General features: G+C 49.0%; 211 protein-coding genes, 8 tRNA genes and 2 pseudogenes (1 of these 221 running past the window's edge). 39 read left to right on the top strand and 182 right to left on the bottom strand.

Annotation, left to right across the window (positions count from 1 at the left end; genetic code table 11):
• On the bottom strand, positions 1 to 592 hold the 5' portion of the coding sequence (gene aroC, locus PJI16_08805) for a chorismate synthase (protein ID MDT3777653.1). Its footprint begins 569 nt before the window's first position; 592 of the gene's 1,161 nt are visible here — the first part of the coding sequence; the start codon lies at positions 590 to 592; its stop codon lies beyond the left edge, outside the window.
• Between the two features lie 251 nt (positions 593 to 843).
• Here aroC and PJI16_08800 point away from each other — a divergent pair, with 251 nt between their 5' ends.
• Positions 844 to 999 carry a hypothetical protein gene (locus PJI16_08800; GenBank protein ID MDT3777652.1) on the top strand — a complete coding sequence of 52 codons (156 nt, stop codon included), beginning with the start codon at positions 844 to 846 and terminating at the stop codon, positions 997 to 999.
• Positions 1,000 to 1,401: 402 nt separating this feature from the next.
• On the opposite strand, the gene pilO is transcribed toward PJI16_08800, so the two are convergent.
• The 57 genes and pseudogenes from pilO to PJI16_08515 all read right to left on the bottom strand — a co-directional run bounded on the left by pilO (position 1,402) and on the right by PJI16_08515 (position 42,039).
• Positions 1,402 to 1,995, bottom strand: a complete 594-nt coding sequence (gene pilO, locus PJI16_08795; GenBank protein MDT3777651.1) for a type 4a pilus biogenesis protein PilO — start codon at positions 1,993 to 1,995, stop codon at positions 1,402 to 1,404.
• Positions 1,992 to 2,555: a hypothetical protein gene (locus PJI16_08790; GenBank protein ID MDT3777650.1), complete on the bottom strand. Its 564-nt coding sequence runs from the start codon at positions 2,553 to 2,555 to the stop codon at positions 1,992 to 1,994. Before PJI16_08790 ends, pilO begins: the two co-directional genes overlap by 4 nt.
• Complete coding sequence (gene pilM / locus PJI16_08785; GenBank protein MDT3777649.1) at positions 2,548 to 3,618, bottom strand: pilus assembly protein PilM; 1,071 nt, start codon at positions 3,616 to 3,618, stop codon at positions 2,548 to 2,550. Before pilM ends, PJI16_08790 begins: the two co-directional genes overlap by 8 nt.
• 343 nt (positions 3,619 to 3,961) lie before the next feature.
• Positions 3,962 to 4,906, bottom strand: coding sequence for an RNase adapter RapZ (rapZ, locus tag PJI16_08780; protein ID MDT3777648.1), 945 nt, complete (start codon positions 4,904 to 4,906; stop codon positions 3,962 to 3,964).
• 105 nt (positions 4,907 to 5,011) lie between these two features.
• Positions 5,012 to 6,529 (bottom strand): RNA polymerase factor sigma-54, encoded by a 1,518-nt coding sequence (gene rpoN / locus PJI16_08775; protein ID MDT3777647.1) that lies wholly within the window; start codon positions 6,527 to 6,529, stop codon positions 5,012 to 5,014.
• A gap of 20 nt (positions 6,530 to 6,549) precedes the next feature.
• Entirely contained in the window at positions 6,550 to 7,302 is a 753-nt protein-coding gene (lptB, locus tag PJI16_08770) for an LPS export ABC transporter ATP-binding protein (protein MDT3777646.1), read from the bottom strand.
• A gap of 205 nt (positions 7,303 to 7,507) precedes the next feature.
• On the bottom strand, positions 7,508 to 8,023 hold the full coding sequence (locus PJI16_08765; GenBank protein MDT3777645.1) for an LptA/OstA family protein: 516 nt from the start codon (positions 8,021 to 8,023) through the stop codon (positions 7,508 to 7,510).
• An 8-nt stretch (positions 8,024 to 8,031) separates the two neighbouring features.
• The gene (gene lptC, locus PJI16_08760; protein MDT3777644.1) at positions 8,032 to 8,610 is read right to left on the bottom strand and encodes an LPS export ABC transporter periplasmic protein LptC; all 579 of its coding nucleotides are present in this window, start codon (positions 8,608 to 8,610) and stop codon (positions 8,032 to 8,034) included.
• Positions 8,611 to 8,842: 232 nt separating this feature from the next.
• Positions 8,843 to 9,196 (bottom strand): annotated as a pseudogene (rplQ, locus tag PJI16_08755) (50S ribosomal protein L17).
• A 23-nt stretch (positions 9,197 to 9,219) separates the two neighbouring features.
• Positions 9,220 to 10,206 carry a DNA-directed RNA polymerase subunit alpha gene (locus PJI16_08750; GenBank protein MDT3777643.1) on the bottom strand — a complete coding sequence of 329 codons (987 nt, stop codon included), beginning with the start codon at positions 10,204 to 10,206 and terminating at the stop codon, positions 9,220 to 9,222.
• An 82-nt stretch (positions 10,207 to 10,288) separates the two neighbouring features.
• On the bottom strand, positions 10,289 to 10,918 hold the full coding sequence (rpsD, locus tag PJI16_08745; protein ID MDT3777642.1) for a 30S ribosomal protein S4: 630 nt from the start codon (positions 10,916 to 10,918) through the stop codon (positions 10,289 to 10,291).
• Positions 10,919 to 10,982: 64 nt separating this feature from the next.
• Positions 10,983 to 11,366, bottom strand: a complete 384-nt coding sequence (gene rpsK / locus PJI16_08740) for a 30S ribosomal protein S11 (protein MDT3777641.1) — start codon at positions 11,364 to 11,366, stop codon at positions 10,983 to 10,985.
• 20 nt (positions 11,367 to 11,386) lie between these two features.
• Positions 11,387 to 11,758 carry a 30S ribosomal protein S13 gene (gene rpsM / locus PJI16_08735; GenBank protein ID MDT3777640.1) on the bottom strand — a complete coding sequence of 124 codons (372 nt, stop codon included), beginning with the start codon at positions 11,756 to 11,758 and terminating at the stop codon, positions 11,387 to 11,389.
• Between the two features lie 60 nt (positions 11,759 to 11,818).
• A complete protein-coding gene (gene rpmJ, locus PJI16_08730) occupies positions 11,819 to 11,932 on the bottom strand; it encodes a 50S ribosomal protein L36 (GenBank protein ID MDT3777639.1) in 114 nt (37 codons plus the stop codon).
• Between the two features lie 11 nt (positions 11,933 to 11,943).
• On the bottom strand, positions 11,944 to 12,162 hold the full coding sequence (infA, locus tag PJI16_08725) for a translation initiation factor IF-1 (GenBank protein MDT3777638.1): 219 nt from the start codon (positions 12,160 to 12,162) through the stop codon (positions 11,944 to 11,946).
• A gap of 30 nt (positions 12,163 to 12,192) precedes the next feature.
• Complete coding sequence (gene map, locus PJI16_08720; protein MDT3777637.1) at positions 12,193 to 12,939, bottom strand: type I methionyl aminopeptidase; 747 nt, start codon at positions 12,937 to 12,939, stop codon at positions 12,193 to 12,195.
• 1 nt (position 12,940) lies between these two features.
• Entirely contained in the window at positions 12,941 to 13,591 is a 651-nt protein-coding gene (locus PJI16_08715) for an adenylate kinase (GenBank protein MDT3777636.1), read from the bottom strand.
• 4 nt (positions 13,592 to 13,595) lie between these two features.
• A complete protein-coding gene (gene secY / locus PJI16_08710; protein ID MDT3777635.1) occupies positions 13,596 to 14,909 on the bottom strand; it encodes a preprotein translocase subunit SecY in 1,314 nt (437 codons plus the stop codon).
• Positions 14,902 to 15,351: a 50S ribosomal protein L15 gene (gene rplO, locus PJI16_08705; GenBank protein MDT3777634.1), complete on the bottom strand. Its 450-nt coding sequence runs from the start codon at positions 15,349 to 15,351 to the stop codon at positions 14,902 to 14,904. Before rplO ends, secY begins: the two co-directional genes overlap by 8 nt.
• A complete protein-coding gene (rpmD, locus tag PJI16_08700) occupies positions 15,348 to 15,536 on the bottom strand; it encodes a 50S ribosomal protein L30 (protein ID MDT3777633.1) in 189 nt (62 codons plus the stop codon). The genes rplO and rpmD overlap by 4 nt, the downstream gene beginning before the upstream one ends.
• A gap of 37 nt (positions 15,537 to 15,573) precedes the next feature.
• On the bottom strand, positions 15,574 to 16,068 hold the full coding sequence (gene rpsE, locus PJI16_08695; GenBank protein ID MDT3777632.1) for a 30S ribosomal protein S5: 495 nt from the start codon (positions 16,066 to 16,068) through the stop codon (positions 15,574 to 15,576).
• Between the two features lie 44 nt (positions 16,069 to 16,112).
• The gene (gene rplR, locus PJI16_08690; GenBank protein ID MDT3777631.1) at positions 16,113 to 16,478 is read right to left on the bottom strand and encodes a 50S ribosomal protein L18; all 366 of its coding nucleotides are present in this window, start codon (positions 16,476 to 16,478) and stop codon (positions 16,113 to 16,115) included.
• Positions 16,479 to 16,487: 9 nt separating this feature from the next.
• On the bottom strand, positions 16,488 to 17,027 hold the full coding sequence (gene rplF, locus PJI16_08685; GenBank protein MDT3777630.1) for a 50S ribosomal protein L6: 540 nt from the start codon (positions 17,025 to 17,027) through the stop codon (positions 16,488 to 16,490).
• Positions 17,028 to 17,072: 45 nt separating this feature from the next.
• The gene (gene rpsH, locus PJI16_08680) at positions 17,073 to 17,480 is read right to left on the bottom strand and encodes a 30S ribosomal protein S8 (protein ID MDT3777629.1); all 408 of its coding nucleotides are present in this window, start codon (positions 17,478 to 17,480) and stop codon (positions 17,073 to 17,075) included.
• Between the two features lie 63 nt (positions 17,481 to 17,543).
• Complete coding sequence (locus tag PJI16_08675) at positions 17,544 to 17,729, bottom strand: type Z 30S ribosomal protein S14 (GenBank protein ID MDT3777628.1); 186 nt, start codon at positions 17,727 to 17,729, stop codon at positions 17,544 to 17,546.
• Positions 17,730 to 17,747: 18 nt separating this feature from the next.
• Positions 17,748 to 18,377: a 50S ribosomal protein L5 gene (rplE, locus tag PJI16_08670; protein ID MDT3777627.1), complete on the bottom strand. Its 630-nt coding sequence runs from the start codon at positions 18,375 to 18,377 to the stop codon at positions 17,748 to 17,750.
• Positions 18,374 to 18,706 (bottom strand): 50S ribosomal protein L24, encoded by a 333-nt coding sequence (gene rplX, locus PJI16_08665; protein MDT3777626.1) that lies wholly within the window; start codon positions 18,704 to 18,706, stop codon positions 18,374 to 18,376. The genes rplE and rplX overlap by 4 nt, the downstream gene beginning before the upstream one ends.
• A 10-nt stretch (positions 18,707 to 18,716) precedes the next feature.
• Positions 18,717 to 19,085, bottom strand: a complete 369-nt coding sequence (rplN, locus tag PJI16_08660; GenBank protein ID MDT3777625.1) for a 50S ribosomal protein L14 — start codon at positions 19,083 to 19,085, stop codon at positions 18,717 to 18,719.
• 59 nt (positions 19,086 to 19,144) lie between these two features.
• Positions 19,145 to 19,411, bottom strand: coding sequence for a 30S ribosomal protein S17 (gene rpsQ / locus PJI16_08655; GenBank protein ID MDT3777624.1), 267 nt, complete (start codon positions 19,409 to 19,411; stop codon positions 19,145 to 19,147).
• 33 nt (positions 19,412 to 19,444) lie between these two features.
• Complete coding sequence (gene rpmC / locus PJI16_08650) at positions 19,445 to 19,633, bottom strand: 50S ribosomal protein L29 (GenBank protein MDT3777623.1); 189 nt, start codon at positions 19,631 to 19,633, stop codon at positions 19,445 to 19,447.
• A gap of 9 nt (positions 19,634 to 19,642) precedes the next feature.
• On the bottom strand, positions 19,643 to 20,065 hold the full coding sequence (rplP, locus tag PJI16_08645) for a 50S ribosomal protein L16 (GenBank protein MDT3777622.1): 423 nt from the start codon (positions 20,063 to 20,065) through the stop codon (positions 19,643 to 19,645).
• Between the two features lie 37 nt (positions 20,066 to 20,102).
• Entirely contained in the window at positions 20,103 to 20,768 is a 666-nt protein-coding gene (rpsC, locus tag PJI16_08640) for a 30S ribosomal protein S3 (GenBank protein ID MDT3777621.1), read from the bottom strand.
• 49 nt (positions 20,769 to 20,817) lie between these two features.
• A complete protein-coding gene (rplV, locus tag PJI16_08635; protein ID MDT3777620.1) occupies positions 20,818 to 21,156 on the bottom strand; it encodes a 50S ribosomal protein L22 in 339 nt (112 codons plus the stop codon).
• Positions 21,157 to 21,208: 52 nt separating this feature from the next.
• Positions 21,209 to 21,496: a 30S ribosomal protein S19 gene (gene rpsS / locus PJI16_08630; protein MDT3777619.1), complete on the bottom strand. Its 288-nt coding sequence runs from the start codon at positions 21,494 to 21,496 to the stop codon at positions 21,209 to 21,211.
• Positions 21,497 to 21,511: 15 nt separating this feature from the next.
• The gene (gene rplB, locus PJI16_08625; GenBank protein MDT3777618.1) at positions 21,512 to 22,351 is read right to left on the bottom strand and encodes a 50S ribosomal protein L2; all 840 of its coding nucleotides are present in this window, start codon (positions 22,349 to 22,351) and stop codon (positions 21,512 to 21,514) included.
• 43 nt (positions 22,352 to 22,394) lie between these two features.
• A complete protein-coding gene (locus PJI16_08620) occupies positions 22,395 to 22,682 on the bottom strand; it encodes a 50S ribosomal protein L23 (protein ID MDT3777617.1) in 288 nt (95 codons plus the stop codon).
• 1 nt (position 22,683) lies between these two features.
• Positions 22,684 to 23,313 carry a 50S ribosomal protein L4 gene (rplD, locus tag PJI16_08615; protein ID MDT3777616.1) on the bottom strand — a complete coding sequence of 210 codons (630 nt, stop codon included), beginning with the start codon at positions 23,311 to 23,313 and terminating at the stop codon, positions 22,684 to 22,686.
• Positions 23,313 to 23,930: a 50S ribosomal protein L3 gene (rplC, locus tag PJI16_08610; protein ID MDT3777615.1), complete on the bottom strand. Its 618-nt coding sequence runs from the start codon at positions 23,928 to 23,930 to the stop codon at positions 23,313 to 23,315. Before rplC ends, rplD begins: the two co-directional genes overlap by 1 nt.
• 59 nt (positions 23,931 to 23,989) lie before the next feature.
• Positions 23,990 to 24,301, bottom strand: coding sequence for a 30S ribosomal protein S10 (gene rpsJ, locus PJI16_08605; protein MDT3777614.1), 312 nt, complete (start codon positions 24,299 to 24,301; stop codon positions 23,990 to 23,992).
• Positions 24,302 to 24,336: 35 nt separating this feature from the next.
• A complete protein-coding gene (gene tuf / locus PJI16_08600; protein ID MDT3777613.1) occupies positions 24,337 to 25,542 on the bottom strand; it encodes an elongation factor Tu in 1,206 nt (401 codons plus the stop codon).
• 55 nt (positions 25,543 to 25,597) lie between these two features.
• Positions 25,598 to 27,679, bottom strand: coding sequence for an elongation factor G (gene fusA, locus PJI16_08595; protein ID MDT3777612.1), 2,082 nt, complete (start codon positions 27,677 to 27,679; stop codon positions 25,598 to 25,600).
• 97 nt (positions 27,680 to 27,776) lie between these two features.
• Positions 27,777 to 28,247 (bottom strand): 30S ribosomal protein S7, encoded by a 471-nt coding sequence (gene rpsG, locus PJI16_08590; GenBank protein MDT3777611.1) that lies wholly within the window; start codon positions 28,245 to 28,247, stop codon positions 27,777 to 27,779.
• Positions 28,248 to 28,311: 64 nt separating this feature from the next.
• Positions 28,312 to 28,683 (bottom strand): 30S ribosomal protein S12, encoded by a 372-nt coding sequence (gene rpsL, locus PJI16_08585; GenBank protein MDT3777610.1) that lies wholly within the window; start codon positions 28,681 to 28,683, stop codon positions 28,312 to 28,314.
• Between the two features lie 129 nt (positions 28,684 to 28,812).
• Positions 28,813 to 32,967, bottom strand: a complete 4,155-nt coding sequence (gene rpoC, locus PJI16_08580) for a DNA-directed RNA polymerase subunit beta' (protein ID MDT3777609.1) — start codon at positions 32,965 to 32,967, stop codon at positions 28,813 to 28,815.
• Positions 32,968 to 33,020: 53 nt separating this feature from the next.
• The gene (gene rpoB, locus PJI16_08575) at positions 33,021 to 36,986 is read right to left on the bottom strand and encodes a DNA-directed RNA polymerase subunit beta (GenBank protein MDT3777608.1); all 3,966 of its coding nucleotides are present in this window, start codon (positions 36,984 to 36,986) and stop codon (positions 33,021 to 33,023) included.
• A 101-nt stretch (positions 36,987 to 37,087) separates the two neighbouring features.
• Positions 37,088 to 37,462, bottom strand: coding sequence for a 50S ribosomal protein L7/L12 (gene rplL, locus PJI16_08570; GenBank protein ID MDT3777607.1), 375 nt, complete (start codon positions 37,460 to 37,462; stop codon positions 37,088 to 37,090).
• Between the two features lie 54 nt (positions 37,463 to 37,516).
• Positions 37,517 to 38,023 (bottom strand): annotated as a pseudogene (rplJ, locus tag PJI16_08565) (50S ribosomal protein L10).
• A gap of 30 nt (positions 38,024 to 38,053) precedes the next feature.
• The gene (rplA, locus tag PJI16_08560; GenBank protein ID MDT3777606.1) at positions 38,054 to 38,746 is read right to left on the bottom strand and encodes a 50S ribosomal protein L1; all 693 of its coding nucleotides are present in this window, start codon (positions 38,744 to 38,746) and stop codon (positions 38,054 to 38,056) included.
• Positions 38,747 to 38,782: 36 nt separating this feature from the next.
• Positions 38,783 to 39,208 (bottom strand): 50S ribosomal protein L11, encoded by a 426-nt coding sequence (gene rplK / locus PJI16_08555; protein MDT3777605.1) that lies wholly within the window; start codon positions 39,206 to 39,208, stop codon positions 38,783 to 38,785.
• 65 nt (positions 39,209 to 39,273) lie between these two features.
• Complete coding sequence (gene nusG, locus PJI16_08550; GenBank protein MDT3777604.1) at positions 39,274 to 39,810, bottom strand: transcription termination/antitermination protein NusG; 537 nt, start codon at positions 39,808 to 39,810, stop codon at positions 39,274 to 39,276.
• 24 nt (positions 39,811 to 39,834) lie between these two features.
• Complete coding sequence (gene secE / locus PJI16_08545; protein ID MDT3777603.1) at positions 39,835 to 39,993, bottom strand: preprotein translocase subunit SecE; 159 nt, start codon at positions 39,991 to 39,993, stop codon at positions 39,835 to 39,837.
• Positions 39,994 to 40,106: 113 nt separating this feature from the next.
• Positions 40,107 to 40,182, bottom strand: a tRNA-Trp gene (locus tag PJI16_08540).
• A 35-nt stretch (positions 40,183 to 40,217) separates the two neighbouring features.
• Positions 40,218 to 40,367, bottom strand: coding sequence for a 50S ribosomal protein L33 (rpmG, locus tag PJI16_08535; protein MDT3777602.1), 150 nt, complete (start codon positions 40,365 to 40,367; stop codon positions 40,218 to 40,220).
• A gap of 18 nt (positions 40,368 to 40,385) precedes the next feature.
• Complete coding sequence (gene tuf / locus PJI16_08530; GenBank protein MDT3777601.1) at positions 40,386 to 41,591, bottom strand: elongation factor Tu; 1,206 nt, start codon at positions 41,589 to 41,591, stop codon at positions 40,386 to 40,388.
• Positions 41,592 to 41,643: 52 nt separating this feature from the next.
• A tRNA-Thr gene (locus PJI16_08525) sits at positions 41,644 to 41,719 on the bottom strand.
• Positions 41,720 to 41,788: 69 nt separating this feature from the next.
• A tRNA-Gly gene (locus PJI16_08520) sits at positions 41,789 to 41,863 on the bottom strand.
• 91 nt (positions 41,864 to 41,954) lie between these two features.
• Positions 41,955 to 42,039: transfer RNA gene (locus PJI16_08515), tRNA-Tyr, on the bottom strand.
• Positions 42,040 to 42,348: 309 nt separating this feature from the next.
• On the opposite strand from PJI16_08515, the gene PJI16_08510 reads away from it, so the two are divergent.
• Complete coding sequence (locus tag PJI16_08510; protein MDT3777600.1) at positions 42,349 to 42,894, top strand: DUF192 domain-containing protein; 546 nt, start codon at positions 42,349 to 42,351, stop codon at positions 42,892 to 42,894.
• Positions 42,895 to 42,911: 17 nt separating this feature from the next.
• Here PJI16_08510 and PJI16_08505 read toward each other — a convergent pair whose 3' ends face one another.
• Positions 42,912 to 45,086, bottom strand: a complete 2,175-nt coding sequence (locus PJI16_08505; protein ID MDT3777599.1) for a bifunctional (p)ppGpp synthetase/guanosine-3',5'-bis(diphosphate) 3'-pyrophosphohydrolase — start codon at positions 45,084 to 45,086, stop codon at positions 42,912 to 42,914.
• A 332-nt stretch (positions 45,087 to 45,418) separates the two neighbouring features.
• Positions 45,419 to 45,622 (bottom strand): ubiquitin-like protein Pup, encoded by a 204-nt coding sequence (locus tag PJI16_08500; GenBank protein ID MDT3777598.1) that lies wholly within the window; start codon positions 45,620 to 45,622, stop codon positions 45,419 to 45,421.
• 137 nt (positions 45,623 to 45,759) lie between these two features.
• On the opposite strand from PJI16_08500, the gene PJI16_08495 reads away from it, so the two are divergent.
• The 3 genes from PJI16_08495 to PJI16_08485 all read left to right on the top strand — a co-directional run bounded on the left by PJI16_08495 (position 45,760) and on the right by PJI16_08485 (position 47,912).
• Positions 45,760 to 45,834 (top strand) — tRNA-Val (locus PJI16_08495).
• Between the two features lie 179 nt (positions 45,835 to 46,013).
• Positions 46,014 to 47,195: a tetratricopeptide repeat protein gene (locus tag PJI16_08490; GenBank protein ID MDT3777597.1), complete on the top strand. Its 1,182-nt coding sequence runs from the start codon at positions 46,014 to 46,016 to the stop codon at positions 47,193 to 47,195.
• A 93-nt stretch (positions 47,196 to 47,288) separates the two neighbouring features.
• A complete protein-coding gene (locus tag PJI16_08485; GenBank protein ID MDT3777596.1) occupies positions 47,289 to 47,912 on the top strand; it encodes a ribonuclease H family protein in 624 nt (207 codons plus the stop codon).
• Positions 47,913 to 47,975: 63 nt separating this feature from the next.
• On the opposite strand, the gene PJI16_08480 is transcribed toward PJI16_08485, so the two are convergent.
• From PJI16_08480 to PJI16_08420, 13 genes are all read right to left on the bottom strand, one after another.
• Positions 47,976 to 48,962, bottom strand: a complete 987-nt coding sequence (locus PJI16_08480) for a PCP reductase family protein (protein ID MDT3777595.1) — start codon at positions 48,960 to 48,962, stop codon at positions 47,976 to 47,978.
• Positions 48,963 to 48,965: 3 nt separating this feature from the next.
• On the bottom strand, positions 48,966 to 49,259 hold the full coding sequence (locus tag PJI16_08475) for an integration host factor subunit beta (GenBank protein ID MDT3777594.1): 294 nt from the start codon (positions 49,257 to 49,259) through the stop codon (positions 48,966 to 48,968).
• 100 nt (positions 49,260 to 49,359) lie between these two features.
• Positions 49,360 to 50,199, bottom strand: coding sequence for a signal peptide peptidase SppA (sppA, locus tag PJI16_08470; GenBank protein ID MDT3777593.1), 840 nt, complete (start codon positions 50,197 to 50,199; stop codon positions 49,360 to 49,362).
• Between the two features lie 102 nt (positions 50,200 to 50,301).
• Entirely contained in the window at positions 50,302 to 52,005 is a 1,704-nt protein-coding gene (locus PJI16_08465; GenBank protein ID MDT3777592.1) for a 30S ribosomal protein S1, read from the bottom strand.
• Positions 52,006 to 52,065: 60 nt separating this feature from the next.
• Complete coding sequence (locus PJI16_08460; protein MDT3777591.1) at positions 52,066 to 52,731, bottom strand: lysophospholipid acyltransferase family protein; 666 nt, start codon at positions 52,729 to 52,731, stop codon at positions 52,066 to 52,068.
• Positions 52,728 to 53,387 (bottom strand): (d)CMP kinase, encoded by a 660-nt coding sequence (gene cmk, locus PJI16_08455; GenBank protein ID MDT3777590.1) that lies wholly within the window; start codon positions 53,385 to 53,387, stop codon positions 52,728 to 52,730. Before cmk ends, PJI16_08460 begins: the two co-directional genes overlap by 4 nt.
• Before the next feature lie 67 nt (positions 53,388 to 53,454).
• Positions 53,455 to 54,750, bottom strand: a complete 1,296-nt coding sequence (gene aroA, locus PJI16_08450; GenBank protein ID MDT3777589.1) for a 3-phosphoshikimate 1-carboxyvinyltransferase — start codon at positions 54,748 to 54,750, stop codon at positions 53,455 to 53,457.
• Positions 54,747 to 55,682: a prephenate dehydrogenase/arogenate dehydrogenase family protein gene (locus PJI16_08445; GenBank protein ID MDT3777588.1), complete on the bottom strand. Its 936-nt coding sequence runs from the start codon at positions 55,680 to 55,682 to the stop codon at positions 54,747 to 54,749. The genes aroA and PJI16_08445 overlap by 4 nt, the downstream gene beginning before the upstream one ends.
• Complete coding sequence (aroF, locus tag PJI16_08440) at positions 55,672 to 56,685, bottom strand: 3-deoxy-7-phosphoheptulonate synthase (protein MDT3777587.1); 1,014 nt, start codon at positions 56,683 to 56,685, stop codon at positions 55,672 to 55,674. Before aroF ends, PJI16_08445 begins: the two co-directional genes overlap by 11 nt.
• Before the next feature lie 21 nt (positions 56,686 to 56,706).
• Positions 56,707 to 57,792, bottom strand: a complete 1,086-nt coding sequence (hisC, locus tag PJI16_08435) for a histidinol-phosphate transaminase (GenBank protein MDT3777586.1) — start codon at positions 57,790 to 57,792, stop codon at positions 56,707 to 56,709.
• A 136-nt stretch (positions 57,793 to 57,928) separates the two neighbouring features.
• Positions 57,929 to 59,011: a prephenate dehydratase gene (gene pheA / locus PJI16_08430; protein ID MDT3777585.1), complete on the bottom strand. Its 1,083-nt coding sequence runs from the start codon at positions 59,009 to 59,011 to the stop codon at positions 57,929 to 57,931.
• Between the two features lie 155 nt (positions 59,012 to 59,166).
• Entirely contained in the window at positions 59,167 to 60,126 is a 960-nt protein-coding gene (locus tag PJI16_08425) for a class I SAM-dependent methyltransferase (GenBank protein MDT3777584.1), read from the bottom strand.
• A 520-nt stretch (positions 60,127 to 60,646) separates the two neighbouring features.
• Positions 60,647 to 61,360 carry a class I SAM-dependent methyltransferase gene (locus PJI16_08420; protein ID MDT3777583.1) on the bottom strand — a complete coding sequence of 238 codons (714 nt, stop codon included), beginning with the start codon at positions 61,358 to 61,360 and terminating at the stop codon, positions 60,647 to 60,649.
• Between the two features lie 233 nt (positions 61,361 to 61,593).
• On the opposite strand from PJI16_08420, the gene PJI16_08415 reads away from it, so the two are divergent.
• Together PJI16_08415 and PJI16_08410 are read left to right on the top strand one after the other, a co-directional pair.
• A complete protein-coding gene (locus PJI16_08415; protein MDT3777582.1) occupies positions 61,594 to 61,818 on the top strand; it encodes a hypothetical protein in 225 nt (74 codons plus the stop codon).
• Between the two features lie 298 nt (positions 61,819 to 62,116).
• Positions 62,117 to 62,287 (top strand): hypothetical protein, encoded by a 171-nt coding sequence (locus PJI16_08410; protein ID MDT3777581.1) that lies wholly within the window; start codon positions 62,117 to 62,119, stop codon positions 62,285 to 62,287.
• Positions 62,288 to 63,352: 1,065 nt separating this feature from the next.
• On the opposite strand, the gene panB is transcribed toward PJI16_08410, so the two are convergent.
• Both panB and folD read right to left on the bottom strand, forming a co-directional pair.
• Positions 63,353 to 64,141, bottom strand: coding sequence for a 3-methyl-2-oxobutanoate hydroxymethyltransferase (panB, locus tag PJI16_08405; GenBank protein ID MDT3777580.1), 789 nt, complete (start codon positions 64,139 to 64,141; stop codon positions 63,353 to 63,355).
• Positions 64,142 to 64,172: 31 nt separating this feature from the next.
• The gene (gene folD, locus PJI16_08400; protein MDT3777579.1) at positions 64,173 to 65,030 is read right to left on the bottom strand and encodes a bifunctional methylenetetrahydrofolate dehydrogenase/methenyltetrahydrofolate cyclohydrolase FolD; all 858 of its coding nucleotides are present in this window, start codon (positions 65,028 to 65,030) and stop codon (positions 64,173 to 64,175) included.
• Positions 65,031 to 65,291: 261 nt separating this feature from the next.
• Between folD and PJI16_08395 the strand changes: the two genes are divergently transcribed.
• Both PJI16_08395 and PJI16_08390 read left to right on the top strand, forming a co-directional pair.
• A complete protein-coding gene (locus PJI16_08395; protein MDT3777578.1) occupies positions 65,292 to 66,218 on the top strand; it encodes a hypothetical protein in 927 nt (308 codons plus the stop codon).
• A gap of 55 nt (positions 66,219 to 66,273) precedes the next feature.
• Complete coding sequence (locus tag PJI16_08390) at positions 66,274 to 66,882, top strand: hypothetical protein (GenBank protein ID MDT3777577.1); 609 nt, start codon at positions 66,274 to 66,276, stop codon at positions 66,880 to 66,882.
• Positions 66,883 to 66,923: 41 nt separating this feature from the next.
• Here the strand turns inward: PJI16_08390 and PJI16_08385 are convergent, their stop codons facing one another.
• From PJI16_08385 to PJI16_08280, 22 genes are all read right to left on the bottom strand, one after another.
• A complete protein-coding gene (locus PJI16_08385) occupies positions 66,924 to 67,499 on the bottom strand; it encodes a peptidylprolyl isomerase (GenBank protein MDT3777576.1) in 576 nt (191 codons plus the stop codon).
• Positions 67,500 to 67,546: 47 nt separating this feature from the next.
• Positions 67,547 to 68,317: a ribonuclease III gene (rnc, locus tag PJI16_08380; GenBank protein MDT3777575.1), complete on the bottom strand. Its 771-nt coding sequence runs from the start codon at positions 68,315 to 68,317 to the stop codon at positions 67,547 to 67,549.
• Positions 68,318 to 68,487: 170 nt separating this feature from the next.
• Positions 68,488 to 69,741 carry a beta-ketoacyl-ACP synthase II gene (gene fabF, locus PJI16_08375; protein MDT3777574.1) on the bottom strand — a complete coding sequence of 418 codons (1,254 nt, stop codon included), beginning with the start codon at positions 69,739 to 69,741 and terminating at the stop codon, positions 68,488 to 68,490.
• Positions 69,742 to 69,862: 121 nt separating this feature from the next.
• On the bottom strand, positions 69,863 to 70,093 hold the full coding sequence (acpP, locus tag PJI16_08370; protein ID MDT3777573.1) for an acyl carrier protein: 231 nt from the start codon (positions 70,091 to 70,093) through the stop codon (positions 69,863 to 69,865).
• Positions 70,094 to 70,152: 59 nt separating this feature from the next.
• A complete protein-coding gene (fabG, locus tag PJI16_08365) occupies positions 70,153 to 70,896 on the bottom strand; it encodes a 3-oxoacyl-[acyl-carrier-protein] reductase (protein MDT3777572.1) in 744 nt (247 codons plus the stop codon).
• Between the two features lie 40 nt (positions 70,897 to 70,936).
• On the bottom strand, positions 70,937 to 71,869 hold the full coding sequence (fabD, locus tag PJI16_08360) for an ACP S-malonyltransferase (protein MDT3777571.1): 933 nt from the start codon (positions 71,867 to 71,869) through the stop codon (positions 70,937 to 70,939).
• A gap of 77 nt (positions 71,870 to 71,946) precedes the next feature.
• Positions 71,947 to 72,762 (bottom strand): SDR family oxidoreductase, encoded by an 816-nt coding sequence (locus tag PJI16_08355; GenBank protein MDT3777570.1) that lies wholly within the window; start codon positions 72,760 to 72,762, stop codon positions 71,947 to 71,949.
• Between the two features lie 121 nt (positions 72,763 to 72,883).
• Positions 72,884 to 73,858, bottom strand: coding sequence for a ketoacyl-ACP synthase III (locus PJI16_08350; GenBank protein ID MDT3777569.1), 975 nt, complete (start codon positions 73,856 to 73,858; stop codon positions 72,884 to 72,886).
• A gap of 21 nt (positions 73,859 to 73,879) precedes the next feature.
• Entirely contained in the window at positions 73,880 to 74,875 is a 996-nt protein-coding gene (plsX, locus tag PJI16_08345; protein ID MDT3777568.1) for a phosphate acyltransferase PlsX, read from the bottom strand.
• 45 nt (positions 74,876 to 74,920) lie between these two features.
• Positions 74,921 to 75,103 (bottom strand): 50S ribosomal protein L32, encoded by a 183-nt coding sequence (gene rpmF, locus PJI16_08340; GenBank protein ID MDT3777567.1) that lies wholly within the window; start codon positions 75,101 to 75,103, stop codon positions 74,921 to 74,923.
• A 38-nt stretch (positions 75,104 to 75,141) separates the two neighbouring features.
• Positions 75,142 to 75,762, bottom strand: a complete 621-nt coding sequence (locus PJI16_08335; GenBank protein MDT3777566.1) for a DUF177 domain-containing protein — start codon at positions 75,760 to 75,762, stop codon at positions 75,142 to 75,144.
• 56 nt (positions 75,763 to 75,818) lie between these two features.
• A complete protein-coding gene (gene rpsR / locus PJI16_08330; GenBank protein MDT3777565.1) occupies positions 75,819 to 76,070 on the bottom strand; it encodes a 30S ribosomal protein S18 in 252 nt (83 codons plus the stop codon).
• Positions 76,070 to 76,480 carry a single-stranded DNA-binding protein gene (locus tag PJI16_08325; GenBank protein ID MDT3777564.1) on the bottom strand — a complete coding sequence of 137 codons (411 nt, stop codon included), beginning with the start codon at positions 76,478 to 76,480 and terminating at the stop codon, positions 76,070 to 76,072. The genes rpsR and PJI16_08325 overlap by 1 nt, the downstream gene beginning before the upstream one ends.
• A complete protein-coding gene (rpsF, locus tag PJI16_08320) occupies positions 76,464 to 76,823 on the bottom strand; it encodes a 30S ribosomal protein S6 (GenBank protein MDT3777563.1) in 360 nt (119 codons plus the stop codon). Before rpsF ends, PJI16_08325 begins: the two co-directional genes overlap by 17 nt.
• 210 nt (positions 76,824 to 77,033) lie before the next feature.
• On the bottom strand, positions 77,034 to 77,603 hold the full coding sequence (pth, locus tag PJI16_08315) for an aminoacyl-tRNA hydrolase (protein MDT3777562.1): 570 nt from the start codon (positions 77,601 to 77,603) through the stop codon (positions 77,034 to 77,036).
• A gap of 12 nt (positions 77,604 to 77,615) precedes the next feature.
• Complete coding sequence (locus tag PJI16_08310) at positions 77,616 to 78,314, bottom strand: 50S ribosomal protein L25 (protein ID MDT3777561.1); 699 nt, start codon at positions 78,312 to 78,314, stop codon at positions 77,616 to 77,618.
• A gap of 48 nt (positions 78,315 to 78,362) precedes the next feature.
• Positions 78,363 to 79,304, bottom strand: coding sequence for a ribose-phosphate pyrophosphokinase (locus PJI16_08305; GenBank protein MDT3777560.1), 942 nt, complete (start codon positions 79,302 to 79,304; stop codon positions 78,363 to 78,365).
• Between the two features lie 111 nt (positions 79,305 to 79,415).
• Positions 79,416 to 80,348 carry a 4-(cytidine 5'-diphospho)-2-C-methyl-D-erythritol kinase gene (gene ispE / locus PJI16_08300; GenBank protein ID MDT3777559.1) on the bottom strand — a complete coding sequence of 311 codons (933 nt, stop codon included), beginning with the start codon at positions 80,346 to 80,348 and terminating at the stop codon, positions 79,416 to 79,418.
• Positions 80,349 to 80,381: 33 nt separating this feature from the next.
• Positions 80,382 to 81,614 carry a type II secretion system F family protein gene (locus PJI16_08295; GenBank protein ID MDT3777558.1) on the bottom strand — a complete coding sequence of 411 codons (1,233 nt, stop codon included), beginning with the start codon at positions 81,612 to 81,614 and terminating at the stop codon, positions 80,382 to 80,384.
• 54 nt (positions 81,615 to 81,668) lie between these two features.
• Positions 81,669 to 82,781, bottom strand: a complete 1,113-nt coding sequence (locus PJI16_08290) for a type IV pilus twitching motility protein PilT (protein MDT3777557.1) — start codon at positions 82,779 to 82,781, stop codon at positions 81,669 to 81,671.
• A 24-nt stretch (positions 82,782 to 82,805) separates the two neighbouring features.
• A complete protein-coding gene (locus PJI16_08285) occupies positions 82,806 to 84,623 on the bottom strand; it encodes an ATPase, T2SS/T4P/T4SS family (GenBank protein ID MDT3777556.1) in 1,818 nt (605 codons plus the stop codon).
• A gap of 20 nt (positions 84,624 to 84,643) precedes the next feature.
• Positions 84,644 to 85,216 carry a CDP-alcohol phosphatidyltransferase family protein gene (locus PJI16_08280; protein ID MDT3777555.1) on the bottom strand — a complete coding sequence of 191 codons (573 nt, stop codon included), beginning with the start codon at positions 85,214 to 85,216 and terminating at the stop codon, positions 84,644 to 84,646.
• Positions 85,217 to 85,386: 170 nt separating this feature from the next.
• Here PJI16_08280 and PJI16_08275 point away from each other — a divergent pair, with 170 nt between their 5' ends.
• The 7 genes from PJI16_08275 to PJI16_08245 all read left to right on the top strand — a co-directional run bounded on the left by PJI16_08275 (position 85,387) and on the right by PJI16_08245 (position 92,866).
• A complete protein-coding gene (locus PJI16_08275; protein ID MDT3777554.1) occupies positions 85,387 to 85,704 on the top strand; it encodes a hypothetical protein in 318 nt (105 codons plus the stop codon).
• A gap of 577 nt (positions 85,705 to 86,281) precedes the next feature.
• Positions 86,282 to 87,163 (top strand): mechanosensitive ion channel, encoded by an 882-nt coding sequence (locus PJI16_08270; GenBank protein ID MDT3777553.1) that lies wholly within the window; start codon positions 86,282 to 86,284, stop codon positions 87,161 to 87,163.
• A gap of 453 nt (positions 87,164 to 87,616) precedes the next feature.
• Entirely contained in the window at positions 87,617 to 88,093 is a 477-nt protein-coding gene (locus PJI16_08265; protein MDT3777552.1) for a hypothetical protein, read from the top strand.
• Between the two features lie 223 nt (positions 88,094 to 88,316).
• Positions 88,317 to 89,150 (top strand): hypothetical protein, encoded by an 834-nt coding sequence (locus PJI16_08260; GenBank protein MDT3777551.1) that lies wholly within the window; start codon positions 88,317 to 88,319, stop codon positions 89,148 to 89,150.
• A gap of 4 nt (positions 89,151 to 89,154) precedes the next feature.
• Entirely contained in the window at positions 89,155 to 90,018 is an 864-nt protein-coding gene (locus PJI16_08255; protein ID MDT3777550.1) for a CBS domain-containing protein, read from the top strand.
• Complete coding sequence (gene mgtE, locus PJI16_08250) at positions 90,015 to 91,319, top strand: magnesium transporter (GenBank protein ID MDT3777549.1); 1,305 nt, start codon at positions 90,015 to 90,017, stop codon at positions 91,317 to 91,319. The genes PJI16_08255 and mgtE overlap by 4 nt, the downstream gene beginning before the upstream one ends.
• Positions 91,320 to 91,726: 407 nt before the next feature.
• Entirely contained in the window at positions 91,727 to 92,866 is a 1,140-nt protein-coding gene (locus PJI16_08245) for a hypothetical protein (GenBank protein MDT3777548.1), read from the top strand.
• A gap of 53 nt (positions 92,867 to 92,919) precedes the next feature.
• Here the strand turns inward: PJI16_08245 and PJI16_08240 are convergent, their stop codons facing one another.
• On the bottom strand, positions 92,920 to 93,447 hold the full coding sequence (locus tag PJI16_08240) for a hypothetical protein (GenBank protein MDT3777547.1): 528 nt from the start codon (positions 93,445 to 93,447) through the stop codon (positions 92,920 to 92,922).
• A 30-nt stretch (positions 93,448 to 93,477) separates the two neighbouring features.
• Between PJI16_08240 and PJI16_08235 the strand changes: the two genes are divergently transcribed.
• Genes PJI16_08235 through PJI16_08225 form a run of 3 tightly spaced genes read left to right on the top strand, consistent with a single transcriptional unit; the run spans position 93,478 to position 99,136 of the window.
• Positions 93,478 to 94,791: a TolC family protein gene (locus tag PJI16_08235; GenBank protein ID MDT3777546.1), complete on the top strand. Its 1,314-nt coding sequence runs from the start codon at positions 93,478 to 93,480 to the stop codon at positions 94,789 to 94,791.
• Positions 94,788 to 96,005 carry an efflux RND transporter periplasmic adaptor subunit gene (locus PJI16_08230; protein ID MDT3777545.1) on the top strand — a complete coding sequence of 406 codons (1,218 nt, stop codon included), beginning with the start codon at positions 94,788 to 94,790 and terminating at the stop codon, positions 96,003 to 96,005. The genes PJI16_08235 and PJI16_08230 overlap by 4 nt, the downstream gene beginning before the upstream one ends.
• Positions 96,002 to 99,136, top strand: coding sequence for a CusA/CzcA family heavy metal efflux RND transporter (locus PJI16_08225; GenBank protein ID MDT3777544.1), 3,135 nt, complete (start codon positions 96,002 to 96,004; stop codon positions 99,134 to 99,136). Before PJI16_08230 ends, PJI16_08225 begins: the two co-directional genes overlap by 4 nt.
• Positions 99,137 to 99,754: 618 nt before the next feature.
• Here the strand turns inward: PJI16_08225 and PJI16_08220 are convergent.
• The 3 genes from PJI16_08220 to PJI16_08210 form a co-directional block, all read right to left on the bottom strand.
• On the bottom strand, positions 99,755 to 100,225 hold the full coding sequence (locus PJI16_08220; GenBank protein MDT3777543.1) for a carbohydrate-binding protein: 471 nt from the start codon (positions 100,223 to 100,225) through the stop codon (positions 99,755 to 99,757).
• Between the two features lie 278 nt (positions 100,226 to 100,503).
• Positions 100,504 to 101,082, bottom strand: coding sequence for an antibiotic biosynthesis monooxygenase (locus tag PJI16_08215; protein ID MDT3777542.1), 579 nt, complete (start codon positions 101,080 to 101,082; stop codon positions 100,504 to 100,506).
• A gap of 115 nt (positions 101,083 to 101,197) precedes the next feature.
• Entirely contained in the window at positions 101,198 to 101,560 is a 363-nt protein-coding gene (locus PJI16_08210; GenBank protein MDT3777541.1) for a nuclear transport factor 2 family protein, read from the bottom strand.
• A 333-nt stretch (positions 101,561 to 101,893) separates the two neighbouring features.
• On the opposite strand from PJI16_08210, the gene PJI16_08205 reads away from it, so the two are divergent.
• Positions 101,894 to 102,961 (top strand): T3SS effector HopA1 family protein, encoded by a 1,068-nt coding sequence (locus PJI16_08205; GenBank protein MDT3777540.1) that lies wholly within the window; start codon positions 101,894 to 101,896, stop codon positions 102,959 to 102,961.
• A gap of 13 nt (positions 102,962 to 102,974) precedes the next feature.
• Positions 102,975 to 108,038, top strand: coding sequence for a hypothetical protein (locus PJI16_08200; GenBank protein ID MDT3777539.1), 5,064 nt, complete (start codon positions 102,975 to 102,977; stop codon positions 108,036 to 108,038).
• A 262-nt stretch (positions 108,039 to 108,300) separates the two neighbouring features.
• Here the strand turns inward: PJI16_08200 and PJI16_08195 are convergent, their stop codons facing one another.
• Positions 108,301 to 108,966: a DNA-3-methyladenine glycosylase 2 family protein gene (locus PJI16_08195; protein MDT3777538.1), complete on the bottom strand. Its 666-nt coding sequence runs from the start codon at positions 108,964 to 108,966 to the stop codon at positions 108,301 to 108,303.
• Positions 108,967 to 109,855: 889 nt separating this feature from the next.
• Between PJI16_08195 and PJI16_08190 the strand changes: the two genes are divergently transcribed.
• Entirely contained in the window at positions 109,856 to 111,466 is a 1,611-nt protein-coding gene (locus PJI16_08190) for an AAA family ATPase (protein ID MDT3777537.1), read from the top strand.
• Positions 111,453 to 112,532: a UvrD-helicase domain-containing protein gene (locus PJI16_08185; protein MDT3777536.1), complete on the top strand. Its 1,080-nt coding sequence runs from the start codon at positions 111,453 to 111,455 to the stop codon at positions 112,530 to 112,532. The genes PJI16_08190 and PJI16_08185 overlap by 14 nt, the downstream gene beginning before the upstream one ends.
• Before the next feature lie 896 nt (positions 112,533 to 113,428).
• Here PJI16_08185 and PJI16_08180 read toward each other — a convergent pair.
• From PJI16_08180 to asnS, 21 genes are all read right to left on the bottom strand, one after another.
• Positions 113,429 to 114,529 carry a serine hydrolase gene (locus PJI16_08180; protein ID MDT3777535.1) on the bottom strand — a complete coding sequence of 367 codons (1,101 nt, stop codon included), beginning with the start codon at positions 114,527 to 114,529 and terminating at the stop codon, positions 113,429 to 113,431.
• 24 nt (positions 114,530 to 114,553) lie between these two features.
• Positions 114,554 to 115,072 (bottom strand): DivIVA domain-containing protein, encoded by a 519-nt coding sequence (locus PJI16_08175; GenBank protein MDT3777534.1) that lies wholly within the window; start codon positions 115,070 to 115,072, stop codon positions 114,554 to 114,556.
• A 23-nt stretch (positions 115,073 to 115,095) separates the two neighbouring features.
• Positions 115,096 to 115,395: a YggT family protein gene (locus PJI16_08170; protein MDT3777533.1), complete on the bottom strand. Its 300-nt coding sequence runs from the start codon at positions 115,393 to 115,395 to the stop codon at positions 115,096 to 115,098.
• Between the two features lie 224 nt (positions 115,396 to 115,619).
• Positions 115,620 to 116,360, bottom strand: a complete 741-nt coding sequence (locus PJI16_08165; protein ID MDT3777532.1) for a YggS family pyridoxal phosphate-dependent enzyme — start codon at positions 116,358 to 116,360, stop codon at positions 115,620 to 115,622.
• Positions 116,361 to 116,583: 223 nt separating this feature from the next.
• Entirely contained in the window at positions 116,584 to 117,339 is a 756-nt protein-coding gene (gene pgeF / locus PJI16_08160; protein MDT3777531.1) for a peptidoglycan editing factor PgeF, read from the bottom strand.
• A 4-nt stretch (positions 117,340 to 117,343) separates the two neighbouring features.
• Entirely contained in the window at positions 117,344 to 118,549 is a 1,206-nt protein-coding gene (gene ftsZ, locus PJI16_08155) for a cell division protein FtsZ (GenBank protein ID MDT3777530.1), read from the bottom strand.
• Positions 118,550 to 118,661: 112 nt separating this feature from the next.
• On the bottom strand, positions 118,662 to 119,915 hold the full coding sequence (gene ftsA, locus PJI16_08150) for a cell division protein FtsA (protein ID MDT3777529.1): 1,254 nt from the start codon (positions 119,913 to 119,915) through the stop codon (positions 118,662 to 118,664).
• A 3-nt stretch (positions 119,916 to 119,918) separates the two neighbouring features.
• Positions 119,919 to 120,668: an FtsQ-type POTRA domain-containing protein gene (locus PJI16_08145; GenBank protein MDT3777528.1), complete on the bottom strand. Its 750-nt coding sequence runs from the start codon at positions 120,666 to 120,668 to the stop codon at positions 119,919 to 119,921.
• Positions 120,669 to 120,736: 68 nt separating this feature from the next.
• A complete protein-coding gene (locus PJI16_08140; GenBank protein ID MDT3777527.1) occupies positions 120,737 to 121,798 on the bottom strand; it encodes a D-alanine--D-alanine ligase in 1,062 nt (353 codons plus the stop codon).
• Positions 121,785 to 122,705: a UDP-N-acetylmuramate dehydrogenase gene (gene murB / locus PJI16_08135; protein ID MDT3777526.1), complete on the bottom strand. Its 921-nt coding sequence runs from the start codon at positions 122,703 to 122,705 to the stop codon at positions 121,785 to 121,787. The genes PJI16_08140 and murB overlap by 14 nt, the downstream gene beginning before the upstream one ends.
• A gap of 38 nt (positions 122,706 to 122,743) precedes the next feature.
• Positions 122,744 to 124,123, bottom strand: coding sequence for a UDP-N-acetylmuramate--L-alanine ligase (murC, locus tag PJI16_08130; GenBank protein ID MDT3777525.1), 1,380 nt, complete (start codon positions 124,121 to 124,123; stop codon positions 122,744 to 122,746).
• A 322-nt stretch (positions 124,124 to 124,445) separates the two neighbouring features.
• Positions 124,446 to 125,534 carry an undecaprenyldiphospho-muramoylpentapeptide beta-N-acetylglucosaminyltransferase gene (gene murG, locus PJI16_08125; GenBank protein ID MDT3777524.1) on the bottom strand — a complete coding sequence of 363 codons (1,089 nt, stop codon included), beginning with the start codon at positions 125,532 to 125,534 and terminating at the stop codon, positions 124,446 to 124,448.
• A gap of 17 nt (positions 125,535 to 125,551) precedes the next feature.
• A complete protein-coding gene (gene ftsW / locus PJI16_08120) occupies positions 125,552 to 126,730 on the bottom strand; it encodes a putative lipid II flippase FtsW (GenBank protein MDT3777523.1) in 1,179 nt (392 codons plus the stop codon).
• Complete coding sequence (gene murD / locus PJI16_08115; GenBank protein ID MDT3777522.1) at positions 126,731 to 128,137, bottom strand: UDP-N-acetylmuramoyl-L-alanine--D-glutamate ligase; 1,407 nt, start codon at positions 128,135 to 128,137, stop codon at positions 126,731 to 126,733. It lies immediately after the preceding gene.
• Between the two features lie 31 nt (positions 128,138 to 128,168).
• Positions 128,169 to 129,245, bottom strand: coding sequence for a phospho-N-acetylmuramoyl-pentapeptide-transferase (gene mraY, locus PJI16_08110; GenBank protein MDT3777521.1), 1,077 nt, complete (start codon positions 129,243 to 129,245; stop codon positions 128,169 to 128,171).
• Positions 129,246 to 129,375: 130 nt separating this feature from the next.
• Positions 129,376 to 130,791, bottom strand: a complete 1,416-nt coding sequence (gene murF / locus PJI16_08105; protein MDT3777520.1) for a UDP-N-acetylmuramoyl-tripeptide--D-alanyl-D-alanine ligase — start codon at positions 130,789 to 130,791, stop codon at positions 129,376 to 129,378.
• Between the two features lie 15 nt (positions 130,792 to 130,806).
• Positions 130,807 to 132,318 carry a UDP-N-acetylmuramoyl-L-alanyl-D-glutamate--2,6-diaminopimelate ligase gene (locus tag PJI16_08100; GenBank protein ID MDT3777519.1) on the bottom strand — a complete coding sequence of 504 codons (1,512 nt, stop codon included), beginning with the start codon at positions 132,316 to 132,318 and terminating at the stop codon, positions 130,807 to 130,809.
• A 3-nt stretch (positions 132,319 to 132,321) separates the two neighbouring features.
• Positions 132,322 to 134,091, bottom strand: coding sequence for a penicillin-binding protein 2 (locus tag PJI16_08095; GenBank protein MDT3777518.1), 1,770 nt, complete (start codon positions 134,089 to 134,091; stop codon positions 132,322 to 132,324).
• The gene (locus PJI16_08090; protein ID MDT3777517.1) at positions 134,088 to 134,435 is read right to left on the bottom strand and encodes a hypothetical protein; all 348 of its coding nucleotides are present in this window, start codon (positions 134,433 to 134,435) and stop codon (positions 134,088 to 134,090) included. Before PJI16_08090 ends, PJI16_08095 begins: the two co-directional genes overlap by 4 nt.
• Complete coding sequence (gene rsmH / locus PJI16_08085) at positions 134,432 to 135,346, bottom strand: 16S rRNA (cytosine(1402)-N(4))-methyltransferase RsmH (protein MDT3777516.1); 915 nt, start codon at positions 135,344 to 135,346, stop codon at positions 134,432 to 134,434. Before rsmH ends, PJI16_08090 begins: the two co-directional genes overlap by 4 nt.
• A 192-nt stretch (positions 135,347 to 135,538) precedes the next feature.
• Positions 135,539 to 136,840, bottom strand: a complete 1,302-nt coding sequence (gene asnS, locus PJI16_08080; protein ID MDT3777515.1) for an asparagine--tRNA ligase — start codon at positions 136,838 to 136,840, stop codon at positions 135,539 to 135,541.
• 110 nt (positions 136,841 to 136,950) lie between these two features.
• Here asnS and PJI16_08075 point away from each other — a divergent pair, with 110 nt between their 5' ends.
• The gene (locus tag PJI16_08075; GenBank protein ID MDT3777514.1) at positions 136,951 to 137,271 is read left to right on the top strand and encodes a rhodanese-like domain-containing protein; all 321 of its coding nucleotides are present in this window, start codon (positions 136,951 to 136,953) and stop codon (positions 137,269 to 137,271) included.
• A 43-nt stretch (positions 137,272 to 137,314) separates the two neighbouring features.
• Here PJI16_08075 and PJI16_08070 read toward each other — a convergent pair whose 3' ends face one another.
• The 15 genes from PJI16_08070 to PJI16_08000 form a co-directional block, all read right to left on the bottom strand.
• Complete coding sequence (locus tag PJI16_08070) at positions 137,315 to 138,244, bottom strand: NAD-dependent epimerase/dehydratase family protein (protein MDT3777513.1); 930 nt, start codon at positions 138,242 to 138,244, stop codon at positions 137,315 to 137,317.
• Positions 138,245 to 138,268: 24 nt separating this feature from the next.
• Positions 138,269 to 139,093, bottom strand: coding sequence for a TlyA family RNA methyltransferase (locus tag PJI16_08065; GenBank protein ID MDT3777512.1), 825 nt, complete (start codon positions 139,091 to 139,093; stop codon positions 138,269 to 138,271).
• Positions 139,094 to 139,159: 66 nt separating this feature from the next.
• Positions 139,160 to 139,405 (bottom strand): exodeoxyribonuclease VII small subunit, encoded by a 246-nt coding sequence (gene xseB / locus PJI16_08060; GenBank protein ID MDT3777511.1) that lies wholly within the window; start codon positions 139,403 to 139,405, stop codon positions 139,160 to 139,162.
• A gap of 111 nt (positions 139,406 to 139,516) precedes the next feature.
• Positions 139,517 to 140,860, bottom strand: coding sequence for an exodeoxyribonuclease VII large subunit (xseA, locus tag PJI16_08055; GenBank protein MDT3777510.1), 1,344 nt, complete (start codon positions 140,858 to 140,860; stop codon positions 139,517 to 139,519).
• 10 nt (positions 140,861 to 140,870) lie between these two features.
• Positions 140,871 to 141,650, bottom strand: a complete 780-nt coding sequence (locus PJI16_08050; GenBank protein ID MDT3777509.1) for a TIGR00282 family metallophosphoesterase — start codon at positions 141,648 to 141,650, stop codon at positions 140,871 to 140,873.
• Between the two features lie 20 nt (positions 141,651 to 141,670).
• Positions 141,671 to 143,233, bottom strand: a complete 1,563-nt coding sequence (gene rny / locus PJI16_08045) for a ribonuclease Y (protein MDT3777508.1) — start codon at positions 143,231 to 143,233, stop codon at positions 141,671 to 141,673.
• 705 nt (positions 143,234 to 143,938) lie between these two features.
• Positions 143,939 to 144,232: a cell division protein ZapA gene (locus PJI16_08040; GenBank protein ID MDT3777507.1), complete on the bottom strand. Its 294-nt coding sequence runs from the start codon at positions 144,230 to 144,232 to the stop codon at positions 143,939 to 143,941.
• Between the two features lie 16 nt (positions 144,233 to 144,248).
• Positions 144,249 to 144,482: a cell division protein ZapB gene (zapB, locus tag PJI16_08035; GenBank protein ID MDT3777506.1), complete on the bottom strand. Its 234-nt coding sequence runs from the start codon at positions 144,480 to 144,482 to the stop codon at positions 144,249 to 144,251.
• A gap of 49 nt (positions 144,483 to 144,531) precedes the next feature.
• Positions 144,532 to 146,784: a transglycosylase SLT domain-containing protein gene (locus PJI16_08030; GenBank protein ID MDT3777505.1), complete on the bottom strand. Its 2,253-nt coding sequence runs from the start codon at positions 146,782 to 146,784 to the stop codon at positions 144,532 to 144,534.
• Positions 146,785 to 147,143: 359 nt separating this feature from the next.
• Positions 147,144 to 147,992 carry an HDOD domain-containing protein gene (locus PJI16_08025; protein MDT3777504.1) on the bottom strand — a complete coding sequence of 283 codons (849 nt, stop codon included), beginning with the start codon at positions 147,990 to 147,992 and terminating at the stop codon, positions 147,144 to 147,146.
• A 214-nt stretch (positions 147,993 to 148,206) separates the two neighbouring features.
• The gene (locus PJI16_08020) at positions 148,207 to 150,060 is read right to left on the bottom strand and encodes a PAS domain S-box protein (GenBank protein MDT3777503.1); all 1,854 of its coding nucleotides are present in this window, start codon (positions 150,058 to 150,060) and stop codon (positions 148,207 to 148,209) included.
• Between the two features lie 94 nt (positions 150,061 to 150,154).
• Positions 150,155 to 151,615: an ATP-binding protein gene (locus PJI16_08015; GenBank protein MDT3777502.1), complete on the bottom strand. Its 1,461-nt coding sequence runs from the start codon at positions 151,613 to 151,615 to the stop codon at positions 150,155 to 150,157.
• Complete coding sequence (locus PJI16_08010; protein ID MDT3777501.1) at positions 151,612 to 152,904, bottom strand: HAMP domain-containing sensor histidine kinase; 1,293 nt, start codon at positions 152,902 to 152,904, stop codon at positions 151,612 to 151,614. Before PJI16_08010 ends, PJI16_08015 begins: the two co-directional genes overlap by 4 nt.
• Positions 152,905 to 153,171: 267 nt before the next feature.
• Complete coding sequence (locus PJI16_08005; protein MDT3777500.1) at positions 153,172 to 153,735, bottom strand: response regulator; 564 nt, start codon at positions 153,733 to 153,735, stop codon at positions 153,172 to 153,174.
• A complete protein-coding gene (locus PJI16_08000; GenBank protein MDT3777499.1) occupies positions 153,735 to 154,595 on the bottom strand; it encodes an ATP-binding protein in 861 nt (286 codons plus the stop codon). The genes PJI16_08005 and PJI16_08000 overlap by 1 nt, the downstream gene beginning before the upstream one ends.
• A gap of 642 nt (positions 154,596 to 155,237) precedes the next feature.
• Here PJI16_08000 and PJI16_07995 point away from each other — a divergent pair.
• A complete protein-coding gene (locus PJI16_07995) occupies positions 155,238 to 158,699 on the top strand; it encodes an acyl-[ACP]--phospholipid O-acyltransferase (protein ID MDT3777498.1) in 3,462 nt (1,153 codons plus the stop codon).
• Between the two features lie 1,943 nt (positions 158,700 to 160,642).
• Here PJI16_07995 and PJI16_07990 read toward each other — a convergent pair.
• A tRNA-Thr gene (locus PJI16_07990) sits at positions 160,643 to 160,717 on the bottom strand.
• A 278-nt stretch (positions 160,718 to 160,995) separates the two neighbouring features.
• On the opposite strand from PJI16_07990, the gene PJI16_07985 reads away from it, so the two are divergent.
• Positions 160,996 to 161,457, top strand: a complete 462-nt coding sequence (locus PJI16_07985) for a DUF2914 domain-containing protein (GenBank protein MDT3777497.1) — start codon at positions 160,996 to 160,998, stop codon at positions 161,455 to 161,457.
• A gap of 146 nt (positions 161,458 to 161,603) precedes the next feature.
• A complete protein-coding gene (ubiA, locus tag PJI16_07980) occupies positions 161,604 to 162,455 on the top strand; it encodes a 4-hydroxybenzoate octaprenyltransferase (protein MDT3777496.1) in 852 nt (283 codons plus the stop codon).
• Between the two features lie 257 nt (positions 162,456 to 162,712).
• Here ubiA and PJI16_07975 read toward each other — a convergent pair whose 3' ends face one another.
• The 31 genes from PJI16_07975 to serC all read right to left on the bottom strand — a co-directional run bounded on the left by PJI16_07975 (position 162,713) and on the right by serC (position 197,514).
• Entirely contained in the window at positions 162,713 to 163,750 is a 1,038-nt protein-coding gene (locus PJI16_07975; protein ID MDT3777495.1) for a c-type cytochrome, read from the bottom strand.
• On the bottom strand, positions 163,747 to 164,583 hold the full coding sequence (locus PJI16_07970; protein ID MDT3777494.1) for an ethylbenzene dehydrogenase-related protein: 837 nt from the start codon (positions 164,581 to 164,583) through the stop codon (positions 163,747 to 163,749). Before PJI16_07970 ends, PJI16_07975 begins: the two co-directional genes overlap by 4 nt.
• A gap of 44 nt (positions 164,584 to 164,627) precedes the next feature.
• The gene (locus tag PJI16_07965) at positions 164,628 to 165,353 is read right to left on the bottom strand and encodes a cytochrome c (GenBank protein ID MDT3777493.1); all 726 of its coding nucleotides are present in this window, start codon (positions 165,351 to 165,353) and stop codon (positions 164,628 to 164,630) included.
• Between the two features lie 28 nt (positions 165,354 to 165,381).
• Complete coding sequence (locus tag PJI16_07960; GenBank protein MDT3777492.1) at positions 165,382 to 165,909, bottom strand: cytochrome c; 528 nt, start codon at positions 165,907 to 165,909, stop codon at positions 165,382 to 165,384.
• A 171-nt stretch (positions 165,910 to 166,080) separates the two neighbouring features.
• On the bottom strand, positions 166,081 to 167,943 hold the full coding sequence (locus PJI16_07955) for a cytochrome ubiquinol oxidase subunit I (protein ID MDT3777491.1): 1,863 nt from the start codon (positions 167,941 to 167,943) through the stop codon (positions 166,081 to 166,083).
• Between the two features lie 66 nt (positions 167,944 to 168,009).
• Positions 168,010 to 168,840 carry a hypothetical protein gene (locus PJI16_07950; protein MDT3777490.1) on the bottom strand — a complete coding sequence of 277 codons (831 nt, stop codon included), beginning with the start codon at positions 168,838 to 168,840 and terminating at the stop codon, positions 168,010 to 168,012.
• A gap of 79 nt (positions 168,841 to 168,919) precedes the next feature.
• A complete protein-coding gene (locus PJI16_07945) occupies positions 168,920 to 170,032 on the bottom strand; it encodes a cytochrome bc complex cytochrome b subunit (GenBank protein MDT3777489.1) in 1,113 nt (370 codons plus the stop codon).
• 28 nt (positions 170,033 to 170,060) lie between these two features.
• Entirely contained in the window at positions 170,061 to 171,005 is a 945-nt protein-coding gene (locus PJI16_07940) for a ubiquinol-cytochrome c reductase iron-sulfur subunit (protein MDT3777488.1), read from the bottom strand.
• A gap of 25 nt (positions 171,006 to 171,030) precedes the next feature.
• The gene (locus PJI16_07935; GenBank protein ID MDT3777487.1) at positions 171,031 to 171,843 is read right to left on the bottom strand and encodes a cytochrome c; all 813 of its coding nucleotides are present in this window, start codon (positions 171,841 to 171,843) and stop codon (positions 171,031 to 171,033) included.
• Between the two features lie 24 nt (positions 171,844 to 171,867).
• Complete coding sequence (locus tag PJI16_07930) at positions 171,868 to 173,583, bottom strand: cytochrome ubiquinol oxidase subunit I (protein ID MDT3777486.1); 1,716 nt, start codon at positions 173,581 to 173,583, stop codon at positions 171,868 to 171,870.
• 38 nt (positions 173,584 to 173,621) lie between these two features.
• On the bottom strand, positions 173,622 to 174,170 hold the full coding sequence (locus tag PJI16_07925; GenBank protein MDT3777485.1) for a c-type cytochrome: 549 nt from the start codon (positions 174,168 to 174,170) through the stop codon (positions 173,622 to 173,624).
• A 612-nt stretch (positions 174,171 to 174,782) separates the two neighbouring features.
• Positions 174,783 to 175,130 (bottom strand): hypothetical protein, encoded by a 348-nt coding sequence (locus tag PJI16_07920; GenBank protein ID MDT3777484.1) that lies wholly within the window; start codon positions 175,128 to 175,130, stop codon positions 174,783 to 174,785.
• 86 nt (positions 175,131 to 175,216) lie between these two features.
• Positions 175,217 to 176,233, bottom strand: coding sequence for an adenosyl-hopene transferase HpnH (gene hpnH / locus PJI16_07915; GenBank protein MDT3777483.1), 1,017 nt, complete (start codon positions 176,231 to 176,233; stop codon positions 175,217 to 175,219).
• Positions 176,234 to 176,332: 99 nt separating this feature from the next.
• A tRNA-Cys gene (locus PJI16_07910) sits at positions 176,333 to 176,408 on the bottom strand.
• 89 nt (positions 176,409 to 176,497) lie between these two features.
• Positions 176,498 to 177,697 carry a flavodoxin-dependent (E)-4-hydroxy-3-methylbut-2-enyl-diphosphate synthase gene (gene ispG, locus PJI16_07905; protein ID MDT3777482.1) on the bottom strand — a complete coding sequence of 400 codons (1,200 nt, stop codon included), beginning with the start codon at positions 177,695 to 177,697 and terminating at the stop codon, positions 176,498 to 176,500.
• A 9-nt stretch (positions 177,698 to 177,706) separates the two neighbouring features.
• Positions 177,707 to 179,602 carry a 1-deoxy-D-xylulose-5-phosphate synthase gene (gene dxs, locus PJI16_07900; protein MDT3777481.1) on the bottom strand — a complete coding sequence of 632 codons (1,896 nt, stop codon included), beginning with the start codon at positions 179,600 to 179,602 and terminating at the stop codon, positions 177,707 to 177,709.
• 126 nt (positions 179,603 to 179,728) lie between these two features.
• Positions 179,729 to 180,505, bottom strand: coding sequence for a TRAP transporter TatT component family protein (locus PJI16_07895; protein MDT3777480.1), 777 nt, complete (start codon positions 180,503 to 180,505; stop codon positions 179,729 to 179,731).
• A 34-nt stretch (positions 180,506 to 180,539) separates the two neighbouring features.
• Positions 180,540 to 181,748 (bottom strand): BamA/TamA family outer membrane protein, encoded by a 1,209-nt coding sequence (locus tag PJI16_07890; GenBank protein ID MDT3777479.1) that lies wholly within the window; start codon positions 181,746 to 181,748, stop codon positions 180,540 to 180,542.
• A gap of 12 nt (positions 181,749 to 181,760) precedes the next feature.
• Positions 181,761 to 182,417 carry an ABC transporter substrate-binding protein gene (locus PJI16_07885; protein MDT3777478.1) on the bottom strand — a complete coding sequence of 219 codons (657 nt, stop codon included), beginning with the start codon at positions 182,415 to 182,417 and terminating at the stop codon, positions 181,761 to 181,763.
• A gap of 68 nt (positions 182,418 to 182,485) precedes the next feature.
• Positions 182,486 to 182,929 carry an outer membrane lipid asymmetry maintenance protein MlaD gene (gene mlaD / locus PJI16_07880; protein MDT3777477.1) on the bottom strand — a complete coding sequence of 148 codons (444 nt, stop codon included), beginning with the start codon at positions 182,927 to 182,929 and terminating at the stop codon, positions 182,486 to 182,488.
• 123 nt (positions 182,930 to 183,052) lie between these two features.
• A complete protein-coding gene (locus tag PJI16_07875; GenBank protein MDT3777476.1) occupies positions 183,053 to 183,799 on the bottom strand; it encodes an ABC transporter ATP-binding protein in 747 nt (248 codons plus the stop codon).
• Between the two features lie 27 nt (positions 183,800 to 183,826).
• Positions 183,827 to 184,594: an ABC transporter permease gene (locus PJI16_07870; GenBank protein MDT3777475.1), complete on the bottom strand. Its 768-nt coding sequence runs from the start codon at positions 184,592 to 184,594 to the stop codon at positions 183,827 to 183,829.
• The gene (locus PJI16_07865; protein MDT3777474.1) at positions 184,591 to 185,418 is read right to left on the bottom strand and encodes a hypothetical protein; all 828 of its coding nucleotides are present in this window, start codon (positions 185,416 to 185,418) and stop codon (positions 184,591 to 184,593) included. Before PJI16_07865 ends, PJI16_07870 begins: the two co-directional genes overlap by 4 nt.
• Positions 185,419 to 185,462: 44 nt before the next feature.
• A complete protein-coding gene (gene shc / locus PJI16_07860; protein MDT3777473.1) occupies positions 185,463 to 187,631 on the bottom strand; it encodes a squalene--hopene cyclase in 2,169 nt (722 codons plus the stop codon).
• Between the two features lie 180 nt (positions 187,632 to 187,811).
• Positions 187,812 to 189,113 carry a nucleotide sugar dehydrogenase gene (locus PJI16_07855; protein MDT3777472.1) on the bottom strand — a complete coding sequence of 434 codons (1,302 nt, stop codon included), beginning with the start codon at positions 189,111 to 189,113 and terminating at the stop codon, positions 187,812 to 187,814.
• Between the two features lie 118 nt (positions 189,114 to 189,231).
• A complete protein-coding gene (locus tag PJI16_07850; GenBank protein MDT3777471.1) occupies positions 189,232 to 189,678 on the bottom strand; it encodes a prepilin-type N-terminal cleavage/methylation domain-containing protein in 447 nt (148 codons plus the stop codon).
• A gap of 399 nt (positions 189,679 to 190,077) precedes the next feature.
• Positions 190,078 to 191,883: a tetratricopeptide repeat protein gene (locus tag PJI16_07845; protein MDT3777470.1), complete on the bottom strand. Its 1,806-nt coding sequence runs from the start codon at positions 191,881 to 191,883 to the stop codon at positions 190,078 to 190,080.
• Between the two features lie 21 nt (positions 191,884 to 191,904).
• Positions 191,905 to 193,260 (bottom strand): replicative DNA helicase, encoded by a 1,356-nt coding sequence (gene dnaB / locus PJI16_07840; GenBank protein MDT3777469.1) that lies wholly within the window; start codon positions 193,258 to 193,260, stop codon positions 191,905 to 191,907.
• On the bottom strand, positions 193,247 to 194,572 hold the full coding sequence (gene hisZ, locus PJI16_07835) for an ATP phosphoribosyltransferase regulatory subunit (protein ID MDT3777468.1): 1,326 nt from the start codon (positions 194,570 to 194,572) through the stop codon (positions 193,247 to 193,249). Before hisZ ends, dnaB begins: the two co-directional genes overlap by 14 nt.
• 71 nt (positions 194,573 to 194,643) lie before the next feature.
• Entirely contained in the window at positions 194,644 to 196,227 is a 1,584-nt protein-coding gene (gene serA / locus PJI16_07830) for a phosphoglycerate dehydrogenase (protein MDT3777467.1), read from the bottom strand.
• 204 nt (positions 196,228 to 196,431) lie between these two features.
• Positions 196,432 to 197,514, bottom strand: coding sequence for a 3-phosphoserine/phosphohydroxythreonine transaminase (serC, locus tag PJI16_07825; protein MDT3777466.1), 1,083 nt, complete (start codon positions 197,512 to 197,514; stop codon positions 196,432 to 196,434).
• 199 nt (positions 197,515 to 197,713) lie between these two features.
• Here serC and PJI16_07820 point away from each other — a divergent pair, with 199 nt between their 5' ends.
• On the top strand, positions 197,714 to 197,992 hold the full coding sequence (locus PJI16_07820; protein ID MDT3777465.1) for a hypothetical protein: 279 nt from the start codon (positions 197,714 to 197,716) through the stop codon (positions 197,990 to 197,992).
• A 55-nt stretch (positions 197,993 to 198,047) separates the two neighbouring features.
• Here PJI16_07820 and PJI16_07815 read toward each other — a convergent pair whose 3' ends face one another.
• Both PJI16_07815 and PJI16_07810 read right to left on the bottom strand, forming a co-directional pair.
• Entirely contained in the window at positions 198,048 to 199,067 is a 1,020-nt protein-coding gene (locus PJI16_07815; protein MDT3777464.1) for a tetratricopeptide repeat protein, read from the bottom strand.
• Positions 199,068 to 199,104: 37 nt separating this feature from the next.
• Positions 199,105 to 200,595, bottom strand: coding sequence for an FAD-dependent thymidylate synthase (locus tag PJI16_07810; protein MDT3777463.1), 1,491 nt, complete (start codon positions 200,593 to 200,595; stop codon positions 199,105 to 199,107).
• 186 nt (positions 200,596 to 200,781) lie between these two features.
• Here PJI16_07810 and PJI16_07805 point away from each other — a divergent pair, with 186 nt between their 5' ends.
• Together PJI16_07805 and PJI16_07800 are read left to right on the top strand one after the other, a co-directional pair.
• Positions 200,782 to 202,146, top strand: a complete 1,365-nt coding sequence (locus PJI16_07805) for a sodium-dependent transporter (GenBank protein MDT3777462.1) — start codon at positions 200,782 to 200,784, stop codon at positions 202,144 to 202,146.
• 127 nt (positions 202,147 to 202,273) lie between these two features.
• The gene (locus tag PJI16_07800) at positions 202,274 to 202,441 is read left to right on the top strand and encodes a hypothetical protein (protein ID MDT3777461.1); all 168 of its coding nucleotides are present in this window, start codon (positions 202,274 to 202,276) and stop codon (positions 202,439 to 202,441) included.
• 488 nt (positions 202,442 to 202,929) lie between these two features.
• Here PJI16_07800 and PJI16_07795 read toward each other — a convergent pair whose 3' ends face one another.
• The gene (locus PJI16_07795; GenBank protein ID MDT3777460.1) at positions 202,930 to 203,121 is read right to left on the bottom strand and encodes a hypothetical protein; all 192 of its coding nucleotides are present in this window, start codon (positions 203,119 to 203,121) and stop codon (positions 202,930 to 202,932) included.
• A gap of 260 nt (positions 203,122 to 203,381) precedes the next feature.
• Here PJI16_07795 and PJI16_07790 point away from each other — a divergent pair, with 260 nt between their 5' ends.
• From PJI16_07790 to PJI16_07770, 5 genes are all read left to right on the top strand, one after another.
• Positions 203,382 to 203,963, top strand: coding sequence for an acyloxyacyl hydrolase (locus PJI16_07790; GenBank protein ID MDT3777459.1), 582 nt, complete (start codon positions 203,382 to 203,384; stop codon positions 203,961 to 203,963).
• Between the two features lie 628 nt (positions 203,964 to 204,591).
• The gene (locus PJI16_07785) at positions 204,592 to 206,097 is read left to right on the top strand and encodes an alkaline phosphatase family protein (protein MDT3777458.1); all 1,506 of its coding nucleotides are present in this window, start codon (positions 204,592 to 204,594) and stop codon (positions 206,095 to 206,097) included.
• 231 nt (positions 206,098 to 206,328) lie between these two features.
• Entirely contained in the window at positions 206,329 to 207,588 is a 1,260-nt protein-coding gene (locus PJI16_07780; GenBank protein MDT3777457.1) for a glycosyltransferase family 4 protein, read from the top strand.
• A gap of 74 nt (positions 207,589 to 207,662) precedes the next feature.
• The gene (locus PJI16_07775) at positions 207,663 to 208,631 is read left to right on the top strand and encodes a glycosyltransferase (GenBank protein ID MDT3777456.1); all 969 of its coding nucleotides are present in this window, start codon (positions 207,663 to 207,665) and stop codon (positions 208,629 to 208,631) included.
• Positions 208,632 to 208,637: 6 nt separating this feature from the next.
• Entirely contained in the window at positions 208,638 to 209,774 is a 1,137-nt protein-coding gene (locus PJI16_07770; protein ID MDT3777455.1) for a glycosyltransferase, read from the top strand.
• A 445-nt stretch (positions 209,775 to 210,219) separates the two neighbouring features.
• Here the strand turns inward: PJI16_07770 and PJI16_07765 are convergent, their stop codons facing one another.
• Positions 210,220 to 211,809, bottom strand: coding sequence for a VCBS repeat-containing protein (locus tag PJI16_07765; protein ID MDT3777454.1), 1,590 nt, complete (start codon positions 211,807 to 211,809; stop codon positions 210,220 to 210,222).
• 1,217 nt (positions 211,810 to 213,026) lie between these two features.
• Complete coding sequence (locus PJI16_07760) at positions 213,027 to 215,849, bottom strand: hypothetical protein (GenBank protein MDT3777453.1); 2,823 nt, start codon at positions 215,847 to 215,849, stop codon at positions 213,027 to 213,029.
• Between the two features lie 757 nt (positions 215,850 to 216,606).
• Here PJI16_07760 and PJI16_07755 point away from each other — a divergent pair.
• Positions 216,607 to 218,172, top strand: a complete 1,566-nt coding sequence (locus PJI16_07755) for a glucan biosynthesis protein D (protein ID MDT3777452.1) — start codon at positions 216,607 to 216,609, stop codon at positions 218,170 to 218,172.
• Positions 218,173 to 218,444: 272 nt separating this feature from the next.
• Here the strand turns inward: PJI16_07755 and PJI16_07750 are convergent.
• Positions 218,445 to 218,521 (bottom strand) — tRNA-His (locus PJI16_07750).
• A gap of 238 nt (positions 218,522 to 218,759) precedes the next feature.
• Between PJI16_07750 and rpsT the strand changes: the two genes are divergently transcribed.
• Positions 218,760 to 219,032: a 30S ribosomal protein S20 gene (gene rpsT, locus PJI16_07745; GenBank protein MDT3777451.1), complete on the top strand. Its 273-nt coding sequence runs from the start codon at positions 218,760 to 218,762 to the stop codon at positions 219,030 to 219,032.
• 24 nt (positions 219,033 to 219,056) lie between these two features.
• On the opposite strand, the gene holA is transcribed toward rpsT, so the two are convergent.
• From holA to PJI16_07715, 6 genes are all read right to left on the bottom strand, one after another.
• A complete protein-coding gene (gene holA, locus PJI16_07740) occupies positions 219,057 to 220,148 on the bottom strand; it encodes a DNA polymerase III subunit delta (protein MDT3777450.1) in 1,092 nt (363 codons plus the stop codon).
• Positions 220,149 to 220,197: 49 nt separating this feature from the next.
• A complete protein-coding gene (gene lptE / locus PJI16_07735; protein ID MDT3777449.1) occupies positions 220,198 to 220,881 on the bottom strand; it encodes an LPS assembly lipoprotein LptE in 684 nt (227 codons plus the stop codon).
• Positions 220,882 to 220,912: 31 nt separating this feature from the next.
• On the bottom strand, positions 220,913 to 223,543 hold the full coding sequence (leuS, locus tag PJI16_07730; protein MDT3777448.1) for a leucine--tRNA ligase: 2,631 nt from the start codon (positions 223,541 to 223,543) through the stop codon (positions 220,913 to 220,915).
• A 310-nt stretch (positions 223,544 to 223,853) separates the two neighbouring features.
• A complete protein-coding gene (locus PJI16_07725) occupies positions 223,854 to 224,102 on the bottom strand; it encodes a hypothetical protein (GenBank protein ID MDT3777447.1) in 249 nt (82 codons plus the stop codon).
• A gap of 338 nt (positions 224,103 to 224,440) precedes the next feature.
• Entirely contained in the window at positions 224,441 to 226,183 is a 1,743-nt protein-coding gene (uvrC, locus tag PJI16_07720) for an excinuclease ABC subunit UvrC (protein ID MDT3777446.1), read from the bottom strand.
• Between the two features lie 27 nt (positions 226,184 to 226,210).
• Entirely contained in the window at positions 226,211 to 226,609 is a 399-nt protein-coding gene (locus PJI16_07715) for a VOC family protein (GenBank protein MDT3777445.1), read from the bottom strand.
• Positions 226,610 to 226,834: 225 nt separating this feature from the next.
• Here PJI16_07715 and PJI16_07710 point away from each other — a divergent pair, with 225 nt between their 5' ends.
• Both PJI16_07710 and PJI16_07705 read left to right on the top strand, forming a co-directional pair.
• Positions 226,835 to 228,211, top strand: a complete 1,377-nt coding sequence (locus tag PJI16_07710; GenBank protein MDT3777444.1) for an outer membrane protein transport protein — start codon at positions 226,835 to 226,837, stop codon at positions 228,209 to 228,211.
• 92 nt (positions 228,212 to 228,303) lie between these two features.
• On the top strand, positions 228,304 to 230,664 hold the full coding sequence (locus PJI16_07705) for a GAF domain-containing sensor histidine kinase (protein MDT3777443.1): 2,361 nt from the start codon (positions 228,304 to 228,306) through the stop codon (positions 230,662 to 230,664).
• Positions 230,665 to 230,686 lie beyond the last annotated feature (22 nt).

Raw genomic sequence — 230,686 nt, 5'->3', positions numbered from 1 at the left:
TCATTTTTTTTGCCGTCTCCGGATCATGGCATCGTACATCAGATTGTTCTGCATGTTCATATGCCATCAACGGGTCATTCGGGCTGGGGGCCGCAATGCCTCCAATATCCATAGTATAACTGACCACCCGCATATCAAACTGGGCGAGCACCGCCTTCGCCACTCCACCAATAGCCACTCTGATGGCTGTTTCTCTGGCACTGGCTTTTTCCAGCACATTGCGGATATCCCGATGCCCATATTTGATGGCTCCAACCAAATCTGCGTGGCCCGGTCGTGGACGAGTCACCACGCGTTCGGTAGAGGGTGGACCAGGTTCTGACGCCATGATGTCTTTCCAGTTTTCCCAGTCTTTATTCCAGATCAACAGACCTAAGGGATTTCCCAAAGTTTTCCCTTTTCGAACCCCACAAATAAATTCAATCCGGTCTTTTTCAATGCGCATCCGGCCACCACGACCATATCCGCCTTGCCGACGGATCAAATCTGCATTAATTTCATCGGCCACGACCGGCAAACCGGACGGAACTCCCTCCACCACCGCCATGAGACCTCTCCCATGGGATTCCCCCGCATTTAAATATCTCAACATTTCATTCCTTTTTTCAGGATTACACACTCATGCCGGTGGCATGTCTCCTCTTATCCATTCCCAAACGTATCAAGTATGGAGCTGCGAACTTAGGCGACGGGTATTGTTGAACGCCTAATAACCCCTTTCGATGCGCGCAAATGGGTTGACGAATCATCCCCTAGACTTCAAGAGTATGGATTATGAAGGTTTTTTCAGGCTTTCTCAACAAAAATATTCATGGTGATTTTTGAATGGTGGGGAAGGAAAGAATGAAGGTTCTTGTCGGGGAAGCCCCCCTCACCGAGGAGGCTGAAGAGACGTACTCCAGTAGCACCTCCTTCTCACTGATGGTCTTAATCGTCCATCCTGATCGAGCAAGTTCAACCCCCGGTTGTACCAAAACTCGCTCAGTTGGAGATATCTGAATGACCGCCTGGTGGCCATCCTGGCCATGCATCACACCAAGAAGTCTCCAGACTGGATTATCTGCGAGGGGAGCATCTTTCGGTTCTGTATCTGATTGGGTCGAAACCTTGGGCGTTGGCAGGGGCTTCGATATGCGTTTGAAAGGGTCTCGACGATTCACGACAGCGTGTCTGGCATTATCCTGATCTACACTCATTTTTGCTAACCTGCTTGGATGAGAAGGCAATGGGGAGGCTCCTTTCCCGGCAGCCTCTCCCATTAACCCAACAAAAATCAACACACCCCAAACACAGACAGAGTAGCTCGCGCACCATCTCCAGTATACCGCCATCCTTGAGACCGTACCCCACATGAACATGACACCGTGCCCTCGCATTCCCGCCAGGAGTTGATTGGCTCGATCATGTTTTAAGCAGTTGCTGAACATGTTCAATACCTAAGGGGGTTAACCCGTGCATCACCAGATTCGTGATAAGGGTAGATGAATTTTCGTTTTCTGACCTTCCGGCCATGACAATGGAAGAAATACTTTCGACCCATGCAAGCTGACGCAAGTCATCCAAAAATTGAACTGTTCCCTCGAATTCCCCTTCCACTTTCACGGCAATCCGAATCGAAGCTTCAGCACCCTGAAGTTCCGTCCAAAGACCTTCGGGCTTCCACCCCCGAACCGTCACACCCTTTCGCTTCGCAATTTCCATGATATCCCTTCGAAAAACTTTTGATTCAATATGTTCAGGAAGTTGTTGAATTCGAGCGGACAAAATTTCACGTAAGACGTTGATTTCTCTTTCGATGGCTTTCAAGGAGTCTGTTTTCTGGAGGAGCCCGTGGCGTTCCTGATCTAGGTGAGCGACTTCTTGTTGTAATTCCTCAAGCGAGTGACTCATTTGCTGCCACACAAAGAGGTGGTTACCCAACAGACAGACAAGCATCACCCCCACCAGAAAACCGAATCGATGCCAGATCGATAGTGCCTTCCACTGCGCCATCATGTGGTTACCTGATGATCCCATACAAAACGAATCAGAAAGGAAAAGGCCACTGATTCTCCTTCTGGGCGCTCAAAAATTTCCACTACAGGCAAACTCATGATGATCCGATCATTCTCTAACGCCTCCATAAATTCCACAATATCCTCCAGTGCTAACGATTGTCCGTGTAATTCCACCATCCGTGATTCCAGTTGTACCCGCTCCAACCAGATATCAAGATCTCCGACATTTCGACTAACCCCATCCAGCAAAGCTACCGGCCAAGCCTTTTCTTTCTCCTGGTCACTGAGCCGCCCAACGGAAGTCATAAGAAGCGCTTTTTGCTCCTTACGACTTTCCACATTTTGAAGTCTTTCCTTTATCCGAACTAAAGCCTGCATTTTGACTGATTTTTCTTGAAGCAAGGCATCAACCTGTTCTTGCAAAGATTTCGTCCACCACCAACTCGCCCCCCCAAAACCCATGAAAACCACCAGACCTAACAACATACAAATCAGCCAGGAAGACTTATGAGGACTCACTTGACGCTGAATTTGGCGTGCTAAATTAATTTCAATCATGAGGGTCGAGCCAACGCAATGCCGCTCCAACGGCAACACCAAATAAAGGCAAGGCTTTCTGAAATCGACAATCCTGTTGAATGTCCTGAGGGACCACGATCTTTTTGAAGGGATTGACCAGAATTACGGACACAGCCAATGAATCAGCGAGTCTTGATTGGAGTCCTTCCAGGACCGAATACCCCCCTGACAGGAATACGCCCCTCACGACTCCCCCGTCAGTTATTTCCGAAACATCCTTGGCAGTTTGAATAACCTGCTCGATGGTCTCCTTAAAAAATTGCTCAAGAAGTAAAGATTCCGAGGCTCCTATCTTATAGCCATTACCAGAACTTTCAGAAGCCGATTGCATCCCGTCAAGCAGGTCTCCATACCAATCGGCCTCGTAGGATACTTGGTGAATATGTATAGGATGACCTTCTTCCATGACCACCGAAAGAATGCCGGTTGGTCCAAGATGAACAATCAGCCACGTTCCTTCTTGGCCATAGTTATAGACAACCATATTCACGAGTGAGAAAGCATCCACATCGACAAAACCGACACTCATCCCTTGCTGTTGAAATTGTCGCATTCGTTCCTCAATAAATTCTTTTTTTGCCACAACCAGAAGAGCTTGATCCTTTCCATTGTCCAAGGGTCCTGTGACGTTGTGCCGATACACGTCCCACACGGCACCTTGAACATCAAGAGGAATATACCGGTCAAGCTCCAAAGCCAGGTGTTCTCGAAGATCATTTTCCGACATATTGGGAAACGTCAGTCTTTTCAACAACACGTGAGAACTCGAAACCGTAAGGCCCACAGTACGAGGAGAAGGGGATAACTGTTTTCGGAGAATTTGGACGAGATGTCGGTCCTGCTCAAAATCCGATTGGGGATCGAGAGTAGATCTAGAGGTAAGGGCTTCAATCACAACACCCTGTAAGAAAGGACTGCCATATCTCGGTTTTAGGGTCACTGCCTTCAACAATCGAGACCCCACATCCACGCCTGTAACATTCTGGCTTTTCCACGAATATCCACTGACCCTTTCTGCTATGCCTTTCCAAATTGCATTCATCTTATTTAGTCCAACAATAATGGCCAAATGTCCCTTTACCTCAATTGAGGTTGTATCTGGATTATCTCTGTAATTGCCATTCCCAAATATGATGTCGTGTTTTTACCTAGATTCGGTTGGTCCCAACACTTGGAGACAACCTCCTCGTTTGCCTGGTTTACCAATCGCCTTCCCCTTCCCTTCGGAATGGCTCTATTATGCCAGGCTTGCTGAATGAGAGGTCAAAAACCGTCGCTTAAAGAAAGGACGGCGACAATGACAAAAAGAATGGGCTTTAAAAGCAGAAATTTCTGGAATGTGGGAACTAATTCTGAGGAAAAGGCTACTCAAGGGCGAAGGGAAATTAGCCTGGATTCGCCTCTTTTGATATTTCTCGATGGTGAATCGTGACGTCATAGCCCAAAATATTCAAAATCTCTTTCATACGCAGGACCATCGCCACCGATCGATGTCTCCCACCCGTACACCCGAAAGCAACGGTAACATAACTTCGTTGTTCCCTTTCGAACATTGGCAACAAAAAAGCAAACAATTCTTTTAAATGGTCAAGAAAGACTTTCGCCTCCCTCGTGTCTAGGACAAAACGTTGAATATCGCCATGCTCCCCTGTTAAAGGCTGAAGGTCAGGCACGAAATGAGGATTGCGAAGAAAACGGACATCAAACACCATATCCACATCGAAGGGCACTCCGAATTTATAGCCAAAACTCATGAGACTAAGTTTCAGGACTTGCCCTTCACCCCTCTCTCGATAATGTTTAATGATCCAGGCTTTGAGATCGTGAACGGAAAACTCCGACGTATCCAGCACGCGATGGGCTCTAGCCCGAAGACTTTGTAAGCGTTCACGCTCTAGTTGAATGCCCTCAATAATCGGTCGATGGGGGAGTAATGGATGCGGACGCCGAGATTCAGAAAAACGCCTGACTAAAATATCATCATGTGCCTCTAAAAAAAGCAACTCAACGTGACAGCCATCACTTTGTAAAGCTTCGAGATTGCTCAATAGATCCTCAAAAAAAGCCCGTTCACGAATATCAATCCCCAGGGCAACCTTCCTCACATCTTTGTCAGGTTGAATACACAATTCAGTGAATTTTTGAAATAAGGCCGGTGGAAGATTATCCACACAGAAAAAGCCCAAATCCTCTAAGCACTTCAAGGCTTGGGTTTTGCCAGATCCCGACGTCCCCGTCACCATCATCAGTTGAAGTGGCAACGGATCGTTTTTCAGAGAAGCTTGAGGTGACTCACTCGGCATCGTTTCGCTTCCACAATCATCGTGCATGGACCGGCTCATTTCAACCAGACTAACGGAAACCTGAGACTCAATGAGATCAGCTTTCTGCAACACTCACTATTGTGTCTGGGGCCTGAAGTCCGCTGTTAAGAATTATGTGGGAATTCTTTTTCGTTGGCTAGCAGAAGAAATATGTAATTCAGCCCGATATTTCGCTACAGTTCGACGGGCAATCAAAATATTTTTATGACGGAGCCTGGAGACGATCTCCTGATCTTTCAACGGATTGGCTGCATCTTCTTGTGCCACCATCTCCCGAATCATCTCACGAACAGTCACAGAGGACATATCCTCTCCACGGTTGTCAGCCCGCTGAATCCCTGCATTAAAAAAGAATTTCAGTTCAAGAATTCCCTGGGGGCAATGCAAATACTTATTGGTCGTCACCCGGCTAATTGTTGACTCATGCATACCCACATCTTCGGCCACCTGCTTCAAGACTAATGGCCGAAGATACTGAATCCCCTTTTCCAAAAAAGCTTCTTGAAACTTCACCAGGCTTTTGACGACTTTCACAATCGTTTTGTTCCTCTGATCAATACTCCGAATAATCCATTGTGCGCCCTTCAATTTTTCTTCAAGATAGTTTTTCGTATTCCCAGCATCTTCGCCGGAGTGGGAAAGGAGTCGCCGATAATACGGACTGATTCTCAATCGAGGGAGGCCATCATCATTTAACAGCACGACCCACTCCCCTTCATACTTCACGACGTAGACATCTGGAATAATAATTGAGTTACTATCCGAAAAATAGGGGCGACCTGGCTTCGGTTCCAGACTCTCTATCACCCGAACAGCTTCATAGACTTCATCCAGAGTCACGCTCAATGTTTTGGCTACAGACTGATACCGTTTTTTCTGAAGATCGACTAAATGATCTTTCAGGATAGCAGCCACCACATGCATGGGCACCGCTGCTTGCAAATGAGAGGTTAGTTCAGTCTCATCATGTTGTAGGTGATCCAGTTGGATCAATAAGCATTCTGCTAAATCCCGAGCCGCCACACCTGGAGGATCAAACTGCTGAATCTGACGGAGCACTCCCTCAACATGTTCAACAGAGCATTTGGCGTCTTCAGCTAATTCGGGAATTGGGACACGCATATACCCGTCTTCATCCAAATTTCCTATGATCATTCTGCCAATATCTCGGTCATCCCCTGCAAGAGATGAGAGACGAAGTTGCCAATCCAGGTGCTCCTCAAGAGAGGTCGGTTTGGTGAGAGTTTGTTCATATGAAGGAAATTCTTCATCCCCCGAGTAGGCCTCATCCCGCTGAGCAGGCCTCCAATCGTTCCCCAAAATATTGTCCCACTCCTCGGAGGACAACGGCTCGCCTTCTTTGATGGTTGGTTGAACCTCCGCGACCTCACCTGAAGGCTCACTTTCAGCGTCAGGCCCTTTCACCTCCCCTGCGGGCTCTTCCCCCACTGAAGGTTCTTCATCCTGGGCTTCCAGGGCCAAATCTTCTAAGAGGGGATTTTCTACTAAGTGTTGAGCCAACGTTTGCTGAAGTTCTAAACGAGAGAGTTGCAACAACTTAATTGCTTGTTGCAGTTGGGGAGTCATCACCAACTTTTGAGATAACCGAAGGTCTAACCGAAGATCCATTGCAGAAACCCACTTCCTCTTTATTGCATCATTTTGAAGCGTTCGCCCAGGTAGACAGCCCTGGCTTTTGGACTATTCACAATGACATCAGGGGGACCACTTTCTAAAATCGTTCCTTCGCTTATTATATAGGCTCGATCGGTAATGGAAAGCGTATCTTGGACATTGTGGTCTGTAATCAGGATGCCGATATTTTTTCTTTTTAAACTGGTTAATATATCTTGAATATCCCCCACCGCAATTGGATCAATTCCGGCAAAAGGCTCATCCAAGAGTAAGAATTTTGGGTTTGTGGCTAATGCGCGCGTAATTTCCAAACGTCGACGCTCTCCACCTGAGAGAGTATAGGAGCCATGTCTACGAAGCCGAGTCAGATCCAACTCCTCTAACAATTCATCTAATCTCGCTTTCCGGCCAGACGCTGGGAGATCCAATGTTTCCAAGACTGCCAATACATTATCCTCAACCGAAAGCCTTCGAAAAATTGAAGCTTCTTGTGGCAAATATCCAATTCCCCGCCTTGCCCGCTTGTACATGGGCAGGAAAGTAATCTCATCGTTGTTGAGAAATATTTTCCCTTGGTCAGGTTGACAAAGCCCCACAACCATATCAAAAATCGTCGTCTTGCCAGCACCATTAGGACCGAGAAGCCCAACAACTTCTCCTCCCAACAATTCCAAACTGACGCCCCTAACGACTTGTCGACCTTTATAGCTCTTCTTTAAATCCTTGGCAGAAATTCTATGAAGAGATTTCCCACGTGCTTCAAGCATTTGCATTCCTTGATTCAATCATGCGGATCTCGATTTCCAAGAAAACGTTGAACCGAGCAGATTCCTCAAACTCAAGTCACAGAATCTACGATCAAACCATGATTGGGTTGATCGGCCCTTGTCAATCACAATCAAAAATCCAGTTTTATGGGAGCACGATGAATACACCAAGAATCATGGCAGTCGGATTACAAGCCCGCAAATTCTAATTTTGCTCCGATCCATCAATTATTACCCGGGTTCCACCTTCTACCATACTCCGGTTTTCTTTTAAAAACATGGTCATTTTGGGACCGCTAATTCTTGTTCCGGTCTGCCAGGCTACGGGAGAACCGGTCAAGATAACCTTTTCTTCCGATTTGTAATACAAGGCATGTTGACTGGTAGCTCGACTTTCCCCTTTTTCAATTCTCACATTCCCTTTCGCCTCAATATAATTAATTTCATTTCCAGATTCTGATTTGGCTCCTGAATCTGTTGCAGCAGAGGGATTTGAAGGTGCTTTTTCTTTGAAATACACGATCATCACATCAGAATGCACCACCAGTTCGCCTTGAACCATTTTGACTGCTCCTTGAAAGATGGCGACGTTTTTTTCGCTACTGGCCGTCATCGTCTTAGAAGTAATGACCGTAGAGGCTTTTGGCTCTTCTCCCATTGCCACAATGGGAACGTGGACCAGTATAATCGCAAAAATCAACCAACCGAATGAGATCGGCATTGAAACTCTTATGGCGACACCAACTCAGCACGAACATTTTTGAGCAAATGAAACTCATGCTTATCCACGTCTCCTTCTAATCCTGTTCCGGTGATGGTTAAGCCATCCCCTTTGATAAGCACTTGATCCGGAGTGTGTATCTGCCGTGCTTCTTCGTTCCAGGTCAATTTATCTGAAAACACTTGATAACCAGACTCAAAAGTCATAACAGTTTTTTCATTTTTGCTTATTAACTCAAAGTCATTGCTTGATGTATTCATTACGCCTTTTTCAGAGGTAATTTTTAATTGTTCCTTTTGAAACTCTCCATCAAAAAGGTGGACTTGAACCGTTTCCAACTTGGCTACATGCTCTTTATCAAAGACCTTGGCTTGATCAGCATTTACAACCCATTTTGTGGAGCCGGATCGAGTTTGGCGGTAATTAAATCCCTGAATCCACGCGTCAGCTCCTTGCTGTTCCTCTAATGTTACCAAAGTTGTGTCTTGGCTTCGTGTTTGCATGTGATTTATCACACGACTTCCGATAAATATTGTCATACCTAAAACTAGCAGAGTTAAAACGGCTCTCGTACCATAAAATTGCATTTATCCCTGCTCGGTCGAACGACCACCCTTAGGGTAAAAAACCCATAAAAAAGAATAGCACAGGGTCCAGGTCAAGTAAATAAAAGACCTTAACCCTGTGACATATTGAAGGAGGGGAGAAGAAACTATGCTGGAGGAACAGGAGCAGTGAGAATGATAGATTTAAAAGACTACGCTCTATACATTTCTAACTGGCGGTTGAGGAAACTATCTCCTTATCGGATTCATTCGTTTTTTCAACCAATTCAATAGCTACCAGTTTTGCTGCGTCCCCTGGGCGTTGACGAGTTTTAATAATCCTTGTATAGCCACCGTTCCTCTCAGGAAAACGCTTGGCAACGTCATCAAAAAGCTTTTGAACCGTTTGTTTGGTTCGTAACACACGCAAAGCCCCTCTTCTGGCTTGAAGAGTTCCTTGCTTCCCAAGAGTAATCAGTCTATCGGTGATCCCACGAAGTTCTTTCGCTTTAGCCTCCGTGGTTTCAATTCGCTCATGTTCCATGAGAGATGTGACCAAATTTCTAAATAAAGCCAACCGATGTTTACTGTTTCGTCCTAATTGTCTACCGCGTTTTCTATGACGCACAATACACGTCCTTTGAAAAAAGTTCAGGTTTGGGATTCTGTCACTTCACTCACTTTGGTTCCTAAGGTCAACCCCATTTCTGCTAAGACCTCTTTAATTTCATTCAATGATTTTTTCCCAAAGTTTTTAGTCTTTAACATTTCATTTTCGCTTTTATGAACCAAATCACCTATTGATTTAATGTTAGCATTTTTCAGGCAATTTGCAGCGCGGACCGACAGTTCTAATTCATTTACACTTCGAAATAGATGTTGGTTAATCAACATCTTGCTCTCATCTCCACCCTCTTCTTGAGCTGGCTCTCCCCTTTCTTCAGATGGCAGGCAAATATCAAGATGATTGCGAAGAATTCCTGCCGCTGAGGTGACAGCTTCCTGCGGAGTTATGCTTCCGTCCGTCCACACTTCCAGAATGAGTTTATCATAATCTGTGATCCGACCAACCCGAGCACTTTCCACACTGAAATTAACCCGTTTAATGGGAGAAAAAACAGAGTCTACCGGGATGACCCCTATTGGCAACCCTTCTTCTTTATTCCGTTCAGCAGGAACATACCCACGTCCAGGTTTCACAATGAGTTCAATATCCAACAGCCCATCTTTATCCAAAGTAGCAATATGAAAATCTGGGTTCAAAACTACCACGTCCGGGTCTACAGATAAATCTGCGGCTAACACTTCCCCAGGCCCCTTCTTTTTCAGGCGTATCGCCTTAGCCTTGTCAGAATGCAAACGCAACCGTAACGCCTTAATATTCAAAATGATAATCGTAACATCCTCGGTCACACCGGGAATGGTCGAAAACTCATGATATACTCCCTCAATCTTTACAGAGGTGACAGCTGCTCCAGGAAGCGAAGAAAGCAAGACCCGCCTAAGGGAATTCCCCATGGTGGTTCCAAAACCTCGCTCAAATGGTTCGGCCGTAAACTTGCCATAAGTAGGTGAAGCAGTGTCCTTTTCCAATTCCAACTTCGTGGGTATTTGGAAATCCTTCATGCTATTTATCATAAGGATCGCGTCTCCCTTTCTTGGTCCCAAGGCCATATATGTGATCCATTCGCAACATCCGCTCTATCTCCGGCAGGAAAATTTACCGTGAATACAGCTCCACTACAATCTGTTCATTGACCAGAACATCAATGTCCTGTTTAGTGGGAATGGCCTGGACGGTACCCTTTAATAAATTCCGCTCCATCTCTAACCAATTCGGAACTCCCCGACCACTGGTAATTTCCAGGGCGGCTTGGACCGGAACAAGCTGACGGCTCTTCTCCCTGATTTCGATAATATCCCCGACGTTCACGGTTACCGAAGCAATAGTGACTTTTCGGCCATTCAACATCACATGACCGTGATTCACCAACTGTCTGGCTTGGCCACGTGATGAGGCAAATCCCAGGCGATACACAACATTATCAAGTCTTCGCTCTAGCAGGCTCAACAAATGCTCGCCGGTGATCCCCTTACGTCTGACGGCTCGATGGTAGGTATTCAGGAATTGTCGTTCCTGCATACCATATACACGCCGAAGCTTTTGTTTTTCCCTTAGCTGAGTGCCATATTCCGTCGCACGGCCTCGCCGTGATTGCCCATGCTGTCCAGGAGGATAACTACGACGCTCAATTGCGCATTTTTCAGTCATACACCTAGTGCCTTTTAAAAACAACTTCACTCCCTCACGCCGACATAACCGACATACAGGACCAGTATATTTGGCCATGGACTTTCTCCCCCTATCTCCAGTTCACGAAAAACCGATAATCTACAAAAACCTCTCTGATAAATTACACTCGCCTTCGCTTAGGAGGCCGACACCCATTATGGGGAATCGGCGTTACATCACGAATAAGATTGACTCGCAAACCAGCGGATTGAAGGGCTCTCACTGCAGCTTCTCGTCCAGACCCAGGGCCATTTACATAGACATCCACTTGTCGAAGGCCAAATTCCATTGCTTTTTTTGCGGCCACTTCACCTGCACGCGTAGCGGCAAATGGGGTGCTCTTTCTCGACCCCTTAAATCCTTGACTACCGGCACTGGCCCAAGTTACAGCCCCACCGGTCATATCCGTTATCGTCACGATGGTATTATTAAATGAGGCCATGATATGCACGATACCGACTTGTAAAACTTTTCTATCCTTCTTTTTTCCCTTTTTAACACTCATGAAAGATCCCTTTCAGCAGCTCATTTCCTAACTTTTCCCCCAATAGCCCCACGTCGCCCTTTTCTCGTTCGTGAATTTGTTTTTGTCCTCTGACCTCTCACCGGCAGACCTTTCCGATGTCGTAACCCACGATAAGTTCCGATATCCATCAAACGTTTAATACTCATCGTGATTTCTTTCCTAAGGTCACCCTCTACGTCGTAATCCTTGTCAATTGTCTCCCTCAAACGGACCACTTCATCTTCTTCTAGGTCCTTCACCCTCGTTTCAGGAGAAACACCCGTCTTTTGCAATATATCCCGTGAACTGGCAGGACCAATTCCGAAAATATAGGTTAATCCAACATCGATCCGTTTTCCTACCGGCAATTCTACGCCTGCGATACGAGCCATTTCTTACTTTCCTCTCTCTAGGGATTGGCTTAATCTATCCACCAAAAACATTGACGAACCCTACCCCTGTCGCTGCTTGTGCTTGGGGTTTGTGCATAGAACTCTTACAACCCCTTTGCGGCGAATGACCTTACATTTAACACAAATTGGTTTTACTGATGATTTAACTTTCACGATAACAACCTCTATTTAAACCGATAGGTAATCCGTCCACGAGTCAGGTCATATGGAGATAATTCCACTGTCACCTTATCTCCTGGCAAAATTCTAATAAAATGCATCCGCATCTTTCCAGAAATATGAGCTAATATCCTATGTCCATTTTCTAACTGAACCCGAAACATCGCATTCGGCAAAGTTTCTGTTACTGCCCCTTGAACCTCGATAATATCTTCTTTTCCCATGAGGAAATTTACCTGACCTCCAACCTAGGACTAACCTGTTAAAATGCGAGGCGCACCATTCGCTTCAATTGTGATTGTGTGTTCAAAGTGGGCAGAAAGTGAATTATCGCAAGTGACTGCCGTCCATCCATCTTTCAAGACTTTGACCGCCGATCCTCCCAGATTAACCATTGGCTCTATGGCAAGAGCCATCCCAGGCTTTAAACGCGGTCCCTGTCCTGGTCTTCCATAATTTGGAACCTGAGGCTCTTCGTGCAACTGGCGCCCAATACCATGGCCCACAAAATCACGCACAACCGAATACCCATGATTTTCTACATGTGTTTGAATGGCAAAAGAAATATCTGAAAGACGATTACCCACAACAGCCTTTTCGAGTCCTTTAAGTAGGGCTTCTCGAGTGACTCCAATCAATAATTGAATTTTTTCAGGAACGGCCCCAACCGAAACTGTCACAGCTCCATCTCCATAAAACCCCTCAACAATGGCCCCCACATCCAATCCGATGATATCTCCCTCTTTCAATTCACGCCTTGAGGGTATTCCATGAACGACTTCTTCGTTAATAGATGCACAAAGACTATTGGGGAAATTTCTATACCCTTTAAAAGCTGGAATTCCACCCATTTCAAGAATACATTCCTCTGTAAGCCTATCTAATTCCAAGGTAGTTATACCTGGTCTCACTGCATTTACCAGCAATTGATGACAATGAGTTACAATTTTCCCGGCACGAGCAATGAGTTCAATTTCCTCAGCCGTTTTTATGATGATCATTCTATCTTGACTGGGTAAGGAGAGCTACCAATCTATCCTGAACCGTAGAAACTACCCCTGACCCATCCAATTCTGAAAGAATTCCCCGGTCCTTATAATATTGGATTAAGGGCTCTGTTTGCTTTTGATATACAACCAATCTGGATTGAATAGTTTCCGGTTTATCATCATTTCGTTGGATAAGTGGCACTTCACATTCATTGCATACCCCATTTTTTTTTGGTGGTATGGACTTGAGGTGATATACTGCCTTACATTTTGGGCAACTCCTTCTTCCACTTATTCGTTCGATTATGTCAGATTCTGGAAGAGAAAAATATACAACACGATCAATGGCCTCTCCATTCCCTCCCAAAAACGTTGACAATTTATCTGCTTGGGCTACCGTTCGAGGAAATCCATCTAACAGAAAACCATCACGGCACTCTGAAGATGCCAATTTTTCTTCAACCAAACCAATTACTACATTATCGGGAACTAATTCCCCACGTTCCATGAAATGCTTAGCTTCTTTTCCAAGCGTTGTACCACGATCAACGCTTTCCCTAAGCAAATCTCCGGTCGAAAGTTTTTGAATCCCGAATTTTTTTGCAATAAATTCGGCTTGGGTACCTTTTCCAACTCCTGGAGGACCAAGAAATATCACCCTCATTCCATTAACCACTTCTTCCCTTCAAGGAACCTTTTCCAAGAAAGCCCTCATAATTCCGCATGAGCATATGATTTTCAATTTGTTGGGCGGTATCCAAACCCACTCCAATGACAATCAAAAGTGAGGTACCCCCAAAGTAGAATGGCATATTTAGTCTGTAAATCAAAAGTTCCGGAATAACGCATACAATTGCTAAATAAATTGCTCCAGCAAAAGTAATCCTTGTCAGTACCTTATAAATAAAGTCCGCAGTTTTTTGTCCAGGTCTTACCCCAGGGATAAATCCCCCATATTTTTTCATGTTGTCTGCCATATCAACAGGGTTAAGAACCACAGCGGTATAGAAAAAACAGAAAAAGATAATCATTCCAACGTATAGCATCGTATACAACAAAGAACCCGGGGCTAATTGCGCACCGATACTTTGAACCCACGGCACCTGTATGAAACTTGCTATCGTGGCTGGAAATGCGATTATTGATGAAGCAAAAATTGGCGGGATCACACCAGCCGTATTTATTTTCAAAGGTATATGAGTGTTTTGCCCACCATAAACCCGTCTCCCGACTATTCGCTTGGCATATTGAACCGCAATTTTTCTTCGTCCGCTTTCCAGAAACACTATAGCCCCCATTACTGCCAACATCACGACCCCAAGGATTAGCAGTAAGAGGAGGCTGATTTGACCAACCTGATATAGATCAAATGTTTGAACCACCGCACTTGGAAGACTAGCAACGATACCTGAAAAAATTATAAGGGAAATTCCGTTTCCCACCCCGCGTTCGGTAATCTGTTCTCCTAACCACATAAGAAAGGCCGTTCCGGCTACCAACGTAATCACTGTCATCAAACGAAAAGGCCAACCAGGGTCAAGAACAAATGCCCCATCATTCATGCCTTCAAGGCCAAGAGCAATACCAAATCCTTGAATTAGGGCAATAAGGATCGTGCCATACCTGGTATACTGAATGATCGTCTTTCTTCCTCGTTCTCCTTCTTTTGCTAATTTCGAAAGATGCGGAACAACGACCGTAAGGAGCTGTAAAATAATTGAGGCGCTAATATAGGGCATTATGCCCAAGGCGAAAATCGTCAATCTCGATAATGCGCCTCCAGAAAAAATATCAAGGAACCCCATGAGGGCTCCGCCTCGTTCAGTAAGAAACTTGAAAAGTTCTTCATTATTAATTCCGGGTGTGGGGACATGAGCCCCGATTCGATATACTGCAAGCATAGACAAGGTGAATATTACCCGGCTACGCAACTCCGGAATTTTGAAAATATTTTGAATGCTCGTGACAAGCCGCTCAAGCACGGCCAATCACCTTTGCTTGCCCCCCGGCATTCTCAATTTTTTGTTTGGCAGAATCACTAAATTTATGTGCTTCAACAACTATAGGACGGTCGACTTCACCAGATCCAAGTATTTTAATTTGTTGGTTTCGGCCTTTAGTTAACCCAATTTCATTAAATACGGTTGGGTTAAAGTTCGTAGTTTTTTCCTGAGCAACCAAATCTTTAATATTTATTACGGAATATTGAATCCGAAAAATGTTTGTAAACCCACGTTTGGGTAATCTTCGGGCAAGCGGCATTTGCCCTCCCTCGAAACCAGCTTGATTAGCCCGACCTGAACGGGCCAACAACCCCTTATGCCCTTTTCCAGATGTCTTTCCCAAACCTGAACCAGGCCCACGGCCAAGGCGTTTTCTCTTGGTTTTTGATCCTGGAGACGGATGTAAATCGTGTAGCTTCATGAACCTGCAACCTCAATAAGATGCCTGACTTTATAAATTAAACCCCGTACTTGGGCTGTATCCGGACGGCTAACCGTCTGTCCAATTTTCCTAAGTCCAAGCCCCAATAAAACCACACGCATCTTATCTGGATGGCCTATTGTGCTTCGCTTTAATGTAATTGAGAGATTGGTTGGTGTCACCATGATTTCCTGGTTTCCTGACTGGTCATTTCGATATCTATTAATCTTCCATCCCGACAGCGGTTCGACGCAACTCTCTTACTTCATGTGGATCACGGAGTTGACTCAACCCTTGAATGGTTGCTCTCACTGCGTTAAAAGGATTCCCACGACCTAGGGTTTTCGCAACGATATTCTGAGCACCAGCCACTTCCAACAATGAGCGAACTGCTCCTCCTGCAATGATCCCAGTACCCTGCTTGGCAGGTTTTAAGACAATGTGTTCCCCACCAAAATATCCATGCACCTCATGGGGTATGGTATTCGATTTAAGGGGTATTCTGATAAGATTTTTTTTTGCATGAGCCACGGCTTTAGCTATAGCAGATGGAACTTCAGTCGCTTTACCTTTTCCCACACCCACCCAACCATCACCATCACCCACAACCACCAAGGCCGAAAATGAAAAGCGTTTTCCACCTTTCACTACCTTGGCCACTCGGTTAATTACAACCGGCTTATCTTTTAAATTGAGCTCTTCAACATTAACCCTCACAGAAGTGAATCCTTCCCTTTAGCAAAATTTAAGGCTGGTTCTGATTAGAATTTCAGTCCTCCGGAACGCGCGGCATCTGCCAAAGCCTTTACCCGACCATGATACAATCTTCCACCTCTATCAAAGACGACTAGTTCAATTGGTATGGCTTTTGCCCGTTCAGCGATTGCTTGTCCAACCATTTTCGCCGCTTCAATATTCCCACCAGATTTTATCTTGTCTTTTAAACCAGGGTCGCAGGATGACGCAGAAACCAAAGTGCGCCCAGCCGAATCATCAATGATCTGGGCATAGATATGAGAATTACTTCTAAATACACTTAATCGTGGGCGGGAAGACAAGCCCACGATGCGCAAACGGACGCGCCTACTTCGTTTACTTAATCTTTTTTGTTTTTCAAGTATATTCACAAGTTCAACCTACTTTTTACCGGCTTTGCCAGCTTTTTTACGAAGTATTTCACCAACATACTTTATACCTTTTTGCTTGTACACATCAGGAACCTTCATACCTCTGATTTGAGCTGCAACCAAGCTAACCATTCGTTTATCAATACCCTTAAGAGAAATCGAAGTTTGTTTGTCAACAGACGCCTCTACCCCTTTTGGCAATCCCATTGATACGGGATGAGCATATCCTACGGAAAAGCTCAATTCTTTTCCTTGAATTTGGGCACGGTATCCAACCCCCATCACTTCTAGGTTTTCCTGAAAACCCTCCTTCACCCCCTTTACCTGATTTGCGAGTTCAGCCCTTGTTAGTCCATGCAAGGCCTTGAGTTTTGCCGAATCGCTATTCCGGGTTAAGGAAACTTCCTCATTTTCGATACTGATTTGTATTCCTGGGTTTAGGTTCCATTGCAACTCACCGAGCGGTCCCTTCACCAAAACGTTTCCATCAAGGACGCGCACTTCCACGCCCTTTGGAATTGATATCGGCTTTCTTCCAATCCTCGACATGATTTACCTATTAATTAAAAAACCAAGTAAATAAGTATCCAAAAATTACCAAATATGGCACAGAATTTCACCGCCAACCTGGGAACTCCGGCATTGCTCGTCCGTTAATAACCCACGGTCAGTGGTCAAGATTGCCAAACCCAATCCACGCATTACCCGTGGCAGATCTTCTTTCCCAGCATAAACTCTACATCCAGGCTTACTTATTCTTTTTATCCCAGTTATGAAGGACTTCTTTTGTCTACCAGGGGCATATCGAAGCGATACTTCAATAACCGGGTGGCCATTAGCACCCGTAGCTGCCTTGTAGTCACGAATAAATCCTTCTTCCTTGAAAATTCTTAGTATATCTTTTTTAACACGAGAAGATGGGATTTTAACCAAATCGTGTCCACGGCGTCCCGCATTTTGAATTCGCACGAATAAATCTGCGAGAGGATCAGTCATCGACATGCTAAAAAACCTCGTATTGAATGATTAGCCAAATACCCAAAAAATCCGTTTACCACAAGAAGTCTACCAACTAGATTTAGTGACACCAGGGATATCACCCTTCAAACTAAGGAAACGAAAACAAATTCGACACATAAGGAAACGTCGCAAAAAACCTCTCACTCTGCCGCAAAGAGCGCAGCGATTATAGTGGCGAACTGTGAATTTTGGCTTTCGCTTAGCCTTATTCTTTAATGCTAACCTTGACACGTACGCTCCTTTCCCTCTCTAGGGTTTTCTAAAAGGCATTCCCAAGTGGGTCAATAAAGATTTGGCTTCATCATTCCGTTGAGCGGTGGTAACAAACGTAATATCCATACCATGTATTGATGCAACATCGTCATATTTAATTTCAGGAAATGCTAGCTGTTCTTTTAAACCCAGAGTATAGTTCCCTCGTCCGTCGAAAGCTTTTGGTGAGATCCCACGGAAATCCCGAATTCTCGGCAAAGCCACGGATACCAATCGGTCCAAGAACTCATGCATTCTTGCGCCCCTTAATGTAACCTTGGTTCCGATCGGAATTCCTTCACGCAATTTAAATCCAGCTATGGCCTTCTTTGAACGAGTCAGGACAGGCTTTTGTCCTGAAATTTGCTCAAGTTCTGCAGCAGCACTTTCTAACAACTTTACATTTTGAACGGCTTCTCCCATTCCAATATTTAAGACAATCCGCTCAACCCGAGGGACCTGCATGGGATTTTGATAGCCAAATTCCTTCATCATAGCCGGAATGACTTTTTCTTGGTACATCGCCTTAATCCTAGGAACATAATCCGTCGGTTTAATAGCAGAAGAACCTACAGCTTTTTCTTTTGTTTTAGCTGTTTGTTTCGTAACCGATTTTGATTTCATCAGCTTTTTTCCAAAACTTCGTTTGAATCTTTTTGGTAAACACGCACTTTTCGTCCATCATCAAAAGTTTTCATTTTAATCCTAGAAGGTTTCTTAGCGGATTCACAGAAAGCCATGACGTTTGAAATGGCTATAAAACCTTCCCTTTCAAGAATTCCACCCTGTTTGTTTTTTGCGTTGGGCTTTGTATGACGTTTTAATATGTTGAGCTTTTCAACTGTGACTCTGGCATCTTTTGTTTGGACCTGGAGGACCTTACCCGTCTTCCCACGCTCCTTGCCAGCGATAACCATAACCATATCGCCTTTTTTTATTCGAAATTTTTCAGACATAATAACCTACCTAAATGACTTCTGGGGCCAGAGATATGATTTTCATATATTTCTTCTTTCTTAACTCTCTTGCAACCGGTCCAAAGATACGAGTTCCAACCGGGTCTCCCTGAGCGTTTACTAAGACACAAGCATTCCGGTCAAATTTAATGTGTGAACCATCCTCTCGACGTCGGCCTTTTTTTGTTCGCACAATCACAGCCTTCATCACGTCACCCTTTTTAACGGATGCCTTTGGAATTGCCTCTTTCACTGCCACAACAATAATGTCACCCAAAGATCCATACCGACGCTTTGTACCACCCAATACATGAAAGCACATGACATTTTTCGCGCCTGAATTATCAGCAACATCAAGATAGGTATAATTTTGTATCATTTATTAACTCTATTTCTTACAAACTCAAGGGAAAATATAAGACACCTTCTTCTGTAATCCTAGGTGGTCACTCGCTTAGTTAAGACCTCTGCAACACGCCAGTGCTTGCTCTTGCTTAAAGGGCGCGCATAAACAATATTAACCTGATCACCTATTAGGCATTGGTTTATTTCGTCATGAGCTTTTATCTTGGTTTTTTTTCTCATAACTTTCCCATACAAAGAATGGCGCTCAATGCGAACAACTTCAACCACTACGGTCTTTTGCATTTTATTACTGACAACTTTTCCCGTAAGCGATCGAGGCATAGCCCTGGTCTGTGTCATAGTGGAGCAACTTTCCTTCAAAATCGTGGTTGACTAGGTAGCTTTTTGGCGAAGAACCGTTTGAACCCTGGCGATATTTTTTCTTGTCTCACGTATTCTCATGGGGTTTTCCATTCGCCCCAATGCCAATTGACTCCTAAAATGAAACAATTCTTGTTTCAATTTATTTACTTTTTCAAGCAATTCAATTTTTTCTAAATTTTTTATTTCGTCCATTTCCATATCCAATACCTACAAAACCGGTATTTCGCCACGAATAACAAACTTTGTTGCCACAGGTAACTTATGTCCTGCTAAACGCAAAGCCTCTTCCGCAACGATTTGGGAAACATCATCCATTTCAAACAAAATTCTTCCAGACTTTATAGGTGCAACCCAATACTCAGGGTTACCCTTTCCTTTTCCCATTCGAACTTCCGCAGGTTTCTTCGTAATGGGTTTATCAGGGAATATTCTGGTCCAAATCCTTCCACCCCTTTTTACATGTCTGGTCATAGCAATACGAGCTGCTTCGATTTGCCTGGCAGTAATTCTTCCGGGCTCCATGGCTTTAAGGCCAAACACCCCGTAGGCGATTTCCCCCCCACGGTAGGCCTTCCCACGCATTCGGCCTTTTTGAACCTTTCTGAATTTTACCCTTTTCGGAGCTAACATCTTTCAATTACTCCAATCACTTAAATCTTTTAATCTTTTATAAAAAACCCAAGGAAGGCTCGGATTTTTCCAAAGAAGGAATCTGAGCATCCCCTTTATAAATCCAAGCCTTAACTCCTATTTGACCCATTGCGGTTTTTGCTTCTGCAAATCCATATTCCACGTCGGCCCTAAGAGTATGAAGGGGTACTCGACCCTCCCGATACCATTCCGTTCTGGCAATCTCATGTCCACCCAGGCGTCCAGCACAGTACACTTTAATTCCCAAAGCCCCAAGTCGAAGGGAAGATGCAACACTACGCTTCAATGCACGCCGAAAAGAGACACGCTTTTCCAATTGGGTAGCAATATTTTCCGCAACCAACTGCGCATCCAATTCCGGCTTTTTAATTTCCTTCACGTTTACGAAAACTTCATTGCCATATTCTTTTTCAAGCGTGGCCTTCAATTTATCAACTTCAGCGCCCTTCCTCCCAATGATAATTCCAGGACGGGCAGTATGAATAATTAATTTCAGCTGGTTACCTGACCGTTCAATCTCTACACTTGATATGCCGGCATGATACAATCGCTTTTTAACCACGTCCCTTATAGACAAATCTTGGTGAAGAAGCTTCGCATAGTCCTTTTTTGCATACCATCGCGAATGCCATGTACGGGTATAACCTAATCTGAATCCATACGGGTGCGTCTTTTGACCCATGTATTCTGTCTCCCCCTAACTCCCAAGTTTTGAATATAAAGGCACTTTATCAATTAGCTGGACATACAACGATCGTTATATGACTTGTTCGCTTATGAATAGGGTTAGCCCTTCCCATTGATCGCGGGCGAAACCGTTTGTAAATTTGAGCACCATCCACATAAGCCCTCGAAATTTTAAGATTTTCCGGGTCACCTAAATCTTTCTGCCCAGCGTTGGAAACTGCAGAAAAGAGCAATTGTTCAACCACCCTGGCAGCTGACCTTGGCGTATATTTCAATATGGCCAATGCTTCCGCCGCATTCCTTCCCCTCACCAAATCAACCATTAACCTTGCTTTACGTGGAGCCAGTCTTACATGTCGAAGAATTGCTTTAGCTTCAGTCATATCTTTATTCTACCTTCTCAAGTATTTCATGACTTCGGATTCGGTTAATTCCCTACTTTAGCGCAACTGCCTTCTCACTCCTGGCATGCCCATGTCCTTTAAAAAATCTTGTTGGAGCGAATTCACCCAATTTATGGCCAACCATATTGTCGGTAATAAAAACCGGAATAAATTTTTTCCCATTATGGACCGCAAAAGTCAAACCGATCATATCCGGAATAATTGTCGAACGGCGAGACCAAGTTTTTATTACCTTGGACTCTCTCCCTTCCCTGGCCTTTTCTACTTTTTTAGCAATATGGTCATCGACAAATGGACCTTTATGAACTGACCTTGGCATCGATTCCCCCTTATATTAACGGGACTTTTTCTTTCTACCTGCAATGATAAAACGCGAGCTTTGATTTCGCGGCTTCCGAGTCTTAAAACCCTTGGTAGGCTGCCCCCACGGTGAAACGGGATGAGGATTACCTTGACCAGACTTACCCTCCCCACCGCCATGCGGATGGTCAACCGGATTCATCACAACCCCACGCTGATGAGGCTTACGTCCCAACCATCGTGACCTGCCGGCTTTGCCAATAGTTACGTTGTTATGGTCCGTATTTCCCACCTGGCCAATAGTTGCCATACATGTTCCGAGTATCTTTCTCATTTCACCAGACGTTAATCTAATCTGGACGTAACCTTCATCACGGCCCATTACCTGAGCAGAAGCCCCAGCACTTCTAGCCAACTGGGCACCCTTCCCTGGCTTCAATTCAACATTATGAACCACTATACCAAGCGGCATTTCCATAAGTGGCATCGCATTCCCAACCCTCACGTCAACTCCACTACCGGACTGGACTGAATCACCCACCTTTAAACCAAAAGGAGCCAGAATATAGCGCTTCTCTCCATCTGCATAATACAGCAGTGCAATTCGAGCGGAACGATTTGGGTCATACTCCAAACCGGCAACCTTACCGACAACCTTAAACTTGTCACGTTTGAAATCAATTTTCCGATAAAGCCGCTTATGTCCACCACCCTTAAATCGGGATGTAATCCTCCCAGCGTTATTCCTTCCACCAGACTTAGAATTAGAGGTGGTCAAGGATTTCAGAGGCCTTTTACGCGACAACCCCTCACCCGTAACTGCCGACATTCCTCTTCGCCCAGGTGATGTTGGATTATATTCTTTTATTGGCATAACCTAATTCTCACCATTCATTAAATGAAACAAAGAAACCATACTAGGCGCTTTCATACAGTTCTATTTTTTCACCTTCTTTTAATGTGATGAAGGCCTTTCTCCAATCCGATCTTTTACCAGTAAAACGACCTTGTCGCTTCTTTTTGCCCTTAACATTCATCATATTCACAGAAGCGACCTTTACGCTAAAAACCTTCTCCACGGCTCTACGAACATCAATTCGCGTTGCCTGACGATGCACGGAGAATGCAATAGCGTTTTTTATTTCGCGTATTGCCGTGATTTTTTCTGTTAACAATGGACGTATCAAAACATCATGTGGATTCACGTTACACCCAAATTTCCTGGATTCGTTCTAGCTCTACTCTGGTTACTACCATTTTCTCACACCAAAGCACGTCATACACATTAAGGTCTTTGCCATGAAGGATCTTTAAATTTTTTACATTTTTCCCAAGACGAAAAAAATCGGCCAAACCATCATGGATAACTAAAAGGACTTTTCCACTTGCCCCAATATTTAATAACAATTTAACCAATTCACGTGTTTTCATTTCTGGCAGTGCTAGATCATCCAAAACTATCAATCCATCTCCAACCTTGGATGCAAGAGCCCCCTTCAGGGCCGCCCTATACATTTTTTTTGGCAGCGTGGAAGCATATGATCGTGGTTGCGGCCCAAAAACGGTCCCACCACCCCTCCAAATGGGAGAACGACTTGATCCAGACCTTGCTCTCCCCGTATGTTTCTGCTTCCAAGGTTTTTTACCACCACCCCTTACTTCGCCACGCCCGATTGTAGAAGCCGTACCCTGCCTTTTACTTGATTGCTGCATCACCACAGCCCGATGAACCAGCGAAGGATTGACAGTGGAACTGAAAACCCCATCAGTTAAGTCAACTTTATCTACAGGCCGAGCGTCTTGGCCTATTACGGGAAAAGCATCAATAGACTGCATTAGCCAACCTTCCTTACAATGACTACCCCTCCGACCGGACCAGGGACAGACCCGGTAATTAACAGGATATTTTCTTCTGACTTTATTCCGAAAACCTTCAAACCTCTAACCGTTATCCGCTTATTACCCATATGACCAGGTAGCTTTTTATTCTTTAACACCCTTGAAGGAAAGGAGCTTGATCCGATAGACCCAGGGGCTCGATGGAACATTGAACCATGGGACGCGGGACCACCAGCATAATTATGCCTTTTAATAACTCCCTGAAAACCCTTTCCCTTAGAAATCCCCTGGACATTAATTGGCTCACCTTCGGTAAATAAATTTACGTCAACCATGGAGCCAACCTCCGCATCCCCGGCAGAGTCAAATTCCCTTAAATGACGCCAAACCTTATTTCCTGCTTTTTTCAGGTGCCCCAACTGGGCCTTTGATTGCTTCCGCTCCGGGACCTCATCGAATCCTATTTGGACGGCTTCATAGCCATCTGTACTCTTTTTTTTGAGCTGAACAATTCCGCATGGACCCGCTTCAATAACCGTCACAGGGATAAGGCGCCGCTCCTCATCGAACACTTGAATCATTCCTAATTTTTTTCCTATCAACCCTTTAACCATAATTCAATAATTACCTAGATTAAGTTTACCGAAACTAAGGAAAGCCTTGACCACAAAAACTAAAGCTTAATTTCCACATCTACTCCGGCCGCCAGATTCAGCTTCATCAAAGCGTCCATAGTCTCAGGCGTTGGTTCCATAATGTCCAGCAACCGCTTATGAGTTCGGATTTCAAACTGCTCACGTGACTTTTTATCAACGTGAGTCGATCTCTGAACCGTCCACTTCTCAATCCTCGTAGGGAGTGGCACCGGTCCGGCAATGCGGGCTCCGCTCCGACGAACAGTATCAACAATCTCACGAAGAGATTGATCCAACACCCTATAGTCAAAACCTTTTAAGCGTATTCGTATTCTGCGGTCTCGATCCACAAAAACCTACCCTTTCCACTAACACCAGTATGTTCTTACGCGACGATTTCCGTGACCACCCCGGCTCCCACCGTTCGGCCCCCTTCTCGCACTGCAAATCGCACCCCTTGCTCCATGGCAATCGGGGAGATCAATTCCCCCTCAAACGACACATTATCCCCCGGCATCACCATCTCCACCCCCGGGTTTAATTGCACCACCCCCGTGACATCCGTCGTCCGGAAGTAAAACTGCGGACGATACCCATTAAAAAACGGCGTATGCCGCCCGCCCTCATCCTTCGTCAAAATATACACTTCCGCTTTGAATTTCGTATGCGGCGTAATACTCTTCGGCTTGGCTAACACCATACCCCGCTCCACATCCTCTTTCTTCGTACCCCGCAACAGCGCCCCAATATTGTCACCCGCCTGCCCCTCATCCAACACCTTCCGGAACATTTCCACGCCCGTGACAATCGTCGTCTGCGTCGGCCTCAGCCCCACAATCTCAATTTCATCCCCCACCTTGACCACCCCGCGCTCCACCCGGCCCGTCACCACCGTCCCCCGACCGCTAATCGTAAAGACATCTTCAATCGGCATGAGAAACGGCTTGTCAATGGCCCGCTGCGGGGTCGGGATATAGCTATCGACGGCCTCCAATAAGCGCATAATCGACGGGACCCCCACTTCACTCTGATCCCCCTCAATCGCCTTGATCGCGGACCCAATGACCACCGGCACATCATCGCCCGGGAAGCCATACTTCGTGAGCAACTCCCGCACTTCCAATTCCACCAACTCCAACAACTCTTTATCTTCAACCTTGTCCGCTTTATTCAAAAAGACCACAATAAAGGGCACCCCGACCTGCCGCGCCAACAAAATATGCTCCCGCGTTTGCGGCATCGGCCCATCAGCGGCACTCACCACCAAAATCGCGCCGTCCATCTGCGCCGCCCCCGTAATCATATTCTTCACATAATCCGCATGCCCCGGGCAGTCGACGTGCGCATAATGCCGATTATCCGTTTCATATTCCACATGGGAGATGGCAATGGTCAGAATTTTGGTCGGATCCCGTCGCCCCTGGCTCTCACTCGCCTTGGCCACCTCATCATAGGGAATAAATTTGGCCTTCCCCGTATCGCCCATCACCTTCGTCAAGGCCGAGGTCAATGTCGTCTTGCCATGGTCGACATGCCCGATCGTTCCCACATTGACATGCGGCTTCTTCCGCTCAAACTTCGCCTTCGCCATGCCCTACCTCCTCTTGAAATCCTTACCGTACCGAGTTAGAAAATTTACGAGGATACTACTCCCCTTGATTCTTTTTTATGATTTGTTGAGCCATGAGCTTTGGCACCACTTCATAAGACTCAAATTCCATACTATACGTCGCACGTCCCTGAGTCTTTGAACGTAAATCTGTGGAATAACCAAACATCTCACTCAAAGGAACCTCAGCATCGACAATTTGAGAGGTCCCTCTTGCCCGCATCCCATGAATTTTTCCCCGCCGACTATTTAAATCACCTATCACATCCCCCATAAAATCTTGAGGAACAAGCACCTCAACCTTCATGACCGGTTCCAATAAAACCAAATCGGCCTTCTGGCAAGCACTCACCAACGCCATTGACCCCGCAATCTTAAAAGCCATCTCACTCGAATCCACCTCATGAAAAGACCCGTCAAATAAAGTTACCTTAAGGTCACGAAGAGGGTACCCGGCAAGAATTCCACTCTCCATACGCTCACGAACCCCTTTTTCAACCGGAGCGATATATTCCCTTGGAACCGTACCTCCAACAATTTTATTGACGAACTCCAACCCTACGCCAGACTCAGCGGGCTCAACCCTCAACCACACATGGCCATACTGACCACGACCACCGGTCTGCTTTACATATTTCCCCTCAGCCTCAGCTCTTCCCTTAATAGTTTCGCGATAAGCTACCTGAGGCTTTCCTACATTCGCCTGCACCTTAAATTCCCGAAGGAGCCGATCCACAATGATCTCAAGATGCAATTCGCCCATTCCAGAAATGATTGTTTGGCCCGTCTCATCATCAGATTTAACTTGAAAAGAAGGATCTTCCTGAGCAAGCTTTTCCAAAGAATAGCCCAATTTATCCATATCTTGCTTAGTTTTTGGCTCAACCGCCAATGAAATAACCGGCTCAGGAAATTTTATAACTTCCAGCAATATCTGATGCTTCTCATCACAAAGCGTATCACCCGTTCGAGTATCCTTGAGTCCCACAGCTGCAGCAATATCACCAGCAGAGACTTCCTCAATCTCTTCTCGCTTATTAGCATGCATTTTCAACAATCGCCCTACTCGTTCCTTTTTCCCCTTTGCGACGTTATAAACATAAGATCCAGCGGTTAATTTCCCTGAATATACCCTGAAATACGTCAATTGACCGGAAAAAGGATCAGACATTATCTTAAATGCCAACGCAGCAAATGGCTCACTATCTTGAGGTTTCCTAGTGATTTCCCCTTCAGTATGAGGATCAATCCCCACCACCGGAGGAAGATCAACCGGCGAAGGAAGATAATCCACCACACCATCGAGTAACGGCTGAACACCTTTATTTTTAAATGCCGACCCACAAAAAACCGGGTTAATTTTCAACCCTATCGTCCCAGCCCGGATCACCCGCTTAACTTCATCTACCCCAAGCACCTCTCCAGCCAAATACCGCTCCATCACCACTTCATCAAACTCTACAACGGCATCCAATAATTTCTCGCGGTACTCTTTCGCCACCCCCATAAATTCATCAGGAATTTCTTGAACGGAATAGGCAGCCCCAAGAGTCTCATCATCAAAAACCAACGCCTTCATAACCAGAAGGTCAATTACCCCCCGCAATCCATCCTCACTTCCCAAAGGCAATTGCACAGGAACAGGCTTGGCCCCAAGCCGGTCAACCAAAGACTTTACGCTTGCAAAAAAATCAGCCCCCACTCGATCCATCTTATTCATAAACACAATTCGTGGGACGCGATATTTATCTGCCTGGCGCCACACGGTCTCGGATTGCGGCTCCACACCCTGAACCGAATCAAAAACAGCTATAGCCCCATCGAGCACCCGAAGCGACCGCTCCACCTCAATCGTGAAATCCACATGACCAGGGGTATCAATAATGTTAATCCGACTTTCTTTCCAGAAACAGGTGGTGGCAGCAGAGGTAATCGTAATCCCCCTCTCCCGCTCCTGCTCCATCCAATCCATCGTTGCCGCACCCTCATGGACCTCACCAATTTTATGAGAAACCCCGGTGTAATAGAGGACCCGCTCCGTTGTCGTAGTCTTCCCGGCATCAATATGGGCCATAATCCCAATATTCCGAGTTCGACTTAAAATAAAATCTGCAGACACAAATCCCTCACACAAAAAAATGCCGCCAAGGGCTCAGTCAATTAAGATTAAACAGAGAATTAAACCATCTACCCAAGAAAACACCAAAGAATGAAACCTACCACCGGTAATGGGCAAACGCTCTATTCGCCTCAGCCATCCGGTGCGTCTCATCCCGCTTCTTTACCGCCGAACCATTATTATTCGCAGCATCCATGAGCTCTGCCGCTAACTTTTCCCTCATACTCTTGCCACTTCTCGCCAGAGCACTCTGCTTAATCCACCTCAAAGCCAACGCCACCTGCCGCACAGGACGGATTTCAACCGGCACCTGATAAGATGCCCCACCAACCCGCCTCGACTTCACCTCAACCATCGGCTTGACATTCCCAAGGGCAGCATGGAATACCTTAAGAGGCTCATCTCCCGTCTTATCCCTGACAATATCAAAGGCACCATAACAAACTCTTTCAGCCGTACTCTTCTTTCCGTCCTGAAGGAGAATATTTAAAAACCTCCCAACAACCTGGTCCTTATACCTGGCATCCTGCACTACCTTTTGACGAAGAACGAGTGGCCTACGTGGCATTTTTTCCCCTAAAAAAATTAGCGAGTTTTAAATTGAATAAGCGAAGGTGAAAGCGCGAAGCCTACTACTTGGGACGCTTTGCTCCATACTTTGATCGCCCCTGCTTCCGATTAGCAACCCCGACGGCATCCAACGCCCCACGGATCATGTGATATCTGACACCAGGAAGGTCCTTCACCCTACCACCCCTGACCAAAACGATAGAATGCTCCTGAAGATTATGCCCCATACCAGGTATATATGCCGTCACCTCAAGCCCAGTCGTTAACCGAACCCTCGCCACCTTTCTTAATGCCGAGTTTGGCTTCTTAGGCGTGGTAGTATATACACGAAGGCACACACCCCTTCTCTGAGGGCATTGATTTAAAGCCGAACTCTTACTTTTTATTTTAATTGCCTTACGGCCGACTCTTATCAATTGATTTACTGTTGGCATCTTAATTCCAATTACATCTTAATTTTGAGAAATTTAACTTGCAAAAATCATTGAGGCGAACCTGATGATCTTATAGATTCATTTTCATTATGTCAAGATCATTTTTACTCATAAAATAAACAATTAAATTCATTTATCATTTAACGAATGAACTTTATTTAAACCTTGTTGATCCTCTGATGACAGCGCCACCTCTTCCGTTCGCTTGGGGACAAAAGTTTCGCGGTACGCCCCCCATCCCGTTCCAGCCGGAATCAACCTGCCCACTATCACATTCTCCTTCAACCCACGCAAATCATCTGTACGTCCATTAATAGCTGCCTCCGTCAGAACCCTTGTTGTTTCCTGGAAAGAGGCACCAGAAATAAAGCTGTCAGTACTCAGAGAGGCTTTCGTGATTCCCAACAAGACAGGCTTACCTAATGCCGGCTGTCCACCCTCAGAAAGGACCCTCTCATTCTCATCATCAAAAACAGATTTATTGACCTGAGTGCCAGGCAAGAAGGAACTATCGCCAGCATCTTCAATTCTCACTTTTTTCAGCATTTGCCGGGTGATGACCTCAATGTGCTTATCATTAATCACCACTCCCTGTAGGCGATAAACCTCTTGCACTTCATCAACCAAATACTTTTGCAATTCTCTTGGTCCCAAGACGCTTAGAATATCATGCGGATTAGCAGATCCATCCATTAAGGGCTCCCCAGCTCTTACCCAATCCCCTTCATGGACATTGACGTGTCGACCACGTGGAATAAAGTATTCTTTTACATCACCAATCTTATTATCCACAACAACCTTCCGCAGGCCTTTCACAAAACCACCAAAAGACACCTCTCCATCAATTTCCGTGACTACGGCATGCTCCTTGGGCTTTCTTGCTTCAAACAATTCGGCAACTCGGGGCAACCCTCCGGTAATATCTTTTGTCTTAGTGGTTTCTCTTGGAATTTTTGCCAATACATCACCTGGAAATACAGACGAGCCTTTTTCCACAAAAATATGAGCTCCCACCGGCAGGAGGTATCGGGCAGGCGATCCGGAAGAAAGTTTTGCGGTCTTCCCTGATTCGTCCTTAACAGATAAGCGTGGACGCAAATTGGTCCCCGCTTGCTCGATGACCACACGACGGGATAAACCCGTGACCTCATCCACTTCTTCTTTCATGGTGACTCCTTCGGCTATATCACCGAAAGCCACTCTTCCCCCCACTTCAGTCAGAATTGTGAGTGAATATGGATCCCACTCCACAAACTTCTGCCCAATTTCGACTTTTCCTCCATCAGGGACCTTTATCTTACCCCCATACACAACAGGATATTTTTCACGCTCACGGCCAGTTTCATCAATTACCGCAACCTTGCCATTTCTTACCATGACGACCCAATCTCCTTGTCGGGTTTTCACCGCCATGCTGGGATTGTAAAAATCCGCATTTTTCTTTGCGTCAAAGCTTAAAAATTTGATCGTGCCGTCATGCTTCGATGCTAGAACAGTTTGCTCCACAACCTTACTGGCCGTGCCTCCAATATGGAAGGTTCGCATCGTCAACTGAGTACCTGGTTCTCCGATGGATTGAGCGGCGATGACCCCAACAGGCTCACCCATTTCTACAAGCCGACCGCGCGCCAAATCCCTACCGTAACATTTGGCACATACTCCCCATCTGGATTGGCACGTGAGAACCGACCGAATTTTTACGTGATCGATGCCTGCTTCAACAATGGTCTTACAAAGCTCTTCCTCTAACTCTTCATGAGCCTTAACAATGACTTCCTGCGTGACAGGGTCGAGCAGATCCTCAGCGGTCAACCGACCAAGGATGCGTTCATCCAGGGATTGAATCACTTCTCCTCCCTCTACCAAGGCCGAAACAATGATTCCGTCCGTTGTAAAACAATCAGGCTCACTGATAATCACATCCTGAGCCGCGTCGACAAGGCGCCTAGTGAGGTATCCGGAATTTGCCGTCTTGAGTGCCGTATCGGCCAACCCTTTGCGTGCCCCATGAGTCGAAATAAAATACTGCAGAACAGTGAGACCCTCTCGGAAATTAGCGGTAATAGGGGTTTCAATAATTTCCCCTGAAGGCTTGGCCATAAGACCGCGCATTCCGCCCAATTGGCGAATTTGCTGCGAACTTCCCCTGGCGCCTGAATCCGCCATCATATAAATAGGATTAAGGCCTTCTGCTGCACCTCGCCCGCCTCCCTCTTTAATTTCCTTCATCATTTCAATTGCGACTTCTTCACCAACATGCGCCCAAATATCGATAACCTTATTGTAGCGCTCCCCATTTGTAATCAAGCCTTCACTGTATTGCTCATGAACTTGATAAACATCCCCCTTTGCCCGCTCGATCAATTCCTTTTTTCGAGAAGGAATATGCATATTGTCTATACAAATAGAAACCCCAGCTTTTGTGGCATAAGAGAATCCTAAATCCTTCAATTTATCAAGCATGACGACCACTTCATGTAAGCCGGTTTTGCGATAAACACGATCAACCAATTTCGTCAGCTCTTTTTTTGTCATAAGCTGATTCACATGTGAAAATGGCATACTGGCTGGCAGCACTTCCGAAAGAATTACTCGCCCAACCGTGGTATCGATCATATCTCCATCGATTCGCACTTTCACTCTCGCCTGCTCTTCTACTTCCTGCGAATCATAGGCAATCCGAACTTCTTCTGCCGACGAAAAAATTTTCCCTTCGCCACGGGCACCATCACGATCCTTCGTCAGCCAATAGCACCCTAACACCATGTCCTGGGATGGAATGGACAAGGGTCGGCCATTTGCAGGTGAAAGAACATTATTGGCAGCCATCATTAATACCCGACTTTCAATTTGGGCTTCCACCGAAAGCGGAACGTGGACAGCCATTTGATCCCCGTCAAAGTCTGCATTAAAGGCCGCACAGACTAACGGATGAAGACGAATAGCCTTACCTTCAACCAAAATAGGGTCAAAGGCTTGAATCCCTAGTCGATGAAGCGTTGGAGCACGATTCAACATGACCGGGTGCTCCCGAATTACCTCATCAAGAACATCCCAGACTTCTGGACGCTCCTTCTCAACCAATCGCTTGGCACTTTTGATTGTGGTCGCCGCACCACGTTCTTCCAATTTATGAAAAATAAATGGCTTAAATAATTCTAGAGCCATCTTTTTAGGCAATCCGCATTGGTTAAGCCGCAATTCAGGACCAACCACAATCACCGAGCGTCCAGAGTAATCCACCCGTTTCCCCAGGAGATTCTGCCTAAATCGACCCTGTTTTCCTTTAAGCATATCGCTCAAGGATTTCAAAGGACGCTTATTGGCACCACGAATAACCCGACCCCGACGGCCGTTATCAAACAACGCGTCGACCGCCTCCTGAAGCATACGCATCTCATTGCGGATAATGACACCAGGGGCCTTCAATTCCACCAATCGCTTAAGACGGTTATTGCGGTTTATCACTCGTCGGTAGAGGTCATTAAGATCCGACGTTGCGAACCGGCCACCATCTAAGGGCACCAAAGGGCGAAGCTCAGGCGGCAACACAGGAATGGCATCCATAATCATCCATTCCGGGTTATTTCCAGACTTATGAAATGCCTCAATGACCTTCAAACGTTTCGTCAGTTTTTTTCCTACAGCCGCGGATGTCGTACTTTTAATCTTGACATGGCGCTCATCCCACAAAGCATTTATATCTACTTTGCGCAATAATTCACGAATAGCTTCAGCCCCAATACCCACTTTAAATGAATTGGCCCCATACTCCTCAACACATTCCCGATATCTTTCCTCAGTCAGGAGCTCCCGTTCTTTCAAATTCGTATTACCAGGATCCAAGACCACATAGGCCTCAAAATACAGAATCTTTTCCAGCTGCTTTAAACTCATATCCAAAAGGATCCCAATTCGGCTTGGCACACCCTTGAGAAACCAAATATGGGCTACAGGAGCAGCCAATTCAATATGGCCCATCCTCTCACGTCGAACTTTTGACTGAATGACTTCCACGCCGCATTTATCACATACAATACCGCGATGCTTCATTCGCTTGTATTTACCGCAATTACATTCCCAATCTTTTGTTGGTCCAAATATTTTTGCGCAAAACAACCCATCCCGCTCAGGCTTAAAGGACCGATAGTTGATTGTCTCAGGCTTTTTTACCTCACCGTAGGACCACGAGCGAATTTTCTCAGGCGAGGCGATACGAATCCGCATGGCATCAAACGAAACTGCATCACGAGGTTTTTCAAAAAGCGAATAGATACTGTCCAAGTTCGTTCCTCCGATTATGTTGAATGATGGGATTGCAGAATCAGACTACCCGTCTAATCAGCAGATTTGATCAGCTCCACATCCAACCCCAAACTCTGCAACTCCTTTACTAACACATTAAAGGACTCCGGAAGACCAGGCTCAAGGAAGTTTTCTCCCTTCACGATCGCTTCATACATTCGTGACCGTCCAGGTACGTCATCCGATTTTACCGTCAAAAATTCCTGCAAGGTGGAAGCGGCCCCATACGCCTGAAGAGCCCAGACCTCCATTTCTCCTAAGCGTTGACCACCAAATTGAGCCTTTCCTCCAAGCGGTTGCTGGGTAACCAAAGAATACGGCCCTATTGAGCGAGCGTGAATCTTATCGTCCACCAAATGGTGGAGTTTCAACATATACATGTATCCTACCGTGACAGGACTTTTAAATGGCTCTCCTGTCCGGCCATCATACACAACCGATTGGCCTGATTCCGGGAGCTCTGCTTTTTTCAGTAACTCCTTGATCTCCCTTTCCGATGCCCCATCGAAAACAGGGGTCTCAACCTGAATCCCTAAAGCCTTGGCCGCCCATCCCAAATGGGTCTCAAGAATTTGTCCTACATTCATTCGTGAAGGAACACCAAGCGGATTCAGGACAATTTGAACAGGGGTTCCATCCGGGAGATACGGCATATCTTCTTCCGCCATAATTCTGGAAACGACGCCCTTATTTCCATGGCGACCGGCCATTTTATCGCCAACGGCAATTTTTCTCTTGATCGCTAAATACACCTTTACAAGCTTAATGACTCCGGGAGGCAATTCATCGCCACGTCGAAGACGACCAACCTTTTCATCGTATTGCGTCTGCAAGATTTCTATTTGGTCTTTGGCTTCCCGCTCAATTTCATCAAGTTTTTTCTGTTCTTCCGCGTCAGCTAGTATCACCCTACGCGCATCATCATCAGACAATTTACGAAGGACTTCAGCCGTAATTCGCCCCTTTTTCTTTAGAATCACTTCTCCACTATCAGGATCCATTAAATCCCTACCGACAAATTGCCCAAGCAAAAGCTTTCGAATCTTACGATTTCGCTCTTCTTCGATAATTCGCAATTCTTCCTGATAGTCCCGCTCAACTTTGACGCGATCGTCCGTCTCGATTGTCCGAGACCGTTCATCTTTATCTACGCCTTTTCGCGAGAAAATTTTGACGTCCACAACAATACCTTCAATGCCTGGTGGTACCTGAAGCGAAGTATCCTTCACGTCCCCGGCCTTTTCCCCGAAAATCGCACGCAACAATTTTTCCTCCGGGGTCAACTGCGTCTCTCCTTTGGGCGTGACTTTCCCAACAAGAATATCGCCAGGCTTGACTTCTGCACCTATTCGCACGATTCCACTTTCATCCAAATTTCGAAGGGCCTCTTCCCCTAGATTAGGAATATCCCGAGTGATTTCTTCTTTTCCTAACTTCGTATCACGCGCCTCTACTTCGAACTCTTCGATATGGATAGAAGTAAACACATCCTCTTTAACCATTTTTTCACTTAAAAGAATAGCATCCTCATAATTGTAGCCACCCCATGGCATAAAGGCGACGAGCACATTTTTTCCCAACGCCAATTCTCCGCGATCCATCGCTGGACCATCTGCTAGCACTTGACCTTGCTTGACCGGCTGCCCGATTCGAACAATGGGGGTTTGGGTGATACACGTATTTTGGTTCGTCCGTTGAAATTTAATCAAATCATAGGTATCCAGAATACGGGAACCTTTTTTCTTGTCATCCTTTTCCTTGAGTCCGGTTCTTACAACAATTCTTCTCGCATCTACCGACTCTACAATCCCATCTCGTTGAGCAATAGCTAAATATCCAGAATCTCTTGCTACGACAGCTTCCATGCCCGTTCCGACCAAAGGTGCTTCACTCTTAATTGTGGGGACTGCCTGGCGTTGCATATTCGAACCCATAAGCGCCCGGTTGGCGTCATCATGCTCAAGGAATGGAATTAACGCAGTCGCCACACTGACCACCTGCTTAGGAGAAACATCGAGATAGTCCACCTTATCGGGGGTCGTGGTCACAAATTCCCCTGCTTCTCTGGCCGTAATCGTTTCAGACGTGAGCGTCCCATCCTTATCCATCACTGAATTGGCTTGAGCGATAACAACCTGATCCCCATCCAATGGCGACAGGAATTCAACGTCATCGGTTACCCGACCTTTTTTAACTTTCCGAAATGGAGCTTCAATAAATCCAAACTCATTAATCCGAGCGTACGTAGCTAATGACGTAATTAACCCAATATTCGGTCCTTCTGGAGTTTCAATAGGACAAATACGACTATAATGAGACGGATGAACGTCCCGCACCTCAAAACCTGCTCGCTCCCTTGTCAAACCACCAGGCCCCAAAGCAGACAGTCTTCGTTTATGAGTGATCTCTGCCAACGGGTTAGTTTGGTCCATAAACTGCGACAACTGACTCCCGGCAAAGAATTCCTTAATGGCACCGACTATAGGCTTGGCATTGATCAGGTCATGAGGCAGCACGGTTTCCATATCCAACAGATTCATTCGCTCTTTAATGCTTCGCTCCATTCTTGCCAGACCAATACGGATTTGATTTTCCAACAACTCACCAACCGAACGAACACGCCGATTTCCTAGATGGTCAATATCATCAACTGCACCCTTTCCGGCCTTCAGATCCACTAAACATCTCACCACCTCGACAATATCTTGGGCGGATAGCGTCCTTTGCTCCATTGACAAATCAAGGTTAAATCGTTTGTTCATTTTCAAACGACCAACAGGGGAAAGGTCATAACGCTTGGGATTCAGAAAAAGATTTTCAAACAATAACTTTGCCGACTCAATGGATGGCATCTCCCCAGGCCGAAGGCGTTTATAAATTTCAACCCAGGCTTCTTCCTTTGAATTGGTCCGCTCGGCCTCCAAGGTATCCAGAATGACAGGACTGGTGGTAGGGCTATCCAGGTAAATAACTTTAAATCCTTCAACTCCGCTTTCCAGAATTCGCTCCAACACGGGTGCCGTGAGTCGTTGATTTTTTTCTAAAATTACCTCCTGAGTGCCAGGATCCACCAGTTCGGTTAAGACGGCTCGACCAACCAAATCTTCTTGCTTTATAGGAATTTCTTTTATTCCAGCCGATCGGATACGCCCCATGAGCGTCTTATTGAGCTTGGCACCTTCTTTGACTAATAGTTCCCCGGACCCCTTCTCGAAGAGGTCCGAAGAAGATCTCAATCCTGCATGAATGTCGGGATCAAGCTTGCGGAGCAAGGCACCATTATCGACGCGCACCTCCTCTACCGGATAATACATCTTAAGAAGATCATCCGTACTAAAACCAAAACCCTTTAATAAAATTGTCGCCGGCATTTTCCTGCGGCGGTCAATTCGTACATACAAAATATCTTTGGCATCATATTCAAAATCAAGCCACGATCCCCGATAAGGGATAATCCGACCAGAAAACAAGACTTTGCCACTTGAATGCGTCCGTCCCTTATCATGGCCGAATGAAGGACCTGGAGATCGATGCAATTGACTAACTGCCACCCTCTCCGTGCCATTCACCATAAATGTGCCGCGATCGGTCATCAAAGGAAGCTCCCCGACATAGACTTCCTGCTCCCTCACATCCAACACCCTGTTTTTCACACTTTTATCTTGTTGATCGAAAACAACCAGGCGCACACGAAGCTTTAAGGGTGCGGCAAAGGTCATTCCCTGCTCAATACATTCCCTCGTGTCATACTTTGGAGTTCCCAAAGAATAGCTGGAAAATTCTAAAATGGCCGAATTGTTATAATCCATAATGGGAAACACACTTTTAAACGCTGCATGCAATCCCTTGTCCTCACGACGATCCGGCAATGTTTCCGCTTGCAAAAATTCCTCATAGGATCGGCGCTGCACTTCAACCAAATCCGGAATTTCAATATGTGAGCGAATTTTTGAAAAGCTATGTCGCTGAACACTGCCCTCAAAGGCTGGTTGTCCCATTCCTGTCTCCTTAAGGATTAACGGCCACTTCAGCTTCCTGCTGGCCCTCGAAACTTCCTAAGTCTCCACACCGAGTCCTCAAAATGAGGAAAACACTACCACTACTTTACTTCTACAGTTGCACCAACATCTTGAAGCTTTTTCTTAATATTCTCAGACTCCTCTTTAGACACGCCCTCCTTCACCGCCTTCGGGGCCGCTTCGACGAGGTCCTTAGCTTCCTTCAAGCCCAACCCAGTAATCTCTCGCACCACCTTGATGACTTGAATCTTTTTATCCGCTGGAGCAGAACCTAGGACTACTGTAAACTCCGTCTGCTCTTCGGCGGCTGGAGCCGCTGCGCCAACTGCAGCAGCCATCACACCAACTGGCGCCGCTGCCGTCACACCGAACCGATCCTCCAGACCCTTAACAAGATCCGACAATTCAAGGACACTCATGCCCTCTATAACCTTAATGAAATCTTCTTTTGACATCTTAGTCTCCGTTGCGCTCATCTCCCCTTCTCCTTTCTGAGTTTTGTTTTCTTGTATTGCGGCTAATACCGCAACAATACTTCTTACAATTTGACCTAATACCCCGACAAAACCTCGAATTGGCCCTTGGAAGGCCGACAACAACATCGACAACAATTCTGTTTTTGACGGCAAATCTGCCACAGCCGAGATACGAGCCGGATCCAGCTCGACTCCGTCTAAAATCGCTGCCTTGAGGAGCAATTTCTCCTCACATTTTTCGCTTTTAATAAAGTCACGTATAACTTTTGCGGGCAAAACCGGATCATCATATCCAATAACCAATGCCGATTGCCCTCTAAAGAAGGGTTGTAACGGCAGAAGTCCTGTTCCCCCAATAGCCCTTACGGCAAGCGTATTCTTTACCACCTGAAAGTTTGACTTCGCCTGCCGAAGTTGTTTTCGCAAATCATTAATTTTATTCACGGGCATACCTGCGCATTCCGTTACAATGGCAATCCGCGCTCGGGCGAATTGTTCATGCATGACTGCCACAGCTTCATTTTTATCAGTTTTTTTCATACCTCGAACTCACCTGCTGAGATTAAAGTTTCAACTGACCTGCTTTGCAATCGCGACTCCGTCAAGATGGATTCCTGGTCCCATCGTGCTGGATAATGTCGCACTTTTCACATACTTACCTTTACTGGAAGAGGGCTTAGCCTTCATGATGGAATCAAAAACCGACTGAGCATTTTCTCTAATTTGTTGACCCTGAAAAGACACTTTTCCAACAGGAACATGAATGTTGCCGGCCTTATCCACCTTATACTCAACACGCCCCCTCCTGATCTCCTGAATGGCTTTCCCAACTTCAAAGGTCACCGTTCCAGTTTTGGGATTTGGCATTAACCCTCGTGGGCCCAAAACTTTCCCCATTCTTCCGACAGCACCCATCATGTCCGGGGTCGCAATCATGGAGTCAAAATCAAGCCATCCATCTTGAATTTTCTGCAAAAGGTCATCACTCCCCACAAAATCGGCCCCCGCTTCCCTGGCCTCCTGCTCTTTTTCTCCCTTTGCAATCACTAAAATTCGGACCTTTTTCCCCGTTCCGTGAGGAAGGACCGTGGTCCCGCGAACCATCTGATCCGCGCGCTTGGGATCTACCCCAAGGCAAAGTGACAGCTCTACTGTTTCATCAAATTTGGCAAAAGCAGCCTGCTTAACCAGGTCACTCGCCTCCTCCAACGAATACAGGGCCTTTGTTACCTTCCCTAAAGCCGATTCAAATTTCTTTCCCACGGCGCATACCCTCTGTTAAAAGCCTCACAATATTATTTACCCCTCAACCGTAATGCCCATACTTCTCGCAGTTCCTGCAATCACATTCATCGCAGCTGGAATATCACCGGCATTTAAATCTTCTACTTTCAACTTAGCAATGTCCTCTAGCTGTGCCATAGTGATTGTCCCAACTTTATTTTTATGCGGAATTCCTGAACCCTTTATGATACCGGCAGCCTTCTTCAGTAAATCTGATGCCGGAGGAGTCTTGGTCACGAAGCTAAAACTTCTATCCTTATAAACAGAAATGACCACAGGGATAATGCTTCCCTCCTGCTTCTGAGTCCTAGCATTAAACTGTTTACAAAACTCCATAATGTTTACTCCATGTTGCCCCAAAGATGGCCCAACAGGAGGAGCAGGATTGGCTTTTCCAGCCGGAATCTGCAATTTAATTTGACTAGTTATTTCTTTGGCCATGCCTTCACCTACCTTGCATCGACTTGCGTAATACTTAAAAGTAAAAAGGAAAACTCCCCTTGTTTCTAAACCCGCTCAACTTGAGCAAACGCCAACTCCACCGGGGTTGATCGACCAAAAATACTGACTAGCGCCTTTACCCGACCATGATCCTGATCAACCTCATCCACTAATCCATTGAATCCCAAGAATGGGCCATCCACAATTCTGACATTGTCCCCTTTTGAAAAATTCGCCAATTCCCTCGGAGCCGTCACGCCAGACTCCAACTGCTTTAAAAGCGTGGACACCTCCTCTGGATCAAGCGGGATTGGCCTGGCTCCCCCTCCAATAAAACCGGTCACCTTGGGGGTCTCTTTAATCATAGCCACAACCTCATCCCCAAGCGGACCGTTCGCTTCAAGGAGAACATACCCGGGAAAGAATTTTCGTTTGGAGGCCCGGCGTTTTCCTTCTTTAAATTCCACTACATCCTCCGTAGGAACAAGGACTTGCGCCACCGAATCCGCCATACCCAATTGATTCGCCCGCTCGACTATTCCAGCTCGAACTCGCCCCTCATATCCCGCATAGGTGTGAATGACATACCAATGACTCGACATGAATTCCCTTCTTTAGATGCTAAACTAAATAACCCGGCTAATTAACCAAACGAGAAATGAATCCACCACAGAGAGGTAAAGAGACATAATAACGCAAAACAACAGAACCACCGTGGTCGATCCAATCGTTTCAGACTTAGTAGGATAAGAAATTTTTTTAAGTTCACCACGCACGTCAGACATAAATTCTGTAATGGAAAACCATACCTTCTTAAACACGACCTACCCTCTCAGTCTTTTTCGAAACCCCGACAATAAACGTCTCTTATTAGGCACATTAAATCCACGGACAATTATGGCAGGGGCACAGGGATTCGAACCCGGACTTTCGGTTTTGGAGACCGACGTGCTAGCCGTTGACACCATGCCCCTCCAACCTGAACGCAACCTAAGACCCATACCAGCAATCACTTCACCTCTTTGTGAGGGCTATGCTTTCGACAAAAACGGCAATATTTTTTAACTTCCAACCGATCTGGATCGTTTTTCTTATTTTTCATTGTCGAATAATTTCGACGTTTGCAATCTCCGCACGCTAGAGAAATAATGACTCTCATCGATACACCCCTATGTTCTTACGCGACGATTTCCGTGACCACCCCGGCTCCCACCGTTCGGCCCCCTTCTCGCACTGCAAATCGCACCCCTTGCTCCATGGCAATCGGGGAGATCAATTCCCCCTCAAACGACACATTATCCCCCGGCATCACCATCTCCACCCCCGGGTTTAATTGCACCACCCCCGTGACATCCGTCGTCCGGAAGTAAAACTGCGGACGATACCCATTAAAAAACGGCGTATGCCGCCCGCCCTCATCCTTCGTCAAAATATACACTTCCGCTTTGAATTTCGTATGCGGCGTAATACTCTTCGGCTTGGCTAACACCATACCCCGCTCCACATCCTCTTTCTTCGTACCCCGCAACAGCGCCCCAATATTGTCACCCGCCTGCCCCTCATCCAACACCTTCCGGAACATTTCCACGCCCGTGACAATCGTCGTCTGCGTCGGCCTCAGCCCCACAATCTCAATTTCATCCCCCACCTTGACCACCCCGCGCTCCACCCGGCCCGTCACCACCGTCCCCCGACCGCTAATCGTAAAGACATCTTCAATCGGCATGAGAAACGGCTTGTCAATGGCCCGCTGCGGGGTCGGGATATAGCTATCGACGGCCTCCAATAAGCGCATAATCGACGGGACCCCCACTTCACTCTGATCCCCCTCAATCGCCTTGATCGCGGACCCAATGACCACCGGCACATCATCGCCCGGGAAGCCATACTTCGTGAGCAACTCCCGCACTTCCAATTCCACCAACTCCAACAACTCTTTATCTTCAACCTTGTCCGCTTTATTCAAAAAGACCACAATAAAGGGCACCCCGACCTGCCGCGCCAACAAAATATGCTCCCGCGTTTGCGGCATCGGCCCATCAGCGGCACTCACCACCAAAATCGCGCCGTCCATCTGCGCCGCCCCCGTAATCATATTCTTCACATAATCCGCATGCCCCGGGCAGTCGACGTGCGCATAATGCCGATTATCCGTTTCATATTCCACATGGGAGATGGCAATGGTCAGAATTTTGGTCGGATCCCGTCGCCCCTGGCTCTCACTCGCCTTGGCCACCTCATCATAGGGAATAAATTTGGCCTTCCCCGTATCGCCCATCACCTTCGTCAAGGCCGAGGTCAATGTCGTCTTGCCATGGTCGACATGCCCGATCGTTCCCACATTGACATGCGGCTTCTTCCGCTCAAACTTCGCCTTCGCCATGCCCTACCTCTTCCTTAATGCTATACGCAATAATTTAAAATTTTATCGTTGCTGGAGCCCACGACGCGGATCGAACGCGTGACCTCGTCCTTACCAAGGACGTGCTCTACCAACTGAGCTACATGGGCTCTACACCACTCACTCGAAAAGATCTTCGCCTCAAAAAAGCACACAAATCTAAGCCCACCCAGTAACAATGGAGCGGGCGACGGGATTTGAACCCGCGACAGCCAGCTTGGAAGGCTGGAACTCTACCACTGAGCTACGCCCGCAGCTTGGTTTAATACCTATATATTGCAAAAACATCACTTTCTACAAAAATTTTCCAGGTAACCATTAGATCCCGTCCTTTTCATTCGGTCATGGTGGGCAGGCAAGGGTTCGAACCTTGGAAGCCGATGGCAGCAGATTTACAGTCTGCCCCCGTTGACCGCTTGGGTACCTGCCCTTCGAATGAGTAGGACCGTCTTCTACTTAACCCGCTTTGGAATTACATCATGGAATTTGATGAAGATCTTTTTGAAGTGAAGACAAACAAGGCAGAAATTAGCCCCTGCATGTACAGATCAACAACAACATTCGCGTTTTGTTCTAAAAACAGGAGCGGAACAAATTCACTCTTCTTGTAAACGAATCATTATAATTTCCAAATATGGTCTGGTCAAGACCCTTGTCCTGCATTTTTTCAGACAGGAAAATGCCTTATTTGACAAATCCTTTCTCCCCAAGCCACATTCATGAAATAATGGATTTCCTCATGAAACGCCCTCACCTACCAAGCCAGCAGAGAAAGCGGCCGAAATTTCTAACTTGGATCGTCGTCATTCCTTCTTGCTTATGCATGGGGCTAATCATTGGATCTTACTTAAACGCTTTTGGGGAAATAAATGATCGACAGGCAAAGGGCCTTGCTCACATCGCGACACCCAATGGAGAAATTATTTTTGCCGAGGTGGCAGACACGCTGGATAAAAGAGCTCAAGGACTGATGTATCGGACCGCCATGGATGAAAATCATGGCATGTTATTTATTTTCCCAGAATTGGGGTATTGGACCTTTTGGATGAAGAACACAAAAATCCCGCTGGATATTTTATGGCTGGACCAAAAGGGAACCATTATTCACATTGAAGCAAACGTCCCAATTTGCACGAGGGTAGATGACCACTGCCCACGCCACTATTCGTACAAACAGTCCTGGCAGGTCCTTGAACTCAATGCCGGAACAGCAGAAAAGTTCCAACTCCAACCAGGAAGCCGACTCACAATTTCCCTGCCTTCCCAGAACCTCAATCCCTCCTAACTGCGCCTACCATTCACTTACCACCCTCTCACCCGCTTGGCAGAAAGAATGCCGTCAACCCGTTGGATCTCTTGTAGTATAAGTTCAAGGTGTGCAGTATTTTTAACTTCGATGACAAAATCTAACACGGCTTTTCTATCCTCCCTGGTAGAAATCTCTGCCCTGGTAATGTTGGCTTGACACTGAGAAATTCCAGCGGAAACCTTAGCCAAGACTCCCGTTCGATCCAGGGTTAAAACTGACACTTCCACTGAATGGGTGCCATCAAGCTCCGAATCCCACTCAACCTCCACCAATCGATTGTGATCCCATTCTAATGACTGAAAGTTCGGACAATCGATCGCATGAATAGTCAATCCCCTCCCACGAGTAATGTATCCACGAATCGGCTCACCGGGAACAGGCTTACAACACTTGGAAAGTTGCATCAAGACGTCTTTGGTTCCCCCAAACTTTACAGATCCCTCCCGAAGGAGACCTGGCATTTTTTGCTGAGGGAAGAGAGGGACACCTTTCGGGGAAGGCGAAGGCCCTTGTTCAGCCCCTTCGTAAAAATGACTGACAATTTGATCCGGGGACAACCGGCCAAATCCAACCTGCCGAATTAATTCGTCCACCGTTTCACTGCCCTTTGCCTTAGCCATTGACGAGAGGCGTTCCGATTTTAACGATTGCGCGACGGGAAGATTGTGTCGCCGAAATTCTTGTTCCAACAAACGTCGACCAAGTTCCAGTGCCCGCTTTTGCTCTTCAACCTTAAACCAATGCTTGATTTTGGTTTTAGCCCGTGAAGTTCGGACAAATTTCAGCCACCCGCGATGAGGCACCTGCGACGGGGAAGTTAGAATTTCTACCATATCCCCACTGCTTAACTGATAACGAAGTGGAACTAATTTCCCATTAATTTTTGCCCCGACACAATGATCTCCGATTTCCGTATGAATCGCATATGCAAAGTCTAAAGGGGTGGCCCCGACAGGAATCTCCCGCACTTCCCCTGTTGGGGTAAACACAAACACCACGTCATGGAATAAATCCAACTTAACCGAATCCATAAACTGACGGTTATCGGCAAGGTCCTTATGCCATTCCACAAACTGCCTGAGCCAACTGAACACCTGTTCGTCCCGTCCGCCAACTTTCCCTGGTTCCTTATACAACCAATGGGCTGCTACACCGTATTCATTAATTCGATGCATATCCGCCGTCCGAATTTGGAATTCCACATACTCGCCTTGTGGGCCTACCACCGTCGTATGCAACGATTGATATAAGTTTGAACGTGGAGTCGCGACGTAGTCTTTAAAGCGACCAGGGACGGGAGGCCAAATGGAATGCAGCAAGCCCAATATGGCGTAACAATTCATTTTGGTATCCGTCACAATGCGAACAGCCGTCAAATCAAAAATTTCATCAAAAGATACCGACCGGCGCTCCATTTTCTGATAAATGCTAAAGAGATGCTTGGGTCGCCCATCAATCTGTCCCGGCAGTCCGACGCTCAAGAGTGCCTGCTGAGCCAGGTGAATCAGGGATTGAATATATTCCTGTCGCTCCTCATCCTTTTTGGCCAAACGTAACTTCAAATGAGACCAGGCATCCGGTTCCAAATACTGGAAACACAGATCCTCTAGCTGCTGTTTAATCCAACTCATACCAAGTCGATTGGCTAGAGGCGCATAAATTTCCATGGTTTCTTGCGCAATTTTTTTTCGTCTCTCGTCCGATAAGGCTTCAAGGGTCTGCATATTATGCAGTCGGTCCGCTAATTTGATAAACACCACTCGAATATCATCGGCCATAGAGAGAACCATTTTACGGAAATTTTCCGCTTGCTTCTCTTCATCAGTTTTAAAAGGAATTTGCCCGATTTTTGTCACACCCTCGACTAAACGAGCCACGTCACTTCCAAATTCTTTTTCTAACTCGGCTCTGGTCGCTACGGTATCTTCGAGAGTGTCATGTAATAGCCCAGCAACAATCGCGGGAACGTCCAATTTTAGAAAAGTTAAAATCCCAGCGACTGCTAACGGATGCTGAACATAGGGTTCACCGGTTTGTCGAGTCTGACCATCATGCGCTTTCGCAGAATAGTCATAAGCTCGTCTGATAAAGTTGGTATCAGCCTCAGGATAATAGGCTTTTACCTGATCCATAAGCTGTTCAATATCCGTCAAGTGCGTCGCGCCCATTTTTTTTCAGTCCTTCATCAAAGTGTCTCACGGCATTGTCAATGAATCATAACAAAAAAGAGAGAAAAATGCTGTTTTTTCATTCCAGATGCGGCGATCCGCCCTCGGCGGAATAAAAGAAAGAGGTGCAATTGCCCTCACTTAAGAGATACATCATCCAAGAGCGGATTCATCGCACCGAACCAGCAATAATAATATGCGAGTAGTTGAGAGGCCTGAGAGCCTCACTCAGAAATGACGATAAAAGAAACAGGGAACAGCAATGGCTCTAGAATGTCTGGCGAGTAGAAGAGGGCAGGTAATGATTTTAGAAGTCAACGAATCTTACGCATCTATTCCCCACCTTTTTGTACATAGTTTTTGACAAATTCAGCTGCATTCTCTTCTAACACTTTATCAATTTCATCAACCAGCTCATCCATTTCTTCTTTTAAGCGCTGGCCGGTTTCCGCAACACTCGGATCTGCTCGAACATCCTCTGATTCTTTTGGAGAGCTCGGTTTTCGAGATTCATTTTTCCGCTCTTGCTTGTCCATGGTGCACCTCCTTGGTCAAGTCTATGAAACCCCTCTCTTCAGCCTACTCCACACTTTCTCCAACCGTCAAGAAAAGCAATGCCGCCCCCTCGGAATTCGTTGCTCCCTTCCTAGCATTGTGATAAATTGCCTCCCGCGGGCGATTAGCTCAGTGGAAGAGCGCTTCCTTCACACGGAAGAGGCCACTGGTTCGATCCCAGTATCGCCCACCATGGTATTGCAACTTTTCTGAATCAATTCCTTTTCGGCATAGTTGTGAGTCGCGCCATCGCAAGTAGGATGGAGACCTTCTTGATTCCGCATTTGTCACTCACAATTAAATTCGGACTCTAGCACCCAAGTCACCCTTCCCTTCAACCAATCGACCATCCATCCCCAAGAGACGGTGATAATGGTAAAATCGATCAACCATCACAATCGACTCCGCAAAAAGCCGGCAATTTCCTTCAAAGCGATTGCGCTTTTTTGCTTACTCCCACATTGCGCCAGCACCCCACCTCCCTCGAACCTTCCGCCTTCGGAAAGCGACCTCAATCTCTTAGGAAAGGCCACTTTGTGCCAAACCAAAGCAGAGGCTCAAAGGACTTGGCTGCAACCAGGGATGCAGGGATCTCCATGGGGCGGAGGCAAGGAAATCTTTCGTGAAACTGCATCACCCAACAAACAAGCACAATGGTTCATGTTCAATGAAGACCAGACCCTTGTGGGGGTCATCACCGTATTCCCGCTTGGCCTTTCCTTAGAAGATTATCCGACCCTCCGTCATACTCTGGCGCAATTACCCCCGGCTCGTGAATTCTTTTTTCATTCTTCCCAACTCTTAAAAGAGCAAACACCCGATTCTGGCACTCTACACCGGACGGGAGAAGCCACGACCACCCATCAATATTTCATGCGACACACCAATGGGAAACAGGACCAACTGGTCATGGCAGTTTTCGTTCTTGATCCCTATGAAACGCTTTTAGATGGCAGTCATTCAAAATTTCTCTCCTATATTAAAGATCCGGATTCCTCGGAGAAAGAACCCCCAAACCCAAGTGGACAATCAGAATCGGAAAAGGAATTTTTAGGACTTCAGCAATTTGCCAGAGGGGAGATCGCCCTATTTGCGTCGTGCGGCAACAAGCAGCCAGAAATAGCCTTGGACGCTTATCAAAAAGCTATTCAATATGGATTATCTGATCCGAAACAGTTGGCGGAAGCCCACCATCGTCTTGGGTTGGCCTTACGAAGCATGGGTAGACTTACAGAAGCCACAACTACATTAGAGCAGGCCCTGACCATCCAGCCATACTCAGCAGTCATCCTAAATAGTTACGGCTCAGTCCTGACGGAACTTGGAAAATTACCCAAGGCTATCGAAACCTATGAAAAGGCTTTGGCCTTGCAGCCAAACTATGCTCAGGCCCGATTCAATTTGGCTGAGGCTTACGAATCCCATAACCCCAAACGCGCCATTCAAGAATATGAAACTTTCTTGATACTGGCGGGGAACAATCCAGAGGAAGCGACAAAAGTTGACTTGGCTAAAAATAGAATAAAAGCACTACAAGGCGGAGTCAGACAGTAGAAAATTAAGAAACAATCGTTATGAGAAATACCCGGTCAACAGTATTCGTAGCAAAAAGATCTACGTTGTGAATGCACCACACGCTAAGCCTTCATGAAATTCTATGCCGTTCGCCGCGGACGCACAAAAGGAATTTTTGAGAGTTGGGATGCCTGCCGTGCCCAAGTACATCATTTTCCAGGAGCCGAATATAAAGCTTTCCCCACCCGAGCAGAAGCTGAAGCATTTCTTTCTTTTCGTTTAAGCAGTGAACCAATCAAGAACAAGCCAGTTGCAGCAGAAACAACATCGCCTTCGACGATAGAAGTTTGGGTAGATGGATCCTGCTTCACACAAAAAGATGGCTCTCTTCGACTGGGATGGGGGTTACTGGCCAAAAAAAATGGTGTAGAAATTTATCGGGACAAGGGGAACGACATTCCGCGATCTGCCATGAACCACCGAAATGTCGCTGGTGAAATTCTTGCCATCCTCAAAGCTGTCAAATGGTGTCAATCCCAAGGGATTACAGAAATGACGATCTACTTTGATTACCAAGGATTGGAAAGTTGGGTAACCGGAGCCTGGCGCACCAAACTGCCGTTTACCGAAGCCTACGCTCGGACGGTCATCGAATCAGGCATCTCTATTCATTGGGTCAAAGTGAAGGCTCACTCCGGGAATCCAGAAAATGATCTTGTCGATCAACTTGCGAAAGAAGGGGCTCAGGGGAAGTAAGAAGAGGGCAATTTCCGGATGATTTCCAAGCGTCACAACTAAAACAGGAAGGATCAAAACCAGTTACAGCTTCCCTTCTCCTTTTAAAAATTTCCGGAAGCGGGTCATCAGTTCATCACCCAATAAACCTACATCGGGCTTTTTCTTCATATAATCCCTGATCTCATCCAAACGATGTTCCGCCTGCTCATTCCCCTTTAGTCGTTTAACTTTTTGCATGGCATCACCAAACGCATCAAAGGTCAGTTCCTGATAGCCAAAACTTCGAATCCGCTTGACGGCTTTCATCATCGCTTCATTTCTAAAGGTGGTGAGGTGTTCAGAATCGATAGTATTTAACCCGAGTTTTCTCGCACGGCGTTCCGCAGCTTTTCGAATACCGCTCCGGACAAAATCAGGTGAGGTATGAAGACGCTTCCAGGCCTCATCCGTCCATGCCACCTGAGTGGGCGGAGCCTCCCAAAGACGAATCAAAGTCTCGGTATCAATCTTCACGATCCCTTGCTCACGGGCTAAATCCTCAGCGTCCCGCTTTAACATATCCGTCACAAATTCCATGGCAATCGGAGGTGAATCCTCAATGCGTTTATTCAACAAAGCCAAAGCTTCATCGGTCCATTCCATAGGCACGCTCTTCTCGAGCGGAAAATCACCTAAGGCCTCAACCTTTTCAAATAATTCCACATTCACTTCCATATGGCCACGTTCTTTGGCCACATCTTCAGCAATCCTGCCAATCATGCTTCGCATGAACTCTGGTACCGCCTCAAGTCGCTTCCGCGCCTCTGCGGTCCAGGGGAGTTTGCCTTGAGCCATATCTTCGACAGCCTGAGTCATGCCTGCCGCGCCCCCCATCGAACCCATCATTTGCTGCTTAAATTGGTCTAGAATTTCCGCCGTAATTTCTACATACCCTAATTCTTTGGCCTTTTTTTCTGCCAGACGGCGCACCATGCCTCTCAGGAACAAAGGCGCGCGTTCCAGTCTAGAGGAAGCCTCTTCAGTCCAGGGAATTTCTTGCTCAGTTTCAGATGGCTCGGCAGTAGACATGTTTTAAACAGAGGGTAATTCAGGGTTTAATAATTCTTTGATCTCTTTGCCGGCTTTAAAAAATGGCATGCGCTTTTCTGGGACAGACACCGATTCCCCGGTTTTGGGGTTACGCCCTTCTTTGGTCTGGCGGTGCCTGAGACGAAAACTTCCAAACCCGCGAATTTCTGTTTTTTCTCCACGCTTTAAGGAATCACGGATAGAATCAAAAATGGTATTGACCACTAACTCGGCTTGTCTTCGACTCAATTGGGGAGCCTTTTCCGCCAACTTTTCGATGAGATCCGCTTTTGTCATCCGATCCTCCTTCTCAGAGAGACTCGCTTTTCAACACTTGATTCTTGCGAATGAGTATAACTCCTCAATTGATGTACTTGATTCATCTTGCTTGTCCGGATCAGGAAACCCAAAGGTACATCAAAGGGGTGGAAAAATGAGTCGTGGCAAAGGTGCGAACGCTTCCAAGGAATGTGTTTTCAAGTAAATCCCTGAATGAAAACGGCTTGCTCACCTCCACAACCCGTGGCTCCCCCTCAATCCCGCCTAATTCGCCAGCTAACTTAATGGCATCGTGCAGATCGCCAATATCATCAACTAATAAGATGGACTTAGCCTGTTGCCCCGTAAAGACTCGCCCATCGGCTAACTGCTCAACTTCCGCCACATCCAGAGACCGCCCCTCGGCCACAGCATCAATAAATTGACGATGGACATCATTCATCACCAACTCCAATACCTTGCGATCTTCATCATTCATGGGCCGAAAAGGAGAGCCAATATCTTTATATTTTCCACTTTTGACTACAAAATTTTTGACGCCGATTTTTTCCAGCAACTCGTGGAAATTCGCCAATTGCATAATGACGCCAATGCTTCCCGTTAAAGTCCCAGGGTTAGCCAGAATGCGATCGGTGGCCACCGCAATGTAATAGCCTCCGGAAGCCGCCACCGTGCCCATGGAGGCGATCACCGTTTTATTCTTTTCTTTTCTTACTCTCTTGACGGCATTGTAAATTTCTTGGGAAGGCGCCACGCCCCCACCAGGACTATCAATTCTCACCACGATCGCTTTGACCAAAGGATCGTCAGCAAATTTCTTCAATTCCTCGACAGTCTGAAACGAATCAAGAATGGGACCCTCAACCCGAACAATGGCCACACCGTCCTTACCTGCTAACAATAACTCAGGAATTAGGCTTTTCCCAATACTAAACAGGACAAGGCCTCCGAGAATCATCCACAGAACCCGTTTCCATCGTGGATACCCATTACTCATAGTATTCGGGATTGGCCATCCTGAAGAAGCCCCATATTCATCCAATCATTCTGCCCATGATGCCTATTCGCCCTCATCCCCTTGATCTTTCTTTTGGACAACGCGCCCAAAGCTCTGGTCCACACTACCTTGAGAGCTATTAAACTCTTCAACCTCACTTTGCTCCAGATCCTTCAAATGCTCCCAAAGACTTAACGCAATTTTCCGATCATCACAGTCAACCTTGACGATTTTTGCGGAGACATCCTGACCAACAGCAAACTTTTCCTCGAGTCGCTCCTGCACATCCGGCCCGATCTCACTGATATGAATTAACCCTTCTACCCCGCCATCTAATTCCACGAATACACCAAAGTCAGCGATTTTTGAAACTTTGCCGGAAGTGACCTCCCCAACATGATATTGCTGAGGAATATCAGAGACCCATGGGTCCGAGATCAGCTGCTTATACCCCAAGGATAACCGCTCTTTTTCTTTATCAATTTTCAAAATAATGGCTTTAACCGATTGTCCCTTCTTGAACAGTTCCGAAGGATGTTTGATATGCTTCGTCCACGACATATCAGAAATATGGATCAGGCCATCGACACCTTCGTCCAAACCTACAAAGGCACCAAAGTCGGTCACGCTTTTTACTTTACCCTCAATCTCTGTACCTTCCGGGTACTTGTCCTCAATGATATCCCAAGGGTTAGGAGCCGTTTGCTTCATTCCAAGAGAAATTTTCCGGCTATGTTGGTCAACATGAAGCACTTGAGCCTCAATTGTATCGCCCACGGAGACCACCTTTGAGGGATGGCGAACTTCATGAGTCCAAGACATTTCCGACACATGGACCAAACCTTCAACCCCTGGCTCCAACTCGACGAATGCCCCATAATCGGTCAGGCTCACAACCCTACCATTCACGCGACTTCTTGACGGATACTTTTCTTCAACTTTAGTCCAGGGGTCTGGAGATTTCTGCTTAACACCCAGGGAGATACGACCCGTTTCCCGGTCGTATTTCAATACTAAGACTTCAACACGATCTCCAATGGAGAACATGTCTGAGGGATGCCCCACACGGCCCCAGGAAATATCGGTGATATGCAGCAGACCATCGATGCCACCCAAATCCAAGAAAGCTCCATAATCCGTTATGTTCTTCACGGTCCCTTCAATCAACTGCCCTTCAGACAACGTAGACAAAGTCGATTGTCTTCGTTTGTCACGGGTTTCTTCTAGAAGAGCCCGTCGGGAGACCACCACATTTCCCCGACGATGATTAATCTTAATAATTTTAAAGTTATACGTTTTCCCGACCAGACCATCCAGGTCTCTGACTGGTGTCAAGTCAATTTGCGATCCTGGCAAAAAGGCCTTCACCCCAATATCAACGATCATGCCGCCCTTAATACGCGAAATGACTTTCCCCTGCACTTGCTTTTCATCTTTGTGGGCAACTTCCAAATCCTCCCAAACCTTCATTTTGTCAGCTTTTTCTTTGGAGAGGAGCAAATTACCATCCGCATCTTCGCATTGCTCGATATACACTTGAACCGGATCATTGACCGCCAACTGTTCCAACTCTTCCGGAGAGAATTGGTCGGCAGGAATCATACCTTCAGACTTATAGCCAATATCCACCACCACTCGATCTCGCTGGATATCAATGACCCTGCCTTCGGTTATCGTTCCTTCTTCAATATTTTTAAACGTTTCATCGTATAATGCGGCAAGGGTTTCGCGATCCATTTTTTCAGGTTGTTGAGTAAGAGTATTCATCCGACTTTTGATACCTCCAGCAGAGTTTGGCGGGTTAAATGGTTATTGCCATGATTAGTCTCACAATTTACTTCTTAAATCTGTCTCATACGCCTGCCGGGTCGGAGAGGGAACGCCACCCAATTGAGCAATATGATCCATCACAGTTACCGATACGTCTTCATAAAATGATTTGGCACTCTCCCCATCATCTTTTTTACAAAATTTCAATGGTTTCCCAAAGCTGACCCTTAACGGAAACAACCGTGGCCATCTTGCCCGGATGGGAAGAACTGTAAAGGTACCAGAAATATAAACAGGAATCACCTGGCAATTTGATTCAGCCACCAAATAGCCTAGTCCAGGCTTCCCGATTTGCAAGGCCCCGTCCTCCGTCCTTGTTCCCTCAGGGAAAATAACTACGGGTTCACCTGCTTGCAAGTGAGAGAGTGCCTGTCCAAAGGCCTTCCTGTCCAGTTTGTGGGTTTTCAGTGGGATCCAGCCAAGCTTTTGCAAGGCCCAATTCATGTAGCGATTGGGGAATAAACTCGCTCTCCCTAAAAAAAAAACGCGCCGCGGAATCGCGCACCCTAACAGGGGAATATCAAGGTAGCTGGCATGGTTAGCCGCAACGATGATTCCGCCTGTCCTGGGAAAGTGTTGGAAACCCTCTGTCCTAAATCGAAACAGGAGTCGAGCCAACCCATTAAACAGGATCCATAACAGCCCGTAAGCCGCTCCACTCACAAACGATCCACAATGATTTGCATCATACGTCCAACAACTTCTTCAACAGATTGTCGAGAGGTGTCGATCATGATCGCCTCAGGCGCCGGCCGTAACGGATCAACCGTTCTGGTCCGGTCACGATCATCTCGGACGGCCATGGCGTCTCGCACCGTCTCCAGATCAACGGCTTTCCCTTTTTGACACAATTCTTGTTGGCGCCGGTTTGCTCGAACCTCCAATTCCGCATCAAGAAAAAACTTCACATCAGCACTTGGGAACACCCGTGTCCCCATATCCCTTCCTTCAGCGATAACGCCAACTTCACCACCAATTTTTCGCTGAATCGGGAGTAACCAGTCCCTGACTGATCGAATTGCCGCAACGCAGGAAGCCAATTGGCTAATGGCTGGAGTTCTGATGGCCTCCTGATTAATGGCCTGCCCATCAACCCAAACGGAAAGGCCATCCCCACTCAGCATCAGTCGCAGATCTGTCCGTGCAAGAAGTCCTTGGATGTGAGCAGTATTGTTCGGGTCTATTTGGTCTTCCTGAACTTTCCAGGCAATGGCCCGATATAAAGCACCCGTATCCAGGTAAACATATCCGAGACGTGTAGCCAAACACTTGGCCACAGTGCTTTTCCCGACTCCCGCTGGACCGTCAATAGTGATCATTAACCGATGACGTTGAACGGCCCTATTCTCCTCTTACCAACTAATTTCTGGAGCATTATAATGGTCGCTAAGAATTTGTCAATAAATCCAACAGCTTATCTTTAAAGCCCGGGAAGGAGGTTTCAACGCAAGCCACATCCTCAATGGTAACCGGAGACTCTGCCACTAATCCGCAAATGGCCAATGACATCACCACCCGATGATCGCCATAGCTCTGACAAATCGCACCCTTGAGAGGGGAACCTCCATTGATGATTAAACCATCCGGCTGTTCCTCCACCTCAACGTGGAGACGCGATAATTCGGTCGCCATAGCTCGAATACGATCGGTCTCCTTCACCCGAAGTTCTTGTGCTCCGGTAATGCGTGTCTGGCCATGGGCCAAAGCGGCAGCCACGCACAATATAGGCAATTCATCAATCGTTTTGGGAATGAGTTCAGGCCCAACGATCATTCCCCTCAGCGGAGCAGACCTCACACGGATATCACCTACCGGTTCCCCCGATATTTCACGTTGATTGACAATAGTGATATCAGCCCCCATCTCGAGGAGAATATCCAGAATACCAGTTCGTTCGGGATTCAACCCTATATCAGTGAGTAAGATATCCGAATCGGGAACGATCGATGCGGCAACCATGAAAAAGGCCGCAGCCGAGATATCTCCGGGAACCGCAATCGGTTTTCCATCAAAAGAGGGTCGACCTTGAAGCTGCACGGTGCACCCATCAACCTGGAGGGAGACTCCCAAATAGTCCAGAAGACGCTCCGTGTGATCTCGGGATCGTCTAGGCTCCTTCACAATGGTCGTCCCTTCGGCAAAGAGCCCGGCCAACAGGACGCACGATTTTATTTGCGCACTGGCGACAGGAGATTCGTAGAGAATCGCCTTGAGTCCGTTCCCTTGAATAGCCAAAGGAGCCAACTCACCACCATGTCTTCCCGAGATAACAGCCCCCATTTGACGAAGAGGTGTGACCACCCGGCCCATCGGACGACTTCTCAAAGAGGCATCACCCGTGAGAACGGAAAAGAAATTTTGCCCGGCTAAGACGCCAGCTAGTAAGCGCAAACCCGTCCCGGAATTTCCACAATCCAACACATTCGACGGTTCCTGCAGCCCCCAGAGCCCTTTGCCGGTCACCTCAACTGCCTCGGGGGTTTCCTGCACATCAGCGCCTAAAGCACGTATCGCACTAAGGGTATTCAGGCAATCCTCTCCTTTAGAGTAGCCTGTAATACGTGTCTGGCCCTGCGCCAAAGCTCCAAAAATGAGGGCACGATGCGTGATGGATTTGTCCCCTGGCACCGACACTCTGCCACGAAGAGGTTTTGTAGTTGGAAGAATTGTGAACTGATTCATATCAACCGCTCTCGCGAGGCTTTTGCCCTGGCAATCGCATCGTACAATCCATCTGCATCCCGTTTACTCAACTTTTCACGAAAACCTTGTAACTGTTGAATATACTGATCCACCATCTCCACCAAATTCTCATGATTGGCGACACAAATATCCCGCCACATTTCAGGCGAACTGGCGGCAATCCTGGTGGTATCGCGCAACCCTCCGCCGGAAAAATTCAGCAAGTCCCCAGCCTGTGACGTTCGTCCCTGCAACGCTTCCAAGGTGTGCATAAGAGAAAAGGCTGCGATATGAGGCAAATGACTCACCGCACCGAAAACCCAATCATGGTCCATGGGATCCATAGACGACACCACGGATCCAACAGTCTCCCAAAGATGCCGAACTCTTTCCAGAGCATGGGCATTCGTATGGGAAGTCGGAGTCAGAATACATCGAGCGTCTTGAAATAAATGCGAGTCGGCGTGAGCCACTCCAGATTTTTCCTTTCCGGCAATCGGATGAGCGCCGACAAAAAACGTCGAAGGAAGCAACCGGGCTTCAACTTTTGAGACCAGTTGACCCTTCACGCTCCCCACATCACTCACGATTGCGGACGGAGCTAGATCTTTTCCCCACAGGTCAATTTGTGGGAGATAGGTCTCGACAGGAGTGGCCAGGACAATTAAATCCGAGTGGCTCACTGCATCATGAGGCTCCAGAAAAAATTGGTCAATGGCACCCATTTGAACGGCTAAATCAAGATTTTCTTGTCGACGACCGATCCCCACGACCGTCTTGGCTAAGCCCTGTTTCTTCAGCGCAAGGCCGAGAGAGCCGCCGAGCAGGCCTATCCCGATAATGGTCACGTGTTGAAAGAGGGGTTCTGAATGGACAGTCGACATGATGGAAGGCAAAAGTGTCGGATTCACAAGAGGAGAATCAAAGTTCACGACCGACAGCCTGCGCCACCTTTTGTAAATCATTCATGAGTTCGGTAAACCGGCTGGGCTTCAGCGATTCCTCTCCGTCGCACAAGGCACATTCCGGATTGGAATGCACTTCAATCAACAAGCCGTCAGCACCAGCCGCAATCGCCGCTTTAGCCATAGGAGCCACAAGTTTCCAATTGCCCGTTGCGTGACTCGGATCCACAATGACCGGCAGGTGAGTCATTTCCTTTAAAGTGGGTATCGCACTCAGATCAAGCGTATTGCGATACTGAGTCTCAAAGGTGCGAATCCCTCTTTCACACAGCATGACATTCCGATTGCCACGGGACATAATATACTCCGCGGATAAGAGTAACTCTTTAATCGTGGCCGACAGCCCACGCTTCAATAAGACGGGTTTGTCATAGGCGCCAACCTCTTTTAAGAGTTCAAAATTCTGCATATTCCGGGCGCCAATTTGGATCACATCCGCTTTTTCTAAAAAATGTCCGAGGTCACGTGCATCCAATATTTCACTCACAACAGGAAGACCCGTTTGTTGCCTAGCTGCAGCCAAAAAATCCAATCCTTCCTGTCCCAAACCCTGAAAGGAATAAGGCGACGTGCGAGGCTTATACGCTCCGCCCCGTAAAATGCGGGCGCCTGCCTTCGCGACTTCTTGAGCGATACCAACCGTAATTTCTAATTTCTCCACCGCACAGGGACCAGCCATAACCACGATCTGGCTTCCCCCAACTTTCACGCCGGCCACGTCAATGACAGAATCCTGTTTTTGAAATTCACGGCTCACTAACTTCCAAGGAGCCAGAATGGGAGTCACGCTTTCCACACCGGAAAACACGCTCAATGGTTGTCCTTGTAACACCCGGTCATCGCCGAGCACTGCCACTATGGTCCGTTCTTTCCCCTTCGTGATTTGAGTGGTCATCCCCAACGAACGAAGACGATCGATCAAGTGATCAATATCCTGATCAGTGGCTTCAGGTTTTAAGACAATAACCATAAATGAATCAGAATCCTTGCACTACAACACTGTGGAGAGGACTCGAGTCAGAGAGTCAAGGAAACGACGGTTTTCGGACGGTTGGCCAATGGTCACCCGGAGCATTGGCCCACGAATATGCCGAACGATCACGCCCTCTCGAAGCAACGCCTCATACGCAAGTTTTCCGTCAATCCCTGCATTGAAATACAAAAAGTTGGCTTGACTGGGAACGGGCTCTAAGCCCATGGTGGTTAGTCCTTCTTCCAGAAACGTCATTTCGGCTTCATTCATGGCCCGGCTTTTCGCCACATGGTCGTCATCCGAAAGAGCTGCTCGTGCGGCTTCTTGAGCCAAGCTATTCACGTTGAACGGGGGGCGAACCCGATTCACATATCCTGCAATTTCTTTGGTCGTCAACCCATATCCCACGCGCAATCCTGCCAATCCATAAATTTTCGAAAACGTCCGTAGTACCACAACCGGCCGCCCTTCACGAACATACTGCAAGCTGTCCGGAAAATCGGGATGTCGTACGTACTCATAGTACGCCTCATCAAATACGACGACCACATGATCAGGAAGCCTGGAGAGAAATCCGTCAATTTCCCTTGCCGTCAGCATGGTACCCGTTGGGTTGTTCGGATTGCAGAGAAAAAAGAGCCGTGTGCGATCAGTAACCGCGTCAACCATGGCCGCCACATCGTGGGCCCAATTTTTCAAAGGCACCTCTACCGGCACACCATGCCCTCCCAACACAGAAAGCTTGTACATCACAAAGGTCAGATCGGCCATTACCGCTTCATCACCCGGTGAGAGAAATGCGCGGACTAAAAGACTGATGATTTCATCTGACCCATTGCCCACCAGAACCTGATCCTCGGGAAATTTCAACCGCTCGCCCAATGCCTGCCGAAGGTAGTGAGCCCCGCCATCCGGATACCGGTGAAGCGAGGCTGCTGCCTCCGCCAGGACCTGCAGCGCGTTCGGGGAAGGACCCCAAGGATTTTCATTAGATGCCAGTTTAATTGCCTGGGTAATTCCCAGTTCCCGCTCCAATTCATCCAAGGGTTTCCCTGGAGAATACGGTGTTAACGAGGCAATTGTGGGATGGACATGCAATGGCATGGGCTTACATTCTTTCTCTTGTGAACATGAAGGAAAAATCCAGAAAATTTCACGTCTACCTGGGCCTGGGACGAACGTTTGCGGAAGCCCCTTCCCCGATCTCCATTCCTCAAGGACAAACAGCGAGCATCAAACCTTACTGATGCGAAGAATAAGACCCCAGAACCTTCATCATCAAACAACGTGACCGGACTTCCTCCAGGGCCTTCTTGAGGCGATCATCGTCCTGATGACCTTCCAAATCCATATAAAACAGATATTCCCAGACTTTTCGTCTGGTCGGCCGTGATTCAATTTTGGTCATACTAATGCCGTGGGATGAAAACGGGCGGATCAGATCATACAGGGCTCCAACCCGGTCTTTGGCCGAGACAATGATCGACGTTTTATCCCGGCCGGTTGGCTCAGCTCCCTTTTGGGATAAAATGAGGAACCTGGTGAAATTATTAATATTATCTTCAATTCGTGATCGCAGAATGTTCAATCCATACAACTGAGCTGCCAATTCGGAGGCAATGGCCCCTGCAGTTGGATCATTCACCGCCCGCTCAGCGGCCCGAGCCGTACTGGGCTCTTCCGCAAAATTCACCGAAGGCAAGTTGGTTTCGAGCCAGTTTCGACATTGGGCAATGGCATGCGGATGAGAATAGACCGTCTTGATCTCATCTATTTTTTCCGCCTTAGAAAGAAAGTGATGGGACACTTCCAGCATCACTTCACCATAAATCAACAGAGGTGAGTCTACGAACAAATCTAACGTATGATTGACCACCCCTTCCGTCGAGTTTTCTATGGGAACCACGCCAAACCGCATACGTCCGCGTTCCACTTCATCAAACACATCTTTGATGCTATTGACCGATACATAGTCGGCCGATCCTCCAAACTTTCGCATGGCAGCCAGATGTGTAAACGTGGCAGGAGGCCCCAAATAGGCGACCGTTTGGGTTCCCTCCAGAGAGAGAGACGCCGACATAATCTCCCGGTAAAGATGACGAAGGGCTTCACTGGGAAACGGTCCTGGGTTTTTGCGCATCAACCGTTCCACGATCGCCGCTTCCCGACCGGGCGTGTGAAGATGGGCAGACGAATCCTGTTGTTTTTTCAGATGCCCGATTTTAATGACATATTGAGATCGCTCATTCAATATATTAAGAATGTCGTCATCAAGCCGGTCGATCTCCTGCCGGCATTGTTGCATATCTTCTGGAAGCTCCATGAGACTCATCCTTTATCCTGGAAAATCTGCAATTTAGGCAGGAGCATACAAGGAATACCATGCTGTGGCAAGCAAGCGTTTTCCCCTTTCAACTTGCGGCTTTCCTATATACCCAGAGCCACATTTTCCAGCCACAAACGCAGGAGCTTCCCCGATCAGCGCGGCACCAGAAAGACATACCGCTGAAGACGATCGCTCAAACACCGATCAGTCGCTTTGATCGTCCACTCTGGAAAAGTCGAGGTAATCCACTCCAGAGTCAACGAGGAATCCCCATAGGTCACGTCACCATCAATCGGTGCCCGGTTGTGGGGGTTGAAAGCAAAGCCCTCCTCCCGATGTCGAACGGCTAGGGCCGCTTTCTGCGCGGATGATGTGTGAGGGTCATGCTCCCAGTTTTCGACAGGGCGAATAGTAATGGCTAACATGCCATCATCCGCAAGGTACTTCCGCAAGGTGTTCAACGACGCGCTCATCGCCCTTTGAGACAGGTGGGTGAACACGGAGAAGGCATAAATGAGATTAAACTTCACCGTCCCGACCGGCAAGGACACAGGGAGGTAGTCGGATACCATGAAGTTTGTACTGAGACCCGACTCCCGGCAAAGTTCAATGGACTGTTCCCAGGGATCGACCCCGAAGACTTTTTCCTCGGCGGTGAAGTAATAGAGCAATTGCGCGATACGGCCATACCCACATCCAAAATCCAAGATAGTGGCATCATCCAGAGACCGCCCGGTCACTCGTGTGTAGTTGTAACTCAATGCACGCACGAACGCTGTTGTTTGCTTGAGCAATTCGACTCCATGGTTCCCCGTCCAGTTTCGCTGCACCTCATTACTCGCCATGGCAGGAAGAAGTCGTGAAAGCTTGGGGTACTCAGGGTCGGGCATGGACAGCAACACCAGTCCGAATTCCTCCAGACTGAGTTGTCGAAGGCCCGTGATGGCATCCTGGCGAGTCGTTACGCTTTGGTCATTTTCCAATGTACGCAAAATCTCCTTGGCATACCCCAGCATATAGCCCTCGGTCGAATTCCAATTCACAGACAGTGAGAACCTGGCTGGAAGACTCTTCAGCACTTTCAGGGCATATTCCTTCAACATATTTTTCATGAACACATTTACCGACCGTTGAAAATTTGCCGCAAAAAATGATCCCCGCCGCAAGCGGACGGGGCATTATGAATGTACTCGCTCAGACGAATAGTTTATTACGCCGCAGGCAGCGGGAAATATACCCTCAAGGGATTTAACTTCTTCTTTATACCGCCGGAGAGCCTGCAAGGCATCCGCCTTTAGAATGGGCATAGGGGTTAACAAATTCAGAGATTCCAGTCATTGAATAGGCCGAACCAGTCGTTGAAAACCAAGACCAATCCTCAAGCCCTGGAGAATTATTTAGTCCTGATCTGTGATCTCGACACGGAGCTCTCGACCTTCTGAATTTGATTTGAGCAGTGGATTGAAGCTCTTCGTTGCCAAACCCTTGATAAGAGCCCTTGGTAGGATGGATTGAAGTTTCCCTTCAAAGTTGAGATATGCACTAAGAACTCTTACGACTCAAGTGCGGCAACACGTGGCGTGGCTCTCATCTAAACGTTGTGACCAATTTAGATGCTTTCATTACATAAACCTATTTTTCAATCAAATAATACACACTTCCTCTGTCTTCAAGTCTATTATTGCCTTCAAGCTCATTGAAATGCTGGTCGATGATTTTTGGGCAGATTTTCTTGATCATTTTATCAAACGATTTTCGACTATATCTGTTTCCCCATGTCCAACCTGGGGCCGGAGCTTCAAAATAATCTTCACTCTCTGTTTTTAAAGAAACAACACTCTGAACTATTAGGTATTTATTTGCCATCCCGTATGATAGGTCCAATATTTTATCGGGGGCATCGACATGATAAAGACCTCCCACATTTACCACGACATCTGTTGAAATGAATTTTGAATTTGGCGTGATCTCTTCTTTCTCAAATTCTACGCCATGAAGATTCAGTCGTTCGGCTATCACATTAGCATGTTCAAAATGCTTATCCCTATCGTTATCGATGCCAATGCTTCTATTACAGCCCAGCCTGGAGGCAACCATAGCGTAAAAACCATCCGCGCAAAACAGCTCTGATAAAGATACGCGGTCTAAGGCATGTTTTTTAGATTTAGCAATAGCATAAGCAATATAGGCGATGATAATCGGTGCTTTTGCTTGTTGATTTAATTCGTAGATACCTGGCAACTGAACATTATTTACCCCAAAGAACGAATAATTATGATATAGCGGGCCCAAATCAGAAAGAATATTATCCTCGGCTTTATTGGGGGACTTGAACATTCCAGGCATACGCACAATCTCCTTAGTTGAAATGATTGACCTTTCGCCTATCCGTTGAGTTCATGAGCACCCGAGCCCGAAGGGCGGAGAAAACCGACAAGCATAGCTATCCGGTGCTTTCCTCTAAAGAAAAGCTAGACATAACCGGCCTTGCTAATTCTGATTTCTTAATCATCCATAGCTCTCATCGCTTTGTTCAAAAATCACCTGCCCCACGACAAACAAGCATTACATAGTACTCAATGACCACAATGCCAGAAAATTTCCACGGACTTGAACAGGCAAGAGCTTGGCCTCAAAAGAGCTTTACCCCAAAAATTTCGTTGGGAAACAGCGGCACATTTAATATATTTGCAGATAGGGTTTGGCAAATTTCAGAACAAAACAATCAAAAAGGCCTTAGGGGTAATAAAGTTTTCACATCTTTTGCTCACACACTTACCCAAAAACGCGGCACAATTGAATAATAGAGACTTCAAATCCCCCCCGCAGAGTTTGTCGACCTCCTGAATGTGATTCGAACACAGGATTGTTACCATGCCAGGATGGCTATTCTTTTTATAATGTTTGTCCCTTTGCAAGTGCACAGAGGCGTCCAGAATTAGGCATCAGTTGAAAATTCCATTAAGCTCGTTTTCTATAAGGTAATTCGCCAGAGAAAACAACGATAGCTTCTATCTCGTTATCTGTGAGCGCCGGAGAGCATATTTTGCCAAGCATTTAAGCAGCCGTCCTGTTAAAAAGCCGGAACGAGATGTCTCCGCCATGCGAGATGCTTTGTGGCATATCACCAGCGATACGCGTCCGCAGGTCACGGTTTTTCGCTTGGACACCGGGGTGTTTTTATGGCACGGCCCCCTGAAGATTGATGCCAATAAAGGCAAATATCCTGAAGGGCAATTTGATCTCCTTCTGGCTTTTGCACCTGTCGCATAAGCTTCTTTCTAAATTTCTCTCACTCCTTATTATTGTCGCCATAGACCAGATAAACAGCCAGATAGTATCGACCTTCACGGACAAAGGATGTCATTTTTGGAAGTCATTTCTGATATCCCTAGGCTTTGCATTCACGGGTTTCACTTCCATAACGATCAAGTTGTCGTCCATTCCGCCAGACTTGTGTACTAGTAAATCCGGCTTGGTTTTGCCCAAATCAGCTTTACTTAGAATCGGGTGCACTGCCTTGTCAACTTGTCCTCCAAGCGAATACCCAAAGGTATCACCGGTAACTACTCTCAATTGATGATACAGCTCATAGCAGTACACGCGTTCTCGGTAGATCGGGTTCGCTTGGCCAGGAATCGGAAGCAGCATCTATTGGTCTGGAATTTCTGCTGTGGCCTCTGCGAGGCAGACTAGGAATTGATGGCATGCGTCCTCTCCCACTTTCGAATTTGGCATCATGATGTAATTCAAGCAGTAGCCTCCAAACAGTGCGCTTCAGAACCTTTCAGGCTAACAATAATTAAGTTCATCCACGTACGGTGCGAATCTGTGATTTCCTGTCCATTTAACCTCTCATCGACTCTTCTGAAAATAAGCGGCAATCTCTGCGGTTTCAGTCAATGGCTGTTCATACGGGCATGTCCTAGGGCATATTATTCGGATCAGCATCCCACCACCTGATGAATGGTTTGTCCATCTATACGACTGCGAACGCTTGCCGATCCCGCAGGACACCAAGCGCCAATCGAACGCTTTAGAATGGTCGTGGGGAGATTTTTGGTGAACTGGCGAGTTAAGTCAAGTTGCCTGTGTTCTTTGGCTTCTCTTTTTGACCATGTCTCTTGGGTTTGGTGAATTGGGGAATTCTAGATGGGGAGTTTGGGGTGAAAAAATGAAAGATAAGATTGATGGCACGCGATGAGGATGAGTCGGAACCGAAGGCTATCTTGCCAGGCTTATGGAGAGCGGTTGTTCTGGAAGCATTAAGGGTAGGGAATAGGTAAATTTGTTCCCCCGGAAAACCTTGAAGAGAAGGGGGTGAAAAAATTAATTTATTTAATGATAACTTTCAGCGTCGGTGGGGAATTTTCCGCATTCAACTTCTTCTTTATAGCGCCGGAGCGCCTGTAGGGCGTCCGCCTTCAGATGGGCATACGGTTTGACAAATTTGGGGACGAAGTCATCGAAGAGGCCCAACAGGTCGTAGAGCACCAGCACCTGTCCATCACATCCCTGCCCGGCGCCAATGCCAATGGTCGGAATAGAAAGGGCTTCGGTAATACTTTGCGCCAGCCCGATTGGCATGCATTCCAACACCACCGCAAATGCCCCCGCAGCCTCAAGGGCCTTGGCATCGCTCACAATCGTTTCCGCTTCTTCCTGCGCCTTGCCCTTAACTGAATATCCGCCAGATTGATTGACCGATTGTGGGGTCATGCCCAGGTGACCCATGACGGGAATACCAAACCGGGTCATGGCCTCCACCCGATCGACCACTGGCGCACCACCCTCAAGTTTCACAGCAGCCGCCCCCGCTTGCAGAAAACGCCCCGCATTCCGCACGGCATCTTCCACGCTGGCCTGGTAGGACATAAACGGCATGTCCCCAATCACCAGCGCCCGTTGGGCAGCCTGAGCCACCAGCCGCGTGTGATAGAGCATGTCTTCCATGGTCACTGATAAGGTGTTGGGCTTGCCTTGCACGACCATGCCAAGGGAATCTCCAACCAGAATGACGTCAAGCCCGGCTTGCTCCACAACCCGGGTAAACAGCGCATCGTAGGCCGTGACGACCGTGAGCTTTTTACCCTGTTTCTTCTGTTGGACAAATTCGGGAATCGTCATGTGTGCCGATTTCTTTTGTATGCAGTGAGGGTTATTTGCCAGCAACCCGCTTCGCGGATTCCACCGTGTTCTGAAGCAGCATAGCGATCGTCATCGGGCCAACGCCACCGGGAACGGGTGTAATCCATCCGGCTCGCTCCTTCACCCGACCAAAATCCACATCCCCGACTAATTTTCCATCGGCTAATCGATTGATCCCCACATCAATGACGATCGCCCCCTCTTTCACCATGTCTGGGGTGACGAAAAGCGGTTTCCCGATGGCCGCAATCACGATGTCCGCTTCCCGAACCACCCCGGGGAGATCTTTGGTCCGGGAATGACAGATGGTGACAGTGGCATGTCGGTGCAAGAGCAACATAGCCACCGGTTTTCCCACAATATTACTCCGGCCAATAACCACGACACGTTTCCCGGCAATATCCTGTCCGGTCGAATCGATCATCTGAATGACCCCTTTTGGGGTACAGGGGATAAACCCTGGGTCGCCGGTCACTAAACGCCCGACATTGACCGGATGAAATCCATCCACATCCTTCTCCGGAGAGACGGCGTGCAAAATCGCTTGACTGTCCATGCCCGAAGGAAGGGGAAGCTGGACCAGAATGCCATGGATCTGGGGATCGGCATTGAGCTGATGAACCAGCTTCAATAATGATTCTTGGGGGGTCGATGCCGGCAAAAGATGTTCCTGAGGATAGAGTCCGGCCTTTTCACAGGCAATTCTCTTGTTCCGCACATAGACGGCCGATGCCGGATCATCTCCTACCAATACTGCGGCTAATCCGGGCTTGATTCCGGTATCTTTTTCGAAAAGGCGAACGTCTTCAGCAATGCCCTCTCGAATCGCCTGGGCTAATGCTTTGCCATCAATGATCTGTGCTGGCACGTTGACTCCTTCAAATAAAATGGTCAAACCGCTATGAGCGGTGATTTACGATATCAGGCAGGGAAAATCTTCGTCAACGAAATGGCTTCCTCACCATTCCTTGACACCCTACAAAAACCTCACTTACCATGCCCCTTCAGGTTTTCCTCTAACCACATCCCTTGTCGCTCTGATCGTCCTCATCGTCTCAGCGAAAGTTCGGTTATTTCCATGAACCCATATTGCCTTGCTGCTTCTTTCAGGAATGCGATCCTCACTAGTATGTTGGTGCTGAGTTGCTGGACTGCTGTTTATGCCGAGGAGGTGGCGAATTTAGCGTTCCCGCAAAGCATGATTGCCGATGAAGGGCAGGTCTATTTCATCGCCAATGCCAACGGAGACCCCGGGACACGCGAAAATAAAGGTTTTATCAGTAAAGTGACCCCTGAGGGAAAGATGATTGATCTCCATTTCATCCAAGGTGGGCAAAAGTCGGTTATCCTGAACTCACCCAAAGGAATGGCTCTGGTGGGCGCAACTCTTTATGTGGCTGACCTGGATGCGGTCCGAGGATTTGACAAAAACACCGGAGAAACGCTTCACACTATTTCCTTCGCACAATTCCACAGTCAATCACTTGCCGGGCTGGCTGCGGATCCTCTAGGCGGGCTGTATGTCTCTGATTCCGACTCCAATACCATCTATCACATTGATGAAGCCGCCCACGATCATACCGTGACGGTCTTTGCCCAGGATGAGAGCCTGTCACACCCACGTGGCCTCACCATTCATCCCAGGAATGGGCATGTGGTGGGGGTTGGATGGGAGGATGGGAAGATCTTTGAGATTGATGAACACGGGACGATTCAGGAGCTGTTCGCCAATACTTTTTTTACTGGTGGGTTCTATAATTTAGACGGTATTGATTTCGATAAATACGGCACCATGTATGTGTCTGACCTCACGGTAGGGAAAGTCTGGCGAATCCTGGCCAATCACAAAAAAGAGGTGATTGCCGAGTTTTTGTTGTCCCCTTCGGGGATCGGGGTCGACCGTGTCAATCATGTGATCATGGTCCCCTACCTGTATGTAAACGGCGCCGAAATTAATGGTCTTGAGCGTCCCTCTAACGATAACCCCAACAAAAAAACCCGATCTTGGTCTGATTATGGACTGGGCTGGCTTAAGAAAGATGCGGCAAATGAGTAAGTGCCTCTATTGTCATCAACGTAAAGGGAAACGGACGTGTCCCGCCCTTGGAGGAATGATTTGCAGCCAATGTTGCGGCACCAACCGCATCACGAATATCAGTTGCCCGACTTCCTGCGTCTTTCTTGAGAGCAATGATGACTACCAGCAAAAACGAGTGGGGAACCGGTTTGAACTCGAACGTCGGGGGTTCTACCGACAATTATTGGATCTCGGGGGTGAACGGGCGACTGAAATATTTTATGTCTTTGAGGCCTTGGCTTATCGCTTTTTCCAGGACCGGCGTGACGCACAGGACGCCGAGGTATTGGAAGGCCTCCAAAGCCTCAGGCGAAGTTTCAGCCTGATCCAGATACCAGATTCGGGAATACCCGCTTTCGGTGAAGAATTACGAAAGGAATTTAAGGTCTTCGGCGAACGCCAACCCTTAGAATCTCATTTGGTCACCAACGTCTTAGACCAGGCTCATATCTTCATCCAGGAATTTTCCGGATCAGGGCTTCGGTCCCATCGATTTTTACATGGATTACTCGGCTATATCCGGGAACGCCATCCCGATGTAGCAGAACAACTCGCCCGCCAAACCGGGGCGGGAGGGCGCATCATTATTCCCAGTGGATTTGATTACGCACCAGACCCCCCTTCGACAGAACCCGTCAGCTGATCGGCACGTTTCATCAACATTTCCGGCTTTCCTCTGCCGAGTTACGGCATCACATCTATCGTCATTTCAATCCGCTCTAGTGGATTATCCTTCAAGTCGCGGGGCTGGCCCACAATTGTATCAAGCACTTCAAGGCCTTTTACCACTTCACCAAACACGGTGTACTGGCCATCCAGATGGGGGGCCTTATCCACCATGAGGAAAAACTGGGATCCCGCACTATTGGGGTCTGCCGTGCGCGCCGCGGAGAGAATACCCTTTTCGTGAGCAACCCGGTTAAATTCTGCTGGAACCGTATAGCCCGGTCCACCGGTTCCAAACCGGCTGCGGTTGGCTGGATCTTTGGTCAAAGGATCCCCCCCTTGAACCATAAATCCAGGAATGATCCGATGGAAAATGGTTCCGTTATAAAACCCTGACTTGACTAATTTGAGAAAGCTTTCCACATGCTTGGGTGCTAAGTCGGGAAATAACACGGCTTCCATTTCACCAAATTTCGTTTTGATCAATACGTGAGGTGCCTTGGTATCAGCATTCGATGGTTCTTCCGCAGCCGCCCCGGTTGGGACAAGAGAACCACCTGCGGTGACAATGGTGGACAGTCCGATCACCATCATGAGCTGACGTAGAGCACTCGCTAAAGTCCGTGGCTGCAACACAACCCTCATAATTCCTCCTCCATGGCTAATCTGTTGAATTTCTTGATTGGATGACCAAGCTCGCCTGAAACATGAATCTCAGACTGGGCGAGCGCTTTCGCTGCCGCACATTGTTCGGCTTCTTTTTTTGTCCGTCCTTCTCCCTGTCCCATAATTTTCCCTTGAATTTCCACCGTGACAGCAAAGACCTTCTGATGGTCAGGACCTGATTCCTGAACAAGTCGATACTGCGGACTTACCCCAAATTGTTTATGCGTCCATTCTTGCAGACGGCTTTTCCCATCCCACCCGGCTGATGACACAGGACTGTTCTCTAAGGAAGAAAATTCCGTGGTCAAAACTTTTTGAATAAATGCTCTTGCAGGCTCCAACCCTCCATCAAGATACACCGCCCCAATGATCGCTTCAAGGACATTGGCTAATAGCGATATTTTTTCTCGACCCTTTGAGGCTTCCTCCCCCCGACCCAATCGTAACCACTGTCCCAACCGGAGACGACTCGCCGCTTTCGAGAGAGTAGATCGGCTAATCAATCTCGCTTTAATCTTGGAGAGTTCGCCTTCTGTGCCACTTGGGAACATCGCGGCAAGACTTTCACTCACAATCAATCCCAGCACCGCATCCCCTAAAAATTCTAATCGTTCATTGTGGGGGCTCACCGCCTGGGGTTGAGTTTGAGAGTATGAACGGTGGGTGAGAGCCTCACACAGCAAAGCCTGCTGCTTAAAGACATACTCCAAGGATTCTTGAAGGTCTTCAAATGCAAGAGCAGCCACGAGACCTACAAAGAAATGCTAATGTTGACAGGCATGATCGTTTTTCTCTTATTTTTGACCAAAACAGTGCAGTATATCATATTTTTTGTGGCGAGATTGGGGCAATAGATACTGAAACTCTGGAGAGGCACATCTCTCGAAACTATCCAATCAGAAAGGGGCAATGCTGCCTATTCGCCTTTCCAACGCCGGAAGACCAAACAGGCATTGACACCACCAAATCCAAATGCATTAGAAATGGCGACATCAACAGTACAGGATCTGGCATGAGTCGGAATATAATCCAAGTCACATTCGGGGTCTGGCGTCTCCAAATTGATGGTTGGAGGAATGACGCCCTGGTGCATGGCCATGATAGAAAAAACCGCTTCAATTCCTCCGGCAGCTCCCAATAGGTGGCCGGTCATGGACTTGGTAGAACCTACAGGAATGGAATAGGCCAGATCCCCAAAGACTTTTTTGATGACCTGCGTTTCAATCCGATCGGCAAAGGTGGATGTGGCATGGGCATTAATATATCCCACAGATTCTTTCGCGATCCCCGCATCCTGAATCGCACGCTCCATACAAGTCACCGCACCCGCACCATCGTCTGGTGGAGCGGTTATATGAAAGGCATCGCTATTCATGGCATAGCCGATCACTTCGGCATAGATACGCGCACCACGAGATTTGGCGTGCTCCAATTCCTCTAAGATTAAGACACCGGCACCTTCGCCAATGACAAATCCGTCACGGTCTTTATCAAAAGGCCGACTAGCCCGTTTCGGTTCTTCATTTCTCCTGGACAACGCCTTTGCCGCGGCAAACCCAGCGACCGCTGTCGGGCAAATGGTTGATTCCGCTCCTCCAACCAGCATGACATCGGCCTCTCCCCGCTGAATCAGTCGAAATCCATCTCCGATACAATGATTCCCTGTGGCACAGGCCGTGACCGTACAGGCATTCGGACCCTTGGCACCAAAACGAATCGCTACCTGCCCTGAGGCCAAATTAATAATGACCATCGGGATAAAAAATGGCGAAACCCGGTCCGGACCGCGCTCCAGCAACACCTTATGATAATGCTCAATGGCCGGAAGACCCCCGATACCTGCTCCAATATAGACCCCCACACGATCCGCCTCATCCGGATTTACGACAAGCTTGGCATCATCCACTGCCTCCTGACTGGCTGCAATGGCAAAATGGATAAAGGTATCCATCTTTTTAATTTCTTTTTTCTCAATGAACGTCGAGGGATCAAAGTTCTTGACCTCCCCCGCAATCTGCACGGAATACTGGCTTGCATCAAATCGGGTAATCGGCCCGATCCCGGATTGGCCTTTACATAGTTTCTCCCATGTATTGGATACACCAATATCCAACGGGGTGACCAATCCCAATCCTGTCACAACCACTCGTCGTGGCGTCCATTCACTCATAGAGGAACTCCGTACACATCATCGTTGGAAAACCCCGAAACTGAATCTAAGATTTTACCCCCTCGCCCCCCACAATCAACCATGGGTGAACCGCAATTTCGCACAGCGATCAATGTCCTTCTCAGACTTTTTCCTTAATAAATTCAATGGCTGCCGAGACCGTTTGAATTTTTTCTGCATCTTCATCCGGAATTTCGATTTCAAACTCTTCCTCTAAAGCCATCACCAATTCCACCGTATCCAGGGAATCGGCTCCAAGATCTTCCACAAACTTGGCCTCAGGGACCACATCATCTTCCTCCACACCTAATTGTTCCACAATAATTTTTTTAACACGCTCTTCAACTGCCATTGTTGGCTCCTCCTCATTGCAAAGTTTATCGAATGAGACACATCCTGTTGCGCATGGGCTTAGGACGCCATATGCATCCCGCCATTCACATGTAACACATGACCGCTAATATACCCGGCCTTCTCTGAACTCAGAAAGCACACCGCATCGGCAACATCCGAAGGTTGCCCTAACCGCTTTAATGGAATTTGATTCAGTAACCCCTCTTTAATTTCTGGCGAAAGATGTTGGGTCATAGCGGTATCAATAAAGCCCGGTGCCACGGCATTGACGGTAATATTCCGACTGGCATACTCCCGGGCAATTGTTTTGGTGAGACCAATCACTCCCGCTTTGGACGCTGCATAGTTGGCCTGGCCCATGTTCCCTATCGCTCCGACAATGGAAGCAATATTGACTATTCGACCACTTCGTTGCTTGCTCATGGAAGGCAGAACGGCCTTTGCACAGAAAAATGTGCCGGTCAAATTGACCTGCAGGACAGCATGCCAATCCTCTTCTTTCATCCGCATTAACAAACCATCTCGCGTAATGCCTGCGTTATTCACCAGGATATCCACTCGCCCCCATTCTTTGAGGACGCGATCCATCATTCCCTTAGCCTGCTCCCATTCGCCAACATTGACCGAAACCGCCAACGCTTTACGACCGGATTGTTGGACAAGATCCACGGTTTCTTGACAACGTTCAGCATCAAGATCGGCAACCACGACATCAGCCCCTTCTCTGGCCAATGTTGTCGCAATCGCCTGCCCGATTCCTTGGGCACCACCCGTTACCACAGCAATTTTTTCCGTCAACAACATTCTCAAATCCTTCTTGAAAATTTGGCCCAGTTTGTCTTTACGAACAGTGCGACAGAACGTGAGCGTAGGATTCCTGATCCATTACATTCCACGTGGTAGCCTCTGGAACAATGCGCTTGACTAGACCCGTCAAGACTTTCCCTGGACCGATTTCCACGAAATGCGTGATGCCCATCAGGGCCATGACCTGAATGGTTTCCTGCCACCGTACGGGGGAAGGTAATTGTCGAACAAGGGACTCACGAACCTCTCCCGCTGATACCAGGGCTTTGGCTTCCACATTATTCACCAACGGTACATTTAAATCAGACCACTTTAAAGAATCAATATCTTTTTTCAATCTGTCAGCAGCCACCTGCATCAATGGGGTATGAACCGGAACGCTGACCGGAAGTGGCATCACCCGCTTCGCTCCACGTGCTTTAGCCAATTCTGCAGCATGTTCCACTGCCGCTTTTTCTCCGGCAATAACCGTTTGGCCTGGAGAATTGAAATTGGCCGGAGCCACAACACCCACAGATTCTGCTTCTTGACAGACGCTTCGGACGTCCTTTTCTGACAGGCCTAAGATCGCGGCAACTAACCCGCTTCCAGGAGCCACAGCTTCCGCCATATAACGTCCGCGCTTCTGCACCAAATTAACCGCTTCTCGAAATTCCAGCGCGCCTGCCGCCACTAATGCGGTATATTCGCCCAAGCTATGACCGGCAACTGCAGCGGGAAGAAGGGGACCTTCACGGACCAGTTGAAACGCAGCGAGACTCGTCACCAGCAATGCCGGCTGCGTATATTCAGTTTGATTGAGTTGCTCCGACGGTCCCTCAAAACACAATCCACCGACATCATATCCCAAGATATCGGCGGCTTCCTTGTAGAGGGCCTGAACCGAAGGGCTACTATCAAAAAGAGGCTTGCCCATGCCAATTGACTGCGAGCCTTGTCCAGGAAACAAAAAACCAAAAACTGGCATCATCCTTTTCGCTCACTCTCTAAAAAATTCCATGACTCATGAGCAGTCCCCTACGTGGCTCCCCTCACTTCCTGGAACTAATCAACAATAAACTCTCCACCATCCACACAAATCACATTTCCAGTGATCCAATGAGCTTTCGGATGACTTAACAATCCTAGCGCATCGGCGACATCCTGGGTCGTGGTCAGTCGATTTGAAGGGTTTTTCCGTTTGGCTAATGTCAGCATTTCATCAGAACCGGGTATTTTACGCAAAGCCGGAGTATCCGTGACACCGGCCATCAGCGAGTTGACGGTGATACCCAGAGGAGCGAGCTCCAGAGCCAATTGTCTGGTGTGTGACTCCAGGGCGGACTTTGCAGCGGAAACCGCTCCATACGTTCGCCAGACTCGTGCCCCTCCGGCACTGGTCATGGAGAAGATTCGACTCCCTGATCCCAAAAATTTTTGTGCCACTAAATCCTGGGTCCAATACACCAGACTGTTGGCCATGACATCCAACGTCATATCCATCTGCGCTTTATTAATGGCTTCCGCATGGGATTCAGCAATATACGGCTTCAGTGTTCCAAAAGCTAACGAATGTAACAACACCCGCACACAAATCGGCTTCCCCGATTCTTCCGCACGTTGCTTCAGCGCTTTCAAAATGTCGGCACGCTTTTCAGGATCTGCTGCATTGACGTTAAAAAATAGAACCTCTCGCCCGATTGAACGAATCTGGGAAGCAATACGCTCCGCATTCGGCTGTGTTGATTTTCGATCAAGATGCACCCCACAGATATTCAACCCTAAATTGGCCAACTCCAATGCGGCCGCCTCTCCGAAACCGCTAGAAGCTCCCAGAATCAGCGCCCAATCATTTTCACCCCATGAGGTCGTTCCAGACATAATTCCCCTCTCGTTATAACCTTTCAAATCTTTTGGTTTGCTCTTGTTGGAAGCCTCAGATTCTTCCCCTGCTTTTTAGCAAGAATCTCATTCAGGAAAGAGATACCTGCCGACAATCACATTACCAACGAATTACAGTTGACGCCCAAGTCAGACCTGCACCAAATGCTGCCAAGAGCACCACACTCCCTTTATGAATTCTCCCCTCCTGGACAGCTTGATCGAGCGCCAACGGAATGGATGCTGCAGAGGTATTACCAAATCGATCTAAATTTATCATCAACTTTTCTCGAGCCAACCCCAATCGTTGGCCCACGGCATTCAAAATCCGCATATTAGCCTGATGAGGAATGAAGAGATCGATATCGCCTATTTCCAATTTATTGGCCTCTAATGCCTCTTTGGTGGCCTCTTCCATTGATTTGACAGCAATTTTAAAGGTTTCATTACCCTTCATTTTTATAAAACACCGCTTTTCTTCAAGAACCTCTTTGGATGCCGGTTCCCGCGATCCGCCTCCAGGCACCTGAATCATATCCGAAAGTCCGCCATTGGCATGCAAATGCGTGGAAAGGATCCCCGAACCTTCGGTGCCTTGACCGACTACCACCGCCCCAGCCCCATCACCAAATAAGACGCACGTATTACGATCGGTCCAATCGGTTATCGCTGACATGACTTCGGAACCAATGACCAATACGTGCCGCATCCCACTTTTCACATAGGCATCTGCAATAGCCAACGCATAAATAAACCCGCAACAGGCGGCAGAAATATCGCAAGCCGCTGCCCGATGGGCTCCTAACCGATGCTGGATAAGACAGGCTGTGGAAGGAAGGGGGGAATCCCCTGTGCAAGTGGCTAAAAGGATCAGGTCGATTTCCGATGCCGCCACATCAGCGGCCATTAACGCTCGCTGGGCCGCCTCAACAGCCAAATCGGAACAGGCCTGCCCTGGCTCAACCACGCGGCGCTCCCTGATCCCTGTTCGTTCGGTAATCCAGGTATCCGAAGTGTCAACCATGCGCTCTAAATCCGCATTGGTTAAGACTCGTTTGGGAACATACGCCCCTGTCCCTAGAATCAAGCTCTTCATCCTTGAGACACCTATTTTAATTCACCTGCACCCATGTGCAATATCGCCTCGGATTTCCTCAATCAAACCACCTTCCGCCAAAGACTGGGCTCGAAGAATCGCATTTTTAATCGCCTTCGATGAGGAACGACCATGACAGATCATACTGATACCTTCAACCCCCAAAAGAGGAGCTCCGCCAAATTCGGCATAATCGGTTTTTCGCCGTAACCGCAGAAGGGGTCCGGCCACAAACAGATAGGAAAGCCGACCAAGAGCTGACTGGGCAATTTCTTTCATCAGCATTTTTTTTATCGCATCCGCCAACCCTTCAGAAATTTTCAAGGCTACATTGCCAATAAATCCATCCGTCACAATGACATCGGCATTCCCACTATAGACATCCCGCCCTTCAACATTACCAATGAAATTAATGGGGCTATCCTTCAACAATTTAAAGGTTTCTTTTGTAACCTCATTCCCTTTTGTATCTTCTTCTCCAATACTTAATAGCCCTACCCGTGGACGATCATTTCCTAGGAGATGCCTCCCATATTCATGCCCCATGATTCCAAACTGGAAGAGTTGTTTGGCGGTACAATCAACAGTGGCACCGACATCCAACATGATTGCCTTGCCCTGGCGAGTCGGCAATGTCGCGGCGATTGCGGGGCGTTCAACCCCTTGAATCAATCCCAAAAGAAAAAACGCTGACACCATGGTGGCACCGGTATTTCCTGCAGACACCAACGCATCGGCCTGTTTATTTTTAACTAATTCTGTGGCTTTCCATATGGAAGAATCTCGTTTTTTTCTGGCAATCAACGCTGGAGACTCATGCATATCCACGACTTGTGGGGCATGAAAAATTTCAATGCCGGCTTTGGTACCGCCGAGTTTGTCCAGATGAGATTGGAGAGATGGTTCGTCTCCGACCAGGATAATCGAGAGAGAGGATTCCCTTGTAGCCTGTATGGCTCCTTCGACATTGGGAGATAATCCATGATCCCCCCCCATCGCGTCCACGGCTATTTTCATGGGTTTGGTGCTAAAAGATGACTGGCTCGAGAAGAAAAATGCCGTTTATCCCTCTTCAACCGAAATAATGGCGATCCCTTTATAGGTCCCACAATTCAGGCATGTCGTATGAGATGGCTTGGGCTCATGACATTGAGGGCACGTAGACAAATTAGGCGGGCTGAGCTTGAGATGGGATCGCCGTTTATCCCGTCGGGCTTTAGAAATTTTGTGTTTGGGATTTGCCATAATAGTCCAACTTTTCAATTAAGAGGTGACTGATGCCTTCACGATCCCCTTCGAACGGAAGCGGGAGAGCGCTTGGATGGATTTTTTTTTGATATTGTTTGCTGGAAATTTGGCACCGGGTCTGAGTCTGTAACCGGGGTACAACACCCACAAATGCCATCATTTAAATTATTCCCACATACCTGGCACAACCCGAGACAATTTTTATTGCACAAGGACTGGAGAGGGCTAGCAAGAATGACTTGCTCTCGAATAGCTGGAAGGAGGTCGATTTCATTTCCTGAAATAGGGTAAACATCCTCCTCGTTGGCATCTTCCTCGACGGGTTTATCGCCCCCCTTCACTCCTTTGCCTTTATCCCTGTGCGGCACGATCACTTTTACCGCTTTCACCGCTTTTTTAAATTCAACCTCGCACGATAATGACAGATCTTCTTCAAATTGATCGAGGCAACGAACACATTCCCTGGCCATCCTTCCACTAATTTTACCTTGAAAATATGCTGATAGCTCCCCAGTCAAAAACAACTCTCCATGACAGCTTAAGCTACCAATTGGGCTTCCCTCATAACTGGATAACGATAAGGCCGATGGCTCTACCTCATGATGAATTTGAAGCCCAGCCGGGGGCACATCCAGTAGATTGAAAATTATCGACATTTCACAACCCCGTCACTCTACCCTCTACTGCCCCATATCAAAGAAAACTGTTGACCTCAGTGTTCTTCTGCAAATGAAAGGATAGCAACATGCCTGGCACGCTTAATCGCTTGGGTTAATTTCCTTTGATGCCGCAAGCAATTTCCAGATGTCCGACGAGGAATAATGCGTCCGCGTTCCGTGAGGAAATTCCTCAATAGATTTGCATCCTTGTAATCCAATGGTGTTTTATCGAAGCAAAAGCGGCACACTCTTTTCCGCTGAAACAATCTTCCTTTTTCCACAGAAACCTCTCCTCGGCTAAAAATTAGGGCATTGGGTCAGGATAATACTCTTCCGAATCATAGGGAGACTCCTCAGAAACTCCTGACCCAGAGCTACCGGAGGATGACTTTTTCGGCAAGAACGTTACTGTTTGAGCTACCACTTCATGTTTGCTTCGCTTCTGCCCGTCGTCCGTTTCCCATCGCCGTTGTTGTAGACGACCATCAACGATGGCCCCGTCACCTTTATTGAGGTACTGCCCACAATGTTCGGCCTGTCGCCCGAACACGACAATATCAACATAACAGACCTCTTCTTTTGGCTCATCGCCCTGACGGTATCGGCGATTCACCGCTAACGGGAAATTAACCACAGGAGTGCCGCTGGGTGTATACCGAAGCTCAGGATCTCTGGTCAGATTTCCAATCAAAATGACTTTATTGAATCCCACCATCTCCAGCATCCTCTCCACTTGCTTCAGCTTCCGTTTCAGCGACGGCAACCAAATCACTTGGGTTCAGCCGTACGGTCATAAACTTCATTACCTGATCTTCCATACGCTGAAAGCGCTCCAACTCAAATACAACGGTAGGAGGGCCTTCGAATTGAACCGTGATATAGGTCCCCTTCCGTTCGTGTTGAATATCGTAGGCCAATTTTTTCTTCCCGCTATTATCGAAATTTAAAATAGTGGCCCCAGCCTGACCTAGGACTTCCTTCATTTTTTCAATCACTCGCTCATTTTCTGTTTCTGCTTGAACGGGACGAAGAATACACAGTGATTCATACAGTTTCATACATAACCTTTCCCTCTGACAGTATTTTTCTAGTTTTCAGGCAGAATAATCGTGTTGTACCACAAAAGGGGACTCAAGCTACCATAGGGTAAATTGGAGTGTCAAACTCTTATCTGGAAAAGAATCCGAACAATCACATACTAAAAACTTGATACAAATTTTCAAGTAAAGTAGGGCTGTTGCCAGGAAAACTGACCAATCCACGAATACTTACAGACCCTCCTCAGAAGATCGCACATGAAATCGATTCATGGCAATGTCTGGCCCCTCACAAATCAGGCATTCCAACGAATCAATGGCCTTCGGAAGAATTGAGGTAATTTTTTCCCACTCTTCTGATAAAAACGGTGAGAGTACAAAATTCGCAAGGCTGTCATTATTCTGAGGACGCCCTATTCCAACCTTGACCCTGGAAAATTCTTCTGTCCCCACGCACGATAAAACCGACCGCAGACCATTATGGCCACCTGCGCCCCCTCGGGTTTTGATCTTGATCGCTCCCAGAGATAAGTCCAGATCATCATGTACAACAATAAGATTAGGCGATTCCTGAGACAAATCCTGAATGACTGACCGAATCACCACCCCAGTTTGATTCATCCACGCCATGGGAAGAAGAAGCAAAACCGGATGGCCCTTAATCTCACCTTTTCCTAAAAACCCATGCTCCTGTTTGGCCAAAGCCACATTCCACCGATCCGCCGCCTGTTCAAGAACCATCCAGCCAATGTTGTGTCGCGTGTGTTTGTACGACTCTCCGGGATTCCCAAGTCCCACCACCAGATGCAAGGGTTACTTCTTGCCTTCTTTCGATTTACTATCTGACGCCGCCACAGCCCCAGCGGCCGCACCTTCAACCGCGGCTTTTTCTGCAGTGGCAACAGGAGCCCCTCCCTCAGCCGCCTCACGGGCCAGAAGGGACTCTAGCTTCGCCTCAGACATCTTCGTGGCTACATGGGCAACCATGAGATCCTCGTCATCCAAAATCTTGATACCTGCGGGAACTGCAACTTCTTTGACATACACACCATCACCGATCCCGAATCCGGAGGCATCAATTTCAATATGATCTGGAATTTGATCCGGCAAACACTCAATATGTAATTCGCGCAAAACCTGATGCAATATACCCCCCTCTTTCACACCAAGAGGGACTTCTCCGATAACCGTCACCGGAACTTTGACGCGAATGACCTTTTTCATCGAAACTTCAAGGAGATCCACGTGTAGAATTGCCCCGGTAATAGGGTCAATTTGGTGGTCTTGGAGTACCGCTATCCGTTCTTGTGCCCCGGAAATCCGAACAGTCAGCAACCCAGTATGGCCAACCTGAGAAATCACCAGACTTCTGGCTGTCTTATGGTCCATGGCCACAAATTCAGACTTTCCCCCTCCATAAAGGACTCCGGGAATTTTCCCTTGTCGCCGCAATTGCCTCGCCACGCCTTTTCCAGCCTGATCCCGTTTTTCTACTTCAAGTTCATATTTCATCGTCTTGACCTCTTCTAAAATGGAGTAAAAGAACAATTCCTTAGCTAATTACACAAACAAGGACGTCACCGATTCTTCACGATGAATCCTCAAAATCGCCTCACCCAACAAAGGAGCAACCGAGAGGGTCTTCAACTTTGGACATTGCTGATCCTTTCCATTCAAAGGAATGGTGTTCGTCACCATAACCTCCCGAAGGCAAGACGATTGCAACCGCTCCAGAGCGGGACCAGACAGGACTGCATGAGTACTCCCAGCCCAAGCCGACAGAGCTCCATTATCCATACAGGTTTGAGCCGTTTGAACAATGGTTCCGGCCGTATCAATCATGTCATCAAACAATAACGCGTGTTTATCCTGCACATCACCAATAATGTTCATCACTTCAGCCTGATTCGGCAATTCTCGCCGCTTATCAATAATCGCGAGGGAGGAATTCAGTCGTTTGGCAAATGCTCTCGCCCGCTCGACTCCTCCAGCATCAGGGGAAACGATCACCAAATCGGAAACATTTTGCTTTTTAATGTAGTCCAACATCACAGGCATTGCATAAAGGTGATCAACAGGAATATTGAAGAATCCTTGAATAGGTCCGGCATGAAGGTCCATAGTCAAAATGCGATTTGCGCCGGCGGCCGTAATCAAATCCGCAATTAATTTGGCACTAATGGGCACTCGGGGTTGATCTTTTCGATCTTGTCTCCCATATCCGTAATAAGGAATGACCGCTGTAATCCTGGATGCGGATGATCGTTTGACCGCATCGATCAGAAGCAGCAACTCCATGATCGAGGTATTCACCGGGTGGCAGCAGGATTGAATGAGAAAGACATCCCCTCCCCGCACATTCTCATCAATTCGAACCCTAATCTCCCCATCACTAAAAGTCGTAACCGTCGCCTGACTCAAATCCTGCCCAATATACTGGGAAATTTCTCTGGCCAACGCAAGGTTGGAGTTACCCGTGATCAATTTTAAATCTCGGAGCATGGTGGTAGTCTCAACTTGCCTAGGTGAACCTGAACCGTAGCAGATATTCCGGAAAAAAGCAGAGCAAAGGTAATTCTACAATCGGCGGCTTGTCAACTCAAATCACAGAATTTACATTTTGGAAGCCTGAGAAGAAGAGCCAACATGGATTACGTCATGGGGTAAATCCGTCGATCCCATCGGGATATCAAAGATCCGCCAACTAGTATCACGGCGCAACCGGGTGGAAGCGTGCCGAGCTTCCTCTTGAGTGTGGAAAACACCAAACACGGTGGCCCCACTACCTGATAATAGTGCGGCTTGAGCCCCAAAGGAAAGCAAAGTATCTTTAATAAATCCCAAAATGGGATAAAACGGGAACAAGGGCGCCTCAAAATCATTCTCCATTATCCCGATCACTTCCTCCCAGGATAGGCTCAATTCACGATCTATCTTCTTTGTAGAGTCATCTAAAGGACGAACAGTATCCCGTTGAGAGGCTAACTGCTTATATGCCCATTTTGTCTGAATAGGAAAGCCGGGATTGACAAGAACCACCCACCGTTCACCTTGGATGGAACAGGCCACCACATCCTGGCCCCACCCCCGAACCACTGCACAAGGTGCTCTAAAAAAAAAGGGAATATCACTTCCGAGTGTTGCACCCGCCTCACACAAGTCAGATAAAGTCCAATTCAACCCCAGCAAGTGAGCGAGGCCATACAAAGTGGCGGCGGCATCACTACTCCCACCTCCAAGACCAGCCGACAAGGGAATGACTTTGGTTAGCTCAATATCAACCCCTACAGTCTTTTCAGCCCGCTGAAGGACCAATTCAGCCGCCCGATAAACTAGATTTCCCTTATCCAAGGGCAACGGGGCATCTCCACACGTCAAGGCAAGGCCCTCCCGATCAGAGTGAAGTCTGATTCGGAGGAGATCAAAGACATCGACCGTATGCATGAGAGACCACAAATCATGATACCCATTGGGCAATTGATCCAATACCCGAATCAATAGATTCACTTTTGCCGGCGCCCTCACAACGATCTCAGTAACTGACATAGCACTCCCACTCACGACGAAATACCTTCAGATTTATCCAATAACTGATCCGATGGAAAAAATGGGAAGATACATGGCCACCACGACAAGAGCAATCCCACAGCCCACGACCAAGATAATAAACGGCTCCAACACCGACGTTAAAGTGGCTACCGTTCGATCGACCTCTTGCTCAAAGAAATCCGCAATTTTTTCCAGCATAACATCAATTGAACCGGTTGATTCTCCCACTTTGAGCATTTGGGGAACCATGGGCGGGAAAACCTGGCGTGCCCTCAAGGCCTCGGAAATGGGCATTCCATCTTGAACTGCTGTAGTCGCCAGCTTGATACTTTGCTCAAAAACCTTATTACCGGTCACCGTTCCTGCCACACCCAAGGCAGACAACAACGGGACCCCACGACGGACTAAAAACCCTAAGGTCCTGGAAAAGCGCACCGTTGCCGCCTTTTGGATCACGGATCCTAGAAGAGGGACCCGTAAGACCCACCCATCAAAGGCCTGCCGACTTTTCGGATTTTTCAGCATCCACCGGATACCCATTACTAAACTTCCCACGAAAATCGTCAACAGAAAAAAGTAATCTCTAACCCCTTCAGCCACGTCAATCACCACTTGCGTCAACCAGGGAAGGGATTCACCCATATCTTGGAATAAGCCAGAAAAAAGAGGGACAACCCAAATCAGCAAAAAGACCAGGACAATCATCGCGACAGTTACGAGCAAAGCCGGATAGGCTAAGCCAGAAAAAATTTTCGCCCGTAACTGAGCCTGCTTACCAAGATACACGGCAAGTTGGGTCAAACTTTCATCCAAACGACCCGTCGTCTCCCCCACTTCAACCATACTCCGATAAAATTCAGGGAAGACGGTTGGATGGCGCTTTAAAGCATGAGCCAACAAGGTTCCCCCCTCCACATCCTCTCGAATATGCTTGACAACCTGTTGCAAGGTCGGGCTTTCAGCTTCTGTGGAAAGAATATCCAGGCATTCCAAAAGAGGCACTCCCGCTCGAATCAAGGTTGCCAATTGATGGGTAAAGACCACCAATTCTTTACTTCTCACGGCTCGCCAAGTCCCCTGACGGTTCCAGCCGGTCACCAGGCAACTGAGATTGAATACCTTTTCGACTTTTTCCTGGAGACTGGTCACCAAAACGGCCTGCCTACGAAGGAGTTGTAAGGCCTCACTGGAAGTGCCAGCCAACACTTCCCCATGAACTGCCTGTCCTTTCAAGTTTTTCGCACGATATTCAAATCTCGGCATTTCGAATTAATGCTCGCTTTCTCTGAAGAAGATCCAAAAAGCAATCATTGACATCTACATCCGATTGCGCAACCTGGCCAACGACATCCCCCCAGACCGATCCCGGCCCGTGCGTTCTAATAACTTTGATAACTCATCGGGAAGTGTTGTGAGTCCCATAGCCAGCTCAGAGGATATCACTCCCTGGCCAGCTAAGTCGGCTAGAGCTTGATTCATGGTCTGCATGCCATATTGGGCTTGCCCCGTCTGCATCATGGAATACATTTGATGAATCTTGTCTTCCCGAATCAGGTTCCGAATGGCCGGGGAGGAAATCAGAATTTCCAAAGCCAGGACTCGGCCCTTTCCTTCGGAGCGAGGCAGGAGCCTCTGAGACAGAATACCTTCCAGAACCATCGATAACTGAATGCGAATTTCTTGTTGCTGGTGTGGGGGAAACACCGAGACCAATCGTGTCAGTGTGTGAATTGCAGAATTCGTGTGCAATGTGGCCACCGTCAGATGACCGGTTTCGGCCATTGTAAGGGCCGCCTGAATGGTCTCTAGATCTCGCAATTCTCCCAAAAACACCACATCGGGATCCTGCCGTAAGATGCCTTTCAAGGCGGATTGGAAATCGCGGACATCGGATCCGACTTCCATTTGAGACACCAGGCTCTTTTTGTGTGCATGGAGAATCTCAATGGGATCTTCCAACGAAATAATATGAGCACGCCGCTCCTCATTAATATGATCTAGCATTGAGGCCAATGTCGTACTTTTTCCGCTTCCCGTCGGCCCGGTTACCAAAATCAGCCCTTGGGGCTTCCTCATCAGCTCCTCAACAATAGGCGGAAGGCCTAATGCTACAAACGTCGGAATCTCAACGGATACTGCCCGAATGGCCAGGGCCAAGGATCCCCGCTGGGTATAGACATGGACCCGAAACCGACCAATAGCGGGAACGCTGTATGCTCCATCCCACTCTCCGGCCTCCATAACCTGATGATGTTGTGCTTCCGTCAACAGACTCGCTGTTAACCGGGAAATGTCCTGGCTGACCAATACTGGAAACTCCATAGGACGTAAATGCCCGTCCACTCGAAGTCGGGGCACACTACCGGAGACCAGGTGCAAATCGGATCCACCCTGGCGGCATAATTCATCTAGAAGTACAGTCAATTCCATTAGTCGACCGGTCTACTGGGATAATTACACAAAAGCATCAGACCTCGTTTCAGAAAATACTTCGCCGACAGTGGTCAAGCCACCTTGAACAGCCGCCATCCCCGCCTGTCTAAGTGTGCGAAATCCTTCGCTTATCGCACAGGCAATCAAGTCATTCGTCGATACTCGGGCCAAAATTTTTTCATGGAGCCCTTCAAAAATAGGCAAGGTCTCAAATAAGGCCATACGTCCTTTAAATCCAGTCAGGTGGCAGGACGCACACCCACGCCCTTTCATTGCTTGAACCGCACCAAACTCATTCTCATCAATCCCCAGTTCCCGCAGCTGAAATTGGGATACCGTATCCGGCTCCCGACAATGATCACAAATTTTCCGTACTAATCGTTGACCCACAATGAGCGAAACGGCGGAAGACACCAAAAACGGCTCAATGCTCATATCGATGAGGCGGGCAATCGCCCCTGGGGCATTCATGGTATGCAGGGTCGAAAGAACTCGATGGCCAGTCAGAGAAGCCTGAATCGCGATTTGCGCGGTTTCCCGATCACGAATTTCCCCCACCATCATGACGTCAGGATCCTGCCGCAGAAAAGCACGCAATCCGGCGGCAAAATTCAATCCAATCTCTTCATGAATTTGCATCTGATTGATGCCCTGGATTTGGTATTCCACAGGATCTTCGACAGTGACAATATTCATCTGGGGAGTGTTCAGAAATTGTAACGCGCTATAAAGGGTTGTCGTCTTTCCGCTCCCCGTAGGCCCTGTCACCAGGATCATCCCATAGGGATTTTCCAGGGCCGTCGTGACCCGATCTAAATCAGGCTGATTGAGCCCGATATTGGTCAAATGCAATGCAAGCCCTGACTGATTCAGAAGACGCAGAACCGCTTTTTCCCCAAACAAACACGGCAGAATTGCTACTCGAATATCGACGTGGGGAAAGCCCTCCACCTTCATCCGTCCATCTTGGGGTAACCGACGCTCCGCAATATCCAGATCGGAAAGAATTTTCACTCTGGCAAGTAATGCCTGATGAAGATCTTTAGGCAGATTTTGAATCGGGCACAAGACACCATCCAATCGAAAACGAACCCGGATCATGGTCTCCATCGGCTCAATATGAATATCACTCGCCTCCATTCCAATGGCCTGCTGAACAAGACCATTTACAACCTCCACAGCTGAAGAATCTTTATCAATTTTGATATGACGCTTCACACGAGACATCTCTGCATTGCCCTGAAGAAGGCTCGATCTTTCTTCACCATTCAACCCGTTCGGAGAGGCACAGACAGGGCCGGCAGGCTTCCCCATCGAATTGGGTGACATCCGGTCGCTATCTCCGCGGTTTGTCAAATTACCCTGTTCATCTTTTTGCAGAGGTTCCGTGGTTGAGAAAGATCCATCTGGAGCCTGGGAATACATATGGGAGATCGCTGTCCGTAAATCCGACTCAGTAGCTACCATGGGAATGATGTGCAGCCCTGTCCGAAATCGCAAATCATCGAGCAAAGAGGCATTCGTAGGGTCGGCCATAGCCAGACTCAGGCGTGAAGTGGTTTTCCGCACCGGTAAAACGAGGTGCCGGCAGACAACGTCATAAGGAACCAACCCGCGAAGACTTCCATCAATTGAGCACGTAGACAATTCTACGGTGGCAACTCCATAGTGCTGGCTGAGAAACTCTAATAAAGTGGATTCAGACAGAACTCCCATCCGAACCAGAATGCTCCCGAGGCGCCCTCCTTCTCCCTGCTGAATATCAAGCGCCTGAGACAGATCATCGGAAGAGATCACTTTCGCATCCACCAGCTGTAGGCCGACACGCTCTCGATTCACCTGTATTCTCCCGTGTACTCTTATTTCTTGCCTGAAGAATTGAGCCGTTGAATACCCCGAAATAGATAATGCACTCCAGAACCGGTTGTCAGGATGACCATTACGGAAAGAAAAGGAATGATGCTTTCGGAAGGAACACGCCCGGTCGCAAAGAGAATCACCATGATGACATAGCAAATTTGTGCAAAGGTGGTACCCTTTCCCAACCAGGTGGGAGTAATATCGATGTCGATTTCGGTTAAATTAGCCAATATGGTCCCCGTGAGGAGAATGGCGTCGCGACTCACCACAAGAATTACTGCCCAGACAGGGATGAAGTGGAGCACAGATAAGGTCACAATGGCCGACATGAGGAGTAATTTGTCAGCCAGAGGATCGAGATACTCGCCGAGGCGAGTGCGCTGATCGGTGATACGGGCTATTGCCCCATCCAGCCCATCGGTCAATGCCGCGACTAACAATGTCACCAGGGCATAATCATAGTATTCGTAGAGCAAAAACCCAACGAAGACAGGAACAAGGAGAATCCGAAGGACGGTGAGACTGTTGGGAAGGTTGATTGGAATGTCGGCACCCGATGACTCGCGGAGCATTTCGCCACAACCCCTTTCTCGCAAACGAATTTTTCCCAAACGTAGGGAAGGGTACGTTGGGATTCTGAGGGAAGTCAACCACGCTTGCGACCCCCATCGAGGCAGCCTATAATCCGTTTCTATAGAAAGAAAAACACCTATACCCTATCGTTAAGCCGGAGCTAGAGCACATGACATCGCTTCCCTTATCCTTTCGAGTCAAAAATGCCGTCGTCGAAAAGCATCAATTGGAGGGCATGGACCCTAGTGACCGATATTTCAACCGAATGATCCCAATTAAACGGGTGGAACGCGGATACTCGGGAACAGTCATGTACGAAGCGCTGAATCTCCAGTCACAAGTCTATCGAACCGTGCAGGAAACACTGAAGGACATTACAGATCAACTTCGTGAATTGGGATTTTCCGCCATGCGCACCCGCCTCAATTTCAAAGGCCAGGCATACCTGGCAGAAAAAGAAACCTGGGTTGATTACATCGACGCCTAATCTGGGTACTCGCATCTAAGCCATCATCAATGATGTCCCTTCTATTCCGCCTAGTTTTTTTTAATGACACACAGCCGCCTGGTCCTTCCTTTGATTACCACACTCACTCCCTGAACAGCTTAACCGTATAAAACATTGTAAAATTTTGGGCACATGTGTCTGAGTGGCACTTCTCGACTCCGTGCCTGATGTTCTCTGGTCACGCTCTCACCAACTATCTATCTCTTTTCATAAAAAATTTGTTGTGTCCGTCTCACATCTCACCCTGTTCGGGTTGAAGTTTCCCCTAAACAAGTGTCTCACTTATTTTGACTACTTCAGAATCTGTTCTATCTGGCCTTTCTTTAGTCTCATGGGGCCTTACCACTGAGTTACACTTCCTTGTCCCCTCGCAAGCCTTTCATCTCAAGTGGCAGACTTCATCTGTCACAAGCTCTTCCTTCCGCTTTCTTCACCTCTATCTTTTCTGACATTTTTCTGGTTTATTCATCTAATCCAACACGGCCATGCCCCCCTAAAAGAGTTTCTTCAATAACAACCTGGCAGTATATCCATACCGCCTCAAAGGAGCACAACCATGGATCTTTCAACGGTCCTGAACGCATTGGATCACTTTTTCACCTATCCATTATTTACCGTCAACCAGACCCCGATTACCCTCTCGTCTCTGGCCTTCTTTGCGTTCATCATGGGTGGGTTTATGATAATCAACACCCTGATACGACGTTTTCTCAGCAACCAATTACTCAAACGCTCGAAGATGCCCAAGGCGACACAATACACCTTAACCCGGATTATTCAATATTTCCTGCTACTTATCGGGACCGTGATTGCATTTCAAGTCATCGGCGTCGACCTGAGCGGCCTTGTCGTCATTTTTGGATTTCTCTCCGTCGGAATCGGATTCGGCCTGCAAAACCTGACGTCCAATTTCATCGCGGGACTCATGTTGCTATTCGAACAACATATCCAAATTGGGGACCGGATCACCGTGGGAAACACTGAGGGAGATGTGGCAGAAATCAACATTCGATCCACCACTATTCGTTCTCTGAACAACGTGGCGATCGTCGTTCCCAACTCCGAATTTATCTCTTCCACGGTTATCAATTGGTCGCACGGTGACCCGAAAACCCGTTTGGAGATTGAGGTGGGAGTCTCTTACAATTCAGATTTAGACAAGGTGATCATGTCACTTTTGGAAGCAGCAAAAGAAAACCCTATGGTGTTACCGCACCCGGAGCCAAAGGCCTGGCTTATGGGTTTCGGAGATTCCGCCTGGAACATGCGATTAACAGCCTGGGTGGAAGATCCCCAAGGCAGGAGGCAGGTTCAATCCGATATAAATTGCGCCATCGTCAAGAAATTTCGGAAGAATGGTGTGGAAATTCCTTTCCCTCAAAGGGACCTTCACCTCCGAACCCCCATACCCTTGCCCATCGTATCGACCGGGACATAATGCCCCAATCGTCAATCGGATAGGAAGGTTTTCGAAAGCGTTAAGATATATCTGAATATAATTCCTCTTGCATGCTGTCTTCATCTTGCCCACACGGTGTTTGAGAAGCTCTCATAGCATTGCTAGAATGAACAAACAGACGACTTATGTCTCCCAAAAAGACGACCTTACAACCGGATCACCTCGCACCATACAGTGTTGCAATCATTCTTTCTATGTTGCCCCACGAACACTTAACAGATAACGATCCAGGCGCCAGCCGCGATTTCCCCAAAAATTGAAAAACGGCCATTACACGTCAACAGGCCAGGAAAGGTCCATGCGACAGAACCGGAGGCACCCTGTGTGGCTGCGAGTCTTTCATTTTTGGCGAGGTCCAACGCTCTTCACCTGATTTTTGGCCTGAATTAGGTAGAGCTCACAAATTCTTTTGCAACTCAGGAGAATATATTTATGAAATCCTTGATGGTCTACATGGCGGTGTTTGTCTTAGGAATAGGATTGGGTTTAGGGGCACCGGTTCTTGTCTCCCGATACGCTCAACCCTACCTACCCCAGTTTCTTCAGGAAACAGTTCATCCCCTGACCGGGACGGTCACGCATAAGGAACGCCAGCAGGACCGATTGTTAATGACGGTCACCACGAAAAACGGCACCATCCTGGCCACCTTTCAAAAACAGGTTCCGGAGATTGATTTACTTGTGGAGGAACAGGACTCTGTCACGTTGGACGTCAAGCAATATGAACCCTTCGTGACTGACCCACCGGTCATTAAAGTCAACAAACTCACACGGCAGGCTTCCGAACCGGACCACCCCTCACCTTCTTTAATTGAACCCGAACCTCTCGGGGACTCTCCGTTGAACGCGCCAGCCGCATCGGGAGAGACACCTGAGAACCCGGAACCTTCTCACCTCCCCCTCAATTAATGGTTGAGGGCAGAGGAGAAAAGGAAACCACACGGAATAAGAGGCGGGCTCACAACGCCGAATGCCACCCCAGGGAGGACATTCCCTCTCATGATGATTGAACACACCGTGAAATTCATCGATCCAGCAGGGGCAATAAGGAATTCCGTCTCTCTGCCCGCCTAGTTCTTTGTCGAAATGTAGACCCTGTTTCTGCTTATTTATTTCTAAGGAGGTCATTCCCGTGGATATCACCCTTTGGACCGCAACCCTTCAGGAATCATTTGAATACAGTTTCAAACTGTTTATGGCCTATCTCCCCAAAAGCCTGGGAGCCTTGATGTTGTTAGGACTGGGAATCTTATTGGGAAAAATCGTTGAAGCAGGAACGAGCCGGGTGCTGCATATGATCGGCGTCGATCGTCTACTGAGCGGCACGGGTGTTCTATCGCTGCTCAAAAAAATCGGCAGCCAAAAAACAATTTCACAAATTATCGGTCTTCTGGGATTTTGGCTGGTCTTTCTCCTCTTTCTGATTTCAGCCACCGAAGCATTAAGTCTAGCCCTCTTGTCCGAAACGTTAACCGGACTGGTCCACTATCTACCCAAAATTGGCATGGCTACACTAATTCTTGTTCTGGGCCTTCTGGCCACAAACTTTGTGCGGGATCTCATCTCTGTCGCATGCGATTCTTCTGGTATCCGGCAAGGCACCATTATCGCGCAAACGGTTTATATCGCCGCCACCCTGCTTGTTCTGGTGACGGCTATCAATGAGTTGGGGATTGACACGTCACTGCTTAACCAAATCATCGTCATTCTCATAGCCGGACTCATTGCCGGGGCCGCATTATCTTTTGGAATCGGTTCTCGTTCAGCTGTGAAAAATCTGATTGCCGCCCATTACATTCAACCCATTGTCCGATTAGGAGAAATTATTCAGGTCGGACCCTACACGGGCACCGTCACAGCCATAACCCCCATGGTCGTTGTCCTGGATACGGCGAAAGGACGGGTCGTGATTCCTGCCGCACAATTTACCGAGGTCACCAGCATTCTTTCTCCAAAAGAGGAGTAACCCGATGAATTTGGCCCAACAGCTTCGGCAAACCTTTATCCGGGAACATCCATCAGAGGCGGCACGATACGTGGAGGAACTTCCGGCTCAGTCAGCGGGAGAAATACTGCACACCATGGAGCCTCAACATATCGCCGATTTCCTGGAGTATTGTCTTCCCGGCCCAACAGCCGAAATTCTCAAACAGTACCCACCAGCAACCAGCGCGGGCATACTCGGACGATTATCCGCCCATTCGGCACGGGCAGTGCTTCGACAGTATGACTCATCTACGCAAGCCGCTCTGTTAGATCAGGTTGACCCGGCCATCGGAGCACATCTTCGTCGATCAATCAATTTACCCGATTATACCGCCGGCAGCCTCGCCGACCCGCATGTCCTGACGTTTCCCCCAGACATCACCGTGGCGAAGGCCTTACAGCGGACGACTCAAACTGTCGGCCAAGCCATCTACTATCTATACATCATCGATCATCAAACAAAATTACGGGGAGTCATCCTCATGAAAGAGTTGCTTGGAGCCGAACCTGCGACCACAGTATCTTCCATCATGCAGCAGAACGTGAAAACAATTCCGGCCTCGGCCAATGCCCTCGATATTGTCGCCCACCCCGCATGGGCTCAATACGACAGCCTTCCGGTCATCGATCAAGACCATACCTTTATTGGCGCTCTGCGACATCGAACATTGAGAAAATTTCTCCTGTCACGATCTGCTGAGTATCAACCGGCTTTTCTCTCCGACGCGCTCCTCCAGTTATGGGAAGCCTATTCCCTGTCCGGAATCGGACTAATGACCGCCTTGGGAGACGCCCTGAGCACATCCACACCGCCAAATTCTCCCCAGAAAGAACAGGACACACCATGACGACACCTGCAACGACTGAACAGATGCATCAGGCTTTTATTGCCAAATTCCCGGATGAAGCCGCCCATGTGTTTGAGTCCTATGATCCCCCGGAGGTGATCCCCATACTTGCCGATCTCCCCCCCCCCTTGATCGCAAAGATTCTCTCGGTCATGTCACCCTCATTGGCCGCTGACCTGCTCGAAATCGTTCCACAACCGTTACTCCTGAGTGCGCTTCCTCACCTCCAACCCGCCTTGGCCGCTTCTCTCCTCCAGCGAATGCCTGATGAGGTTCGTCTAGCCATTTTGGATGCCTTACCCCAGCATGTCTCCGCCGACATTGGACCATTCATGGAGTATTCGGAGGATTCGGTCGGCATGCTCATGGATGTCAAATTCTTTGCCCTCCCGGAAGACCTGACCGTCGAGGAAGCCATCCGACAGGTTCGCACCCATGACACCCAGCATCTCAATGAAATCTACATTATTGATCGCAGCCAGGTCCTCGTGGGCGTTCTATCCCTCAGAAATCTATTTTTAGCCTCTCCAAAGAAAAATCTGGCCGTCTTGATGAAGCGAGAAATACCCACCATTCATCCCCTGGAAAATCAGGAACAGGTTGTGGAGGTCTGTAACGAATGGAAAGTGCTGACTATTCCAGTCACCGATTTGGACGGCCGCCTGCTCGGGGTCATTAGCAGTCAAGATATCATTCAGGTTGAAAAGGAAGAGGCCACCATAAGCATGCAAACCATGGTGGGTGCCAGCAAGGACGAACGAGCCCTGTCGCCGCCGGGATTCGCCATCCGGAAACGTCTTCCCTGGCTACAAATTAATCTGCTCACAGCATTTCTAGCGGCGTTTGTTGTAGGGTTGTTCGAGAATACGATTGCGCAATTTACGGCCCTGGCCGTCCTGCTCCCCGTCGTAGCGGGGCAATCAGGAAATACGGGAGCTCAAGCGCTCGCGGTGGTCATGCGTGGGTTAGCGTTACGGGATATCCGTCCTTCCCAGTGGCTCCGCGTAACCCTAAAAGAGTCCTATGTCGCTTTGGCCAATGGTGTGGCTGTGGCCGCAACGACGTGTACCGCCGTATTTTTCTGGAGCCATTCCTGGGGATTAACCATGGTCATCGGTGTCTCTATGATCATCTCCATGGTCATGGCCGGGTTTTCCGGAGCAATCATTCCCATCATTCTTCGATCCCTGAAACAAGATCCGGCTCAATCCTCATCAATCATCTTAACCACCGTAACCGATGTGGCAGGATTTTTTAGTTTTTTGGGACTGGCCACGATTTTTTCCAGCCTTTTGGGTTAACTGGTAATCAGGGAATTATGAGAAATAAGGTCATGGTTTGAAAGCAGGATCGCCGGAAAATAACTATCCGGGATGAAGACACCTCCTTTCAAGGAAAGGCAGTCTAGGTGATGCGAATTCAGAATCGGCACGCCTTCTTCCCTTGACAGAAACCGCGGCTTTGCTACTCTCGCATTACAGGAATTCTGGTTACACCGGAGTGATGCAACGCTCAGGGACGGGCAGAGAAATTTCTCATCCAAACATCATTTCCAAGCACAACACCGACAGGAAAGATCCTTCGATGTGTCGTAAGGATCAACATACAGAGAAAAACCCCCACGTGTTTTAAAGAACAGGACACCGTGAAAAAAGAACAAAGGCGAAGCTCTTTTTTGGCCTGCCTCATAGTCTGGAGTCTGCCTTTCATGCTATCTGGCTGCTTTTCTCCGAAAGCTCTGGAACATGTGGTCATTGCGTATGACCATTCGGTAACCAGATCCCTGGTCGAACAATTGCTCCTCAATATTGCCAGATCCCATCATCATCAACCGGTGCATTTCACAGCCATTTCCAGTATTGCCGCCACCTTTAATTATCAATTTCACGCTGGGGCTACCCCGCCACTAGGTGGATTAGATGGCGGATTTGCCTTGGCGCCCATCTTTGGGGGCAGCATCGCTGAAAACCCCACGTTTACCATTAGTCCCATTGAAGGAGAAGATTTTACCCAACGCCTCCTCACTCCTCTCCGGGAAGGAAAATTGACCCTCCTGCTAAGACAAGGGGTCGACATTGATTTACTCCTCCGGCTTATGGCAGGGGAAATCCGTACGACCACAAACAATCAGGAAACCGCCTACTATAATCGACCTGCGGATCAGATCGGATATCCCAAATTTCGACAGATCGTCCTTCATCTTTCCCGTTTACAGGACAACAATCAGCTCTATATAGAACCCTTGGTATATGACCGGGAATGGACCCTGCCTTTATCCTCCTTTTCTGCCGGAGACTTCCAAACTCTGGAAAATAACTATCGCGTCATTGTGGATGCGGATAAGCAGATCTTTACCATTCAAAAACGGTCGATCGGGCATACCGTGATTACGAACTACGACCCCACCACCATTTCCAATAGAGAGCGATTGGCTCTGCAGGCCAAGGCGGATCGTTGGCCGCCGAACGATATCCTGGTCGATATCCGACCCGACAATCCTGGAGGCGAATACCCGATACAAGGGGCCTTTCGGCTCCGGAGTTTTCACGGCATTCTCAATTTTCTGGGTCGATCCATCGCGAATGAGCCGGAGTATCATGTGGATCCTGATCCAGGAACGGGAATCGTCTCAGAAAATCCGGTCCGGGTCTTGGACATAATCGAATCCACTATTGAACGCCCCAATGCCAAACTTTCCGTCACACATGAGGGACATTATTATTCCATCGTTGATGAGGAGAAGCGATCATGGAATCAAGAGTCGTTCCGCCTGCTGTATCAATTGTTTCAAATGACCGTCACCGATGCCCCACGCGGGAATGTCCCCAGCATCACCATTGCTAAATGAAAATTATTCGCACAAACGATCCATTCCACTTGCGGGAGTGAACCCCTTCCCAGTTACAAGGTATCCCAAGAAGTGTGAGGATGAGTTAACCACTCATCGTCACGCTTGACCCCACTGACCAGGGAGATGACAGCTTGTCCCTTTCCGGAACAGCCCTTCCCTGGAGTTCCTTCCTGCTCCAACCTGAACCCCTTCATTTCAACTGTAATCGGCTTAAACCTGTTGTTTACTATAGAGGTTTTCGTAAGCGCACTCTTTGCCACTGAAACTAATTCATGGAATACCTCTTGCAAGGTTAAATTTATGAAGACCCCGTAAAGGTCTTTTTTACAGGGAGCTATTCTTATTCCAAAGGAAGGTACGGGGGATGGGGAAATGTTAGGCGTATCTACGGCAAAATTTTCCGACATCGGTGGAATTATCATCTTGCTCTCAGGGGTTCCAGGGCGATATGGTAAGCTCCTTTTTTTCCTGGGATCTCTTCTCCCACCACCGGTTCCCGGGATATAAAATGCGGAAGGAAAAGTTGCCATTGAGTAGCTTTTGTTCTCCACTCTCCTCCCCTTCATGGTGATCCACACGTCAACGGATTATCATTTCCAGCCAACAACATGACATTCCTCATACGTTTCATCCACTGCCTGTTTCTTACGGTGGTCATGGGGGGGTGCCTATTCGTAACTGCATGGGCGCAACCGGATTTAATCAAAGCTTCAAAGCAGGCATCAGGCACAGCTCCCACCACGGTGACCTTGAGCTTGGACGATTCCTTAACCTTGTTCTTGGAAAAAAATCTTGATCTCTTGATGACCAAGTACGGCATTGACAATGCCAAGGGAATCGCCATCACAGCGAAACTTTTCCCCAACCCAACATTTTTGCTCTATGGAGGAGGCGCATTTACCAGTAAGCAAACATTTGAAGGCACTCGCTATATTACTCCTCAGCTGGAACAGATGTTTTTGCTTGCCGGGAAAAGGGGCTATCGGATGGAAAGCGCGGGCTATGGCATCCAGGCTTCAGAGGCAACATTCACGGATGCCATTCGTCAACTGACGCTCACACTGAAAGACACATATTACCAGGTCCAATTGGCATCCCGGCGTCTTGATCTCGCGAAAGATAATCAAGAGCGGTTTCATCGGATCTTAACAATTGGGGAATTACGTTTTAAAAAAGGCTTCATTGCCGAAGTAGATCTCATTCGTCTGCGCCTCCAAGCAGTAGATTTCGGAGCACAGGTCATCAAATATACGCAGGAGGTCCAAACCGCACTCGCCGACCTCCGACTACTCCTGGCCTTCCCCCCCACAACGGATCTGGTGTTAACCTCCGACCTTATTTATAAACGGGTCACACCTGATATGGAAAAACTTCGGACGGAGGCGTTGAACAAACGTCCGGACCTTCAAGCCAGACGGTTCGTCCTTTCCCAGCAACAGGCCAATTTAAAATTGGCCAAATCACTGAGGATTCCCGATCCCATTGTCGGAGGCGCGTTCACCATGCAGGGACCACAAGGTGGGAGCAACCAACAATTGTATAGCCTCAATCTGGAAGTGCCCCTCCCGGTCTTTGACCGCAATCAGGGAGGCATTGCTCAGGCCGAAATCGCCATTCAAGTCGCGCAAGTCGATCTTCACAAGACGACCCTGGAAGTACAAAATGAGATTGAAGTGAATTTCCGGAATTTAATCCAATCCCAACGCCTGGTGGAGGCCTATCAGGCGGGAGTACTGGACGATGCCAAAACCACATTCTCCATTCTCGAAAAAGCCTATCAAAAGGGTGGAGTGACGCTGATAGATTTGCTCGATGCCGCCCGCACCTCACAGACCATTCTTCAAAACTATTTGGAAGCCCTGTTTGAATACCAACGAAACTTGTTTCTCTTGGAACGGGCTGCCGGCCAGGACATTTTATGACAACCGTACCTTGTGTATTCCGGTGTGTTCTGTTCATCCTGACCCTCAGTGGGATCGCCTGCAGCCAGGAAAGCCCATCAGAAACCTCCGCGACAACAGACACGACATTTACAAAAATGGGCAAGGCCATTCACGCACCCTCAACACCTGAGACCCAAATCGTCACAGCCCTAGTGACCGTTGGCCCTTCCCACCCCGTGTTGTCCTTAGCAGGGAAAGTCTCCTATGGAGAGGATCGATATTCAAAGGTCTCTTCAGCCCTGATCGGTCGGGTACAAAAAATCCATGGACAATTAGGAGCTTTTGTGAAAGCAGGAGAACTCCTGGTCGCCATTGAAAGCCCGGAAATTGCTTCCGCATATTCGGAATTCATCAAAGAACATTCTGATTTATCCTACGCACAACGATCCTACGGGTTGGCCAAAGACCTGTATGAAATCAAAGCGCTCCCGCAAAAAGATTTAAAGCAAGCCGAAAACGATTACGTCAAGGCCAAGGCCGAATTCAGGAGAGCCCGGGAAAAACTCCTGGCCCTTCAGGTTTCCAAAGAAGAACTCGATAAACCCATAGCCGACCAGACGATTACATCCATCTATCAAATCCGAAGCCCCCTTTCAGGCACCATCGTGGACCGGGCCGTAACCCCGGGACAATCGGTCAGCGGGGATCCCAATCAAGTGCTTTTTACTGTAGCGGATTTAAACACCGTGCAAGTCATCGCGGATGTTTACGAACGAGACCTGGGACTTGTGAAAATTAAACAACAAGCGACGGTAACCGTCGAAGCGTATCCCGAGATGGCATTTCCCGCCACCATCTCGGCCATCGGGGATGTCGTGGATCAGACAACCCGGACCATTAAAATACGAGCAGTCGTCAACAATAGCGATCGCAAACTCAAACCGGGGATGTTTGCTCGTTTGAATGTCAAACTGAGCGAGAGTTTCCCCTATCCACTTATTCCTCAAGAAGCGGTGCTGGAAATTGACGGGGAGATGTATGTCTATGTCGCGGATAGAAACAAGCATTACCTGAAGCGTCCAATTAAAACCGGATTCCCCTCCTCAGGCCACATGTCCGTCCTCCACGGCCTTGAGGCAGGCGAAAGGATCGTGGTCAAAGGGGCCGTACTTCTCAAAGGCCAGGATATGAATGTCGAGGACGAGGGATTGTCCTCGGAACACCTTGCCACCCCTTCTCCTCCGACATCATGATCGGCAGACTTGTCGAGCTGTCACTCGTCCAACGTGCTCTGGTCTGCACATTCGGGATCTTCCTCCTCTTCGGAGGACTCTATGCCTTTCATATCCTTGACGTGGTCGCCTACCCGGATCCCTCGCCACCCTTTGTCGAAGTCATATCTCAAAAATCGGGATGGTCAGCCGAGGAAATGGAGCGAATCATCACCATCCCCATTGAAACGGCTCTCCAGGGCATTCCCGGCCTTACCAATGTGCGTTCCTTGTCTCTGTTTGGATTAAGTGAACTCAAGGTCTATTTTGAATTTGGCACCAATTGGTATGGCGTGCGCCAAGAAGTGCTGAATCGGCTCCATTCCGTTGATCTGCCCGATGGCGTCAAACCCGAACTCTCACCCTGGTGGGCCATCGCAGAAATTTATCGATATGAATTAGTAGGTGACGGCTATTCGCTCACCGACCTCAAAACTATCCAGGATTGGCAGGTCCGGCGTGCATTCAAACAGGTGCCCGGGATTATTGATGTGACGGCGTTTGGCGGCACCACAAAAGAATATCACGTAGACCTGGATCCCGGAGCCCTTCTCACCTATGGGGTCACTCTTGCTCAGATCAAAGCCGCCCTCGCCAATAGCAATGCCAATGTTGGTGGGAGTTATTTGGCCTTGGGACCCCAAAGTTACAATGTCAGGGGAGTAGGATTTATCGACAGTCTGGATGATGTCGCCAAAGTCGTCGTGGCAGTCAAGGACGGCACTCCCATCTTCATTGAAAATCTTGGGAAAGTATCCATTGGCACCGCGATCCGTTTAGGACAAGTCGGCATTAACGAGGTGGAGGACACTCTGGAAGGGGTGATCCTTTTACAACGGGACACCCAGGCGCTCCCTACCCTGGAACGGCTCAATCAAAAGGTCCAGGAATTAAACCAAAAGAAACTTCCCCCCGGCGTTCAAATCAAAACCATTTATGACCGGACCGTCATGATTAACACCGTCATTGAGACCGTGGTGCACATATTAATCAACGGGATGGTATTGGTGCTCCTCGTTCTCCTCTTTTTCCTGGGACATTTCCGGACCGCCCTGATCGTCGCCTGTACGATTCCCCTTGCTCTGCTGTTCACCTTTTCGGCCATGGCCATCATGGGACAATCCGCGAATCTCATTTCTCTGGGTGCGATTGATTTCGGGATTATCGTCGATGCTCCCCTGGTCATGGTCGAAAGTATTTTCTATTACATGTGCCACCATGCCAAACCCGGCGTCACCCCTCCTCAACTCATTGCCAGGGCCGCCCGTCATGTAGGACGACCGATCTTATTTTCGACGGTGATTATCGTGGTGGCGTTCATTCCTCTTTTCACCATGACAGGGGTCCCTGGGAAAATTTTTGCGCCTATGTCCATTACCTATGGCCTGGCCCTGGCTGGTTCGCTGCTGCTGGCCTGTACCCTCGCCCCGGCCATGTGTTCATTCCTGCTCAATGGACCCATGCGCGAAAAGGAACCCAAGCTGGTTTCGATGCTCAGACAGAGCTACCTGACCGCTCTTCGTTGGGGACTTCATCATCAAAAGCCGGTACTAGGTGCGGTGGGTATGCTCTTGCTGGTCACCGTTTTAGCACTCAACTTCATGGGTGGAGAATTCATGCCGGCGTTAGAGGAAGGGAACCTCTGGGTGCGGATTCGCATGCCGATCGATATCCGGTTTGAAGATGCCGCCGCCTTGGCCAGCCGTATGCGAAACATGTTTATGGAATCCCCAGAAGTCGCTACCGCAGTCTCACAACTCGGACGCCCGGATGATGGCACAGACCCCGAAAGTTTTTTCAATGTGGAATATTACGTCAATCTCAAACCCCGGGATGAATGGCGCCCCGGCCTGACCAAGGAAGGCCTGATGGAAGAAATTGAGGGCCGTCTTGAGACGATCCCCGGCCTCAAGGTTAACTTCTCCCAACTCATCCAAGACAGCGTGGAAGAAGCCATGTCGGGCGTGAAGAGCGAAAACTCAATCAAGCTGTACGGTCACAACCTCACAGAACTTCAATCCCTTGCGGAGAAAGTAGAGGGTGAACTCAAAAATATCCGCGGAGTGAAGGAACTCAGCATCAACCGGACCATGGGACAACCCAACCTCCTGATTCAAGTTGACCGGCAAGCCTGCGCCCGTTACGGCATACAAGTCGGCGATGTGAATGCCGTAGTTCAGGCTGCCATCGGTGGGGAAGCCGTCACGGAAGTGATTGAAGGGGACCGACGATTTGATTTAGTGGTTCGATTTCTTCCCCAATATCGACAGGACGAAACCACCATTGGGCAGATCCAGGTCAGTTCGCCTGAAGGGGTCGGCATTCCGCTCAAACAATTATCCACGATTGTTCGACAGACCGGCGCATTTATGATTTATCGGGAAAATCACGAGCGATATATTCCCATTATGTTCAGCATCCGTGACCGGGATCTGGTAAGCACGATTCGAGAAGCCCAACGGCATTTACAGGAAAAAATTCAACTTCCGGAAGGATATCATCTCGAATGGGCGGGGCAATATGATCAATTGGTCAAGGAACAACAACGCCTGATGATTGTCGTGCCCCTGACCATGATCCTGATTCTCTTTTTGCTGTACCTCACGTTTGGCTCATTCCGGTACGCCTTCATCGTGCTCGCCACCGTTCCCTTTGCCATGATCGGGGGGGTCCTCTCTCTGGTCCTGACTCATACGCCCTTTAGCATTTCCGCTGCCGTAGGATTTATTTCCACATTGGGGATCGCCATTCTGGGCGGCGTCTTAATCGTCTCCAGTATCCGGGAGTTGGAACGAAACGGCATCCCCCTCAAGGAGGCGATACTTTCAGGAGCCGAGTTGCAGATGCGACCGGTGTTAATGGCCACTCTGGGAGCCGCGCTGGGGTTAGTTCCCGCCGCGCTCGCAAGCGGTATCGGTTCGGAAGCTCAAAAACCGTTGGCCCGTGTGGTTGTGGGCGGCATGTTAACCGCCACCTTTCTTATTCTATTCGTTGTTCCCATTTTGTACCAATTGACCAGTCAGTACTCTAAGAAACGGTCCCGACCCCAACTCAATCCGGAAGAACCGGAACTCATCGACCAGGACGCTCCTCATAGAAGCGAGCATCCTTAACCCTTCCCACGGCCTGCTTCCCAACTCATACCCGATCTCTCCAATTTCCAGGGAATGTTGAAAAAGGCCGCCAGCGGCGTTCTCGCCCCTTCGCCGTGCTCACGTACTCCTCCGTACGCTCCGCTCGTCCAAGCCGCTGCGGCCTTGCTGGACGGGCCTTTTTGAACACTCCACCATTTTTCTCTGGTGAGCCTCGTTGACTCCTAAGCTGATGAAGCGGCGAATTTTTTATAATATTCAACAGTCCCTTTCAGAAAAACTTGGGTCCCTCTGTTTCTGAGGAGGTTAAGTTTTAACCATCAAAAGATATTTTACGTTTCCATTGAGGATGATGACGCTGGAGATCTCATGCGGCATGAAATGAATTGTAATTTTGAATAGACATCATCCAACCAATGGGTGCATGGTGGAACTCAATCTGATTTATACCGGGGAGGGAGATTTCTCAGATGAATTAGGCCAAAATCAGGTGGGATGGTTTATCACTGCATCCGTAAACATTTCTGATTCCTGGAGAAATGCCGATAAATTCGCCGGATTTCATTGACAGAAAAGCCGGCAGTTCTCGTAGTTTCTCATTGCCGCGAATCAGGCTTTGAAAATCGGTTTAGCCAAGAGTTAGGCCAACCGCAACTGCGACAACGACGCGAGGGCAGGTCCCCCACTGGTGTCCGGGATGATGCTCAACTCAAGCACCGTGACCGCCGGAAGGTCAACGTGGTGGTCTTCCGTCTGGCGGGTTGCCCCTTCGGGACTGAAGTTCCACTGCTGGCGCACGATTTCCCGGAACGATTGCCCGCCATCCGGCGACCAACGCAGGACGTACTCTTGCGTGCGCCCGATGCGCGTTTCCACGAAGTCTAGCCAGATCCTCTGGAGCGGTTGCGGAGAGGCGAAGAGCAGGCGAATCGTCTGCTTCCCGAGCCCTGCGGCACGCCATCCCGTGGTTCCACCCGACACCAACGCTGCCTCAATGGGATAAGCGGCGTCCTCCGAGGTGATTTCCACCTCCGCAAGCTCCTCCACATTCAACCAGTCTCCTGGCGGTTCGGTTCCTTGTTGAACCTGACCAATAATTTTCTTGCGCATCGATGTGCCTCCTGATTCCAAGCTGAAATAAATATCCAGCTGCCTCACGATGGATTAACTGCTTCCGTATGAGTCTACCGGTCTGGTCCCCGAGCAGCAAATGCCTCTGTGGCATCGGAATCCACACCTCAGGACCAACGAACAAAAACCTCCTATCGCACTCTGCCATAATTCAGAGAGGGACCTTTAGTTATAAAAGGAAATATGTCAAGCAGGGTAAGGGGATTCCGGTGATGCCTGTCCACTGCAGCTATTTGTGAAACGTAGATTCATCGAAATCAGGTAAACAACCAGCGTTGGATCAGTTTGGTGTAGTGCGGCATAACAAGATAGACCATGACCCATACCACGAAACCGGTGCTAAACAGCAAGTCCAGATAATGATTGTAAGGTACGCCCAATTGCCGAAGCACCAAGGCAACGACCAGCGGAATGACAAGCACCAAGGGATAAATGGCGGACCATGTCACGAGAAACTGTTTCCAGCGGACAGGTACCTTCGCTCTCGCGCCTTCGGGCGTGAACCAAAAATCCAAACCACTGCGTATGAAAAAATCATCATCTTGAGCAAGGAGCGATCGCACCTGTTCGATGAGTCGTTTGCGATCCTGTGAACTCATCCATTCCTGGAGGTGTTCCCTGGTATCAAACCGGATGATGACCGTATAGGTTGCTGTGAGTCCGGGAATCGGACGGATAATCTGCAAATCCAGGTGGCCCGGGTAGCTTCTGCATAGCGGACCGATTTCGTTCAACCAGGCGTCATAGCCCTCTTGTTGACCGTCCCGCACACGATGCGTAATCACACCGGTGGCGCCCCGTCCCAACGTGCTCGAAGAGGGATGTTCATGATTCACAATGTCGACACCTCATATTATTAAGAAATTATGCACGCATAACATCGGTATCCTGGGCATAATGCACGGCAAGACGTTCCATGCAACGATATGCGAAAGGGCAGGATTCTGACATTCATAGCTTGTCAGGAATGGGCAAACCATGTAGACGCAGAAATGACAGCTTGTCCCAATACCCGCGTTGGAAGACAATCTTATCATCCAGCACCTGAAAGAATCCGCATCCCCGCAACCCAAGCGGGTCCCGCCACTCAAGTATGGCCCAGTCATCGATTTCAAAAATGCGTTCAACGATGCAGCACATCTCCGCCTTTGCAAATTCCTCCTCGAACATCTTGTGAATAGCCGCCCGACCCACAACCTGGTCATTCGCCACCTGATGATTCACCGCGTCTTCAGTGTAAAAGCCGGCGAGTGCCTCGGCATCGGCCCGATTGAATGCCTCTACCCATGCTCGAACAATTGCACTTGGTGTCATATGCGTTTCACAACATGAGATGACTTGTGTATGTGGAGCAGGTGCAACCTTGTCATCAAACGTCCGCCTCCAATGAATCCGTATACCCAAATCCAACAATGAAATATTCTCAACCCCACACATGCACAATAACGAATCCAGGCGAAATAATTTGCCACGATAGCCTGAACCGGTCAATGGCTCAGGTGTCCTGAGTGGAGTAAAAGTTATCAGAAAATTTTGATTGAATAGGTAAATTAAGATACCCTCTTGAGGCAGCTTGGGCGTCATCCAATCCATCAATGCATTTTTTAACATCTGATCCGCAAAGAGCAGACAAGGACGAGATTTCACATGCCCTGCCCCTATAAGCATAACGGATGTAACGGACCTGAGAACAGCGATTTGGTTTGCTCTGCCTGCAGCCTGGATAATTTCTTACACACTATCTACGACAAACGATCTGAAATTTTTTCAGCATATGACGGTTCGGGAATACGCCAACAGGAATTCATTTATGGCCTCTACGAAGGGACACAGAAAGAGACGCCTCACATAACTGATGAGGAAAAAGATACACAGCTCAAAGGTTTTTTAAAAAAACTCTGTGGATTATCGCAGTGGGCTTCTGACTATTTTTTTGACCGGGTCTTGATTCAAGCAACTGACGACCCACGCGAAAAGTTGAAGATTGGTCCTTTCATGAAATACTTACATGATGTATACCTTTCAAAGGACCCTAGGACATTTTCACCAAATTTACGCGATGACTTGATGGAAGACTTTTATCATCTGTGGGCACGAAATGAAGATGATGAAGACAAGCAGGTGACTCAACGTATTTATATTAATACGCGGGAATGGAAAACCGAGGCCGCGCTTGCGGTTTTTGAAAAAATATTTACATCCGTGTTGTTTGAACAAGGGAATGCAAAAAAACCAAACATGAACATTGACGAAGCTAAAGTTGCCGGTCCAGCCATGCTTGGACGAAATGACACCATCATTATCTATTTATATGAAGAATCTGCAATCACAGACGTCAAGAAAATTATTGAGGGGTTTGAGCCGGAACTGATGAAACTGATCGGCCCAAAAATTCCACCGATGACCCAGGGTCTGATCAAAGGCAAAGGCGTCGCCCAGGGAGCCGAGCCACCTGAACTAGGGTTTATCGATAAGAATACTCCGGCAGTTAATCACGGAGATAATAAATCTCGGGTGATGGATGCCAGTTCCTTCGGATCCTACCGTTCGTATCTGATCGCTCAAATCTTTCAGGAACATTCAAAATTTGACTCAATTGAAAACTTTTCAAAGGCCGTCAAACAACGATTTTGGGAGTATGGCATTAATCCAAACACACCTCACCTCAATGAGAAAGTACTGGAAACTCCCCAATCAGGTCCTTATCCGACATGAAGGTTTCAGACAGATGAGTCTTTCCGCAATCGAACAGTCTATGCGAAATGCCCTCAAGGGCACTGAGCTTGTTTTCAATGCGCAAACGACTGGTTGTATGGCTGTCGACTCCCTGCTCGGGCTCTTGTTAAGCGATCGATCCCTGAACCTTCAAGGCGTTGAACTCCTCCCATCTCTCACACAATTAATCGTTAAAGGCAGGGGCTCCTTCTACAAGTTCACCAATGCCAGGATCGAGGTCATATTTACACAGGAAAGCCAAGGCCTCACCGTGCGGCTTTCTGCCATTCCACCGACCACCGTTCCCCTCCTCAAAGGGCTCGATGCCTTGACCGATGTACTGGGAAAGAGAATGGTGAGCGAACTCCCAACACCCCTTCAACGCCCACCCGGCCTTTCTTTGAACACGATCATTCTTACGAGTGGGTCTGAGGAGGTGGCTCGTTCTTCCATGAGAATGACTGTCGGCACAACTGCCAGTTGGTCTATTTGGCCCTCTCAGGTGAGCCTGGACAACATCGTGCTCGAATTCGAAGTTTATTCGCCCTCTGACCCTCAGCATCGGCAGACGGGCATTTCCATCCATGCGGCGAGCACCATAGCAGGGGCACACTTCACAACCTTTGTCCGCCCTCCTTCTTTGACCGTGTTTGGCGGTTTACGGGATGGCGAAACGCTTGCCCTTGCGAAAGTGCTCCAAATTTTCCTGCCTTCTGTGTCCCTCGCACTCCCCACGAATCTTGTGATCTCAAAATGTTTTATTCGGGCCGATGCAGGTACTCGACAGATAGAGCTAGTCGCAGACTTGACCGGAAAATGGCCCATCACCCTTGGTGCGGCCTCGGTGACACTCCGGGAATTGGGCTTTCAGCTTGAACTGGACACGCAGTCTCCCAACGAATCAACTGTCGTTCTCAATGGCAGAACGGAAGTCGCCGGGCAGCCAATCGCTCTTGGAGCCAGCTATTCGCGGACAGACGGATGGGGATTCACAACAAGACTCCCTGACATCACACTCTCAAAGATGCTTGCGCCCTTTCTGCCAAAGGCGGTCTTACCCCAAACCCTTTCCACACTGGGGCTGACCAACGCCGTCTTGTCCACACAGATGAAGACCGGGTTTCTCTCGTTACGAACAGGGCTGACCGGGCAGTGGATAATTCCCCTCGGAGACCAAACATTAACGATAAAAAAGATGGCGCTCCGCGTAGAAAGGCAGCGGAATAACGCCCCGGTCTCTGCAACCTTCTGGGGACAAGCCATTTTGGGGACGCTGATTTTCGACGTACGGTCTGAGCTACTGGCAAAAAACATCTCATTCACAGGTTCTATCGTTTCGTTAAGTTTGTCCTCAATTTTACGCCAATTTCTTAAGGCGGTGAGCCTGCCAGCCGATTTGCCCATCGACATAGAATTTTCCGATCTGCACGCCTCAGTGAGTCCCAGCACTGGCGCCTTCTCCTTCAGTGGACAGTCCACTGAAACCTGGACGATCCCGCTTGGCATCGGCCAGCTGACGATTACCGGCTTGAGTCTTCAGGTGGATAGAAGCACGACGGGCACTGACAAGAAACAGGCCGGAACGACCTGTCGTGTTGAGGGGCAGGGGAAACTCACTCTCAGCATCGATGGTTTCTCTGCCAACTTCGCCGGCTCGGTGGAGTTCGTGGCAAGCCCTACACAAGTTAGTTTTACCTTTTATGCAAAGGGCCCCCACGGCAACACGCTCAAGCTGCCGATTCCAACCGGAATTTCGACAATCAAGCCTCAGGCCGTTTTCACGTTCGATGAATTAGCCATCAATCATACCCAAGACGGATGGCAGATCATGGCTGATGCCACGACCCAATTCACGGGCCTGCCATCGTTCCTGACTGCGAAGATACCCGGAACTACGCTCAGCCTTGTGCCACAAAAGCCTCGCAAGTGGACTTTGTCCGCAGGCAGAGGGGAGGTCGCATTTTCTACGACGCGTCTGTGGGACAATCCGTTGCCTCCCACGGCACTCCCCACGCTCAAGATCAACGGAAATACTGTGTCGCTCGGCGTGTTCTGGCTGGATGTCCGTGATTGGAAGATTCGCTTCGGCAAGGGATCGACAACAGAGCCTAAGCTTGCCCTGCAGGCGACAATAGACGTGGCTGTGTCAGACGAGATCAACCGTGTCTTTGGCGTCGGGAGGAATGGTCTCCCCTGGTTGAAATTTTTCAAAACCGCCAAGCGGAATCAGAAGAATCCGCTTTCCACCGCGACGGGTCTGCAATTGAGCCTTTCGGAGAAAGGGATCAGCGCTCAACTTCAAGGGTCTCCGATCAATGTCATGCAGCCGGATGAGCAAGGCTTGTATCACATCACCTTGGGGCCGAATGGTTTGTTCGGCGAGCTTAGCTGCCCTCTGCCGACGTTTCGCTACAACGGGCTCGGGTGGACGGCAGCCGGAGAATTCCACATTGAAAAACCTTTACAGTTGCCGTTGACTCCACTGAGGGAAGCTCTCACCCAGGCAGGACTGGGCCCTATGGCGGAACTCATACCCAAGGCCATTCCGTTAGACGATATCGCATTGGTGAAGAATAACCGGCTCACCTTTGATCCCTGGCTTGCCAAACTCCAGGAGAAATCTCCGTCCCTTCGCATTCCGCCAGTGGTCATCGACGCGCTCAATGAACTGGTCTCTCTTGGTGATGCGATTCTCGAACGAACCCCCGGTCAACTCAATGAGTATCTGGCATTCGTCATGCCCCAAGACCTCAGCTTTGCGATTGAAGTTAGCGGGACCGGTGGAATGAAGCTGGACGTGACCACCCGCACACAGGCCAATCCGAATCCTCAACCTCTTAAATTGTTACTGCCCTTTGCCGGTCCACCCTTTGGCCTACCTGAATTGCTGGGGATTCAATTAACCTCGCTATCATTCGGCCAAATCCTGAGTGGCTCACTGTTCCTGCTTCAATTGGAAGGCAAGTTCGACCGCTTTGACCTGTTGGCACTCGCAGGTTGTCTGACCACCGGTTATTTAATTGATGGCAAAACAAGTTGCAAAGCCTTTCAATATTCCTACACTATTGATCAGTTACTCGCCGTGCTCCCTGCAGGTTCTCCGGTGCCTGTTCCGCTTTTCTATAAGGAACTCGCCATTTCATATTTCGGCTGGGAAATGCTCAAGGCCGAAAGCCGTTGGTCCTTCCCTCAACCCGATGGCGGGTTGTTTGCCCTGATTGGTCTGTTTTCCCAACTGCTTCCCTTCTTTACCAAAGCGACATACAAGTTGGATCCAGAAGTTGCGCCGAAAGGATTCAAACTGCCGTTCATGATCGGACCCAATTACCTTCAGCTCCCTCCGTATCTCGGAGGGGCGATTCTTGGCACCAAGACCGGACTGCCAACGTGGAGTGTATGGAAATCGTTGGCCAACCTGCTCAACGGGTTCAAAACAGGAAGCCCCCAAGATTTCGTCAACGCGCTACCTGTGGAGGCACGCGTCGGTGAGGAGGGAGTCGTTTTTGGTCCGTTCAGTATTGAGGTCGGGTTCGCTGTGACCACTCCACGAGAATTCAAAAATGAAATCTTACCAGGCAAGGTACGGACGAAGCCTGGGCAGAAGTTCGGTCAGAGAATTCGTGCCATGAGAACGGGGCCCGACAAGCAAATAACCGCCCTCTTACCCAAACCCACCAAAGGTCCCCCGAACAGTGACGGACTTATTATTCTATTAGTCGGCACCTTTGAGATTCACAACATCATCACGTTACAGAGTGCTTTTGGATTAGCGGCCATCGACTCAAAAGTGTCCGGCAAGGGGTTTGGCACAGGCGTCCAGTTTACCGGAACGCTTGGCAATGCCTTTACGATGAAGATTGCGGGTGCGATCACGGTCACCTCGACTCTACTCAGTATCAAGGGCAGTACAGGTATTTGGTGGAAGAACCGCCTCATGACCGGCGTCGATCTGCTGACGGTTGTCGACAAGAAGGGCTTCTTCACCCAACTCACGTTTAACGTCACCCCGAAGTGTTCGATCGCCGGAACATGGACAATATCGAAAACCGCGATGTCTATTGGGGGAGATATCACATGGGACTATGGAGGTAACGGACCATTCACCGCAGGAGGATTGATAGCCTTTTCGAAGAATGGACTCACCCTGACGACCACTCAAATCAAGGGGGCAGCGCTTCATGGGGTTACGATCCAGAAACTCACGGCTATTTTTCCTGCCACCGGTGGACCGTTGACTGCAACAATCGACTTAACGATCCCGCAAGAATTGCGCACGGCCTTGCGCGGGGAAATACAAAAGGTAAGCCATGAAGCCCGGGATGCCCTGAACAATGCACGACAATTAACCACGACAGCCCTGGATGCCTTAAAGGGACATGAATTAAGTCTCAATGGCGTAAAAGCCATGCTCGTAGCGATATGCAACCAGGTGATCAAGACGATCAACGCGAGGATAAAGAAATTACCGCAGAAAAAAACCTATGGAAAATGGCCCTTTTCGAAAACTGTGTACATTCGTGCGGAGGCTACAAAAGAAGTCGCGCCTTACCTGCAAACCCTGAGCGCGTTTAGCAAGCGGTTTAACAAGAGCACCAAGGCAACTCTTGCCGCCGATGTCACGGCCCTCGTCAATTGGGCATTAAAGAATAAGACTCACACGGTATCTCGATATGGATTCAAGATTAAAACCATCACCATATTGGCGACCGGGACAGTCAATCAACTAAATGACGTTAAAAAGCACGTTCCCCAATGGATTGCCCGACTGCCTGAAAAAAATATCGGCCTGACCGTGAACGGGAAGATACTCCAATATGCCAAAAACAGCGTGGATGCAGCACTCAATGACATCGCCACCTCTCTGGAGAAGGGTGAGGAAAATGTCCCCATGGTCACGGGAATTTCTGTGGGCACCACTCTCTCGGTTCTTCCCTCTTCAGGTGTGAAAGTCCTGATCCAAGTGACAAGGGGCAACAGGTCCAAGACGTATCCTGCCTCCTTCAGCTTTACAAATCCCGCCGCAGGGGCATCGGACCTCCTGAAACTGCTCTTAAAGGATTTGGGGACCTCCTTGTAACACATGGTATTCGTTCTCCCAAGATTTCAGGAACCTTATATATGGAATAACTGACACTCCGGAATCCGACCAGAAAAAGTGTATCTCAGAGAAAAACGAGACCGTCAAAGAAGACCTCAAACCCAAATGCGTAAAGGGAGGGGTTGATCTCCTCGACAATAGAGTGCTGTTCATATGCCGACGAAATAACGATGTTTCTGGGATACCTATCCTGGACGATCAGCCTCGCGAGTGCAACGAGGGTTGGCCTGGCATCGCGGTGTTACCCCCAAGGCAGGTACTGACCCCGTGCGTTAAGATAATGCGTCCACAAAATCCTGGCAGCAACCGAGCGCCACGGAGCCCAGTCGCTGGCCAGGAACTGCTGCTCATCTCTCGTCGGGAGAACCATCAGGTGTTTCACTTCACGGAGCGCGACCGCCAGGGCCAAATCCCCATGAGGCCAGACATCGGGACGTCGGAGCGCCATCAGGTAATAGATATCCACGCTCCATGGCCCGAGCCCTGGAACCGCCAATAAGATCTGCCGTCCACGATCATCGGAACCACGGGCAACAGCACTGAGATCAAGACTACCGTCGAGCATGCGTGCGGCAAGACCAAAACAATAGCCGGCTTTCTGCCTCGTCAGCCCGAAACTCCTCAACCCGTTCACTTGAATGGCATAGACCGCTTCCGGAGTCATCCCATCCAGATGGCTGGAAAGCCGCTGATACATCGTGCGCGCCGCGGCCAGCGACACCTGCTGCTCAAGGATAATCTGAATGAGAGAAGGGAATCCGGGTTCTCGCCCCCACATCGGAGGCTCGCCCAACCGACCGAGGACATCACCCAAATCGGGATCCACCTCCGCCAACTCCCGTGCCCCTCTACTAAGCGAAGCCGACGTCAGCCGCCGAGGGGTCCTAATAGGCAATTGTGTTGGCATCAACGAACCTGGTTTCAAAACAGTTGCCCGGACAATGTGAGCTAAGCGGAGTGCCCCGGATTTCCTATGGCTCTCATCTTGCGCCTCCGACCATCTGGTCTCCAACAGCACATTTACCTCTGTGTCATCTCAAACTATCCCTTAGACCCTGCGCAACTCCAAACTCCACTATCGAATGCGGTGGAATAATCGAGATGAATTTTTGGAGGATCATACAAAATTACTGGCTCCCTCGTCGAAAGAATTGGGAATGAAATGATTTATGGCCGATTCCCCAACTCTCGTATCAACGTGATGTTCGGTGGTGCCGGGTTTCGCCCCTGCAGACGAGGGTCTTTTGTTTCGGCAAACGGCCCCAAAACCATTGACGCCCCGTCTGGCCTCATGAGAGGGGACGGACGCCAACTTGCGGAGGGCGGACCAACTCGCAAGGCTCAAACAAGGTCCGCTAGATGCTAAGAGCGTCCCTCCCTTTGGCCAGCCGGCAGGCGTCGACCACAAAACACAAAATTTCAGGATCTCTCATGAAAGAGCGCCGATCCCCCCATCAAGAATTCCCCAATTCTTCCTGACCATATTTTCTGCACAAATGAACCAGCCAAAGCAGTCCAAAAAGTTGACATATTTATTCAGTTGACTAAGAATCCCCACATGCCCATTCCAGAGCGTTCGCTTTTAGTCTGTTATCCATCGGGACTGGCATGTGTTAGCCGTCCGCTGGACGGGCTTTAAATCGATCCGAGAATTCGGTTTATCATTGGTCGGCCAATTTCGACATTGAACTACGTACAGTACGAAACTAATCCTCGCTCTCGGTTTTAAGCATGAGGCGTTCCAGGTCTGGCACGTGGGAAATATAGCCGTGAACTTATAGGAGCATGAACTGGAAATGCGGATCACTCGAATTTATATCGAAGGATTCAAGCGATTCACTCAATTCGAACTTGAATTGAACCCAACCTTCAACGTTATCGTTGGGGACAATGAGACCGGAAAGAGCTCTCTACTGGAGGCTATCGCCCTCGTTCTCACCAGCCAGTACGAAGGACGCCTTATTCAGTATGCCATCGACCCATACCTATTTAATGCGGCGATTGTCAGAGAATTTTTTGCAAAGCGACAGATAAGTAAGGAGGCTCAGCCGCCACGAGTCTTGATTGAGGCGTATCTAGATTCTATTGACGATGATCCTGCCTTGGCGAAATTCAGTGGGACGAACAACACAAAGAGCGAAGACTGCCCGGGACTAGTAATGACGATTGAAGTCGATAGCAATCAGGTTGAAGCACTGAAGGAATATGCTGCGGATGACTCGAATCCGACTGTATTGCCCGTCGAGTTCTTCCGGGCCACATGGAGATCGTTTAGCGGGGAGGGGGTATCCCTCAGACAATTACCCTTCAGGGTCGCAATGATCGACACCAGTCTTAGCCGAATGTACCGCGGGCCAAACAAATACTTGTCCCAGGTAGTAAATGATGTTCTTAACGAAAGCCAGCGACGTGAATTATCGCTTGCGTACAAAAAATTGCAACATCAGTTCGCACATGCACCCGGTGTTACAGCTATCAATGAACACTTGAAAAATCAGGGCAATGCTGCAACATCAAAGGAGCTGACTGTCCAGGTGGACATGTCTTCTCGGGCTTCATGGGACAGCGCCATTACCGCTCATCTGGATAATCTGCCTTTTGATTGTGCGGGTAAAGGGGAGCAGTGCCGAGTACAGTTGCGCCTTGCCATTGCAGGAGCGGAACAGTCACAGGTACTCCTCATCGAGGAACCGGAGAATCATTTGTCGCATTCAAACCTGAACATGCTCATGGATGACATCAGGAAAGACTGTTTGGATCGCCAGGTAATTATCACAACCCACAGTGGTTTTGTTTTGAACAAGTTGGGAATCGACAATCTCAGACTTATCTCATACGATGGGCGATCAGCAACCCTGGAGCATTTAACTTCAAACACAAAAGATTACTTCATGAAGCTGCCTGGCTACGACACGCTTCGGTTGATCCTCTCGCAAAAAAGCATTCTTGTAGAAAGGCCATCAGACGAATTGATCGTGCAACGAGCATACAAAGAAAAGCATGGGAAACTACCGCTCGAAGACGGGATTGACGTAATTTCGGTTGGTGCACTTGCATTCAAGCGGTTTCTGGAGATTGCAGCACTTCTGAATCTCGATGTGCGCGTCGTAACGGACAATGATGGGGATGTGGCTGCACTAAAGGGAAAGTACTCCTCATTTATCAATGACGATAGTTCGAAAATTCGCATCCTCTTTGACGATGATGAATCCCATCCCACGCTCGAACCCCAGCTCCTTAAGGCAAACTCTCTCCAAGTTCTCAACACCATCCTTAATACTACGCACTCAAATGATCAGGCCTTATTGAAATACATGAACCGATATAAAACTGATTGCGCTCTAAAGTTGTTCGAGACTGCTGAGGAATGGATCGCACCGGAATACATCATCCATGCCATCGAGTGAGAACAGGGTTATTGTCGCTTGTGCGGGATCAGGCAAGACGACACGGTTGGTAGACGAGGCGCTTAACAACCGACATCGCCGTATTGCAATGGTCACATATACCAACAATAACGCACGCGAGATTATCACAAGATTTGGACAAAAAAACTCGGGGGTTCCCAAACATGTCGACGTGATGACGTGGTTTGGATTTCTCCTGCGGGAATGTGCGCGGCCCTATCAGCGAGCAAAGTATACTGAGAAGAGGATTGAGTCGTTACTATTCGTGAACGAACAATCCGCAAAATATGTTAAAGAAACAGATATTGGACGCCATTATTTCGCTAATGGTGAATTGATTTACTCAGACAAGATCGCGAAATTTGTGATCAAATGCGAGGCCAAGACGGTCAAAGCCGTGACCGCACGATTGGGAAAGATCTATACCGATGTGTTCATCGATGAATTTCAAGACCTGGCAGGATGGGATCTTGAATTTATCAGGATGTTATTGCAATCAGGCATTCGGATCACACTCGTTGGAGATCCTAGACAACATATCTACAGCACCAACCCGGCACAGAAGAACAAGCAGTATCTCGGAATCGGGGTGCTTAGCCTGGTCGACAAATGGGAAAAAGACGGATTGTGCTTAATTGAGCACATGAGCGCTACCCACCGATGCAATAGGCCAATTTGTGAATTCTCGAACACGCTCTGGCCCGGAATGGTCGCTATGACGCCCTTACGGATTGACACAACTGCCCATGATGGAGTGTTCCTTGTGGCCGAGAACTTAGTAAAGGAATACATAGAACGATTCAATCCCCAAGTTCTACGCCATGACAGGCGAGTGAAAACGTACGGATACGAAGCGTTGAATTTCGGATTGGCGAAGGGCCTGCAGTTCCCAAGGGTTTTGATCGTTCCAACTGGACCAATCAAAAAATTTTTAGAAAGTAGCGAACTTGGCCACATCGAAAAGTCGAGGGACAAGTTGCATGTCGCAATCACACGAGCATGGTACAGTGTGGCCTTCGCCTTTGACGGGCATTCACCAGTTGTACCAAATCGATGGAATCCCTGACGGAACGATCAAGGTCTTCCGCAATTTCTGTCTGGCTGCCGTCGATATTTTCAAGTCGATGGCACGGTTTACTTATAGTGAGAGAAGGTCGAGGTAGCGAAACCCAAACAGCGCATAACAACCATTTACAACGGACAGCCCGCTATTCAGCCTGTTGTTGAACCAATTTTGAAAAAAGACGGTGACGAATTTTCTTTTCCGAATGTCCAGAAAGCACTTTAATGATCGCATCATGGAATTGAGACAGCAGGTTTTAATCGCTTCGTTACCTCGGGAGTATAAGTGGCCAGGGCATCTGATCCAAGGTATGGGATTCTGTTTTAGGCATTCCAAATAATTACCAAAGCTTTATTGTCGGCATGAGCACCCCACTTCCTTTTCCCTGACGCCTTCTGGCTGGCCCTGGGGGGGACGCTCTCCTCCCCTGGCGGGCTTTGTTTGAGCAGAGCGAGTTAGCCCGCCCTCCAAATTCTTGCGTTCGCCCTATCTGATGTGGCCAGGCTGGGTGTCATTGATTTTGGCTACTTTTGCCGAAACAAAAGTAGCTCGGCTGCCGGGCCGAAACCCGGCAATACTCGAACCTGCCAATCATTTCAGTTTAGTAGAATTTTTTGCTCTCGAATACGTCAGAATATATTTGGAGGGACGATACAACCATTCATGGAGAATACCTCAAGCTCTGTAACTCTCCACTGCCTTTTCCCTGACGCCTGCTGCCTGGTCTTTGGGGCGAGCGCTCTCATCCCCTGGCGGGCCTTGTTTGAGCCCTGCGAGTTGGACCGCCCTCCGAAAGCTCGCGTCCGCCCATCCGATCCAGCCAGACAGGGCGTCAATGGTTTTGGCTACTTTTGCCGAAACAAAAGTGGCTCGGCCGCCGGTCCGAAACCCGGCAAGTATTACCCCAATCCCTGAATAATCGCATCATGCAGTTTGGGACGGAATGCTTTGATGGCTTGATTGTCCCTGGTGGGATGAACACGATTGGATAGAAAAATAACCTCCAGGTCACGAATGGGGTCAATCCAGATACTCGTGCCCGTAAACCCCAGATGGCCGAATGATTCCGGAGAAAACCACTGGCCGGAGGAAGAGGGTTGAGAGGGCGTATCCCAGCCTAAGGCCCAACTGGTTCCAGGTTGGGCTGTCACAAACTGTTTGACCAGGTGAGGATCGAATAACCCGGGGTTGCCTTTGTACCCTTCCAGCCAGACGTGGGTGATCTGCCCTACTGCTTCGGCTGTTCCAAAAAGTCCCGCGTGTCCGGCAATGCCCCCAAGCGCGAACGCATTTTCATCATGCACCTCACCCTGCAGAAGACGCCCACGCCATGAATCCTGTTCAGTGGGTGCGCACCCAGCAATTGATGAGTCCAAGGTTGCCGCCGCGGTCGGCCCTCGATAACCGAGAGGGCTCGCATGCAAGGGAACAAAAATCCGACTCCGACAAAAATCAGCCAATGATTGATTCGTGATCCGTTCCACGATAAACCCGAGCACCATATAACCCAAATCACTGTAGACGCTTTTGGAATGTGCCACAGCTTCTATCGGTTCCTTGAGGATTACCTCCAGAAATGCCCTGGCTCGTTTATGACGGGATGGGCCATCTGAGGGAAGAGCAGGAGGAAAGGCCTGGTAAAACGGACGCCATGCCGGAAGACCGCTTTGATGGGAGAGCACATCCTTGAGACGCACCCGGCCTAATGGAAAGTTCCTGGTTTCCAGGAGCCACGTGTCGATGGACGTTGATAGATCCAGCAGTCCATCTTGCACCAGGAGCAGAATGGCCGACGCGGTTGCTAGAGGTTTTGTGAGAGAAGCGAGGTCGTAGATGGTCTGAAGTTGGACGGGATGCGCATCCGGAAGACCGGAGGTGAGACCAACAGCATGATGTACCCGAAGATAGCCCTGGTGACGCACGAACAGGACCGCACCCGGAAACACCTGCGCGTGAATTCCTTCAAGGAGGATACGCACGATAGGATCGGTCTGATCCACAATGTAATGATGAGATCGAAACGTCTAGCCTGCTTCCCGATGGGAGGCCCGCTCTGCACTCATTTCCGGCTCGCCTTCTCCTTCAAACGAGGCCTCCGGTCGCTCTTCAATTTCTACTAAACGATGGAAGGAGCTCAAGGTCAACCGCAAGCGATCCAACACAAGCGCCCGCTGCTGTTTGAGTGTCGAGATCATTCGACGCATTTCGGCGAGTTCGGCCCGACTTTGCGCCAGAATTTCTTCGGCTTTCAACTCCGCCTCTTTCACCAAAAGATCCGCATCCCGTTGGGCCCCATGCTTAAGTTGATCGACAAAGGATTGGGTGGAAATAAGCGTGCTGGTCAGCGTGGTTTCCGCGCGTTTGAGTTGTCCCACTTCATCATCCTTCCCGGATAATTTCTCCTTGAGCACCAGGTTGTCCTTGGTGAGTTCCTCAACCGACTCGGCGATTTCTTCTAGAAATTGGTCCACCTGTGTCTTGTGATAGCCTCGCCATTGGGTATCAAAGACTTTATGCTGGATGTCCAAGGGTGTAATTTTCATCACGACTCCTTTCCCCTCACCGGCTAGTGCATTCTGAAGGCAAGATCCTTTAAAGATGCTACCACGGCAATTTGGAAAAACATAATAATAAGGATAGCAATGATCGGAGATAAATCAAATCCCATTCCCAGCATGCCGACTCGACGCCGAATTTGAGAAAGGACCGGCTCCGTCACTCTTTCTAAAAACTGGACAATGGGGTTCCAGGGATCAGGATTCACCCAGGAGATCAAGGCTCGAATAATGATGACCCACATAAAGATCCATAAAATCGTATCCAGGATGGTCGCAATCGCCTGTAGAATATTCCCTGCAATAAACATGTTTCTCCTTTACAGATAAGAGTGTTGAAAAAGTCCGCCAGCGGCGTTCTCGTCACTTGGCCGTGCTCACGTACTCCCTCGTACGCTCCGCCCGCCCAAGTGGCTGCGGCCTTGCTGGACGAGCCTTTTTGAACACTCTTTTTTCCAATGGCTCTCGGTTACTCACATACCGACAAACTGAAAGATTTTTCAATTATTCAACAGCCTCATTGACATCAGTCGAATCATCCCGCTGTGCCGGGACTAACCGCTTTCCCTCGACTTCCAAAAATAGCCGTCCCGATCCGAATCATGGTTGCCCCTTCTTCTATCGCAATCTCGTAGTCATGAGACATGCCCATGGACAATTCGGTCATCCGTACACGACTCCATGTCTGTCGAGCCAATCGATCTCGTAACCGACTGACTTGTATAAAATAAGGGCGAACGTCTTCAGGATTTTCCTGCCAGGGCGGAAGCGTCATGAGTCCCTGAATCTGGACGTGAGGGAGCCGGTCTAAGTCCTCCATCCTTGCTTCCACCTCCTGGAAGGTAAATCCTCCCTTGCTGGCTTCCTCACCTGCATTCACTTCCAGTAATACGGCTTGTTGAATCCCGAGCTTTTCAGCCACGCCATTAATTCTCTCGGCCTGTTCCAGACTTTCCACAGAATGCAGCAACGAAAAATTCCCGACAAGGTCTTTGAGTTTCCGACGTTGCATCCGACCAATGAAGTGCCAGACTAATTCTTCCCGTGGCCCCAGAACCTCCCGTTTCTCCTGAGCCTCCTGGAGCCGGTTTTCTCCAAATATTCGTACGCCAGCCCGATACGCTTCGTCTAAATTGACCGCGGGAAAGGTTTTGGTCGCCGCCACCAGCCGAACTCCGGAAGGATCTCGCCCGACACGAAGGGCGGCCTGCCGGATATTCTCCTTGATCATCTGAATCGTATGGGTAATAGAGTGAGAAACGTGGCCATCCTTCAACGAGAATACCGGTAACTTTTCATATGACTTCTATTGTAAACGGGATTGCGGCTTGAGTCACGGACAAGAATAAAACCCCTACCTGGACTAAGAAGAAGACTGTTTCTCCTTACTGCACTCCGCCAGATATGGAGGCCAAGATGGAGCGAAGCGCCCAGGATGGGGCAGCGATGCTTCCCCTCACCACAGGAAGTCTCACTACTCCCCCAAACGGGATCAATCCTTATGCGGCAGGCAACATAATTCCACTACACATGGTCCCATTCACCTGCCCCTCCCGCCTGTAGGAATAAAAGAGATCGTCCCGACAATGGGTGCAATGGTCTACCCGTCCAATCTGAGAGTCAGGAACGCCACCGGCCCGGATCTGGTGATAGATCAGTTGCTTGAGGTCTAAGACCCCTTTGCCTTCGTGGGTTTCTTGAAGCACCCCGGGCCATGCGGGATACCGGCTTCGCAACGGGTTAATGACCTGTTCATCGACTTCGTAACAACACGGTCCGATAGAGGGACCGATCGCCAGATGCATGTGCTCCGGCTTTGCCCCGAATTCATCCACACAAGCCCGAATGGTTTCTGCCACGATGCCGGCCACTGCGCCACGCCATCCGGCATGAATGGCCGCAACGACGCCCCTGGCCTTCTCAACCAGCAGCACAGGGACACAATCCGCCGTGCGCACGACTACCAGGGTCTCAGGTTGATTGGTGACTAACGCGTCCCCTTCGGTCTGCTCCAATGCCCCCAGTCCCCTATGGGGTCGGATGACGACCACCCGGGTACTATGGATTTGCTTGAGCGAGACAATAGCGGGAAATTCCTTCGGCCCACTCACAAGGTGCCCGAGTTGGATATGGGTATGTAACCCTGCCGGTGTACTCCTGGTCCCGAAGAAATGCCGGACGGGGATCACATGACTCGTGAATCCGTCATCGGATACTCCGGTCCCCACTGGCAGGGGACGTTTCTCGGCGCTCATGAGATTAGTTGTCGGCCTTCCTCCGTAAAAACGTCGGCACGTCCCAATCATCATCCACCAACAGGCCGTTCTTTTCCGGAATCGGCCTGGCAGCCGTCTGTCGTCGCAGGTAGGTGGGGCGGTCAAGATCCTCAGATCCGTTTGAACCGTTGCTCCCCCCATTTTCAGTAGGCACCGCTACCAATGCGGGTTTTTTAACAGGCTCTACCACGAGAGTCGGTTGATGTGCACTCGGAAACCGCAGGACCGACTCGGCTTGTTCGAATCCGGTGGCAATGACCGTCACAGTCAATTCATCCCCCAGGTCGGGATTAATGACCTGGCCAACAATGATATTGGCCTGAGGATCCGCCGCTTCCCGGGCAATGTTGGACGCTTCGTTCACTTCATGCAACGTGAGATTGGGCCCGCCCGTAATATTCAACAACAACCCTCGAGCCCCTTCCACGCTTCCATCTTCCAGTAAGGGACTGGCAATGGCTTGTCTGGCCGCATCGCCGGCTCGCGTCGGACCCCGACCCGTTCCCATCCCCATCACCGCTCGGCCCGAATAGCCCATGACAGTTCGTACATCGGCAAAATCCACATTGACCAAACCCGGAGTGGTAATGACATCCGATATCCCCTGAATGGCCTGACGCAGCACATCGTCGGCAATTTTGAACGCTTCCACAAGCGGAGTATTTTTATCAACCATTCCAAGAAGTTTCTGGTTGGGGATGATCAAGAGAGAATCCACGTGTTTTTTTAATTCACGGATTCCTTCTTCGGCAAAACTTGTCCGCCGGTTTCCTTCATATTGAAAGGGTTTGGTCACGACCCCCACCGTGAGAATTCCCAACTCTTTGGCAATTTTTGCGGCAACGGGAGCACCGCCCGTGCCCGTGCCACCTCCCATGCCTGCCGTGACAAATACCATATCCGCGCCTTCCAGGGCCTCACGGATTTGGTGTTCACTTTCCAATGCCGACTCTTTTCCAACCTCAGGCTTGGCACCTGCCCCCAAACCCCGCGTCCGCTCCGGCCCCAATTGGATTTTATACGATGCAAGCGAGCGGCCCAGGGCCTGCAGATCGGTATTGGCCACGACAAATTCTACCCGGCTTAAGCCGGCTTCAATCATGGTGTTGACCGCGTTGCATCCGGCTCCTCCCACACCCACAACTTTGATGTTAATGCCAGACTCCTCCTCCTCAGACAGTGAAAACATACGACTCCTCCTTTCTACCACTCCCCTGATAACCCGTGGGGACATTTGATTAATGGGTCAAATTGACTCACGAAGTAGGCACGGATACATGATCCTCCTTTCTTGTCATGAATTAAAAAAAGTTCATGATCCATCCCTTCATTTTACCGACCACCCCACCGGCCCAACGTCCGGATTTTTTGCCTTTGCCGGCCCCTGGTCCCACGAGTTCAAACTCATTTTCGTGACTGACCGAATGGACAATGAGCCCCACAGCGGTGGAGTAGCTCGGGTTACTCACAATTTCCCGCAGACCTTCCACTCCAATTGGCCGACCTAACCGCACCGAAAGGTTGAGCACATGTTCCGCCACCTCGGCCATGCCCGGAAGCAGGGAGGTCCCGCCCGTCAATACGCCTCCTGCCACCAACATGCCTTCATACCCGGCACGACGGATTTCGCGAAGGACGAGTTCGAACATTTCTTCCACCCGTGGAGAAAGGATTTGAGCCACTAACGCTCGAGGCATAACCCGCGGCGGCCGTCCTCCGACACTCGGCACTTCGATGCCTTCATCCTCATTCACAAAAAGACTGCTGGCCACCCCATATTTCAATTTAATTTTTTCTGCCTCCTCCGGCGCGGTTTTTAAGCCCATCGCCAGGTCCCCGGTGAGATGGCTCCCCCCGATGGGAAGGACCGCCGAATGCCTGATACAGCCCTCGACGAAGATCGCGATATCGGTGGTTCCGCCTCCGATATCCACCATCACGACTCCCAGGTCCTTCTCTTCAGCTGTCAGCACAGCAGCACTGGAGGCTAACGGTTGCAACACAATATCGACGACATCCAATCCCGCCCGGCTGACGCACCGGATAAGATTTTGCGCTGAGGTCACCGCTCCCGTCACAATATGCACATCGACTTCCAAGCGCGATCCTGCAATGCCTAATGGATCGCGAATCCCCTCCTGATCATCCACAATAAATTCCCGGGGAAGCACATGGAGAATTTGGCGGTCCGGAGCCGGAACGGCGCAGGCTCGAGCGGTATCAACGGCGCGCCGGACATCCGCCTTGGTCACTTCCCGTTTTTTCAGAGCCACCACGCCTTGCGCACTTTCACTCCCGATATGGCTTCCTGCTATCCCCGTATACACGGAATTGATTTGGACCGCCGACATCAATTCTGCTTCCTCCACGGCCCGCTTGATCGACTCCACCGTACTTTCCATGTTGACGACCATGCCTTTTCTCAACCCGTTCGAGCGATGGGAGCCCACCCCGATCACATGAATGGAGCGATCATCCTGGATTTCCCCCACCACTGCACAAATTTTTGTGGTTCCGATGTCCAGTCCCACGACGATGTGTTCTTTTTTGGTCATGTCCTATAGTGTCCTCTTGCGAAAAATGACTTTCTGAGCAAATCGCAAATCCACTTCTTGCGACCGACCTTCAATTTTATCCTTCACGGTGGGATACAACACCAAAAATCGCTGCCACTGGTCCTCTACCTCACGACCGAATTGAAACCGGACATTGGGAAGATCCACGACCGTCGTATGAGGCTGAGACACATCAATCCGTGGTCTTCCCGAAAACTGCTGAGACAGCAATTCCGCAATGTGAATGCCCTGCTTGGCGCGTCGATGGCCTTCATCTTCATGTTGGGTCATAAATTTCGAGGTCACCCCATCAACAATGGGCAATGTCGTCCCCGCCACCGCCTTCCCTTTCGGCAACAGATACCCTTCTGCATCCAGAAAATAGGGTTCGGTTGGTGACCCAAATACCGCGGCGGGCTGACGCTCAGTCACCTGGATCACCAGGGAATGGGGAAACACCCGCTCAAAGGCGACCGACCCAATCCAGGGATGGGAATCCAACCGGGTCGCGAGCAGTTCCGGATCCACAGAAAACAAACTGGTTTGTGGCGGCAAATCCAGCCTCGTCAGAATTTCATCACGCGTGACTCGATCCAAACCCACAACCGTAATCTGTTGGATTTCCGTCCACTCATCGGCCCATCGGATCACCTGTCGCCCTCCCACCAGCACCACCACGATAAGGCAGGCCAGGACACCTCCGATCACGACACGCCGGACCTTCAAGGCGGTCGATGAAGTTTTCGCTTTCACCGGTCCTCCTATTTTTTTGAGGGGCCGGTTTTTTCGAGGCCGTTTCGCGTTCAACGATTCTCTTCCTATCATGACGCAGATTTCCTTGTCGTCTTGGCTTTCCTGACAGACGCCTCCATCTTCTTCGGAAAGAGGGCGTCACGCAATATCCGTTCAACCAGATCATCATAGTCCCACCCGATCTGTGCTGCTGCCATGGGAAGCAAACTCCGTTCGGTCATGCCGGGGATGGTGTTTAACTCGAGGATATACGGACGTCCGTTGGTATGAATGCGAAAATCAATTCGAGCAGCACCTCGACACCCTAACGCCTGATAGGCACGAAGACTGTAATCACGAAGAGCAGCTTCCAGTTTTGAAGAAAGAGAAGCCGGACACACATAACGGGTTGGAGCTTTTCCATATTTTGCCGTAAAATCGTAAAACCCTCCGGGCACAATGATTTCCACGCCGGGTAACACCTCGTTGCCAAAGACGCCCACCGCCACTTCCCGGCCGGGAATATATTTCTCCACCACCGCCTGCTCTCCAAATTGATAGGCTTTCTGCAAGGCCTGTTTCCATTGAGAGGGCTTGCGCACGATTGAGACACCAAACGTCGATCCCTCTGCGCAAGGCTTCACCACAATAGGCAAACCTAAGGTGGCAGGTGGACGAACCGGGATCATTTTGCCGGATAAGGTCATACCTGGCGGGACGGGGACCTTGGCCGCTTGAAGGACCACCCGCGTCAATCCCTTGTCCATGCAGACGGCACTGGCACTCACCCCCGATCCGGTGTACGGCATCTTCATCACTTCCAACATCCCTTGAACCGTGCCATCCTCACCTCCCGGTCCATGTAGGGCCAGAAAGGCGACCGAAATTTTCTTAGCCCGGATCTGATGCGGCAATGAGGCATCGACTTCAATAGGGATCACCGTATATCCACGACGGGTCAACGCATCACAGATCGAACGCCCGGTCTTGAGCGAAATCTCTCTTTCAGCTGATGATCCACCCATCAGTACACCGATTCGCAAAGATTTCTGTGTCATCATTCCCTGTTTTTTCACCTTGTGATAAGCCTTCCACTCTGACTGAATCGCTTCTTCACCACCATCAAGCCTGGCATCTCTACGATTCTCCAATAATTTTCCATTCAAGCTGAAGACGCACCCCAAATTTCCTCGCCACGGTTTGTCGAACTTTTCGAATCAATGCCAGTACCTGGTCAGCGGTGGCCGTTCCTCTATTCACAATAAAATTGGCATGTTTGGTCGACACTTCGGCATCACCAACCCGCACGCCCTTTAATCCTGCCGCTTCGACTAACCGTCCGGCAGAATCTCCCGGCGGGTTTTTAAAGACCGACCCGGCATTGGGAAGAGTTAACGGTTGGGTCTCCCGCCTGTACCGCAGATAGGTTTTGGTTTTCGCTTCAACCTGCTCTTTCACCGAGAGAGCCAACTGGACCCACGCCCCTACGACGATACCTTTGGGGAGGGTCGCCTTCCGATAGGCAAATGACATGTTGGACGCCTCGATCCGTACGCGATGTCCACGCAGATTCACCAAATCGACGCCTTTCAAGACCTCCTGCATTTCCCCCAACCGTGTTCCGGCATTCATCACCACACCTCCACCCACGGTTCCGGGAATCCCCGCCGCCCACTCCATTCCGGACAAATGATGCCCCACCGCAAATTGCATCAACCGGGGCAACCGCACACCCGCCTGAGCATACACCACGTGGTCGGCTTCCTCCTGCAACCCGGTTAATTGTTTCAATTGCATCACAATGCCTCGAATCCCTTTATCACGAACAACGACATTGGTTCCGCCTAACACCACCAAGGGAATCCCTTCCGTTCGAGCCCCTAGGACCACGCGAATGACGTCTTCCACATCCGAGGGAAAGACCAGCACATCCGCAGGACCTCCCACTTGCAACGACAGAAGTGGCGCCAACGGTTCGTTCCAGCAGACTTCTCCCTGCACATGCTGCACGGCTCGTTGAAGCCGTTTCGCTGTCCATTTTGGTCGGCCGGTCTTCACCTCTCCGTCCTTCGATATTCATGACTCACCACACTCGCTTACAACGATTCCAACACTTCGGTTCCGACTTTCCAAACATCTCCCGCCCCCAGAGTTAACAGCACATCGCCATCACGGAGCTCCTCACGCAATTTGGAGATCAATCCCGAGTCACGATTGAGCCATTGGACGGAAGGGTGCCCAGAGGCGCGAATGGTATCGGCCATCATCTGCCCGTTGATTCCGGGAATCGGCGTCTCACCGGCCGGATAGATATCCATGACATACACGCGATCCGCCTGTTCGAACGCCTTGGAAAACTCGTCCGCAAGATCCCTGGTTCTTGTAAATCGATGGGGCTGAAACACGACGATCAACGGGCGCTGCCAGGCGGCCCGCGCAGCCGCCAGGGTGGCACGGATTTCCGTAGGATGGTGCCCATAATCGTCCACCACTACAATGCCGTTTTTTTCTCCACGAATCTGGAACCGTCGTTCAACCCCTGCAAAGGCCGCCAACCCTGCCCGGATCAAATCCGCCGGCACATCCAATTCCAAGGCCACCCCAATGGCCGCTAATGCGTTCGACACGTTATGCACACCCGGAATGCGAATGCGGAAGGGGCCAAGCTTTTGGTCCCGATAATGCGCCCGGAATTCCACACCCATGGATTTGGTTTCAATCTCCGTCGCATACAAATCAGATGTCAGCGCACCCGAAAAATCACTCATGCCATACGTGTGATATCGCTTCACCACCCGAGGCAGGAGCTTGCGAATCCAGGGATCATCAGCACACACAATCGCCACCCCGTAAAAAGGAATCTTATTGATGAATTCTAAAAACGCCTCTTGAAGACCTTCCATGTTCCCGTAATGATCGAGGTGTTCCCGGTCGATATTCGTGACGACCACGATGGAGGGTGATAACCGCAAAAACGATCCGTCACTCTCATCAGCTTCCGCAATCAGCAGATCACTCCTGCCCAATCGCGCATGGGTACCCATGGCATTCACTTTTCCTCCAATCACGAATGTGGGGTCGAGGCCGGCTTGCGCCAGAATCGAGGCGACCATCGACGTCGTGGTGGTTTTTCCATGAGCCCCGGCAATGGCAATCCCGAACTTCAATCGCATCAGCTCCGCCAGCATTTCCGCTCGTGGAATGACGGGAATCACCTTGGCCCGGGCCGCACGAATTTCCGGGTTGGAACCGGCAATGGCCGAGGACACCACCACCACTTGCGCTCCTTCCACATTCGATTCCTGATGCCCGATAAACACCATCCCCCCCAATTCCTCTAACCGGCGTATTGTGTCGGACACCCCCACATCGGAGCCGGTCACCTTATACCCTAAGGTGAGGAGAACCTCTGCGATGCCACTCATTCCACTTCCCCCGATACCAACTAAATGAATGTGCTGAATTTTTCGAAACATAATGTTTTAGACTTCCAGAGTTGAAGAGAGGATAACCGGAGACGGTCACTTGATGTATCCACCGCGGTGAATACATGGTCTGTAAGTCTGGACGTATGGTCTCAATACCGAGTCGGCCTACCGGACTCGCAACGCGACCATAGGCCTTTCTCATGGCACGACGACCCGGGGCATTCCAGACGTTGACCTCGCAGGACATGCTCTTCATTCCCTGTAAGAGTCCCTCCCCATTAAAGATTAAAGATGTTCACGCAATGCTTTCTACTTTGACTCAGTTACGTATTCATCCGTGTGGACATATTTCCTCATCATATCTGTGGTATTACGACGCGACCGGATGCCCCACCAGGGAAAGGCATTCACCCACCATCTGCTCTGTAGCATGGACTTTCCTGAGTGCCCAACTTCGTCCAGCCATTTCCTGTAACCGGGGAATATCCGAGATCCATTGTTCAATTTCTTCCGCCAGCCGCTGCCCGGTGAGGTCGGATTGCAGCAGCACTCGAGCCGCTCCGGCCGCTTCCATGGACCTGGCATTCATTTCCTGATGATTGTGTGTCGCCTGGGGAAAGGGAATCAGGATTCCGACTTTTCCACATGCTGATAACTCAGCCAATGTGCTAGCCCCCGCACGACAGACGATGAGATCCGCTTTGGCAAGTTCCTGAGGCATATCAAAGAGAAAAGGGCGGACATCCACCTGAATGCCCAATTGTGCATAGCCGGCCTTGACCCGTTCGAAATCGTCCGCTCCGGTCTGATGGGTGATCGTCACCTGCTCCCGCAGCCTGGATGAACATTCCACAGCATTCAGCATGGCAGAATTAATCGCCCGCGCCCCTTGGCTTCCGCCAAAAATCAACAGGTGTGAGATCTTCTGCGGAGGAACAGGAGGACGTTCCAATGCAAAAGCCTTTCGAATAGGTGTACCAATGACCTTGACCTTTGATGACGAGAAAAAAGGCTTCGCGCTGTCAAAAGCCAGAAAAATTCTGTCGGCCAAAGGACCCAACACGCGATTGGCCAATCCCGGCATGGCATTCGGTTCCAGCAAGACCCTGGGAATGTTCAGCAACCAGGCCGCCACGACGACGGGAGGACTAAAATACCCACCCGTCCCAATAACCAGATCGGCATGGTGACCTCGGAGAATCCTGACCGCACGCCACAACGAATTCGGGAGCAGAATGAGAGAACGCAACCTGCCAACGACCCCTCGCCCCACAAAACCTTCTACCGTGATCGGTTCAAACCCGAACCCTTCTTTCCCCAGAATTTCTCCCTCTAAAGACTTTCCCGTCCCGACAAACACAATGCTCCCCCCGGGATCATGCTGTTGAAATTCTTTCGCATACGCGATAGCCGGAAACATATGACCTCCCGTTCCACCCGCAGCAATGACAACCCGCATTACACTATTCTCTTCACTTAAGGACCTGCTCGTCCCTGTCGGGCCACACTCAGCAAAATTCCAAGAGCTAACATCGTAACCAGAAGCGACGACCCCCCATAACTGACCAGGGGAAGCGTGAGACCTTTGGTCGGCAACAGCCCACTCACGACACCCGCATTGATCAGAGCCTGAATACCCAGGAGCATGGTGATCCCCAAGGCGAGGTAGCGCCCAAATAAATCTGGTGCCAGAGCCGCGACCCGAAAGCCTTTACACACCAATATGGCAAACAAAGCCAGAAGGCCGCAGGTTCCAACGAGCCCCAACTCTTCTCCCACCAGGGCCAACACGAAATCGGTATGGCCCTCGGGAAGAAACATCAATTTTTGTTTGCCCTGCCCAAGACCGACACCAAATAATCCCCCATTTTCCAACGCCAGGATGGACTGGACCAGTTGGTAGCCTGCACCTTGGCGGTCCGCAAAAGGATTTAAAAATGTCGTCATCCGTTCCCATCGTTCAGGACTCATCCAGATGAGAGAGCCCACACCCACAATCATCGGCACCCCTAAATACCCCAGGTGACTGATTCGCGCGCCGGCCAGATACATCATGCCGACGAATACCAGACCGATGACGACGGTACTCCCCAAATCCGGCTCGACGACAATGAGCCCACATATCATGCCTACCATCGCCACCGGAGGAAGAAACCCTCGTTGCCAATCAGTGACTCGCCGTTGAGGATTGGAGAGAAATGCCGCGAGATACAGCACAACAGCCAGCTTGGCCATTTCCGTGGGTTGAATGGAAAAAAATCCAAGTGCAAGCCATCGTCGAGCACCATTTATTTGAGGACCCACAGCCAGAACCAGCAGTAAACCTACGACACATCCTCCGACAACCATGGGAATCCATTGCTTCCACTGGCGATAGTCGATCAGGGACCCGATCAGCAGAACGCTAAATCCCAGCACCATCCATACGATCTGTCGTTGGAGATAATAGGTGGCATTGGTAAATTTATTTTCCGCCATGACTCCACTGGCACTAAACACCATGACCAACCCCCCAAGGGACAAAGCCAGGGTTATTCCCACAATCAGAGGATCGATCCGCTTGGAGCCGACACCCAGATTTCTCGGGAACAGATCCGCCCATGCCCGGGAATCCACATGAGAGTTTTTACGCCGCAAGATGGCTGGGATGCCCATTTATTGAAGCTCTCCGACAACCCGCTTAAATTCAAGTCCTCGATGATGATAATTCCGAAACATATCGAAACTGGCGCACGCCGGGGAAAACAACACCACATCCCCCCTGGACGCGAAGGCCACGGCCTGGGACACCGCATCCGTCAGGCTGGTTGCAAGGGCTACCGGCGGTCCGATCTGATCCAACGCTTTGAGGATTTTTTGAGTGGCTTCTCCCATAATCACCACTCCCTTAACCTGCCGTGTCATTCTGTCAACCAACTGCGAAAAATCACCGCCTTTGTCTTTTCCACCAAGAATCAGAATTAAAGGTTCCTGAAAGCTCTGTAAGGCTTTGAGGGTGGCGTCCACATTGGTGCCTTTCGAATCATTGACGAATGTGATCCCCTGCCACTCCCGAACCACCTCCAAGGCATGCTCAAAGGTCGGGGTAGTCTGAAGGGCACGGACCATATCCTCTGCTGAACATCCACAGAGAAGTCCGATCCCCATTGCCGCCATCGCATTCGCCACATTATGGTCTCCCCGCATCGGAAGAGCATCCCGTGAAGCCAATAACAAATCTTCCCCATGCATTCTGGCCTTAATATCGCCTCCTTCGAGATAGACACCCTGTTCCACTTTTTTGGTGAGACTGAATTCACAAATGCCTGACCGTGCCGACAAGGCCATGGTTCTCACCACAGGATCGTCCGCATTAATCAGCGCCCAATCCTGAATCGTCTGGTTTTCAAAAATACGCTCTTTTGCAGCCTGATAGTCTTCCTGAGTGGGATGTCGATCCAGATGATCGGGCGTCACATTTAACAATGCGGCAATCCAGGGCCGAAACCGGTGAATAGTTTCTAATTGGAAGCTTGAAACTTCTGCAACAACGTACTCATAGTCGGGCGTAGAAGACGGGTTCGTGCGCTTGGGCACCGCCTCGCATAACGGAATACCAAGATTTCCGCCCACAAATGCCCGCTTCCCGCTTTGTTGAAGGATCGATCCAATCAGACGTACCGTGGTACTTTTCCCATTGGTCCCGGTCACGGCAATGATGGGAGCACGAAGAAACCATCCAGCTAATTCCATTTCCCCAATAATGGGGATGCCCCGTTGGCCAATCTCATTGAGAAGACGATGGTCCTTGGGGACTCCTGGACTGACGACCAGGAGTTCGAGATCCCTCAACCCGTCGGCGACTTCATCCCCCCGAAACACCTGAGCACCTCGAAGGCCATATGCGGCCGATGTGGACTCAAAATCCTGAATTGTGTGTTCTTCGACAATCGTCACCCTTGCGCCAACGTCCAGAAGGAGATCGGCAGCCGCCCTGCCGCTTCGTCCGAGACCAAACACCGTGACACGCTTATTTGGCCAATTCACAATGGGAAACACGGGAGGGACTTTCACGGCTTCCATGGCTCCACAGGGCTCCACAACAATCCTCTGATTAGCGTAGTTTCAATGTGCTAATGCTTAAGAGGCCCAAAATGATCGCAATGATCCACAAACGCACAACCACTTTGGGTTCTTCCCATCCCTTCAATTCAAAATGATGGTGTAACGGCGCCATAAGGAAAATTCGCTTCCCCCTGGACTTAAACGATGCCACCTGAAAAATCACCGACACCGCCTCCATCACAAAGACTCCGCCAACCAGGATCAATAACAATTCATGCTTGCACACCACTGCCACCGTCCCCAAGGCGGCACCAAGGGGTAAGGATCCCACATCGCCCATGAAGACGGATGCCGGATAGGTGTTAAACCAGAGAAAACCCAATCCCGCTCCGACAATAGAGGCCGTCAGAATGGCGAGTTCCCCCGCTCCTTCGATATGAGGGACAAGGAGATATCCTGAAACCAATTTATTTCCAACGGCCCAGGCCACCACGGTATAGGCCATGGAAGAAATAATGACCGGTCCGACGGCCAGCCCATCCAACCCGTCAGTGAGGTTCACCGCATTTGAACACCCCACAATGACCAGAATGGCAAAGGGGATATAGAGCACTCCTAAATCCGGAGTGAAGGATTTAAAGAACGGCACACTGAGTTCCGTGGAATAGCCAGGAGAGAGATAAAAAAACATCCCAATGCCCAACGCCACTCCTACCTGCCCGACAATTTTTTGTGTGGCCGTTAATCCCTTGGATTGGCCCCGTAATATTTTAATGTAATCATCCACAAATCCGATCAGCCCGAAACCCACCAGCGACAAGAGAACCAACCAGACATAGAAATTGGTGATATCCGCCCATAACACGGTTGAGAGCAAAACCGAAAAGATGATGAGCAGGCCTCCCATCGTCGGGGTTCCGGATTTTCCAAGATGGGATTGCGGGCCATCAGTCCGGATTTTTTGCCCCAGTTTCAATGATTGCAATTTTTTGATCATGGGAGGAGCAAGGAAAAACACAATCAGGAAGGCGGTCACCGCCGCATAAATAATGCGGAAACTGAGATAGCGAAACACATTGAAGATGGCAAATTCGGTATGAAGGGGATACAGCCATAAATACAGCATTAGGATTTACTTTCTTCGGGGAGAGGGAAAGAAGGCTCCGCCCGGATATCGTTGCTCATGTATCATTTCAGTTAGACATTTCACTATCGGAGACCCCTTTGGCCATGGCATCCGGCCCGATCCAGGCAGGCTATGACCCAGGACGGACGGCGTCGAGCACCCGTTCCATTTTTGCGCCACGAGAGGCCTTAATGAGGACGGCATCGCCACGCTTCACCATTGTTTTCAGCAAGGCTCCGGCTTCCATGGCATCCCTGACCACGGACACCTGAGTGGGTCCGTGCACGTTTTGAACACCTTCGGACATGTTGTGTCCAAACGCCCCACAGGCAATTAAATGGGTCACATGGAGTTTTGCCGCCTCGCGTCCAATTTCCTGATGAAACTGAGCTTCTTTAGGACCCAACTCAAGCATGTCCCCCAATACGGCTATGGTCCTACGAGTGGAATTCAGACCAACCAACGACTCCAAGGCGACTTTGACTGAAGCCGGGTTGGCGTTATAACAGTCGTAGAGATACAGCACTCCACCCCACCGGCGAATTTCCGACCGCATCGGAGCTGGGCGAAATTTATGTAATCCAGAAACAATGTCATCGCCCGACAACCCCATGGCACAGCCCACTGCCGCGCCGGCCAGGGCATTGGCAATATTGTGCGGGCCCATGATTCGCACACTCGCCCTCTTGGCCAATTTACGATGAGGTAAGAACAGGCGAAATGCCGTTCGCCGGCCGTTCCATTCCGAGTCGGCCGCACGAACATCCGCCTGGGCCGAGAACCCAAATGAGATCACAGGGCATTTTGCCTTCCGGGAAAACTTTCCAAAATATCGGTCGTCCGCATTCAGGATTGCCCCACCATCACTTTGAGGAAGCCAATCCAATAATTCAGCCTTCGATATCGCCGACCTGGCCATCGTGCCATAGAATTCCAAATGGTCGGGACCGACATTGGTGATCACCCCTGCGGTCGGTCTGGTCATGTCACACAATTGGGTGGTCTGTCCCACTTGATCCACCCCCATTTCAATCACCGCAGCCTGATGTCCGGCGTGAAGGCCCAGGAGGGTCCTGGGTACGCCGATGGCATTATTAAAATTCTCCTGCGTTTTATGAACGCGCCAGCGGGTCGCCAGGACTTGATACACCATTTCCTTCGTCGTGGTTTTTCCATTGCTGCCGGTAATGGCCACCACAGGAATTGAAAAACGCAATCGATGAAATCTGGCTAGGCCCTGATAGGCTCGCAGAGTATTTTTTACCTCCACCACCATGACGGGACCCAAGCCAGCCCGACGCACCTGCGTCAACATCTCTCCGGCCCGCGCCCCTTCAACAATCACTCCTCGGGCTCCCAGTTTGCAGGCCGTTTTCACAAAATCATGGCCATCGAATTTCTCCCCTTTCAAGGCCAGAAACAGATCGCCGGATTTAATCTCCCGCGAATCAGTTTGCACTCGAAGCATTTTTCGTTTCTGGGCTCCCTGGAGGATCAGCTTTCCCTCAGTCGCATCGAGCACTTCGTCTATCTCAAAAGCTGCCATATCGGGTGGTCTGAGCTACCTGGAACTCATCTGTCGTTGGATCGCCTTCCTGGCTTCTTCACGATCATCAAAATGAATTTTCTGAGTGCCAAGAATTTGGTAGTCTTCATGCCCCTTCCCTGCTATCAACAACAGATCTCCGCCCTTGGCTTCTGACACTGCGGCATGAATGGCTTCGGCTCGATCGGCGATGATCTGATACGAACACCGTTCTTCCGGACGCAGAGCTTTAATCCCCTGTTCGATTTGAGTCAGGATTGTGTGAGGATTTTCCGTTCGTGGATTATCGGACGTAACGATCACCACATCGCTGTGTCGTGCCGCAACCTGCCCCATCTTGGGTCTTTTCCCGGCATCCCGATCGCCCCCACAGCCAAACACGGTAATGATTCGTCCTTCTGTAATAGCCTTTGCCGCTCGAAGCAACCGATACAGGGCATCTTCGGTATGGGCGTAATCCACGACGACCGTAAATGGTTGGCCTTCATTGATCCGTTCAAATCGTCCAGGAACATTCGCCACTGACTGCACGGCTTGTTCAATCATCGGAACCGTCATGCCCATTTCCAGTGCAATCCCGATGGCCGCCAACATATTAGACACATTATGCTCGCCCACCAATTGGCTCTTGATCCTCAACAGGCCATGGGGACTGTTCACCCGAAAGTCCGTTCCTCCCATGGAGAGACGGATGGCTTCCGCTCTGATGTCTGCGTGGGCATGGAGCCCATAGGTCCAAGTTGGAATCGAACAATGTTGGAGAATTAGTGGCCCCCGTTCATCATCCGCATTGACAAGGGCTCGTTTGGGGCGGGTCTTCTGTCCGCTATCGACGCATTCTGTAAATAAGCGGAGTTTGGCCTGAAAATAGGCATCCAATGTGTGATGAAAATCTAAATGGTCTTGCGTCAGATTGGTAAACACGACTATGTCGAATTCACAACCGGCTATCCGATCTAAAGCCAACGCATGGGAAGAAACTTCCATGACCGCGGCATCCGACCCGGCATTCACCATGGCCTTTAACATGTCCTGTAGCTCGACAGAAGCAGGGGTGGTATGTGACGCCGCACGATGTTCGGTCCCGAACACATAGCCTACCGTTCCCAACAGCCCCACACGATGTCCTTGAGCTTCCAGCAGGGATTTGGCTAAATACGTCACCGTCGTTTTGCCATTCGTCCCCGTGACTCCCACCATGTGCAGATGGGCAGAAGGCAGACCGGACAATTTTGCCGCCAACAAACCCAACGCCTTTCGAGAGTTTTTCACTTTAATGAGAGCTGTCGCGCCTCCTACCAGTGGGGCATGCCTCTCAAAGTCCTCTTCCACCACCACACCAACAGCCCCTTGTTGTTGAGCCTGTCTCACAAACTGATGCCCATCATAGTGCTCCCCTTTGATTGCCACAAATACCGAACCAGGCTTTACTTGCCGGGAGTCTTCGGTAATGGACAGAACCTCAGGCTGAAGATCTCCTTCACTTAGCACCATATCCAATGAGGCAAGAAGCTCTCGTAGCGTCACAGGTTACTGCACAATAGGCTGCGGTGAAGGAATGGGCGAATTGGCCGCTGCTGTCCGAATAACTGCGGATCCACCGGGCAACACTCCTAAATGGGGCAAGACTCGCTCTGCGACCTTTCGAAAGACCGGAGCGGCAATTTCTCCCCCCCAGTTCCCGATCGTCGGTTCATCAATGACGACTAACATGGCAAGGCGTGGCCGCTCGACTGGTGCGAATCCGACAAATGAGGCAATCACTTGCGAAGATGAGTAGGACCCGGTTTTCGGGTCAATTTTTTGAGCGGTCCCGGTCTTGCCCGCAGCTCGATAACCGGCAAGCCTGGCCCGTTTGCCGGTTCCTACCTCTACCGCGGCTTCGAGAATCCGAGTTAACGTAGTGGTTGTTTCAAGGGAGATGGGTCGCCGTTTGGGTTGCGGATCTTTTGTCAGCACGGCCTGTCCGTGGGAGTCCAGGATCGAGGAGACAACGTACGGCGTCATCAGCCAACCACCATTAGCCACTACCGACATGGCCGTGACCATTTGTATCGGGGTGACGGCGATTTCTTGCCCCATGGCAATTGAAGAGAGGCTTCGACCACTCCATTTGTTGGGGTCTCGGAGAATCCCTGAGGATTCTCCCGGGAGATCAATTTCCGTTTTTTCTCCAAATCCAAATGCTTTCAAATACCGAAATACCCTGCCTTGCCCGAGTTCCATTGCGACTTTGATCGCACCCACATTACTCGATTGCGCCAACGCTTCGGAAAACGTCATCCAACTGGTTTTTGCCGGATCATGGACAATCGTCCCCGCCACCGACATCTTTCCATCACCACCATAGATTAACGTGTCTGGGGACATCACCCCCTCTTCAAGCGCCGCCGCTGCCACCACAATCTTTAACGTTGACCCCGGCTCATAGGAATCCGTCACCACTCGATTGCGCCAATCCTGCGTGGAAAACTGCCCTAGGTGATTAGGGTCAAAGGTGGGATGAAGTGCCCACGCCAGAATCGCCCCGGTTAAGGGATCCATAATCACAATGCTTCCAGACTTCGCACCGCTTTGCTTTAAGGCTTGCGCCAACTCCGCCTCCGCAATAAATTGAACAACCTCATCAATAGTCAAAGTGAGATGGTACCCAGTCGACAAGGGGACGGAATCATGACTTGGGGGTGAAGCAAGCTTTCTGCCCAACGCGTCCCTTTGGTATTTCACCAGGTTTTTTTCACCCCGTAGATAGGATTCATATTGAAGTTCCACCCCTTCCAAGCCCTGGCTATCAATTCCGGCAAACCCCACGAGATGAGAGACCAATTCTCCCTTCGGATAAAAACGATGCGGTTCTTTGGTCAACCCCAATCCTGATATATTCAAGGCCTCTAATTCCTTGACGACGGATTCCGGAATATTGCGTTTAACCCAAACGTAAGGCTGATTTCGTGTGAACAGGTCACGTAATTCCTTGGCCGGCATCTGCAAGATCGGCGCTAATGACCGGGCAACTCGTTGTGGATCATTCAAGGACGGTGGCCTCACATATAAGGATGCCACTTCCACATTGAGAGCCAATGGATGTCCTTGGCTGTCAACAATTACCCCTCGATCTGGTTGAACCACCACGGTCTTTTCGTGTTGCTGTTGTGCCTGATGGGCCCCAACATCCGCTTGAAGGACCTGTAGGTAAAAAAGTCGACAACCAATAAGCGCAAACCCGCAAAGGAGCCCCAAACACACAATGCCACTTCGGATTCGACAGACGGGATGAATGTCCGGTGAGGGATTTTTCACGGAAGGCTCACGATGGTATCGGAAAATTCACGGACTAAACGAACAGGAAAATTTTCACCAGATTCAGACGGGGGTAATGTATCCAGGGAGACCATCACAATCTGCCCCTCCTGAGCTACGGTGAGTCCCAATTGACTTTGCGCCCGTTGAGCGACTCGTTGGGGATCCGTTAACTGTGACAGCCGAACCTGCAAGCCTTCCTGCTGTTTCTTGAATTCCGCACGCTGAGATTCCAGCTCTTCAATGGCATACCCTAGGCGCCACATGTCTATCTTGACCCCAACATACAGGAGACACCACACCCCCAAAAGAATCATGACGCCAAGGAACACAGTTTTCCTCATAGGGTTACTCCTTCCGGAAGGCGCTCGGCCACACGTAACTTAGCGCTTCTGGCACGAGGATTTTGTTGAATTTCCAGTACACTTGGAATCACAGGTTTCTTGACTAGCAATGCAACGCTTGGATGCTCTCTCTTTGCCATAGAACGAAACGTTTGTTTCACAATACGATCTTCCAACGAGTGAAACGCCACGACACACACCCTTCCGCCTTCCTTCAACAGATCGACAGCATCTCGTAGGGCCGGCTCAATCAAATCCAATTCCCGATTCACGCGTATTCGAAGAGCCTGAAAGGTTCTAGTGGCAAAATGTAAGCGCCCCTTTTTGTAAGCATAGGGCAGCGCGCCCTCAAGAACAGCTACCAGGGCCTGGGTGGTTTGAATAAGACTGACGTTTCTGGCCTGCACAATTGCACGGGCGATTCGACGTGAATACCGTTCTTCACCATACGTAAAAATGACATCCGCTAACTCTTTTTCCGGGAGGTGATTTACCAAATCAGCTGCGGTCACCTTCTGAGTTTGATCCATTCGCATATCCAATGGCCCACTTTGGGAAAAACTAAAGCCCCGCTCTGGTTGGTCCAACTGCATAGAAGACACCCCTAAATCGAACACAACCCCGTCAACTTTTTCATAGCCGGACTTCTGAACCACATCTTTGATGTGGGAGAAATTCCCATGTTCTATATTTACTGATGATTCATATTCACTTAATGTCTTTTTCGCAATAGCAACGGCTTGATAATCACGATCCAAACCAATAATATGAGCATTTTTCCCAGACTTTTCCAGTAATTTCAGCGACGTTCCACCCAATCCCACTGTACAATCTACATAGACCCCACCAGGAAGCGGATTAAGCCAAAAACTGATTTCCTCGACGAGTACCGGTATATGAACATCATTCATTCATGATTTGTTTCATTTTTACAATACATGTGGAAATCACCCCACTTCCTCCCACACCTGGAAGTATACAACCCTTGCCAATGATGTCAAGCATTCAAAAAATGCTGTGAAAAGGCAGGAGCTAGGGAAAAAGAAATTCAGGAGCCGTGCCAAAAATATTTGGGAACCTCAAGGTCATTCCCAATAGACATTCTAAGGATACAACGTATAGAGCATCCTGGGGAAAGGAATCGTTTCTCGAACATGGTCTAACCCACAAATCCAGGCAACGACCCGTTCAATTCCCATTCCAAAACCAGCATGAGGAACCGTCCCATATCGCCGCAGATCTATATACCACTTAAAGGCTTCTTGAGGAAGGTCGTGAGCTTGAATCTGCTTCAGCAATTCATCCAAATCATGAATTCGTTGTCCCCCTCCAATAATTTCTCCATATCCCTCAGGGGCGAGCATATCCATACATAACGCCAAATCCGGCCTCTCTGGATCTTTAGCCATATAAAAGGCTTTAGCGGCAGCCGGATAACGGTGAACAATCACCGGACGATCAAATTCTTGAGCCAAAGATGTTTCGTCATCCGCTCCGAAATCGTCACCAAATTGAATGGCGACCCCCTTCTGCTGAAGACGCGTCAGGGCCTCCTCATAGGTTATTCGTGGAAAGGGCCTGACCATGGCTTCTAATTTAGGAATATCCCGCTCTAGGATTTCCAATTCAGGTCGGCGAGTATCGACCACCCGCTGAATGACTGTGGAAACCAGTTCCTCCGCCAGTTGCATGGCATCCGGTAGGTCGGCATATGCCATTTCCGGCTCCACCATCCAAAACTCCATCAGGTGTCGTCGGGTTTTTGATTTTTCAGCTCGAAAGGTTGGGCCGAAACAGTATATTTTTCCAAAAGCCGCCGCCGCCGCTTCTCCATATAATTGCCCGCTTTGCGCCAGGTAAGCTACCTGGTCAAAATATTGAGTTTGGAATAAGGTCGTGGTGCCCTCACAGGCGTTTGGGGTGAAAATCGGCGTATCAATTAAGGTAAAACCTCGATCATCAAAAAAATTTCGACAGGTCCGAATGATTTCATGGCGAACTCGTAAAATGGCATGTTGACGTCGTGAACGCAGCCACAGATGCCGATACTCCATCAGAAATCCGGTGCCATGTTCCTTCGGTTGGATTGGAAAGGGTTCGGCAATTTGAATAACCTGAATTTTCGACACATCCAGCTCGAATCCACCCGGGGCACGGACATCCTTCCGTGGCTTCCCGGCAAGTACGACGGAAGACTCCTGGGTTAATTGTCCGCTCAAGATAAATTGATCTTCTCCTACTTCTGCCTTGCTTAGGATGGCCTGAAGATCTCCAGTGCCATCCCGCAGCGTCAAAAAACTTAACTTTCCACTTGAACGGCGGTTGCGGATCCATCCCTTGATGGTAATATCCTGTCCTTCAAACTTTGCAATGTGTTCAATCGACACGACCGGCAGTTCTGACATTATTCTGCTCCTCTCACTCGCAGGAAGAAGGAATTGACACCCCGAAAATTCAGCCGCTATGATGATTCGACTACAAGGAGTTACTTAAGAAACGTAAGGAGGCTTTCAATATGAGTTACACCATCACCGTCCGCGACTTAAAAGCGCGCATGGATAAAGGCGATCAGATTTTTTTATTGGATGTACGCGAACCTCATGAGTACTCCATTGCAAAAATAGAGGGATCCGTTCTGATTCCCTTGGGCCAGGTTCCTCATTCCCTGAAACAATTGGACCCGAGTGCTGAAATTGTCGCGTACTGTCATAAAGGAATGCGGAGCGCCGATGCCGTAGGGTTTCTTTTGCAACAGGGATTCTCGAATGTCAAAAACCTGATTGGAGGAATTGAAGCCTGGTCCATTGAGATCGATCAATCCGTTCCCAGGTATTAACAGATGATTGACCAGGAGCAATCATCCTCCTACACCTAATAAATTACTTTTCTGTTCCACGGAAATAATCGACTGTCCGGGTAAGCCCTTCCTCCAATGTAACCTGAGGATCCCACCCAAATACCTCTCGGAGTTTGGTCACATCCAACACACTTCGGAATTGCTCGCCTTTTTTTGCCGCTCCGTACAAATCTTTGCATTGGCACTTCGTTAAGTTTTTAATAATTCCATAGCATTCGTTGATCGTCGTCTCCTGCCCGGTTCCCACATTAAATATTCCCTGCACATCTTCTCCTAAGGTCACCAGGATCGCTTCCACCACATCATCCACATAGACGAAATCTCTTGTTTGTTTCCCAGTTCCATTGACAATCGGTTGACCACCATCCAGCATCTGTTTTGAGAAAATCGCTACGACTCCTGCCTCCCCTTCAGAGTCTTGCCTGGGTCCATAGACATTCGCAAAACGAAGCGCCACATACCGGAGTCCGGTAGCATTGGTGTAATAGGCCAAATACTTTTCACCAGCCAGTTTACTAATTCCATAAGGAGAAAGAGGTTCCGTCCGGTGCGACTCTGCGGCCGGGAACACTCCCTGTTCCCCATAGACCACTCCCCCCGAGGACGCAAACGTCACCTTTCGCACGCCCTGCTTCACGGCATGCTCTAAAACATTGATGGTCCCTAAAATATTCACTTGCGCATCAAAGCTTGGATCCTCCGTGGAATGGCGAACACTCATTTGCGCAGCCAGATGGACCACGATAAGGGGACGCTCATTTCGGAATACCCGTTCAATCCGTTTACTCTGGATATCCATTTTGTAAAATTGGGCTTTTTTATTGACATTCTTTCTTTTCCCTGTGGAGAGATTATCAACAACAATGACCTCATTGCCTTCCTGAATTAACCGGTCAACCAGATGTGATCCAATGAATCCAGCTCCACCGGTCACCAGAATTTTTGTAGACATGCCCAGAATTCTCCTTTTACATAATTAGGGTAGGGGACTACCGCAAGCAATTGGCTTGCTTCCTTCAGCACTCATCTTCCCGTTTTTTTTCATTCCCACCAGCATTTCTTTGTTTCCTTTTTTTCCCAACAGCGTGGAATCCATGACACCAATGACATCAAGACACAGGCTACGGGCATAATCCACAAAACCGTCCCTCACCTGCTCACGCAATCGTTCATCACGGACAATGCCTCCTTTTCCGACTTGTCCTTTCCCGACTTCAAACTGCGGCTTAACCAATGCAACAAGATACGCCTGGTCACGCAGAACAGGCAAAATCACTGGCAAGACCAAGCGAAGGGAAATAAACGAAACATCGATGACCGCCAAATCAACCGGCTCAGGAATATCTTTGGGGCAAAGATGGCGGATATTGCAACGGTCCATGACCACAACCCGATGATCCGTTCTCAGCCTCCAATCCAATTGTCCATACCCCACGTCAATGGCATAGACTCGATTGGCACCACGTTGAAGCACACAATCGGTGAATCCTCCGGTGGAGGCACCCACATCCATAACCACAAAATCTAAACAAGAAATACAAAATGCGTCTAAGGCTGGTGCCAGCTTTTCACCTGCCCGGCTGGCATAGGCATACTCCGGCTTCGTCACTTCCACCGAAACAGTTGTCGCAACCAGTTTACCTGGCTTATCAATCAATACCCCATCGACTTTCACCCGACCGGCAAGAATAAGGCGACAGGCCTGTTCCCTGCTTGAGACCAACTCATGATTCAGGACAAGGGAGTCCAGTCGTTCTTTTGAGGATTTCCGAGAAGGGGCTGATGGCTGAACAGCCTTCATATGTTCATGTCCACGAAGCAGACAATGTGAAGCCTACTGATTGAGAGAGATGGTAGTGAAAGAAACCTAGGATTCCGGCAAATTGGAATCCTCAACTGAAAAAGCCTGTATACGCTTTCTTCCATCCTTGTCTTGGACAAGGATCTCCACTTTGCGCTCTGCATCATCCAGCATTTTCAGACAGGTTTTTGAGAGCTTGACTCCCTCCTCAAAAATCCTCAAGGACTCATCCAAGGAAAGCTCCCCGCGTTCCAGCTCGGCCACAATTGTTTCCAACCGGGACAATGCTTTTTCAAATTTCAGTACAGCCATGAAAATTGTCCGTAGAGGGTCAGTGATTCGGTTCTATACTATGAAGACCATCATCTATTTATCTAAACAGGTATTATAGCCAGGCTGGAACCTGAAGCAAAAGGGAATTCCTTAAGTTGAAGGATGGATACGCTCTACGAGACAAATTAATTCACCTTCATGAAGTCTGGTGCGTACTGACTCTCCCACAGAAACTTCAGTTGATTGTTTCACGACTTTTCCACTTTGCTGATTATGAACAATGCTATATCCCCGCGCTAAGACCGCAAGGGGACTTAATTGATTTAGCTGGGACATCCACAATTCTGATTGGTGGCGTTTAAGAAGAATACACCCTGACATTCCTCGAGCAAGGCGAATGCCACGGTCAATCAATGCCAGTTGCTGCCGACGAATGTCAATCAGGGGATTTCTCTCCCAAATCGTGGACTGATGCTTCAGCAACCGCACATGGAGACTCCGGCACCAAGACTCCATTTTTACATAAAGTTGCCGCTCTAACTCATCCACCTGTTGCACGAATTGTCCAAGCACGAGTCTAGGCTCAGGCAATCGTCCGGTGAGTTCCTGAATTTGCCCTCTCCACGCCACACAGAAACTCCTCATAGACCGTTCCACCCCTACCCGTTGATGCCCCAGATAACGTCTAACCGTTGAACAATCCGGAACCACCAATTCTGCCGCCGCAGAAGGAGTGGGAGCCCGATAATCAGCGGCTAAATCCGCAAGCGTCACATCGGATTCATGGCCAACAGCGGAAACCACCGGAATCCTGGAAGAGGCAATAGCTCTCACCACAATTTCTTCGTTAAAAGGCCAGAGATCCTCTAACGACCCCCCACCACGCCCGACAATCAACACATCCAATTCGCCAATTTGGTTGAGCGTTCCAATAGCCTTAGCGATTTGTCCGGCAGCTTCATCCCCTTGCACAGAAACAGGAGCTATCAAAATTTGAGCCAGAGGCCAACGTCGGTGAATGATGGTCAACAAATCATGAATTGCCGCACCGGAAGGTGAGGTCACCAGCCCAATTCGTTGCGGATAAAGAGGAAGGACCTTTTTCCCTATAGTCTCAAAAAACCCTTCGGCTTCCAACTTTGCTTTCAGTTGAACAAAAGCTAATTGCAGCGCACCAATGCCCTTAGGCTCAACCGCTTCCAAGAGTAATTGATAGTCTCCTCGCGGCTCATACACCGAAAGGCGGCCAAACACAAAGACCTCCAAACCATCTTGAAGCGCAAATTTCAGGCGTTCGACCTGACTGCGAAAGAGCACAGCTCTGATCTGACTTGATTGGTCTTTCAGGGTAAAATACCGGTGTCCCGAAGAAGGGCATCGAAGATTAGAAATTTCCCCTTCCACCCAGAGTGGTGGGAAATTTTTCTCGAACGTTGAACAAATCTGTCGGGTGAGAGTCGAGACAGTAAGTACTGAAGGGAAAAGCCCTGACACGAAGATTAGGTTACTCAAACACACGAAGACGCGTGATGTGAGTGGTTTTTCCAGTTGAGTGATTAAGATTTAACACCGCCGCACTCAAGACAGAAGGCCCTGTCGCCACTTCGAATCTTCTCGGGAGTTGAGTCAGAAATTTCTGAATGACCAAGTTTGGCTTCATTCCGATGACGGATTGAACAGGTCCGGTCATCCCGACATCGGTTAGATACCCTGTTCCCTGAGGTAAGATTTGTTCATCCGCAGTTTGAACATGTGTATGCGTTCCAAGGACCGCAGATACCTTGCCATCTAAAAAATACCCCATCGCCATTTTTTCTGATGTGGTTTCAGCATGCATATCCACAAGAATACAGTTAGTCTGTGTGGTTAATTGAGCCAGTTCGCGTTCCGCAACCCGAAAAGGGCAGTCCACCATGGGCATAAACACTCGACCCATGAGCTGTAAAATCCCTAGGCGCTCGCCATGAACGGTCTCTACAATACACGTACCTTTTCCTGGAACCCCATCGGGATAATTTGCGGGACGGATCACCCGCTGCTCTTTTTGCAAATACTCTAACGCTTCACGTTTATCCCAGGCATGATTGCCTAATGTAATGACTGAAAGACCTAAATCAAACAGATCTTCGGCAACCTCCTGTGTGATGCCAAATCCACCTGCCGCATTCTCACCATTTCCAATAACCAGATCAATGTGATGCTCCTGAATAACCCTTGATAGATGCTTTAGGATCACCCGACGGCCTGGCTCTCCCATGATATCTCCGATAAACAGTATGTTCATGTTCTCCTTTACTCACAGAGCTATTTGGCAAATTCAATAAAGCGATTTTCTCGAATAACTGTCACCTTGATCTGGCCAGGATACGTCAGTTCTTGTTCAATCTTTTTGGCCAAATCTCGAGATAGGGCAAAACTTTCACTGTCATTTAATTCCCCCTGACGGATAATCACCCGAATTTCTCGTCCAGCCTGAATCGCATAGGCCTTATCAACTCCTGTAAACCCAGTGGCTAAGGATTCCAGTTTTTCCAATCGCTTGACATAGGCCTCGAGCGTTTCGCGTCTGGCACCAGGACGGGCGGCCGAGAGGGCTTCCGCAGCAGCGACCAAGACCGATTCTGGGCAGAGTGGCTCCACTTGCTCATGATGGGCAGCAATGGCATTCACAATGAGCTCTGACTCTCCATACTTCTTCGCCAATTCCGCACCGAGCATCGCGTGTGTACCTTCCTCTTCATGGCTAACTACTTTTCCAATATCATGCAAGAGGGCGCCACGCTTAGCTAACTTCACATCTAAACCCAGCTCTGAAGCCATAATCCCACAGATATATGAGGCTTCCCTGGCATGATACAAGTTATTTTGACCGTAACTGGTTCGATATTTAAGACGACCTAATAATTTGACAATTTCAGGGTGGAAATCTGAAAGGCCGACCTCAAAGATGACTTTTTCAGCATCATCTCTCATTAACTTGTCTAAATCACCTTTGACTTTTTCTACGACTTCCTCAATCCGAGTCGGGTGAATACGCCCATCTTGCATGAGACGTTCCAACGCAATTTTTGCTACTTCTCTCCGAAGGGGATCGAATCCGGACACGATCACCGCCTCCGGGGTTTCGTCAATAATAAGATCGACGCCAGTTGCCGCCTCCAAAGCCCGAATATTTCTTCCCTCACGACCGATGATCCTTCCCTTCATGCTATCATTCGCGAGGGGAACCACTGAAATCGTGGCCTCATTTACGTAATCTCTTGTGATTCGCTGTATCGACCGGGTCACAATCTCTCTAGCTTCTCGTTCAGCGGTTTCTTTAGCCTCATCCAAAATTCTTTTTGTTAACAACGCCGAATCCATACGTGCTTCACTTTCAATTTCACCCAATAAATGACGCTTGGCTTCTTCGGCGGTAATTCCTGCCACCTGCTCTAGGGCAAGCCGGTGCTCTTTAATGGCTTGGTCGCACGCCACGGCTTTATTATCTAGAACTTCCTCCTTTTCCTTAAGAGAACGCTCTTTTCGTCGCATTTCCTCATCACGTTTTTCAAATTGGCTGACCTTACGCTCAAGGGCCTCTTCCCGCTGGATGATTTTTCGATCAGCGACCTGAATCTCATTCCTCTTTTCCTTTTCTTTCGCTTCGAGTTCAGCCTTGGCTTGAAATAATAGATCTTTTGCTTCGAGTTTTGCTTCCTTAACTAGATTTTCAGCCTCTCGTTGAGCGTTTTGGGTGAGCTGTTGAACTTGCTCTTCAGCAGCTGACCGACGCTTCAAGTCCCTCTGCTGCTGATACACCTTCGATAACACAAATCCAACTAAAACCCCGATCACCAGTGCAAGTATGGGAATTACAGTGTCCATAGGTTAGCTCCTATTCGTTTCTTCATATCATCAGATAAGATTTATTTTCCCCCAGTCAGTCGGAAATAATCCCACCAAACCACAGGGGAAAACCAGAAAAGGAAGGAAAACGAAAACTGGAGAAAAGCCTATCTATCTGATTGGACAGAAGGCCCGGATTTGCAGGGAACGAGAAGGAGGAGAGACAGGGCAATACTCTAAGCCAAAAGGCCCAATAGCACCACGCAATGGACTCACCCAATGAATCCAGCCTTCACAGCTACTAATTGAATTGGAAGGACATGGACACCACACAGGCCAAAAATTTAAAATTTTTAGATCACAAGGCGAGCCATTCGAATAGAAATGAGCAATTTGCCTCTTCAAAAACGATTTCCAAGATTTTAACCTGCCCTCAAATAAAAAATTCCTACTTCGTACAATCCCATCATACAAAAAACCCACAATGACTATAAAAATTCTTGTCATAGTGGGCCTCCAGTTTAATTCCCCCTACAAGAGGGATATTCCTTTCTTTCTTTGCAATTCAATAACTTATGAGGAGTAAAATATCAGAAGACGATGAGGTATTTCAATAAAGGCAGTTGAATGATGGGAATAGACCGACAAGGATTCGGCAACGAGCAGAACAATGCAATTCAACCAATTGATTTCAAAGGTAATACCTAACTATGGCAGGAAGAGAGGATACGAAGAGGAAAATGGTTAAATCGGGTTAGTCTCGAGGTGCTTTTCTATCGTTTCCAATAAAACTTGAGTCCGTCGTTCAATTTCAGCTTCTCCAAACTGTCGGTGCCTCTCTTGCCGAAAGAGCTGATCCGTAATGTTAATGGCGGCCAAAATAGCTAGCTTAGTGGGAGTGCTTGTTCGGGTTTTTTGAGCAAGGTTTCGCATTTGCGCATCCACATACCCAGCTAACTCATGAAAGTACGCCTCATCTCCCTCTCCTTGAAGAGAGATTCGATGACCAAAGATTTCAACTTCAATGGTCCTCGTCATTCCCTAATCCCATAGGTTAATCGTTCGAACGGTCCAAAAATTCAAGCTCGCCAAGTACTTTTTCAATTCTAGACCGGATCGTGGTCCGCTCCTCTTCCCATCCTTCAGACATTTCTTCGTGTTTGGCCAGCCGCTCTCGAGTGGATTCCAATTCCTGTTCCAGGTGGGATTTATCCTGCCGTAGCTCAATAACCAAATCAAGTAATTTCTTAACTCGAACCTCCAACGTTTCTAATTTATCTACGCTCACGTGCACGCCTCCTTATTAGCTAGGGCAAACGAGGCGGACTATAATTCGTTCAACAAAACCTGTCAAGAGAAACACCCCGGCAGACATCCCCAAACAGAGTTCGATAAATTCGATAGCTTCCAAGTACGCGCTTCACATATCCCCGGGTTTCTCGATATCCAATCAGCTCGATAAATTCATCCGGATCTCGATGACCATTTTGCCCAATCCATCGTTTAACCGCCTGTGGGCCAGCATTATAGGCGGCCACCGAATAAATGATATTACCTTGAAATTCATTCAGCAACTGCCCCAAGTAATACGTCCCCAATTGAATGTTGCTGTTTGGTTCAACCAGGCCCTTCCGATCAGAATCGGAGGCCGGTAACCCCAACTGACGGCCAACCCTTTTGGCTGTCTCTGGCATGAGTTGCATCAAGCCAATCGCGCCAACCGGGGAAACGACGCGGGCACTATATAGGCTTTCTTCGCGAATTAGCCCCGCGACTAAAAACGGATCCACTTGCTTTGGGGCGAACGATTGAATAACCCTTTGGTAACCCATGGGAAAAGCCCCCAACCAGGCAGCAGAAGAGGCATGGAGCTGTCCCTTCCGCAACGTCGACCCAAAATGACGAATAGATAATCGAATCCCGACATCGTAGGCCCCAACTTCACTAGCCAATGAAACCAATTGAGAAAAAGCTTTGGGGTCGGCTCCGAAGCGGGCAGAAACGACCTCAAGCTCATTGACTGCCTCCTTATGCAGGCGAAGAGTTCGTAACTCTTGAATTTTTTGATAGTGGATATCCTGCTGAAGGTGAGTTGGAGTATCCACGGGCATCACGTCAGTCGATGCCAACACCGCCCATTGTTTCGTCGAGAATTCTGAGGGACCGAGTCGAATATCTGCCAATTGCCCATAGTAGGTAAATGGATAGTCCTGGCTTAATTTTTTTAGACGTTCTCGCGCGGCCTCCATCTGTCCAAGATGTTCCTGGGCACGGGCCAACCAATAGGAAGCCTGAGAGGCGGCATGGAGAGAAGATTCGGTTTGAGGAGTTCCGACTGCCTGGGTAATCTCCTGAAATATCTCAATAGCATCAATAAATTGTTTCTGTTGATAGTGAATCCACCCCACTCGCCAAAGCGCATCCAACCGCTGCGTTAACGTGCGAGCCACAGCGCCTGCCCGCCTATAGGCCTTCCCGGCCTCGAGCCAGCGAGCATGATCTTCCAACCAAATACCGTAAAAGGTGAAGAGCAGCGATTGCTGATCACCGGTTACCCTACCCATTGCGGAGGTTTCGACAAGAGCCTCCAATTCTGCCCCTTTCCCCTGACGCAAATACACTCTTCCCAACCATACCCATGCATCATCTGTTCTGGAGGAGGAGGAACGGGATAGCGAGGTCAGTATCGCTTCTGCCTGGTCATACCGTTTCAAACGAACCAAGGCCATGGCCAAGGTGTATTGGACCTGAAAAAACTGAGGAATAGGAGAAGACAGAGTCGTAATGGTTTGAAATTCCTGAACGGCTTCCTCCAAAGCTCCCCCGTTATACAATGCCCTGCTACGCTTGTATCGCTCTTCCGGTGAGGGCAAAAACAAAGAACCCACTTCCCGGCGTAGCCACGATTCAGCCTTCAGCCGCTCAGGGGCGAGTGGGAATTTCCACCATATTTCACGGAAAATCTCAATCGCCTTTTCCCGTTGTCCTATTTGAGCAGAACATAAACCCATTTGGAAGAAGGCTTCTGCGGATTTGGGATGGTTAGATTTTATGCTGAGAGCCTGGGACCACATCGAGAGGGCTGCGTCACAATCCCCCAATTTTGCCAAAACATCCCCACCCGCATAGAGTGCTTCAGCGCGAAGCAAAGAATCGGCATAATGCTCATTAAACTGTTGAAACGCCTCTGCCGCCTCCCTCCCTAAACCAGCATAAGCATATGCCTGTCCCATCCAAAAGGTAAGATAATCGCCCAGAATAGGGAAATCATGGAGAGCGGATTTCAACAGGGGAATAGCTTCAAGAGGGGAGGATTCCTTGAGCCAATATCCATAACGGAACCCGACACGTTTGACCAAAGCGGAATTATCATTAGATGTAACAATCTGATCGAAAGACTTTGCATGATCCCATCCGGCTTCAGAATCAGCTCCAAATGATTCTAGCTGTTCAAGAAATTTCGTAACACATCCTTCAGAATTTTGACAGGGAGCCGAAGGAGGGTCCAAGGAGACGACGGTCTGAGGGAGGAACAGGATGCATGCCCCAACGATTACTCCGCCAATTAAGTGTCTAGACAGAATCCTCATGCCCCTCCTCAACATCATTATCTACCAGCTTACCCAGTATTCGTTATGCATACAATCACCAGAGTGCCAGAAAATTCCAATCAAGAGTGTGACAATATACGAGTCGTCCAAGGACCTGCCCTCATTCCCCCCCGCATTTCTATAATTCAGAGACGCACCCTTCAGACAAATCCTACACCCTCTTCCTGACAATGGGAACCCAAAGAATTCAGGAATTTCAGACCAGGCTAAAAACACAAATGAGGAAAAATATCTAGACAAATGCTAAAGAAAGTAAGGAGAAGCATCTGAATAAAAACAAGGGAGGCCGATTAGTGAACATGCACACCGTTGAATAATGAATTGAGTGCCACTCGTATTTAATGAATCGCCATCTGCTGAATATTTGGCATCCAGCTTTGCCAAATCGGTAGATCATCCCACAGACCTAACCGGGTTAAATACTCTTCTCCATCTTTCCCAATGACTCCATCCCCATCCTGAGCGATCCCTCCCCCCTCAACAAAATTTGCGGCATACACAGCCGTCAATGGACAGAAGGTCGTATGGGGAACCTTCGATGGATCATCATGGAACGCCACAATCGCAAGTAACATATCCTCTATACCCCATCGTGCCAGAAAAGTGACTCCACTTTCCCCGTGTGTGTACCCCAAGACCTGTCTTTCCAGCACGGCCAAGTTCCCTCCTCGGCATTGGGCTATCTCTACGACGGTCGTGAACATCTCCGGCTGCTGAGTCAAAAACACGAGCATGCCAATATCATGAAGCACCCCTCCCACAAACGATTGCCACACCATGCGTTGATTCGACCCCTGATTCAAGGCAATCAACGCAGCAAGGTATCCCGTTCTGAGGCTATGCCTCCACAAACTTACAATACGCGAAGACTCTACTGCGCATCCTTCGGATAGGAGAAACACTTCGACCCCAAATTCTAAAGCGCGCTCCAGATCAACCGGGATCATTCCTGCATCACCCGAAACAGCCTCCACATGCACTTTCACCTCACGGTCAAAATGAGATAACTTTTGGGCTTGAAGCTCATCAAAACTTGTATGCCCTCGTATCAACAATCTGGGTGAAAATGATCCTGACCAAGGCGCCAGTGACTCCCCACCATAAGACAAAGCCCCCCAGCTCTCGTGGGTCCTTTCTCCATCCCCATCCCAAGAGTCATCCTCTGTTCGAGGCCAATATTCAGTCACATGCGATACTCCAAGAAACACAGAAGGATTATCGAAGCCGGAAAGCGTCCTCTTACTCCTTCAATTTTTCTCGGCTTCACCAAACTGACTCTTGAGGTGCAAACCCGTGAGACAGGACATGAAAAATGCTAATCAATAGAAAGAAACAACAGTACAACGCAACACTCATAAAGAGGCGCGCAGAAAGAATGATTGAATTGGCTGGAGGGAGAAATTACAAATCGGGAAAATGAAAATTCCCAGGCAGGTCTAGAAAAAACGTGGCGCCTTGTCCTAGGCCCTCACTGTGGGCGCGAAGTGCGCCACACATATTTTTTGCCATCAACGCTCCATGATGCAGACTCAAGCCCCGTCCTCCATATTTGGTGCTATACCCTTGCCCAAAAACTTTCGTAAGGTCGTCGGGAGGAATCCCGCTGCCGGTATCCTGAACTTCCAGGCAAATAGAATCCGGAGGACCAATGACGAGCTTGACACGAACAACTAAGTCTCTCCGGGCAACCGACTCCATGGCCTGACAGGCATTGCGAATGACATCCCCCAAAATTTGAAGGAGTTGATGCTTATCCACGATGAGCTGTGGCACTTCCTGAAACTCCTGAATGACCGTAATTTTGGTTTCCTCCAACATCTCTTGGTTAACTGCCAGGGCCTCGGCTACCACCTCAGCCACACATACCGGTTCCGTCATCCCGCTTGGCTTGGCCAGATCCTGTTGGGTCGCAACACATTGCTGAGCATGCCCGGCATACTCCCGCAATCGATCTAATTCCAATAGAGCCACTCGCTTTTCCTCCTTCAATTGCCCCGATAATTTCTCCAGATAACCGGGGACTTGTTTCCCCTTGGGATTCTGCGATAAGTAGGTTCCTAGATCTTCATGATGCTTGTCCAATAACTGTGAAATTCGACCCACATCCTCGACCATCGAATTTTTCAAAAGATCCGTGATGACTCCGATAGATACATTAATGCTATTTAACACATTGCCCACGTTATGCAGGACACCCGTCGCTACTTCGGCCATTCCCAACTGCCTTGACGTTTCCATTAACCGCTCATTCAACTGCAGCTTCTCTTCTTCCATTCGCTTTCGTTCGGTAATATCCTGGGCAACACACACCAACCCCTGAAATTGTCCCTGCAGGTCCTGCATCATCGAACCAGAGACTGAAATGGTGATTTTCTGACCCTCATGAGTCAGGAAACTGGATTCCACGCCACTCACCGATCCTTGAAGTAAGAGGTTTTCGATGATCGCACCTTGGGAAAATTCTTCGCCAAAAATCAAACCGGGCGACTCCCCGATGAGTTCATCCTCCTGATAGCCTAAAAGATTTAGCAAGGAAGGATTCACCGCCCCAATAGTCATATCTGCGTTAATGACTAGCAGAGAATCCGCCATGGAGCGGAGGATATTATCAACATAATATCTGGAAGCAGCCAATTCACCACGAGCGGATTCCAATGCTCCCGTCGCCGCTTCACCATTATGGACATGGAGATCCGAAGGAGATTTGGAATGACAGCCATTTTCCCCTGAATAGGTTGCCCCATTGAGCACAGTTTCACCGGATACCGGGTACGGCAGACTCAAACAACTGGCTAGTTGAAAGACTTCTTCTTCAAGAAAAGGGCTCCGAAGTACCGCCCATTGCTCTGGACGGCTCACAACCAGACGATGGGGCCAGGATGCCCGATCAGGGGGAAGACAGAAGATACACCGTAAAGTCTGATCATATTCCCAAAGCGACTCCACCAGGTCTCGAACGACCTCCCAATCCTCTGAACGCCCATCAATAAGGACAAGAACAAAAGGATTGCCAGTAACTTGAGCTTCCGCGAACTTCGACAAAACATGGAGGCCCATTTCCACGCTGACAAGAGCGAACTGGGTCTGAGTTAAAAACGGCTGAATACCAGAGGTTGCCAAATTTTTGCCATTTAAGGAACTCCCTACTGACATGTCACCCACAGCGGGCGCAGACAACGCATCGCGCAACATGATTTGGGTTTCGGGATGAGCCCCGACCACTAATACACGACGATGCGCAGGAATCTGAACCATAAAATATTGAGCTTCACTATTTATATATTTGAAAAGGTCGTATTCCCTATGAACCAAAATCGAATGCTTTTAAACCGGCCATCAGTTCTCCCCATTACTGAATTGGCAGCGTAACTATAAAGGTAGACCCTTCTCCCAACTTGGAACGAACGGAAATGGCACCACCACACTTCTCGACAATACGTTGACATACGGCCAAACCAATCCCTGTCCCTTCGAATTCATCTTTCCGATGCAGCCTTTTGAACATCCCAAAAATTTTCCCGAACTGTTCTGATGGAATACCTATGCCCTGGTCATGAATTTCAATTTGGCAAAGCCATCCAGGTTGGCCTAAACCGGTGTGACGTCGATTTTGAATAATCGTCCCGGTGATACGAATGACCGGTGGAACCCCCGGCCGATGAAATTTCAAGGCGTTGCCGAGCAGGTTTTGTAACAATTGTCGGACTTGAAACGCATTTCCATAAATAGTAGGTAATTCCCCAATCTGCACGACCGCCTGCATTTCCTCGATCCGCGCGCCGAGATCCGACAGGATTTCGTCGACCATTTCTCGCAAGACAAGCGGCTCCCCTGAGGTGTGCGGCAAATCGATCCTGGAATACACTAACAGGCTCTGAATTAGCTGTTGCATGCGATCCGCCGCGTTTTTGACTCGGTCAACATATCCCAGACCTTGGCTGGTGAGGGCTGACCCATATTTCACCTGTAAGAGATCAAGAAATACCTGGATTGAATGAAGGGGCTCCTGTAAATCATGAGCTGCAAGCGATGCAAATTGCTCCAAGTCCCGATTCGACCGGGCCAATTCTTCGGTTTGGTGACGTAAAATCCGTTCGATTCGTTCCCGTTCATGGATTTCATTCAATGCTTGGTCCCGCATAGCAGAAAGTTCGAGATTTCTTTCTTGGACATCACAAACCACTTGAGCTAACTCCACTTCTACCTCTTGCCGCCTGAGCAAATCCTGCTCCAAACAACGGTTGGTCTCTTCAAGAAGGCCCGTGCGAGTCATGACGGTCTGTTCAAGTTCCTGAACCCGCAACCGGGCCTGCTGGGCACAATGCCATTTCATCGTCAAAGCCGTAGACAATTGCCATACCTCAATCGGATCAAAGGGCTTTCGTAGAATTAATAACTGGTCCCGATGTCCTAATCGAGGCAATACGGCCGACCAACCAAAATCGGGATAGGCCGTACACAACACCACCTGTACGTCAGAATCCTCATCCCAAATTCGCTCAACCGTTTCAATCCCGTCCCAACCATTGGGCAATTGCACATCCAGGAACACCACCGCAAAGGGCGAACCCCGTTCCTTAGCCTGCGCGACCACATCACGCCCTGACTCCCCATTGTTCACACAATGGAGATCGAAGGGTTCTTCGCCATGATGCAGGAAGGGCCCGTCAAAGAAATCCTGGCTGCTTTCAAGCCACGCATTGGAAATGAGGCTAATTGCGGAACACAAAATCTTCCGGAAATCCTGCAAAATGTCCGGGCTATCATCTATCACTAAGATCCGTCGATTTAGAGTACAGACGGGATTCATGCCTGTCCTGCCCCTGCCCCTGCCTCAACCGGAAGAATTAGTGTCAAGGTCGCGCCGGTGCCAATCCCATCACTATGGGCCTTTAACATCCCACCCATACGATGAATCGTAACCATCGAACTATGCAGACCAATCCCATTGCCATCATGCTTGGTCGTAAAACCGCGAGTAAACATTCTGGCCAAATGTTCAGGCGCAATTCCAATGCCGGTATCTTGAATTGCGATGACAACCGACAACCCATCATCCGTGCGACCTTCTACTCGTATGGTGAGCAGATGATCAACTCCGACCTGTAATTGCATCGCCTGTTTAGCATTTCGCAGCAGATTCACCAGAATTTGAAGCAACTGATGCCGATCGGTCACGACAGGCGGCACAGACTGATAGTCTCGTTTGATCCTGATCCATTTCGCATCTCCAGCGTGAAAACTTAACTCCACGGCTTGATTCAGAAGTTCCACAACAGAGAGAGCCTCGATGATACCCCGAGACTTCGCCATCGACTGATGTGAAATGATAATTTGTTTGACATGATCAATATTGCGAACCAGGCCTTCCAATTCTTTTAGCATGGTCTGTTGCTCTGCTATGAGGTGGCTCCCCAATTTCATAATCGCCGGAGGAATCCGTTTCCCTTTTGGATCCTGAGTCAGATAGATTTCCCAATTCTCCTCATGATTCTTTAACAGTTCCGCGATTCGATGAACCAGAATTATCGAAGACTGATTCATTAACTCATGAACCACATGCACGGCCACATTAATGCTATTGAGCACATTGCCCACATTGTGCAATACGGTTGAGGCAACATCAGCCATCTCATTACCATATGAGGCACCTTCAACCTGCCTGCGCAAATGCTCACGTTCGATCAAACCCCGACGTCGAACCAACCCCTCTCGAATGGCCCAGGGCATCGCGATACCCTCCATTTTTTCATTAACCAGCCAATCGATAGCCGAGTCGTCTTCCAGCTCAACAGCGGAACTCTCTCCATCAATCAATCCCAAAATGAACGCATTGCCCCAGATTTTTTTGATATCGCAAGCAATATCCCTCCCCCTCCGGTTTACCCGACAGTCAACGAGAATGAGATCAAATGGGTTGTGGGAATCAAAACAGGAAGGGTGCATTGAGGCATAATCAAGCCAAGTGACTTGAAGTATGGGGCCCTGAGAAGCCAACACGCGATGAAAGGATGGGGAAAGGTCACTTTCCTGAATTCCCACCATCACCACACGGAGCAGCGGAAATTTCGGAATCACCTGCCCATTAGATTCCGACATGACATGAACCATTCCATGAAGAAGGTAAGGAGAGAAAATCAATTTTGAACGATAAACAACTCATGAAATGGCAAAACAGCATCACACGGTGGATAAATGAAGTTTCGTCTTGAACACCGCTGGCATCTCATTCACAGAATCCCCTGAGTTGAGGATTCCCTGGCATGACGACAAATTGCGCACCCAGTAACGGGAGTCCCCTATCTTCTCCAGAAATACCCTTTTAAATGGAAAGGTCCCAAACGGCCGAACCTAGATTCCCTGGCGTCAAAAGGATTTTATGGTTTCTTCTGCTCGTTCTTCTGCCCATTTGGCCAATAGTTCTAACTGTGACTTTGCTTGACACGATTCCGCCCAACGCTTGGTAAGGGAATTGGCCAACTGCCACACTTCAATATTATCAAACGGCTTTCGCAAGATGAGGAGTTGGCCATTTTTATTCAATCGTTGGATGACATCTTCCCACGCATGGTCCGAAAAAGCCGTACAGATCACGACCTGCAAATCAGGATCTTCTTGCCACAGATGCTCCACCGTCTCTACTCCATCCCAACCTGGGGGCATACGCATATCCACAAAGGCAACCGCATACGGCCGTTCAGCCTTCATCGCATCTTGCACCATCCGGTGCCCCATTTGCCCTTGGTCCGCAGTATCGACGTCAAACTTTTCAACAATTTTTTGTTCTTCCACATCATCAAACAATTCCGCCCGAACTTCTTGCAGCAGCGAGGTGTCTAATGATCGCTCAAGAATTTTTCGAAAATCTTCGTGGATCGCCACATTATCATCAATCACCAAAATACGCCGGTTGGCTTGTTCCTTCTCCATTACCGTTCTCCCTCCATGTGAATAACTGGCAAATCAAGAGTAAATATTGCCCCCTGCATCAGACCATCACTCCACACCCGCAGTGACCCAGTAAGCTCTTTGGCCGCTAGAGCACTAGCATGAAGATTCGGTAACAGGTCTGTTTGCTCCCCAGAAGCCTGTGGAGAAAACACCCGAGTCAGACCTTCTAAAGGAATTCCCCTTCCAGTATCAGCAACCTGCAAACGAACAAACCCTTCTCGGTCCGGACAGGGAAAGACATAAAGAGTGAGGCGATGAGTCCAACTAGTTATCTCCCTCATCCCATTGATCGCATTCCGGATTAAATTCACCAGAATGCGGAGAAGCTTGGATACTTCTAGAATACCTTCGCCAACCCTTTGGTACTCCCGACACACTTGGACCCCCATCCGATCCAATTCACACTGATGGGATGCCAAAGCCTCATCCATAATCGCTGCAAACTGAATGGTATCTTTAAATCCCCCCACGCGATGGGGCGTTTGGCCAACCGTCAAATAATATTCCAATTGCTCCAGGTGATAATTGAGCGTGGTCAATTCGGTCAGGGTATCGAGATGGTTCTGTGACAATTCCTCATTCAATTGCCCCAAGAAATTCGGAATCTTTTTCCCTTTGGGATCCTGAGTGAGATACCACCCGTAATCATGACTATGGGCCTCGAGCATATCCGCAACCCGCCCAACATCAGCCACATGAGATTCCCGAAGCCGATGGTGAATAAGTCCGGCAGACACATGGATGCTATTCAGGACGTTTCGCATTCGATGGAAGATGGATTCCCCCACTGCTTCCATGTGGCCTTCCGAAAATCCTGATGTTTCCGTACGAGTCGTCATCGCGAAAATATCCGTCGAAATCCCTCTACCGAGGTGGCGTTGCAACTTATTTTGTGATATCGCGTGGTTCTAAATTCTTTGCCGGAGGCTGGGTTATTCCAACGGTAAAGAACTCACCAAAACATCTCCACCAAATCCCTGGCGTGGCATACGGAAATAAATCGGCTATATGGGAAAGAACCTTAAGAGTTTTGGGAACAGAACAGGCATGCTCCTGCACCATGGGAACAACCGGATTGTCAAAGTTGTCAAAGGGAAAAGGCTAACCGTGGCAGACGAAGAAAATGTGGCATCGTTCCCATTTAAAGCACTCCCAGGAGGGTAGCGGAATTCCGAATCAGCTTAAACTGATGGAGGACTTCTTGGAAGGTATGGATTGAAGATACAAACAGATACTAGTGTGATTTCTTTGTTTTGATAATCCGCCTCGTCCCGACATACATGGATCAATCCATAACGTCGCTAATTCCGTACCAAAAATCAAAAATATGGATAAAAACGATTGACGGGTAAGTATGGCTTCTCCAAGATAACCCAACAAAACAAAAAATTGTGATTTCGTTATGCGCCGTATTTGTTTAATATCTCCTGGACCCCAAGAGAAAAAGAAGAAAAACCCAATACTCATACCTCGTGATCCCGGTGACTGAAGCCTACTCAGCCTCCCCCCCACCCGCAACTCAATCCTCGGCTCTCCGCGGACTGCTCGTCGCCCAATTTTTTGGAGCCTTCAACGATAATGCCTGGAAACTCATTGTCGCCCTCCTGGCTATCAAGCAAGTGGCCGCCTCGGCAGGAGGTGCTTCTGGCCCTGAGCTCGAAGCCGCCACACAGGCGACAACCACGCAAGCCTTTGTCATCTTTACCCTTCCCCTGATGGTGGTCTCCGCCTTTGCCGGAGTCTTTTCCGATCGGTTTAGCAAGAGAACCGTCATCGTCGTCATGAAGGCCGTGGAAGTCTTATTGATGGGAGCCGGAACCGCAGCTCTCTTTTGGAATCCTCTGGGTGGAATTCTTCCCCTCCTGGTGCTGGCAGCAATGGGTGCACAAAGTGCACTTTTCAGTCCTTCCAAATATGGAATTATTCCTGAACTCTTGCCTCACCATCGCTTGTCCTGGGGAAACGGTCAAATCGAGATGTGGACCTTCATCGCCATCATTGCAGGAACCGCCTTGGCAGGTCTCATGCTTGACCTTTCCGGTCAAACCCCATGGTTGACAGGATTAGTCCTCATGATGTGCTCAGGAATAGGATTATGGGCGTCATTATTTATTCCCACAGTTCCACGTGCTCGACTTGATGGGGGAGTTCGAGAAACGTGGAAGGCCGCCATTGAAGCTCTTCGATTCGATCGAGTCTTGAAATTGGGCATCATGGGGGCCATTGCATTTTGGACTTTGGCCAGTTTAGTTGGCCAGGATGTGTTGATCTACGCCAAAGTCGTCCTTCACCTGTCAGATTCCCTTTCAGGCCTTCCCCTGGCAGCCTTCGGAATCGGAGTCGGAATTGGGTCCCTATTGGTTGGAAAACTCTCAGCGGCCAAAGTCGAATTAGGCTACCTTCCCTTGGGAGGCACTGGGATCACCGCCAGTCTTTTCGCCTTAGGGTTTGGGGAGCCCCAGTTAGGAGGAACCCTCATCGCCATGGGATGTCTAGGCCTCGCCAGCGGATTTGTGGTGGTCCCGCTCAATGCTCTGATTCAATGGCGATCCCCAGCCGACCGACGAGGCGCCGTGATTGCCTTTGCCAATACCCTGGTCTTTGGAGGAGTCCTGTTGGGGTCTCTGGGATCAGGTTTCTTCTCAAAGATCGGACTCAGCGCCAGCAATATTTTTCTCATATCCGGTCTGGGAAGCGCAGCTCTAACCATTTGGGCACTTCGGGTCCTCCCGGAAATGTTTATTCGGTTGTTGTTAGTCTTGTTTACTCACACCATCTATCGACTTACCATCACAGGACGGGATCATATCCCGCAGGAAGGTGGGGCACTGCTGGTACCCAACCATGTCTCCTTCATCGATGGACTACTCCTACTCTCCACCACCGATCGCCCCATTCGCTTTCTCGTCGACCAAAATTATTATGACCATCGCGTGTTCCAACCCTTTGCCAAAATCATGGGGGTCATTCCAATTTCTTCGAACGGATCCCCTAGAGAAATCTTACACGCGATACGACAAGCGGGACAGAGTCTTGATCAAGGAGAACTGGTTTGCATTTTTCCAGAAGGACAAATTACCCGCACAGGCAACCTTTTACCCTTTCGTTCGGGATTCACTCGTATTGTCAAAGGCCGGGATGTGCCCATTATTCCCATTAACCTTGACCGGGTCTGGGGGAGTATCTTTAGCTTCATCGGCGGACGTTTTTTAGCAAAATGGCCAACCCGATTCCCCTATCCAATTACGCTCTCTGTCGGCGCCCCCCTCCCCTCCACCACATCCGCTGAAGAGGTACGGCAGGCCGTCCAGGAATTAGGAGAAACGGCATGGCATTTACGAAAACTCACACGACGCCCTCTCCATCACAGCTTTGTCTGGTCCATGCGCAAACACCCGTTTCGCGTCGTATTTGGAGATGCAACCAGACCTCGACTCTCCTGCTTCGAGGCACTGACAGGCGCTATCGCTTTGGCAAGAGCCCTCAGATCTCACTGGGAAGGGCAACAAACGGTGGGAATTCTCCTACCTCCAAGTGTAGGTGGCGCGCTCGCCAATATGGCGGCAACGCTTTCTGGAAGAACCACCGTCAACTTGAATTATACGGTTGGGGTGCAAGGGATGGAATCTTCATCAAACCAAGCAGGCCTAGTGACTGTTCTCACCAGTCGCGTTTTCTTAGAAAAGGCCAATCTCGAATTGCCGATGAACCTCACGCCTATCTGGATCGAGGAGATTCGAAACACGATTGATGGGCAGGCTCGAATTACCGCTATGTTATTTGGGCTCTTCGCTCCAATCCGGAAGGTGGAGCGTTTTTGTGGGGCGACCATGCATCCATCCATTGATGATATCGCCACGATTATTTTTAGTAGTGGAAGTACTGGAGAGCCCAAAGGCGTCCCGCTGAGTCATTTCAACCTTGACTCAAACGTGGAAGGAATTGCCCAAGTCCTTCACCTGGATCACAACGACCGGATTTTGGGGATTTTGCCGTTCTTTCATTCTTTCGGCTATCTGACCACGCTGTGGTTTCCGGTTATTCATGGAGCGGGCGTAATCTATCATCCTTCTCCAATGGATGCCGGTCCCATTGGGAATCTGATCCACAAGCATCGAGTCACCATCCTGTTAACGACCCCGACTTTCCTGCAACTGTACCTGCGCCGCTGCACCCCTGAACAATTTGGTTCCCTTCGGATCGTGCTCACAGGCGCAGAAAAATTACCCGACCGGCTACTGATCGCATTCGAAGAACGATTTGGCATTCGTCCCATTGAAGGATATGGAGTCACAGAATGTGCTCCGGTGATTGCCGTCAATTGTCCGGATTTTCGGGCTTCTGGATTTTTCCAATCCGCCTCTCGGCGGGGAACGGTCGGACAACCACTTCCAGGCGTGTCTGTCAGAATTGTGGATCCTGACACCGAGCAACCATTGCCGGTCGGGACTCCAGGCATGCTGTTAGTCAAGGGACCAAACGTCATGAGTGGGTATTTAGGACGTGAAGATTTGACCGCAAAAGTGATACGACAGGGATGGTACATTACCGGAGATATTGCCGCCCTGGATGAGGATGGGTTTATTACCATTACCGATCGCCTCTCCCGATTTTCCAAAATCGGTGGTGAGATGATTCCTCATGGACGAGTTGAGAGTGCCCTAATGGAAGCAGCAAATACCGAGACTATGACTTTGGCTGTCACCGCCGTGCCTGATGAACGGAAAGGGGAGCAACTGGTGGTCTTACATACCCTCGATGAATCGGCCATCCCGGAAATTTTGGAAAAGGTCACCACTCATGGGTTGCCTAATCTTTTCATCCCCAAACGGAGCAATTTCATCAAAGTGGATCGTCTCCCTGTATTGGGAACAGGTAAGTTGGACTTGCGCACCCTAAAACAATTGGCATTGGCAAAAATAAAAGCACAACTTCCTCAATAACGAGCACTGAAGGGCCTGAGGTCCCTATTCACCTCATCTTCATCCCGCCATAGAGACACCCAAAACCAAAAATAGGATTGATCAAGATGAGCCCGTACTGCTAGCTCAAATAGGCATAAAATTTGTTGCGACATAACCTTCCAAACCAGACACCATTGGAAGGCCTTTTCCCTAACCTAAAAGAGCTATGCGTAAACCTAAAATGGAATTTTTAGGTATTTGGGGTTAATGCTTTTCCGCTACTTTAGTCAGCCATCGAACCCAAGGACCAAGCGCTCCGTTCACTCAGCCAGGGGAAAAGATTCTCTCGAGAGCCTCCTGTCATCTTCTGCCCCATTCATTGAACGAAAATATAATGCATAAGATTTCACTTAGGGAGCTGTCCAAAAATTGGGGGCCATCTCTGTATGTCAAAGGGAGAGGTGTGTAATGAAATTGATCCGGTGAAAAGGAATTTGTGGTGTTGCAGTTAAAAATTTTGTTAATTGACCACTTCATCAATGGCGGGAATATGGTGATGGTATTTTGATCATCATACCTCAGCACCAAAATTGGCGGAAAGAATTGACTCAAGACTTCGAAGACACCCGAACATTCTTTGGCATAGTTAACTTCACAACCCAGATATACTCTCTCCGACAAAACTCCTCGCCGGGGCGATCCCGTAACCAAAAAAAAATACTTGGAATGAGGAATACCGGGCGGTCAAGCATAATGGAAGGTGCTAACTGAGGACGACCCGATCCTCGGGTCGTCCTCAGAAAAGTGAGCCCAGATTACCATAAAGAAGATTTTGCTCTCGATCGACCCTGCGATTCATTTGACGCTCTTTTTCCTGAAACCGGCCTTTGCGAAAGATCATATTCCTGAAACGCCTCATTCCGTTTGTTCGCCATTGCGGAGGAAATCCCGAGATAAACCTTTCTGGCTGATTCGGACAATTGTGGATCGAACGGCGCCCCTCGAAAAGCTGCTTCGGCCGCCTTTCGTTCATCATAAGTCAATGGTCGACTCTGTTCTTGCATAACTCCTCCCCATTCATGGTTGCCTTAATCAAGGATTAATGGACTAGAGGTCTCGGTTCTTTTTCCGCCTGAATCCGTTTCCCACAATTTAAGCAAGCAAAATACAAAAGACTTAATCCGACCTCCAAATCCACAGCGCGCTCGACCACCATTGCACCCTGACATTTTTCACAGATTTTCATAATGTCCCTCAAATAATAAGTGTCCCTGTCTTCCGTTCGTTTAAGCAAACCATGTGCCTCTCTTCGGAATTTAATCAACATCCCCGATTTGCATAAAATCTAAAAGAACAGGGAGTCATTGAAGGGTTGGAACACCACCACAATCTTGATCAACAAAATTCCGATGTTAAAACCGTTGACAGATGTCTCTAGGCGCCCTTGGACAGTAGGGCAAGATCATGTGATTTGAGAGCAGGTTGGTTATAGTTGTATGGCGGCAAACCCGTTAAGCATCCTGACAAGACCCACCACATCCCAATTGGATAAGGGACCCGAATGTTTTCTCTGACAAGGGGTGAATTTGAGAGGAAGGTGAGGGAAATGGCGACCAATTGAGATTCGCAACAAAATGAAATTAGCAGGAAGGGAAAACGACCTAATTACATTCAAAATTCCGCAGAGGGATTGTTGATCAAGAAACACCCAATGGAAAGTACCAAGATTCGAATCTCCCAGGGGAGAATGAACATTTCGGCCCAGTCATTTGTGTGGCCTCAAGACAGAAAAGTAAAAGGACCTGGCGGTTCAGGTCCACTACGTAAGAACTATCAAGGTAGCTTCCCTGAACCCAAATACACATACCGATGCCACACAAGCTCCATTTTTTCAGATCAAATTTCCAACATTCGCTGTGAAAGAAAATAACCGGAATCCTTCCGGGCTATTACTTTAAAAACTTGTCCGATTGGATATTGACTGGAGCCGGCGAGTGGGATTGAACCACCGACCTGCTGATTACGAATCAGCTGCTCTACCACTGAGCTACGCCGGCTCACATTGGAAGGAATCAAACAGCGAAGGACCGCCTTTACTGGAGAACGAGTTTGGTAGGCTACCTTGTGGTCGTTTATACCTTTCGTCGCTTAGTAACGTCAACTTCAAAAGGTCGTGGGTCTTATCAAAAAGTGGAGGGAATTTGCTGAGGAATAAGTAGGTTCCGCACTTATGCCCTCCCTTCACCTTCTCCATTGACAAGACCGCAGGTATATTTTAGTTTCTTAGGTTGGCGTTGTCTCACGATCCAAATGAGGACTGAAGGTGGTTGATCGAGTGAAACACATATTGAGGGGAATCGGGCTTTTGATCGGCCTAGCAGGAACACCTCTGTTAGCCCAGGCTGACTTTCTTGTTAAGACCGTTGTTTTATCTAAAGAAGTGGACAAGAGGAACCCACAGGGAATATTCCGTCCTCCAGCCTATTGCGAAAAAGATAAAAATGGGCAAGCGGCAATTCCAATGATCCAAACATCACAAACTTCGCAAGTGATATTTTGGACAAAAATCGAAGCAACCACAAAAGGAAAAATTCGTCACAGCTGGCATCACAAAACCGATGGAACTTGGACCAAAATTTCAGAAGTGAACATCCCCATTCAACCTTCTCCAGGCTATCGCATGTGGAGCATGAAATCACTACGTCCGGATTTACACACCGGGGAATGGATGATCGTGGTTGCTCCTTCGAATGAACCGGATCGAATCCTCTGTATCGCACGATTTATGGTGAAGTAACATTGGGGGGGCTTCCTGAGCAATAATATTCACATTCGCATGACTCAAAACTCATAGTTTATGTGTTCCGATAATGGCGTCTTTTCCAATGGTCATGTCTTACCATCCGTGTCCCTTATTGTTTTAGGCAGCTCTACATAGCGTCCATGCCTCCTTTCCTTGCATTAGCGAATCTCATCCGGTTGTTCAATCAAACAGGGACTCTGCTTTTACTCTTCCCCACCCTTTGGTCTCTGTTTCTTGCTTCCGAGGGTTGGCCCGGTCTTAAGCTCCTTTTGGTGTTCATTTTTGGATCATTTCTCATGCGAAGTGCAGGGGTGATTATGAATGACCTGGCTGACCGGTCATTTGATCGGGAAGTTCAACGAACACGGCATCGTCCCCTTGCTTCTGGCCAATTAACGCCTTCCCAAGGCTTAGCACTTCTGGCAGTTTTGCTTGGGTTAGCCGCCATTTTGTTATGGCTCTTGAATCCTCTAACACTTTTGCTGAGTCCTGTGGCATTGCTGCTTGCTGGGATTTATCCTTTCTGCAAGCGTTTCATCCATATCCCCCAACTTGTTTTGGGATTAGCATTTGGGTGGGGTGGCATCATGGCGTGGGCCGCTGTTCGAAACGAATTGGACCTGTCGGCTTGGATCCTTTTCGCAGCAACGGTGTGTTGGGCCATGGCCTACGATACGATTTACGCCATACAGGACAGGGATGATGACCAAAGGATTGGAGTCAAATCCACCGCCATTCTCTTTGGATCCTACACCTGGCTTGGGGTGGGCATTGCGGGGTTGATCATGCTGGCATGTCTGTCTCTGGTCGCCAACATCAATCATCTTGGCATTGAATATTCTATGACCTTAATGGGAGTAGCTGGTTTATTAGGCTATCAAGTTCTTCTTCTCCGCTCAAATATTTCAGGGGAAAAAGCCTTCTTTTTATTCAAACAACATGTCTGGATTGGGGTTCTTATTTTAGGAGGAATATGGATGGGGCATCCATAAATATACAAAATAAGTAAGGACTACAAACAAACCGATTAGTTTTATTTTAATCGGCCAATCACTCAGGAGAATTCCAGCCACTCATAGGCTTTTTTTATTTTTAATCCTAGCCTGTTTATCAAAAGCATTCCCACAATTCCTTAGAACCACCAGATTCAAACCAGGTCCTTAGCATGGATAAATGGTAGGTGAACACCTTTTTTGGCTAATGCAAGCCTAAAGGCACGCGTCTCGTGGAAAGAAGGACCGTTTTGTTTTTATTCTGAGAGGGGAACTGGATTTTCTGGTTTTGGGGCCTGGAGTGTCCCTAAATAATACGTGATTGCCTTGGCATCTTGGTCTGAAATCCCTAAATTTGGCATCCTGGTATGTTTTTTCATGGCTTGAGGATACAGAATCCACCGATAGACCCATGTAGGATTGAGGCGAAATCCTGCTCGATCTAATGCAGGACCAACCAGCCCACCTTCATCATTGAGGCTATGACATCCCTGACATCCGTATTTGTCATTATATAACTGTTTTCCCAGATTAGCTTGGACGGCACGTTCCTCTTCAGGTAAGGAGAGATCCGGTCGAGAGACCTGAGCCTTTTTAGGACGCTTTAAAAAGTTATCAACAGAGGCTTTAGCGTTTTCATATTTCTCATTCGCTGCCAGGAACGCTTCCTCTTCCGGAATCGTGACTTCTTCCGGTTCGTAATTCTCAAGCTGCTCATCTGTCAGCGTTTCTTCATAAGCAGCTTGAGCGGCCTCCGCTTTCTCGGTTGCGGCCTCAAAAGACGCTTTTGCCGTTTCCATCTCTTGCTGTGCCGCCTGGAATGCCTCATCTAATTCTTTTTTCCTGGCTTCAAAATCATAGCTCAACGACATACCATGAAGGGTCCGAACATAACCCACAATAGACCAGATTTCTTCCTCCGATAAGGTGTACTTAAATGTCGGCATGGTAGGGACGGCAAAGTAGTCCTCGTCATCTAATACTTTGGGATCGGTCGTATCTTTCATGTCCCGATAAATAGTGTGGAAAATCTCTTCATCACTAAAGGTGGACATTTCGGCATTGGATGCGAGATTTTTAGGTCTGGGGTCCGACATGCGCTCCCAATTAAAGCCTTCCCCTTGTTGTCCGGTTTCCCCATGACAATGACTACAATAATGGTTATAGAGCTTTCGGCCCTTAGAGGTTTTTTCATCCTCAAAAATTGCGCATCCAGAGAATAGCGTGAAGGTAAATCCGACAACGGCCAAACCGATGACTGTTATATCACGACCGCCTCCCGCTATCAGTTTCATACTGATTGCCCCTTTCTCAGTTTCCTTACAATCACCAGTTCGAAGGCCGCTGCGAGGGCTAAGCCCAATATAACCCAACCAAAAATGGAATTATCTGCACTCGGTTCAGCCCGAATATACCACCAAGTAGAAACGGCTTTCTGTCCACCTTTTTCCTTTACAAGACCATCCACAATGGCCCCATCCCAAAAAGCAAAGGCCACATTTCTCCATTCGCCAGGTTCTATTTGAACATCCTGCTCGTCCTCAGTTTTTAACAATCGGGTAAAGACCACTTTCCATGTCCCATTTTGCCAAACCCCTGTTGCCTGAACATCCTGGTGAGGTTGAGTTTCCAAGGTCTTAAACCCCTTCGCACTCATATCAACAGCTTGGCCACTTTCCTTTTTCCAAAACCAAATGTTTACCGGTCCACCTTCAACCTGCAGCATTTCCTGACCATGGGCAAAATGGGCTGGCTTGTCTCCAACCATAAATTCAAGTGCAGCGGCGTCCCCCGGATCTTCTGTGGGATCATCGTATTCCACTAAAATAGCCAGTTCTTGCCCATTATGAACCCCTTTAGCCTTGACTGATTTAACGGTTACTTCCTGAATTCGGGGAGGCCAATGCACCTGTGGCGCCAGATTAAATTCAGAACCAGGCACTGAATCCCATTGTGAAGAATTAGGGTCAGCGGTTGGTAAGCTGCCTTCTAATTGATACATTCGAACCGAAACACTCCCGAGTTCATCGGAAGCCGGCGGTTCGCTAGCAAATGTTTCCGTAAACCCCAGGACTCCGAACAGCCCAATAATGGATATGGCACCTAGGCTTCTTAGTCCGTTCGACATGTCATATTCTCCACTCATTTATCCACAACATGATTGGGTTATGCTTACTCTTCTTCTTCCCACGTCCGTGGGGATTGATGGGCTCCGTCATATTCACCCATTATAATTTTCCATATAAATTCTTCCGGCAATTCCTCTTCCCATCTTGGCATAGCTGACTTCCAAGGCATTCCTTCCACAGGTAATCCTACTCCACCTTTTTTAATCCTCCAGAACAAATAGGCCTCTTGTAACTGGGCAATGGTCCCAGGATCAGTAAAATCAGCTGGAGGAGGATTAAACCCAGGAGCTGCTGTGCCCTTTCCATCAAAATTAGCTCCGTGGCAAGGTGAGCAGTAGGCTGCATACAGGCCTTTACCCATCATAATGTTTTCGGGAGTTTTTGGATAAGGATTTGACAAACCAACAAACTCCCCAGGAGGTGCAGGATGAATGGTTCTATTTTCCGCAGGCGGCAGGTCGCTCGGAGCCAAACTGGAGTACGTCTGCCACCCCACCAGAAGCGGGAACATTACCAACACTGCCAATCTTGCCATATGGCCTATTCCTGATTGGCCTTGACCAGATAAAAAACGGAAGACCGGGCCCATCATCGCCTCCAAGGATGGGCCACTCATGGTCCCATAAATCATAATGCCGCTCAGGGCTAAGGCCAAATACAGGTAAATTAAACTTGCTGGAAGTGGTGCCGTAAATAACGGAAGTAAAAACTTTAAAAATATAAACACACCAGCAAGAACGATTGCTCCACTAGTAATAGGGCCTTTCATGATGTTCTCCTCAACCTGGCTATTCCCTTTAGCGATCCGCCGAATTTTCCATTTGCGATTTCAGTGGTGAAGAGACCGAAGCGACCTTTAACGAATCATCCGATTTTTGCTCGGTTTCCATAATGTCCTCAACTTTGATACTGATTGGTTCACCACTCATTTTTTGGAGGAAAGCAATGACCGAATAAATTTCCTGCTTACTTAATCCGATAGGATCCTTGTCGATATGGGGCATCTGTGCCGGATATTCTTTTGGAACACCATCATGCCTGAAGTCCAAATAAATATAGGCTTGAGGCTGAGTTAAACTTTCATAGATAAATTCCGGAGACAGTTTTGCTCCAATACCATTTAAATCTGGGCACCGGGCAGACTCACTTGGCCCGATTGAATGGCACAAGGCACATTGTCCTTTACTAAAAAATATTTTCTGCCCAATTGAAGCCAAATCATCCGGGCTTTTAACGCTGGCAAGATCGAAGGTTTCTACAGCAGGAGGCAAGGAGGCCATTTGCGGAACGCTCAAGGCAATTAAACTAAAGACTCCCAACACCATCGCGACAAAACCTAAAACCCGAAGGAACATTCCCTTAATAAAAAGCAGGATAAGAATTCCTACCCCAATGACACACATGCCTATTATTTGTAATAGCGCGACTTCACTCATGTTTCCTCACCCATGCTTTCCAAAGAAATATGGCCCTTTAGTCTTTCTCTTATTCCATTCCTATTCAAGCTTTTCCACGGCCCTTGGTGCACCACCAGCCATAGCTGGAGCCGAATGGCCAGGAATATCCACGGTAGATCCCCTTGGCGGCTGAGCTTTGGCTTTATCACCTAGTGTTGCCACCCAAAAGATAAACGCGACGATTAGACAAAACACAAAAGTGTTAAGAGACATAAATGCCGCTGCATACCCTAATGCTGGGGAATAGGCATATTCCGAGGTATCTCTCATAACACCATAAATGTGCCAATGTACTCGGGATGATGACCTGGCATACCCCATTAATGACATAAGTAAAATCACCATGACCGCATTTAAAACTAAACTATACCCTGCCCGAATAGGCATTTTACCCCACACCATTTCGGTTGTAGTTTTGGCACTTTTCATTAAAATGGCGGTTAGCGGAGTGAACGTAATCATAATGAACAGGACAATTAATACTTGTGCGACCGAAAAGTAATTAATACGAATGATGGCAGGGACGAAATACCCCCATACCCCAAGAACCACAACGGCGATTCCTGCAATGACAAGCAATCCTCCCATAATGGCTTTAGCTGCTTTTGCCCAACCTGCCGTTTCCTGTTTTCCCGCGCGCCAATACATAATAAAACTCATAAACGTGACGAGGATCATGATATTCGATACCGTCATTTTGGCAGACATCACACCGAAAACACCAAGCAAGGGATGGTGAGTCCCACCCATCTTTTGGGCTTCAGCCAAACTGGCGACCAAAGAATGCGGAGTCATCCATATTCCGAGACACAATAATAAGACGATTAACATCGCCATTACCGGTTTTTTGTATTGGTTTTCAGACCCCGGTATTCTATAGGTAATTCCCATCCAAAAATAATAGTTCGCCCCCAGGAACAGCACCCCAATCAGCATGGCTTGAAGAATAAACAGCCATGCCAAGAAACCACCCATAAGGGTAATCCCCATTTGTTGGTTGTATTGGTACACCTCACGCATAAGCCAATAGCCGGCAAAGGGAAGGGGCAACATACCGAACACCCCAATAAAATTACCGACATAACCCATCCAGTCGTAATGCTCACGCTCTTCACGGGAAACCGCCAAAAGATACCTGATGCCTGCATAAGCTCCCACGATAAATCCACCTAACACTACATTGGCGATGAGGCGATGAATATTGACCGGCATCCATGTAGGATTTTGCATAGCCATCCAAGCTCTCGACCAGGCATCTCCTTCCCCTAGCACGACAGGACTCGCTTGGAAGGTTGCCCATGAATTGGGAACCGCCATGATTCCAAGAGCAAAAAGATTCAGGAGGAATCCTAAAAAAAGATGGAATGTCTTTTTATTTCCCTGCATGTAATCCCACCCGTACCAATACATATAGAGGGTGGCGGTTTCTAGTAAGAAGAGCAGGCAATATACTAAGAAAGAAGGAAAAAACATATCGGTCAGGTAAGCCATCAACTTTGGATAAAGTCCGATCAGGAGGAACAAAAGGATCCCTCCAAAAAGGGCCGTGGTGGCATAGGCTGACGTCAAAAGCTTTGTAAATTCTTTGGCGAGCTTGTCGTACCGAGCTTCTTTCGTTTTCCAACCAACAAGTTCACAAATCCAGGCAAAAATTGGGACACCCAAAACGAAACCAGCCAGCAACAAATGCTGTTGGGCCACAATCCATATCAGATTACGGCTACCGATTCCTGGAACATCCCGATATTCCACCGACATTGCCTGAATCTCAGCACCTCCAGCCGCCATACCCAAAGCCGGAAGAAAGAGAAGGGCCAAAAAACTTGCCAATTTAAGCATTCCAGGCATTCTATTCATTCCTTGCGAAACGGTTGTATGTCCTAATTGGCCGGCCGTATTCATTCTGGCCCCCCTTCGATCGTTCATTATTTTGTTCAAGGCTACACTCCAGAAATTCCAAAACTTAGTCTAAGGTTTTCCCTCTCCCTTAACCGGAACCTGTGTATCTATCTTATTATTCTGTTTGCTTTCTTTTGGAAGGTCCTTAGATTTTACAGCTGATTCTGAATCCAATGGATTCTCTTCCTGAAGCTTTAAGACGGCAAGCTCTGCATTGGCTAGAACTTGCTCCGCTTCCATTAGTATCTTTTTTGGTTCAACTATTTCCTTTTCCTTTTTTTCAAACGTATAGACATATTCTTCATGGGGATGAGGGGTTGTTGGGGGCAGAAGAACCCAGAAAAGAAACACCAACACCACCCCTAACCCGGTAAATGCTGTTAAGAGCAGGGGCTGATCCGCTGGTATACGTAAACTATCCCAAAAATTAGCCTGGTCCACTGCGGAACCGACCACTGGCTTCGCATCCTTTACAAATGGCTGAGCAAGCCACCCTAGTCCAAACAGCCACCCGAAAAGACAGAGAATGAGCGCGACCGACGCCACACTCCCCCACATAACAAGCTCCAGACTTATCTGCTCGGCAACCGGAATGACAAAAATATTCTCTTTAATAGATTCCACAATACTGGAAACCACTGACTGAGCAGTTTCCGCTACCGTGGACACCACGAAAAGAAGGATCGGCAATGCCAAAGCACTGAAGACTGCCCATCGAATCCAAAGTTGAAGGCCAATACCAGGCCTCGGATCGACCTTCAGCCGGTCAATAAAAACGGTTCTCGCGCACAGACCAAGCGCCCAAATATCAACCGGGATGGAAACAAGTAGCAATAAAAAAAGCCCGCTCCCCTCCCAAGGGTGGATGTGTGCCGCCAGCAACAACAAGGCGACAACCATCTTTATTGGAAATCCGGTCCAGAATGTAGGCCAAAAAACAAGAAGTCCTAACTTCGTATTTGACATATGTTCCCAGAAATTAGTCTAAAAAGTGTCGGTTTATAATTGCGGACACCGTAAACACCAAAATAAAGACCATGATCACAGTCCACCCAACCAGAGCGATGGGGCGCTTAAAAATATTGCGCTCTGAATTGGTATCCAAAAAAGGCAACGCTGCTAAAAACGCCATAAAGGCACCTGGTATGGCCATAGCTCCAAGGAACTGACCAAACTCCCCGCCAAAAATTTTCAAACGCAGCAACTGAAACAAGAACAAGAAATACCACTCAGGCTCAGGATGGTAATCTCCAGGATCAGGAGTCGCCTTTTCCAGCAGCACCACTGGTTCAATGAAGGCCAGAGAACAAATGATTAAGAACACCGTGGCCATAGCTACAATATCTTTCCAGATTTGACGAGGAAAGAAATAATCTGTTTTTGCTTTAATCTCTTCAGGAGTTCCTCTGAACGGACCTGCGGGCCCGGCCTTTCTAAACAGGAAAATATGAAGGCCAGCCAGCCCCGCTAACGCAGCAGGCAAGACCATGACATGTATGACAAAGAACCGGCTCAAGGTCATTTGCCCAGGCGTAGGACCACCCTTAAGAAATCGAGCTATAAAATCACCAACAAGTGGAGTTTTATCCATAATTTCTACACCTACCACCGTTGCCCAGTAGGCGCGTTGATCCCACGGAAGAAGATAACCTGTAAAACCAAAACCCATCACAATGCCAAATAACGCCAAACCGACGAGCCAGACCAGTTCTCGCGGCTTTTTGTAGGCACCCCATAAAAATACTTGAGACATATGCGCGAAAACCATAACCACCATTGCAGAGGATCCCCAAAAATGGTAGCTCAACAGAAACCATCCGTAGTCCACCTCGTGAATGATGTACTGAGTACTCGCATAAGCATGATCCGTACTGGGGACATAGTAGAACATCAGCAGGATCCCAGTGACGACCTGAAGAATAAAGATAAATAACAACACCGAGCCAAAAGCGTAAGCCCAGCGAGAACCACCGGGAATTGGCTCATTCAGCATTTTGGCCTGAATTGTTTTCAGGCCTACTCGCTCATCAACAAATTCCACAACCTTTTCAAAAGCATTTTGTGGACTTGCGATTTGACTGTCTTCCTTCATGCGCCTTTCACCATTCCATCCTAGGCTTTTATAGAAGCCGAATTTGGTTATTTACCCCGGCTTTATACTCCACATCGATTATTTTCACTTCTCCACCCGCATCAACTTGCAGAGGGAGAACGTCGAGCGGCCTAGGTGCCGGGCCATCGATAACTTTTCCAGCCTCATCATAAATACTCAAATGGCAGGGGCATAAAAACACCCCGTCCGGAAAGTTTTTCGTCTTTCTCCATTTATACCCACAACCAAGATGAGGGCATTTCCCGGAGTAGCCGATATAGGGAGAATTGGATTTGTTTACCCAAATAACATCCCCTTTATTATCGTAAAACTTCATATCATTCCCCTGGTATACGGCTTTTTGAACTGCCGGAGTTGCCTTGACTACCCAAATATTTTTTTCAATCTGTTGCTCCGGCATAAATGCTTCTTTAAACCCACGGGTAAATTTGAATTGGAATCCAATATTCTCTTTATTCACCTTTTTGACATTGCCAACCGAAAACCAGGCATTATCGTAGGGTTTGAACATTGGCTTCATGAGATACTTCAACACAGGAAACACTAATGGCAAGGCAATTAAAGCTCCAATCGCATGTGTCATATTGGTAAAAAACGTGCGCCTTGGTACCCCTTGCTCTAAACGGGGCAAAGGAACCAAGATTTCTCCAGGTTCAACATGTAAATGATCCTCCAAATGCGCAATTTCCACTTCCTTAATTGTGACGTACTGATCTCGCTCCAGTACTGGAAATTGACCGAATTCTTCGGATGAACAACGAAGAACAATTTCCTCCTCACTCACCACCTCTTGAACCTGGCCGATAGGAATCTGGCGTTGCGCCCCGTGGCCATTCAATTCCTGAACGATAATATGACTAATTTCGTGGGAAAGTGGATCAACAATAACCTTAGAAATCTTCCCGACTTCCTTGTTCGCACACAATGCTTTTGCTGTCAATTTTGGTTGCATAGCCAGGAAAAACCTCAGATGTTGATTAATTCATTTTTATTGGCTTCGGAGTTTTAACTGATTCGTCTTTTAACGAAGCAAGAAAGGCAACAAGCGCATCAATTTCCTGGGGGAACATCAGATCTTTATACTTATCAGGCATTTTCCCTTTATCGTAATCCTTATCGAATCCTTCTGCTTTCCAACTTTTTGGATCTATAATTTTTTCCTTCAACTGTTCAGGGGTCATGAGGTTACCGATATTATCCATCTCTGGCCCACGCTTTTTCCCACCCTGGCCATACAGCTTATGGCAGTTATAGCACTCTTGAAGTTCCCATTGATCTTTCCCAAGAGCCACAAGGTCGCCTGAGGCCGCTCCACCACCTGCCGGACCTGGCGTAGACACCACCTCAACTTTGGTATCAGCTCCAAGAGAACTCAGTTGCTTGGAAATAGCTTTAGCCCGTTCATCCAATTCCTTTGCCCTGGCAATCAACTCATCCGCTTTGCCTTGTTCCGTTTGGGCGCGACGAAGTTTCAAGACTTTTTCAATTTTCCCCTTTTCATCTTCAGGGTCAAACTGAGGCAGAATCGACGCCCCGGCAATATAAAGTCCAGAAAGCAGGAGGTAAAACACCACTAAAGCCCCAACAGCCTTCACTCCTTCCAACCGTTTCATTGCCGGAGCATCTAAAAGAATAAATACCAACGCCCCTAGCATTGCATAAAGAAAAAACATGACCTGAAAGACTGGTGGGAAATGGGTAAACTTGGCCCCAACTACCAACAACACTCCAATAATGACCCCCAAGGTGGTCTTTTTCATGACACTCTTGGCAAAACTTTGGTTAGCCATTTGTTTCCTCTTTTTTCAAGCTTCTCATTTAGCTTCAGCCGGGACCGAGGATGCCAATGATGTGGCCGGTTTCGAGCTTCCAGCTTTTAGCGTGACAAGAATGGCAAAACTCACAACAGCGTAAAACACAATAGTCACCCCTGTTATCCACCATGCCGAGTATGCCAGGGTCGGCGTAAACGCTTCAGGAGTAAAATCAGGAACGAGGTTATAAACATGGTAATACTTTCGCGTCAATGAACGTACCGTGCCCATGAGGCCCATTGTCCAAATCACACTAAAGGCGAGGAATATGAGGACAAACTGTGAAGCGAAATCAATTTTTCCCCAGATGATTGTTCCTCGCTTAATTGCCCGGTTATACAACAGATAATTGACCACAGTCAGGAACACGAGTGTAAAGGCTGCAGCATTTTTCGCTGGCATAAGCGCTAACTCACTCGCCCATGACGGCAATTCCAATTCCTCAGTGGCCAGGCCTTGGGTCGGAACAAAACCATGAGGTGTCATCCAAATCGCATCTGCCACCACAATCATTAAAAAACCAACCTTAATCATGGTGAATGCCGACACCGTAAAATTCTTAAGACCGGGAACTTTCCCAAGCACAACAGGCAAAATGACCAGAATTCCTAGGACAATCAAAGACTGCCACTCAGGAGGAGGGAACATTTTCCAGGTAAATCCCATGATGGCCGGCATAAACACCACCACCACTGCAACGAATCCAGATATCCGTACCTGCTCTACACCCTGTATTCGCTTAAGACTTAACCAAATGTAATAATTACTGGCCAGAAAGATCAGGCCGATCATTGCCCCCTGCATCTCAAAAAACATCGACAATTGGTCAGCCATCATGTATGGACAAATGGAAGCGTCGTAATCACACAACTCGTAGGCCAGGAGGTAACCCATGAATGGAAGGAGCAACAGCGCCCCAACGCCGATCATGTTTCCCACAAAACCCATCCAGTCGTAATATGCGCGCTCCTCTTCTGTTTTTGATCCCATAAACATATAAGCCGCAATAAGTCCGGCAATAAACCCACCAAACGTCACATTGCCTACCAGTCGATGGAGGTTGAGGGGCATCCAGCTAAAGTTAGCCATCTTGTCCCACAAGCTGGCGGTCTGGATAAACTCAACCAATGACACGCCTTCCACAGCTTTAGCCGGCGTATTCATAAATGCGGTCGGTCCGTCAATGACAAAGAGTGTCACCGTTCCCACTATATTCAATAGGATGCCAAGAGCGATATGTCGTCCTTTTTTCGCTCCCTTCATGGAATCCCATGAATAAAAATAGGTATACAAAATTATTGTTTCAAGGATAAACAGCAGAGGGTAGATGACCGCAAAGACAAGGAAAAAATGCTTGATCAACCATGTCGAAAAGTCAGGATACGTCCCCAGGAGGACAAATATGAACAAACCTCCAGTTAAGGCTGTCATACTATACAGGATGACTGTAACCTTAATGACTTCCTTGGCCAGACGGTCATACTTCGGATCGTTATTCTTATACCCAAGCCATTCAGCTACAACCGCAAATATCGGAGCGCCTAGAATAAACGCCGCAAATAATATATGAAGTTGGGCGACAACCCATACGGCCGTTCGATTCCCCGAATAGGGAAAATCTACAAGTGGAGCATCTGGAACCTGCCCAAAGGCAGTAGCCACTCCACTTAGGCCCAACGCTAGAAATATCAATAGACTGCGATTCAGTGTTTTCAAGGGTCCCCGCCCTCCTTCTTTTTCATTCAATTCCTGGATTACTCTGCCGCTTTTTCAGGCTCTCCATCCGCAGGTGGTGCGGCAGCAGGAGCGGCACCAGCTCCTCCTGAAGGAACCCATTGACCTTTCGCAACATCATATTCCTTGCCCTTGAGCCCAAAACTGGCTTCATACGCAATTACCTTCCAAATGGCATCCTCTGAAAGTTTGCTCTTCCAAGCTTTCATCTTTGTACCAGATACCCCCTCAGACACTCGCCAAAACCATACCGCATCCGAATATAGCTCCATTTGCTCGGTTCGCCGGAAATCGCGAGCACCAGCCTTCACAGGCTTTCCATCTTTACCATGGCAACTCGCGCAATTCACATCAATATTCTGCTGACCGGTAAAAATCGCCTCCCCTTCTGCAAGGATCTCCGGATTATTCCAATAACCCGACGGCATATGTTTATCTGCATATTCCGGAGGAGCAGGAGGAGGAGGTTGCGGCGGACCTTCACCCCCACCACCACATGCTGACATCGACAGGCCCATGACAGCCAAACCACTAACTAAAAGACTTTTTACAAATTGAAACTCGTTCATTGTTCCCCCTCGTTTACCTGAATCTTGGTTTGCCAAATTCCACATTACCTCACCTAAAATTTGCCCCTCTAGACTTAAAGACCAGAATCACTCCTTCTAAAAATTACTTCTTCCGATCCTTATCTTTTTAGTGAAGGACAACCTTCTATAAAACATCAATCCTGACTCCCCGTTCTCCAAAATATCTGCCAGAGCTTCCCTCACGGAAACAACGACCGCCTCAAGGCCATTCCATCTCATTTCCACAAATTCTGACCTCAATCCAAGAATGATGGTCTACCTCTGAAGCCCATAAACAGACTGACCGGAACAATTGTTTTTTCCTATTCAAAATCCCTTGGGCTACATAGGTCTCTTGGGCCCAAAAAAGTTCAGGACTTCTATCACAGTCAGAAGCCAACCGTCAATTATTTCCTACGTTCTTGCGGGCTCTTTACCCTTTCCATGCCTGTATTTTTGGAGAATAAACAGACCAGTGAATGAGTCGAGAGAGAAAAAAAATTCCCATCCCACCTAGAATCGGATTAAATGCAAAAGCTGTTTTGAATTATTTGGATGATTCAGAACGATGAAGGGAAAACAATGCTTGCGGGAATAGTATTATTAAGATTGTTAAGAGCTGGACTCAGACTTCTTCCACTTTTGCGCCCAGTCCTCCCACGATCGACCAAACGCCGTATCTTGACCTGAAAATTCGATTCCAGCCACATCTTGGTATAAAACCATCCGAGGATGTTGATCCCCTGGCAGGAATAGCTGTATATACGGCTGAGGAGCCTCCTCCTGACGATCAAATACAAATCCCACAACCTGCTCCCCCTTTTTGAGTTGAATCGTCACATCGCCCCTATAATCAAACACGAGATTCATGGCTTCGTGCAATTCTTTCTCATTCGAAGGTTGCAGACACCGACCTTCCCAGGATTGAGGAGAACCGATTGAGGACATATCTGAATCCATAATGGCCCTATACTTCCCGCAAGGCGTTGAGACGATTACCAGATGATCGGAATTGAGGAAGGAAAAGAAAAACAAAAAATAGGAGATCACACAGCATTGGGAAACAGGGTTGCCCTAACGGTGCCGAAAAACCCACCCCATGAACTGAAGGTATCTTTCACAGCCGAAGCTTCATATCCACAATGCACCATGCAATCGCGGCATTGTTCATGTCGTCCCGATCCATAACGCTCCCACTCCGTTTCTTCCATTAATTCTCGAAAAGTGGATACGTACCCATCCTGCAATAAATAACAGGGGCGCTGCCAACCAAAAATATTGTACGTGGGATTCCCCCAAGGGGTGCATTCATACTCTCGCTTCCCCATCAGAAATTCAAGGAATAAGGGAGATTGATTGAACTGCCAACTGCGTTTTCGTTGAGCCAGCAATTGCGCAAATAACGAATGCGTTCGTTCACGGCTTAAAAAACTATGCTGATCCGGCGCCTTTTCATAACTATACCCAGGAGAGATCATCATGCCTTCCACACCCAACTCCATCATCTCATCAAAAAATCTTCTCACACGAGCAGGCGCCGCATCATTAAATAATGTCGTATTGGTCGTTACGCGAAAACCTTTAGCCAAAGCGGCTTTAATGGCTTTCACAGCAACGTCATAGACGCCATCTCGACAAACGGCATGGTCATGTTCTTCCTTGAGGCCATCCATATGGATGCTGAAGGTAAGGTATTTAGAGGGAGTGTAGTCCTGTAATTTTCTTTCAAGCAGAATGGCATTTGTACAGAGATAAACATACTTTTTCCGCCTCACAAGCCCTTCGACAATAGCTGGCATTTCAGGATGAATGAGGGGCTCTCCCCCAGGAATACTCACAATTGGCGCACCACATTCATCAGCCGCAGCCAAACATTGCTCAGGCGTCAGGCGTCGATTCAAAATATGGTCCGGGTATTGTATTTTCCCACATCCTGCACATTCCAGATTACACCGAAAGAGCGGTTCCAACATCATCACAAGAGGGTATCGCTTCACACCCCGCAAGTGCTGTGAGAGAGCATAATGAGCTACGGTGTACATTTGGGACACAGGTACCGACATTGTTATTTTACTCCTGGAGGTAATTGCCAAATTTCAAGAGCGTCTACTTCTTTTTCTCCGCAAAAACCTAACACCTACGTCTGATAAAACCCGAATAAATGGAGGCGCCGAGCGGGTTCGAACCGCTGAATCGCAGTTTTGCAGACTGCTCCCTTAGCCACTTGGGTACGGCGCCATGACGGGATCATTATAAGAAGTCTATTTTCTCTTGTACAAGAGAAGATCTGGCTTTCTCTTTCTTTAGTCTTGGAAGGGCTGGAACCATTACTGACGAGGCAACACGGGAAGTTCTCTTGAAACAGACCGTATTGATTTTAAGGAAAGATCTTCCATAGAGGAGGGATTACCGGAAAGGACATCAGGTGTCTCAGGAATATTGATGCTCGGCTCTTGACCACCACCTTGCTCCTTGGCCATCAATTCCACCTCTTCAATTAAAGTGTGAAGAAGCTCTTCAGATGGCACACGTTTATACAATTTCCCTTTTTTAAAGAGAATCCCTACGCCTTGTCCTCCGGCTATTCCAATATCAGCTTCTTTCCCTTCGCCAATTCCATTCACCACACAACCTAAGACAGACACGGTGATTGGGGTGGTAATATGCCCCAGTCGATGCTCTAATTCGTTCGCCATTTTCACTACATCAATTTCAACTCGCCCACATGTCGGACAAGCAATCACATTGACTCCTCGGTGACGAAGCTCCAGCGATTTCAAGATTTCAAAACCCACCTTGACTTCCTCCACAGGATCGGCTGCTAACGAAACCCGGAGGGTATCGCCGATACCCTGAGAAAGCAGCCAACCTAACCCTATAGCAGACTTCACAGCGCCAGTCATTGCAGTTCCTGCTTCAGTAATGCCTATATGCAGAGGGTAATTGGACTGTTGGGCAAACAACCAATAGGCGTCCATTGCCATGTGCACGTCAGAGGCCTTCAGGGACACCTTCATATTGGTAAATCCAACATCCTCCAACGCATGGACTGCATTCAGCGCCGATTCAGCAAGAGCTTCAGCTGTGGGATAGCCGTATTTCTCAAGAAGATGCTTCTCTAACGAGCCCCCATTCACTCCAATTCTGAGTGGAATACCATAGTCATTGACGGCCTGAATTACCTCTTCGGTTTTCCACCACGGCCCAATATTCCCTGGATTAATTCTGACGCAATCCACGACTTTAGCGGCTTTTAATGCCAGACGATGGTCGAAATGAATATCCGCGATCAAGGGTAAGGTCGTTTGTGATTTTATTTTTGGAAGCGCATCAGCCGCCTCCATATCAGGCACGGCCACCCTGATTAATTCACACCCAGCTTTCTCTAGCTGTTGAATTTGCTCTACCGTCCCAGCAACATCCCTCGGATGAGGAATCGTCATAGACTGAACCGATATGGGGGCATTGCCACCAATTTTGACCGATCCAACCTGGATTTGCTTTGTTTTTCTTCGAGAAATATACACGAAAATAATCTAACGTATTGCGGCTTGAAGGGAAACCCGGTCATGCAACGCCTTGGCCTGATCATAAATACCATCCGCCGTGAGGCCATACTTTTCCCGGAGCAAATCCTGAGGACCCTGTTCAATATACCAATCTGGCAACCCGAGCACCTTGGTCGGCATACTCCAACATTCTTCCTCTGATAAAAACTCTAATACAGCCGATCCAAAACCGCCCATCCGGCAACCTTCTTCAATCGTAATTAAACACTTCACTTTTTTGGCAACATCCCGAATAAGATTTTTATCCAGAGGCTTCACAAACCGTGCATTTATGACAGACACCGACACACCCTCTTCTTCTAAACGCTCCGCTGCTTTCATAGCCTCCGAAACCATCACTCCAATGGCGATAATCGCCACATCATGCCCATCAGACAATAATTCACCCTGTCCAATTGAAAGAGGAGTGGGTTCAGAATCTAATGGCACCCCCAGGCTACTGCCGCGAGGATATCTAACCGCCACTGGCCCATCATGCACCAGTCCTGTTTGGACCATATGCTGAAGTTCATTTTCATCTTTTGGTGCCATAATCACCATATTGGGAACATGCCGCAGAAACGCAAAATCAAAAGCCCCATGATGCGTGGTTCCGTCTTCCGCCACCAATCCTCCCCGATCAATACAAAAGGTCACCGGAAGATTTTGGGTTGCCACATCATGCACAACCTGATCATATGCCCGTTGCAGAAATGTAGAGTACATACAAATAACCGGCCGCATATTATCAGCGGCGAGACCAGCCGCATACGTCACGGCATGTTGTTCAGCAATCCCTACATCAATTAACCTGGAAGGAAACTCCTTCTCAAACTCTGCCATTCCAGTTCCCTCGCACATGGCAGCCGTAATGACCACCACCCGGTTATCTTTTTTGGCTTGACGAATCAGTGTTTTGGCTGCAATGGAACTATACGAGGGGTGACCGGGCTTTTTCACCGGTTGCCCAGTCTTGGAATCAAAGGGTGAACAGGCATGAAACCAAACAGGATTTTTCATGGCCGGCTGAAACCCTAATCCTTTTTTGGTAATCACATGCAGGAGAGTTGGCCCTTTTAATTTTAGAACATTCTCCAGAGTCGGCAATAAATGCTCAAAATTATGTCCATCAATCGGACCAACATATCGAAATCCTAACTCTTCAAAAAGCAAGCCTGGCAGCAGAAAGCCTTTGGCCAGCTCTTCAGCCCGTATCGCCATTCGCTTCACGGGTTCCCCAATTTGCGGAATAGTCTCAAGGAGTTGAGAAGTTTCTTCCCGAAGCCTTGTATAGAATTCCCCGGTAAAGGTCCGATTAAGGTAGGCGGAAATGGCCCCGACATTTTTGGAAATCGACATTTGATTATCATTCAGGATCACGACACAGTCTCGGCCCATATCTCCGGCATGCTGAAGCCCTTCCAAAGTCATTCCGGCAGTGAGGGCACCGTCTCCTACGACGCAAACCACCTTATTGGACTTTCCTAATTGCTCACGAGCCTCCACAAAGCCCACGGCAGCGGAAACCCCGGTCCCGGCATGTCCGGCATTAAACGTGTCATAAATACTTTCTTCTCTTTTACAAAATCCGCTTATTCCACCGAACTGTCGGACCGTATGAAATTGTTCACGCCGACCCGTTAATAATTTATGTGTGTAAGCCTGATTGCCGGTATCCCAGACGATTTTATCATCAGGAGTATTCAATAAATATTGCAATGCCACAGTCAACTCAACCACGCCTAAATTGGAGGCTAAATGCCCACCAACATGGGAAATCACTTCTATAATGAGTTCCCGAATTTCCTGACAGAGTTCAGGGAATTGCTCACGGGAAAGTTTCTTTAAATCTGCTGGACTTTCAATCCTCTTTAGCAAGGACATTGCTCATCCTTTCTTGATAAACATAGCCTGTTGTAAGGGAAAAACTAAAAATACCCCAATTCCGATAAGAATAAACAAAATCTTCCCATAGCTGCTATACCCTGTCAAGCATTTAGATACCTGACTTTAGGAATGATCATTGGAACGACCAACATTCCCCTGACTAAGAATCTGCTGCAGTAAGTCTTGTGCTTCCGGTCGATGAATCCGTTCCCATATCCACCTCTTTTTAAGAGGGGGCGTGTTAACAACCCGCGTTAGCTCCCTCACCGCCTCCAATGTTTGCTCGTGCTTCAGGTACCACTTTGCAAGATCCAGCCCCGCCGGTGCATAAAGGCTATCGAGAGAAACCGCCATTTTCAAGTGATCCCCAGCCAACTCCTGATCGCCTCCTAAGACCCAAGGCAATTCCTCATACATTCGCCCTAACATATGGTGAGCCTGAACATTTTCCGGATCAAGTTCCAACACTCGATGCACATGCTTCTTCAACTTCTGAATTGTCAATGCCGCCGAGACCAAACCCTCCAACTCCGCAGCACTCCCAAGATTGGCAGCATACAAAAAATGGGCCTCCGCAGAAGACTCACGAAGATCAAGGGCTTTTTGGGCAACCCTGGCTCCCTCCTGGAACGCTGCTAACTTCTGCTCCCGATCAATGTACACCCCATAACCCAGATCCAGATACAAGCCGGCCAACCGAAGCAAGCGAGTCAGGTCGGTTGAATTTGCAGCTCCTTCCCTCATCAAGGTCCCCAGCTCCTTTTCAAGGCTCTCGGGATATTGCTGATCGGTTACCTCCTCACCCCACAATGTCCCAGAAGGGAGAAAGAGGAGTCCCGTCATTAGCGAGAATAAACTTAGACGCACATATTGATTCATATTTTCAGATATTGTCAGCACATATTTTCCCTGCATAGCGAATTAACCATTATCATCAGAAAGGATAATTGAGCCCCGCAAACACGGCTCCACCCTCCTTACTATACCCCCAATCGACGCGGGCCATGACATTGGGACGAACGATGGCTCGGAATCCCACTCCAGGCGTTACCTCCCAGTCATGGAACTGGCGAAATTCGAAATTTGGATAGGTCCGCCCCATATCAACAAATGGCGCTAATTCACATTCGATACCGACGTTAAACATTTTCATCCCAAATAGATGAATACGCTCCTCAACATTAAATGCCACCATATGCTTGTCTATAAATCTATCCCTCCCAAAGCCCCTGAGGTTATCTTCTCCACCCAAAGAACTTTGCTCGTAAAAGGGAATATCGCTCCCAAAACTTAATTGCACCATCGCCCTTGCCACAAAAATATATCGCTTAGAGGGACTCGGAATCAGGTGTCTGATATCAAACCCTGACAGAAAGTACAACATATCGTCATTTTTTCCAGCATCAAAGTTCTGAGCCAATTCTCCAAACGCTTCGAATCGAGTCCCTGCTGTGGGGGTATTAAGGTTATCCCTGGAATCATATTGGAATACAAGACGGTGAGCCAAAATCGTCGCGCCTTTCATTCCCGGATCTCCTGGAAACCGATCCTTGGCATATGGTTCGCTATCAACGCCTCCCGGTTGAATTTCTACATCTCGAAACCTTTGGTTAACCGCCAAACGCGTCACATCATTCAAATGAATTCCAAAGTTCCAATGGACTTGAATTTCACGACCAGTATAGTTTGTTTCATTATCTTGAGGAGTGATTTGCCCTAAGCCATAAAACCGCTTGGTCGCATTTTTAAAAAATTGTGCTCCAATATCCACAAAGAACAACCCTTCGATAAACCCAGGGTCCTGGAAGCGAAATTTCAGCTTTCGTTCAATTTCCTCGGTATACGAACCGACCGCCTCCATTTGCCTCCCGCCAGACCAATAATGAAAATAGTTCAAGGTTCCCCGAACTCCTAAAAAGGAATTGTGGATCAGCATCGGGGCAACGAGAGAACGGAGGTTCCCTTCCGTATCTGAATTCAATATCGGTGTAATCAGCCCGAAGTCCTGCCCATCATTTTTTGAAGAAGAAACCGCAGGGACCACAAAAAACGAATTCTCGGCGAGTGCGTTTGATGAGGGAAGGATAGCGCCGCCCACAGCCAGGCGAAATAACGCCAGGCCCCAGAAACGAAGCGATATCACAAAGCCGACTCCTTAGGACGAAGTCCCCAGGTCGGCTTTTGAACGAAGTTTCTCGAGAAGGGCCTCAAACGATGAGGAGTTAATAATGCGAGAAAATTGTCCGCGGTAATTTTTCATCAAGCTCACTCCATCAATTACCACGTCATATACCCGCCACTCCCCATTTTTTTGCAACAGACGATAATCCAAGGGTATCTGCACTTTTGGAGACACCACTTTGGTCTGGACTTCAGCAAATCCTCCCTTTTCGCGTTCTTTTAGGTATTCCACCTCTTCCCCCGAATACCCGTCTACATTACCAACGTAGGAATTTGCCAAAAACTGCTGAAATAAAGTTACAAATTCTTGTTGCTGCTCTGGACTTAATCCCTTCCACTGAGCAGCCAGGGTGCGCTTGGCCATTTCGGCATAGTCAAATCGCCGCCCAATGATTTCTTCAAGCTTCGCCCGGCGCTCCATCTCTTTCCCAGGATCCTTCAACGCTTGATCTCTCAGCACCACAAATACCTGATCAACGGTCTCCTTGACCGCTCCGGTTGGAGTTCCTCCTCCCCATGCAACAGTTAAGCATGCAAGAGAAACTACCACCCAACCAAAAAAAATAATCGCCACATTTCTTAAAGAATTGCTCCACTGACACCTTCGAGATGCATTTGCTCCCATCTTCATGGTTGATTCAGGCCTCCGAACCAATTCCCTTTGCATATTCCCCCACCTCTATTTCACTGAACGAATAATCATTCAACATTGCCGTGGATAAATTGACTAATCACCTGCTCCAAATCAATTCCAGATTCAGTATCTATAATGGTTCCACCAGTTTCCAGGCGTTCTCCAGCACCCCCGGGAGATAATTCCATGAATTTTTCTCCGATAATCCCCCGAGTTTTTATTGAAGCAATCGCATCGTCAAACACGGTGATCCCGTCCTGGATCGCAAGGACCACTTGAGCCCGATCTTGTTTCAGACCGATATTCTTTACCCGGCCCACTTCCACTCCCGCAATTTCTACAGAAGCTCCGTTTTTTAACCCGGATGTAGAAGAGAATTCGGCCTGGAGTTCGTAATAATCACCACCAACCAATTCAAGTTTTCCAAGTTTAATGGCCAAATACCCAAGACAAATGACCCCCACCAACACAAATATGCCGACAATTAATTCAAGTTTTCCACGTTCCATCATAATAATTCAGTTAGGTTAAGTGATATTTCATTAAGGCAAGGGCCAGGAAGAATAATTCTCATATTTCAGCGTGACATAAATTTTGATATGACTCCTTAAACGACTATCCAGATTAACGATTCAGGCAGGAGCAAGATGAATACCATTATTGACTGAAATAAACTCACGAACGACGGGATCGGCAGTCTGCTGGAATTCATCCGATGGACTCATAGCAATGATCTTTCCATTCTTTAACATAGCAACCCAATCTGAAATAGGAAAGATCTCTGGAATTTGGTGACTCACCATAATCCCCGTGAACCCAAATGTTTTTTGCATAGCTAAAATGAGCTTGTGGATTGCATGGGCCATCAGTGGATCCAGTCCCGTCGTCGGTTCATCAAATAAAATAATCTCAGGCCTCATCACCAGAGCTCTCGCCAGACCTGCACGCTTCTTCATCCCTCCGCTCAATTCTGCTGGAAATTTATGACCCATGTTTCCCAACTCCACCCTTTCCAGCATTTCTTGAACCAATCGACATATATCCTGTTCAGCAGCCCTTCGTTTTTCCCGCAGGGGAAACGCGACGTTATCAAATACATTCATGGAATCAAATAAGGCGGCCGATTGGAACAACATAGCAAATTTTTTGCGTATTTCATTTAATTCCCGATCATTAATTCGTGTAAGGTCTGTTCCATCAACGATGATCTTGCCTCGATCAGGACGAACCAATCCAATGATGTGTTTGAGCATCACACTTTTCCCCTCACCGCTTGGACCGATGATCGTGGTAATTTTACCCTTAGGAATGTCCAGTGTGACCCCTTTAAGCACAGACTGCTCGCCAAATGCTTTTTCTACTTCGGCCAGCTTAACGATAATCGGTAGACTCATAGAATGGTAACGTTACATAAGTACAGACGTTAAAAAATAATCCCACACCAAAATGAGAACCGAGGCTAACACCACAGATTCAGTGGTAGCTTTTCCCAGTCCCTCGGAACTCATTCTCGTATAATAACCTTTATAACAGCAGATCCAGCTAATAATCAGGCCAAAGCTGATCGACTTTAATATTCCCCCATAGACATCTTTCCATTCCACCGCTGATTCGATTGAACTCCAGTATGAGCTCCCGCTGACTCCGAGCAACTTGACTCCAACCAGATACCCTCCCCAAATTCCCACAACGTCAAATATAGCAACCAACAAGGGTACGGAAATAAGAGCCGCGACAATTTTCGGAGTAATCAAATATTGCAAGGAATTGATCGCCATGGTCTCCAATGCGTCAATCTGCTCGGTAATACGCATAATCCCAATTTCTGCGGTCATGGCGGATCCCGCACGAGCCGTCACCATCAATGCAGCCAATACAGGGCCCAGTTCACGGATCATGCTTATTGCCACAGCAGACCCTAATAAACCTTCAGACCCAAACTTTCTCAGGGAATAATAGCCTTGAAGAGCTAATACCATCCCGGTAAATAACGCCGTCAGGATCACAACAAAGGACGACTTGAACCCCACAACATACATTTGTTTGACAATTTGAACGATCCTCACTGGCGGTCGGAATAACCATCCAAACGTCCGGATCAAGAACACAAACATGGCCCCCATTTCTTCTATCAAGAAAAGAGTCCGTCTCCCAATGTGTTGCAACAATATCATGAAATTTCCGAGCGAGATTTATTGATGGCCATAGAGAACGTTGGGGTGAAAATAATGGCAAAAAATTTTTCAAAAAAACTAGAAAGCTGGATACCCGCCTGCTTGGAATTCTGATACAAACGAAATAATCCCTTCCAACACCGAGGAGTGGATAGGACCAGTGCTACTCCTTTAACCCATCCAAATGGTTTGAGAAAGAGATTGAAGTCTACCGGCAAATCCTCGTTAATACCATCAGAGATCGAACGAACAATCAGAAAAGGAAGACCATGATGCCTCGCCACTTGCCCAATCGCTCCACTCTCCATATCGACAGCCACGGCTCCAGACCGTTTCCCAAGAATACCTTTTTGTGAAGCCTGTGTAAGCACTTGATCCGTTGTCACAAAGCGGCCACTTTGAAGAGGATACCCATCTATCAATTGGATGCCTAAGGACGCATTGACCCAATCAGGATGGCACTTGATTGGTGGTAGAACAAAATCAGACATCAAATCTCCAGATTGTCCCAATAGAAGAACCTCCTGACCAATCACCAGCGATCCGATTGGTGAGGAATTAAGAGCCCCGGCAAAACCTGTAGAAATAACGACATCGCAGACTTCGCTCTCTAAAATTTTCTGGGCAATAGATCGGGCCTTGTCGGGACCCATTCCTGTCTGAATCACCAATACATGGGTCGACTCAGCCCGACTCTCTAATCCAGCATGGCCTACGCATTTAACAGAGCTCCCTTTGGGAAGAACTCGGCCAATTGCGTTAAACTCTACTCGGGTTGCTGTCAGTATGACGATTCTGGTCAGAAAAGGCTCCTGCCATATCATTTTCCAAAGGGAGATATGCCAAAAACGAGCAGTCAGGACGGAAATTAGACAAGCTTGCTGATGTGTCTGGCCACTTGTGCGGCCTTTCGTAAATGGTCGGCCCTTGCCTCCCCGGTTACTTTTACATTCCGGTACATACTCAGGGCCCATATGGGGAAATACTTAAAATAACCATGATACCGTAAATAAAAAACTCTGGGGAACCCGGTACCTGTATGAAACGGTTCCTCCCAAATACCATTTTCACGTTGATGGCGAATGAGCCAATTAACTCCCCGGACAACACTAATGGAGTCCGATTCTCCGGCCTGAAGAAGTGCCATAAGAGCCCAGGCGGTTTGAGATGCCCCACTTTCCCCTCGACCCGCCTTCTGCGGGTCAGCATAGGAATCACAGGTTTCCCCCCAACCCCCGTCAGGGTTCTGAACGGACTCCAGCCAAATCACGGCCTGCTGGATCCAGGGCACCGTCATATCGATGCCTATTGCACGAAGACCTGAAAGGACACACCAAGTCCCATAAATATAATTGACCCCCCATCGACCATACCAACTTCCGTTTGGCTCTTGTTCCTTGCGTAAGAACTCAATTGCAGGGTTCACAGCCGGGTGAGACTGGTCATAACCTAACGTTCCCAACATTTCCAAACATCGACCGGTTAAATCGGCTGTACTAGGATCCAAGAGAGCCTGATGATCCGCAAAAGGAATCTTATTGAAAATTAATTTATTGTTATCCTTGTCATATGCCCCCCATCCACCATCAGAACTCTGTAACGCCAAAGCCCAACGAAATCCTCGTTGAATGGCCCCATCAGAACCGGACAACTCGACAGGGTGGATCTTGGCAAGCCCCGTTATCACAGCTGCGGTATCATCAACATCGGGATACCATTCGTTTTCAAATTGGAACGCCCATCCACCAGATCGAGCTTCCGGTGCTGACACAGCCCAATCTCCCACTTTTTGACATTGACGGGATCGCAACCAGGCATCTGCCCGTCGCAATGACGAATGGTCCAGCGCAAGGCCCCGTTCGATCAGGGTATTAATAATTAACGCTGTATCCCACACTGGAGAATGACAAGGCTGTAAATGCAACATAGTAGGGGTTGGGGTATTACCCGAGTTCGAGTAGACTTCAAGGTCTTCAATTTCCCTCAATGCCTTCTGAACTAACGGATGATCCGTAGAATATCCCAAAGCTCGAAGTGCATAAATTGAATAGGCCATAGCGGGATAAATGGCCCCTAACCCACCTTCTCCGTCCATATGTTCAATTACCCACGCCTGTGCGCTTTTCAACGCCTTTTTCCTAAGGGCCTTTATCGGGTAGGCCTCATATAAACGAAGCAGCCCATCGACCCACACAAAGAAATTCCGCCAACTTAGGATGGTGGAATCTCGATGCAGCGGTGGCACATGAGCATAATCCACCTCCTGACGAGGCTGAAGAAAAAGTTCATCAATTCCTTGTTCCTTGGAGATTGCGCAAACGGGCCGATGGGCAAAAACAATTAAAAGTGGGATAATGACTACACGAGACCAATACGAAACCGCATATAAATTAAAATAAAACCATCTCGGGGCTAAGAATATTTCAGGAGGCATACACGGTATCCCCCGCCAATCATATTGCCCGAATAATGCTAAGGTAATTTTGGTGAAGACATTGGCCTGAACAACACCACCTTTTCCAAGGATTAAATCCCTCGCACGTTGCATCACAGGCTCATCAGAAGAAACCCCAGCCAGTTTGAGCGCAAAATACGCTTTTACCGATGCACTGATTTCTGAAGGCCCTCTGGAAAAAATCGGCCACCCGCCATCCTCAAGCTGGGTATGAAGTAAATACCGAGTAGCTTTCCGCTCTCTTTCAGGATCCACCATATCCAAAAACCGTCGAAGCATTACATATTCAGATGTCAGGGTCGTATCCGCTTCCAATTCCTGAACCCAAAATCCTCGTTCAGGATCTTGCATGCCCAATAACCAGTCCTCCCCTTTTTGAAGAGCTGACTCCAGAGCACTCATATGCCCAAGATTGGCCGTACGTTGGAGAGTAGGATCGTGAGAAACGTCAGGATGCAGGTTATGAGAAACCAGCTTAAGGGGCGGTGGTTTTTGCTTTCCTCGATAGGGTATTAACTTTGGGGTCAGGGTTTCAAAAATATTACCCGATAACCGTACCAAGAATTGCTTGAGCAACTTCATTCAGACGTTCTTTCAGAGATGCAATATTCTATAATGCGATTTTGGGGGAATGTTAACAACCAATGTGATTTTCACAGGACGCAAAAAGCCCTGCTTAAACAGGGCTTTATAACGAAACGAGACTAGACTGTCAACCCGATGGCTATTCACCCGTCAATAGGCTCTGATTTAAGACCCTCCCTAGGTTGAAAGCAGAACAATACGATCACGGTGATGCTTCACCTGACGAGTTCCATTCCGCGTGTCAAATACCACCGGAGCGTGATCAACAATTAACTGGTAATCAAAGGCAGAATGCGCGGTCAAAACCAGCGCACAGGAACTGCCCTTCAACAATTCGGCATTTATCTGTTGAGATTTATATTCATGCCCTTGAATAATGAGGGAAGGGGTATAGGGGTCAGAATATTGCAAATCCGCACCTTCCTGTTGCAGCAACTCCATGACTTTTGTGGCAGGCGATTCACGTGGGTCTTCAATGTCGGCTTTATAGGTTACTCCCAAAACAAGGATTGTTGAACCTTTTAAGCATTTCCCTCGTTGATTTAAAACCCGCTGCAGTTTATTCATAACAAAATACGGCATATTTTCGTTGATTTCCCCAGCCAGTTCAATGAACCTGGTATGGACATCATACTCTTTTGACTTCCACGCTAAATAATATGGATCAAGCGGAATGCAATGTCCTCCCACTCCAGGGCCAGGATAAAAAGGCATGAAACCGAAGTTCTTCGTGGCCGCAGCATCAATCACTTCATATACATTAATGTTCATTCGGTCACACAGCAGAGTGAGCTCATTCACTAAAGCAATATTCACTGAGCGAAAAACATTTTCAAATACCTTAGACATTTCCGCTACCCGTGGGGAGCTGAGAAGAAAGATTTTCACGATGGATTGCTCATAAAAGGTTTTGGCAACTTCCCCGCATGCCTCTGTCACACCACCCACCAATTTAAATGTGTTATGAGTTTTAAATTCAGGATTCCCAGGGTCAACTCTTTCTGGAGAAAATGCGACAAACAGATCCTTTCCAACCGTTAAGCCCGTTGCGGTTAAGGCGGGCAAAATAACCTCCTCGGTTGTCCCTGGATATGTTGTACTTTCTAAGACAACGAGCATATTTGGATGTGAATTATCGGCAAGATGCCCAAGAACTTTCACAATGGCGGAAATATCCGGTTCTTTATTTTTGGTCAGAGGAGTCGGCACACAAATAAGGATTACATCACACTGCCGTAACACAGAGAAATCGGTTGTCGCCGCTAATTTTTTTTGCTCAACGACTTCTCGCAAATCAGAGTCCACCACATCCAATATATAATTCCGCCCCTGGTTCACCATTTCTACCTTGGCTGCTACTTCATCCACCCCAAACACCTGGTACCCGGCCTTGGCCTGAAGTACGGCTAAGGGAAGCCCTACATATCCTAGTCCAATCACTCCAACCTTGGCTGACCGATTTTTAATTTTATCGAGCATATCCACTTTTGCCCTCCTCTTGAGGCATGTTTCTTAAAACGATTCAGTTAAAGTTTTAGGAAATCAAATTTCCTTGTATTGGTTACTGTTAAATGCATCGCGCCATGACACAAAAAAACTAGGAAGACACATCATTTGTCACATTCGTGATGACCTTTCCCTCATTAATGGTCCACACGTCGCAGGTTGCATCTCCATCAATATTTCCAATTGCAACTGCAGTAAATCCCAATGCACTTACAGAATCTAAATTCGGGTCGGTACAACCAGGAGGTAATGTCCCAAGATTGGCATTGCCAATTTTATAAAAATATCGTTGCGAAGACCCACTCATGGCAAATCCAATCGCATTAAAATCATCTATATACCCATTATTCTCAGCGAAATAGGCAATTTCGGCGGTATGGATTGCCACCAAATTGCTTTTTGCCTCTGTTTGCTTGGCCTTGGCTTGGTAACGCAAAAAATTTGGGATGGCTATGGTCGCCAAAATCCCAATAATTGCCACCACAATCATCAGCTCAGTCAAACTGAATCCTCTTTGGTCATTGAGTTGAGTTAGCATCCTGGAAACCTCCATGGAGGACTATTCTCCAATAGATTGTTATTTATCTTACCCTCGGATGATGGTACACCTGGATTTTCCAAGTAGCCAGGGCTTTGATGATTATCAACACGACCTTAAAGACGGCAAAGAATATACGCCAAACACTACTAATTTCATAAAAATGGCTATATCAGCGACACAAAGGTTGGAAGTATCAATCGTCACGCAAGGCCAATAAAGAAAAGGCGTGACTATTTATTCGCCAGAAAGAACCAAAACTTTAAGAATCAGAACATGACGCGAATAATGACTTAAAACAAAAATTCATCAAAACCGCCACGTAGCGACCTTTAAAATAACCTGAAGCCCCCTCTTAATTATTGATTGACCCACGTCAAATTTTAGGATGGTGAGAAGTTAGGGGGTCAAGGTAGACTTGTGGGAAAGGGTAGGGATCGGTTCCCCAAAACCGGCGTCACGAAACCGCTTCCCCAGCGGTTTATTGGTTGAATCGAGTTGCAGTGAATGAAGCCATGCCTCTCGTGCCTTATCTCGTTCATCTTGTCTTAGGAAAATATCCCCCATATGTTCATAAATCACTGGATCATCGGACACTAAAGAGACCGCACGCTGAATCGTTTCCAGCGCTTCTTCAATGCGTCCAAGTTTGTAAAGCGCCCAAGCTAGACTATCCACGTAATACCCGTTATGGGGTTTTAACGCGACAGCACGTTGCGTAAGAGCCAAGGCCTGCTCCCCATTGATGCCACGATCGGCATAGCTATAACCCAAATAATTCAAGGCATCCGCATGTTCCGGATCCAACTCAAGAGTCTGCTCCATTTCACGAACCACTTTATCGAAAAGGTCTAATTTGTCATAGGCTGTCCCTAAATTAAAATGGAGCTCGGCATTTGAGGGGTCCTGGTGAATGCCCTCCTCCAATCTGGCCCTGGCCTTGTGATAATCTTCCATCTGAAAATGGGTCAACCCCAATAATAAATACGGTTCTGGCCTTTTAGGATTGAGATTAACGGCCTGATCCAAATATGAAAGCGCCTCTTGGTTGCGTTTTAACCGATAGGACACAAAGCCTAAATGCAGAATACTATCGAAAAATGTGGAATCCATTTGAACATTAGTTCGATACGCTTGAATCGCGCGGTCATAGTCCTTCATTTCCTCATATAACAATCCCAGGAAATCACGAACTCGCAATTCGTTTGGTCTCACCCGCAAGATGGCATTTAACTCCTCGATTGCAGCAGGAAAATTGCCTAATTCACCATAGATTTGAGCCTTAAGAATTTGCGCATGCAAATCATCTGGATTTTCTTGGAGAAAATAGTCCAAATGATTCAATGCTTTGTCCGTTTTTTGCTGGCCAATATATAAACGGATGACCCGCAACCGGAATTCCCGATGATGCGGATTCACTTCAATCAAATAGCGCTCTAAAAGTGCAATACCCTCCTGAGGGTCCTTTTCTTCTTCGGAAATTGCCACTAACTTCAGATACGCCCGTTCAAAGGTGGCATGAAGAGCAATGGCTTCCTGAAAATGGGCCTTGGCTTCCTGCTTCGTTTTAGCCTCGAGAGCAATCACGCCCAAAAAATAATGCGCTTCCGCTGAGCCAGGCACATGAACTAATAATTCATGGAAAACCTCTTCAGCCTTTTGAAGCTCTTTCATATTTAACAGAAGGGTGCCATGAGAAATATATATCCGTTCATCCTGTGGAAAGTGTCGTTCCCCTTCAGTGAGAACCTCCAAGGCCCGTTCAGTATCCCCTCCACCAGCAAAGATTTTTGCCAAATCGAAAAACATCGCCGCCTGAGAAACCTCCGACACAGGAATTTGTCTCGCTAAACCCAAGGCTTCCGTCAGATGCGACATGGAGAAATGCAGTTTGGCAAGACGAAATTTCAAGAAGTTCGAATCTGTGTCAAAAGCCAAACCGGCCTGATATTCCTCTACTGCCGTAGTGGCATCATTATTCAACTCGGCAAGGGAACCACGAAGGAAGTGATAGTAGGCCTGGGGGTGAGAAGTTTCTCGACTTACCATGGACACTTCTTGTCCATTCAGCGTGGGAGAGGGAGCTGTCCCGCAAGATACCACCAACAGCGGAATTCCCCACAAGAGAGACCTCAGACGACCCAACCACATTGGAAATGTCTGCCCAGCACGAACCTTCATAGCTAGCACTCTTGTAGATTTCATAAACCCTACCTCAACAACTCGTTATACTATACCAGCCTCACGCACTCTCGTTAAGTCATTAAATTTGGCATACCGGTCATGAAATTGCAGATCCACTTCTCCAATGGGCCCATTCCGATGTTTTCTCACCAGGATTTCCGCAATGCCCTTATCGTCGGAATCAGGATTGTAAACTTCATCTCGATAAATAAACATCACCACATCCGCATCTTGTTCAATTGCTCCCGATTCACGTAGGTCGGCAAGCATGGGCCTTTTGTCCGTCCGGTTTTCTACTGCCCGACTCAACTGGGATAGGGCAATAACCGGAATATTTAATTCTTTCGCCAGTCCTTTTAAGGCCCGGGAGATATCCGAAATTTCCTGCTGCCGGGATTCGGCATTTCCTCTCCCTTCCATCAGTTGCAAATAATCAACGATCAACAGGCTCAATCCATGTTCAGCCTTAAGCCGCCGCGCTTTTCCACGCATTTGCTGAACGGTCAAATTTCCAGAATCATCAATAAAGACTTTAGCCTGCTCAAGTCGTCCGGCCGCCTCAGTCAAGGCCACCCAATCATGTTTGGTCAACTGTCCGGTACGAAGAGCATGAGAATCGAGACGAGCCTGAGAACTCAGCATGCGCAAAACCAGTTGTGCTCGAGACATTTCCAAACTAAAAATGCCGACCACAGCATTGGAGTGAAGTGAGGCATGTTCGACCATCCCTAAGGCTAAACTGGTCTTCCCCATACTCGGCCTACCCGCCACAATAATTAAATCGGATGGTTGAAGCCCGGCCAGCAAATTATCCAGGTCTGTAAACCCAGTCGGCACACCGGTGATCCGCTCTTTTCGGCTATACAACCGATCCACAATCTCAACACTGTCTTTAATGATACTACTAACGGGCGCAAACGTGCCTCCTAAATGTCCCTGAGCCAACCGGAAAATTTCCCGTTCAGCAAACTCCAGAAGTTCATTCGTCTCCGTCGTCCCTTCATAGCCCCGCATGACCACGTCGGTGGCGGTTCGTACGAGGCCACGAAGCAAGGATTTATCGCGAACAATATTACTGTGATACCGAATATTGGCGGCACTGGGAACCACTTGCACAATTTCGGCAATATACGAAGCACCCCCTATCTGGTCGAGTTCGCCGGTCCCTCGTAAATAGTCTGTCAGGGTGATTTGATCAACAGGTTGATTTCGTTCGGACAATGCCACCATGCCGCGATACACCACACGGTTCCCCGTTCGATAAAAATCCTCCTCCGACAAGATTTCCATCGCTCGATTGAGCGCAGCATTATCAAGAAGTATCGCTCCAAGAACGGATTGTTCCGCTTCTAGATTTTGAGGAGGAACCCGAACCTCTGGTGCTTCAGATATTGTCATGGCTGAATGTTTGTAACCGTTGAGGAAGTTCTTGAACTGGCATCCGGGTTTGCCGGGGTTTTTGAGAAAAGGAGGCGAATTCTAATAAAAGCACCGATTGCGGGGTGGAGGTCCTTTCTTCAAAAATCAATGCACACGGCAACCCTCGACGCCGAGCCACCGTGATGACCCACCTCAAAGCAGACTTTGGAGAACCCTCTATCATTTCTTCAATCACACAAATCCCAGCCCCCCGTAATCGTTGGGCAAGAGCATAAGATGCCTCAGCTTGATGAGGAGAAGTAAAAATTCTCACAGGCTGCAACCCGTTGCCGCCCACTTTTCCTCCGCGCTCCAAGGCGGAAAACACGCGGTCCAAATCCAACCCCAATCCAATAGCGGAAAGGTCTCGGCCAAACCGCCCAACCAAATGATTGTATCGCCCTCCTCCACCGATTTCACTGCCGAACGTGGAGGTGAAAACATCAAAGACCACACCATCGTAATAGTCAAAACCACGAAACTCACCAAGATCCAAAAGAATGTGATCTTGCACTCCATTCGCTATCAATTGCCGATAGACCTGCGTCAGACGTTGTAGGGGTTTAAGCAATTGCGAATCCTTCCCCGCAATTCGCATTCCCCATTCCAACACTTCATCACGGCCGTACCGTTCCGGCACCTGCAAGATGTCCTTTACCTTAGAACGGGATAACCGTTCAGTCTCTAATATCTTTTCCAACTGAGGGAGGTCTTTATGGGCTGCCGCGATTTCTGCCTGCTTTCGCCCATTCAGAGACAGACCTGATTGGGCCAATAGGGCTTTAAAAAACCCGACATGACCAAGAGAAATCTTCCATTCTGGCAATCCAATCCCTTCCAGAAGCCCAGCCAGTAATGTCACAACCTCGGCATCACTTTGAGAAGTATCATTGCCAAGCATTTCAAATCCGACCTGAAATACTTCGCGGTCTCGCCCCCGATGTTCGGGTTCATACCGAAAAACTGTGGTCCGATAGGAAAACCGTAAGGGAAGAGTTTCTCCTCCAAGGCCCATGGCCACCATCCTGGCAATCTGAGCCGTGGCATCAGGTCGCAAGACCAGAATTCTTCCTGATGCCCAATCAGCAAATTTATAGCATTTCTCTAAGATTTCAGGAGCCAGGCCCACGGCTAGGACATCAAGATACTCAAAGGTAGGAAGAATGATTTCCTGATAGCCCCAGGTCGAACATTGGGCTAATAATTGATCCTCCAACCTCCGAATGCTTTGCGCTGTATGAGGAAGTAAGGTGGCTGTGCCAATGGGGATAAGCGAACGGAGTGGTTTCATGAGGCGTATGGAAGAGAACCCGCCAACTCGAAATGTTTGGCCAAGATAGTCTGCAGAAAGAAACCGTCTAGCTAGCTTAGATCAACCATGCGAACGGACAGAATATCTTTCTCTTTCTTGAGAAGATCCAACACGGCGGAAGCGAGTGGGGCATCCAGACCAATAATTAGCAATGCCGATGCACCACGCTCGACCCTCGCGCATTGCATCCTGGCAATATTGACATCATGCTGCCCTAAAATCTGACCAACCATGCCAATCACCCCAGGGCGATCCACGTTATCGATCAAAATCATTTGGCCTTCCGAGACTACTTCCACCTGAAATTGGTTTATTTCGACAAAACGTGGCTCTTGACGATGAAAGAGCGTTCCACCAAGGGAATACGTACGAGGACCAGCTTCGACCTTGATCCGAATTAGACTGGAAAAGTCTCCGGCATCACTACTCTTCACTTCCTTAACTTCAATACCACGTTCTTTTGCCACGATAGGAGCATTCACGTAATTAATGACATCTTCCAAAATAGGAGAGAGCAGACCCTTTAACACCGCGACGGTCACGGGTGCCACGGTAAGTTGAGCCACTTCACCAAAATACTCAATGGTGACGGATTTAATCCCTCCATCTAATAATTGGGCCTGAAATCGCCCCATACGCTCGGCCAAAACCAAATAAGGCTGCAGTTGGGGAAGTACTTCTGGTGCCACAGAAGGAACATTCACAGCCCCTCTGGCAATGCCTCGCTTGAAATAATCAACGAATTGTTCAGCAATACCAATCGCCACATTCTCTTGAGCTTCTTCAGTAGAAGCGCCGATATGAGGGGTGCAGGTAAAGTTATCAAGAGACATAAGGGGATGCTTGGGATCCACTGGCTCAGTTTCAAACACATCAAAAGCCGCCGCTGCAACTTTTTGAGATTTCAGCGCATCACATAAATCCTGTTCATTAATGATTCCGCCTCTGGCACAATTCACGATCATGACGCCATCTTTCATCTTCCCTATTGTCTCGGTGTTGATGAGCCCTCTCGTTTCATTGGTCAAAGGCGTATGAACCGATATCACATCAGAACGATGAAACAATTCATTTAATTCCACCACTTCAATTCCCATCTGCTTTGCTCGATCAACGGCCAAGTAAGGATCATAGCCAATCACATTCATGGACCACCCCTGAGCCAATTTTGCAACGTACGACCCAATCTGGCCTAATCCTACCAATCCCAAGGTCTTATTATAGAGTTCTGCTCCCATAAACCGTGCTTTTTCCCATTTACCTGCCTTCATGGACATGGTCGCCTGCGGAATTTTTCGACTCATCGAAGCAATCATCGACATCGTGTGTTCCGCAGTGGTAATTGTATTGCCGCCCGGGGTATTCATGACCACAATGCCACGCCGGGTTGCCGCTTCACTGTCGACATTATCCAAACCGGTTCCAGCACGTCCCACAATACGAAGACGAGTTCCTGCTTCGATCACGTCTTTAGTGACTTTGGTTGCAGACCGAACAACTAAACCTTCATATTTTGGTATTTCTTGAAGTAATTCCTCTTTCGTGAGCTTGGTTTTCACATCCACAGAAAATCCGGCCCGCTCTAAGACTTCAACTCCTTTAGGGGAAAGGCTGTCACTCACTAAAATATTCATAGTATCTCCAAATAGGGGAGGCCCCACTTAAATTCGCACAAAGCAACATCGAGGAGTCTTGCCCGTTAATGGGGCATCTCATTCACATACACCCAGAGAGACTCACCTACTTTTCATTCAACCCCACGAACACTGATAGTGTATTCACAATACATATCGGCATCATACTGGGAAGTCATTCGTAACCGGGATTCCGGAGAGACGTTAGGCTTTGCGTTTCTCAAAATCGGCCATAAAATCAATTAACGCATCAACTCCGGCTTCAGGCATCGCGTTATAAATACTGGCGCGCATTCCACCAACCGAGCGATGACCTTCGAGTGTGGTTAATCCTGCCTCTTTCGCCTCTGTAATAAACGCTTTATCTAAATCAGGATTGGCCAAAATGAATGGGACGTTCATCCAGGAACGAGAAGATTTTTCTACCGGATTGCGGTAAAATTTTGACCCATCAATTGCCGCATAAAGTTTACCGGCCTTCCGCTGATTGATGGCACCCATCGCCGAGAGGCCACCTTGCTTTTTTAACCACTTAAATACCAAACCGGCAATATACACCGCATAGGTTGGAGGTGTATTCAACATAGAATCCGCTTCGGCTTGCTTGGCATAATCGTACACGCTTGGAGTAATCGGCAACACATCTCCGATGAGATCGTCCCGCACAATCACTAAGGTTAAACCAGCGGGGCCGATATTTTTTTGTGCGCCAGCATAGATGATTCCAAACCGACTGACATCAATGGCACGCGATAAAATAGTTGATGAAAAATCGGCAACTAACGGTACCGCGCCGGTATCTGGCACCCAGTGGAATTCCACCCCACCGATCGTTTCATTTGGCGTGTAATGCACATAGGCAGCATCCTGACTTAATGCCCAACGTTCAAACGGCGGAATACTGGTAAAATTATCGCCTTCGGAAGATGCCGCAACATTTACTGCACAATATTTTTTAGCATCACTTACGGCTTTTTTGCCCCACGCACCAGTCAGAATGTAATCAGCCTTACTTTTCCCACGTAAGATATTCATGGGAATAGTTGCAAATTGAGTTGATGCCCCGCCTTGCAAAAAGAGCACTTTGTAATTAGCGGGTACTCCTAATAAATCACGGACATCTTGCTCGGCTTCTGCGGCCACCGAGACAAACTCTTTCCCACGGTGGCTCATTTCCATGATTGATGCACCGGAACCGTGCCAATCCGGCAATTCGGCCTGAGCCTGTTTCAGCACCTCTTCCGGCAGGATCGCCGGCCCCGCACTAAAATTATATAACCGCGACATTATCGGACTCATCCTCCATACTTAAACTGGCCCCAGGAAAAACCACTGGCCTCACCAGCGTGAAAAAGGGAGTACGCTAGCACAGGGTCCCAGACCAGTCAAGAAGAGTACGGAACCTTGTTATTCCAATTTTGGATACCCTACAATGACCCGCGAATAGAGAGCGCTTTCATAGAGATGAAGAAGGTGGGAGAATAACTTGGGGACACAAACAGGGTTGAGATTGGAACAACGTGGGGATGGGAATTACTATAGAGTTATTCTCCATATTGGCAGTACTTTTATCCCCATCAGTGATGACATTGTTGAGGAATTACGAACGCATATCGCGCTCACGCCTGACCAATTTTTTCCAATTTTCGTCAACAAGGTGGGGTACTCTTCCTACTTACAAGAACAGATACGAAAGGAAGTACAGAGCACAGGAGATCTCATCCCTCAAATGTCGGCCATTCAACAGTTCTTTAGGCAAGAGTAAACTCTCCCTACCAACCAGAATGTCCTCTACCGATTAGCTATTGCGGTAATCTGCCCTATCCAAGCAGTTTATCCATAAAATTGAGAATGCGCATTTTCCGGTCTGGATCCTTCTCTAAAGAGAGTGCCCGTTGATAATGCTGCACCGCCAGTTCCGGCTTGTTTTTTTCATCATAGATCCGGCCGACGCCAAAAGTGGCTTGCGCATCATTAGGATTCGCTTTGAGCGCGCGGCTGAAATAATCCATCGCAAAATTGTCTTGCCCCTTATCATATAAAAACCAGCCGATCGCCGTCGCAGCTGGAGCAAAATTCGGTTCCAGCCGAAGAGCTTCTTCATACTGTCGTTTGGCTAAATCCAATCGTCCCCTGTTTTCATACAAACCTCCCAAGGCGAAATGAACCTCAGCATCATTGGGAATAATCTTCAATGCTTTTTTATATTCTTCAATTGCCAACTCCAACTTTCCTTGTTCGGCTAGAGCACATGCAAGATTGGTATGCCCAAATGGTTCATCAGGACGGAGTTTCAAAACTTCCCGGTATTGGGGAATAGCCATTTCCAACTGCCCCTGGTCCTGATAGGCCACTCCAAGCTTTAGGCGAGCTGCCACATAGGAAGGGTCTCGCTTTATCGCTTCGCGATAAGCTTTGACAGCTTGGTCGATGCGGTCTTTGACCTGATAAATCTGCGCCAGGAAAAAGTATGGATAAGGAGAATGTGGAGCCAAAGCTCCGACTTGTTCATACCTGACCACCGCGTCTTCCAGTCGGCCGCACTGCGTATGAAACACGCCTTCAAATAACAAGAAATTTGGATTATCGGATCGATCCCTCAGTAAGCGCGCAATCCACTCTTTAAGTATTTGCACATCGGTCTCTTCTCCAAAAGCCCGAGGATAGACCTGCCACGCTTCGGCAAAATCCCCTCGCAACATGCAGACGACATTCAACGCAAAAAACGGCAAGGGCCCGCACTCAGCTTGCTCCGACCACCGTCGTGCCTCTTCATAGACGACATCCCATTCACCTTGGCAAATGGAGTCATTGATCACACGCTCATAATCCACACTCATGCCCACATCCTTTGTCGAGTTCAATACTGCCGAGACACTATCGCGTCAGCGAATCTTCAATATCAGGGGAAGTAGCCTCAATGAGAGTCCCCAAATACGGATGTCGTTCAAGCATCTTTTGCTTCATCAGCCACGCCACGGTTCGATACGACCAATGGCCCTTTACCCCGGACCGTAATTTGGCAATATATTCAACTTCCGCAAAATCCATCTTAAACAAACACCGAACACGAAACCCAAATGGAATGGCATAGAGTGCCGCTTCCTGATTGCTGACGCGCAATTGCTCAATATCCGATTGCACGGCATCCATAGCCTGCCGATACTCTCTCTCCACTCCAGCCTCCGCCAAAACCGACGGCACCTCATACCCATGAATCGTCGTAAAATTCTGCTGAATCTGCTGACAACGTCGGTGCCGGTGCATATCCCGCCACCCCCCGATATCCATCAGAACATCAAAGACAAATGCATACCCGGATCGAAATTCCTTTATTAAGTCATCATGAGGACCACGACCACGAAGCGCGGCATCGACCACTTCCTGCTTCTCTTTCTCTGACCACTGCTGTACCCATTCAAGGAGTACCCGATAAGGGGCATGACTCACTCGGTACACCAGCGTCGTCACTAATTCATCCAACGGGGCATGCGGCTCCAGCAAATCAACCGGCTGATCCTTGCCTTTCCACGATTTCGGATCATCATAGCCTGCCGTCTTCAATCGTCCTTTCACCTGGCGAAACACGTCCCTGTAAGCCGACCCCTGATACTCGTTGGCCTCCGCATACCGGGCTAATGTCGGCGCCAAGGGCTCTAACCCTTTGGTCTCTTCCTGATGCAACTCGGCCCACACCGTTGAGGGTGATTTGGCGCACGCCTCCTTCAGATCTTCACCAATTCCCTTCAACTCCGGCAATTGAGCAGATAGCAAACGCGTGATTTGCTTTTCCAGCGTACGAATACTTACCACCTGCCCCACATTCGTCATGGCCGCCAGTGGAAGCAGATAGCGAATGACATCATAAGTCCTGGCACCGATGGTCCGGGCATAGTCTGCCGGCTTCATCGTCTCCGGCCTGGGATACCGCTTACCCAGATGAGTTTGGATCGGATCTTTCAACAAACGATAAATGTTATAGAGACTCCCAAGGATGCCGCGATATTCGCCCTCAATTTCGCTATTGGCAATCTCGTTGGGCACGTAACACCCGGCTGCGGCAAAGTTTTGATAGCGGCTGGACTTGGCCTGTCCATCCCACAGCGGCTCATCCTCAAGACGAATCGCCGCCAGCTCGGAAATCTGCTCGAAACACACCGTCGCGTGACCCAAATCGGCAATCGAGCCATGCCCATACGCAAAATAAAACTGCTCCCAAAACTTTTCGGAAGAATGAGAATGGACCCATCGCAGACTCTCCTCAATAGAATCGGGCGAACGGCTATATCGAGCCAAAGCATAAGCAGATTTTTCCGGTGGCATCGGCGCCAAAGCAATCACTTTTCGATTTCGTTGTTCGTCACTCATCAACTCAACCCTTCCAACTCCTCACGAAAGACACACTCGAAACAGAAGAAGGCGACACTATAGTCAGACAGGAGCGACATCTCAAGTCAGACGTTATCTCTACGCCAGGCATACTTTAAAAACCTTGAAAGTGTCTGGCACCTACACTACACTCCCCTGAATCTTCAGGGAATAATTCTATCTTCAATGAATATCTCCGATCGACAATCGGTACATGGCCAATGGTCCTCACGATGGACCTTTATCCTCGCGGCTACGGGTGCAGCCGTAGGCTTGGGCAATATTTGGAAATTCCCCTACCTCACAGGACAAAATGGAGGGAGTGCGTTTGTTCTCGTTTATATCCTCTGCGTGGCAGCCCTGGGAATTCCATTGATGATGGCCGAAATTTTGTTGGGGCGTAGAGGACGCTCCACACCCATTCGTTCCATGCAGATTTTGGCTAAAGAAACTAACACCACTCAATGGTGGCAGATAGTTGGATGGTCCGGGACTCTGGCAGGCATGCTGATCCTTTCCTATTACAGTGTCATCGGCGGGTGGACCCTGGCATACATCTTCAAATCTGCAGGAGGAACATTTAGTGGCGCCAGCGGCCAATTTGCTGCGGACACCTTCAGCAGTTTCGTGGGGAGCGGAACCACTCTCTTCATCTGGCACACAATTTTTATGGTTTTGACCATGGGCGTCGTGGCGGGTGGCGTCAAAGGCGGTCTGGAACGAGCGATTCAATTTCTCATGCCAACCCTTTTCATTCTATTGCTACTCATGGTCGCCTACAGCATGACCACCGGGTTTTTTGGCAAGGGTCTGGAATTTCTTTTTACCCCGGACTTCAGCAAATTGACTGGCGCTAGCATGCTGACGGCGATGGGGCAAGCCTTCTTTAGTCTCAGTCTCGGTATGGGCACCATCATGATCTACGGCTCCTATGTCCCCAAGGACACCTCAATTGCCTCCACCTCCATTATCATTGGCCTCGCCGACACCTTCGTCGCCTTATTAGCCGGCATGGCCATTTTTCCAATCGTGTTTGCGAACAATTTGGAACCCGGCTCTGGCCCAGGTCTCATTTTCCAAACACTGCCCGTCGCGTTTGGCAACATGCCCGGCGGCCTCGCCTTCGGTTCGCTCTTTTTTATTCTCCTGCTGGTTGCCGCCTGGACGTCGTCGATTTCTTTGATCGAACCACTGGTCACATGGCTCATTGAAACGCTTGGATTATCACGAATCAAGGCTTCCCTGTATTCAGGGTTTGCCACCTGGCTGATTGGCCTCGGAACAGTCGGGTCATTCAACTGGTGGGCAGAAATCACATTCTTCGGAGGAACCTTCTTTGACCTGTTAGATTTTGTGACATCCAATCTCATGCTTCCCCTGGGTGGAATTCTCATTGCCCTCTTTGCCGGGTGGCTCATGAAGGCCGAAAGCACTAAATCCGAACTTAATATTCATAATCCTACCCTCTACCTGGCCTGGCAGGCCCTCGTACGTTACATCGCCCCGGTTGCGGTGTTTATTGTCCTCCTCAATGCGATCGGCATTCTATAGCCTGAAGACCGACAAGTTTGCCTAATTTTCCGCAGTCTCTAACAGACATCCTGATTTTTGGGAGAATATATTTCAAGAATTCCTGAGACCAATCCGACAAGACTCCTGAGCGAAAGGAGACTCCCTCATGAGTGAAATTTCTGCATTAGCTGCCGCCAACTTCCTCAACCAAGCTGCGCTTCCCCTTATTCAAGCAGCCACGATACCCCAGGGGAATCCGTCCTCATCGTCTTCAACCCAGGACACGGTATCGCTTTCCTCTGATGCCAAAACACTTCACGCACACCACAAGTAGCCCGTACTCAGGACACCTGAAAAGTTCATTTCAGGGACGTCATTGAACCTTTTAGGTCCCCTCCTTACTGCTTGACTGATTATTCAGATGAATTCATTCCAGCAAGCCTAAGACCGAACTCAGTTCAGGAAAAACGGCCATCTACTTGAAGTGGAACCGTGTCGAGCCACTCTTCCAGCGGCCGGGCACACCGGCACTCCACATGCCGAGCTTATACCTACGGTAATCCAACAGCCTTGTATGTGAATATTCCCTGCCCCCAAATGCCTCGAGACCACCCACCAACCCCAATCGACCTGGAACGCTCCTCACTATGTGTCCGGGCGATCATTCAGAAGATTTCGCTGGAAGCCGTTTGAGTTTCATAAATTTAATTTATGATAAACCCGTACTGCTTAGTTGCGCGCAGAAAATGAAATTCTATTGGGTAGAGGAAAGAACAAGATTTCGTAAAGTTGAGAAAACCCCTGTTATTAAATCGGCCAGCGTCAGGGAGAGGGGTGAGTCTGGTCAGGCTGGGTTGATTGATCCCAGGGTATGCCTTGCTCTGAGAGATGAGCCAATTGATTCGCCCGGTTGATAAGTTTATCTAACTCGCGAACGGCCAGGGACAGTCGCTTGAAGGAATCCTCCCCAACATTCTTGGAAGGGTTGTTAAAATGTAGGGAAGAAGATTCCATTTTTTTTAACCCCAATAGTCTAAAGATTGTAACCCGTTAGATTAAAAAGTTCATTGAATTGTTGGTTCCAATTATGAGAAATTCCTGCTCATTGCTGGAGTTTCACGAACACCGCCATGAGAAATGAACGAAACTTGACCACAATTGATGTCCAATTTGTAAACCATAACCATATTCTTTTGCATACATCCCGTGAAACCGAAAGGAAATTCATGTTTAAGGGCTTAAAAAAGGAACTCCTCTTTATAGGTGTGATGGGTATGATATGCATTCTCCTTATGGTGGGACCAACTTGGGGGTCAGATTTTGATGCGAGAAGTCGTGTGACTAAGGGCACCCTCGAATTCGGATTTCTCACCGGGTTTTGGCAAGGGAATAATGCCTTTGGCAACGAGCCGTCGGCTAATCGCAGTGGAGTCTACTTTCTGCCTCAATTGGGTAAGGTTTTGACGGATGAGATTGGCTCAGGTTGGACATCGGGTAATGTCGAACTTTTAATTGAACCGTTGGCTGCTCACTATTATGAACCTTTTAGCGCCTCGGCGTTCGGAGGCTCGTTAGTGGTGAAATACAATTTCCTCAACTTTGGACGTTGGATGCCATTTTGGGATGCCGGAGCAGGCATGTTGTGGACGGATTTGGGACCCCGGATTCCCGAACAAAGCACGCAATTTAATTTTGTCCTCCAAACGGGTCCGGGCGTGTCATATTTTGTGACGCAGAACATGGCAATGACCTTCGGCATTCGGTTCCATCACATTTCGAACGCAGGGATTGGCGAACGGAATATAGGGTTGAACGGCTGTCTGTTTAATGTCGGGGTTTCATTTTTTACGCCGTAAGGTACGGTGAAGGAATTCATAAAATATCTGACGAAAATTTCACAACCACGCTTTGCTTGAGAACGAACGTTTCTGTGTTTTCCAATCTTTTGGTCATCCACCAACCGATTCAGGTAGATCCCTATGGATTGCTTCCAGTCTGGAAATACCCTGAAAGATCGGCTTCAGGACGATTTAGCATATCAGGCGATGACGCCAACGCTTCGGACAGAATAACTTTTGGATGCGTGACTTCACATTGCGCAAAGTCATTCGATAAGAATTCGTTATGCCAAATTTCTGGTTGGGAAGGTCATCTTCGTCGGCGCCAGTCGGATATCCACCGCCACAATTGATTTCGCAGGGTTTCGAAAGCATAATACTGGGCATTCCTTGAGTCTCTGCAGAGGGAGCAACAATGGAATGAGGTTGCTTTCATTGTTTATATAAAACTGGACAGTTTCATTTATATTCTTTAAGAATCCGTCAGGAATAGAGGAACACAAAAGGAGTTCCCTGCAAACAAATTTTTTTTGGGCTCGGGGCTCGGAAGTTATATCTCTTCAAGTATTGTTCCGGAACGCAGAAGCAGGGTGCTCTTGATCTCTGGGCACATGCGACTGACCAAATCTCGCATAAGAATCACCCCATGATCGCAATCATCTCTTTGGAAGCTCCATCGCGTCCCCTCATGGAGCAGTTGATCCGTGACAATCGACTGCCGAATTTCGCGTCTCTTCAACAAAAGGGGGAGGTTGTCGAACTCGCCCCCCCCTTTCTTGATGGAGCCGTCTACGCCACTCTTTACACAGGTCAGCATCTGTCCGAGCACGGGGTTTACTCCTTGTTTACCTGGTCGGCTCCCGAACAAAAGCTACGGCTATCCCACGAGCTGATACCGGATGACACCCTATTCCGACGACTGGACCGGGCAGGCAAACGAGTCCTTGCCATAGATCCACCTGAGCATCCCTTGCAAGAGCTGAGGAACGGTATCGTCGTGAGCGGATGCCAGTTTCGATCGCGGGTCCATTTGGCCAAATGGTCGCGTCCTTCCGGCGCAAACGGGGAACTCTTGAAACACCTTGGCAAGACACCAAGAGGTGAGGAGACCTTTGGTCAGCCGTCACAACGCCATTTGCTTCACCTCCGGAAGATCCTCATACAGGCGCCCGGCCGTCTCGCGAGCGCTGTTGAACAATTGCTGGAGGAAAAGAAAGCCGATGTTCTCTGGGTAGGCATGGCTGCTGTCCATCTTGCGGGTCACCAGCTTCGGGATCCAGCGTCCGTCGACGCCATCGGGCAGTCCACGGCCGGAGCAAGTCTGCTGGAGGATTCCTTGATTGAGGTCTATCTCGCAGCCGACGCAGCACTTGGTCGAATAACACGAATACTGCCTGACAACGCAGATATTCTCGTGTTCTGGGCAAAGGGAATGGGTCCGGAGACCTGTCGGGCCGATCTTCTTCCCGAGATGCTGGAACGGATTCTGAACCCGCGCCCCATCGTCCACACGTCATCAGGAAATGACATCCTGACGAGACTGCGGGCGATAGTGCCCACCTCGCTCCGCTCTAAAGTCGCAGATGCCTTACCGGATTCATTGTCTCTCCAGCTTACAGCTCGACTGGGGACAATCGGGAAAGATTGGAAGACGGTACGGGCCTTCACGCTTCCTTCAGACGGCCCTGGATTGGTTCGACTCAACATCCGCGGGCGCGAGCGAAATGGGATCGTCACCGAATCCGAAGCAACCGTGCTCCGCGACCAGATTACCGAAGGCTTGCGAACCTTTTACGACATCGATGGTAAAGAATGCATCGCGGACATTGAACGCCCAGGAGACCATTTACCTCCAGGGCACAAAATAGACAGGCTTCCCGATCTGGTTATCCGATGGAGTAACCAATCATCGACAAACCTGCGCGGCGTGATTTCACCGAAATACGGCACGGTGTTGCGCGGAGGTGCGGGATCAGGGCGATCAGGAAACCACATACCCGGCGGGGGCGCGATTATCGTCCCACGATCGGGAACTTATCGCCCGATCAATAACCGGACCCCAAATCTGGTCGATCTGAGCGCAACGGTCTGTGCAGCAGCGGGTATTCCCTACGAGGACCTTCCCGGCCAGTCCCTTCTCGCATATGACTAAAGACTATCTGGCCGGATATCCAATCAAATCACCCGTCATATTCGACAAAATTTAATGGGTAGTATCTTGAAAAAGAATGTCCGAACAAAAGTCAAACATCAACAATATCTTAGAATCTCATGTGGCTTTCGACTCACTTCATGCTATTCTATTTGGAAGATTGAGCGGCCCCATCCGGGACAATTCCTCTAGCATACCGCTCCCTAACAAACGAAAAGGCCTCATTCAAATGTGCTGTCTCAGCACCGTTGCACATTTCTCAGCAAGCTGAGGAGAGGATCCTGCGCGGGACCCATGAAACGAATAACGGTCTTGTATGCCTATCTTGGATTTTACCGCGATGCCGGCGGGGAACATGCCCCGTTGGGCCTGGCCGAGGAACTTGACCGCGAGCGCTTCAGCTTTGAAATCGTCACCTTGATGCCCACCACCTCAAGAATTGGCGCTGCGGTCCAGGCGACGGGGTGCCCCGTGCATGAGCTGAGGCTGGGTATCCCGCGGCTTACTAACCCAATCGGCATGCTCAAGGTTCTCAAGGCCTTTTATCAGACCTTCCGCCGCATCCAACCGGACATCGTGCAGACCCAATCACCATTTTGTAATGTGTGGGCCCGTCTGGCGGCCAAACTGGCGCGCGTGCCAATCGTCATCGCAACGATTAATTTTGATGAACCACCGCCTCCCTGGTTCCTAAGGCCGGTGATGCGTACCATGCAGAGCTGGTTGGCCACGAGCACCACCGCCTACGTCTGTGTGGCCGAGCATGTGCGACAGAACCAGTTACATCCCGACGAATGGGACCGTGCCGAAATCATCCACAGCTTTTTCGATCTCCCACGCTTTCTGTCAGGCCGTGCCAATTTGCCGGCCATCCGCGCGCTCACCGATCCCGCGCGGCCAGTCCTCGGTCTTGTCGGCCGGCTCGAATTCGAAAAAGGCCATCGGGTGGCGATCGCGGCCATGCGGACCATCGTCGAGGCCATCCCCGGGGCTCGCCTCCAGATCGTCGGGACCGGCAGCTTGGCACAAGCCCTCCGGGAGCAAGTGGTGGCCCTCGGCCTCTCGGCATATGTCGAGTTCACGGGGCACCAACCACAGATTTGCGAGATCATGACCCATATGGACCTATTGCTGATCCCGTCCTACAACGAAGCCTTCGGAAAGGTAGTATTGGAGTCGATTGCCGCCGGGGTCCCGTTAGTGGGAAGCCGGAGCGGGGCCTTTCCCGAAATTCTGGAACACGGAAAATACGGGACCTTGGTCGCCCCCTCCGATCCTGCCGCGTTGGCCGACGCGGCCCTCGCGATCATCGCGAACCCGGCCCCGGCCTTGGCCAAGCTGCGGGCGGCTCGCGCGACCGTGCTCCCGCGCTACACGAAAGAGGACAGCGCCCGACACCATGCGGAACTGTATTGCCGGTTAACCCACACGTCTTCGGGACACATTGCCAAACGGCCTCCCGTCAGGAATAATTCCATTCCCGTGGAGTGAGTGGCGGGTAGAGTCAAGACAGGCGCCGCCTGTAAAAACAGGCGCGCGCAAACACAGCAACTGGAGGAAGACCCATGCGTGAGAAGGAGCAGCCGGAGCCCGGCCCCACTGCCAGGCCGGTGGTAAGCGTGCTGATTGTGGCGGACCATGACACCGAGCGCCACGCCGAACTGGCGGATCTGCGCAGTTGTCTGCACGCCCTCGCCGCCCAGGAGGTGGACGCCCCCGTGGAATTTCTGCTCGTCGAGACACAAGAGCGGGCCCGAAGCCTTCCGGCGGAGGTGCTCGCCCTGTTACCGGGCTTACGGGTGATCGGCGTGCCTCATAATGCGACCTACGAACAAAAGAACGCGGGCGCACAGGCGGCGCAGGGGGACATCATCGCGCTCTTGGATGTCGACTGCATTCCGGTGGCCGGCTGGCTGCAGGCCCTGATCACCACGTTCCGGGCCCATCCCGACTACGTGGCGGTGAGCGGCCGCACCAGGTATGAGGGCAAAACCACCAGCGAGCGCTGTCTGTCGGTCCTCTCCCGCGGCTTTCTCGATCCCGGCAAAGAAGGCCCGACCCGCTTCATTTCCAATAACAACTCCGGGTTTCGCCGGGAGGTGTACGCACGGTTTCCCCTGCCGGAGGGAGAAGGCCCCTACGCCGCGCAGCTCCAATCGGCGGCCATGAGGCGGGACGGCGGCCGTTTTCTCTTTCAGCCCACCATGACCGTGATCCACGACTTCGAGGGCTGGACCATGGAGCGGGATATTCGGTGCCATATCGGCTGGGCCACGATCCGAATCCGGCAGATTGATCCCGGGTTGCGATTCAGCTGGCTGCTCCGGCTCGGGCCGGCGTCCATTCCGTTGTTTTACATAGGGCGGGTGGTGGAGAGCGTGGGGACGTGTCTCCGGGTGGGCCATCAATACGGGCTGCGGCTGACGGACTATCCCGTCGCCCTGGGACTGACCCTGTGGGTTCATTTTCTCGAAATCACCGGCATGCGGCTGGCCTTCCGGCACCAGCGCGTCGACCACACGAAATATCGCTGACTGCTTATGGCCAAGCTCTTGATGGCGTCGCTGGTGGACCCTACGACACACCCGGGGGGAGCCGGGACGTACACGCGCGGCCTGCTGGCGGCCCTGGAAACGAGGCACGCCGTCCAGGTGGTGGCCCCCCGGCACCCGCCTCCAGGCCCTTGGTATCGGTCACGCCAGCTCGTGGCGTTGGCCCGGTCGTGCCTCTCCCCCCTGCCCGCCTTGCCGTTGTTTACCCGGCAGCCGGAGTTGACGCGGCGAATCCGCGCCATCGCCCGCTCTCAGCCCTTCGAGGCCGCCGTGATCAACGGCGGGGACATGTTGTGGGCGATCACCGAACTCCCGCCAGAAATGCCGACCGTGCTCATCGCACATAATCTGGAGCACCAGGTGCTGACTCAGAAACTGGCCAATTACCCCTTCCTTTCACATGTCCTCAAACGGGAAATTAGCAAACAACGTCAGTATGAGATCGAGGGGTTCCGTCGTTCGCGAGGAGTGATATTTCTTTCGTCAACTGAAATGGCTTGGAGTTGCGACCAGGTCCCAGGGTTGCGAACGCTTCATATTCCGCCCTTATTTACTAATCCTCCCGTGATTCGTCAGCCGCAACTCAACGGCCCTCTGCGGCTTGGATTCCTTGCCGATTTCGCATGGTGGCCCAATCGCCAAAGTTGGAAGTGGGTGATGGAGAATATCCTTCCCAAGGTACGCCGCCCAATCACCGTTCACGTCTTTGGGCGACAGAGTGACCAGATACCCACTTGTGACAACGTGATCTCCCATGGCTTTGTCAAAGATCTTCGAGAGGTATGGGAACAGGTGGATATCATGATCTGCCCCATACGCGAAGGAGCCGGTGTAAACATCAAACTTGCGGAGAGTCTGTACAATCGAATGCCCGTTCTTGCGACCAACCAGGCTGTACGTGGCCTCACATGCTCATCCGGGTCGGGGCTGGTGACCATCGATAGTGCTGAGGAATGGGTGACCTTCTTGAATTCGTCCGAAGCTGAACGACTTGCCACTCAAGTCCCATCAGAGGCATTAAGCCAACAATTCGCTATCGACCAGTATAGGGAGAAGTTGAATAACTTCATACTAGAGGTGGTCGTTGATGGGCTGAGGAACCAAGAGCAGTCCACAAAACCATGATCCTGATTCGACTATGGACACATGACAAATCGTATGGGCAATACCCGTTTTTCCCATGGCACGACTCCCACAGATCCAACCTGATTTGTTGGGATCTATCACCTGCCTCATTTCTCACACTCCATACAAAAAACCGAATACCCCCATGCCCAGTAGGGAAGCAATACAAACTCGGAATTGACCCACCACAATTACGGAGAACCTTGACCAATAGCCCTTTTCAAAAAAAATTTGATTAAGGGACAGCCCATTAGGAATCTCTTGCGAGATTTTCCTCTTTCATGATTATTTTTGTTGAAAAGAACAATGAGGTGAGTGGGAACTTGCAGAAGAGCGAAACAAAGAACTGTATAGACAGATCCTGGTGATTCAAGCTCAAGGGGATTGGGTTGAATAAGATCGGTTGTGAAGGAGGACTACGCGTAGCGTAAACGCCCCATTCGGTCTAAATGCTGCCGGGGAACTCTGTCGAGGACACGGTCAGTCCATCCATGAGCCAGACAGCCACTTGTCCTGTACTGCGATTATGCCAGATCACATCGGCCTTCCCATCGCCGTCTGCGTCACCCACCTGCGCAATCCGCCACCCCGAAGGCATACCTGCCAAGAAGCCCGAAACTTCAATCGCCCCGCCGTTCATCAACCAGATCCCCACCTTCCCGGTACGGGTATGACGCCAGACCATATCGGTCGTCCCATCGCCGTTCAAATCACCAAAACCCGCTTTCTCCCATTCCGGTGCGGTCCCTCCGAGGAAGCCCACTGAGGCAATCGCCGACTCATCCATCACCCACACGGCGGATACCCCGCCGGTATGGCGCCAAATGATGTCCGCAAGACCATCCGCATTCATATCACCTATCCCGACGATCTGCCACGCTAATGGCACGCCGGGCAGGGAACGGAATCGGCTAATTGAGGTTCCATCCATGAGCCAGACCGCAACCGCTCCGTTTTGCGTATTGTGCCAGATGAGATCGGCACTGCCATTGCCGTCCATATCGCCCACTCCCTTAATCACCCAATCCAAGGACGCGCTCCCAGGGAAACTGGCGGACGTGATCGTCAACCCGTTCAAAAACCAGACAGCCACCGCACCATTGAGAGCATGGCGCCAGACAATATCAGACATGCCGTCATTATCCACATCACCCACTCCAACGATCTGCCAATCCGATGAAACCCCACCCAGGAATCCCGACGAACCAATCAGACCGCCATTCATCAACCACACCGCCACCTCACCTGTTCTCACATTGCGCCAGACGATATCCGCCTTGCCATCTCCATTGAGATCGGAATTCACAGGGGCACGGGGAGAGGGTTCCTCCGAAGGAGCCTGAAGACCGAGAAACACCCCAGATTCAGAGGTAAAGCTGACTCCCTTTGGCAGAATCAATCTGATCGTTGCACTTGGATCGCTGACATCAATGAGATTATTCATCTCCACCCTGGCCGACAAAAATGCCTCAATGGGGAGCTCCTGCCCATCAACAACTTTGACCCTCACCTCCAATACCTTTGGCTCCGGTAAAGGAAGGCCGAGGGCCTGATCACTCACATCTCCCAGACGAATGATTGCATTGGTAAAGCAATTGGACGACAAATCCTGACAAGAGGGAAACCCATCGACGCTCATGGAAAACTTAATATTCGCAACCGAGACGTTGGGATCCAGCTTAAATGTTAAACGATCATCAATATGAATGGAGGCCAGTCCCATTCCCGATTGCGAGCTGGCATCGGGAGTCGTCGAGGTCACTTTAAGTGCGAGGGTTCCAGTCGCTAAATTGGCTGTGGCAAAAGCAGAGCCGGCTTCACCATCCGGTCCGATCACCGGACCCGTGTCTAATTGGATTTCAGTACGTCCATTTTCCTCGGCAACTGAATCCCCCCCAATCGGCCCTGATACACCAATCTCGATTTTATAAGCGAGACCTTGTGACGGAAGAAATATGCCAATCATTCCTACCAGGATGAGGGCACTGATGGTCCCGGCCAGAACGGTTACGTGGGTTATTTCGTGTTTGGACATCAATTGATTTGACATAAGTGATTAAATGAGCAACGCTGACTACCCTTATCGGATAGACAACTCCATTCTTAAAATTCGTGTGGCACATTCCAGATCTTCCCTCCCTCGCCATTTCTGTATTCTCTCAAGACTCCTTAAAAACGTTGGAATTTCTCCCTCGCATAGAACACCAATAGAGGCATTCCCCTATTATTTCCCAAAGGCCATTTCCCTATGCGGTGATCAAATTCAGGGAGTGTTGAATAATAATTTCCATGGGCACATTGACCCACAGGCACGTTGCCTATCAGAGGCTCGGGGCGGTTCAAAAAAGCATGCCCTGAGCCTTTCGAAGGGTTCGTCCAGCAAGGCCGCAGTCATTTTTGCGCGCAGAGCGTACTTCCAGTACGTGAGCACGGAAAAATGACGAGAACGCCGCTGGCGGCTTTTTTCAACAGCCCCATTCAAGAATCACCAACAGGAGCCAATCGTTCTCGAAGCTCAGGCCTCCCTTCTACAAAACCTCAACCGAATGTTATGTAAATTCCTGGTTAAAAAAAGAGGGGATCAGCACTGCTGTTGGTTTCTTCGAGCGGGAGAAGAGAAATTAGGCTTGGGCTAAAAGGGGTATGGCGTCATCCTACCCGGAATAGTTTTATCTCGCAGGAGGGTACATGACCCAGACGAAAACATTTTTATAAATTATCAGGAGGAGAAAGGACAGACCATTCACTCAGAAGAGGAAACGCAACAAAACAATAAAAAAAAGAGATGCGTCTCGAAAAACGAAATTGGCAATAGGCATAGACTTAACATAGAAGAGTAGTGCGAGAACCTCCTCACGACCAAGGGCAGACCTCTTGCCGTATTTTCAAGTGAATAAGATGGAGCAACTGAGCCTCCATCCAGCACTCATGTATTTACGGCATGACCTCACATTTCACATGATTCATTGCCCCCTACTGCACACAATATTTCCACATGAAATGTGAGGAAAGAATTTTTTCATGACAAAAGCCTCACACCCGAAGATGTGAGGCTTTTATCAAGAGGCAAGATATTGTCCTACCGCGTATACCTGAGGGATCGCCTTCTGTTGAAACTGCCGGACTGCCAGCCCGCCTTGCTCTGATCTTACTAAAACAACTGTCCCCGGCGGACCTACAATGAAACCATCACTCTCATTTTTGCGATGACGGTTTGGCCTTCAGCATCAAACAATGTCACATCAGATCATCCTATTGTATTTCCCAGTCAGTGGAAGTGCCACGCGGGAATTTAGTATCCATGACATCTTTCCCGTTCATGAGCCACAGCGCCACCGCGCCACTCGCCCGATTCTGCCAAATGACGTCATCCTGACCGTCGGCATTCACGTCACCCATTCCCGTGATCTGCCAGTTCAGGGGCACGCCACCAGGAAATCCGACAAAGGCCACTGTGGGCCCGTTCATAATCCAGATGGCCACCGAACCATTGAGTTTATGGTGCCAGACGATATCGGCCGTACCATTGCCATCCACATCACCGATTTCCTTGATCACATAATTGAGAGGCGCACTCCCTGGAAATCCAGTCGACTTGTGGGTCAAGCCGTCCATAAACCACACCGCCACCGCCCCGGTCGTCGTATTTCGCCAAATCACATCGGCTCTTTCATCGGCATCCACATCACCGACACCGACGATTTCCCATTGCACAGGCGCACTACCAGGGAAGCCCGACTGGGCAATAGTCGACCCATTCATCAGCCAGATAGCCAATGAACCGTTGACCTTATTGTGCCAGATAAGATCTGCGGTTCCATTGCCATCCACATCACCGATTCCTTTGATCACATAACTGAGGGACGCACTCCCAGGGAAGCTAGTCGAGGTGTGGGCCAAGCCATCCATAAACCACACCGCCACGACTCCGGTCGTCGTATTTCGCCAAATCACGTCGGCCTGGCCATCCGCATTCACATCGCCCATCCCCATAATCTGCCAATTCGATGGGACTCCACCCAACACACCGGTCGTGGTCACCGCAGCATCCTTCATGAGCCAGCCCACCACAAGGCCATTGAGACTATTTCGCCAAAGCAGATCTGCCGTTCCATCAGCATTCAAATCGTTGGATAATCTTCTTGCACCGGCATTATTCGCAGTAATGGTCAGCTCGGAACTTGGTCCGAACTCACCGTCCGTCGCGGTCAACCGCAAGACGTATGTGCCCGCTTCGCTGAAACTGGCTGTCGTACTCAGAGCTGACGCATTAGCAAAGGTCACCGTCCCCGGCCCGCTCACTTTACTCCACGTGCTGGTCACCGTCCCCGGCGTGGCCGGCAGACCATCATCCGTCACCGTGCCATTCAGTGCAGCAGTATTCGGTAACGCAATCGTAATCGAAGGCCCCGCATTCACCGACGGCGGTTGATTGCCTGGATTCTGAGTAAACGTGGCCGTCACCGTCCGTGCGGCCGTCATACTCACCGTGCAGGTGCCCGTGCCCGTGCCATCACACCCGCTCCCACTCCAACCCCCAAACGTCGAGCCAGCACTCGCCACCGCCGTCAGCGTCACCGGCGTCCCATTGGCATAGCCCTCGGTACAATCGTTCCCGCAAAAGATGCCCCCTGGATTACTGGTGACCGTCCCACTACCCGTCCCGCCCTTCGTAACCGTCAGGGTCTCTTGCACGGTCGTAAATGTGGCGGTCACCGTCCGCCCCGCCGTCATACTCACGTTACATGTTCCCGTGCCCGTACACCCGCTGCCACTCCAACCCCCAAAGGTCGAGCCTGCGTTCGCCACCGCCGTCAACGTCACCGACGTCCCGTTGGTATAACTCTTGATACAGTCGTTCCCGCAAGCGATGCCCGCAGGATTACTGGTGACCGTTCCACTACCCGTCCCACCCTTCGTAACTGTCAGGGTTTCCTGCACGGTCGTGAACGTGGCGGTCACCGTGTGTGCGGCGGTCATGGTCACAACACACGTACCCGTGCCCGTACACCCGCTGCCACTCCACCCCTCAAAAGTCGAAACGGCACTCGCCACCGCCATCAGCGTCACCGGCGTCCCATTGGCATAGCTCCCAGTACAGTCGTTCCCGCAAGAAATGCCCGGGGGATTACTGGTGACCGTCCCCGTGCCAATTTTCGTGACCGTCAAGGTCCGTTGCACCGGAGTAAACGTGGCGGTCACCGCCCGCGCCGCCGTCATACTCACGATACAAGTGCCCGTGCCCGTACACCCGCTGCCACTCCAACCCCCAAACGTCGAGCCTGCAGTCGGCACCGCCGCCAACGTCACTGACGTCCCATTGGCATAATCCTCCGTACAGTCATTCCCGCAGGAGATGCCCGGAGGATTACTGGTGACCGTCCCCGTGCCAATTTTCGTGACCGTCAGCGTCCGTTGCACGGGAATAAACGTGGCCGTCACCGTCCGCGCGGCCGACATACTCACCGTACACGTGCCCGTGCCCGTACACCCGGCACCGCTCCAACCAGCAAAGGTTGACTGGGATGCCCCTAAACCGGTCGGAGTAGCCGTAAGGGTAACCGAAGAAGGTGGTTGAACTACGTCATAGGGTATGGTTTGGCTATTAAATATAGTGAACGGCGCTGTTCCCGCCCCACTTCCAGCAACCTGTCCCGTTCCCGTTCCCGCAAAATTGACAGAAAGATTGACGGGAGGGGTGACCGGTGGACTGACCGGGACGAGATTAAAGGTTACGGTCACCGCCTTGGCGGCATCCATAACCACGGTGCATTGATCTCCAGAAGTGTTTGCACAACCAGCCCAACTACTGAAGATTGACTGTGATGTCCCAATCCCGGTCGGAGCGGCGGTAAGCGTGACAGAGGAATTCTGATCATAGTCTAGCGTGTTACTCGCAAAAATGTTCAACGTATCAGTCCCCGGAGAATTGGCTTCTACCCTTCCAGTGCCTGATCCTGCAAAGTTGATTGTGAGGACAGTGGCTTGAGCCATGGACGGAAACACTCCCCCTAGCATTACCAGGACAAAAACGAGAGCCCCTAAAGGCAATACCTTCCCGTGAGCTTTCCGCATTGTGCGTCCTTTCTCATTTCGTTTCATCAATATTCTCTAAACCGCTTATGGCTTCTACATCTCTTCAGGCTGTCTGGTTAACAAAAAGGCATTTCTGTCCACCGTATATGGGTTTTCAATTAATTTTCAAGGCGTCGTGATTCGGATCAGGGAAGCCATGATCCTGATGAATATATGGAAAGAGTTTGGAAATTGCCTGGAGCAGGCAGGTAGGCATGTCAGGAAAGGACGTTGGGGGCATGACACTATCCTGGTCCACGATAACTCAGCTTAATTATGAAGAAAGATATCGTAGTCTACATCATTCTACATATTAATGGAACAAAAAAATTCGCTTTGAAAAAACACTCCATTGATCGAACTATTCATGATCATCTCCAAAACACCATTCCGATAATTTCTTCGTCTGACAATCCAGGGTAGTGTGTTTCAATCCCCCTCAAAATTATCAAAAATTCGCGCATACATGTTTATTTCAAGCGTTTTCCCCTCCGATCCCTGGCCGCGCTGATTGACCCTCCGGTGAATTCTTTGGTATTTATCTGACCCTCCCCAAATCCATTTACTATTCTTATCACCAAACGTCGAGCCGAGGGCCAGAATCGGAAGCCCTCTACGGAAACCAAAATATGGCTGTGGATGGTAATTCTTTCATGAGTCCCCGTGTTTTGGCATTGGCTGACAATGCGCCACAAGGGTTAGGGCAAAATCCTATGCTGTCTTCACAGGTTTCTTTCACCTCGCAGGTGGTCCCAATATGTTGAATCGCCGACAATTTCTCGTTGTAATGAGCGCTCTCGGTGCCTTGACTGCCCTCCCCAAGGCGCGAAGTGGAGCCGGGACCTCCGGAATCCAGTTCGATACCGCCAAACCTTTCTCATTTGATGAGCTGAAGCAACGCGCCAAGGCAATGGCCACGTTGCCCTATGAGGAGCCTGTGGTCCGTCATGACGCGGTCTTGGAATCAATCGACTACGACGCCTTTCAGGAGATCGTATTCAAACGCGAGCGAGGGCTGGGCGAAGACGGCAGCGTGAATTTTCCGGCTCAGTTCTTCCATCTTGGCCGCTATTTCAAAGTGCCCGTAAAGATTCATGCTCTTGAGGATGGCCGGTCCCGAGAAATTCTTTACCGTTCCGAGTACTACACCTTTGGCGGAACCAGTCTCGGCAAGGTCTTTCCGGATGATCTTGGCTTCTCCGGCTTTCGCCTCCAGGATGGACCAGGAGCAACCACCGATTGGATGGCGTTTCTCGGTGCTTCTTATTTCCGCAGTTCCGGAGAACTCAATCAATACGGCCTCTCGGCGCGAGGCGTGGCAATCGATCCGGCCCTGCCCACCCCGGAGGAATTTCCCCGATTCACCGAATTCTGGTTGGAGCCGGGCACCCCGGACAGCAAGGAATTTGTGGTCTATGCCCTGCTCGACGGCCCGAGCGTCACCGGTGCGTTCCGCATGGTCTGCATCAAAAACCAGCAGATCCTCATGGATATCGACGCCAATCTCTACCCGCGCCAGGACATCAAACGCCTGGGGATCGCACCGCTGACCAGCATGTTCTGGTATGCCGAAAATAATCGCCATCAGATCAGGGACTGGCGGCCAGAAATCCATGATAACGACGGTCTGACAATGTGGACCGGGGCAGGCGAGCGTATCTGGCGTCCCCTCAACAACCCGTCATCGGTCATGACCAATAGCTTCGCCGATACCAACCCCAGGGGTTTTGGCTTGCTGCAGAGGGATCGCGCCTTCTACCACTATGAAGATGACGGAGTATTCTATGACCGGAGGCCAAGCGTCTGGATCGAGCCGGCAGGTGAGTGGGGCGAAGGCGCAATCCAATTGATCGAAATTCCAACCGACGACGAAATCCATGACAATATCGTCATCTATTGGCTGCCGAAAGAACCGGTTAAGGCCGGCTCCGAGTGGCATTACACCTATCGACTTCATTGGGTCGCGACCGAACCCTATCCGTCCGATACGGTCGCCCGGGTCATTCACACCCGACTGGGCAATGCCGGCGTTCCCGGTCAGCCACGCCCGAAAGGCGGCCGGAAATTCGTGATTGACTTCGAGGGTGGGCCACTCAATGAGATCACCAAGCTGGACAAAGTTAAACCGGTCATCAGCACGTCCAAGGGTCGAATCGACAACGAATACGCCCTGCAAGTGGTCGGCACCAGGAATTGGCGGGCAGCTTTCGATCTCTATGTCGAAGGCAAGGAGCCGGTCAATCTCCGCCTATTCCTGAAGCTTGGGGATCGAACCCTGACCGAAACCTGGCTCTACCAATACCTGCCCTTTACCTATGACTAGTGGACTTGGTTCTTCTCAAAAAGTCATCGTGCCCTAGATCTGATTCCAACCAAAATGAGGCAGGCCAAATGATGACTCGCCTCCAAAGCAACTCATGTGTACATCAAAGTTGTCTGGGAGTAAGGAAGCGAAGCAGCACTAGCGGAATAGAACGTATCATTCCGTCATTATTCGAAAAAAATACCAGGCGGAGATAATGTAGAAAACACGATGGGAGTTTGCGGCATCTACAACATACCTACAAACGGGCTTACGTGGATTATGAAAATAAATGGGGTGAGTGACGGGAATTGAACCCGCGACCTCCGGATCCACAATCCGGCGCTCTAACCAACTGAGCTACACCCACCATCACATGGAATTTTCACGCAGAAGAAGAGGGCAATCTTATCAGAGGGCCGTAAGGGTCGCAAGCCAAATACCACTCGCGCCCACCAACGATATTTGACCTAATTTTTCAAGATAAACTCATCTCTCAATGGTCATGAGGCTTTTTGACCACCACAACAGTTTACGACGCGTTCATTTGACCACTTTCATGCAATTGTGATAAAAAATCGATTCGGTTTTTTTCTCTGGAGGAAAATATGGCTAATCGACATCATTCAGCAATCAAAGCAGCTCGTCAAACTCTGAAACGCCAGGAACGTAACCGGTCTATCCTGCGACGGGTAAGGACCTTTATCAAGAAGGTGAATGGGGCAGTCAAAGAGAACAAGGGCGACGAGGCCAAGGCTTCTTTGCGGGAAGCCACCTCTGAGCTGCATAAAGCGGTCACCAAAGGCACGCTTCATCGGAACACCGCCTCTCGTTGGGTTTCCCGCCTCGCCTCCCGCGTCAATACTCTCTCAACCAAATAATTCGGTTAAAATGGTCACGGAATCTCACACCTTGTGAGGTTTCGTGCGACCAGCTAAGACCTTGGTGCCTTGACCTGCTTTTGTGGCCTGGCACAGTTGGATGACCAGATCATCCAAAATAAGCTTCGGACGTGATGCCTGCCCTCCTTTGAGAGCCGAATCAGCTTGAGCGAATAGTTCCCATGCCCTGCGGAGGAGTGGCTCGTTCCACCGCTGCACCTGTTGGACAAATTCACGGGCACGAAATGGGGGAACTCCTGCCTGGCGTGCGGCCTGTCCCGCATCATGCCCTTCCTGCATCAACGCGTGAGTTTTCCAAATCTTCCGCATCTGCCACAAAAAGGCACCTAACATACGTAAGGGTGCTTCGCCCGTTTCCAAATTTTTTGCCACGATATCCAGGGCTCGCCCCTGATCTCCTCGGGCGACGGCTTCAGACCAGTCAAAGACCGAAATACCAGGCGGTTTTCCCCTAACCGTTTCCACATCCGTGGCGCTGACACGATGTCCTTCCGGCATAAACGCCACCAATTTCTGTAATTCACCAGCCGTCCCATACAACCCTTCGGCAATCTGATCCTTCAATATCTCCAAAGCACTGTCCTCCAACTGCAAGCCTAACTCTCGGGCTCGCTGCGTAACCCACCCTGCTCGCTGCCCCTCAAATACCGGAGAGCATTCCACCACCGTCGCCCGTTTTTTCAGGTCTTGCACCCACTTCGTTCGCCCATCCAATTTCGCCGCAGTGATGACCAGCGTGGTCGTTTCATTGGGAGCCTGAAAATAGGGCATGAGGGCTTCACCATCCCGGGCAGACAGCTTGTCTGCCCATTTAATGATGAGCAGTCGCCTCAGAGAAAAAAACGAGGTTTCTTCAGAAATGGCTAATATTTCCGACGCGTCGGTTTCATCACCATAGACGACATCGACATGAAACATCTGGGAGGAATCATTGGTCGTTGAATGGTCCGATAACTTTGAACCATCCGTTTCCTGACCTGCCGCACGAAGAATGCTCAAGGCCTGATCGCGAAAATAGGGCTCTTCCCCAATCACCAAATACAGAGGGGATAACCCTTGCCGGTTGATCTGACTTTGAAGTTCATGAACTTTCATGGTGAATGCGCCCAAAGCAGGAGAGAAACCTGCCAAACCATTCCGTTAATCAAGGCATCTGGGAACCTGGGGGCAAAAAGTCTCCCTGAGGCGAGATATCGAGGGATTCGTCCTCACTGGATTCCGGATCCGGGACAGCGTCATTTCTATTCCTATCAAAAACCCCCTGATCCCTGGCTCCCAAAAATTGATCGGCTAAGTCGGCAGCCACCTGTATCCCCGCTTGTTCAACGGCCCGGTCCTGCAAGACCCGGTTAAATTGCAATCCAGTCTCGGAATCTGAGGTTGATTTGGCCCCCACAAAGAACTCTGCCGTACTGGTTCCGGCTTGAGACCATCGGACTCTTCCCGTTTTCCGATCCTTCACCCTCACCACCACCCTCACCATCACTCGGCTTTCTTGTGTCTGCGTGCGGGTAAAGGCCAACGAAGGAAGCGAGACCGATAGGATCGCGCCTTCCATAATAAAATCGGCGGAGGCATCATCGACAAATTCGGCGCTTCCGACCGATTGAAACGCCTGACGAAGGTACCTGGTGTATTTGAATTCCAGGTTTGGTTCAAAGCTGTTATTTTTTAGAACAGGAAAGACCAAACGGACCGGCGGTCCTTGCGAAACATGGTCGGCACTATCCCCGACCACCGGACCCGGCCCCTCAACCGTGAATTGGTACCCACATCCGGCACTCAGACACAGGAGCACGACACCCCATCCGCTCAGCAGCCATCTCACCCGCTTAAGAAGCCTACCTCGTGGGAGGGCGTTAAATGACAAAATTCACCAGCTTCTGTTCCACGTAAATAATTTTGCGGGCGACCTTGCCCTGCAACCATTCCACCAATTTGGGATCCGCCTGAGCCCCTGTAATGATTTGCTCCTTTGTCGATCCGGCTGGAACCACGATCTTACTCCGGAGTTTTCCATTCACCTGTAAAGGAATCGTCCATTCGGCGCTGGCCACTAGAACGGGATCAAATTTGGGCCAGGCCTGCCGGCTCATCCCTGGCCGCTTCCCCAGCATCTCCCACAACTCCTCCGTCACATGTGGAGCAAAGGGTGCAAGCAACATCACCAAGGTTTCCATCGTTGTTCGCCACTCGGCTCGTTCGGCAGGGGTTAACGTCTCCCCCGGATGTTCTTTCCAGAACTTATACAACTCATTCACAAATTCCATCAGAGCCGCAATGGCCGTATTAAACTGAAAACCCCGCTCAAGATCCTCCGTCACTTTCTTTATCGTCTGATGCGTGGCCCGTTGCAGTTGAGGGAGAAGCACGGACTCGCCGGATCCCTGATTTGAAGCCGCCCCATTCACGACCGGAAGGAGATCCTGCACCAGACGCCAGACCCGGTTGAGAAAACGGTAGCATCCTTCCACTCCCGTATCGCTCCATTCCAAATCTTTTTCCGGTGGTGCGGCAAATAAGGAAAACATTCTGGCCGTGTCCGCCCCATATCGGTCACACAAGTCCTCAGGGGAGGCAATATTCTTTTTAGACTTGGACATTTTCTCAGTGCGGCCTGTCACAATGGCCTGACCACAGTGAATACAGACGCGCTGTTCACCATTTTTTTTGATTTCAGTGGGAAGCAGCCATCGATGCTCTTCACACCAATAGGTATCCTTGGTCACCATGCCTTGCGTAAGCAAATGGGTGAAGGGTTCATCAGCCGTCGTGAGACCCAGGTCACGTAAAACCTTGGTAAAGAAGCGTGCATACAACAGATGCAACACGGCATGCTCGATTCCACCGACATATTGGTCCACTGCCATCCAATGTTGTGCGGCCTGGGGATTCACCGCTTGTGTGGTGTCTTTAGGCGAGCAATAGCGAAGGAAATACCATGACGAATCCACAAAGGTATCCATGGTATCGGTTTCACGGCGTGCCGGACCGCCACATGTGGGACAGGTGGCTTGTGCAAACGAAGGAGATTCCTTAAGTGGAGACCCACCCTTCCCCGTGAACGGCACATCGTCAGGCAACAGCACCGGCAAGTCGCCTTCAGGGACCGGAACAATGCCACACCGATCACAATACAGCATCGGAATGGGCGTGCCCCAATAGCGTTGTCTGGAGATCCCCCAATCTCTTAACCGAAAATTGATGGTTCGTTTCCCCCATCCCTGTGTTTCCACATATTCGCCGATGGCCTGTTTGGCTTGCGACACGGACAAGCTGGAAAAATTCCCTGAATTCACCAAAAGGCCTGCGTCATCCTGTTCTACATAGGCGGCCTCCAGGGTTTCAGAGGCCAACTTGCCTTCCGGGTCTTGGATTACCAGCCGAATCGGGATGTGATAGGTTTGTGCGAATTCAAAATCTCGCTGGTCATGCGCGGGAACAGCCATAATCGCCCCCGTGCCATATTCATACAACACAAAATTCGCCACCCAAATCGGAATGCGTTCCTTGGTAAACGGATTGATGGCGTAGGCGCCGGTAAACACCCCTTCTTTCTCCCGATCAGCAGCCGTACGGGTCGCTTTATCCACGCGAGACACACGAGTCACAAACTCTCGCACTCCTGCGGCCTCAGGTCTCCCGGTTATCAATTGTTCGACCAGGGGCGATTCCGGGGCCAGACTCATGAAGGTGGCGCCATAAATTGTATCCGGTCTCGTGGTAAACACCCGGATCGCCTGTAGCCCGGCTACGGTCTCCGCTAAGGGAAAATCCAGCTCCACCCCTTCGCTCCGCCCAATCCAATGCCGCTGCATGGCCAGCACACGAGTAGGCCAGGTCGCTAACCGCTCACAGCCATCCAATAATTCCTGAGCATAGGACGTAATCCGGAAAAACCACTGCTCCAATTCTTTTTGAATGACGACCGACTCGCATCGCCAGCACACGCCCCCGTCTTTTCCTTCTTTCTCCAGGACCTGCTCATTCGCCAAGACCGTTTCACAAGAAAGACACCAATTCACTGCCGAGCGTTTCCGATACGCCAATCCACGCTCAACCATTTTCACAAAGATCCATTGATTCCAGCGGTAATACTCAGGCTGGGAGGTGTTCACCTCCCGATCCCAATCATAGGACAGACCCATACGTTGGAGTTGCCTTTTCATATAGGCCACATTCTCTTGAGTCCAGACGTTGGGGTGCACCCCTTTCTCAATCGCGGCATTTTCGGCCGGCAACCCGAATGCATCCCACCCCATTGGGTGCAACACGTTATATCCACGCATTGTCTTATAGCGAGCCACGACATCCCCGATGGCATACACACGCACATGGCCCATATGAATGCGACCAGAGGGATAAGGAAACATCTCCAAGCAATAATATTTGGGCTTATCCGAATCTTCCTGAACTTGAAAAGTCCCGGAGTGATCCCAATATGCCTGCCACTTTGCTTCAACGGTCTGATGATCGTAGGTATGTGCCATGCTTATGCCTTATAAAAGAAGATTCGGTGGTCGCCTCGATGGTGCGCCACAAATACATCCCTGCTTCCTCGTCACATTTGTTAAGGAATGTCGGAATGGGTAAAAATATTTCCTCGTCAAATTGGATAAAGAAATTTGGAAACTGAGAGGATCATTGCCTCTAGATTTGACGTTGGGAAACGCTGATTTTTCCGCAGCATCCTGAGGAATCTAGCATAGAGAAACCCACCCCACAAGCAACTCGCAAGGAGGCCATGCAGACCACAGGATCGCGAATAAATGCACAGGGAAAAGGGGAAAAACAGAAAGGTTAGAAGGACCGCTTATTCGCCTTGCGCGACTTCACGAAAACAGGTGAGGGAGGGCGAGCGGTTGATCCGGAAATGGCACCAACCACTTCCTGATGTTCACGCTGCAATTGACGATGATGCTCAATGAGCGGATCAACGATTTCTCCACACATCAGACACCGCCAACCAGGCATCCAAATCTCGCCACTCGTAGCCATATCTACAAAGTGATCAACTATCATGGTTCCCTGACATCGAGGGCATTGCACCCGTCACACCTCCTCTTCATACGTGATGTGTGTATCCTTCGGTGGAGCCCTCGAAGACCTTAAATCTCTCACTCAGGAGTAAGAAGCCTTGGGTTCGTCGAAAAACGGACAAAAGGAGAATACAACCTCAAGCAAACCCCTATTCTCAGCCTGCTCATCACAGCCAAACCCAATTTTTTCAAGGAAGCGGAAAACCCTCTCGCTCCATACAATATTCCCATGAAGCATTGCGGAAATCCGCCGGCACATGTTTTCGAAGAGGTCCCGGATCACCTTTTGCGAGGATTTGTGGACAGGGACAACCCTGGCCGAGATCAACACAACAGTCTGGCGGATGCTTAGGATCTCACTTTTGAAGTTTTTGTGGCATGCAGGGGTTGAATGGGAATCATCGCGTCGCCACGCAATTTGCGGTGAAAGGTGATCGCAAACCTATGCGCTTCATCCCGGATGGTTTGGACCAGCCGCGTGGCGGGGGATTTGAGGGGCAGGATAATGGGAGTCTTGTGACCTGGCAAAAAAATCCGTTCGTCTTTTTCACCCTTCGCTTTAGCGAGGCCGCAGATGGAGACATGCGAAAGCCCAACTTCCGCCATGGCTTCCATGGCCGCGGCCAATTGTCCGGCTCCACCATCAATCACGACCAGGTTGGGCTCCGGCAACGTTTTTCCTGGCTTGGTAGCCAACGATCCGCCGTATCGGCGTTTCACCACTTCATGCATACTGGCGAAGTCGTTGGCGCCTTCTACCGTTTTAATGCGAAATCGCCGATAGTCGGACTTCTTCATCCTGCCTTGATCCCAGACCACCATGGAGGCGACTGAATGGGTTCCCATGGTATTGGAAATATCAAAACATTCAATGCGAGCTGGAATCTGTGGTACCCCCAGGATCGTCTGAAGCTCTTCCACCGCTTCACTGGATTCGGATTGCACCCGAAGATGTTCCTTGAGAGCCACTGCGGCATTTTCCTGTGCGAGTTGGAGCAAATCATATTTCGCTCCCCGTTCCGGAACTAGGACGCGAACGGTTTTCTCTTTTTTCTCGGACAACCAGCGCTGGATTAGCGATAGATCATCAAAACCCACGGGAAGTAAAATTTCTTTGGGGGGAAGGACGGATTTGGCATAAAACTGTTCAAGCGTCGACCGTACCAGTTCTTCATCAGTGACGCCGTGAGCGTCGGACCAGAAGAAATCCCGACGGCCGATTAACAAGCCGCCTCGCACAAACAGTATCTGCACATCCGCTGCTCCACCAAGTCTAGCCAACCCCATGATATCCTGCTCCCGTGCAGTGATTTGCGCCACCCGTTGTTTGGCCAACATCCGTTCAATGTTCCCTATCTGATCACGTAGACGCGCGGCTTCTTCATACTCTTCCCGCTCTGCCGCTTCCTGCATGCCTGACCGCAATGACTCAAGTAATTCGGTGTCCCGTCCCTCTAAAAACCAACGTACCTGCTTCACAATCTGATGATAGTCCTCCTTCGTCTGATTTCCCGTGCAGGGGGCCATGCATCGCTTGATTTCAAATTCCAGGCAGGCCCGCTCAGCGGTCCCATTTATGTCGATTTTGCAGGTGGCCAGGGGGAACACCTTGCGAATCACTTTCAGCGTGTCACGCATGGCCCCTGTAGGAACATACGGGCCGAAATATAACGCCTTGTCCTGTTTGACCCGGCGGACGATAGACAGCCTCGGGAAATCGTCCAGAATCGGCAACCGGAGATAGGGATATTGTTTATCATCCCGAAGGACCACATTGAACCGGGGACGATGACGCTTGATCAGATTGCTTTCTAACAGAAGGGCTTCGAATTCCGAGTGAGTGATGATGGTTTCCAAATCCGCGATCTGCGAATACAACACCCGGCTTTTAGGTGTCAGATCGGCCCCATGCTGAAAATACGATCGCACCCGGTCCGATAACACGGCGGCTTTTCCAATATAGATAATGTCGCCCCGACGATCCTTAAAGAGATAGACCCCTGGTTGCTTGGGAAGATTATTTAATATTCCGCTCAAGCGACCTGGTTGGTCAGAGAGGACCTGAGGAGTATGTGTGTCTGCATTCATCATTACTTATCTTACCTTGCCCCCCGATGGTCAGACGATGGCAACTCCCGCTGGTCGTTCTATCAACTCAATTTCATAGCCATCCGGCGCATCGATAAAAATAAACCGGCTGCCGGATGAGGATCGAGTGGGGCCATCCGTGATCGGGACACCCTTAACTTGGAGTTCCTGAATCGTCTGTTCCAAATCCTCTACCTCAAAGGCCAAATGCACAAGATCCTCCTGAACCTTAACAGCCCCGCTACTCGGAAAACTGCACAACTCAATCAGTTCCTCGCTATTGGGGACAGCCAAAAATGCCAGATGCGATCCCCGTGGCGACACCTTCTGCTCCACAACTTCCAGTCCTAGGACGTCTCGATAAAAGCCCAGCGTCTGCTCCATGTCACTCACCCGCATTCGCGTATGCAACAGTTTTTTTACCCGCATGCCATTCTCCTTTTCAACATTTATCCACCCGACTTCGTGAACAAAAACCCCCTGCATGCATCGAACATCTTCTCAAAATAGAGAGGAAATCCATGATTACCGGTCAGGAGGCAACACTTTTCGCTATTTTACTCGTTGCTCATCCCTGATCAAGATTGCTATCTTCTCTTGTTTTTCATAGACTTCCCGGAATTTCTGATCGGTTTCCGTTCTCAAGGAGGAGACGTGACGACATTGATCTATTGCCGGCTTGTGGTTTTTTGCCTCTTCCTTGGGCTCCTCAATACTTTCATCATTCCCCAAACAATACATGCTGAAGGATTTCGTATCCTCGATCATAGCGCTTCGGCTACGGGCCAAGGGGCTGCCTTCACCGCCCAAGCCGATGATGCGTCTGCCCTTCACTATAACCCAGCGGGCATGACCCAATTGAAAGGCATTCAATTTTATGCGGGGACCCTCTTGATCGGAGGTACGGTTCGATTTAAAAGTGATCTGGGACCAAACGTGAAGGGTGGAGTTGGTGGGACCATCGCCAATCCCCCACCCAGCACCTTGTTTCTCACCGCGAACCTCCCTGCCTTAGGCTTCGACAATCTCCCGAATTGGACCGTAGGAATCGGGGTGACCACCCCGTATGCCCTGAAAGTCGAATATCCCGATGATAGCCTGATTTCTCCCATACTCACGAGTGCGTCCCTTCCCCTTATCGATATCAAGCCCACTCTGGCCTACAAGGTCAACGACTATATCGCTGTTGGAGGCGGGCTGGATATTTATACATTTGCCAGCTTTATTGGAGAAGGTCAGGCAGAACTCCAACAAAATGCGGCACCAGGCAATGCGTTTGGTATACCCGCCGGAACAGGCCTGGAAGCGAACGGGTCCGACACCGCCTTGGGATTTAACGCCAGTGTTCTTTGGACACCTTTTCGTAATCAGGACGGTCATCCACTCGTCAATCTCGCATTTGTCTATCGCAACGGACCCAATTTGGACCTCAAAGGAGATTTTTTAGCCGGAGGAACCCGACTCGCCGGTGCCGCCACAAACATTGAACTCCCCGATATTTACACGTGGGCCATCGCCGCATGGCCTATTCGGAACGCGCAACATGAGTGGAAGGTCGAAGTCGATCTCGACTATGCGGATTGGTCAGGGTTCAAAGACCTCAATCTGCAACTCTCTAATGGAGCTGCCATCCAAAATCCCCGCGACTATGGAGATGCCTGGGTCCTTATGGTGGGAACGGAATTCAAAGCCCTCTCCCCCTCTGCGCTCCCCCATTGGGATGTGGCCTTTCGAACGGGATACGTCAGATCGGAAAGTCCTATTCCCGACCGGACATTCGAGCCTGCGGTTCCAGATTCCGACTTCAATGCCTTTTCAGCCGGGATGGGATTTCTCTGCCATGGTCCAGGGAAATTTTTGGGGATACTCCCCTGTGACATTTTTGGGGCGAAAGCCATCGGGGTGGATTTAGCCTATCAAGCGTTACTGTATGATGAACGGAATGTTCAGAATAACCAACAACCTTTGTTAAACGGTAAATGGGATACCACCCTCCACGTCGGAGCCGTGTCCCTGCGAATGAGTTTCTAATGCCTCTTCCCTGATTTTTGTCCCCCCTTCACCATTTTCTCCGATTCCATTACAGTCCCTCTACCGGTTTACCTTCTTTATAAGGGATGCTTATGCCGCTCTTGCCAAAATCCCATCGCATTCTGGAACGTCCACTCATGGAGTTTCGTCCATTCGGGAAGGATACTCAGGCCGCAACCATTCAGGATGTGAGCGGGATCGCTATTCGCGCCAATCTTGAATATCTTGAAGAGGCCATAAAGCAACGTCAGGGACCCGAGGCGGCAGAGGCGGCGTTGGGCACTCTTGTCGCCTTGCTGAACGAGCGAATTCCCGACCGGACCTATCATGTGACCGTCGATTTCCTCAAGAACCACTGGAACAGCTATTCCTATGAGTTTGCCATGTTTTTGGCCGAATTTTCTGTTCAGCTCTCGCATGAAGAGAATTTCCACTTTAATCTGGGACGGGAAAAATTTCTCTCGCCCATTATTCAAATCCTCGGGCGACCCTTTTCCATAGCCCAGATCTACCGCCTCTTCCCCCACTTTGTGGAAAAATTCACCAAAGGTTCGCTCAAGCCGGAGGTCGTATCGGTCACCAATGGCCATGCCGTGATGCGGCTACAATTGTCCGAATCCACGATCAAACAGTTCGGACCGTATCTGCAGGGCTGTGCTGAACGAATATGCCACACCACAAAGGCAACTGTTGCCGAAGTCCCGGCCCGCATGTTTGGAAAACGGGCTGCCACCATCCAGGATCGGAGCTGTATCGCCGAGGGTGCCCCCTATTGCGAATGGGCCTTTACCTGGGACCCCGAGCGCCGGACCATGCGGGGATGGATTGTGGGAGGCCTCGCATTGGGGCTTGCCACGGTCGCGCTCTTGAGGGTGTTTGCTCCCGAGCAGTCCTGGTGGATCAGTGCCGGACTCTCCCTGCTCCCCTTGCTCATCCTTCCCTTGGCAAAACGGCTATGGGATGACCGACTCGAGCTTCAAGAGCGCGGGAAAATCATTCAAGAACAATTGGAGTCGGCTGAACAACGGCACGAAGAATTACGGGAGGCCTATCTCGCACAAGAGCATACCTTGATCGAGATCCGACGACGAGTCGATGAATTAACCATGCTGCATCAACTCACCCTCCACATCGGCTCAACCCTGGACCGGGAAACCATTATTGGATCAGGACTTAAAGCCATTGTAGGCTCCCTCTCCTTTGAGCATGCCTGGGCGGCCGTATGGGACGCACCACATCAACTCTTTCACAAGATTCAATCAGAAGGCATGTCGGCACAGTGGAATACCTTGACTCACAACACCCACATTCCCTCAGCACCACAGGATCTCCTTCACAGAACCCTCCACACGAAAGAACCCATCGTCATTGAAGACATCACGGATATTCTGAGTCAGTGCCATCCCATCACTCGACAGATATTGGCGCAAGCCGGGACGAAAAGCGGATTCTCGGTTCCCCTGATTAGTCAGAATCAACCACTTGGTGTGCTGATCATCGGTAGTACCCACCGGAAACCCATACCCATCACCGAACAAAACTTATTATCCACGGTCGCGCACGAAATGGCGATTGCCCTTGATACGGCATTAGCCTATGACGAAATTGAAGCCTTGAATATCGGGTTAGAAAGCAAAGTGCAGGAGCGAACACTGGCATTACAACAGGCCAACACAGACTTGGAATCCGCCAACCACCGGCTCAAGGAACTTGACCGGATGAAATCCCAATTCCTCTCGCATTGCTCTCATGAATTGCGCACACCCTTAACCTCGATTAAAGGATTCACGGAAAATCTGCTTCATGGAATGGTGGGCCCTCTAGCCGAACGCCAACACCTCTACCTCACCAGAATCAGTGCGAACGCCAATCGACTTACCCGTATGATTGCCGACCTTCTCGACTTGTCTCGTATTGAGGCAGGAACCGTCCGGTTAGCGCATGCATCGGTGTCACTGTCCGAACTCCTTGAGGACGTGACGCAGGAATTACTCCCGCTCACCCAGACCAAGGCTCAACACCTGACGGTCGAACTCACAGAAAACAATTTGACCGCCTGGGGCGATCAGGACCGCCTCCACCAAATCGTCACCAATCTCGTCCACAACGCCCATAAATTTTCGCCACCAGATGGGCGCATCTTGGTAAGAGCCTCTCCCGCTCCTCCGGATCACATCTTCCTTACCATCTCCGATACCGGCCCGGGGATTCCTCAGGAAGCTCAAGCCAGCCTCTTTCAACCATTTTTCCAGGCTCACCGGATACCGGAAATCGGCACACAGGGCCTGGGGTTGGGACTCTCAATTGTGAAACAATTGGTGGAACTGCACGGTGGGACGATCTCTGTGGAGAGTCAGCCCGGAGAGGGTGCCACGTTTCGCCTTCGCCTTCCAGGAGTCTGCCCTTCAACGCATTCACCCTCCACTCAAGCCTTCCATGAACCTCCCATCTAAGAATGCTCTCAATACTGCATAC

It is taken from the genome of Nitrospira sp. MA-1 (assembly GCA_032139905.1).
In the GTDB taxonomy this organism is placed as follows: domain Bacteria; phylum Nitrospirota; class Nitrospiria; order Nitrospirales; family UBA8639; genus Nitrospira_E.
This window is presented reverse-complemented; position numbering and strand designations above follow the sequence as displayed.

What these genes read in the sequence shown, in the direction of transcription:
- PJI16_08800 (MDT3777652.1), top strand. Translation starts at nt 844, where the DNA reads ATGAAGGTTCTTGTCGGGGAAGCCCCCCTCACCGAGGAGGCTGAAGAG.
- pilO (MDT3777651.1), bottom strand. Translation starts at nt 1,995, where the DNA reads ATGATGGCGCAGTGGAAGGCACTATCGATCTGGCATCGATTCGGTTTT.
- PJI16_08790 (MDT3777650.1), bottom strand. Translation starts at nt 2,555, where the DNA reads ATGATTGAAATTAATTTAGCACGCCAAATTCAGCGTCAAGTGAGTCCT.
- pilM (MDT3777649.1), bottom strand. Translation starts at nt 3,618, where the DNA reads ATGAATGCAATTTGGAAAGGCATAGCAGAAAGGGTCAGTGGATATTCG.
- rapZ (MDT3777648.1), bottom strand. Translation starts at nt 4,906, where the DNA reads ATGCACGATGATTGTGGAAGCGAAACGATGCCGAGTGAGTCACCTCAA.
- rpoN (MDT3777647.1), bottom strand. Translation starts at nt 6,529, where the DNA reads ATGGATCTTCGGTTAGACCTTCGGTTATCTCAAAAGTTGGTGATGACT.
- lptB (MDT3777646.1), bottom strand. Translation starts at nt 7,302, where the DNA reads ATGCTTGAAGCACGTGGGAAATCTCTTCATAGAATTTCTGCCAAGGAT.
- PJI16_08765 (MDT3777645.1), bottom strand. Translation starts at nt 8,023, where the DNA reads ATGCCGATCTCATTCGGTTGGTTGATTTTTGCGATTATACTGGTCCAC.
- lptC (MDT3777644.1), bottom strand. Translation starts at nt 8,610, where the DNA reads ATGCAATTTTATGGTACGAGAGCCGTTTTAACTCTGCTAGTTTTAGGT.
- PJI16_08750 (MDT3777643.1), bottom strand. Translation starts at nt 10,206, where the DNA reads ATGATAAATAGCATGAAGGATTTCCAAATACCCACGAAGTTGGAATTG.
- rpsD (MDT3777642.1), bottom strand. Translation starts at nt 10,918, where the DNA reads ATGGCCAAATATACTGGTCCTGTATGTCGGTTATGTCGGCGTGAGGGA.
- rpsK (MDT3777641.1), bottom strand. Translation starts at nt 11,366, where the DNA reads ATGAGTGTTAAAAAGGGAAAAAAGAAGGATAGAAAAGTTTTACAAGTC.
- rpsM (MDT3777640.1), bottom strand. Translation starts at nt 11,758, where the DNA reads ATGGCTCGTATCGCAGGCGTAGAATTGCCGGTAGGAAAACGGATCGAT.
- infA (MDT3777638.1), bottom strand. Translation starts at nt 12,162, where the DNA reads ATGGGAAAAGAAGATATTATCGAGGTTCAAGGGGCAGTAACAGAAACT.
- map (MDT3777637.1), bottom strand. Translation starts at nt 12,939, where the DNA reads ATGATCATCATAAAAACGGCTGAGGAAATTGAACTCATTGCTCGTGCC.
- PJI16_08715 (MDT3777636.1), bottom strand. Translation starts at nt 13,591, where the DNA reads ATGAGGGTGATATTTCTTGGTCCTCCAGGAGTTGGAAAAGGTACCCAA.
- rplO (MDT3777634.1), bottom strand. Translation starts at nt 15,351, where the DNA reads ATGAAGCTACACGATTTACATCCGTCTCCAGGATCAAAAACCAAGAGA.
- rpmD (MDT3777633.1), bottom strand. Translation starts at nt 15,536, where the DNA reads ATGGTGACACCAACCAATCTCTCAATTACATTAAAGCGAAGCACAATA.
- rplF (MDT3777630.1), bottom strand. Translation starts at nt 17,027, where the DNA reads ATGTCGAGGATTGGAAGAAAGCCGATATCAATTCCAAAGGGCGTGGAA.
- rpsH (MDT3777629.1), bottom strand. Translation starts at nt 17,480, where the DNA reads ATGTCGATGACTGATCCTCTCGCAGATTTATTCGTGCGAATTCAAAAT.
- rplX (MDT3777626.1), bottom strand. Translation starts at nt 18,706, where the DNA reads ATGTCTGAAAAATTTCGAATAAAAAAAGGCGATATGGTTATGGTTATC.
- rplN (MDT3777625.1), bottom strand. Translation starts at nt 19,085, where the DNA reads ATGATACAAAATTATACCTATCTTGATGTTGCTGATAATTCAGGCGCG.
- rpsQ (MDT3777624.1), bottom strand. Translation starts at nt 19,411, where the DNA reads ATGACACAGACCAGGGCTATGCCTCGATCGCTTACGGGAAAAGTTGTC.
- rpmC (MDT3777623.1), bottom strand. Translation starts at nt 19,633, where the DNA reads ATGGAAATGGACGAAATAAAAAATTTAGAAAAAATTGAATTGCTTGAA.
- rplP (MDT3777622.1), bottom strand. Translation starts at nt 20,065, where the DNA reads ATGTTAGCTCCGAAAAGGGTAAAATTCAGAAAGGTTCAAAAAGGCCGA.
- rpsC (MDT3777621.1), bottom strand. Translation starts at nt 20,768, where the DNA reads ATGGGTCAAAAGACGCACCCGTATGGATTCAGATTAGGTTATACCCGT.
- rplV (MDT3777620.1), bottom strand. Translation starts at nt 21,156, where the DNA reads ATGACTGAAGCTAAAGCAATTCTTCGACATGTAAGACTGGCTCCACGT.
- rpsS (MDT3777619.1), bottom strand. Translation starts at nt 21,496, where the DNA reads ATGCCAAGGTCAGTTCATAAAGGTCCATTTGTCGATGACCATATTGCT.
- rplB (MDT3777618.1), bottom strand. Translation starts at nt 22,351, where the DNA reads ATGCCAATAAAAGAATATAATCCAACATCACCTGGGCGAAGAGGAATG.
- rplD (MDT3777616.1), bottom strand. Translation starts at nt 23,313, where the DNA reads ATGCAGTCTATTGATGCTTTTCCCGTAATAGGCCAAGACGCTCGGCCT.
- rplC (MDT3777615.1), bottom strand. Translation starts at nt 23,930, where the DNA reads ATGGTTAAAGGGTTGATAGGAAAAAAATTAGGAATGATTCAAGTGTTC.
- tuf (MDT3777613.1), bottom strand. Translation starts at nt 25,542, where the DNA reads ATGGCGAAGGCGAAGTTTGAGCGGAAGAAGCCGCATGTCAATGTGGGA.
- rpsG (MDT3777611.1), bottom strand. Translation starts at nt 28,247, where the DNA reads ATGCCACGTAGGCCACTCGTTCTTCGTCAAAAGGTAGTGCAGGATGCC.
- rpsL (MDT3777610.1), bottom strand. Translation starts at nt 28,683, where the DNA reads ATGCCAACAGTAAATCAATTGATAAGAGTCGGCCGTAAGGCAATTAAA.
- rpoB (MDT3777608.1), bottom strand. Translation starts at nt 36,986, where the DNA reads ATGGGACAACCAGCCTTTGAGGGCAGTGTTCAGCGACATAGCTTTTCA.
- rplL (MDT3777607.1), bottom strand. Translation starts at nt 37,462, where the DNA reads ATGTCAAAAGAAGATTTCATTAAGGTTATAGAGGGCATGAGTGTCCTT.
- rplK (MDT3777605.1), bottom strand. Translation starts at nt 39,208, where the DNA reads ATGGCCAAAGAAATAACTAGTCAAATTAAATTGCAGATTCCGGCTGGA.
- nusG (MDT3777604.1), bottom strand. Translation starts at nt 39,810, where the DNA reads ATGTCGAGTCATTGGTATGTCATTCACACCTATGCGGGATATGAGGGG.
- secE (MDT3777603.1), bottom strand. Translation starts at nt 39,993, where the DNA reads ATGTCTGACGTGCGTGGTGAACTTAAAAAAATTTCTTATCCTACTAAG.
- rpmG (MDT3777602.1), bottom strand. Translation starts at nt 40,367, where the DNA reads ATGAGAGTCATTATTTCTCTAGCGTGCGGAGATTGCAAACGTCGAAAT.
- tuf (MDT3777601.1), bottom strand. Translation starts at nt 41,591, where the DNA reads ATGGCGAAGGCGAAGTTTGAGCGGAAGAAGCCGCATGTCAATGTGGGA.
- PJI16_08510 (MDT3777600.1), top strand. Translation starts at nt 42,349, where the DNA reads ATGAAACGCCCTCACCTACCAAGCCAGCAGAGAAAGCGGCCGAAATTT.
- PJI16_08505 (MDT3777599.1), bottom strand. Translation starts at nt 45,086, where the DNA reads ATGGGCGCGACGCACTTGACGGATATTGAACAGCTTATGGATCAGGTA.
- PJI16_08500 (MDT3777598.1), bottom strand. Translation starts at nt 45,622, where the DNA reads ATGGACAAGCAAGAGCGGAAAAATGAATCTCGAAAACCGAGCTCTCCA.
- PJI16_08490 (MDT3777597.1), top strand. Translation starts at nt 46,014, where the DNA reads ATGGTAAAATCGATCAACCATCACAATCGACTCCGCAAAAAGCCGGCA.
- PJI16_08485 (MDT3777596.1), top strand. Translation starts at nt 47,289, where the DNA reads ATGAAATTCTATGCCGTTCGCCGCGGACGCACAAAAGGAATTTTTGAG.
- PJI16_08480 (MDT3777595.1), bottom strand. Translation starts at nt 48,962, where the DNA reads ATGTCTACTGCCGAGCCATCTGAAACTGAGCAAGAAATTCCCTGGACT.
- PJI16_08475 (MDT3777594.1), bottom strand. Translation starts at nt 49,259, where the DNA reads ATGACAAAAGCGGATCTCATCGAAAAGTTGGCGGAAAAGGCTCCCCAA.
- sppA (MDT3777593.1), bottom strand. Translation starts at nt 50,199, where the DNA reads ATGATTCTCGGAGGCCTTGTCCTGTTTAGTATTGGGAAAAGCCTAATT.
- PJI16_08465 (MDT3777592.1), bottom strand. Translation starts at nt 52,005, where the DNA reads ATGAATACTCTTACTCAACAACCTGAAAAAATGGATCGCGAAACCCTT.
- cmk (MDT3777590.1), bottom strand. Translation starts at nt 53,387, where the DNA reads ATGATCACTATTGACGGTCCAGCGGGAGTCGGGAAAAGCACTGTGGCC.
- aroA (MDT3777589.1), bottom strand. Translation starts at nt 54,750, where the DNA reads ATGAATCAGTTCACAATTCTTCCAACTACAAAACCTCTTCGTGGCAGA.
- aroF (MDT3777587.1), bottom strand. Translation starts at nt 56,685, where the DNA reads ATGGTTATTGTCTTAAAACCTGAAGCCACTGATCAGGATATTGATCAC.
- hisC (MDT3777586.1), bottom strand. Translation starts at nt 57,792, where the DNA reads ATGCCATTGCATGTCCATCCCACAATTGCCTCGTTAACACCGTATTCT.
- pheA (MDT3777585.1), bottom strand. Translation starts at nt 59,011, where the DNA reads ATGGAGCTTCCAGAAGATATGCAACAATGCCGGCAGGAGATCGACCGG.
- PJI16_08425 (MDT3777584.1), bottom strand. Translation starts at nt 60,126, where the DNA reads ATGAAAAATATGTTGAAGGAATATGCCCTGAAAGTGCTGAAGAGTCTT.
- PJI16_08420 (MDT3777583.1), bottom strand. Translation starts at nt 61,360, where the DNA reads ATGCCTGGAATGTTCAAGTCCCCCAATAAAGCCGAGGATAATATTCTT.
- PJI16_08415 (MDT3777582.1), top strand. Translation starts at nt 61,594, where the DNA reads ATGACCACAATGCCAGAAAATTTCCACGGACTTGAACAGGCAAGAGCT.
- PJI16_08410 (MDT3777581.1), top strand. Translation starts at nt 62,117, where the DNA reads ATGCGAGATGCTTTGTGGCATATCACCAGCGATACGCGTCCGCAGGTC.
- panB (MDT3777580.1), bottom strand. Translation starts at nt 64,141, where the DNA reads ATGACGATTCCCGAATTTGTCCAACAGAAGAAACAGGGTAAAAAGCTC.
- PJI16_08395 (MDT3777578.1), top strand. Translation starts at nt 65,292, where the DNA reads ATGTTGGTGCTGAGTTGCTGGACTGCTGTTTATGCCGAGGAGGTGGCG.
- PJI16_08390 (MDT3777577.1), top strand. Translation starts at nt 66,274, where the DNA reads ATGATTTGCAGCCAATGTTGCGGCACCAACCGCATCACGAATATCAGT.
- PJI16_08385 (MDT3777576.1), bottom strand. Translation starts at nt 67,499, where the DNA reads ATGATGGTGATCGGACTGTCCACCATTGTCACCGCAGGTGGTTCTCTT.
- fabF (MDT3777574.1), bottom strand. Translation starts at nt 69,741, where the DNA reads ATGAGTGAATGGACGCCACGACGAGTGGTTGTGACAGGATTGGGATTG.
- acpP (MDT3777573.1), bottom strand. Translation starts at nt 70,093, where the DNA reads ATGGCAGTTGAAGAGCGTGTTAAAAAAATTATTGTGGAACAATTAGGT.
- fabD (MDT3777571.1), bottom strand. Translation starts at nt 71,869, where the DNA reads ATGCCAGTTTTTGGTTTTTTGTTTCCTGGACAAGGCTCGCAGTCAATT.
- PJI16_08355 (MDT3777570.1), bottom strand. Translation starts at nt 72,762, where the DNA reads ATGTCTGGAACGACCTCATGGGGTGAAAATGATTGGGCGCTGATTCTG.
- PJI16_08350 (MDT3777569.1), bottom strand. Translation starts at nt 73,858, where the DNA reads ATGAAGAGCTTGATTCTAGGGACAGGGGCGTATGTTCCCAAACGAGTC.
- plsX (MDT3777568.1), bottom strand. Translation starts at nt 74,875, where the DNA reads ATGAAAATAGCCGTGGACGCGATGGGGGGGGATCATGGATTATCTCCC.
- rpmF (MDT3777567.1), bottom strand. Translation starts at nt 75,103, where the DNA reads ATGGCAAATCCCAAACACAAAATTTCTAAAGCCCGACGGGATAAACGG.
- PJI16_08335 (MDT3777566.1), bottom strand. Translation starts at nt 75,762, where the DNA reads ATGTCGATAATTTTCAATCTACTGGATGTGCCCCCGGCTGGGCTTCAA.
- PJI16_08325 (MDT3777564.1), bottom strand. Translation starts at nt 76,480, where the DNA reads ATGGTGGGATTCAATAAAGTCATTTTGATTGGAAATCTGACCAGAGAT.
- rpsF (MDT3777563.1), bottom strand. Translation starts at nt 76,823, where the DNA reads ATGAAACTGTATGAATCACTGTGTATTCTTCGTCCCGTTCAAGCAGAA.
- PJI16_08310 (MDT3777561.1), bottom strand. Translation starts at nt 78,314, where the DNA reads ATGAAATATGAACTTGAAGTAGAAAAACGGGATCAGGCTGGAAAAGGC.
- PJI16_08305 (MDT3777560.1), bottom strand. Translation starts at nt 79,304, where the DNA reads ATGCTCCGAGATTTAAAATTGATCACGGGTAACTCCAACCTTGCGTTG.
- ispE (MDT3777559.1), bottom strand. Translation starts at nt 80,348, where the DNA reads ATGTCAGTTACTGAGATCGTTGTGAGGGCGCCGGCAAAAGTGAATCTA.
- PJI16_08295 (MDT3777558.1), bottom strand. Translation starts at nt 81,614, where the DNA reads ATGCCGAGATTTGAATATCGTGCGAAAAACTTGAAAGGACAGGCAGTT.
- PJI16_08290 (MDT3777557.1), bottom strand. Translation starts at nt 82,781, where the DNA reads ATGGAATTGACTGTACTTCTAGATGAATTATGCCGCCAGGGTGGATCC.
- PJI16_08280 (MDT3777555.1), bottom strand. Translation starts at nt 85,216, where the DNA reads ATGCTCCGCGAGTCATCGGGTGCCGACATTCCAATCAACCTTCCCAAC.
- PJI16_08275 (MDT3777554.1), top strand. Translation starts at nt 85,387, where the DNA reads ATGACATCGCTTCCCTTATCCTTTCGAGTCAAAAATGCCGTCGTCGAA.
- PJI16_08270 (MDT3777553.1), top strand. Translation starts at nt 86,282, where the DNA reads ATGGATCTTTCAACGGTCCTGAACGCATTGGATCACTTTTTCACCTAT.
- PJI16_08265 (MDT3777552.1), top strand. Translation starts at nt 87,617, where the DNA reads ATGAAATCCTTGATGGTCTACATGGCGGTGTTTGTCTTAGGAATAGGA.
- PJI16_08255 (MDT3777550.1), top strand. Translation starts at nt 89,155, where the DNA reads ATGAATTTGGCCCAACAGCTTCGGCAAACCTTTATCCGGGAACATCCA.
- mgtE (MDT3777549.1), top strand. Translation starts at nt 90,015, where the DNA reads ATGACGACACCTGCAACGACTGAACAGATGCATCAGGCTTTTATTGCC.
- PJI16_08245 (MDT3777548.1), top strand. Translation starts at nt 91,727, where the DNA reads ATGCTATCTGGCTGCTTTTCTCCGAAAGCTCTGGAACATGTGGTCATT.
- PJI16_08235 (MDT3777546.1), top strand. Translation starts at nt 93,478, where the DNA reads ATGACATTCCTCATACGTTTCATCCACTGCCTGTTTCTTACGGTGGTC.
- PJI16_08230 (MDT3777545.1), top strand. Translation starts at nt 94,788, where the DNA reads ATGACAACCGTACCTTGTGTATTCCGGTGTGTTCTGTTCATCCTGACC.
- PJI16_08225 (MDT3777544.1), top strand. Translation starts at nt 96,002, where the DNA reads ATGATCGGCAGACTTGTCGAGCTGTCACTCGTCCAACGTGCTCTGGTC.
- PJI16_08220 (MDT3777543.1), bottom strand. Translation starts at nt 100,225, where the DNA reads ATGCGCAAGAAAATTATTGGTCAGGTTCAACAAGGAACCGAACCGCCA.
- PJI16_08210 (MDT3777541.1), bottom strand. Translation starts at nt 101,560, where the DNA reads ATGACACCAAGTGCAATTGTTCGAGCATGGGTAGAGGCATTCAATCGG.
- PJI16_08205 (MDT3777540.1), top strand. Translation starts at nt 101,894, where the DNA reads ATGCCCTGCCCCTATAAGCATAACGGATGTAACGGACCTGAGAACAGC.
- PJI16_08200 (MDT3777539.1), top strand. Translation starts at nt 102,975, where the DNA reads ATGAGTCTTTCCGCAATCGAACAGTCTATGCGAAATGCCCTCAAGGGC.
- PJI16_08195 (MDT3777538.1), bottom strand. Translation starts at nt 108,966, where the DNA reads ATGCCAACACAATTGCCTATTAGGACCCCTCGGCGGCTGACGTCGGCT.
- PJI16_08190 (MDT3777537.1), top strand. Translation starts at nt 109,856, where the DNA reads ATGCGGATCACTCGAATTTATATCGAAGGATTCAAGCGATTCACTCAA.
- PJI16_08185 (MDT3777536.1), top strand. Translation starts at nt 111,453, where the DNA reads ATGCCATCGAGTGAGAACAGGGTTATTGTCGCTTGTGCGGGATCAGGC.
- PJI16_08175 (MDT3777534.1), bottom strand. Translation starts at nt 115,072, where the DNA reads ATGAAAATTACACCCTTGGACATCCAGCATAAAGTCTTTGATACCCAA.
- PJI16_08170 (MDT3777533.1), bottom strand. Translation starts at nt 115,395, where the DNA reads ATGTTTATTGCAGGGAATATTCTACAGGCGATTGCGACCATCCTGGAT.
- pgeF (MDT3777531.1), bottom strand. Translation starts at nt 117,339, where the DNA reads ATGAGCGCCGAGAAACGTCCCCTGCCAGTGGGGACCGGAGTATCCGAT.
- ftsZ (MDT3777530.1), bottom strand. Translation starts at nt 118,549, where the DNA reads ATGTTTTCACTGTCTGAGGAGGAGGAGTCTGGCATTAACATCAAAGTT.
- ftsA (MDT3777529.1), bottom strand. Translation starts at nt 119,915, where the DNA reads ATGACCAAAAAAGAACACATCGTCGTGGGACTGGACATCGGAACCACA.
- murC (MDT3777525.1), bottom strand. Translation starts at nt 124,123, where the DNA reads ATGTTTCGAAAAATTCAGCACATTCATTTAGTTGGTATCGGGGGAAGT.
- murG (MDT3777524.1), bottom strand. Translation starts at nt 125,534, where the DNA reads ATGCGGGTTGTCATTGCTGCGGGTGGAACGGGAGGTCATATGTTTCCG.
- ftsW (MDT3777523.1), bottom strand. Translation starts at nt 126,730, where the DNA reads ATGGGCATCCCAGCCATCTTGCGGCGTAAAAACTCTCATGTGGATTCC.
- murD (MDT3777522.1), bottom strand. Translation starts at nt 128,137, where the DNA reads ATGGAAGCCGTGAAAGTCCCTCCCGTGTTTCCCATTGTGAATTGGCCA.
- mraY (MDT3777521.1), bottom strand. Translation starts at nt 129,245, where the DNA reads ATGCTGTATTTATGGCTGTATCCCCTTCATACCGAATTTGCCATCTTC.
- murF (MDT3777520.1), bottom strand. Translation starts at nt 130,791, where the DNA reads ATGGCAGCTTTTGAGATAGACGAAGTGCTCGATGCGACTGAGGGAAAG.
- PJI16_08090 (MDT3777517.1), bottom strand. Translation starts at nt 134,435, where the DNA reads ATGAGGAAAACTGTGTTCCTTGGCGTCATGATTCTTTTGGGGGTGTGG.
- rsmH (MDT3777516.1), bottom strand. Translation starts at nt 135,346, where the DNA reads ATGAATGATGTTCATATACCGGTACTCGTCGAGGAAATCAGTTTTTGG.
- asnS (MDT3777515.1), bottom strand. Translation starts at nt 136,840, where the DNA reads ATGTCAGAACTGCCGGTCGTGTCGATTGAACACATTGCAAAGTTTGAA.
- PJI16_08075 (MDT3777514.1), top strand. Translation starts at nt 136,951, where the DNA reads ATGAGTTACACCATCACCGTCCGCGACTTAAAAGCGCGCATGGATAAA.
- PJI16_08070 (MDT3777513.1), bottom strand. Translation starts at nt 138,244, where the DNA reads ATGTCTACAAAAATTCTGGTGACCGGTGGAGCTGGATTCATTGGATCA.
- PJI16_08065 (MDT3777512.1), bottom strand. Translation starts at nt 139,093, where the DNA reads ATGAAGGCTGTTCAGCCATCAGCCCCTTCTCGGAAATCCTCAAAAGAA.
- xseB (MDT3777511.1), bottom strand. Translation starts at nt 139,405, where the DNA reads ATGGCTGTACTGAAATTTGAAAAAGCATTGTCCCGGTTGGAAACAATT.
- PJI16_08050 (MDT3777509.1), bottom strand. Translation starts at nt 141,650, where the DNA reads ATGAACATACTGTTTATCGGAGATATCATGGGAGAGCCAGGCCGTCGG.
- rny (MDT3777508.1), bottom strand. Translation starts at nt 143,233, where the DNA reads ATGGACACTGTAATTCCCATACTTGCACTGGTGATCGGGGTTTTAGTT.
- PJI16_08040 (MDT3777507.1), bottom strand. Translation starts at nt 144,232, where the DNA reads ATGACGAGGACCATTGAAGTTGAAATCTTTGGTCATCGAATCTCTCTT.
- PJI16_08030 (MDT3777505.1), bottom strand. Translation starts at nt 146,784, where the DNA reads ATGAGGATTCTGTCTAGACACTTAATTGGCGGAGTAATCGTTGGGGCA.
- PJI16_08020 (MDT3777503.1), bottom strand. Translation starts at nt 150,060, where the DNA reads ATGGTTCAGATTCCTGCGCATCGTCGTGTATTAGTGGTCGGGGCTCAT.
- PJI16_08015 (MDT3777502.1), bottom strand. Translation starts at nt 151,615, where the DNA reads ATGAATCCCGTCTGTACTCTAAATCGACGGATCTTAGTGATAGATGAT.
- PJI16_08010 (MDT3777501.1), bottom strand. Translation starts at nt 152,904, where the DNA reads ATGTCGGAATCTAATGGGCAGGTGATTCCGAAATTTCCGCTGCTCCGT.
- PJI16_08005 (MDT3777500.1), bottom strand. Translation starts at nt 153,735, where the DNA reads ATGGAGAAGGAACAAGCCAACCGGCGTATTTTGGTGATTGATGATAAT.
- PJI16_08000 (MDT3777499.1), bottom strand. Translation starts at nt 154,595, where the DNA reads ATGACGACTCGTACGGAAACATCAGGATTTTCGGAAGGCCACATGGAA.
- ubiA (MDT3777496.1), top strand. Translation starts at nt 161,604, where the DNA reads ATGCCTCCTTTCCTTGCATTAGCGAATCTCATCCGGTTGTTCAATCAA.
- PJI16_07975 (MDT3777495.1), bottom strand. Translation starts at nt 163,750, where the DNA reads ATGAAACTGATAGCGGGAGGCGGTCGTGATATAACAGTCATCGGTTTG.
- PJI16_07970 (MDT3777494.1), bottom strand. Translation starts at nt 164,583, where the DNA reads ATGTCGAACGGACTAAGAAGCCTAGGTGCCATATCCATTATTGGGCTG.
- PJI16_07965 (MDT3777493.1), bottom strand. Translation starts at nt 165,353, where the DNA reads ATGAAAGGCCCTATTACTAGTGGAGCAATCGTTCTTGCTGGTGTGTTT.
- PJI16_07960 (MDT3777492.1), bottom strand. Translation starts at nt 165,909, where the DNA reads ATGGTGTTGGGAGTCTTTAGTTTAATTGCCTTGAGCGTTCCGCAAATG.
- PJI16_07955 (MDT3777491.1), bottom strand. Translation starts at nt 167,943, where the DNA reads ATGAATACGGCCGGCCAATTAGGACATACAACCGTTTCGCAAGGAATG.
- PJI16_07950 (MDT3777490.1), bottom strand. Translation starts at nt 168,840, where the DNA reads ATGGTTGTCGCCTTGTTGTTGCTGGCGGCACACATCCACCCTTGGGAG.
- PJI16_07945 (MDT3777489.1), bottom strand. Translation starts at nt 170,032, where the DNA reads ATGAAGGAAGACAGTCAAATCGCAAGTCCACAAAATGCTTTTGAAAAG.
- PJI16_07940 (MDT3777488.1), bottom strand. Translation starts at nt 171,005, where the DNA reads ATGCAACCAAAATTGACAGCAAAAGCATTGTGTGCGAACAAGGAAGTC.
- PJI16_07935 (MDT3777487.1), bottom strand. Translation starts at nt 171,843, where the DNA reads ATGGCTAACCAAAGTTTTGCCAAGAGTGTCATGAAAAAGACCACCTTG.
- PJI16_07925 (MDT3777485.1), bottom strand. Translation starts at nt 174,170, where the DNA reads ATGAACGAGTTTCAATTTGTAAAAAGTCTTTTAGTTAGTGGTTTGGCT.
- PJI16_07920 (MDT3777484.1), bottom strand. Translation starts at nt 175,130, where the DNA reads ATGGATTCAGATATGTCCTCAATCGGTTCTCCTCAATCCTGGGAAGGT.
- hpnH (MDT3777483.1), bottom strand. Translation starts at nt 176,233, where the DNA reads ATGTCGGTACCTGTGTCCCAAATGTACACCGTAGCTCATTATGCTCTC.
- dxs (MDT3777481.1), bottom strand. Translation starts at nt 179,602, where the DNA reads ATGTCCTTGCTAAAGAGGATTGAAAGTCCAGCAGATTTAAAGAAACTT.
- PJI16_07885 (MDT3777478.1), bottom strand. Translation starts at nt 182,417, where the DNA reads ATGAAGATGGGAGCAAATGCATCTCGAAGGTGTCAGTGGAGCAATTCT.
- mlaD (MDT3777477.1), bottom strand. Translation starts at nt 182,929, where the DNA reads ATGGAACGTGGAAAACTTGAATTAATTGTCGGCATATTTGTGTTGGTG.
- PJI16_07870 (MDT3777475.1), bottom strand. Translation starts at nt 184,594, where the DNA reads ATGATATTGTTGCAACACATTGGGAGACGGACTCTTTTCTTGATAGAA.
- PJI16_07865 (MDT3777474.1), bottom strand. Translation starts at nt 185,418, where the DNA reads ATGATATGGCAGGAGCCTTTTCTGACCAGAATCGTCATACTGACAGCA.
- shc (MDT3777473.1), bottom strand. Translation starts at nt 187,631, where the DNA reads ATGAAGTTGCTCAAGCAATTCTTGGTACGGTTATCGGGTAATATTTTT.
- PJI16_07855 (MDT3777472.1), bottom strand. Translation starts at nt 189,113, where the DNA reads ATGCTCGATAAAATTAAAAATCGGTCAGCCAAGGTTGGAGTGATTGGA.
- PJI16_07850 (MDT3777471.1), bottom strand. Translation starts at nt 189,678, where the DNA reads ATGCTAACTCAACTCAATGACCAAAGAGGATTCAGTTTGACTGAGCTG.
- PJI16_07845 (MDT3777470.1), bottom strand. Translation starts at nt 191,883, where the DNA reads ATGAAATCTACAAGAGTGCTAGCTATGAAGGTTCGTGCTGGGCAGACA.
- dnaB (MDT3777469.1), bottom strand. Translation starts at nt 193,260, where the DNA reads ATGACAATATCTGAAGCACCAGAGGTTCGGGTTCCTCCTCAAAATCTA.
- hisZ (MDT3777468.1), bottom strand. Translation starts at nt 194,572, where the DNA reads ATGAAACCACTCCGTTCGCTTATCCCCATTGGCACAGCCACCTTACTT.
- serA (MDT3777467.1), bottom strand. Translation starts at nt 196,227, where the DNA reads ATGAATATTTTAGTGAGTGACAGCCTTTCCCCTAAAGGAGTTGAAGTC.
- serC (MDT3777466.1), bottom strand. Translation starts at nt 197,514, where the DNA reads ATGTCGCGGTTATATAATTTTAGTGCGGGGCCGGCGATCCTGCCGGAA.
- PJI16_07815 (MDT3777464.1), bottom strand. Translation starts at nt 199,067, where the DNA reads ATGAGTGTGGATTATGAGCGTGTGATCAATGACTCCATTTGCCAAGGT.
- PJI16_07810 (MDT3777463.1), bottom strand. Translation starts at nt 200,595, where the DNA reads ATGAGTGACGAACAACGAAATCGAAAAGTGATTGCTTTGGCGCCGATG.
- PJI16_07805 (MDT3777462.1), top strand. Translation starts at nt 200,782, where the DNA reads ATGAATATCTCCGATCGACAATCGGTACATGGCCAATGGTCCTCACGA.
- PJI16_07800 (MDT3777461.1), top strand. Translation starts at nt 202,274, where the DNA reads ATGAGTGAAATTTCTGCATTAGCTGCCGCCAACTTCCTCAACCAAGCT.
- PJI16_07795 (MDT3777460.1), bottom strand. Translation starts at nt 203,121, where the DNA reads ATGGAATCTTCTTCCCTACATTTTAACAACCCTTCCAAGAATGTTGGG.
- PJI16_07790 (MDT3777459.1), top strand. Translation starts at nt 203,382, where the DNA reads ATGATATGCATTCTCCTTATGGTGGGACCAACTTGGGGGTCAGATTTT.
- PJI16_07785 (MDT3777458.1), top strand. Translation starts at nt 204,592, where the DNA reads ATGATCGCAATCATCTCTTTGGAAGCTCCATCGCGTCCCCTCATGGAG.
- PJI16_07775 (MDT3777456.1), top strand. Translation starts at nt 207,663, where the DNA reads ATGCGTGAGAAGGAGCAGCCGGAGCCCGGCCCCACTGCCAGGCCGGTG.
- PJI16_07770 (MDT3777455.1), top strand. Translation starts at nt 208,638, where the DNA reads ATGGCCAAGCTCTTGATGGCGTCGCTGGTGGACCCTACGACACACCCG.
- PJI16_07765 (MDT3777454.1), bottom strand. Translation starts at nt 211,809, where the DNA reads ATGTCCAAACACGAAATAACCCACGTAACCGTTCTGGCCGGGACCATC.
- PJI16_07760 (MDT3777453.1), bottom strand. Translation starts at nt 215,849, where the DNA reads ATGCGGAAAGCTCACGGGAAGGTATTGCCTTTAGGGGCTCTCGTTTTT.
- PJI16_07755 (MDT3777452.1), top strand. Translation starts at nt 216,607, where the DNA reads ATGTTGAATCGCCGACAATTTCTCGTTGTAATGAGCGCTCTCGGTGCC.
- rpsT (MDT3777451.1), top strand. Translation starts at nt 218,760, where the DNA reads ATGGCTAATCGACATCATTCAGCAATCAAAGCAGCTCGTCAAACTCTG.
- holA (MDT3777450.1), bottom strand. Translation starts at nt 220,148, where the DNA reads ATGAAAGTTCATGAACTTCAAAGTCAGATCAACCGGCAAGGGTTATCC.
- leuS (MDT3777448.1), bottom strand. Translation starts at nt 223,543, where the DNA reads ATGGCACATACCTACGATCATCAGACCGTTGAAGCAAAGTGGCAGGCA.
- uvrC (MDT3777446.1), bottom strand. Translation starts at nt 226,183, where the DNA reads ATGATGAATGCAGACACACATACTCCTCAGGTCCTCTCTGACCAACCA.
- PJI16_07715 (MDT3777445.1), bottom strand. Translation starts at nt 226,609, where the DNA reads ATGCGGGTAAAAAAACTGTTGCATACGCGAATGCGGGTGAGTGACATG.
- PJI16_07705 (MDT3777443.1), top strand. Translation starts at nt 228,304, where the DNA reads ATGCCGCTCTTGCCAAAATCCCATCGCATTCTGGAACGTCCACTCATG.